This window comes from Novosphingobium capsulatum NBRC 12533, assembly GCF_001598375.1.
Taxonomy (GTDB): Bacteria; Pseudomonadota; Alphaproteobacteria; order Sphingomonadales; family Sphingomonadaceae; genus Novosphingobium; species Novosphingobium capsulatum.
In genome coordinates, this window is sequence record NZ_BCYV01000009.1 from 57,344 (window position 1) to 278,258 (window position 220,915).

The 220,915-nt window shown below is 65.6% G+C and carries 232 protein-coding genes, 5 tRNA genes and 1 other RNA gene (2 of these 238 cut by a window edge); 109 read left to right on the forward strand and 129 right to left on the reverse strand.

The window, feature by feature from the left end:
• From SCA01S_RS08685 to SCA01S_RS08695, 3 genes are all read right to left on the reverse strand, one after another.
• Positions 1 to 135, reverse strand: the 5' portion of a protein-coding gene (locus SCA01S_RS08685; RefSeq protein ID WP_062784896.1) for a hypothetical protein. 114 nt of this gene lie to the left of the window's left edge; 135 of the gene's 249 nt are visible here — the first part of the coding sequence; the start codon lies at positions 133 to 135; the stop codon falls past the left edge of the window.
• A 185-nt stretch (positions 136 to 320) separates the two neighbouring features.
• The gene (locus SCA01S_RS08690; RefSeq protein ID WP_062784898.1) at positions 321 to 503 is read right to left on the reverse strand and encodes a CsbD family protein; all 183 of its coding nucleotides are present in this window, start codon (positions 501 to 503) and stop codon (positions 321 to 323) included.
• 174 nt (positions 504 to 677) lie between these two features.
• Positions 678 to 1,112, reverse strand: a complete 435-nt coding sequence (locus SCA01S_RS08695; protein ID WP_062784900.1) for an EVE domain-containing protein — start codon at positions 1,110 to 1,112, stop codon at positions 678 to 680.
• 63 nt (positions 1,113 to 1,175) lie between these two features.
• Here SCA01S_RS08695 and SCA01S_RS08700 point away from each other — a divergent pair, with 63 nt between their 5' ends.
• Entirely contained in the window at positions 1,176 to 2,111 is a 936-nt protein-coding gene (locus SCA01S_RS08700) for an isopenicillin N synthase family dioxygenase (protein WP_062784902.1), read from the forward strand.
• Positions 2,112 to 2,185: 74 nt separating this feature from the next.
• Positions 2,186 to 2,752 (forward strand): carboxymuconolactone decarboxylase family protein, encoded by a 567-nt coding sequence (locus SCA01S_RS08705; RefSeq protein ID WP_062784904.1) that lies wholly within the window; start codon positions 2,186 to 2,188, stop codon positions 2,750 to 2,752.
• Between the two features lie 56 nt (positions 2,753 to 2,808).
• Here the strand turns inward: SCA01S_RS08705 and SCA01S_RS08710 are convergent.
• From SCA01S_RS08710 to SCA01S_RS08720, 3 genes are all read right to left on the reverse strand, one after another.
• A tRNA-Ala gene (locus SCA01S_RS08710) sits at positions 2,809 to 2,884 on the reverse strand.
• A 67-nt stretch (positions 2,885 to 2,951) separates the two neighbouring features.
• A tRNA-Ala gene (locus SCA01S_RS08715) sits at positions 2,952 to 3,027 on the reverse strand.
• Positions 3,028 to 3,214: 187 nt separating this feature from the next.
• Positions 3,215 to 3,532 carry a TIGR02300 family protein gene (locus SCA01S_RS08720; protein WP_022675695.1) on the reverse strand — a complete coding sequence of 106 codons (318 nt, stop codon included), beginning with the start codon at positions 3,530 to 3,532 and terminating at the stop codon, positions 3,215 to 3,217.
• 220 nt (positions 3,533 to 3,752) lie between these two features.
• Between SCA01S_RS08720 and aroA the strand changes: the two genes are divergently transcribed.
• The 9 genes from aroA to SCA01S_RS08765 all read left to right on the forward strand — a co-directional run bounded on the left by aroA (position 3,753) and on the right by SCA01S_RS08765 (position 10,748).
• Complete coding sequence (gene aroA, locus SCA01S_RS08725) at positions 3,753 to 5,078, forward strand: 3-phosphoshikimate 1-carboxyvinyltransferase (protein ID WP_174544792.1); 1,326 nt, start codon at positions 3,753 to 3,755, stop codon at positions 5,076 to 5,078.
• Complete coding sequence (locus SCA01S_RS08730) at positions 5,075 to 5,350, forward strand: CBU_0592 family membrane protein (protein ID WP_022675693.1); 276 nt, start codon at positions 5,075 to 5,077, stop codon at positions 5,348 to 5,350. Before aroA ends, SCA01S_RS08730 begins: the two co-directional genes overlap by 4 nt.
• Complete coding sequence (locus SCA01S_RS08735; RefSeq protein WP_054132739.1) at positions 5,347 to 5,973, forward strand: (d)CMP kinase; 627 nt, start codon at positions 5,347 to 5,349, stop codon at positions 5,971 to 5,973. The genes SCA01S_RS08730 and SCA01S_RS08735 overlap by 4 nt, the downstream gene beginning before the upstream one ends.
• A gap of 99 nt (positions 5,974 to 6,072) precedes the next feature.
• Complete coding sequence (locus SCA01S_RS22675; protein WP_174544789.1) at positions 6,073 to 6,498, forward strand: PilZ domain-containing protein; 426 nt, start codon at positions 6,073 to 6,075, stop codon at positions 6,496 to 6,498.
• Positions 6,499 to 6,657: 159 nt separating this feature from the next.
• The gene (locus SCA01S_RS08745; protein WP_062784908.1) at positions 6,658 to 7,818 is read left to right on the forward strand and encodes an acyltransferase family protein; all 1,161 of its coding nucleotides are present in this window, start codon (positions 6,658 to 6,660) and stop codon (positions 7,816 to 7,818) included.
• 142 nt (positions 7,819 to 7,960) lie between these two features.
• Complete coding sequence (gene rpsF, locus SCA01S_RS08750) at positions 7,961 to 8,323, forward strand: 30S ribosomal protein S6 (RefSeq protein WP_022674842.1); 363 nt, start codon at positions 7,961 to 7,963, stop codon at positions 8,321 to 8,323.
• 3 nt (positions 8,324 to 8,326) lie between these two features.
• Entirely contained in the window at positions 8,327 to 8,551 is a 225-nt protein-coding gene (rpsR, locus tag SCA01S_RS08755) for a 30S ribosomal protein S18 (protein ID WP_011445073.1), read from the forward strand.
• Between the two features lie 12 nt (positions 8,552 to 8,563).
• The gene (gene rplI / locus SCA01S_RS08760; RefSeq protein WP_062784910.1) at positions 8,564 to 9,157 is read left to right on the forward strand and encodes a 50S ribosomal protein L9; all 594 of its coding nucleotides are present in this window, start codon (positions 8,564 to 8,566) and stop codon (positions 9,155 to 9,157) included.
• Between the two features lie 127 nt (positions 9,158 to 9,284).
• On the forward strand, positions 9,285 to 10,748 hold the full coding sequence (locus SCA01S_RS08765) for an AMP nucleosidase (RefSeq protein ID WP_082208963.1): 1,464 nt from the start codon (positions 9,285 to 9,287) through the stop codon (positions 10,746 to 10,748).
• 169 nt (positions 10,749 to 10,917) lie between these two features.
• Here the strand turns inward: SCA01S_RS08765 and SCA01S_RS08770 are convergent, their stop codons facing one another.
• From SCA01S_RS08770 to SCA01S_RS08785, 4 genes are all read right to left on the reverse strand, one after another.
• The gene (locus SCA01S_RS08770) at positions 10,918 to 11,439 is read right to left on the reverse strand and encodes a YbjN domain-containing protein (RefSeq protein WP_084390911.1); all 522 of its coding nucleotides are present in this window, start codon (positions 11,437 to 11,439) and stop codon (positions 10,918 to 10,920) included.
• Positions 11,440 to 11,629: 190 nt separating this feature from the next.
• On the reverse strand, positions 11,630 to 13,465 hold the full coding sequence (locus SCA01S_RS08775; RefSeq protein ID WP_062785205.1) for a M2 family metallopeptidase: 1,836 nt from the start codon (positions 13,463 to 13,465) through the stop codon (positions 11,630 to 11,632).
• 80 nt (positions 13,466 to 13,545) lie between these two features.
• Positions 13,546 to 14,319, reverse strand: coding sequence for an alpha/beta fold hydrolase (locus SCA01S_RS08780; RefSeq protein WP_062784914.1), 774 nt, complete (start codon positions 14,317 to 14,319; stop codon positions 13,546 to 13,548).
• Entirely contained in the window at positions 14,319 to 15,119 is an 801-nt protein-coding gene (locus SCA01S_RS08785) for a sulfite exporter TauE/SafE family protein (RefSeq protein WP_062784916.1), read from the reverse strand. The genes SCA01S_RS08780 and SCA01S_RS08785 overlap by 1 nt, the downstream gene beginning before the upstream one ends.
• 297 nt (positions 15,120 to 15,416) lie before the next feature.
• On the opposite strand from SCA01S_RS08785, the gene SCA01S_RS08790 reads away from it, so the two are divergent.
• On the forward strand, positions 15,417 to 16,079 hold the full coding sequence (locus SCA01S_RS08790; protein ID WP_062784918.1) for a hypothetical protein: 663 nt from the start codon (positions 15,417 to 15,419) through the stop codon (positions 16,077 to 16,079).
• An 80-nt stretch (positions 16,080 to 16,159) separates the two neighbouring features.
• On the opposite strand, the gene SCA01S_RS08795 is transcribed toward SCA01S_RS08790, so the two are convergent.
• The 9 genes from SCA01S_RS08795 to ffh form a co-directional block, all read right to left on the reverse strand.
• On the reverse strand, positions 16,160 to 17,185 hold the full coding sequence (locus SCA01S_RS08795; RefSeq protein ID WP_054132743.1) for an aspartate-semialdehyde dehydrogenase: 1,026 nt from the start codon (positions 17,183 to 17,185) through the stop codon (positions 16,160 to 16,162).
• A gap of 98 nt (positions 17,186 to 17,283) precedes the next feature.
• The gene (locus SCA01S_RS08800; protein WP_062785207.1) at positions 17,284 to 19,545 is read right to left on the reverse strand and encodes a S9 family peptidase; all 2,262 of its coding nucleotides are present in this window, start codon (positions 19,543 to 19,545) and stop codon (positions 17,284 to 17,286) included.
• 95 nt (positions 19,546 to 19,640) lie between these two features.
• Positions 19,641 to 20,021, reverse strand: coding sequence for a 50S ribosomal protein L19 (gene rplS, locus SCA01S_RS08805; RefSeq protein WP_022678358.1), 381 nt, complete (start codon positions 20,019 to 20,021; stop codon positions 19,641 to 19,643).
• Positions 19,999 to 20,904, reverse strand: coding sequence for a tRNA (guanosine(37)-N1)-methyltransferase TrmD (gene trmD, locus SCA01S_RS08810; RefSeq protein WP_062784920.1), 906 nt, complete (start codon positions 20,902 to 20,904; stop codon positions 19,999 to 20,001). The genes rplS and trmD overlap by 23 nt, the downstream gene beginning before the upstream one ends.
• Before the next feature lie 103 nt (positions 20,905 to 21,007).
• Positions 21,008 to 21,394: a type II toxin-antitoxin system VapC family toxin gene (locus SCA01S_RS08815; protein WP_062784922.1), complete on the reverse strand. Its 387-nt coding sequence runs from the start codon at positions 21,392 to 21,394 to the stop codon at positions 21,008 to 21,010.
• Positions 21,394 to 21,666 (reverse strand): AbrB/MazE/SpoVT family DNA-binding domain-containing protein, encoded by a 273-nt coding sequence (locus SCA01S_RS08820; RefSeq protein WP_022678361.1) that lies wholly within the window; start codon positions 21,664 to 21,666, stop codon positions 21,394 to 21,396. The genes SCA01S_RS08815 and SCA01S_RS08820 overlap by 1 nt, the downstream gene beginning before the upstream one ends.
• Before the next feature lie 30 nt (positions 21,667 to 21,696).
• Positions 21,697 to 22,185 carry a ribosome maturation factor RimM gene (gene rimM, locus SCA01S_RS08825; protein ID WP_022678362.1) on the reverse strand — a complete coding sequence of 163 codons (489 nt, stop codon included), beginning with the start codon at positions 22,183 to 22,185 and terminating at the stop codon, positions 21,697 to 21,699.
• Between the two features lie 15 nt (positions 22,186 to 22,200).
• Positions 22,201 to 22,599 (reverse strand): 30S ribosomal protein S16, encoded by a 399-nt coding sequence (gene rpsP / locus SCA01S_RS08830; protein WP_022678363.1) that lies wholly within the window; start codon positions 22,597 to 22,599, stop codon positions 22,201 to 22,203.
• A gap of 39 nt (positions 22,600 to 22,638) precedes the next feature.
• The gene (gene ffh, locus SCA01S_RS08835) at positions 22,639 to 24,150 is read right to left on the reverse strand and encodes a signal recognition particle protein (RefSeq protein ID WP_028658413.1); all 1,512 of its coding nucleotides are present in this window, start codon (positions 24,148 to 24,150) and stop codon (positions 22,639 to 22,641) included.
• 350 nt (positions 24,151 to 24,500) lie between these two features.
• Between ffh and SCA01S_RS08840 the strand changes: the two genes are divergently transcribed.
• The 6 genes from SCA01S_RS08840 to SCA01S_RS08865 all read left to right on the forward strand — a co-directional run bounded on the left by SCA01S_RS08840 (position 24,501) and on the right by SCA01S_RS08865 (position 30,320).
• A complete protein-coding gene (locus SCA01S_RS08840; RefSeq protein WP_022678365.1) occupies positions 24,501 to 26,174 on the forward strand; it encodes a putative bifunctional diguanylate cyclase/phosphodiesterase in 1,674 nt (557 codons plus the stop codon).
• A gap of 61 nt (positions 26,175 to 26,235) precedes the next feature.
• Positions 26,236 to 27,057 carry a diaminopimelate epimerase gene (gene dapF / locus SCA01S_RS08845; protein WP_062784924.1) on the forward strand — a complete coding sequence of 274 codons (822 nt, stop codon included), beginning with the start codon at positions 26,236 to 26,238 and terminating at the stop codon, positions 27,055 to 27,057.
• A 35-nt stretch (positions 27,058 to 27,092) separates the two neighbouring features.
• The gene (locus SCA01S_RS08850; protein WP_281191358.1) at positions 27,093 to 28,313 is read left to right on the forward strand and encodes a MiaB/RimO family radical SAM methylthiotransferase; all 1,221 of its coding nucleotides are present in this window, start codon (positions 27,093 to 27,095) and stop codon (positions 28,311 to 28,313) included.
• Positions 28,310 to 29,236 (forward strand): signal recognition particle-docking protein FtsY, encoded by a 927-nt coding sequence (gene ftsY / locus SCA01S_RS08855; RefSeq protein WP_062784926.1) that lies wholly within the window; start codon positions 28,310 to 28,312, stop codon positions 29,234 to 29,236. The genes SCA01S_RS08850 and ftsY overlap by 4 nt, the downstream gene beginning before the upstream one ends.
• Complete coding sequence (locus SCA01S_RS08860; RefSeq protein WP_022678368.1) at positions 29,233 to 29,895, forward strand: inner membrane-spanning protein YciB; 663 nt, start codon at positions 29,233 to 29,235, stop codon at positions 29,893 to 29,895. The genes ftsY and SCA01S_RS08860 overlap by 4 nt, the downstream gene beginning before the upstream one ends.
• A gap of 77 nt (positions 29,896 to 29,972) precedes the next feature.
• A complete protein-coding gene (locus tag SCA01S_RS08865) occupies positions 29,973 to 30,320 on the forward strand; it encodes a hypothetical protein (RefSeq protein WP_022678369.1) in 348 nt (115 codons plus the stop codon).
• A gap of 28 nt (positions 30,321 to 30,348) precedes the next feature.
• Here the strand turns inward: SCA01S_RS08865 and SCA01S_RS08870 are convergent, their stop codons facing one another.
• The 28 genes from SCA01S_RS08870 to rpsB form a co-directional block, all read right to left on the reverse strand.
• Positions 30,349 to 30,717, reverse strand: a complete 369-nt coding sequence (locus tag SCA01S_RS08870) for a response regulator (RefSeq protein ID WP_062784928.1) — start codon at positions 30,715 to 30,717, stop codon at positions 30,349 to 30,351.
• Positions 30,714 to 31,742, reverse strand: coding sequence for a sensor histidine kinase (locus tag SCA01S_RS08875; protein WP_062784930.1), 1,029 nt, complete (start codon positions 31,740 to 31,742; stop codon positions 30,714 to 30,716). The genes SCA01S_RS08870 and SCA01S_RS08875 overlap by 4 nt, the downstream gene beginning before the upstream one ends.
• An 84-nt stretch (positions 31,743 to 31,826) precedes the next feature.
• On the reverse strand, positions 31,827 to 33,791 hold the full coding sequence (locus SCA01S_RS08880; RefSeq protein ID WP_062784932.1) for a potassium transporter Kup: 1,965 nt from the start codon (positions 33,789 to 33,791) through the stop codon (positions 31,827 to 31,829).
• A gap of 142 nt (positions 33,792 to 33,933) precedes the next feature.
• Positions 33,934 to 34,659 (reverse strand): tetratricopeptide repeat protein, encoded by a 726-nt coding sequence (locus tag SCA01S_RS08885; protein ID WP_062784934.1) that lies wholly within the window; start codon positions 34,657 to 34,659, stop codon positions 33,934 to 33,936.
• Positions 34,656 to 35,108: a cytochrome c-type biogenesis protein gene (locus SCA01S_RS08890; protein ID WP_062784936.1), complete on the reverse strand. Its 453-nt coding sequence runs from the start codon at positions 35,106 to 35,108 to the stop codon at positions 34,656 to 34,658. Before SCA01S_RS08890 ends, SCA01S_RS08885 begins: the two co-directional genes overlap by 4 nt.
• Positions 35,105 to 35,665, reverse strand: a complete 561-nt coding sequence (locus tag SCA01S_RS08895; RefSeq protein WP_062784938.1) for a DsbE family thiol:disulfide interchange protein — start codon at positions 35,663 to 35,665, stop codon at positions 35,105 to 35,107. Before SCA01S_RS08895 ends, SCA01S_RS08890 begins: the two co-directional genes overlap by 4 nt.
• Positions 35,662 to 37,605: a heme lyase CcmF/NrfE family subunit gene (locus SCA01S_RS08900; RefSeq protein WP_062784940.1), complete on the reverse strand. Its 1,944-nt coding sequence runs from the start codon at positions 37,603 to 37,605 to the stop codon at positions 35,662 to 35,664. The genes SCA01S_RS08895 and SCA01S_RS08900 overlap by 4 nt, the downstream gene beginning before the upstream one ends.
• Positions 37,602 to 38,054, reverse strand: a complete 453-nt coding sequence (gene ccmE / locus SCA01S_RS08905; RefSeq protein WP_062784942.1) for a cytochrome c maturation protein CcmE — start codon at positions 38,052 to 38,054, stop codon at positions 37,602 to 37,604. Before ccmE ends, SCA01S_RS08900 begins: the two co-directional genes overlap by 4 nt.
• Entirely contained in the window at positions 38,051 to 38,221 is a 171-nt protein-coding gene (locus tag SCA01S_RS22550) for a hypothetical protein (RefSeq protein ID WP_166643372.1), read from the reverse strand. Before SCA01S_RS22550 ends, ccmE begins: the two co-directional genes overlap by 4 nt.
• Before the next feature lie 39 nt (positions 38,222 to 38,260).
• The gene (ccmC, locus tag SCA01S_RS08910) at positions 38,261 to 38,989 is read right to left on the reverse strand and encodes a heme ABC transporter permease CcmC (RefSeq protein ID WP_028658416.1); all 729 of its coding nucleotides are present in this window, start codon (positions 38,987 to 38,989) and stop codon (positions 38,261 to 38,263) included.
• A 177-nt stretch (positions 38,990 to 39,166) separates the two neighbouring features.
• Positions 39,167 to 39,243: transfer RNA gene (locus SCA01S_RS08915), tRNA-His, on the reverse strand.
• 130 nt (positions 39,244 to 39,373) lie between these two features.
• Complete coding sequence (gspK, locus tag SCA01S_RS08920) at positions 39,374 to 40,318, reverse strand: type II secretion system minor pseudopilin GspK (RefSeq protein ID WP_062784944.1); 945 nt, start codon at positions 40,316 to 40,318, stop codon at positions 39,374 to 39,376.
• Between the two features lie 2 nt (positions 40,319 to 40,320).
• On the reverse strand, positions 40,321 to 40,881 hold the full coding sequence (locus SCA01S_RS08925) for a type II secretion system protein GspJ (RefSeq protein ID WP_062784946.1): 561 nt from the start codon (positions 40,879 to 40,881) through the stop codon (positions 40,321 to 40,323).
• Positions 40,878 to 41,261 carry a type II secretion system minor pseudopilin GspI gene (gspI, locus tag SCA01S_RS08930; protein WP_062784948.1) on the reverse strand — a complete coding sequence of 128 codons (384 nt, stop codon included), beginning with the start codon at positions 41,259 to 41,261 and terminating at the stop codon, positions 40,878 to 40,880. The genes SCA01S_RS08925 and gspI overlap by 4 nt, the downstream gene beginning before the upstream one ends.
• Complete coding sequence (locus tag SCA01S_RS08935; protein ID WP_062784950.1) at positions 41,261 to 41,737, reverse strand: GspH/FimT family pseudopilin; 477 nt, start codon at positions 41,735 to 41,737, stop codon at positions 41,261 to 41,263. The genes gspI and SCA01S_RS08935 overlap by 1 nt, the downstream gene beginning before the upstream one ends.
• A gap of 119 nt (positions 41,738 to 41,856) precedes the next feature.
• Positions 41,857 to 42,318, reverse strand: a complete 462-nt coding sequence (locus tag SCA01S_RS08940; protein WP_084390884.1) for a MarR family winged helix-turn-helix transcriptional regulator — start codon at positions 42,316 to 42,318, stop codon at positions 41,857 to 41,859.
• Between the two features lie 164 nt (positions 42,319 to 42,482).
• On the reverse strand, positions 42,483 to 42,710 hold the full coding sequence (gene rpmE, locus SCA01S_RS08945; RefSeq protein WP_022677314.1) for a 50S ribosomal protein L31: 228 nt from the start codon (positions 42,708 to 42,710) through the stop codon (positions 42,483 to 42,485).
• Positions 42,711 to 42,837: 127 nt separating this feature from the next.
• Positions 42,838 to 43,311: a 3-hydroxyacyl-ACP dehydratase FabZ gene (gene fabZ / locus SCA01S_RS08950; RefSeq protein ID WP_022677315.1), complete on the reverse strand. Its 474-nt coding sequence runs from the start codon at positions 43,309 to 43,311 to the stop codon at positions 42,838 to 42,840.
• A 21-nt stretch (positions 43,312 to 43,332) separates the two neighbouring features.
• Positions 43,333 to 44,019 (reverse strand): OmpH family outer membrane protein, encoded by a 687-nt coding sequence (locus tag SCA01S_RS08955; RefSeq protein ID WP_022677316.1) that lies wholly within the window; start codon positions 44,017 to 44,019, stop codon positions 43,333 to 43,335.
• A complete protein-coding gene (gene bamA, locus SCA01S_RS08960) occupies positions 44,019 to 46,691 on the reverse strand; it encodes an outer membrane protein assembly factor BamA (RefSeq protein WP_062784954.1) in 2,673 nt (890 codons plus the stop codon). Before bamA ends, SCA01S_RS08955 begins: the two co-directional genes overlap by 1 nt.
• Positions 46,692 to 46,920: 229 nt before the next feature.
• Positions 46,921 to 48,069 (reverse strand): RIP metalloprotease RseP, encoded by a 1,149-nt coding sequence (rseP, locus tag SCA01S_RS08965; RefSeq protein WP_171793861.1) that lies wholly within the window; start codon positions 48,067 to 48,069, stop codon positions 46,921 to 46,923.
• Positions 48,066 to 49,229: a 1-deoxy-D-xylulose-5-phosphate reductoisomerase gene (locus SCA01S_RS08970; RefSeq protein WP_062784956.1), complete on the reverse strand. Its 1,164-nt coding sequence runs from the start codon at positions 49,227 to 49,229 to the stop codon at positions 48,066 to 48,068. Before SCA01S_RS08970 ends, rseP begins: the two co-directional genes overlap by 4 nt.
• Positions 49,226 to 49,969 carry a phosphatidate cytidylyltransferase gene (locus SCA01S_RS08975; protein WP_062784958.1) on the reverse strand — a complete coding sequence of 248 codons (744 nt, stop codon included), beginning with the start codon at positions 49,967 to 49,969 and terminating at the stop codon, positions 49,226 to 49,228. The genes SCA01S_RS08970 and SCA01S_RS08975 overlap by 4 nt, the downstream gene beginning before the upstream one ends.
• Entirely contained in the window at positions 49,956 to 50,600 is a 645-nt protein-coding gene (uppS, locus tag SCA01S_RS08980) for a polyprenyl diphosphate synthase (RefSeq protein ID WP_051146413.1), read from the reverse strand. Before uppS ends, SCA01S_RS08975 begins: the two co-directional genes overlap by 14 nt.
• A 77-nt stretch (positions 50,601 to 50,677) precedes the next feature.
• On the reverse strand, positions 50,678 to 51,235 hold the full coding sequence (frr, locus tag SCA01S_RS08985) for a ribosome recycling factor (protein ID WP_022677322.1): 558 nt from the start codon (positions 51,233 to 51,235) through the stop codon (positions 50,678 to 50,680).
• Positions 51,236 to 51,238: 3 nt separating this feature from the next.
• The gene (gene pyrH, locus SCA01S_RS08990; RefSeq protein ID WP_022677323.1) at positions 51,239 to 51,964 is read right to left on the reverse strand and encodes a UMP kinase; all 726 of its coding nucleotides are present in this window, start codon (positions 51,962 to 51,964) and stop codon (positions 51,239 to 51,241) included.
• Between the two features lie 224 nt (positions 51,965 to 52,188).
• The gene (gene tsf / locus SCA01S_RS08995; protein WP_062784959.1) at positions 52,189 to 53,115 is read right to left on the reverse strand and encodes a translation elongation factor Ts; all 927 of its coding nucleotides are present in this window, start codon (positions 53,113 to 53,115) and stop codon (positions 52,189 to 52,191) included.
• A 124-nt stretch (positions 53,116 to 53,239) separates the two neighbouring features.
• Positions 53,240 to 53,995: a 30S ribosomal protein S2 gene (gene rpsB / locus SCA01S_RS09000; protein ID WP_062784960.1), complete on the reverse strand. Its 756-nt coding sequence runs from the start codon at positions 53,993 to 53,995 to the stop codon at positions 53,240 to 53,242.
• Between the two features lie 508 nt (positions 53,996 to 54,503).
• Between rpsB and SCA01S_RS09005 the strand changes: the two genes are divergently transcribed.
• Positions 54,504 to 54,812, forward strand: coding sequence for a hypothetical protein (locus SCA01S_RS09005; RefSeq protein WP_022677326.1), 309 nt, complete (start codon positions 54,504 to 54,506; stop codon positions 54,810 to 54,812).
• Here SCA01S_RS09005 and SCA01S_RS09010 read toward each other — a convergent pair.
• A complete protein-coding gene (locus SCA01S_RS09010) occupies positions 54,781 to 55,581 on the reverse strand; it encodes a CDP-alcohol phosphatidyltransferase family protein (RefSeq protein ID WP_084390886.1) in 801 nt (266 codons plus the stop codon). The genes SCA01S_RS09005 and SCA01S_RS09010 overlap by 32 nt on opposite strands.
• 2 nt (positions 55,582 to 55,583) lie before the next feature.
• Positions 55,584 to 56,333: a phosphatidylserine decarboxylase gene (locus SCA01S_RS09015; RefSeq protein WP_022677327.1), complete on the reverse strand. Its 750-nt coding sequence runs from the start codon at positions 56,331 to 56,333 to the stop codon at positions 55,584 to 55,586.
• 200 nt (positions 56,334 to 56,533) lie between these two features.
• On the opposite strand from SCA01S_RS09015, the gene SCA01S_RS09020 reads away from it, so the two are divergent.
• Positions 56,534 to 56,818 (forward strand): hypothetical protein, encoded by a 285-nt coding sequence (locus SCA01S_RS09020; RefSeq protein WP_062784963.1) that lies wholly within the window; start codon positions 56,534 to 56,536, stop codon positions 56,816 to 56,818.
• Here the strand turns inward: SCA01S_RS09020 and SCA01S_RS09025 are convergent.
• Positions 56,800 to 57,459, reverse strand: a complete 660-nt coding sequence (locus SCA01S_RS09025; RefSeq protein WP_022677329.1) for a S24 family peptidase — start codon at positions 57,457 to 57,459, stop codon at positions 56,800 to 56,802. The genes SCA01S_RS09020 and SCA01S_RS09025 overlap by 19 nt on opposite strands.
• A gap of 105 nt (positions 57,460 to 57,564) precedes the next feature.
• Between SCA01S_RS09025 and SCA01S_RS21730 the strand changes: the two genes are divergently transcribed.
• The 3 genes from SCA01S_RS21730 (at position 57,565) to SCA01S_RS22170 (ending at position 59,532) form a co-directional block, all read left to right on the forward strand.
• Positions 57,565 to 57,807, forward strand: a complete 243-nt coding sequence (locus SCA01S_RS21730) for an Ogr/Delta-like zinc finger protein (protein WP_082209206.1) — start codon at positions 57,565 to 57,567, stop codon at positions 57,805 to 57,807.
• Between the two features lie 186 nt (positions 57,808 to 57,993).
• Positions 57,994 to 58,755, forward strand: coding sequence for a hypothetical protein (locus tag SCA01S_RS09030; RefSeq protein ID WP_062784965.1), 762 nt, complete (start codon positions 57,994 to 57,996; stop codon positions 58,753 to 58,755).
• 639 nt (positions 58,756 to 59,394) lie between these two features.
• Entirely contained in the window at positions 59,395 to 59,532 is a 138-nt protein-coding gene (locus SCA01S_RS22170; protein WP_157088910.1) for a hypothetical protein, read from the forward strand.
• A gap of 34 nt (positions 59,533 to 59,566) precedes the next feature.
• Here the strand turns inward: SCA01S_RS22170 and SCA01S_RS09035 are convergent, their stop codons facing one another.
• The 5 genes from SCA01S_RS09035 to SCA01S_RS09050 all read right to left on the reverse strand — a co-directional run bounded on the left by SCA01S_RS09035 (position 59,567) and on the right by SCA01S_RS09050 (position 66,274).
• Positions 59,567 to 61,543 (reverse strand): Ivy family c-type lysozyme inhibitor, encoded by a 1,977-nt coding sequence (locus SCA01S_RS09035; protein ID WP_167542882.1) that lies wholly within the window; start codon positions 61,541 to 61,543, stop codon positions 59,567 to 59,569.
• 301 nt (positions 61,544 to 61,844) lie between these two features.
• A complete protein-coding gene (locus SCA01S_RS22175) occupies positions 61,845 to 62,120 on the reverse strand; it encodes a hypothetical protein (protein ID WP_157088912.1) in 276 nt (91 codons plus the stop codon).
• A gap of 321 nt (positions 62,121 to 62,441) precedes the next feature.
• Entirely contained in the window at positions 62,442 to 63,263 is an 822-nt protein-coding gene (locus tag SCA01S_RS09040) for a DNA adenine methylase (RefSeq protein ID WP_084390887.1), read from the reverse strand.
• Between the two features lie 160 nt (positions 63,264 to 63,423).
• A complete protein-coding gene (locus SCA01S_RS09045) occupies positions 63,424 to 64,446 on the reverse strand; it encodes a phage portal protein (protein ID WP_062784971.1) in 1,023 nt (340 codons plus the stop codon).
• On the reverse strand, positions 64,439 to 66,274 hold the full coding sequence (locus SCA01S_RS09050) for a terminase large subunit domain-containing protein (RefSeq protein WP_062784973.1): 1,836 nt from the start codon (positions 66,272 to 66,274) through the stop codon (positions 64,439 to 64,441). The genes SCA01S_RS09045 and SCA01S_RS09050 overlap by 8 nt, the downstream gene beginning before the upstream one ends.
• Before the next feature lie 145 nt (positions 66,275 to 66,419).
• On the opposite strand from SCA01S_RS09050, the gene SCA01S_RS09055 reads away from it, so the two are divergent.
• The 11 genes from SCA01S_RS09055 (at position 66,420) to SCA01S_RS09095 (ending at position 72,853) form a co-directional block, all read left to right on the forward strand.
• Positions 66,420 to 67,283, forward strand: coding sequence for a GPO family capsid scaffolding protein (locus tag SCA01S_RS09055; protein ID WP_062784975.1), 864 nt, complete (start codon positions 66,420 to 66,422; stop codon positions 67,281 to 67,283).
• A 36-nt stretch (positions 67,284 to 67,319) separates the two neighbouring features.
• Positions 67,320 to 68,402: a phage major capsid protein, P2 family gene (locus tag SCA01S_RS09060; RefSeq protein ID WP_062784977.1), complete on the forward strand. Its 1,083-nt coding sequence runs from the start codon at positions 67,320 to 67,322 to the stop codon at positions 68,400 to 68,402.
• Positions 68,403 to 68,578: 176 nt separating this feature from the next.
• The gene (gpM, locus tag SCA01S_RS09065; protein WP_245652503.1) at positions 68,579 to 69,319 is read left to right on the forward strand and encodes a phage terminase small subunit; all 741 of its coding nucleotides are present in this window, start codon (positions 68,579 to 68,581) and stop codon (positions 69,317 to 69,319) included.
• Positions 69,320 to 69,429: 110 nt separating this feature from the next.
• The gene (locus tag SCA01S_RS09070; protein ID WP_084390888.1) at positions 69,430 to 69,903 is read left to right on the forward strand and encodes a head completion/stabilization protein; all 474 of its coding nucleotides are present in this window, start codon (positions 69,430 to 69,432) and stop codon (positions 69,901 to 69,903) included.
• A 104-nt stretch (positions 69,904 to 70,007) separates the two neighbouring features.
• On the forward strand, positions 70,008 to 70,151 hold the full coding sequence (locus SCA01S_RS22180) for a hypothetical protein (protein WP_157088913.1): 144 nt from the start codon (positions 70,008 to 70,010) through the stop codon (positions 70,149 to 70,151).
• Complete coding sequence (locus tag SCA01S_RS09075) at positions 70,148 to 70,366, forward strand: tail protein X (RefSeq protein WP_062784981.1); 219 nt, start codon at positions 70,148 to 70,150, stop codon at positions 70,364 to 70,366. Before SCA01S_RS22180 ends, SCA01S_RS09075 begins: the two co-directional genes overlap by 4 nt.
• Before the next feature lie 4 nt (positions 70,367 to 70,370).
• Positions 70,371 to 70,742, forward strand: coding sequence for a hypothetical protein (locus SCA01S_RS09080; protein WP_062784983.1), 372 nt, complete (start codon positions 70,371 to 70,373; stop codon positions 70,740 to 70,742).
• On the forward strand, positions 70,735 to 70,860 hold the full coding sequence (locus SCA01S_RS22945; protein WP_281191365.1) for a hypothetical protein: 126 nt from the start codon (positions 70,735 to 70,737) through the stop codon (positions 70,858 to 70,860). The genes SCA01S_RS09080 and SCA01S_RS22945 overlap by 8 nt, the downstream gene beginning before the upstream one ends.
• The gene (locus SCA01S_RS09085; protein ID WP_062784985.1) at positions 70,857 to 71,336 is read left to right on the forward strand and encodes a phage tail protein; all 480 of its coding nucleotides are present in this window, start codon (positions 70,857 to 70,859) and stop codon (positions 71,334 to 71,336) included. The genes SCA01S_RS22945 and SCA01S_RS09085 overlap by 4 nt, the downstream gene beginning before the upstream one ends.
• A 5-nt stretch (positions 71,337 to 71,341) precedes the next feature.
• Positions 71,342 to 71,812, forward strand: coding sequence for a phage virion morphogenesis protein (locus SCA01S_RS09090; protein ID WP_062784987.1), 471 nt, complete (start codon positions 71,342 to 71,344; stop codon positions 71,810 to 71,812).
• Positions 71,813 to 72,460: 648 nt separating this feature from the next.
• Complete coding sequence (locus SCA01S_RS09095) at positions 72,461 to 72,853, forward strand: type II toxin-antitoxin system HicB family antitoxin (protein ID WP_062784989.1); 393 nt, start codon at positions 72,461 to 72,463, stop codon at positions 72,851 to 72,853.
• Between the two features lie 24 nt (positions 72,854 to 72,877).
• Here SCA01S_RS09095 and SCA01S_RS09100 read toward each other — a convergent pair whose 3' ends face one another.
• The 8 genes from SCA01S_RS09100 to SCA01S_RS09135 all read right to left on the reverse strand — a co-directional run bounded on the left by SCA01S_RS09100 (position 72,878) and on the right by SCA01S_RS09135 (position 81,119).
• Positions 72,878 to 73,390: a hypothetical protein gene (locus SCA01S_RS09100; RefSeq protein ID WP_062784991.1), complete on the reverse strand. Its 513-nt coding sequence runs from the start codon at positions 73,388 to 73,390 to the stop codon at positions 72,878 to 72,880.
• A complete protein-coding gene (locus tag SCA01S_RS09105) occupies positions 73,387 to 74,139 on the reverse strand; it encodes a peptidoglycan-binding protein (RefSeq protein ID WP_062784993.1) in 753 nt (250 codons plus the stop codon). Before SCA01S_RS09105 ends, SCA01S_RS09100 begins: the two co-directional genes overlap by 4 nt.
• 173 nt (positions 74,140 to 74,312) lie before the next feature.
• Positions 74,313 to 76,604 carry a hypothetical protein gene (locus tag SCA01S_RS09110; RefSeq protein WP_157088914.1) on the reverse strand — a complete coding sequence of 764 codons (2,292 nt, stop codon included), beginning with the start codon at positions 76,602 to 76,604 and terminating at the stop codon, positions 74,313 to 74,315.
• Entirely contained in the window at positions 76,537 to 77,532 is a 996-nt protein-coding gene (locus SCA01S_RS09115) for a hypothetical protein (protein ID WP_062784998.1), read from the reverse strand. Before SCA01S_RS09115 ends, SCA01S_RS09110 begins: the two co-directional genes overlap by 68 nt.
• Before the next feature lie 3 nt (positions 77,533 to 77,535).
• On the reverse strand, positions 77,536 to 78,027 hold the full coding sequence (locus tag SCA01S_RS09120) for a hypothetical protein (protein WP_062785000.1): 492 nt from the start codon (positions 78,025 to 78,027) through the stop codon (positions 77,536 to 77,538).
• Positions 78,027 to 79,520, reverse strand: a complete 1,494-nt coding sequence (locus SCA01S_RS09125) for a hypothetical protein (protein ID WP_062785002.1) — start codon at positions 79,518 to 79,520, stop codon at positions 78,027 to 78,029. Before SCA01S_RS09125 ends, SCA01S_RS09120 begins: the two co-directional genes overlap by 1 nt.
• Positions 79,520 to 80,170, reverse strand: a complete 651-nt coding sequence (locus SCA01S_RS09130) for a phage tail protein I (protein ID WP_084390889.1) — start codon at positions 80,168 to 80,170, stop codon at positions 79,520 to 79,522. The genes SCA01S_RS09125 and SCA01S_RS09130 overlap by 1 nt, the downstream gene beginning before the upstream one ends.
• Positions 80,160 to 81,119: a baseplate assembly protein gene (locus SCA01S_RS09135; RefSeq protein WP_084390913.1), complete on the reverse strand. Its 960-nt coding sequence runs from the start codon at positions 81,117 to 81,119 to the stop codon at positions 80,160 to 80,162. The genes SCA01S_RS09130 and SCA01S_RS09135 overlap by 11 nt, the downstream gene beginning before the upstream one ends.
• A 112-nt stretch (positions 81,120 to 81,231) precedes the next feature.
• Between SCA01S_RS09135 and SCA01S_RS09140 the strand changes: the two genes are divergently transcribed.
• The 9 genes from SCA01S_RS09140 (at position 81,232) to SCA01S_RS09175 (ending at position 87,904) form a co-directional block, all read left to right on the forward strand.
• Positions 81,232 to 81,744 carry a phage baseplate assembly protein V gene (locus SCA01S_RS09140; protein ID WP_157088915.1) on the forward strand — a complete coding sequence of 171 codons (513 nt, stop codon included), beginning with the start codon at positions 81,232 to 81,234 and terminating at the stop codon, positions 81,742 to 81,744.
• The gene (locus SCA01S_RS09145; RefSeq protein WP_062785010.1) at positions 81,741 to 82,115 is read left to right on the forward strand and encodes a GPW/gp25 family protein; all 375 of its coding nucleotides are present in this window, start codon (positions 81,741 to 81,743) and stop codon (positions 82,113 to 82,115) included. The genes SCA01S_RS09140 and SCA01S_RS09145 overlap by 4 nt, the downstream gene beginning before the upstream one ends.
• 13 nt (positions 82,116 to 82,128) lie before the next feature.
• Entirely contained in the window at positions 82,129 to 83,238 is a 1,110-nt protein-coding gene (locus SCA01S_RS09150; protein WP_062785012.1) for a phage tail sheath subtilisin-like domain-containing protein, read from the forward strand.
• Positions 83,239 to 83,250: 12 nt separating this feature from the next.
• Complete coding sequence (locus tag SCA01S_RS09155; RefSeq protein WP_062785014.1) at positions 83,251 to 83,760, forward strand: phage major tail tube protein; 510 nt, start codon at positions 83,251 to 83,253, stop codon at positions 83,758 to 83,760.
• A gap of 110 nt (positions 83,761 to 83,870) precedes the next feature.
• Complete coding sequence (locus SCA01S_RS09160; RefSeq protein WP_062785016.1) at positions 83,871 to 84,194, forward strand: phage tail assembly protein; 324 nt, start codon at positions 83,871 to 83,873, stop codon at positions 84,192 to 84,194.
• A 23-nt stretch (positions 84,195 to 84,217) separates the two neighbouring features.
• Positions 84,218 to 84,334, forward strand: coding sequence for a GpE family phage tail protein (locus SCA01S_RS21735; protein ID WP_412103064.1), 117 nt, complete (start codon positions 84,218 to 84,220; stop codon positions 84,332 to 84,334).
• A gap of 4 nt (positions 84,335 to 84,338) precedes the next feature.
• Positions 84,339 to 86,486, forward strand: a complete 2,148-nt coding sequence (locus SCA01S_RS09165) for a phage tail tape measure protein (RefSeq protein WP_062785018.1) — start codon at positions 84,339 to 84,341, stop codon at positions 86,484 to 86,486.
• A 12-nt stretch (positions 86,487 to 86,498) separates the two neighbouring features.
• Positions 86,499 to 86,873, forward strand: a complete 375-nt coding sequence (locus SCA01S_RS09170; protein WP_062785020.1) for a phage tail protein — start codon at positions 86,499 to 86,501, stop codon at positions 86,871 to 86,873.
• On the forward strand, positions 86,873 to 87,904 hold the full coding sequence (locus tag SCA01S_RS09175; RefSeq protein WP_062785022.1) for a contractile injection system protein, VgrG/Pvc8 family: 1,032 nt from the start codon (positions 86,873 to 86,875) through the stop codon (positions 87,902 to 87,904). The genes SCA01S_RS09170 and SCA01S_RS09175 overlap by 1 nt, the downstream gene beginning before the upstream one ends.
• A gap of 143 nt (positions 87,905 to 88,047) precedes the next feature.
• On the opposite strand, the gene SCA01S_RS22185 is transcribed toward SCA01S_RS09175, so the two are convergent.
• The 3 genes from SCA01S_RS22185 to SCA01S_RS09185 all read right to left on the reverse strand — a co-directional run bounded on the left by SCA01S_RS22185 (position 88,048) and on the right by SCA01S_RS09185 (position 91,963).
• Entirely contained in the window at positions 88,048 to 90,780 is a 2,733-nt protein-coding gene (locus SCA01S_RS22185; RefSeq protein WP_157088916.1) for an STAND family AAA ATPase, read from the reverse strand.
• Positions 90,762 to 91,229 carry a metallophosphoesterase family protein gene (locus tag SCA01S_RS21740; RefSeq protein ID WP_084390891.1) on the reverse strand — a complete coding sequence of 156 codons (468 nt, stop codon included), beginning with the start codon at positions 91,227 to 91,229 and terminating at the stop codon, positions 90,762 to 90,764. The genes SCA01S_RS22185 and SCA01S_RS21740 overlap by 19 nt, the downstream gene beginning before the upstream one ends.
• A gap of 74 nt (positions 91,230 to 91,303) precedes the next feature.
• Positions 91,304 to 91,963 (reverse strand): XRE family transcriptional regulator, encoded by a 660-nt coding sequence (locus SCA01S_RS09185; RefSeq protein ID WP_167542883.1) that lies wholly within the window; start codon positions 91,961 to 91,963, stop codon positions 91,304 to 91,306.
• A 93-nt stretch (positions 91,964 to 92,056) separates the two neighbouring features.
• Between SCA01S_RS09185 and SCA01S_RS09190 the strand changes: the two genes are divergently transcribed.
• From SCA01S_RS09190 to SCA01S_RS09230, 12 genes are all read left to right on the forward strand, one after another.
• Complete coding sequence (locus SCA01S_RS09190; RefSeq protein ID WP_062785028.1) at positions 92,057 to 92,365, forward strand: transcriptional regulator; 309 nt, start codon at positions 92,057 to 92,059, stop codon at positions 92,363 to 92,365.
• Positions 92,362 to 92,991: a hypothetical protein gene (locus SCA01S_RS22190; protein WP_157088917.1), complete on the forward strand. Its 630-nt coding sequence runs from the start codon at positions 92,362 to 92,364 to the stop codon at positions 92,989 to 92,991. The genes SCA01S_RS09190 and SCA01S_RS22190 overlap by 4 nt, the downstream gene beginning before the upstream one ends.
• Positions 92,988 to 93,440, forward strand: coding sequence for a hypothetical protein (locus SCA01S_RS22555; protein WP_062785032.1), 453 nt, complete (start codon positions 92,988 to 92,990; stop codon positions 93,438 to 93,440). The genes SCA01S_RS22190 and SCA01S_RS22555 overlap by 4 nt, the downstream gene beginning before the upstream one ends.
• Positions 93,397 to 93,792 carry an Ogr/Delta-like zinc finger protein gene (locus SCA01S_RS22560; protein ID WP_281191368.1) on the forward strand — a complete coding sequence of 132 codons (396 nt, stop codon included), beginning with the start codon at positions 93,397 to 93,399 and terminating at the stop codon, positions 93,790 to 93,792. Before SCA01S_RS22555 ends, SCA01S_RS22560 begins: the two co-directional genes overlap by 44 nt.
• A gap of 94 nt (positions 93,793 to 93,886) precedes the next feature.
• The gene (locus tag SCA01S_RS22195; protein WP_157088918.1) at positions 93,887 to 94,075 is read left to right on the forward strand and encodes a hypothetical protein; all 189 of its coding nucleotides are present in this window, start codon (positions 93,887 to 93,889) and stop codon (positions 94,073 to 94,075) included.
• The gene (locus SCA01S_RS09210) at positions 94,075 to 94,332 is read left to right on the forward strand and encodes a hypothetical protein (protein ID WP_062785036.1); all 258 of its coding nucleotides are present in this window, start codon (positions 94,075 to 94,077) and stop codon (positions 94,330 to 94,332) included. Before SCA01S_RS22195 ends, SCA01S_RS09210 begins: the two co-directional genes overlap by 1 nt.
• Positions 94,329 to 94,505: a hypothetical protein gene (locus SCA01S_RS22200; RefSeq protein WP_157088919.1), complete on the forward strand. Its 177-nt coding sequence runs from the start codon at positions 94,329 to 94,331 to the stop codon at positions 94,503 to 94,505. The genes SCA01S_RS09210 and SCA01S_RS22200 overlap by 4 nt, the downstream gene beginning before the upstream one ends.
• On the forward strand, positions 94,505 to 95,185 hold the full coding sequence (locus tag SCA01S_RS09215) for a hypothetical protein (protein WP_062785038.1): 681 nt from the start codon (positions 94,505 to 94,507) through the stop codon (positions 95,183 to 95,185). Before SCA01S_RS22200 ends, SCA01S_RS09215 begins: the two co-directional genes overlap by 1 nt.
• Complete coding sequence (locus SCA01S_RS09220; protein WP_062785040.1) at positions 95,182 to 95,385, forward strand: hypothetical protein; 204 nt, start codon at positions 95,182 to 95,184, stop codon at positions 95,383 to 95,385. Before SCA01S_RS09215 ends, SCA01S_RS09220 begins: the two co-directional genes overlap by 4 nt.
• 9 nt (positions 95,386 to 95,394) lie before the next feature.
• The gene (locus SCA01S_RS09225; protein WP_062785042.1) at positions 95,395 to 95,670 is read left to right on the forward strand and encodes a DUF2312 domain-containing protein; all 276 of its coding nucleotides are present in this window, start codon (positions 95,395 to 95,397) and stop codon (positions 95,668 to 95,670) included.
• On the forward strand, positions 95,670 to 95,846 hold the full coding sequence (locus SCA01S_RS22205; protein WP_157088920.1) for a hypothetical protein: 177 nt from the start codon (positions 95,670 to 95,672) through the stop codon (positions 95,844 to 95,846). The genes SCA01S_RS09225 and SCA01S_RS22205 overlap by 1 nt, the downstream gene beginning before the upstream one ends.
• The gene (locus SCA01S_RS09230) at positions 95,846 to 96,904 is read left to right on the forward strand and encodes a tyrosine-type recombinase/integrase (protein ID WP_062785044.1); all 1,059 of its coding nucleotides are present in this window, start codon (positions 95,846 to 95,848) and stop codon (positions 96,902 to 96,904) included. The genes SCA01S_RS22205 and SCA01S_RS09230 overlap by 1 nt, the downstream gene beginning before the upstream one ends.
• A gap of 16 nt (positions 96,905 to 96,920) precedes the next feature.
• Here the strand turns inward: SCA01S_RS09230 and SCA01S_RS09235 are convergent.
• A tRNA-Tyr gene (locus SCA01S_RS09235) sits at positions 96,921 to 97,006 on the reverse strand.
• A gap of 189 nt (positions 97,007 to 97,195) precedes the next feature.
• Here SCA01S_RS09235 and rlmB point away from each other — a divergent pair.
• Positions 97,196 to 98,044 carry a 23S rRNA (guanosine(2251)-2'-O)-methyltransferase RlmB gene (gene rlmB, locus SCA01S_RS09240; protein WP_062785213.1) on the forward strand — a complete coding sequence of 283 codons (849 nt, stop codon included), beginning with the start codon at positions 97,196 to 97,198 and terminating at the stop codon, positions 98,042 to 98,044.
• A 100-nt stretch (positions 98,045 to 98,144) separates the two neighbouring features.
• Here the strand turns inward: rlmB and SCA01S_RS09245 are convergent, their stop codons facing one another.
• The 5 genes from SCA01S_RS09245 to SCA01S_RS09265 all read right to left on the reverse strand — a co-directional run bounded on the left by SCA01S_RS09245 (position 98,145) and on the right by SCA01S_RS09265 (position 104,649).
• The gene (locus tag SCA01S_RS09245) at positions 98,145 to 98,417 is read right to left on the reverse strand and encodes an HU family DNA-binding protein (RefSeq protein WP_022677331.1); all 273 of its coding nucleotides are present in this window, start codon (positions 98,415 to 98,417) and stop codon (positions 98,145 to 98,147) included.
• A 215-nt stretch (positions 98,418 to 98,632) separates the two neighbouring features.
• A complete protein-coding gene (lon, locus tag SCA01S_RS09250) occupies positions 98,633 to 101,044 on the reverse strand; it encodes an endopeptidase La (protein WP_028658138.1) in 2,412 nt (803 codons plus the stop codon).
• Positions 101,045 to 101,215: 171 nt separating this feature from the next.
• Positions 101,216 to 102,331: an MlaA family lipoprotein gene (locus tag SCA01S_RS09255; protein ID WP_062785046.1), complete on the reverse strand. Its 1,116-nt coding sequence runs from the start codon at positions 102,329 to 102,331 to the stop codon at positions 101,216 to 101,218.
• Positions 102,332 to 102,433: 102 nt separating this feature from the next.
• Positions 102,434 to 102,769 carry a YbaB/EbfC family nucleoid-associated protein gene (locus SCA01S_RS09260; RefSeq protein ID WP_062785048.1) on the reverse strand — a complete coding sequence of 112 codons (336 nt, stop codon included), beginning with the start codon at positions 102,767 to 102,769 and terminating at the stop codon, positions 102,434 to 102,436.
• A complete protein-coding gene (locus SCA01S_RS09265) occupies positions 102,766 to 104,649 on the reverse strand; it encodes a DNA polymerase III subunit gamma/tau (RefSeq protein ID WP_062785050.1) in 1,884 nt (627 codons plus the stop codon). The genes SCA01S_RS09260 and SCA01S_RS09265 overlap by 4 nt, the downstream gene beginning before the upstream one ends.
• Positions 104,650 to 104,747: 98 nt before the next feature.
• On the opposite strand from SCA01S_RS09265, the gene SCA01S_RS09270 reads away from it, so the two are divergent.
• Complete coding sequence (locus SCA01S_RS09270; RefSeq protein ID WP_062785052.1) at positions 104,748 to 105,242, forward strand: DUF4188 domain-containing protein; 495 nt, start codon at positions 104,748 to 104,750, stop codon at positions 105,240 to 105,242.
• A gap of 37 nt (positions 105,243 to 105,279) precedes the next feature.
• Here SCA01S_RS09270 and ffs read toward each other — a convergent pair.
• From ffs to wrbA, 9 genes are all read right to left on the reverse strand, one after another.
• Positions 105,280 to 105,374, reverse strand: an RNA gene (ffs, locus tag SCA01S_RS09275) — signal recognition particle sRNA small type.
• A 50-nt stretch (positions 105,375 to 105,424) separates the two neighbouring features.
• Entirely contained in the window at positions 105,425 to 105,703 is a 279-nt protein-coding gene (locus tag SCA01S_RS09280; protein WP_022677337.1) for an ETC complex I subunit, read from the reverse strand.
• Positions 105,704 to 105,763: 60 nt separating this feature from the next.
• On the reverse strand, positions 105,764 to 106,228 hold the full coding sequence (locus tag SCA01S_RS09285) for a low molecular weight protein-tyrosine-phosphatase (RefSeq protein ID WP_028658140.1): 465 nt from the start codon (positions 106,226 to 106,228) through the stop codon (positions 105,764 to 105,766).
• Between the two features lie 172 nt (positions 106,229 to 106,400).
• A complete protein-coding gene (locus SCA01S_RS09290) occupies positions 106,401 to 107,525 on the reverse strand; it encodes a glycerophosphodiester phosphodiesterase family protein (RefSeq protein ID WP_245652504.1) in 1,125 nt (374 codons plus the stop codon).
• Between the two features lie 132 nt (positions 107,526 to 107,657).
• Entirely contained in the window at positions 107,658 to 108,095 is a 438-nt protein-coding gene (locus SCA01S_RS09295) for a DUF2059 domain-containing protein (protein WP_167542884.1), read from the reverse strand.
• 371 nt (positions 108,096 to 108,466) lie between these two features.
• A complete protein-coding gene (locus tag SCA01S_RS09300; protein ID WP_062785056.1) occupies positions 108,467 to 109,378 on the reverse strand; it encodes a carbon-nitrogen hydrolase family protein in 912 nt (303 codons plus the stop codon).
• Positions 109,379 to 109,389: 11 nt separating this feature from the next.
• Positions 109,390 to 109,980 (reverse strand): GNAT family N-acetyltransferase, encoded by a 591-nt coding sequence (locus SCA01S_RS09305; RefSeq protein WP_062785058.1) that lies wholly within the window; start codon positions 109,978 to 109,980, stop codon positions 109,390 to 109,392.
• Positions 109,977 to 110,390 carry a ketosteroid isomerase-related protein gene (locus tag SCA01S_RS09310; RefSeq protein WP_062785060.1) on the reverse strand — a complete coding sequence of 138 codons (414 nt, stop codon included), beginning with the start codon at positions 110,388 to 110,390 and terminating at the stop codon, positions 109,977 to 109,979. The genes SCA01S_RS09305 and SCA01S_RS09310 overlap by 4 nt, the downstream gene beginning before the upstream one ends.
• Before the next feature lie 172 nt (positions 110,391 to 110,562).
• Complete coding sequence (gene wrbA, locus SCA01S_RS09315) at positions 110,563 to 111,162, reverse strand: NAD(P)H:quinone oxidoreductase (RefSeq protein ID WP_022677344.1); 600 nt, start codon at positions 111,160 to 111,162, stop codon at positions 110,563 to 110,565.
• 324 nt (positions 111,163 to 111,486) lie between these two features.
• Here wrbA and purC point away from each other — a divergent pair, with 324 nt between their 5' ends.
• The 4 genes from purC (at position 111,487) to purQ (ending at position 116,320) form a co-directional block, all read left to right on the forward strand.
• Complete coding sequence (purC, locus tag SCA01S_RS09320) at positions 111,487 to 112,269, forward strand: phosphoribosylaminoimidazolesuccinocarboxamide synthase (RefSeq protein WP_022677345.1); 783 nt, start codon at positions 111,487 to 111,489, stop codon at positions 112,267 to 112,269.
• A 136-nt stretch (positions 112,270 to 112,405) separates the two neighbouring features.
• A complete protein-coding gene (locus SCA01S_RS09325) occupies positions 112,406 to 115,285 on the forward strand; it encodes a M16 family metallopeptidase (protein ID WP_062785062.1) in 2,880 nt (959 codons plus the stop codon).
• Between the two features lie 118 nt (positions 115,286 to 115,403).
• A complete protein-coding gene (gene purS, locus SCA01S_RS09330; protein ID WP_022677348.1) occupies positions 115,404 to 115,640 on the forward strand; it encodes a phosphoribosylformylglycinamidine synthase subunit PurS in 237 nt (78 codons plus the stop codon).
• On the forward strand, positions 115,640 to 116,320 hold the full coding sequence (purQ, locus tag SCA01S_RS09335) for a phosphoribosylformylglycinamidine synthase subunit PurQ (RefSeq protein ID WP_062785064.1): 681 nt from the start codon (positions 115,640 to 115,642) through the stop codon (positions 116,318 to 116,320). The genes purS and purQ overlap by 1 nt, the downstream gene beginning before the upstream one ends.
• Positions 116,321 to 116,501: 181 nt before the next feature.
• Here purQ and glmS read toward each other — a convergent pair whose 3' ends face one another.
• Together glmS and glmU are read right to left on the reverse strand one after the other, a co-directional pair.
• On the reverse strand, positions 116,502 to 118,325 hold the full coding sequence (glmS, locus tag SCA01S_RS09340; protein ID WP_062785066.1) for a glutamine--fructose-6-phosphate transaminase (isomerizing): 1,824 nt from the start codon (positions 118,323 to 118,325) through the stop codon (positions 116,502 to 116,504).
• 176 nt (positions 118,326 to 118,501) lie between these two features.
• Positions 118,502 to 119,884, reverse strand: coding sequence for a bifunctional UDP-N-acetylglucosamine diphosphorylase/glucosamine-1-phosphate N-acetyltransferase GlmU (gene glmU, locus SCA01S_RS09345; protein ID WP_062785068.1), 1,383 nt, complete (start codon positions 119,882 to 119,884; stop codon positions 118,502 to 118,504).
• A 61-nt stretch (positions 119,885 to 119,945) separates the two neighbouring features.
• On the opposite strand from glmU, the gene SCA01S_RS09350 reads away from it, so the two are divergent.
• The gene (locus SCA01S_RS09350) at positions 119,946 to 120,617 is read left to right on the forward strand and encodes an HAD-IA family hydrolase (protein WP_062785070.1); all 672 of its coding nucleotides are present in this window, start codon (positions 119,946 to 119,948) and stop codon (positions 120,615 to 120,617) included.
• On the opposite strand, the gene SCA01S_RS09355 is transcribed toward SCA01S_RS09350, so the two are convergent.
• On the reverse strand, positions 120,575 to 121,618 hold the full coding sequence (locus SCA01S_RS09355; RefSeq protein ID WP_245652505.1) for a DNA topoisomerase IB: 1,044 nt from the start codon (positions 121,616 to 121,618) through the stop codon (positions 120,575 to 120,577). The genes SCA01S_RS09350 and SCA01S_RS09355 overlap by 43 nt on opposite strands.
• Before the next feature lie 106 nt (positions 121,619 to 121,724).
• Here SCA01S_RS09355 and yghU point away from each other — a divergent pair, with 106 nt between their 5' ends.
• The 4 genes from yghU to SCA01S_RS09375 all read left to right on the forward strand — a co-directional run bounded on the left by yghU (position 121,725) and on the right by SCA01S_RS09375 (position 125,163).
• A complete protein-coding gene (yghU, locus tag SCA01S_RS09360; protein WP_062785072.1) occupies positions 121,725 to 122,591 on the forward strand; it encodes a glutathione-dependent disulfide-bond oxidoreductase in 867 nt (288 codons plus the stop codon).
• 123 nt (positions 122,592 to 122,714) lie between these two features.
• Positions 122,715 to 122,789, forward strand: a tRNA-Gln gene (locus tag SCA01S_RS09365).
• Positions 122,790 to 123,142: 353 nt separating this feature from the next.
• A complete protein-coding gene (locus SCA01S_RS09370; protein ID WP_062785074.1) occupies positions 123,143 to 124,045 on the forward strand; it encodes a diacylglycerol/lipid kinase family protein in 903 nt (300 codons plus the stop codon).
• Between the two features lie 140 nt (positions 124,046 to 124,185).
• On the forward strand, positions 124,186 to 125,163 hold the full coding sequence (locus tag SCA01S_RS09375) for a phosphatase PAP2 family protein (RefSeq protein WP_062785076.1): 978 nt from the start codon (positions 124,186 to 124,188) through the stop codon (positions 125,161 to 125,163).
• A 74-nt stretch (positions 125,164 to 125,237) separates the two neighbouring features.
• Here the strand turns inward: SCA01S_RS09375 and SCA01S_RS09380 are convergent, their stop codons facing one another.
• The 5 genes from SCA01S_RS09380 to SCA01S_RS09400 all read right to left on the reverse strand — a co-directional run bounded on the left by SCA01S_RS09380 (position 125,238) and on the right by SCA01S_RS09400 (position 134,058).
• Complete coding sequence (locus SCA01S_RS09380; protein ID WP_084390898.1) at positions 125,238 to 129,455, reverse strand: translocation/assembly module TamB domain-containing protein; 4,218 nt, start codon at positions 129,453 to 129,455, stop codon at positions 125,238 to 125,240.
• Positions 129,455 to 130,042: an autotransporter assembly complex protein TamA gene (locus tag SCA01S_RS09385; protein ID WP_062785078.1), complete on the reverse strand. Its 588-nt coding sequence runs from the start codon at positions 130,040 to 130,042 to the stop codon at positions 129,455 to 129,457. The genes SCA01S_RS09380 and SCA01S_RS09385 overlap by 1 nt, the downstream gene beginning before the upstream one ends.
• The gene (locus SCA01S_RS22815; RefSeq protein WP_062785080.1) at positions 130,026 to 131,810 is read right to left on the reverse strand and encodes an autotransporter assembly complex protein TamA; all 1,785 of its coding nucleotides are present in this window, start codon (positions 131,808 to 131,810) and stop codon (positions 130,026 to 130,028) included. Before SCA01S_RS22815 ends, SCA01S_RS09385 begins: the two co-directional genes overlap by 17 nt.
• The gene (locus SCA01S_RS09395; RefSeq protein ID WP_082350178.1) at positions 131,710 to 132,591 is read right to left on the reverse strand and encodes an arginyltransferase; all 882 of its coding nucleotides are present in this window, start codon (positions 132,589 to 132,591) and stop codon (positions 131,710 to 131,712) included. The genes SCA01S_RS22815 and SCA01S_RS09395 overlap by 101 nt, the downstream gene beginning before the upstream one ends.
• Positions 132,592 to 132,804: 213 nt before the next feature.
• On the reverse strand, positions 132,805 to 134,058 hold the full coding sequence (locus SCA01S_RS09400; RefSeq protein WP_022677647.1) for a threonine ammonia-lyase: 1,254 nt from the start codon (positions 134,056 to 134,058) through the stop codon (positions 132,805 to 132,807).
• A 110-nt stretch (positions 134,059 to 134,168) separates the two neighbouring features.
• Between SCA01S_RS09400 and SCA01S_RS09405 the strand changes: the two genes are divergently transcribed.
• Both SCA01S_RS09405 and SCA01S_RS09410 read left to right on the forward strand, forming a co-directional pair.
• Positions 134,169 to 135,071 (forward strand): NAD(P)-dependent oxidoreductase, encoded by a 903-nt coding sequence (locus tag SCA01S_RS09405; protein ID WP_062785082.1) that lies wholly within the window; start codon positions 134,169 to 134,171, stop codon positions 135,069 to 135,071.
• Positions 135,068 to 136,822 carry an amidohydrolase gene (locus tag SCA01S_RS09410; RefSeq protein ID WP_084390900.1) on the forward strand — a complete coding sequence of 585 codons (1,755 nt, stop codon included), beginning with the start codon at positions 135,068 to 135,070 and terminating at the stop codon, positions 136,820 to 136,822. The genes SCA01S_RS09405 and SCA01S_RS09410 overlap by 4 nt, the downstream gene beginning before the upstream one ends.
• Before the next feature lie 198 nt (positions 136,823 to 137,020).
• Here SCA01S_RS09410 and tatC read toward each other — a convergent pair whose 3' ends face one another.
• The 11 genes from tatC to SCA01S_RS09465 form a co-directional block, all read right to left on the reverse strand.
• The gene (tatC, locus tag SCA01S_RS09415) at positions 137,021 to 137,890 is read right to left on the reverse strand and encodes a twin-arginine translocase subunit TatC (protein ID WP_062785084.1); all 870 of its coding nucleotides are present in this window, start codon (positions 137,888 to 137,890) and stop codon (positions 137,021 to 137,023) included.
• A complete protein-coding gene (gene tatB, locus SCA01S_RS09420) occupies positions 137,887 to 138,357 on the reverse strand; it encodes a Sec-independent protein translocase protein TatB (RefSeq protein ID WP_084390901.1) in 471 nt (156 codons plus the stop codon). Before tatB ends, tatC begins: the two co-directional genes overlap by 4 nt.
• A 29-nt stretch (positions 138,358 to 138,386) precedes the next feature.
• Positions 138,387 to 138,659: a Sec-independent protein translocase subunit TatA gene (locus SCA01S_RS09425; protein ID WP_062785086.1), complete on the reverse strand. Its 273-nt coding sequence runs from the start codon at positions 138,657 to 138,659 to the stop codon at positions 138,387 to 138,389.
• Positions 138,660 to 138,734: 75 nt separating this feature from the next.
• A complete protein-coding gene (gene scpB, locus SCA01S_RS09430; protein WP_062785221.1) occupies positions 138,735 to 139,337 on the reverse strand; it encodes an SMC-Scp complex subunit ScpB in 603 nt (200 codons plus the stop codon).
• On the reverse strand, positions 139,334 to 140,146 hold the full coding sequence (locus SCA01S_RS09435; RefSeq protein ID WP_062785088.1) for a segregation and condensation protein A: 813 nt from the start codon (positions 140,144 to 140,146) through the stop codon (positions 139,334 to 139,336). Before SCA01S_RS09435 ends, scpB begins: the two co-directional genes overlap by 4 nt.
• 6 nt (positions 140,147 to 140,152) lie before the next feature.
• A complete protein-coding gene (gene nagZ, locus SCA01S_RS09440) occupies positions 140,153 to 141,169 on the reverse strand; it encodes a beta-N-acetylhexosaminidase (RefSeq protein ID WP_062785090.1) in 1,017 nt (338 codons plus the stop codon).
• 114 nt (positions 141,170 to 141,283) lie between these two features.
• The gene (locus SCA01S_RS09445) at positions 141,284 to 142,003 is read right to left on the reverse strand and encodes an SPOR domain-containing protein (RefSeq protein ID WP_062785092.1); all 720 of its coding nucleotides are present in this window, start codon (positions 142,001 to 142,003) and stop codon (positions 141,284 to 141,286) included.
• 5 nt (positions 142,004 to 142,008) lie between these two features.
• Positions 142,009 to 143,772, reverse strand: a complete 1,764-nt coding sequence (gene argS / locus SCA01S_RS09450) for an arginine--tRNA ligase (protein ID WP_062785094.1) — start codon at positions 143,770 to 143,772, stop codon at positions 142,009 to 142,011.
• A gap of 83 nt (positions 143,773 to 143,855) precedes the next feature.
• Positions 143,856 to 144,785: an NAD(+) diphosphatase gene (gene nudC, locus SCA01S_RS09455; protein ID WP_062785096.1), complete on the reverse strand. Its 930-nt coding sequence runs from the start codon at positions 144,783 to 144,785 to the stop codon at positions 143,856 to 143,858.
• On the reverse strand, positions 144,782 to 146,095 hold the full coding sequence (locus SCA01S_RS09460; protein WP_062785223.1) for a serine hydrolase domain-containing protein: 1,314 nt from the start codon (positions 146,093 to 146,095) through the stop codon (positions 144,782 to 144,784). The genes nudC and SCA01S_RS09460 overlap by 4 nt, the downstream gene beginning before the upstream one ends.
• A 63-nt stretch (positions 146,096 to 146,158) precedes the next feature.
• The gene (locus tag SCA01S_RS09465) at positions 146,159 to 147,289 is read right to left on the reverse strand and encodes an A/G-specific adenine glycosylase (protein WP_084390902.1); all 1,131 of its coding nucleotides are present in this window, start codon (positions 147,287 to 147,289) and stop codon (positions 146,159 to 146,161) included.
• 14 nt (positions 147,290 to 147,303) lie between these two features.
• Here SCA01S_RS09465 and SCA01S_RS09470 point away from each other — a divergent pair, with 14 nt between their 5' ends.
• The 5 genes from SCA01S_RS09470 (at position 147,304) to SCA01S_RS09490 (ending at position 153,956) form a co-directional block, all read left to right on the forward strand.
• The gene (locus SCA01S_RS09470; protein ID WP_022676846.1) at positions 147,304 to 147,948 is read left to right on the forward strand and encodes a DUF721 domain-containing protein; all 645 of its coding nucleotides are present in this window, start codon (positions 147,304 to 147,306) and stop codon (positions 147,946 to 147,948) included.
• Positions 147,945 to 148,700 (forward strand): thioredoxin domain-containing protein, encoded by a 756-nt coding sequence (locus SCA01S_RS09475; protein ID WP_022676845.1) that lies wholly within the window; start codon positions 147,945 to 147,947, stop codon positions 148,698 to 148,700. Before SCA01S_RS09470 ends, SCA01S_RS09475 begins: the two co-directional genes overlap by 4 nt.
• Positions 148,701 to 148,747: 47 nt before the next feature.
• Positions 148,748 to 149,497: a thioredoxin domain-containing protein gene (locus tag SCA01S_RS09480; RefSeq protein WP_062785098.1), complete on the forward strand. Its 750-nt coding sequence runs from the start codon at positions 148,748 to 148,750 to the stop codon at positions 149,495 to 149,497.
• Positions 149,498 to 149,534: 37 nt separating this feature from the next.
• On the forward strand, positions 149,535 to 152,975 hold the full coding sequence (locus SCA01S_RS09485) for a chromosome segregation SMC family protein (protein WP_062785100.1): 3,441 nt from the start codon (positions 149,535 to 149,537) through the stop codon (positions 152,973 to 152,975).
• Between the two features lie 114 nt (positions 152,976 to 153,089).
• Positions 153,090 to 153,956 (forward strand): MBL fold metallo-hydrolase, encoded by an 867-nt coding sequence (locus SCA01S_RS09490; protein WP_245652506.1) that lies wholly within the window; start codon positions 153,090 to 153,092, stop codon positions 153,954 to 153,956.
• Positions 153,957 to 154,084: 128 nt separating this feature from the next.
• On the opposite strand, the gene ubiA is transcribed toward SCA01S_RS09490, so the two are convergent.
• Positions 154,085 to 154,999, reverse strand: coding sequence for a 4-hydroxybenzoate octaprenyltransferase (gene ubiA / locus SCA01S_RS09495; protein ID WP_062785104.1), 915 nt, complete (start codon positions 154,997 to 154,999; stop codon positions 154,085 to 154,087).
• Positions 155,000 to 155,106: 107 nt separating this feature from the next.
• Between ubiA and SCA01S_RS09500 the strand changes: the two genes are divergently transcribed.
• From SCA01S_RS09500 to SCA01S_RS09510, 3 genes are all read left to right on the forward strand, one after another.
• Positions 155,107 to 155,859, forward strand: coding sequence for a 16S rRNA (uracil(1498)-N(3))-methyltransferase (locus SCA01S_RS09500; protein WP_174544793.1), 753 nt, complete (start codon positions 155,107 to 155,109; stop codon positions 155,857 to 155,859).
• A 105-nt stretch (positions 155,860 to 155,964) separates the two neighbouring features.
• Positions 155,965 to 157,338 (forward strand): glutamate--cysteine ligase, encoded by a 1,374-nt coding sequence (locus SCA01S_RS09505; RefSeq protein ID WP_062785108.1) that lies wholly within the window; start codon positions 155,965 to 155,967, stop codon positions 157,336 to 157,338.
• A gap of 14 nt (positions 157,339 to 157,352) precedes the next feature.
• Positions 157,353 to 157,652: a putative quinol monooxygenase gene (locus tag SCA01S_RS09510; RefSeq protein WP_022675026.1), complete on the forward strand. Its 300-nt coding sequence runs from the start codon at positions 157,353 to 157,355 to the stop codon at positions 157,650 to 157,652.
• A gap of 59 nt (positions 157,653 to 157,711) precedes the next feature.
• On the opposite strand, the gene SCA01S_RS09515 is transcribed toward SCA01S_RS09510, so the two are convergent.
• From SCA01S_RS09515 to SCA01S_RS09535, 5 genes are all read right to left on the reverse strand, one after another.
• Positions 157,712 to 159,106, reverse strand: coding sequence for a methyltransferase family protein (locus tag SCA01S_RS09515; protein WP_062785110.1), 1,395 nt, complete (start codon positions 159,104 to 159,106; stop codon positions 157,712 to 157,714).
• Between the two features lie 45 nt (positions 159,107 to 159,151).
• A complete protein-coding gene (locus SCA01S_RS09520; RefSeq protein ID WP_082208978.1) occupies positions 159,152 to 160,537 on the reverse strand; it encodes an outer membrane protein assembly factor BamB family protein in 1,386 nt (461 codons plus the stop codon).
• 96 nt (positions 160,538 to 160,633) lie between these two features.
• Entirely contained in the window at positions 160,634 to 161,386 is a 753-nt protein-coding gene (locus SCA01S_RS09525) for a tetratricopeptide repeat protein (protein ID WP_022675023.1), read from the reverse strand.
• A gap of 169 nt (positions 161,387 to 161,555) precedes the next feature.
• Entirely contained in the window at positions 161,556 to 162,713 is a 1,158-nt protein-coding gene (locus SCA01S_RS09530) for a glycosyltransferase family 4 protein (RefSeq protein WP_062785112.1), read from the reverse strand.
• A gap of 26 nt (positions 162,714 to 162,739) precedes the next feature.
• Positions 162,740 to 163,648 carry an alpha/beta fold hydrolase gene (locus SCA01S_RS09535; protein WP_062785227.1) on the reverse strand — a complete coding sequence of 303 codons (909 nt, stop codon included), beginning with the start codon at positions 163,646 to 163,648 and terminating at the stop codon, positions 162,740 to 162,742.
• An 87-nt stretch (positions 163,649 to 163,735) separates the two neighbouring features.
• On the opposite strand from SCA01S_RS09535, the gene SCA01S_RS09540 reads away from it, so the two are divergent.
• Both SCA01S_RS09540 and SCA01S_RS09545 read left to right on the forward strand, forming a co-directional pair.
• Positions 163,736 to 165,154, forward strand: coding sequence for a protein adenylyltransferase SelO family protein (locus SCA01S_RS09540; protein WP_062785114.1), 1,419 nt, complete (start codon positions 163,736 to 163,738; stop codon positions 165,152 to 165,154).
• Positions 165,155 to 165,258: 104 nt separating this feature from the next.
• Positions 165,259 to 166,671, forward strand: a complete 1,413-nt coding sequence (locus tag SCA01S_RS09545) for a succinylglutamate-semialdehyde dehydrogenase (RefSeq protein WP_062785229.1) — start codon at positions 165,259 to 165,261, stop codon at positions 166,669 to 166,671.
• Here SCA01S_RS09545 and SCA01S_RS09550 read toward each other — a convergent pair.
• A complete protein-coding gene (locus tag SCA01S_RS09550) occupies positions 166,668 to 166,901 on the reverse strand; it encodes a hypothetical protein (protein WP_157088922.1) in 234 nt (77 codons plus the stop codon). The genes SCA01S_RS09545 and SCA01S_RS09550 overlap by 4 nt on opposite strands.
• 152 nt (positions 166,902 to 167,053) lie before the next feature.
• Positions 167,054 to 167,545: a glycine zipper 2TM domain-containing protein gene (locus SCA01S_RS09555; RefSeq protein ID WP_062785118.1), complete on the reverse strand. Its 492-nt coding sequence runs from the start codon at positions 167,543 to 167,545 to the stop codon at positions 167,054 to 167,056.
• A 168-nt stretch (positions 167,546 to 167,713) separates the two neighbouring features.
• Here SCA01S_RS09555 and rarD point away from each other — a divergent pair, with 168 nt between their 5' ends.
• On the forward strand, positions 167,714 to 168,634 hold the full coding sequence (rarD, locus tag SCA01S_RS09560) for an EamA family transporter RarD (protein ID WP_084390903.1): 921 nt from the start codon (positions 167,714 to 167,716) through the stop codon (positions 168,632 to 168,634).
• 108 nt (positions 168,635 to 168,742) lie between these two features.
• On the opposite strand, the gene pyrC is transcribed toward rarD, so the two are convergent.
• Positions 168,743 to 169,783, reverse strand: a complete 1,041-nt coding sequence (pyrC, locus tag SCA01S_RS09565; protein WP_062785120.1) for a dihydroorotase — start codon at positions 169,781 to 169,783, stop codon at positions 168,743 to 168,745.
• Between the two features lie 38 nt (positions 169,784 to 169,821).
• Here pyrC and ygfZ point away from each other — a divergent pair, with 38 nt between their 5' ends.
• On the forward strand, positions 169,822 to 170,559 hold the full coding sequence (gene ygfZ, locus SCA01S_RS09570) for a CAF17-like 4Fe-4S cluster assembly/insertion protein YgfZ (protein ID WP_062785121.1): 738 nt from the start codon (positions 169,822 to 169,824) through the stop codon (positions 170,557 to 170,559).
• Positions 170,560 to 170,675: 116 nt separating this feature from the next.
• Here the strand turns inward: ygfZ and SCA01S_RS09575 are convergent, their stop codons facing one another.
• From SCA01S_RS09575 to SCA01S_RS09590, 4 genes are all read right to left on the reverse strand, one after another.
• The gene (locus SCA01S_RS09575; protein WP_157088923.1) at positions 170,676 to 172,343 is read right to left on the reverse strand and encodes an ATP-binding protein; all 1,668 of its coding nucleotides are present in this window, start codon (positions 172,341 to 172,343) and stop codon (positions 170,676 to 170,678) included.
• A 154-nt stretch (positions 172,344 to 172,497) separates the two neighbouring features.
• On the reverse strand, positions 172,498 to 173,262 hold the full coding sequence (locus SCA01S_RS09580; RefSeq protein WP_062785125.1) for a TIGR02186 family protein: 765 nt from the start codon (positions 173,260 to 173,262) through the stop codon (positions 172,498 to 172,500).
• Positions 173,259 to 174,173 (reverse strand): sulfite exporter TauE/SafE family protein, encoded by a 915-nt coding sequence (locus SCA01S_RS09585; protein ID WP_022675011.1) that lies wholly within the window; start codon positions 174,171 to 174,173, stop codon positions 173,259 to 173,261. Before SCA01S_RS09585 ends, SCA01S_RS09580 begins: the two co-directional genes overlap by 4 nt.
• Positions 174,174 to 174,275: 102 nt before the next feature.
• The gene (locus tag SCA01S_RS09590; protein WP_062785127.1) at positions 174,276 to 174,860 is read right to left on the reverse strand and encodes a glycosyltransferase; all 585 of its coding nucleotides are present in this window, start codon (positions 174,858 to 174,860) and stop codon (positions 174,276 to 174,278) included.
• A gap of 117 nt (positions 174,861 to 174,977) precedes the next feature.
• Here SCA01S_RS09590 and nhaA point away from each other — a divergent pair, with 117 nt between their 5' ends.
• The 3 genes from nhaA (at position 174,978) to miaB (ending at position 178,159) form a co-directional block, all read left to right on the forward strand.
• Positions 174,978 to 176,159, forward strand: a complete 1,182-nt coding sequence (nhaA, locus tag SCA01S_RS09595) for a Na+/H+ antiporter NhaA (protein ID WP_157088925.1) — start codon at positions 174,978 to 174,980, stop codon at positions 176,157 to 176,159.
• A gap of 98 nt (positions 176,160 to 176,257) precedes the next feature.
• Positions 176,258 to 176,713, forward strand: coding sequence for a Dps family protein (locus tag SCA01S_RS09600; RefSeq protein ID WP_022675008.1), 456 nt, complete (start codon positions 176,258 to 176,260; stop codon positions 176,711 to 176,713).
• A 123-nt stretch (positions 176,714 to 176,836) separates the two neighbouring features.
• Positions 176,837 to 178,159, forward strand: coding sequence for a tRNA (N6-isopentenyl adenosine(37)-C2)-methylthiotransferase MiaB (gene miaB / locus SCA01S_RS09605; protein ID WP_062785131.1), 1,323 nt, complete (start codon positions 176,837 to 176,839; stop codon positions 178,157 to 178,159).
• A gap of 88 nt (positions 178,160 to 178,247) precedes the next feature.
• Here the strand turns inward: miaB and SCA01S_RS09610 are convergent, their stop codons facing one another.
• Entirely contained in the window at positions 178,248 to 178,550 is a 303-nt protein-coding gene (locus SCA01S_RS09610; protein ID WP_022675006.1) for a hypothetical protein, read from the reverse strand.
• A gap of 265 nt (positions 178,551 to 178,815) precedes the next feature.
• Here SCA01S_RS09610 and SCA01S_RS09615 point away from each other — a divergent pair, with 265 nt between their 5' ends.
• The 4 genes from SCA01S_RS09615 (at position 178,816) to SCA01S_RS09630 (ending at position 182,468) form a co-directional block, all read left to right on the forward strand.
• On the forward strand, positions 178,816 to 179,907 hold the full coding sequence (locus tag SCA01S_RS09615) for a PhoH family protein (protein ID WP_084390904.1): 1,092 nt from the start codon (positions 178,816 to 178,818) through the stop codon (positions 179,905 to 179,907).
• A gap of 208 nt (positions 179,908 to 180,115) precedes the next feature.
• Positions 180,116 to 180,610: an rRNA maturation RNase YbeY gene (gene ybeY, locus SCA01S_RS09620; RefSeq protein WP_062785133.1), complete on the forward strand. Its 495-nt coding sequence runs from the start codon at positions 180,116 to 180,118 to the stop codon at positions 180,608 to 180,610.
• Between the two features lie 32 nt (positions 180,611 to 180,642).
• Positions 180,643 to 181,587, forward strand: a complete 945-nt coding sequence (locus SCA01S_RS09625) for a hemolysin family protein (RefSeq protein ID WP_062785134.1) — start codon at positions 180,643 to 180,645, stop codon at positions 181,585 to 181,587.
• A complete protein-coding gene (locus SCA01S_RS09630; protein ID WP_022675002.1) occupies positions 181,587 to 182,468 on the forward strand; it encodes a LysR substrate-binding domain-containing protein in 882 nt (293 codons plus the stop codon). The genes SCA01S_RS09625 and SCA01S_RS09630 overlap by 1 nt, the downstream gene beginning before the upstream one ends.
• 115 nt (positions 182,469 to 182,583) lie before the next feature.
• Here the strand turns inward: SCA01S_RS09630 and scpC are convergent, their stop codons facing one another.
• Positions 182,584 to 184,128 (reverse strand): succinyl-CoA:acetate CoA-transferase ScpC, encoded by a 1,545-nt coding sequence (gene scpC, locus SCA01S_RS09635; protein ID WP_062785136.1) that lies wholly within the window; start codon positions 184,126 to 184,128, stop codon positions 182,584 to 182,586.
• 151 nt (positions 184,129 to 184,279) lie between these two features.
• The gene (locus SCA01S_RS09640) at positions 184,280 to 184,735 is read right to left on the reverse strand and encodes a peptidylprolyl isomerase (RefSeq protein ID WP_054132151.1); all 456 of its coding nucleotides are present in this window, start codon (positions 184,733 to 184,735) and stop codon (positions 184,280 to 184,282) included.
• Between the two features lie 144 nt (positions 184,736 to 184,879).
• Between SCA01S_RS09640 and mgtE the strand changes: the two genes are divergently transcribed.
• Both mgtE and SCA01S_RS09650 read left to right on the forward strand, forming a co-directional pair.
• Complete coding sequence (mgtE, locus tag SCA01S_RS09645) at positions 184,880 to 186,310, forward strand: magnesium transporter (protein WP_028657501.1); 1,431 nt, start codon at positions 184,880 to 184,882, stop codon at positions 186,308 to 186,310.
• 23 nt (positions 186,311 to 186,333) lie between these two features.
• Positions 186,334 to 186,741, forward strand: coding sequence for a DUF1489 domain-containing protein (locus tag SCA01S_RS09650; RefSeq protein ID WP_022674998.1), 408 nt, complete (start codon positions 186,334 to 186,336; stop codon positions 186,739 to 186,741).
• An 81-nt stretch (positions 186,742 to 186,822) separates the two neighbouring features.
• Here the strand turns inward: SCA01S_RS09650 and clpB are convergent, their stop codons facing one another.
• Positions 186,823 to 189,402: an ATP-dependent chaperone ClpB gene (gene clpB, locus SCA01S_RS09655; protein ID WP_062785138.1), complete on the reverse strand. Its 2,580-nt coding sequence runs from the start codon at positions 189,400 to 189,402 to the stop codon at positions 186,823 to 186,825.
• Positions 189,403 to 189,603: 201 nt separating this feature from the next.
• On the opposite strand from clpB, the gene SCA01S_RS09660 reads away from it, so the two are divergent.
• The 3 genes from SCA01S_RS09660 to SCA01S_RS09670 all read left to right on the forward strand — a co-directional run bounded on the left by SCA01S_RS09660 (position 189,604) and on the right by SCA01S_RS09670 (position 194,111).
• Positions 189,604 to 192,513: a M16 family metallopeptidase gene (locus SCA01S_RS09660; RefSeq protein WP_062785140.1), complete on the forward strand. Its 2,910-nt coding sequence runs from the start codon at positions 189,604 to 189,606 to the stop codon at positions 192,511 to 192,513.
• A gap of 138 nt (positions 192,514 to 192,651) precedes the next feature.
• Complete coding sequence (locus SCA01S_RS22210) at positions 192,652 to 193,335, forward strand: hypothetical protein (protein ID WP_157088926.1); 684 nt, start codon at positions 192,652 to 192,654, stop codon at positions 193,333 to 193,335.
• Between the two features lie 44 nt (positions 193,336 to 193,379).
• Complete coding sequence (locus SCA01S_RS09670) at positions 193,380 to 194,111, forward strand: hypothetical protein (RefSeq protein WP_157088927.1); 732 nt, start codon at positions 193,380 to 193,382, stop codon at positions 194,109 to 194,111.
• Between the two features lie 109 nt (positions 194,112 to 194,220).
• On the opposite strand, the gene gatB is transcribed toward SCA01S_RS09670, so the two are convergent.
• The 5 genes from gatB to rpsU all read right to left on the reverse strand — a co-directional run bounded on the left by gatB (position 194,221) and on the right by rpsU (position 198,798).
• Positions 194,221 to 195,717, reverse strand: coding sequence for an Asp-tRNA(Asn)/Glu-tRNA(Gln) amidotransferase subunit GatB (gene gatB / locus SCA01S_RS09675; protein ID WP_062785147.1), 1,497 nt, complete (start codon positions 195,715 to 195,717; stop codon positions 194,221 to 194,223).
• A 1-nt stretch (position 195,718) separates the two neighbouring features.
• The gene (gatA, locus tag SCA01S_RS09680; RefSeq protein ID WP_062785234.1) at positions 195,719 to 197,203 is read right to left on the reverse strand and encodes an Asp-tRNA(Asn)/Glu-tRNA(Gln) amidotransferase subunit GatA; all 1,485 of its coding nucleotides are present in this window, start codon (positions 197,201 to 197,203) and stop codon (positions 195,719 to 195,721) included.
• A gap of 173 nt (positions 197,204 to 197,376) precedes the next feature.
• On the reverse strand, positions 197,377 to 197,679 hold the full coding sequence (gene gatC, locus SCA01S_RS09685) for an Asp-tRNA(Asn)/Glu-tRNA(Gln) amidotransferase subunit GatC (RefSeq protein WP_022674991.1): 303 nt from the start codon (positions 197,677 to 197,679) through the stop codon (positions 197,377 to 197,379).
• Between the two features lie 121 nt (positions 197,680 to 197,800).
• Positions 197,801 to 198,385: an FKBP-type peptidyl-prolyl cis-trans isomerase gene (locus tag SCA01S_RS09690; RefSeq protein ID WP_022674990.1), complete on the reverse strand. Its 585-nt coding sequence runs from the start codon at positions 198,383 to 198,385 to the stop codon at positions 197,801 to 197,803.
• A gap of 206 nt (positions 198,386 to 198,591) precedes the next feature.
• Positions 198,592 to 198,798: a 30S ribosomal protein S21 gene (gene rpsU / locus SCA01S_RS09695; protein WP_011446475.1), complete on the reverse strand. Its 207-nt coding sequence runs from the start codon at positions 198,796 to 198,798 to the stop codon at positions 198,592 to 198,594.
• Positions 198,799 to 198,984: 186 nt separating this feature from the next.
• On the opposite strand from rpsU, the gene SCA01S_RS09700 reads away from it, so the two are divergent.
• The 7 genes from SCA01S_RS09700 (at position 198,985) to SCA01S_RS09730 (ending at position 205,095) form a co-directional block, all read left to right on the forward strand.
• Positions 198,985 to 200,376, forward strand: coding sequence for an RluA family pseudouridine synthase (locus tag SCA01S_RS09700; protein ID WP_062785236.1), 1,392 nt, complete (start codon positions 198,985 to 198,987; stop codon positions 200,374 to 200,376).
• Positions 200,373 to 201,035 (forward strand): HAD-IA family hydrolase, encoded by a 663-nt coding sequence (locus tag SCA01S_RS09705; RefSeq protein ID WP_062785149.1) that lies wholly within the window; start codon positions 200,373 to 200,375, stop codon positions 201,033 to 201,035. Before SCA01S_RS09700 ends, SCA01S_RS09705 begins: the two co-directional genes overlap by 4 nt.
• A 4-nt stretch (positions 201,036 to 201,039) precedes the next feature.
• Positions 201,040 to 201,255: a hypothetical protein gene (locus SCA01S_RS09710; RefSeq protein ID WP_062785151.1), complete on the forward strand. Its 216-nt coding sequence runs from the start codon at positions 201,040 to 201,042 to the stop codon at positions 201,253 to 201,255.
• Entirely contained in the window at positions 201,252 to 201,941 is a 690-nt protein-coding gene (locus tag SCA01S_RS09715; RefSeq protein WP_062785153.1) for an ATP12 family chaperone protein, read from the forward strand. The genes SCA01S_RS09710 and SCA01S_RS09715 overlap by 4 nt, the downstream gene beginning before the upstream one ends.
• 93 nt (positions 201,942 to 202,034) lie before the next feature.
• Positions 202,035 to 202,601 (forward strand): peptide deformylase, encoded by a 567-nt coding sequence (def, locus tag SCA01S_RS09720; protein WP_028657624.1) that lies wholly within the window; start codon positions 202,035 to 202,037, stop codon positions 202,599 to 202,601.
• Positions 202,602 to 202,696: 95 nt separating this feature from the next.
• Positions 202,697 to 204,241, forward strand: a complete 1,545-nt coding sequence (locus tag SCA01S_RS09725) for a DNA recombination protein RmuC (RefSeq protein WP_062785155.1) — start codon at positions 202,697 to 202,699, stop codon at positions 204,239 to 204,241.
• A gap of 41 nt (positions 204,242 to 204,282) precedes the next feature.
• A complete protein-coding gene (locus SCA01S_RS09730; RefSeq protein ID WP_157088928.1) occupies positions 204,283 to 205,095 on the forward strand; it encodes a hypothetical protein in 813 nt (270 codons plus the stop codon).
• A gap of 308 nt (positions 205,096 to 205,403) precedes the next feature.
• Here SCA01S_RS09730 and SCA01S_RS09735 read toward each other — a convergent pair whose 3' ends face one another.
• The 3 genes from SCA01S_RS09735 to SCA01S_RS09745 are packed head-to-tail and all read right to left on the reverse strand — an operon-like array spanning position 205,404 to position 207,855.
• A complete protein-coding gene (locus tag SCA01S_RS09735; RefSeq protein ID WP_022677954.1) occupies positions 205,404 to 205,736 on the reverse strand; it encodes a 2Fe-2S iron-sulfur cluster-binding protein in 333 nt (110 codons plus the stop codon).
• A 5-nt stretch (positions 205,737 to 205,741) separates the two neighbouring features.
• A complete protein-coding gene (locus SCA01S_RS09740; RefSeq protein ID WP_062785159.1) occupies positions 205,742 to 206,827 on the reverse strand; it encodes a cysteine desulfurase family protein in 1,086 nt (361 codons plus the stop codon).
• Positions 206,824 to 207,855 carry a cysteine desulfurase family protein gene (locus SCA01S_RS09745; RefSeq protein WP_062785161.1) on the reverse strand — a complete coding sequence of 344 codons (1,032 nt, stop codon included), beginning with the start codon at positions 207,853 to 207,855 and terminating at the stop codon, positions 206,824 to 206,826. Before SCA01S_RS09745 ends, SCA01S_RS09740 begins: the two co-directional genes overlap by 4 nt.
• 146 nt (positions 207,856 to 208,001) lie before the next feature.
• Between SCA01S_RS09745 and SCA01S_RS09750 the strand changes: the two genes are divergently transcribed.
• Positions 208,002 to 208,658, forward strand: a complete 657-nt coding sequence (locus SCA01S_RS09750) for an alpha/beta hydrolase (protein ID WP_022677177.1) — start codon at positions 208,002 to 208,004, stop codon at positions 208,656 to 208,658.
• Between the two features lie 65 nt (positions 208,659 to 208,723).
• Here the strand turns inward: SCA01S_RS09750 and SCA01S_RS09755 are convergent, their stop codons facing one another.
• Both SCA01S_RS09755 and SCA01S_RS09760 read right to left on the reverse strand, forming a co-directional pair.
• Positions 208,724 to 210,256, reverse strand: a complete 1,533-nt coding sequence (locus SCA01S_RS09755) for a glycosyltransferase family 39 protein (protein WP_022677178.1) — start codon at positions 210,254 to 210,256, stop codon at positions 208,724 to 208,726.
• Positions 210,257 to 210,433: 177 nt separating this feature from the next.
• Positions 210,434 to 212,038 (reverse strand): phosphoenolpyruvate carboxykinase, encoded by a 1,605-nt coding sequence (locus tag SCA01S_RS09760; protein WP_022677179.1) that lies wholly within the window; start codon positions 212,036 to 212,038, stop codon positions 210,434 to 210,436.
• Between the two features lie 399 nt (positions 212,039 to 212,437).
• On the opposite strand from SCA01S_RS09760, the gene SCA01S_RS09765 reads away from it, so the two are divergent.
• From SCA01S_RS09765 to SCA01S_RS09795, 7 genes are all read left to right on the forward strand, one after another.
• On the forward strand, positions 212,438 to 213,220 hold the full coding sequence (locus SCA01S_RS09765; protein ID WP_022677180.1) for a response regulator transcription factor: 783 nt from the start codon (positions 212,438 to 212,440) through the stop codon (positions 213,218 to 213,220).
• Positions 213,217 to 214,845, forward strand: a complete 1,629-nt coding sequence (locus SCA01S_RS09770) for a stimulus-sensing domain-containing protein (RefSeq protein WP_022677181.1) — start codon at positions 213,217 to 213,219, stop codon at positions 214,843 to 214,845. Before SCA01S_RS09765 ends, SCA01S_RS09770 begins: the two co-directional genes overlap by 4 nt.
• Complete coding sequence (locus SCA01S_RS09775) at positions 214,842 to 215,285, forward strand: HPr kinase/phosphorylase (protein WP_062785163.1); 444 nt, start codon at positions 214,842 to 214,844, stop codon at positions 215,283 to 215,285. Before SCA01S_RS09770 ends, SCA01S_RS09775 begins: the two co-directional genes overlap by 4 nt.
• Before the next feature lie 83 nt (positions 215,286 to 215,368).
• A complete protein-coding gene (gene rapZ, locus SCA01S_RS09780; RefSeq protein ID WP_022677183.1) occupies positions 215,369 to 216,334 on the forward strand; it encodes an RNase adapter RapZ in 966 nt (321 codons plus the stop codon).
• A 193-nt stretch (positions 216,335 to 216,527) separates the two neighbouring features.
• Positions 216,528 to 216,932, forward strand: a complete 405-nt coding sequence (locus tag SCA01S_RS09785) for a PTS sugar transporter subunit IIA (protein ID WP_022677184.1) — start codon at positions 216,528 to 216,530, stop codon at positions 216,930 to 216,932.
• Between the two features lie 71 nt (positions 216,933 to 217,003).
• Entirely contained in the window at positions 217,004 to 217,300 is a 297-nt protein-coding gene (locus SCA01S_RS09790) for an HPr family phosphocarrier protein (RefSeq protein ID WP_022677185.1), read from the forward strand.
• A gap of 41 nt (positions 217,301 to 217,341) precedes the next feature.
• On the forward strand, positions 217,342 to 218,145 hold the full coding sequence (locus tag SCA01S_RS09795; protein WP_062785165.1) for a TrmH family RNA methyltransferase: 804 nt from the start codon (positions 217,342 to 217,344) through the stop codon (positions 218,143 to 218,145).
• 110 nt (positions 218,146 to 218,255) lie between these two features.
• Here the strand turns inward: SCA01S_RS09795 and recR are convergent, their stop codons facing one another.
• The gene (gene recR, locus SCA01S_RS09800) at positions 218,256 to 218,849 is read right to left on the reverse strand and encodes a recombination mediator RecR (RefSeq protein ID WP_022677187.1); all 594 of its coding nucleotides are present in this window, start codon (positions 218,847 to 218,849) and stop codon (positions 218,256 to 218,258) included.
• Positions 218,850 to 218,899: 50 nt separating this feature from the next.
• On the opposite strand from recR, the gene fmt reads away from it, so the two are divergent.
• Together fmt and truA are read left to right on the forward strand one after the other, a co-directional pair.
• Positions 218,900 to 219,805 (forward strand): methionyl-tRNA formyltransferase, encoded by a 906-nt coding sequence (gene fmt, locus SCA01S_RS09805; RefSeq protein WP_062785167.1) that lies wholly within the window; start codon positions 218,900 to 218,902, stop codon positions 219,803 to 219,805.
• Positions 219,805 to 220,554, forward strand: a complete 750-nt coding sequence (truA, locus tag SCA01S_RS09810; RefSeq protein ID WP_062785169.1) for a tRNA pseudouridine(38-40) synthase TruA — start codon at positions 219,805 to 219,807, stop codon at positions 220,552 to 220,554. The genes fmt and truA overlap by 1 nt, the downstream gene beginning before the upstream one ends.
• 101 nt (positions 220,555 to 220,655) lie before the next feature.
• On the opposite strand, the gene cobS is transcribed toward truA, so the two are convergent.
• Positions 220,656 to 220,915 carry the 3' portion of a cobaltochelatase subunit CobS gene (gene cobS, locus SCA01S_RS09815; protein ID WP_022677190.1) on the reverse strand. The gene runs 733 nt beyond the window's last position, so only the last 260 of its 993 coding nucleotides appear in the window; its start codon lies beyond the right edge, outside the window; it ends in the stop codon at positions 220,656 to 220,658.

Genomic DNA, 220,915 nt, shown 5'->3' on the forward strand with positions numbered 1-220,915 from the left:
GCGTGCCATGGCCGCCTGCACTTCCGGCTCGAACACCGGCATCGGCAGCAGCACGCGGCGCGGCAGGGTGGCGCGGAACGGGTGGCCGGGTGCCTGGGCGCCAGGGCCATCGGGGTGGGGCGTGGATTCGAGCATGGCTATCCGCTTTAACGCGAATTTAACCATGATGGCACCGGCGCAGTCGCCGCCAATTCGGCGGCGTTCCGTCATGGGACAGGCCGCACAATCACCCGCCCAAAACAAAGCGGGCCGCCCTGGGAAAAGGGCGGCCCGCCAGACCATTACAGGTCAGACCATTCAGGGACTGTCAGCAGCGTCGATCAGATATCGTCGCCCAGCGCGCCCTTGACCTTGCCGGCGGCCTGCTGGGTCTTGCCCTTGGCCTGCTGCGCCAGGCCTTCGGCCTGAAGCTTGCCGTTGTCGGTCATCTTGCCGGCGGCTTCCTTGATGTTGCCAACCGCTTCGTTGGTCAGACCCTTGGCGCGATCCTTGAGCTCACCCATGGCGTATCTCCTTGAAAAGGTGGGGTGGATGCGGCCGTGAGAGGGGGAAGCCGGCCGCATCCTTCGAAAGCAACTACGCCTTGGGCGCGGCTTTGGTTCCAACCTGTGAGACGAACGGTTGAGCGACCGGCCCAAAGGGCAGCATGGCCAACAATGAGCGGCGGGCGGCCGTGGTCAGACCGTGCCGCCGGCCATCGCCAGGATATGATCCCATTCGGCGGGGCGCACTGCCGAGACCGACAAACGCGACAGGCGCAGCAATTCCATGTCAGCCAGATCGGGCGTGGCCTTGATCGTCTTGAGGCTGACCGGGCGCACCAGCTTGGCCACGGGCTTGACCTTCACCGCTGCCCACTTGCCGTCGGGATCGGTAGGGTCGGTCAGGCCCGGCACGCTGATCGTTGCAATGCCAACTATTTCCTTGCCGATGTTGGAGTGATAGAAGAACGTAAGGTCGCCTTCCTTCATCGTCCGCAGGTTACGCGCCGCCAAATGGTTGCGCACGCCATCCCAGGTGCCCTCGCCTTCGCTGACCAGGTCGTCCCAGCTATATACGTCGGGTTCGGACTTCATCAGCCAAAGCTGGGTATCGGCACTGATCTGAATCATGGAAACCTTGCGGACTATGGGGATAGAGGCGCGCCCATACCGCATTTTCCCCCGGGGAGCCAAATGAACCTCGATACTCTACCCGTCCTGTCCCTGGCTGCCGATCCGGCAGAACTTTCCCACGATATCGGTGCCAGTTTCCAGCAATTCGGCTTTGCCATGGTCAAGGACCACGGCCTTGACGCCGATCTGGTGGCGCGCGCCTGGGCGCAGACCCAGGCCTTCTTTGCCCTGCCCGATGCGCAAAAGCGCGCCTATGCGGTTCCCGGCATCGGCGGCGCGCGCGGCTATACGCCGTTCCGCACCGAGATCGCCAAGGGCGCCAAGGTCAGCGACCTGAAGGAATTCTGGCATGTTGGCCGCGATCTGCCCGTTGGCCATCCCCTGGCCGGGGCGATGCCGCCCAATGTCTGGCCGGCCGAGATCGCGGGTTTCCACGAAACCTTCACCACGCTTTACGCCGCTTTCGACCAAGTCGGCGCGCGCATTCTCTCGCGCATCGCGGTGTGGCTGGGGCTGGACGAGCACTGGTTCGATCCGGCCATTGCCGATGGCAATTCGGTGCTGCGCCTGCTGCATTATCCGCCGGTGCCCGGCGCCCCGGACGGCGCGATCCGCGCCGGCGCGCACGAGGATATCAATCTCATCACCCTGCTGCTCGGCGCCGAGGAAGCGGGCCTGGAACTGCTGGCGCGCGATGGCCGCTGGATCGAGGTTTCGCCCCCGCCCGGCGCGCTGGTGGTCAACATCGGCGACATGCTGCAGCGCCTGACCAACCACGTCCTACCATCAACCACCCACCGCGTGCGCAATCCCGATGGCGCGCGGGCCGGCTACAGCCGTTATTCGATGCCGTTCTTCCTGCACCTGCGCAGCGACTTCCCGTTCCACACCCTGCCGCAGTGCATCACGGCGGAAAATCCCGACCGCTATCCCGTCTCCATCACGGCTGACGATTACCTGCAGGAACGCCTGCGCGAAATCGGCCTGAAAATGTAAACGCGGGCGGAACCGGCAGGCCATGGGCGGATTGCAGGCACGGGACCTGTTGCACCGCACAAAAAGGAGCGCCCATGCGCCTGCCGCTCATTCCGCCGTCACAGCTGACCGACGAACAGAAGCCGCTTTACGAGGCGATGCGTGAAGGCATTGCCAGCAACTTCAACGCCTTCAAGGTGATCGACGAATCCGGCGCCCTGATGGGGCCGTGGAACCCGTGGCTGCATTCGCCGCAAATCGGCAAGGCGATCTGGGATCTGACCCTGGCGCTGACGGCCAAGGCCACCGTGCCCGATCGCGTGCGCCAGATCGTGATCCTGACCGTGGGCGCGCGCTATGACGCCGCCTATGAAATCTATGCCCACGTCGCCGTGGCGGAAAAGGAAGGGATGAGCGCGCAGCGCCTGGCCACCCTCACCGCCGATCTCAAGCCGGCCGACCTGGCCGAGGACGAAAGCGTGGCTTTCGACCTTGCCTATGCCCTCTCGCGCGGGGGTGTGCTGCCCGAGCCGGTCTATGCCCTGGCCAAGCAGACGTTCGGCCAGGCCGGCGTCGAGGAACTGATCTTCCTGGTCGGCCTCTATGCCCTGGTGTCGGTCACACTCAATGGCTTCAACGTGCCGGTGCCCGAACGCGAATGACCTGCGCCCCGAAACGCAAAAAGCCCCGCGGCTTGCGGGGCTTTTTGGAAGGGAACTGGTGGAGCCGAGGGGGATCGAACCCCTGACCTCTACAATGCCATTGTAGCGCTCTCCCAGCTGAGCTACGGCCCCACACGTTCCAGGCATATATCGTCCACAAGGAACGAAGCACCCTGGAAAACCAGGGTTTTTCGCAGACTGGTGGAGCCGAGGGGGATCGAACCCCTGACCTCTACAATGCCATTGTAGCGCTCTCCCAGCTGAGCTACGGCCCCGAAAGTCTGCCAGAATGCCCTGGGAGGCACCCTGCCCTGCGGTCACACCAGAAGGTGATCATCGCCGGGAGCCGCGCCTCTAAGGGAGAGGGTGGCGGCTGGCAAGAGGCTTTTTTGCGCCTCTCGCCAATTTTACCGGCCTGCCGGAAAATGTCCTGTGGACATCCCCCGGCCCGGCCGGAAACCCTTAGTTATCGTCGTCCTCGCCCTCGTGGGCGCCCACGCCGAGATCATCGTCGCCACCCAGGTCGACGTCGTTGTCGGGCGAATCGCCGTCCTCGTCGATGTCCAGATCCTCTTCGGCGAGATCGACGTCGGCGTCGGCCTCGACCTTCTCCTTCTGGATCTCTTCATAGGGGATCGGCTGCTTGGACTTGAGCACCGGCTCAGGATGCCAGGAATACTTGCATTCCACGCACGTGACCGGGTCGGCATTGCCGAGGTCGTAAAAGCGGGTGCCGCACTTCGGACAGCTATGCTTGGCGCCCCATTCAGGCTTGACCATGAATAATCCTCGAAAAGCTCGCCCGCTGCCGTTGCGGCGCGGACCGGAACCAAAAAAACGTCTTGGGGGCGCGTTACCCGGAAATCAAGCGTGCGCACGACAGACTGCGGCGCGCGCCTTGCCATAGTGGCCGCGCGCTGTCAAAAGCCGCGCGTTTTTGCCGCCCTTTTGCCATTCTGGAAAGACCGAGCCCGTGAGCAGCCATTCCGATCCCGCCCTGATGCGCCCCCGCCGCTTTTCTGCCCAGGGGCCTCTCAAGGGCCGGATTCGCGTGCCGGGTGACAAGTCGATCAGCCACCGCTCGATCATGCTGGGCGCGCTCGCCGTGGGCGAAACCCGCGTCACCGGGCTGCTCGAAGGCGAAGACGTGCTTTCGACGGCCGCGGCCATGCGCGCCATGGGCGCCACGATCGAACGCCAGGCCAACGGCGATTGGCTGGTCGCGGGCGTTGGCGTGGGCGGGCTGCTGCAACCGGCCGGCGCGCTCGACATGGGCAATTCGGGCACCTCCACCCGCCTGCTGATGGGGCTGGTCGCCAGCCACCCGATCACCGCCTGCTTCGTGGGCGATGGCAGCCTGTCCAAGCGACCGATGGGCCGGGTGATCGATCCGCTCAGCCAGGTCGGCGCGCGCTTCACCGCCTATCCCGGCGGGCGCCTGCCACTGATCGTGGAAGGCGCGGCCACGCCGGTGCCGCTGACCTATCGCCTGCCGGTCGCCTCGGCCCAGGTGAAAAGCGCGGTGCTGCTCGCCGGGCTCAACACCCCGGGCATTACCACGGTGATCGAACCGGTGCCCACGCGCGACCATTCCGAGCGCATGCTCAAGGGCTTTGGCGCTGATCTCTCGGTCGAGATCGATAGCGATGGCACGCGCGTGATCCGCCTGGTGGGTGAGGCCGAGCTCAAGCCGCAGACGATCACCGTGCCGGGCGATCCCTCGTCGGCCGCGTTCTTTGTCGTGGCCGCGCTGATCGTGCCGGGATCTGATCTGGTGATCGAGAATGTCGGCCTCAATCCCACCCGCGCCGCGCTGTTCGACGTGCTGCGCCTGATGGGCGGCAGCATCGAGGAAATCGATCGCCGCGACGTGGGCGGAGAGCCGGTGGCCGATCTGCGCGTGCGCGCCTCTGCCCTCACCGGCATCGATGTCGATCCCGCCGTGGTGCCCAGCATGGTCGATGAATTCCCCGTGCTGTTCGTCGCCGCCGCCCATGCCCAGGGCCGCACGATCACGCGCGGGCTGGAAGAGCTGCGCGTCAAGGAATCCGATCGCATCACGGTCATGCGCGTGGCGCTGGAACTGGCCGGCGCGCGGGTCACCGAAACCGAAGACGGCATGATCATCGATGGCACCGGCGGCACCCCGCTGCCCGGCACGCCGGCTGACGCCAGCGTGGCCACGCACCTCGATCACCGCATTGCCATGTCGATGGCGGTGGCCGGCCTGGCGAGCGCCAATGGCGTGGGCATCGACGATACCCGCCCGATCGCCACGAGCTTCCCGGTGTTCGAACAGTTGATCGCCACGGCCACCGCCGCATGACGCTATCGCCGCTTTTCGCCAACATCTGCGGCTTCATCGGCATGGCCTGCATCATCCTGGCCTATGGCTATACCACCCGCGAGGGCGCGCATGGCCGGCGGCCCAATCCGTTCGTGCAGCACGGCACCAATCTGGCCGGTGCCGCGCTGCTGACCGTGTCGCTGATGGTCAACCTCAACCCCGCCTCGCTGGTGCTGGAAGGGTTCTGGTCGGCTATCGCGCTGTGGGGCCTGGGCAAGGCACTGCACGACAGAAGGAACAAGGCGCGATGATCATCGCCATCGATGGCCCCACTGCATCGGGCAAGGGCACGATCGCCCGCGCGCTGGCCGCCCATTTCGGGCTGCCGCATCTCGATACCGGGCTGCTCTATCGCGCGGTCGGCCGCCAGGTGGCGCTGCAGGGCGGCAACCCCGATGATCCGGCTGACGCGCTGGCCGCCACGGCCTTTCCCGAAAGCCTGCTGGCCGATCCCGATCTGCGCTCGGAAGCGACCGGAGGCCTGGCCAGCCGCGTCTCGATCCACCCGGCGGTGCGCGCTGCCTTGCTGGAGCGGCAGCAGGCCTTTGCCAACCAGCCGGGCGGCGCGGTGCTCGATGGGCGGGACATCGCCACGGTGATTGCCCCGCACGCCGATGCCAAGCTTTACGTGACCGCCAGCGTGGCCTCGCGCGCGCTGCGCCGCTGGGCGGAAATGACCGGCCAGGGCCGCACCGTCTCCCGCGAAGAGATCGAGGCAGACCTGGCCGCGCGCGACGCCCGCGATGCCGGCCGTGCCACGGCGCCGCTGCGCCAGGCACCGGGGGCAGCCTTGCTCGATACCTCGGCCCTGGGGCGCGAAGCCGCCGTGGCGGCCGCCATTGCGCTGGTGGAAAAGCAGCTCGCCGCGCGCTGATCCTTGCGCGGTTCGCAAGGTAATCTGCGCGGGCCGCTGAAACCTGCCCGGCATCCGCCGTTCTTCCCGGTCAAAGGCATTTGGCCAGTGGAGAACACCATGTTTCGCAAGCAGGAATTGGATGCAACCGGCCCGCGCGAAGGCGGCCCCGGCATGCCGCCCACGCCCGGCGCGAACAGCGCAGAGGCGCGCCGCTTCCCCCGCATCGGCGTGGAACTGCCCGTGCGCGTCAAGCATGGGCTGGTGCGGGCTACCGTCATGCTCAAGGATCTGACGCCCTATGGCGCGCGGATCGAGGGACTCGAAAAGCAGCGCATCGGTGAGCCGATCATGCTGATGCTACCTGGCCTCAAGCCCAAGCTGGCGTTCATCGCCTGGTCCGAGCCGATGACCTCGGGCCTGGAGTTCGATCATCCGCTGCATGAAGACGTGTTCGCCACGCTGATCAGCGATTTTGCCGTGGGCCATCACCGCCGCATGGCGCTGGGCCGCCCGGCCAAGCCCAGCATCCGCGACGCCGCCTGACCCTTGGCGCGCAAAGCCCCGATGCCTGCCCTAATTGCCCCGCAAGACCGGCAATTGGCCGCAGCGCGCGGCTTGGCCATGGACGCGGGCGCGCGGCGGGGTTACGGGGCTGGCCATGCGCCCTGCCCCGCCGCCCGCTGACCTGAACGCGCCGTCTTGATGCAGCAACGCCTCCATCATCTCGATGCAGCGCGCGCGGTCCTGCTCCTGCTGGGCATTCCCTTTCACGTCGGCACCACCGCCACGATGATCCTGTCGCCGGGCTTTCCCGCCTGGATGGCCAATCCGGTGCTGGGGGTGGGCCTGTCGTTCATCCATTCCTTCCGCATGTCAGCCTTCTTCATCCTGGCCGGCTATTTCTCCGGCATGGCCAGCGCCCGGCGCGGGCGGCGGTCATGGCTGGGCGATCGGATGATGCGCGTGGCGCTGCCGCTGGTGGCCAGCATCGCCAGCCTGGCGGTGATCCAGTATCACCTCAAAGTCATGCTCTCGGCCGCCTGGGCGCCGGGGCTCTATGGCTGGCCACTGGCGTTCGAACACCTGTGGTTCCTGATCGTGCTGCTGGCCTTCATCTTTACCTATGCGCTCCGCCCACGCCGTGCCTTCGTGCCCGATGGCGTGTGGCGGCCGCTGCTGGGGCTGGATCGCGGCACCTGGCCGATCCCGCTGCTGGCGCTGGCCGCCTGGGGCGCGGGGCTTGCCTGGGGCGCACAGGTGCTGGGCCTGCAAGACAACGAGGCGGTGTTCGAGCAGGAACTGCTGCTGCGCTATGGCCAATATCTCCCCGCGTTCGCGATCGGCGCGCTGGGCTGGCGGCTCAAGCTGGGCAACCGGCTGTTCGCATTCGAGGGGCGTTGGCCCTGGTTCGCGGCGCCGCCATTGATGCTGGGGCATTTCCTGCTCGACCCGCTGGTGCGCCCGCATCTGGGCTGGGAAGGCGATCCCGCACCGGCGCTGCGCATCGTGGATGGCGCCCTGGCCTGCGCGCTGACCTATGCCATGTCACTGATCGTGTTCCGCCTTTTGGCGCACCTGTTCGATCGGCCCAGCCGCACCGTCTCGTTCCTGGTGGACGGCGCCATGGCGATCTATCTGTTCCACATGATCGTGGCGATGCTGGTGATCCTGGGGCTGGCAAAGCTGGGCGCGGCGGACTGGCCCTTTCCCACCATGCAGTGGGCCGCGCTTTCGGTGCTGGTGCTGGGCCTGTCGATCCTGGTATTCCTGGTGGTGCGGCGCATTCCGCTGCTCGCGGTGGTCTTCGGCGGGCAGCGCCTGGCCCCACGCACGCGCGGCGATGCCTCCGCCAAAACCGGCTGAATGGCTTGCATTCCGGCCCAGAAGGGCTAAGGGCCACCTCTCTTGCGCGCGAATCGCCGCGGGAGAAGGAAGAAAGCCGGAGGGGCCCCGCAATCCCGCGGACAAGCCAGCGATCGGTTAGACTAGATAAAGGACGCGAAGCATGCCGCTTTACGAGCATGTGTTTCTGGCGCGCCAGGATCTGAGCCAGGCTCAGGTCGATGCGCTTGCCGCTACCGCCACCGAAATCGTGGAATCGAACCAGGGCAAGGTCACCAAGACCGAAACCTGGGGCCTGCGCTCGCTGGCCTACAAGATCCAGAAGAACCGCAAGGCGCACTTCGTGATGCTCAACATCGAGGCCCCCGCGGGCGTCGTGGCCGAGCTGGAACGCCAGACCGCGATCAACGAAGACGTCATCCGCTACATGACCGTGCGCGTGGAAGAACACGAAGCCGGCCCGTCGGTGATGATGCGCAAGAACGACCGCGAACGCAGCCGTCGTCGCGAACGCGAAGGGGAATAAGCCATGGCTCGTCCGTTTTTCCGCCGTCGCAAGAGCTGCCCCTTCTCGGGCAAGAACGCTCCGAAGATCGACTACAAGGATGTGCGCCTGCTTCAGGGTTTCATGTCCGAACGTGGCAAGATCGTCCCGTCGCGCATCACCGCCGTTTCGGCGAAGAAGCAGCGTGAGCTGAGCCAGGCGATCAAGCGCGCCCGGCACATCGGCCTCCTGCCCTACATCGTGAAGTAAGGAGCGCCAGCCATGCAGATCATCCTGCTCGAGCGCATCGAAAAGCTCGGCCACATCGGCGATGAAGTTTCCGTCAAGGACGGTTACGCCCGCAATTTCCTTCTTCCCAACAAGAAGGCCCTGCGCGCCAACGAAGCCAACCGCAAGGTCTTCGAAGCCAACCGCGCCCGCATCGAAGCTGAAAACGCGGCGCGCCGCGAAGAAGCCAAGGGCGAAGCCGGCTCGGTCGAAGGCAAGGAAGTGGTGCTCATCCGCGCCTCGTCCAACTCTGGCCAGCTCTATGGTTCGGTTTCGGTGCGCGACATCGTCGACGCCCTGATCGCCGATGGCGCCAAGGTTTCCAAGTCGATGATCGTGCTCGAACGCCCGATCAAGACCATCGGCCTGTTCGACGTGCGCGTTTCGCTGCACCCCGAAGTGTCGGTCAACGTCAAGGTGAACGTCGCCCGTTCGCCTGACGAAGCCGAGCTGCAGTCGAAGGGTGTCGACGTGATCGACGCCATGTTCGAAGGCGACACCGGCGGTTTCACCGAAGAATACGATCCCAATGCCGAACCGGGCGAAATCCCGACCGACCTGCTCGACGAGGGCGAAGCGCAAGCCTGATCCCGTCGTTGCCGGCATTGGCAGCAAACAAAAAAGGCGCTCCCTCACCGGGGCGCCTTTTTTGCTGGGCAGCATGCGGTGTTGCCGCTGCCCTTGCGCTGTCATCGTGCTGCGCTACATCGAAGGCATGAACGCAAGCGACATTTTCACCGCCACCTCTCCTGCTGCCATCATTGCCGAACTCGCCGCCCGCCATGAAGCGGCCTGCGCCCGGCTGCGCGGCGATATCACCCGCTATATCGCCGATGGCACCCTGCCCGATCCGGCCGTGCGCCAGAACGGCGCCTATTGCTATCCCGAACTGCGCCTGCACTTTGCCGGGGTCAGCCATGGCACCGCCGCCGGCCGCGCCTTTGGCCGCCTGACACGGCCGGGCAGCTATGCCACCACCATCACCCGCCCCGCGCTGTTTGCCGATTACCTGGAAGAACAGCTGGGCCTGCTGATGGTGGACTATGAGGTGACGCTGGAAGTGGCGACCTCGGCCCAGGAAATCCCCTTTCCCTATGTGGTCGATGGCAGCCTGGGTTTTGGCTCGGTCTCGCCCAACGACCTCGCCAAGCATTTCCCCACCACGGACCTCGCCCATATCGGCGACGAGATCGCCGATGCGCTCGATGCCAGCCTCGATGGCGGGGCGGGCGCGGCGCCGCTGGCGCTGTTCGACGGCCTGCGCACCGATTTCAGCCTGGCCCGCCTGGCGCATTACACCGGCACCAACCCGGCCGATTTCCAGCGCTATATCCTGTTTACCAACTATCATCGCTATGTTGACGAGTTCGTCGATTGGGCTGGCCGCCAGCTGGGCCAGGATGAATTCGTCGCACTGACCGGTGCGGGTGGCCTGGCGCTCGATGCGGCCACGCCCCACGCCCGCGAGCGCCTGTCTGATACCGCCTGGCGCCGCCACCAGATGCCGGCCTATCACCTGATCCGCCCGGATCGCTCGGGCATCACCCTGGTCAACATCGGCGTCGGCCCGTCCAACGCCAAGACGATCTGCGACCACCTGGCCGTGCTGCGCCCCGAAGCCTGGCTGATGATCGGCCACTGCGGCGGCCTGCGCCCCACACAGAAGATCGGCGACTATGTGCTGGCCCATGCCTATCTGCGCGATGATCACGTGCTGGATGACGTGTTGCCGCCCGAAATCCCAGTGCCGGCCATCGCCGAAGTGCAGGTGGCGCTGGCCCAGGCCGCCGAAGTGGTCAGCGGCAGCGGCGGGGCAGACCTCAAGACGCGCATGCGCACCGGCACGATCGTGACCACCGACGATCGCAACTGGGAACTGCGCTATGCCCATTCCGCCCGCCGCCTCAGCCTGAGCCGCGCTGTCGGGATCGACATGGAAAGCGCCACGATCGCCGCGCAAGGCTATCGCTTCCGCGTGCCCTATGGCACGCTGCTGTGCGTGTCGGACAAGCCGCTGCACGGCGAGATCAAGCTGCCCGGCCAGGCCAACCGCTTTTACGAAGAAGCGATTGCCGCCCACCTGGAAATCGGCACCACCGCCTGCGCCCTGCTCCGCGCCGAGGGCGACCGCCTGCACAGCCGCAAGCTGCGCGCGTTCAACGAGCCGCCGTTCCGGTGATGGCCTGCGGGTTGGGCGCACCTCCCAACTTCCCAGCCATCGTCACCCCGGACTTGATCCGGGGTCCCGCTTCTTTGGCTAAACCAAAGCAAGCGGAATAAAGCTGGCCCCCGGATCAAGCCCGGGGTGCCGTAGGAGAGTGTGCGCAGGGGCGAGCCGCCCGTCGATTTCAGCGCGCTGCGCTGGCCAGCTGCGGGTGGCCGGATGCGGGGAACACCTCGCTGCCGATCGAATCGAGCGCCATGCGATAGGATTTGACCACCATGGCAAACACCGAGGTATCAATCCCGCTGCCAGTGATCACGTCCCATGACACGGTGACAGACTTGTCTGCCGCCACCGAGACCGCGCCAAAGCGGTTGGCGTTGACGAAAGCCACGGCCTTTTCCGCGTCAAACGGGCGTTCCGGGTGGAAGCTGCTGGAAAACTGCAGCGACTGGCAGGCGCCGTGCGTCACCTCGTTGCAGTCATAGAACACCACTTGCGAACGCCAGCCGCCGATATCGACCGTCACTAGGGGATCGCCCGAGGAATCCTGCCCCAGCGTGGCGGCATATCCCTGCGCCTTGAGCGCGGTGACCACGCTGGCGGGCGTCATGGCCGAAACGGTTTCCGCCTGCGCGCTGGGCGCGGTGGCGAGCAGGATGCCGCCAACAACAGCGCAAGCAATGGCGGGAAGTTTGATTTCCATCCCCAGCATCCTCAACATGTGTGTTCTGTTTTGTTGAGCAAAGCGTCTCATACCTACAGGGGCGTGGCAAGCGCGTAAATTCACCCTGTGAAATCCATGGCTTGCGCTGCACCGCACGCAAAAAGAGGCCGGATTCACCCGGGAATCCGGCCTCTCGCCTGGCTTTATGCGCCGTGTTGCGACGCGGGATTTACCAGCCGCAGTCCGCGCCCGCGTTCTGCTTCCTCAGCCACGCGGTGAGTGGCGCGAAATAGCGCAGCATGGCCCCGCCGCTCATCTCGCGCGTGCCGGTGAACACCTGCAGCGCATCGGGCCAGGGCTTGGACGCGCCCATCTTGAGCATGGCATCGAGCTTGGCCCCGACCTTGGGATTGCCATAGAAGCTGCAACGGTGCAGCGGGCCCTTCCAGCCGGCTTCCTTGCACGCCGCTTCATAGAACTGGAACTGCAGGATGCGCGCCAGGAAATAGCGGGTGTAGGGCACGCCCGCCGGCACGTGGTACTTCGCCCCCGGATCAAAGGCATCGGCCCCGCGCGGCCCCGGTGGCACCACGCCCTGGTAGGACAGGCGCATCTCGTTCCACGCCTTTTCATAATCGGCCGGCGCGATCTGGCCCGAGAACACGCCCCAGCGCCAGCGATCGATCAACAGGCCGAACGGCAGGAACGCCACCTTGTCCATCGCCTGGCGCAGCAGCAGGCCGATATCCTTGTCAGGGCCGGGCACCTTGGACGGATCGAGCAGCCCGAGCTTTACCAGGTAATCGGGCGTGATCGACAGCGCCATGGTATCGCCGATCGCCTCGTGAAAGCCATCGTTGGCCCCTTCCATGTACCAGCGCGAAGGCTGCTGGTTGTAGGCGCGCTGATAGAAATTGTGGCCGAGTTCGTGATGGATGGTCACGAAATCCGAGGCATCGACCTTGATGCACATCTTGATGCGCAGGTCATCGACATTGTCGAGATCCCAGGCCGAGGCATGGCACACCACATCGCGGTCACGCGGCTTGGTGAACTGCGAGCGCTGCCAGAACGTGGCAGGCAGCGGCTGGAAACCCAGCGAGGTGTAGAAGCCCTCCCCGGTCTTGACCATCTTGAGCGGGTCATAGCCCTTGTCCTTGAGCAGGCCGGTCAGGTCATAGCCGATGTCGCCTGCACCCTGCGGGGCGACCACATCGTAAATGCCGCCCCACTCCTGCGCCCACATATTGCCCAGCAGATCGGCGCGGATCGGGCCTTTCTTGGGCTGCACCGCGTCGCCATACTTGGCATTGAGCTTGCCGCGCACATAGCAGTGCAACTGCTGGTAGAGCGGGCGCACTTCGCCCCAGACCTTTTCGGTCATCGCGGCGAACTGGTCCGGCGTCATGTCATAATTGGCGCGCCACAGCGCGCCGGTATCAGGATAGCCCAGCTCGCGCGCGCCGGCGTTGGCGATCTCGACCATCTTGGCATAGTCAGCCTTCATCGGCGTGCCGACGCTGTCGTGCCACGACAGCCACATTTCCTTGAGTTCATCCGGGTTGCGATCGGTGGCCATCGCCTCTTCGATATCGCTGCCGTTGATCGGCTGACCGCGCAGGGTGCCGTGGCCCTTGCCGTAAAGGCCTTGGATGCGCGCCTGCAACGCGGCGAATTGCTCGGCCGCGCCGGGGGTGGACGGCGCCGGGCTGGTGATCTGGGTACGGATCATCGTCAGCTTGCGCGGGGTTTCGGGCGACAGGCCCGGCACCTTGGCAAATTCGGCGGCCTGCTTGGCCTGCGCCACCTGCAGCTTGCTCATCGTCGCGCCGGCATCGGCGGTGATCTGGGCAGTATCGTCGGTGATATAGGTCTCATAGACCCATTCGGCGCGGCCCGAGGTGACCGTCTGATCGGCATAGGCCTTGTCAGCCTGGGCCAGCCAGGCATCGACCGTGGCCGGGGTTGCAGCAGACGGCGCAGCTGTGGTGGGTGCAGCGGCCAGTGCCGCAGGCGCGGCCAGCGTGGCCGCCACCAGCGCGAGGGTGGAAACAAGGGACTTCATCTTGGGGGCACTCCCTGAACCGGTCCGCCACGCGCGCGGCGTGGCCATTGCCGGTGGGGTGCCGCCCAAACGGGCCCAGGTCAAGCCGAGGCAGTCAAAAATGAAACCAGTTCCGCGCCCAGTTCGGGCCGGGTGACACAGCCCATGTGCGTGCCGGGAATGGTGGCGCGGCGCGCATTGGGCAGCGCCGCGGCGAGATGGTCGGCCGAACCGTTGTCGTTGTCCTGATCGCCGCACAAGACCAGCGTGGGCATGGTGATCGCGGCCAGCGCCTGGGGATCGGTATCCTCCATCGCGCCCAGCAACTGGCGCACGGCGGCGCGATCGATTCCGCTGCTCTTGAGGAACTGCTGCGAAAGATAGGCCGGATCGCCATGGCGGATCGTGCCGAAGCGATCGATCACGTCGCGAAAGAAGGCCAGGCGCTGGTTCCAGCCGGCTAGTCCTTCCAGCCCCATCCCGGCCAGCACCAGCCGGCGCGGTGTCAGCCGTTGCAACGGCGGCGCGGCGATCACGCTGCGTGCCGCAGTGCGGGCGCCAAGCGAAAATCCGACCAGATCGAAATCATCCAGGCCCAGGTGGGTCACCAGCGCCTGGGCATCGCGGGCCAGGACATCAGACGGATAGGCTTCTGCCGCGTGCGGCGCCGCGCTTTGCCCATGGGCGCGCAGATCGGGCATCAGGCAGCGAAAACCGGCGGCAGCCAGTTGCGCCGCCGTGCCGAACTTGATCCAGTTGATCTCGGCCGAAGAAAACAGCCCGTGCAGCAGGATGACCGGGCGCCCGGCGCCCATTTCATGCAGCGCTAGGCGAGCGCCATCGAAACCGTCAAAAAACGTGGTGGTCTTTTCCATCAGGTCAGCAACTTGATCCCGGATACGAACAGAACGGCGGCCAGCGCCGGGCGCAGGATACGATCGGGCGCGCGGGTGGACAACAGGCTGCCGATGATCACCCCGGGGATAGAGCCAAGCAGCAGCGCCACGAGCAGCGCCAGGTTAACATCGCCAATGATCCAATGGCCGAAACCGGCCACCATGGTCAGCGGCACGGCATGGGCGATATCGGTGCCGACAATGCGGGAGATACGCAGGGTAGGATAGAGCATGAGCAGCGCAGTGACGCCGATCGCCCCTGCCCCCACCGACGAGATCGACACCAGCACGCCCAGAACAGCACCCAGCAGCACTGTCGCCCAGACCGGCTTGGCCTCGTCAGCCGTGCCCAGGCCCACCTGCGTTGCGTCGACATGGCGGACCATCGCCACGATCCGCTTTTGAAACAGCGTGGCGATCGAGGTGAGGATCAGCATTACCCCGAGAACCAGCAGGATGGTGTGGCTGGTGTGCCCGCCCACCTTGCCCGCCCACGATAGCACGACCAGCGCGGCAATCGCTGCGGGCACGCTGCCTGCCGCCAGGCGCGCCATGATTGGCCAATCGATCGTGTTGCGCTTGCCATGCACGGTAGAGCCGACCACCTTGGTCAGCGAGGCAAACAGCAGATCGGTGCCCACCGCCGTGCCGGGGTTGATCCCGAAGATCAGCACCAGGATCGGGGTCATCAACGACCCGCCGCCCACACCTGTCAGGCCCACGAGAATGCCAACCAGCAGGCCGGCAACCGCGTGAAGGGCATCGAAGTGTGCGAACATTGTCCCTCCGGCGACGTGCAAAGACCAACCTGGCCCTTGACGGCGGCCATACTGGCGTGGGGTGCGCTTCGGCAATGCCTATAGCGCCAATCTCTAGTTTCGGGGTTGGCATTCTTTCTTTTGCGCAGGTCCAGCGCAACCCCGCATCACTCGCTTTGCCGCACAGCAGGCACGCCTCTGCGCCAAACCGCATCGCGTTGACGATGAACCGAAAGGCCGGCGGAACGCAAACCGGCTGCTTGCGGTTCCCCCTGCCAACACGGCCGCACACGGCCATCCCATAGTGGAGATCGTTCGATGACCAAGACCAAGCTCGTCGCGCCGCTGCTGGCGGCCACTGCCATGATCGCCGGTTTCTCGGCCCCCGCCCATGCCACCGGCAAGGCCGAACGCGCCCGCCAGGCGATTGCCGCCGCGCAGGCCAAGATCGATACCGCCGAACAGCTCGGCACTGCCGAATTCCGCCCGGGTGAAACCGCGCAGGCCAAGGCAGCGCTGGCCCACGCCCAGGAAAATCTGTCGGCCGGCCACAAGCCGGAAGCGATCGATGATGCCATCCACGCCTCGGCCCTTGCCGATACCGCAATTGGCATGATGCAGAAGCACAAGGCCGACATGGCCGCGCGCCAGTCGGCCGCAGCCGTTGCCAACGCCCAGGCCCAGGCTGACGCCGCGCAGCAGCAGGCCGATGCCGCCAACGCCCGTGCCGATGTGGCCACCGCGGCCGCGCAGTCTTCGGCAGCTGACGCCGCCGCTGCCCGCCAGGCCGCTGCCGTGGCGCTGACCACGCCGCAGCCCGCCCCGGCCACGGTGGAAACCACCGTCACCACGCAGGGCGCAGCCCGCGCGCCGGTGAAGAAGGTCACGGTGCGCAAGGTGGCCCGCCGCACCACGCATACCCCGGTGCGCACGGCTTCCGCCGCCAGCACGGTGACCACCACCACCCGCGTCACGCAGTAATCTGCGTAGCCACAAACAAAAAGGCCCCGGTATCCAGCGCGGATACCGAGGCCTTTTCTATACCCACAAGGTGTACCAGCTCACCCCTTCTTGAGGTGGCGACGGCCCAGCAGTTCGGCAATCTGCACGGCATTGAGCGCCGCGCCCTTGCGCAGGTTGTCAGACACGCACCACAGCGACAGGCCGTTGTCGACAGTGGAGTCTTCGCGCACGCGCGAGACATAGGTGGCATAATCACCCACGCATTCCACCGGCGTGACATAGCCGCCGTCCTCGCGCTTATCGACCAGCATCACGCCCGGCGCCTCGCGCAGCAGGTCCTGGGCTTCGACGGCCGAGATTTCGTCCTCGAACTCCAGGTTGATCGCTTCGGAGTGACCGATGAACACCGGCACACGCACGCAGGTTGCCGTGACCTTGACCTTGGGATCGAGGATCTTCTTGGTTTCGGCCACCATCTTCCACTCTTCCTTGGTCGAACCATCATCCAGGAAGCTGTCGATGTGCGGGATCACGTTGAAAGCGATCTGCTTGGTGAACTTCTTGGGTTCGACCTGGTCGCCCACGAAGATCGCGCGGCTCTGCTCGAACAGTTCGTCCATGCCTTCCTTGCCGGCGCCCGACACCGACTGGTAGGTGGCCACGACCACGCGCTTGATCTTGGCCTTGTCGTGCAGCGGCTTGAGCGCCACGACCATCTGCGCGGTGGAGCAGTTGGGGTTGGCGATGATGTTGCGCGCCTTGTACCCGTCGATCGCGTCGGGGTTCACTTCGGGCACGATCAGCGGCACGTCCGGGTCCATGCGATAGAGCGACGAGTTGTCGATCACCACGCAGCCCTGCGATGCGGCCTTGGGCGCATAGATCTTGGTCGGCGCAGAGCCTGCGGCAAACAGCGCGATATCCCAGCCGGTGAAGTCGAAATGCTCGACATTCTGCACCTTGAGCTTCTTGCCGGTTTCACCGAAATCGATCTCGCTGCCCTGCGAGCGCGAAGAGGCCAGCACCGCGATCTCGTCGATCGGAAATTCGCGCTCGGCCAGGATGTTGAGCATCTCACGGCCAACATTGCCCGTCGCACCCACCACTACAACCCGATAACCCATGATACCTGTCACTCCCTTGCGGGCGCCTTGCGCGCGCCCGTTCCTTAGCGGCTGGTTCCAACCAGCCAAGCGAAAGGGGCTTTTGCCCCCCAAACGTCTTATTTGCCGCTGCCCGCGCCGTTGCGGTCGAGAAAGCGGAACATAGTCTCGTAGAGATGCTGGCTCACCTTGGGCCCGCTGATGCGGTGGGTGTAGCCGGGATAGAGCATCATCTCGAACGGAATGGCCTCGCCCTGCATCTTGGCGATCAGCGCGGTGCTGTTCTCGAACACCACGTTGTCGTCGGCCATGCCGTGGACCAGCAGCAACGGATCGCGGATCTGCCCGGTTTGCTCCAGCGCGCCGGCGGCCTTGTAAACCTCGGGCACCTGCTTGGGATTGCCGAGATAACGCTCGGTATAGGCGGTATCGTAAAGCTCCCACTTGGTGACCGGCGCCACGGCGATGCCCGCAGCCCAGACGCCAGGATGCGCTTCGAGCATCTTGACCGTCATGTAGCCGCCATAGGACCAGCCAAACGTGCTGACGCGCGCGGGATCGACATAGGGCTGGGTCTTGAGCCACTGCGCACCCGCCAGTTGGTCTTCCACCTCGACCGTGCCCATCGCGTGCCAGATCTTGCTGCCGAAATCGACGCCACGGTTTTCCGAGCCGCGGTTGTCCAGCGCGAAATAGATATAGCCCTTGGCCACAATCGCCTGGGCCAGCGCGCCCTGCCAGCCCTTGTGCACCACGTTCGCGGTGGGGCCGCCATAGTGATAGGTGAACACCGGATAGCGCTTGCCCGGCACCATCGGCGGGGTGATCATCATGTAGTGCAGCGGCGTGCCGTCTGCCGCCGCGATCGTGCCGAACGTGGCGGGACGATGCGCCGCCAGATAGGGGGCATAGGCGTGGGCCGCGTCCACTTTGTTTTCCTCGATCCACGCCAGCCGCTTGCCATGGGCATCGGCCAGATAGGATTGCGGCGGCTGCGCATCGGCGCTGCGCGTGACGATCAGGGCCTGGCCCTTGCCGTCCATGCTCGCCTTGTTGTCAAAGGCCAGGTCGGTCAGCCGCGCGATCTTGTCGGGCGCGGTGAGCGACAGGGCATAGACCTGCCCGGCCAGCACATCGTCGCGCGTGCCAGCGAAATAGACGCGGCCGGTCTTCTGGTCCACGCCAACCAGGTCGGTGACGACCCAGTCACCCTTGGTCAGCTGCTGCCAGCGGCCATCCTTGAAGCGGCGATAGAGATGGCCAAAGCCATCGCGTTCCGACCACCAGATCAGGCTGCCATCATCGAGGAAGCGATAGTTGCTCGACAGGTTGATCCAGCTCTTCTCGTGCGCCTGCTCGGTGAACAACACTTGCGAAGCACCGGTCGCCGGGTCCACCGCCAGCATATCGAGCCGGGTCTGCGCGCGGTCCAGCCGCTGGACATAGAGCGTCTTGCCATCGCTCGCCCAATCGACGCGCCCCAGATAGATGTCCTTGTCCGCCCCCAGGTCGACCTGAACGCGATGGCCGCCATCGGGATCCATCAGCCACAGCGAGACATCGGCATTGGCGCCGCCCGCCGCGGGATAGCGCTGGTCATAAGTGCGCGTGCCATCGGCGCCGATCGCCGCACGCGTCACCACGCCCACGGCCGCCTCGTCAAAGCGTTCCACGGCCAGGCGCTTTTCATCGGGCGCCCACCAGAACCCGCTCATGCGGTTGAGTTCTTCCTGGGCAACGAACTCCGCCTCGCCCCAGTGGACGGTTTCGGCGCTTTCCTCGGGCGTGATCGCGCGCGGCGGCGCCTTGCCATCAGCCGGTGCGATCCACAGCCGGCGATCGCGCACGAAGGCCAGGGTATCGCCCTGCGGCCCCAGGCGCGGGTTCAACTCGCCCCCGGTGGTGCCGGCGATCTTGCGCTCCTTGCCATCAAGGCCAGCGAGCAGCAGTTCGCCATCGAGCGGCACCAGCACGGTCTTGCTGTCACTCGCCCAGTCATAGCTGACGATACCCTTGAGATCGCCGATGCGCTGGCGCTCGCGCTGCATCTTTTCCGCTTCGCTCAACACCCGGCCCGACGACAGCTTGAGCGAATCGACCAGCATCGACCACTTGCCGGTCTTGCGATCAAAGCCCCACAGGTCGAACCGCTCGCGATCGTCGGCGCGGTTCTTGAGCAGGGTGAGATAGCGCCCATCGGGCGACAGCTGCACGCCGCGCGGGGTGGGTCCGTTGAGCGAGGGGCTGGCGAACACCCGTTCGAGCGTTAGCACGGGGGCGGCGCTGGGCGCGGTCACCGGGGCTGTTCCAGCAGGGGCTGCATGGGCAAGAACAGGGGCGCAGACCAGCGCCGTGGCAAGCAGGTGAAGGCGGAATTGCATGGCAAGGGGATGTTCCCGATAAGCAAAAAAGGCGCCCTGGCGGATATGCCAGGACGCCTTTTTCACGGTCATTTCCGTGTCGCGGCGGCGGCTTCTCAGCCTTCCTGGCCGGGGCGCGTGTCACGGCGCTCGGCAATACGGGCGCTTTTGCCGGTACGGCCGCGAAGGTAGTACAGCTTCGCACGACGCACCACGCCCCGACGGACGACGGTAATCGAATCGATGTTGGGCGAGTAGAGCGGGAACACGCGTTCCACGCCTTCGCCGAACGAGATCTTGCGAACGGTGAAGTTGGAGCCCATGCCGCGATTCGAACGCGCGATCACGACGCCTTCATAGGCCTGAACGCGGGTGCGCTCGCCTTCAACGACGCGCACGCCGACGCGCACGGTGTCACCAGCGCGGAATTCGGGGATGGTCTTCGACGCCTTGAATTCGGCGATCGCTTCAGCTTCAATCTGCTGAATCAGGTTCATTTTTCAAACGTCCTGCACTTTTTTGCCGCGCGCCAGAGGCAGACTGGACCCGAACGCCGACGTGGCGCTCCCAAAGATCCGGCCTGCGTAACCGTGTGTCATCCTCGGACTGGCGTTGCCGCCATTCCGCGATCTTCGCATGATCCCCCGATCGCAGCACTTGCGGGATCGTGCGCCCTTCCCATTCCTGGGGGCGGGTATAGTGGGGATATTCGAGCAGCCCGTTTTCGAACGACTCTTCATGCCCACTAGAAGCCGCGCCCATTACGCCGGGAAGCAGGCGAATGCAAGCATCGAGCAGCATCAGCGCGGCACATTCGCCGCCCGACAGGATGATGTCTCCCACCGAGACTTCCTCCACCTGGCGGCCCTCGAATATGCGCTCGTCAAAACCCTCGAACCGGCCGCAGACGACAATGACGCCGGGCCCAGCCGCCAGCTCGCGCACGCGGGCCTGGGTCAACGGTTTGCCGCGCGGCGTCATCGCGATGACAGGAATGTCCTCCCCGGCCCGGGGAGGGGGACCAGCCGCAGGCTGGTGGAGGGGATTGGCGTCCTCAAGCGGCGTTTCAGGCTTAGAGTCCCCTCCACCACCGGCTGCGCCGGCGGTCCCCCTCCCCGTATCGGGGAGGATCTTCTGCAGCATCACCCCCCGCGCATGGTCGATCGCCTTGGCCAGCACGTCCACGCGCAGCACCATCCCTGCCCCGCCGCCCGCAGGCGTATCATCAACGGTGCGGTGCTTGTCGGCGGCAAAGTCGCGGATCTGCACGGGGTCGAGCGTCCACTTCCCCTCCCCCAGCGCGCGCCCGGCCAGGCTCACGCCCAGCGGCCCGGGAAACATCTCGGGGTAAAGCGTGAGAACGGCAGCGTGGAAGGTCATCTACAAAAAAGTCCTGCTCGATCCTCCCCGACACGGGGAGGGGGACCAGCCGCAGGCTGGTGGAGGGGCCTTGGCGTGCGGGAGCGGCCTTGGCAACCGTGCTTCAATCCGCCCAGTTCTCGATCTTCAACCCCGGCACATCGGCAAAGTCGCGCTCATTGCGCGTCACCAGTATCAGTCCGCGTTCCAGCGCCTGTACGCCGATCAACCGATCGAAACTTTTGCGCCGAACGCCGATGGCGCGCACCACATCGCCATAACGACGGGCACAGGCACGGTCGAAATCGAGCGTTTCCAGGCTAGCCACGAAAATATCGATCTTCTTTGCGTCCCGCCCAGGATCGGCAGACGTGCGTATACCGGCCATCAGTTCGGCGACCGATATCGTGGAAACGAACAGCTTGCCGAAATTCTCGCCCATGCGCGCGGCAAGTGACTCGCTGCGCCCGGCGAGAAAATCGATGCATGCATTGGTATCGAGCAGGTACATCAGGCCGCTGCCGGATGGTGCGGCGTGTCGGGCCAGTCATAGTCGCCCTGGTCGGTGTCGCCGCGCCCCTGCGCCATGAAGGCTTCAGACACGCTGCCAAACAGCCGCAGAAAGGCCTCGCGCGATTGCGCTTTCCGCCAGGCGGTCATGCTGCCATCGGCATGGGGAACCACGATCAGTTCCTCGCCCGCCTCGATGCCAAGCCCTTTCGGCAGGCGCAGGGCCACCGAATTGCCGGACTTGAAACTTCGGACAGTGAATTGCTCGGTCACGGCAACCTCCGTATATCCGGGAGGTATATACTATTCCGCGTAGAGAGCGTCAATCAACAGGCGGTCCGCGTTCCATTCGGGCACCGCTTCGGCGCGCATCGGCACCATGAAGCGCTTGCCATCGGGCCGCTCGATATCGAGCACGTCACCCGCGCCATAATTGTCCACGCCCACGCAGGTGCCCAGCACGGCGCCGTCGGTGGAATGAGCCGGCAGGCCGATCAGATCGGCATGGTAATATTCGCCGTCGGCGAGCGGCGGCAGGGCCGAACGCGGGACGGTCAGTGCCGTGCTGCGCAGGCCTTCTGCCGCATTGCGCGTGGTGACTTCGGCAAAGCGGGCGATTGCCCCGCCCTTGCCGTCGTCGCGCAGCTTTTCAAGGGTCAGCGTGCCGCCGTTGAACGCCTTGTAGGCTTTCAACGCCGCCACGCCTTCACCAAACAGCTTGAGGCGCACCTCGCCGGCCACGCCATGCGCGCCGGCGATGGCCGCAAGCGTGACCGGACGATCATGCGTCATGCCGCTTGCCTAAGCTCAGGCTTCGGTGGCTTCGGCAGCCGGTTCGGCGCTGGCAGCAGCGGCCGCTTCAGCAGCAGCAGCGGCCTTTTCAGCGCGATCTTCAGCGCGTTCCTTGGCCTTCTTGCCGGGTTCGCCAGCCTGCGGGTTGTTGGTGGGGGCGCGTTCCTTGATGCCGGCCTTGTCGAGCAGACGGGCAACGCGGTCGGTCGGCTGGGCGCCAACGCCGAGCCAGTAGCGCACGCGGTCTTCGACCAGGCGCACGCGGTCTTCGGCGTCCTTGGCGAGCAGCGGGTTGTAGGTGCCCACCTGCTCCAGATACTTGCCATCGCGCGGGGCGCGGCTGTTCGAAGCAACGATCTTGTAATAGGGGCGCTTCTTGGAACCGCCACGCGACAGACGCAGAGAAACAGACATTCGACTACCTTTCAAACAAACTGAAAAATCAGGATAAAATCATTTCTTCTTGAGCAGGTCAGCCAGGTTTGACGGCAAGCCGCCACTGCCCATGCCGGGCAGGCCGGGAAGGCCGCCACCGCCGCCCATACCGCCAAGGCCGCCGCCCATGCCGCCGCCGAGCCCACCGGGGCCGGCCTGCTGATCAAGGCCCGGCATCGCGGCGCCAAGGCCACCCTTGCCGAACAGCGCGCCCAGGCCCTTGAGGCCGCCCATCTTCTTGATCTGCTTCATGGCCTTGGCCATTTCCATGTGCATCTTCAGAAGCTTGTTGACGTCCTGCACCGTGGTGCCGGACCCCTTGGCGACGCGGATCTTGCGCTTGGCGTTCAAGAGTTCGGGCTTGGTGCGCTCCTTGGCCGTCATCGAACCGATGATCGCATCCATGTGCAGCAGCACCTTGTCGTCCATGCCCGACTGCGCCATCGCCGCCTTGGCCTTCTTCATGCCCGGCATCAGGCCCGCGAGCGCGCCCAGGCCGCCCATGCGCTGCATCTGCTGCAACTGCATGCGCAGATCGTTCATGTCGAACTGGCCCTTGGCCATGCGCGCGGCGAGCTTTTCAGCTTCGTCCTGCTTGATCGTCGCCGCCGCCTTTTCGACGATCGAGACGATATCGCCCATGCCCAGGATGCGGCCGGCAACACGTTCGGGCTGGAACGGTTCGATCGCGTCGAGCTTTTCGCCGGTGGCGGCAAACTTGATCGGCTTGCCGGTAACCGCGCGCATCGACAGCGCCGCACCGCCGCGGGCATCGCCATCCATGCGGGTCAGCACCACGCCGGTCAGGTCAACCTCGCCAGCGAACGCCTGCGCCACGTTGACCGCGTCCTGGCCGGTCAGCGAGTCGACGACGAGCAGCGTTTCCTTGGGCACAGAGATGGCGGCCACGGCCTTCATCTCGTCCATCAGCGCCTGGTCGACGTGGAGACGGCCGGCGGTATCGAGCAGCAGCACGTCCACGGCCTGAAGCTTGGCGGAATGCAGTGCGCGCGTGGCGATTTCCACCGGCGACTGGCCCGGCACGATGGGCAGCGTGGCAACGCCGGCCTGCTCGCCCAGCACGCGCAGTTGTTCCTGGGCGGCGGGGCGATTGACGTCGAGCGACGCCATCATCACCTTCTTGCCGCGCTTTTCCTTGAGCAGCTTGCCGATCTTGGCCGTGCTGGTGGTCTTGCCCGAACCCTGCAGGCCGACCATCATGATCACCACCGGCGGGGCGGCGGCCAGATCGAGATCGGCTGCCTCGCTGCCGAGCATTTCGACCAGGGCATCGTTGACGATCTTGACGACCTGCTGGCCCGGCGTGACCGACTTCAGGACCGACTGGCCAACGGCTTCTTCGGTAACGCGATCGATGAAGCGGCGCACCACCGGCAAGGCCACGTCGGCCTCCAGCAGGGCGATGCGCACTTCGCGCATGGCGGCGCGAACATCGTCCTCGGAAAGCGCGCCGCGCCCGCGCAGGCGGTCGAATACACCGCCAAGCCGGTCGGAAAGACTGTCGAACACGCGCTGCTCCATCGCCAAACGGGCGCCGCCAGCCAGATAACGCGAAAAACGCCGGTGGGCGAAACCTCGCCGACCAGCGTGCGCCATCCAACAGGGGGCGTACAAATCGAATCTGCACAAGCGCCGGCGAATCCCGGCTCTGGCAGAGCGGTGCCCTTACCCGCGCCCCTGCCCGATTGCAACCCTGCGCCGCGCCCACCTGCGGCAAAATGCCGGCCAAGCGGGGGCTTTGGGCCCCTTAACCAATCTTTCAACAGCCTGCACGTAGTTTCCCGCAGGTGGGTAACAGGGCATGCATGCAAGCTGCCCCCCGGGGGAAACGAGCAGGTAACGGTATGGCAAGTGCGGCAATGGAAAGCGGCCAACCCGCATCAGCGGCACCAACCGGCATCGCCCGTGCCGAGCGCGATGTCGTCGCCCTGGGCATCATCACCGCAGCGATCATCCTGTTCGTGGGGTCCGGTTCGGCAGTGCTCACCCGCGCCTTGCGCCATGTGCTGTTCGGCGGGGCGAGTGTCGATTCGGTGCTGGCCAATGCGCTCTTGCTCAATATTGCGCTGATCATCTTTGGCTGGCGCCGGTATGTGGAACTGACCGGCGAAGTGCGCGAGCGGCGCCGGGCCGAGGAAACAGCGCGTACCCTGGCCTTTACCGATCCGCTGACCGGCTGCCTTAATCGCCGCAGCCTGGATGGCGCGATCGAAGCCCTGGTGGCCGAGGCCCGCGCCCATGGCGACGCCGTGGCGCTGTTCATGCTCGACCTCGACAAGTTCAAGCGCGCCAACGATCTGCATGGCCACCAGACCGGCGACGCGGTGCTGGTGGCAACGGCCGATCGCCTGCGCGCCACGCTGCCGCCGGGCGCGATCATCGCCCGCATCGGAGGCGACGAATTCACCTGCGCCATGCGGTTTGACCCGGCGCGCGCGGCGATGGTCGAGCAACTGGCCGAAAAGCTCAATGCCACGCTGGGCGAGCCGGTGCGCCTGCCTGATTGCGAGGTGGATATTTCCGGGTCGATCGGCCTGGCGCGCAGCGATGGCGCCACCATGCCACCCCAGGCTGACGACGCGACGATCGCTGCCCGCCTGCAACACCACGCCGATCTCGCCATGTACCAGGCCAAGAGCGGCGGCCGCAATCGCTTCTGCTGGTTCGACCCGACGATGGAAAAGGAACTGCGGTTCCGCGCCGAGCTGGAAACCGGCATCCGCGAAGGCATCGCGCGCGGCGAATTCGTGCCCTATTACGAAAAGCAGATCGACATCGACACCGGCCGGCTTTCCGGTTTCGAGATGCTGGCCCGCTGGCAATCGCCGCGCCATGGCCTGATCGCGCCCGACGTGTTCATTCCCGTGGCCGAGGAAATCGGCGTGATTGCCGAACTTTCGGAGTCGCTGATCCGCCAGGCGCTGGTCGATGCCCGCGAATGGGATCCCTCGCTCACGCTGTCGGTCAATGTCTCGCCTTTGCAGCTGCGTGACCCCTGGTTTGCGCAGCGCCTGCTCAAGCTGTTGGTCGAGGCCAATTTCCCCCCGCACCGGCTGGACGTGGAAATCACCGAAACCTGCCTGCACGAAAACCTGCCGCTGGTCCGCTCGCTGGTCGCCAGCCTCAAGAACCAGGGCATCCGCTTGAGCCTTGATGATTTCGGCACTGGCTACAGCTCGATCGCGCAGCTGCGCTCGCTGCCGTTTGACCGCATCAAGATCGACCGCAGCTTTGTCTCCACGCTCGACAGCTGCAAGGACAGCGCCACGATCGTGGCCGCGATCACCTCGCTCGGCCAGGGGCTGGATCTGCCGCTGACCGCCGAAGGGATCGAAACCGAGGGCGTGCTCGAAGAGCTGCGCAAGCTGGGCTCGTTCAAGGGCCAGGGCTTCCTCTATGGCCATCCGCAGGATGCCCAGACGGTGCGCGCCGCACTGGCCGCCGACGATCTGCTGATCGGCAACGCCACCCCGGCCGACGCAGCCGCGCAAGAGCCGGCAACGCCAGGCCAGAACCGCGCCGCGCTCGGCTGAACCCGGTGTGACAAGCAGCGCAGCCATTGCGCCGCCACCCTTTGCCGCCTAGATCGCGCCCATGCGTATTCCGTTCATCAAGATGCATGGCCTGGGCAACGATTTCGTCGTGATCGACGCGCGCGAAACCGCGCTGCCGGTCTCGCCCGCGCGCGCCGCGGCGCTGGCCGATCGCCACACCGGCATCGGCTGCGACCAGTTCATCGTGCTGGAACCGTCGGACCAGGCCGATGTGAAGATGCGCATCTTCAATCCCGATGGCAGCGAAGTGGGCGCCTGCGGCAACGCCAGCCGCGCCGTGGGCCTGCTGCTGGGCGGCGAACGAGCGGGCAGCACCCGGATCGAAACCGGCGGCGGCCTGATCGAGGCGCAGGCAAGCGAGGCCGGCATCGCGGTGGACATGGGCGCCCCCCGGTTCGACTGGAATGCCATTCCATTGGCCTATGCCATGGATACCATGGCCATGCCGCTGGCCTGGGAAGACCTGGAAAACCCCGTGGCCGTCAACGTGGGCAACCCCCACGCCGTGTTCTTCGTGCCCGATGCCGCCGCAGTGGACCTGGCCCGGCTCGGCCCGCTCATCGAGCATGACCCAGTCTTTCCCGAACGCGTCAACGTCAACGTGGCCAGCCTGGTCGGCCCCGATCACCTCTCGCTGCGGGTGTGGGAGCGTGGCGCCGGGCTGACCCGCGCCTGCGGCACCGGCGCCTGCGCCACGGCAGTGGCGGCGATGCGCCGCAAGCTGGTGGGACGGAGCGTGACGGTCGATCTGCCCGGCGGCGCGTTGCGGATCGATTGGCCCGAAGGCGGCCATATCGTCATGACCGGCCCTGCCACCACCAGCTTCGAAGGCGCATTCGACGACGCGCTCTACCCGCTCTGAGGCCGGCCTTGGCCCAAGCAGCCTCTGCGCCTGACGTGGCAACCGATCCTGTGCTGGCCGATCCTGCGCTGCCCGATCCGGCTGGCGTGGTGACGCTGGGCTGCCGCATGAACCTGTCGGAAAGCGAGACGATCCGCCATCTGCTGGCCGCCGCGCCCACGCCCACGGTGGTGGTCAATTCCTGCGCCGTCACGGCAGAGGCGGTGCGCCAGTCGCGCCGCGCCGTGCGCCGCCTGCGCCGCGATCATCCCGGGGCACGCCTGCTTGTCACCGGCTGCGCCGCCACGATCGATCCCGCCGGCTTTGCCGCCATGGCAGAGGTGGATGGCGTGGTGCCCAACGCAGCCAAGCTCGATCCCGCCCGCTGGCAGGTGCCTGCCCCGGCCGTGCCCGTCGCCGCATCCGAGCGGCATACCCGCGCGTTCGTGGCGGTGCAGAACGGCTGCGACCACGCCTGCACGTTCTGCATCATTCCGGCCGGGCGTGGGGCCAGCCGATCGGTGCCCGTGGTGCAGGTGCTCCACACCCTGGCCGGCCATCTGGCCCACGGCGTGGCAGAGGTGGTGCTGACCGGCGTTGACCTGACAAGCTGGGGCGCAGGCTTGCCAGAACCGGCGCGCCTGGGCGATCTGGTGGCGGCGATCCTGCGCGCGTTCCCCGCCCTGCCCCGGCTGCGGCTATCTTCGGTCGACGGGGTGGAAATCGATCCGCTGCTGCTCGACCTCTTGTGCCACGAAGCGCGGGTGATGCCGCACGTGCATCTCTCGCTGCAATCGGGCGCAGACCTGGTGCTCAAGCGGATGAAGCGCCGCCACAGCAGGGCCCAGGCGCTGGCCCTGGTAGAAACCCTGCGGCATCATCGCCCCGACATGGCGATCGGCGCCGACCTGATCGCCGGCTTTCCCACCGAAGACGCCGCCATGCATGCCGAGAACCTGAGCATCGTGGCGCAGGCCGGCATCGTCCACGGCCATGTCTTTCCCTATTCCCCCCGCCCCGGCACGCCAGCCGCGCGCATGCCGCAGGTGCCGCCGCCGGTGGTGCGCGAACGCGCCGCGCAACTGCGTGCCGCCGTGGCGCAAACCCGTGCGGCCTGGCTGCAAGGCCTGGTCGGCCGCCCTGCACAAGTGCTTGCCGAACGCGACGGCACCGGCCATGGCCCGGATTTCGCGCCCTATCGCCTGCCTGCCGGCACTGCGCCGGGCAGCCTGGTGACGCTGACACCTGAAAGAATCGAAGAAGGAATGCTGGCATGAGTAGCGACAGCTGGTCGGATCGCCTGGTAGGCGGGCTGCGCAAGACCTCGGAGCGGCTGGCCGGCAACCTGGCGGGCTTTGGCGGCGCCACGCGCCTGAGCGAGGCCCAGCTCGACGAGATCGAGGACGCGCTGATCATGTCCGACCTGGGCCCGCGCGCAGCGGCGCGCATCCGCGCCAAACTGGCCGGAGCCCGGTTCGAGCAGGGGCTCGATGATGCCACCCTGCGCGGCGCCGTGGCCGATGAAATCGCCGCGATCCTGCGCGGCGTGGCCAAGCCGCTCGATATCGTGGCCTTTCCACGCCCGCAGGTGATCCTGGTGATCGGCGTCAATGGTTCGGGCAAGACCACGACGATCGCCAAGCTGGCGCACCTGTTCCAGGAACTGGACTATTCGGTGATGCTGGCGGCGGGCGATACGTTCCGTGCCGCCGCGATCGGCCAGCTCAAGGTCTGGGCCGATCGGCTGGGCGTGCCGATCATCACCGGGCCCGAAGGCGGCGATCCCGCCTCGATCGTGTTCGACGCGGTCAAGGCCGCTACGGATGTGGGCACCGACGTGCTGATCGTCGACACCGCCGGCCGCCTGCAGAACAAGCGCGAGCTGATGGACGAACTGGCCAAGGTGCGCCGCGTGCTCGGCCGCCTCAACCCTGAGGCGCCGCACGATGTGGTGCTGGTGCTCGATGCCACCAACGGCCAGAACGCGCTGTCGCAGATCGAGATTTTCAAGGATGTGGCCGGCGTTTCCGGCCTGATCATGACCAAGCTGGATGGCACGGCGCGCGGCGGCGTGCTGGTGGCGGCCGCCGAACAGTATGGCCTGCCGATCCACGCCATCGGCGTTGGCGAAACCATCGACGACCTTCGGCCGTTCGATCCCGATCTGGTGGCCAAGGTGATTGCAGGGGTGTTTCAATGAGCGCGGACCAGGCCCAGCCCAAATCGCAGCCCAAATCATCCTGGGTGAACCTGGCGGTCGATTATGGGCCGCTGCTGGTGTTCTTCCTGGCCTATCGCCATTTCAGCCCGGACAAGAGCAGCGATGCTGGCGTGGGGGCCGTGGTGGCGATCACCAAGAGCACCGTGGTGTTCATGATCGCCACGGTAGCCGCGCTGATCGCGTCGAAATGGCGCCTGGGCAAGGTTTCGCCGATGCTGTGGCTGTCCACCACGCTGATCCTGGGCTTTGGCACGCTGACCGTGTTCCTCGGCGATCCGTTCTGGATCCAGATCAAGCCCACGGTGATCTACCTGCTGTTTGCCGCTGGCCTGTTCATCGGCCTGGCGCGCGGCAAGGCGGTGCTGCGCATGCTGCTGCAAAGCGCGTTCGACGGGCTGGATGAAACCGGCTGGCGCAAGCTGTCGCGCAACTGGGCGTGGTTCTTCCTGTTCCTGGCCGTGCTCAACGAAGTGCTGCGCCATACCCTGACCTTTGATGGCTGGCTGACGGCCAAGCTGTGGGGCGTGAGCGCACTCTCGTTCCTGTTCACCTTTGCCCAGATCCCGATGTTGCTGCGCCATGGCCTGGGCAGCGAACAGGGCGTGGAAGAGGCCGAGACCAACACGCCACACGATTGATCGCACCGCGTGGGGGAACGCCAAGCCGCGTTCGGCGTTGGCCATGGCAAACCACCACGAACGGGAGTGACCGTCACATGCGCCGTATTTTCCTTGCCCTTCCCGCCCTGATGCTGGCCGGCGCCAGCCTTGCCGCCTGCTCGGAAAAGACCCAGGACAAGACGGCCGCCGCTGCCGACTCGGCCGCCAACGATGCGCAGAACGCCGCAAAGGATGCCGGCCGCGCCGCTGACAAGGCTGCCGATAGCGTGGGTGCCGCCGCCGACAAGGCGCTCGACAATGCCAGCCGGGCCGCTGACAAGGCCGCCGACGACGCTGGCCGCAAGATCGACAAGGCGGCCGACAAGGCCGGCACCGCCGCCGACAAGTTTGGCAATCGCGTGAAGCAGGGCGCCGACGAAGCGTCCGACACGCTCAAGCACTGATCTTGAACGCAGGCTCCGTGCCCCCGGCTCAGCCGGCCAGCAAGCCTTCCAGGCAAGCGGTCAACTGAGCGGGGGCATAGGGTTTGTGCATGATCTGTACATCGGCGAACTCTGCCTCCACCGCGCCATAACCGGTGGCGATGACGAAGGGGATGCCCCGCTCGCGCAAGGCGCGCGCCACTGGTGCCCCGGGTTGCCCATTGAGGTTCCAGTCCAGCACCGCTGCATCGAGGGATTCTGTCGCAGCCGCCGCGATGCCCTCTGCCTGCGTCCCCACCGGACCGATCACCAGCGCACCCTCGTCCTCCAGCACATCGGCCAGCATGGCAGCGACGATGAACTCGTCCTCCACCACCAATATACGGCGACCAGACAGCGATGGGGCGCGGTCAGTCATGCAGGGTCCTTCGTCGCGTCTGACCAGATCGGGGCAATGGCAGGCGCTTCAAAATGCTGGGCCGGCAACACCAGGCGCACAACAACGCCATCAGGCGCGTGATCGATCTGCGCCTCTCCCGAAAGCTGCCGGGTGATGGCATCGCGGATCAGGCGTGAACCAAAGCCACTGCGCGCGGGCGGCGCCACCGGCGGTCCGCCCTGCTCCCGCCATTCCAGCGCCACCGCGCCATCATCGCCCACCTCCCAGGCAATTGTCACCGTGCCTTCGGCGTTGGACAGCGCGCCATACTTGATAGCGTTGGTGGCCAGCTCGTGCAGCACCATGACCAGCGACACCGTGGCCGCCGCGCCCACCGTCACATCAGGCCCGCCAAGGCTCAAGCGTTGGGCGCCACCATCGCCCTGCACACTGCCTGCGCAGATCGTCAGCCCCTGCCGCACCACATCGGCCAGCGGCGCGCCAGCCCACTGACCACGGCTGAGGATGGTATGCGCTGCCGCCAGGGCATGCAGGCGGGCGGTAAAATTCTCCACGGCCGCCGCGGCGGGCTGCTCGATCCCGCGAAACGATTGCCAGGCCATGGCCTGAACCACCATCAGCGAGTTCTTGACGCGGTGGTTAAGCTCTTCGATCAGCAGGCGCAGCCGGTCTTCCAGGATCTTGCGCTCGGTAATGTCGATCCCGGTCGATTGCATCACCTGCCAGCGGCCCTGGGCATCGAATTCCAGCGCATGGTTGCGCCACAGCGTCCACCGCACGCTGCCATCGGCCGCCTCCAGGCGGTTTTCGATGGTGCGTGACGGGTTTTCCGGGGTCAGCAGCGCCATCTCGCGCTGGATCGTGGCATGCTCGCTCGTGGGGATGAACTTCCACACGTTGCGCCCGGTCAGCGCGGCGCGCGGGCTTTCCATCATGCGGGCATAGGCGGTGTTGGCAAACAGGATCGTGCCATCGGCGGTGAACCGGCACAGCATATCCAGCTGGGTATCGAGAATATCGCGGAGGATATCAGCTTCAGTCACGCGCAGGGCGCCCTAAGATTGCGCAGCTTACAGAGCATGGCATGCCACGCCGCAGCGGCAAGCCCTGCACGGCGCCGCTTTCGATCAAATCCGCAGCTGGCTGCCAAGTTCGACCACACGGTTCGTCGGCAAGCGGAAGAATTCCATGGCGCTCGCCGCATTGCGCAGCATCCAGGCAAACAGCTTTTCCCGCCACAGCGCCATGCCCGGCTTGTCCGACGGAATCAGCGTCTGGCGCGAGAGGAAGAAGCTGGTCTTCATCATGTCAAACGGTTCGCCGCATGTGGTGATGGTCTTGAGCGCGGCAGGCACGTCGGTCTCTTCCAGGAAGCCGAAGCGCAGCGTCAGGCGATAGAAGCCGTTGCCGAAATCCTTGACCGCTGACCGCTGGGCCAGATCGACATAGGGTTCGTCCTGGATCTGCACCGTCAGGATCACCACCCGGTTGTGCAGCACCTTGTTGTGCTTGATGTTGTGCAACAGCGCCGAGGGCACGCCGTTGGAGGCCGAGGCCATGAAGATCGCCGTACCGGCCACCCGCGCCGCGCTGGAATGGGCAGACTTGGTGAACACTTCGAGCGGGATCGACCCTTCGGCCATCCCGGCGCGCATCAGGGCGCGCCCACGCGACCAGGTGGTCAGCAGTGTAAAGATGGTGATGCCCATGGCCAGCGGCACCCAGCCGCCATCGGGGATCTTGGTCAGGTTGGCGCCCAGGTAGCCAAGGTCGATCGCCATGAACAGCGCCAGCAGGCCCGTGGCCAGCACCGGCCGCCAGTGCCACAGCTTGATCAGCACCACGCCCAGCAGCACGTTGTCGATCATCATCGCGCCGGTCACGGCGATGCCATAGGCGGCCGTGAGGTTCGACGAATGGCGGAACATCAGCACCAGCAGGATGACTGCCACCATCAGCGCGGAATTGATCACCGGGATATAGATCTGCCCGGCCGACGTGCTGGTATGGCGGATCGTCATGCGGGGGATGAACCCCAGCTGGATCGCCTGCTGGGTGACCGAGAACGCGCCGGAGATCACCGCCTGGCTGGCGATGACCGCCGCCAGGCTGGCAATGATCAGCAGCGGCCACTGGAACCAGTCGGGCGCCAGGAAATAGAACGGGCTCACCAGCGCGGCAGAGCCTTCACGCATCAGCAACGAGGCCTGGCCCAGATAGTTGAGCACCAGCGCCGGCAGCACCAGCGCCAGCCAGGACACGCGGATCGGGTTGCGTCCGAAATGGCCCATGTCGGCATAGAGCGCTTCGGCCCCGGTCACCGCCAGGACGGCAGCGCCCATGGCCAGGAAACCGCGAAACGGATCGGCGGCAAACATGGCCACGGCGTGATGCGGAGACAGCGCGCCGATCACCTCGGGCAGCAGGGCAATGCTCATGGCGCCCAGCACCGCGATCGTGGCGAAATAGACCAGCATGATCGGGCCAAAGAACGTGGCGACGCGCTCGGTGCCCCGGCTCTGGATCAGGAACAGGGCAATCAGGATGGCCACCACCATCGGCACCACCCAGCTTTGCATGCTGGGCTGATAGACCGAAAGCCCCTCGATCGCGCCCATCACCGACACCGCCGGGGTGATCATCGAATCGCCATAGAACAGCGCGGTGGCAAAGACGCCCAGCAGAACGATGCCACGGCCCCAGCGCTTGCCGGCGGTGTGCTGGTTGATCAGCGCCAAAAGCGCCAGGCTGCCGCCCTCGCCCTTGTTGTCGGCGCGCATGATCACCGAGACGTATTTCAGCGTCACGATGATCATCATCGACCAGAACATCAGGCTGACGATGCCATAGATATGCGTCTGGTCGAGCGGCAGGCGATGATGCCCGGCAAAGGTATCGCGCAAGGCATAAAGCGGGCTGGTGCCGATATCGCCGAACACCACCCCGACAGCGCCGACCGCCATCTTGATCAGGCTGGCCTGCCCACGGCCCTGGCCATGCGCATGGCCCGCAACGGGCGAGGCAGCATTGGCCGTGGACGGATTCCCTGCGGTTCCGGCGTTACCCACGGCATCACCCACGGCATTGTTCATGGCGAGACTGCCCCCGGCCGCTTCGGCCCCATTGCACTGTCCGGCCCGCGATAGAGCCGAATCGGGGCGGCGCTTAGCACCGGCGCCCAACCTGAAGCAATGGTGACCAAACCGCCATCTGTGGCAAGCGGTTCCCGATATTTCACCGAGCGGCGGGCTTGGGTGCGGGGGTTGCTGCGCCAGACGGGGCCTTGGCGGCTTGCGCCTGTCCCGATGCCTCAGGCTGTGCCGGCGGGATGGGCATGCCACTGGCCGCCATCATCTGGTCCAGCCGCGTCAGCCGCATCGCCAGATCCTGGCGATAGGGCGCATCGGCCGGCGAGCGGGCGAGCAGATCGGCCCACAGCGCCCGGGCATCGGCAAGGCGCCCCGATTGCGCCATGGCCAGGCCCATGAAGAACGGCGGGCCGGGGTGATTGGGATCGATCATCGCCGCGCGGCGGAACGCATATTGCGCGGCCGGGGTGATCAGGCCCTCGCTATGGCCAACCAGGGCATTGCCGAGCGCCACCTCGATATCGGCATCGTCGGGGTTTTCCTGCGCGGCCTTGGCCAAGACATCGGCCGCGGCGCGATATTGCCCTTGCCGGGTCAGGCCATCGGCCAGGATCAGCCAGCTGCGCCCCTTGCCAAAGGCACTGCCCATGGCCTGGCGCTCCTTGATCAGTGCAGCGTCCGCCACGGCCGCGTTTTCCACAGCCGGGGTGGGTGCGCCAGCCTCCGCCGGGTGCCCCTGCAGGGCATAGCCGGCCAGACCGAACAGCAGCGCAGCGCCGGTCACTTCCCATCCGGCGCGCGGCAGCCGCCCCACCAGCACGAGCGCGGCGAACACGATGGCGGCAACGCCCAGAACGATCACCCAGGTCATGGCTTGTCCTTGCGCAGGGCCGCATTGGCCCGTTTTCCACGGCGGAAACGGCCCCGCAGCAGCAGGGCGGCAAAGCCCAGAAACACCCCTGGCGCGGCAAACAGCGGCCAGGTCAAAGGCTTCACCTGCGGCGTATAGCTGACATAATCGCCATAGCGATCGATCAGCCACTGCCGGATCGCCTCGGGATCTTCGCCGGCGGCGATGCGGGTGCGCACCTCGTTGCGCATGTCGCCAGCCATCGAGGCATCGGAATCGGCGATCGACTGGCTCTGGCACTTGAGGCAGCGCAGCGTTTCCATCAGCGCCTGCGCCTTGGCCTCCTGCGCCGGATCGGGCAGCTGGCGATAGGCATAGGGCGCGGGCGGCAGGCTGTCTTGCGCGGCCAGCGGCGCCAGCGGCAGCAGCAGCGCCAGCGTCGCCGCAGAAATGAAACGAGCCCGTTTCATTGTTCGGCTTCCTTGAGCTTGGCCAGGATCACCGGCACATCTTCGGGCATGATCGCACCGATATGCTGATGGCGGATCACGCCATGGGCATCGACCACGAAGGTTTCCGGCACGCCCGACGAACCAATGCCTATCTGCACCTTGCTGAGATCATCCTGGCCGATGCGGGCAAAGGGATTGCCATTGGCGGCCAGGAAGCGCGCCAGATCATCCTTGCGATCGCGGATCGCCACGCCGTCGATCTCTGCCCCGGCCTTGGCCAGTTGCGCCAGTTGCGGCGATTCGACCGCGCAAGGGCCGCACCACGAGGCAAAGATGTTGAGCAGCCGCGGCTTGCCACCCACGAACTGGGCACTGCTCAGGCCCGGCCGGTCAGCGCTGGCCGGCGGCAGGGCAAAGGCCGGGATGGGCTTGCCGATGAACGTGCTGGCCACCTCGCGATTGTCTGGCCGCACCAGGCCATAGACCACCAGCGCCAGGAAACCGCCGAACAGCACCAGCGGCAACCACAGCGCCAGGCCCGGCCGGCGCGCGGGGGAAGCCGGTTGCGCGCTCATCGTCCCTGCCTTTCGCGGCGGAACGCGATCTTGTCGACCGCCACCAGCCGCTTCACATCGCGCGCCACGCGGCCGATCAGTGCCAGCAGGCCGCCCAGGCCCACCAGCAGCCCGCCCAGCCAGATCAGGGGTACGAACGGCTTCCACCAGAAGCGCATCTGCCAGCGGCCATCCTGGCCCTCTTCACCCAGCACGACATAGAGCTGGCCGTTCCAGCGGGTTTTCAGAGCGGATTCGGTGCGCGTGCCCGGCGGATTGGCAAACACCCGCGCCTGGGGCAGCAGCACCGTGGCGTCGCCGCCATCATAGCGGGCCGAAACCGTGGCCTGCAGCGCGGTCCAATTGGGCCCCGCCACCGGATCGATGCGATCGAGCGTGAGGGCATAGGGGCCGACCTGGCGGGTTTCGCCCGGATTGAGCGCGGCCAGGGTTTCGGTGGAAAACGCGCTTTCGCTGGCCATGCCCAGGGCCGCCACGGCAATGCCGAGGTGGGCAATGACCATGCCCCAGATCGGCAGCGGCGTGCGGCGCAAATTGCGCCCCCGCAGCGGCAGCAGGCTGGCGATGGCGAGCCCGGCGCCCAGGGCCAGGCCCAACGCCGGCAGCACCCTTACCCCGGCGACAAACGCCGCGCCACCGGCGGCGATGGCCACCAGCGCGGGCACGGCGAGGATCGGCGCGATGCGCCCGCCCCGATCATCCTTCCAGCGCAGCAGCGGCCCCACAGCCATGACCACGAACATCGGAAAGGCAAAGATCGCCGCCACCGGGTTGAAATAGGGCGGACCCACCGAAACCTTGACGCCGAACGCCTCGGTCAAGAGCGGATAGAGCGTGCCGAGCAGCACGATGCCGAGGATGCCGCACAGCATCACGTTGTTGAACACCAAGGCCGCCTCGCGGCTGACAAAGGCAAAGCGCGCGCCTTCGGTCACGGTGCTGGCGCGCAGGGCAAACAGCAGCAGCGCCCCGCCGATGTAGATCGCCAGCAGCGCCAGGATGAAGCTGCCGCGCGCCGGATCGACGGCAAAGGCATGGACCGACGTGAGAATGCCCGAGCGGACCAGGAATGTGCCAACCATCGACATGGAGAACGCGATCACGCCCAGCATCACAGTCCACGCGCGCAGCGCATTGCGCGCCGCCAGCACCGAGACCGAATGGAGCAAGGCCGTGGCTGCGAGCCAGGGCATGAGCGAGGCGTTTTCGACCGGATCCCAGAACCACCAGCCGCCCCAGCCCAGCGTGTAATAGGCCCAATAGGAGCCTGCGGTGATTCCGATAGTCAGGAATATCCACGCGCCCAGCACCCAGGGCCGCATGGCGCGGGCAAAGGCAGGGCCGACATCGCGGGTGATCAGCGCGCCCACGGCGAAACTGAACGCGATCGAAAGCCCGACATAGCCGACATAGAGCGTGGGCGGATGGAACGCGAGGCCGATATCCTGCAGCAACGGGTTGAGCCCGGCGCCTTCTGGCGCGGGCTGCGGCAGGCGGGCAAACGGATTGGAGGCGAGCAGCAGGAACGCGTAGAAGCCGAGGCTGACGAAAGCCTGCGCCGCAAGCGTCGCCATCAGCGTCTTTTCCGGCAGGCGCCGTTCCACCAGCGCCACGAAGCCACCCGCCAGGCTCATGATCGTGACCCACAGCAGCATCGAGCCTTCGTGGTTGCCCCAGGTGCCGGCAATCTTGAAGATCAGTGGCTTGGCCGAGTGGCTGTTTTCCGCCACCAGCTTGACCGAGAGATCGGTGGTGACGAACAGGGTGATCAGCGCGGCAAAGGCCAGCGCCACCAGAATGCCCTGCATCACCGCCACCGGACGCACCACGCCCAGCATCGCCGCGCCTTGCGGCCGCAGCGCCAGGGCGCCCGCCACGAGTTGCAGCACGGCCAGCGCCGCCGCCATCCACAGGATGGCAAGACCGAGTTCCGCGATCATTTCGTTTCCGCCACCACGGCCTTGGCCTGCCCTTCCGTCATGTCCTTCATCTCGCGCGGGACATATTTCTCGTCATGCTTGGCCAGCAGATTGTCGGCCACGAAGGTTTTTCCCTCCATGCGGCCTTCGGCGACCACGCCCGATCCTTCGACGAACAGATCCGGCGTGATCCCGGCATAGCGCACCGGCACGGTGGCCTTGCCATCGCCGACCACGAACGTGATCGTCACGCCATCGGGCATCGTCTTGATCGAGCCGCGCTGCACCATGCCGCCCAGCCGCACGGCGCGGCCCTGTTCGGGCGGATGGGCCATCAGGTCGCTCGGCACATAGAAATAGCTGGCCTGCTTGGACAGCGCCCAGGCGGCGAGCAGCCCGGCCCCGATCAGCGCCGCCAGCGCGATCACCAGCAGGACCAACCGTTGATGCTTGGCCTTGATCGCGCTCATGCCTCGTTCTTTCGTGCCTTGGCGCGGGTTCCGCCGCGCACCGCGTCGCGCCGGGCCTCTGCCCGCCGCATCGACCACAGCGTGATGCCAACCAGCAGCAGCGTGCCCACCACCCCGATGGTGAGGGCCGCCGCCACAAAGTGCCATTGATCAAGTCGTTCATGCATGATGCGGGTTTCCGTGGAGCAGCAGCGCGCGGTGCAACATCAGGCCATGGCCTTGCGGCGCAGGCGCGCCTCGGCCTGGATATCGGCCAGAAGCGTGCGCATGCGCGCCAGCACGACACCGCCAAAAATGCAGGAAAAGCCCAGCGCGCCGATCAGCAGCGGCCACAGGAACGTGCCATCGATGGCCGATTTGCCCATCGTGATCGAGGCGGGCTGGTGCAGGCTGTTCCACCACACCACCGAACGGTTGATGATCGGGATGTTGATCGCGCCAACCATGCCGAAGATGGCGGTGACGCGGCTGGCCCCGCTGCCGGCGGCGGCATCACGCTGCGCCGCGCCAGCCAGCGCGATATAGCCGAAATAGAGGAACAGCAGAATGAGATAGCTGGTCAGGCGGCCATCCCACACCCACCAGGTGCCCCAGGTGGGCCGTGCCCAGATCGATCCGGTGATCAGGCACATGGCCGTGAATGCTGCGCCCGGCACCGCCGCCGCGCGCGCCGCGATGGCCGCCAACGGGTGGCGCCAGACCAGTTCCACCAGGCTCGACACCGCGATCGTGGTCCATCCGGCCATGCCCAGCCAGGCGCAGGGCACGTGGATGAAAAGGATGCGCACGGTCTGCCCCATCAGCCGGTCAGGCGGCACCATCAGCAGGCCCCAGGCCAGCGCGCCAAAGGCCAGGACCAGGCCAACCCCCAGCAACAGCGGCATGAGCCAGCGGGCAAGCCGCAGGAAACGGGCGGGATTGGCAAAACCGTGCATGTTTTTGAACTTGGGATCCTTCTCCACCGGGCATGGCCCGGCCCGCATGCTGTGCCATTGCGCCAGATCAAGGGCAAGCAAAACAGCGGCGCGAAGGCCTTGAACCTTGGGATGAAACGGGCGCGCCAATGCCGCGCCGGGACCCCCGCAGGGAATGTCTCGTCATGTCGGGAGAAATGGGGCGATCGAGGGGGTTCGAACCCCCGACCTCCGGTACCACAAACCGGCGCTCTAACCAACTGAGCTACGATCGCCACGGCGGCGCCCTGGGGCGTTGTTCCGCGTTCCGAGCGAAGCTGCAAATGCGTGCTCCGTTCGGGTGGCCGCCCTTGCAACAATCCTGCCGCCTTGAAAAGGGAAAACTTGCATCGGGGGATAACTTTTTCAGCGATCAGCCGCCTCGCCCCAGCTGCGCCCGGCGATCCGTGGCGGGGTGGTGCCGGCATCGATCAGCAGCTCTTCTTCCAAGGCTTGCGAATCGATCGTGGCAACCAGCCGCGCCCGCAGCCAGCGATCGGTGAGCACGATTTCCCCGGTGGCGAGGCCCTGCGCCGGGCCCAGCGCAGAGGCCAGATCGCGATAGCCGCCGGTTGGCGCCTGGGCGATGATCTGCTCGGCCCGCGCCACGCTCAGCGCATCGGGCGCGAACATTGCCAGAAGGCGCCCCTGCCCCGGCACCAGGCTGCCCAGCGCGATGGGTGAGCTGCCCACCTCGGGCAAGGCACAGAGCCAGGGGGCAAGCCGCGCATAGAGCGGGCCAGTCATGCCGCGCACCGCGCGCAGTTCACCCACCGCCACGAGCGGGCGGCCTGCGGTGCGATAGGGCGTGGCCAGGCGGGCATAGTCGGCATCTTCTGCGCCATCGGGCAAGGACAGCGCGTCGCTATCGATCCAATCGGCCATGGCTGCAGCCAATGGCGCGGCCTGGCTGCTGCCGATACCGAGCGAGGCCATCAGCGCGCGCAGTTCGAGCAGGCCCGCCGGGCGCACGCGCAGCGTGCCATCGGGCGCCGCATCAACCAGGGCGTTGACGTTGAAGCAGTTGCCACCCGGCGCCAGTTGCCAGGCAATCTGCCCGCGCGGCACGGCCCATTTGCCGCGCTCCGCCCGGTGAAGCGCGCCGCCGGGCTCGGCAAGCCTGGCGAGCAACCGCACTTCCCCTTCGGCCAAGGCGCGGCGGGCGGCTGCCTGCGCCTGCGCATTGCCCGCCAGCCGCGTGGCCAGACCCAGCCGATCGAGCATCAGGCCGGCCAACACGGCCATGATCGCCACCAGCAGCAGCACACCGAGCAGCGCCGCGCCGCGTTCGTGCGGCGGGGGCTGTGCCACGCTCACGGCTGCCCAAACGGCGCGACGAGGCGCAAAGGGCCCGCCAGGCCCGGAGGCGCGATGACCAGTTCGGCGGCCACGGGGAAATCGGGCCTTGTCCATTGGCCCTGATGCCATTGCCCCGCCGCGTCGCGCAGCCGCAGGCGCGGCGGCGTGGTCAGCGGCAGCACGGCCAGATCGATATCCGCAGCAGCGCCCGCCAGTTGGGGATAGCTACGCCGCACCAGCGCCTGGCCGGTCCAGCGGTACTCCAGGCGCTCCAGCGGCGGCCGGGGCAATCCATTGGGGTTGGCCCAGCCATCGCGCACCAGGGCCAGCAGCACGCCATCGCCCCCGGTAGCCAGGCCAAGGCGTGGCTCGGCCTGGCTCAGATCGGCCTGCCACAGCGCAACCATGCGGCGCAGTTGCCCAGCCGCAGCATCGTGATGGCGCAGCGTGCGTTCGCTGCTTGCCGTGCCGCGCAACAAGGCCAACGCCGCCGTGGCGATCAGGGCGAAGACCGCCAGGGCAACCAGCATCTCGACCAGGCTGAAGCCCCGCTCGCCGGGCGGCAGAACGGTCATGGCGCAGCGCGCACGGCCCGCGCCACGGCAACCTCTTGCGGAGCATCGAGCGCGCGCACCGAGATTTGCGCCACCAGCACCGCACCATCGCGGCGCACCACCCGCTGCCAGGCCAGGCGCCGACCGCCGTTGACGACGATGCCGCCCGCGATGCCAGGCGCGCCACCGCCCGGGTCTGCACGCCATTGCGTCGCCTGGTTGCCTGCCTCCACCTCGCGCAGGAAGCGCCGGTCGAGCGTGGCACTGCCAGCGAGGCCTGCCGCCTCCAGCCGCAGCAGTGCCAGTGCCGCGATCGCGAAGACCGCCAGCGCGACCATGACCTCGAGCAGCGAAAAGCCGGCCTCGCTGGGCGGCGCGGCCTGGCCATGTGGCGCCGTCATCACGGCCTGGCCCCACCAATCGCCACGACGCCATCGCGGGCTACCCGCACAACGGCCGTGCCAGTGCCGGCCGAAAGCGTGATGGCCAGCGGCGCATTGGCCATGCCCATCGCATCGAACACCAGATGCCGCGCGCTGCCCTGCCCCGCCGATGGTGCCAGGGCGACCCCGGCCGGCCAGGCCTGGCGGCGCAGGCGGCGATCAGCCGGATCGACCCAGGCGCCATCACGGCGCTGGGCAAAGGCATAGCCGGTCGCATCGAGCGTGACCGCCACCGGCCGGCCCGCGATCACCGCCATGTCGCGCGCGGCGGCCAGCCGCACGGCCAGGCGCTGTGCAGCGATCGCGGGCGCGGCCGTAGTGGACGGCAGATTGAGAATCACGGCCGTGGCGGCCAATCCGGCGATTGCCAGGGCCACCATCAGTTCCACCAGAGAAAAGCCTGCCTCCGCCGCAGGCAGCAGCGCCCGGTTCATGCGGTGGAATTGCGCCCAGGGCGCGGCCCAGGCAAGCAAGGCCGGCGCCGCTTTGGAGCCAAGCCAATCCGCTTTCGAGGCAACCCGGCCGGGACACCGGGAGCGTCAGGCAGCCAAGGTCAGCCCTCGGCCTCGTCCCGCTGCCCGCGAATCAGTGGCAACGCGGCGTGGAGCGCATCGAGCGTGGCCGTGTCGAACAGCTCGGAAAAGCGCGTCTCGTGCCGCTCGATCCGGGCCAGGGCATCAGCCACCACCGCCGCCCCGGTTTCCGTGACGCGCAGCGCATGGCTGCGCCCATCGGCGCGTTCGCGATCGATCAGGTCACGATCCATCAGCCGTGAGATGATCGGCACCATGTTAGCGCGCTTGATCCCCAGCACCTGCCCCACTTCGGTTTGCGAGCAGCCGGGGTTTTCGCCGATCACCAGCAGTGCGGTCACTTCGGCCGGGCGCATTTCAAGATCGGCCAGCTCGCGTGCCAGATCAGCCATCATCACGGCCGAGGCACGGCGCAACTGATAACCGAGCAGGCGATCGAGTGACGTGGCCGGCAAACCGGAGGCAGAGGGCGTTGGTTGCATGGTGTTACCTTATGGCTCCCCCCGGCCATGGCAAGCACCCTTGGCCATGGATTTCACCAGCCGCAGACGCGGCGGGCGCGGCAGATACGAAAAAGGGCGGCCGAAGCCGCCCCTGGTCCGCGCTCGCGCGGGCAAGGCACGTGGCCCTGCCCGATCGCGGCCGCTCACTTCTTGAGAGTGAGACCACCGAAGCGCTTGTTGAACTGGGCCACGCGGCCACCCTGGTCCAGCAGACGCTGGTTGCCACCGGTCCAGGCCGGGTGCGAGGTGGGGTCGATGTCGAGAGCCAGCGTGTCGCCTTCCTTGCCCCAGGTGGAGCGGGTTTCGAACACGGTGCCGTCGGTCATCTGCACCTTGATGAAGTGGTAGTCGGGGTGGATGTTGGCCTTCATGGGACTGCTCCGATGTACCGCCGGTTCCGACCGGCGGCTGGGAAACGAGAGATGTAAACTCGAAAGCGGCGCCCCTAATCGAAAGGGCGCCGCTTGTCGAGTCTTGTGCCGTAAGCGCTGACTGAACTCAGCTATCGGCGATCATTGCGGTAAAGCTGCACTCGGTGGCGATCTTGTCACCCAGCATCGCCTTGCCGGCAAACTTGCACACGCGCGAACGCATCTGCGTGAATTCCACGTGCAGGTCGAGCAGGCAACCCGGCTCTACCGGCGTGCGGAACTTCGCGTTTTCGATCGCCATGAAATAGACAAGCTTGCCAGAGCCCGCGAGGCCGAGCGTTTCCACCGCGAGGACGCCGGCCGCCTGGGCCAGCGCCTCGATCTGGAGCACGCCGGGCATGATCGGCCGGCCGGGGAAATGACCCTGGAAGAACTGCTCGTTCATGGTCACGGCCTTGATCGCGTGGATGCGTTCACCCACCACGAGCGAGGCCACGCGATCGACCAGCAGCAAGGGATAGCGATGCGGCAGCGCCGCCATCACCTTGGTCACGTCGAACGAGAGCGGCGCGGCCGTTTCGGCCTGAACTTCCTGCGTCATTGGATCCCCGTATGCCTTGCCTTAGCGGCCTTCCGGCGCCTTGGCGCCCGAAGCGGCGGGCGCGGCGCCCTGCTGGGCCTGCTGCTGCGCCATCGCTTCACGCTGGGCGCGCGGCATCCAGCCAGCCGGCGGCACGAGCTGCGCGGTGGGGATCAGGGCGTTGAGTTCGGTCAGGATGTCCTGGCTGATGTTCGAGGCCGGATCGCCCTTCACCACGGCCTGCACATCGAGCACGATGGTGGCGCGGCGCTTGGCCATCGCGCGCTGCGTGGCTTCGTCCAGCTTGTCGGAGATCTGCTCGATCACATACTGTTCAGCCAGGTTCAGCGGAGCGAGGATCTGCTGGATCTCGCGCTTGCCGTCTTCCTGGATCTGCTGGATCTGGCCCACTTCGGCTTCGAGCGCAGCGCGATCGGCCTTGGGGTTCTTCTGATCAGCCTGGAACTTGTCGGCCAGCGGCTTGAGCTGGGCGTTGATCTGGTCGCTGCGGGTCTTGGCCTGGTCGATCTGGGCCTTGTAGGTGACCGGGCGCTGCTGCATCGCGGTCTGATAGGCCGACGACGAACCGACGATCGCCTGCGGGTTGGCATAGGCGATGCCGTTGGCAACCGGAGCGGTCGACGCGGCGGCGGGGGCTGCGGCCATGGCTGCGGGGGCAGCCGAGATCATCAGGCCCGCGATCAGGGCCGAGGCAATGCGGAGTTTCATCAGAACTGGGTTCCCACGTTGAAAGTGATGGGCTGGGTGTCGTCGCCGTCGACCTTCTTCAAGACCTTGGCGAAGTCGATGCGGAACGGGCCGAAGGGCGAGTTCCAGTTAACGCCGATGCCGATCGAAATGCGCGGCTGCGGCGAGTTGCCAACGAAGACTTCGTCGTACTTCTGGTATGTGCTGTTGGCCGTGCCGTCAGAGGCATTGGCGGCCGTGGTGATCTTGCCGGTAAGCGCATCGGTATAGAGCACCACGCCCGTGCTGGTGGCCGGGCGACGCACGCCCCACACCGCACCAGCGTCCATGAAGATCGACGGACGCAGGCCCATTTCGCGGGCACCGGCACCAAGCGGAATTTCAAGCTCGGCATGGCCGATATAGTAGTAACGGCCGCCCAGCGCGTCGTCCGCCCACGAATTGCGGTCGGTGGTGATCGCGCCGAACGTGCCATCGGAATTGCGCGAGTAGTACTTGCGCAGCACGCGCGGGCCCACGCCGCGAATGTCGAAGCCGCGCATCTGCGGCTGGCCCAGGAAGAAGCGGTCGGTCAGGCGCACATCGTCCACGGTGGGATCCGACGAACGGCTGGCCAGCGGCTCGATCGCGCCACCTTCGCCGCGCAGGCTGAACACGAAGCCCTTGCCCACCGGCCAGTAGTGCGCGGCATTGGCGGTGATGCGGGCATACTTGACCGAACCGCCGAGCCCGGCAACGTCGCCGCTGAGCAGCCACGACGTGCCCTTGGTGGGACGCAGGCGGTTATCGAGCGTGTCGTAGACCACCGAGGTGCCGAAGATCGAGCTGGTGCGGTGGCCGATGGCATCGCACAGATAACGACCGGCCAGCAGCGGGCTGCAGACGCCGTTGAGGTAATAGGTCGCTTGGTCGAGCGTCACGTCGTCGATGTTGAACGTGTAACGGCCGATCAGCGACATATACTCGGTCAGCGGCACGCCGGCGCGGATCTGGAAGCCGGTCGTGGTCTGCTTGTACGTCGTGTTGCGGTTGGAATTGAGATAGTTGAAGCTGTTGTAATCGCGGCGATAGACGTCGACGCCCATCGAGATGTTGCGATCGAACAGATAGGGCTCGGTAAAGCTCAGCTGGACGCTGCGCGAATAGTAGGAATAATCGACCGAGAGACCCAGCGTCTGGCCGCGACCGCGGAAGTTGTTCTGGCGGATCGAGGCCTGGAAGATGAAGCTTTCCAGGCTGGAGAAACCGGCCGAAAGCTGCAGTTCGCCGGTGGGCTTTTCTTCCACGTTGGCTTCGAGCGCGATGCGATCGGGCGTGGTGCCCGGCTTCTGCTCAACCTCGAACTTTTCCTGGAAATAGCCGAGCGACTTGATGCGGTTGGACGAGCGCTTGATCTGGTAGGAATTGAACGCGTCACCTTCCGCGAGGCGGAATTCGCGACGGATCACCTTGTCCTGGGTCAGCGTGTTGCCGTTGACATCGACACGTTCGACATAGACGCGCGGCGCATCCGCAATGCGGAACGTGATGCCCATGGTGAGGTCATCCTTGTTCCGCGCGAAATCGGGCTGCACGTTGGCAAAGGCATAGCCCAGGCTGCCGGCCGTCTCGCTCAGGCTGTCGACGGTGTCTTCGACCAGCTTGGCGTTGTACCAGTCACCCGCCTTCATCGGCAGCTTCTTGACCAGGCTGTCGCCGTCGATCTCGCGCAGCTGGCTGTCCACCTTCACGTCGCCGAACTTGTAGCGCTTCCCTTCCTCCACCACGTAGGTGATGATGAAGTCCTTCTTGTCCGGCGTCAGTTCGGCCACGGCCGAAACCACGCGGAAATCGGCATAGCCCTTGGTCAGGTAGAACTGGCGCAGCTTCTGCTGGTCGAACGCGAGGCGATCGGGATCATAGCTGGTGCCCGACGAGAACAGGCGGAACGCGCGGGCCTGCTTGGTCACCATCTCGGTGCGCAGTTCGGTATCGGAAAACTGCTGGTTGCCGATGATGTTGATCTGGCGAACCTTGGACTTGGGCCCTTCGGTGATCTCGAACACGATATCGACGCGGTTCTGGTCGAGCATGACCATCTTGGGCTCGACCGAGGCGGCGAATCGGCCCTGGCGCTTGTACAGCTCGATGATGCGCGACACGTCGGCGCGCACCTTGGACCGTGTGAAGATCTGGCGCGCCGAGAGCTTGATCTCGGGCAGGATCTTGTCTTCCTTGAGGCGCTTGTTGCCTTCCAGGATGATGCGGTTGACGACCGGGTTTTCCTTGACCTGGATGGTCACCGCGCCCGCGTTGTTGCGCACCTGCACGTCGGCGAACAGTTCGGTGGCGAACAGGTCCTTGAGCACCTGGTCGGCCGCGGCCTGGGTATAGCGATCGCCTTCGCGCAGGCGGATGTACGAACGAATCGTATCGGGCTCGAGGCGCTGGGCGCCGTCGATGGTGATCGAGCGGACCAGTTGCACCGGTTCGGCCGGCGCAGCCACGGCGGGCGCGGCCGGAGCGTTGGCCGGGGCAGTGGCAGGTGCCGGAGCAGACGCGGCCTTTGCCTTGGGCGCACTCTGCGCCAGGGCCGGATTGCCCAGCGTGGTCGAGGCAAGCAGCGCCACCGCGAGAGTCGAAACCCGCGCCGTTGCCGGGTTCGATGCCCGCGCTGCGGCGGGGGCGGTCAGGCTCGCGTACCGTTCATTCATCACCAAGCGCCATCCCGTCTGAATTCGTAATGTTCCGCCACGATGGCGGTTGCCGGATTTTCGGCACCGCAGCCCTGTGCCCGATGCCGCTGTGCCAATCAAGCAAGCATGGTGCAAGGCACCGCATTCACCCCGCATATTGTGGAAAATAATGCGCCTTCGGCCTACCGAGCCCCCTGCCCGGCCGCTGGCCGATCATCCTGCGCCCATGCGGCGCCAACCAAACCGGTCAGCCGCCGAAAACCTTTGCTCCAAACAGGCCATGCGCACCGAACAGGTCGAGCGAGGCAACATCGTTGACCGTGACGATCAGCATCAGGGCCACTACCAGCGCCAGGCCGGTGCGAAACGCCCATTCCTGGCCGCGCGCACTGACCGGCCGGCGGCGCACCGCCTCTGCCAGGTAGAAGGCCAGATGCCCCCCGTCGAGCACGGGAATTGGCAAGAGATTGATGAATCCCAGATTAATCGAAATCAGCGCGACGAAGAACACGAACGGCTGCCAGCCCGAGACCAGCTGCTCGCCAGAGAACTTGGCGATCTTGATCGGGCCGCCCAGTTCCTTCACCTCGCGCCGACCTGTTGCGATCTGCACGATGCCGGTGACCATGGTGTCGACAATGCCGCGCATCTGCCGTGCGCCATCGGCCACTGCCGCCAGCGGGCCGACACGGACCAGTTCGACACTGGCCGGGCCCACCCCGATAAATCCGATTTTCTGAACGTTGCCAAAGCGATCGGAATCCGCGCGGGTGCCGGCAACCACGGGCAGCGTCTGGCGCTTGCCACCGCGTTCCACCACCAGGTCAAGTGGTTCGCCGGGATGCTGCGCCACGGTCATCTTGACGTCGAGGAAAGTATCGACCGCGCTTCCGCGCATCGCCACGACGCGATCGCCCACGCGCACGCCAGCCTTTTCCGCCACCGAGCCGGGCTGCACCACGCCGATCACGGGCGGCACCACGAGCTTGCCATAGGCCATGGTAAAGCCCGACAGGATGACCAGCGCGACGAGCAGATTGGTAACCGGGCCCGCCAGCACGATCAGCGCGCGCTGCCACAGCGCCTTGGCCTGGAACGTGCGGTTGCGCTCTGCCGCCGGCAATGCCAGCCATTCCGACGTCGGCTTGCTCGTCGGGCTCATGTCTCCGGCGAACTGGACATAACCACCCAGCGGCAGCAGCGAGAGCTTCCAGCGCGTGCCGCGCTTGTCGGTCCAGCCGATCAGTTCACGGCCAAAACCGATCGAAAAGACATCGGCCTTTACCCCGCACCAGCGACCGACCAGATAGTGACCCAGTTCGTGAAGGAAGACGAGTGGCCCCAGCACGAGCACGAAGCCCAGAAAACTGATCAATAGGCCGGGGGTCTGCATCAACGAACGGGCTCCATATGCGCATGTGTGCGCAAGCGGGCTTCGTGGTCAACCGCAATCACATCTGCCAGGCAGGCAGGCGGCGGCGGCAGGCCACGATCCAGCACAGCCTGCACACATGCCACGATTTGCGTGAACCCGATCTTACCAGCCAGGAACGCAGCCACCGCGATTTCATTCGCGGCATTAAGCACGGCCGGCGCTGCGCCCCCGGCGATCACCGCCTCGCGCGCCAGGCGCGTGGCAGGAAAGCGCGATTCGTCGGGCTGGCGAAACGTGAGTTCGCCGATCTCGGCAAGATCGAGCGGCGCACAGGGCGTGTCCATCCGCGCCGGCCAGGCCAGGCACGAGGCGATCGGCACGCGCATATCTGAAGGACCAAGCTGCGCCAGGGTAGAGCCATCGCGATATTCGACCATCGAATGCACGATCGATTGCGGATGGACCAGGATGCGCAGCCGCTCCACCCCCACGGGGAACAGGTGAAACGCCTCGATGAACTCGAGCCCCTTGTTCATCATCGTGGCCGAATCGACGCTGATCTTGGCGCCCATAGACCAATTGGGGTGCTTCACCGCCTGGGCCGGGGTGGCATGGGGCAGGCGATCGGCCGCCCAATCGCGGAACGGGCCGCCACTGGCCGTCAGCGTGATCATCCGCACATGCTCGGGCGCATTGCCCGCAAGGCACTGGAAGATCGCGTTGTGCTCCGAATCGACCGGCAGCAACGTGGCGCCGCTGCGCGCCACGGCCGCGGTCATCACCTCGCCCGCGGAAACCAGCGCTTCCTTGTTGGCCAAGGCCACGGTGCGGCCACATTCGATCGCCGCCATGGTAGGCGCCAGGCCGGCACAGCCAACGATCGCGGCGACAGTAATGTCGGCGCCGCGCGCGGCCGCCTCGACCAGGGCGTCCGGGCCGGCGGCCACGGCGATATCGGTGCCAGCAAGCGCCGCACGCAGCTCCGCCAGGCGGGCAGGATCACCGACCACGGCCAGGCGCGCGGAAAATTCGCGGGCGAGCGCGGCCAGTTCGGCCACCTGGGCATGGGCGGTCAGCGCCTCGACGCGGAAGGCAGCGGGATTGCGGCGCACCAGATCGAGCGTCGACGTGCCGATCGAACCGGTCGCGCCCAGGATGGTGATGGAACGTTGCGCGGTCATGCCGGTGCCCCCAGCGCCCAGGCGGTGCCGACGATGATGGCCACCGGCAACAGCCCGTCAACGCGATCGAAAAAGCCGCCGTGGCCCGGGATGAGGCGCGAGGAATCCTTGACCCCCGCCCGCCGCTTGAGCCACGATTCGTAGAAATCGCCCGCCTGCGCCGCCACTGCCAACACGGCACCGGCCAGGGCTGCCACACCCAGGTTGGCGATGTGCAACGCCTCTGCCAGGCTCGGGCCGGTGGGGCCAAGGCCGCTGATCAGCCAGGCGCCGCCCAGCGTGAACAGCCCAGTCCACAGCCCAGCGGCGGCCATGCCACCGGCCAGGCCCGACCAGGTTTTCGACGGGCTGATGCGCGGCGCAATCTTGGGGCCGCCGAGCGCACGGCCGGTGAAATAGGCGCCCGTATCGGTGCAGATCACCAGGCCCATGACCGCCACCAGCAAGGGCGTGGGCATCACGATCAGCGCCAGGGCGCCCCAGCCGATATAGACCGCGCCGGTAATGACCCCGGCGACCATGCGCGCCGGATCGGGCGCGATGCGTGCCACCAGGCGAACATATTCGCCAAATACGACCAGGCCGACAGCCGCGATGAAGGCATCGAGCGCCACCCCGCCGCGCCACACGGCCAGGCCAGCCACGCCCAGCATGACCACGGCCGACGCCAGGCGCACGGGCAGGTCGGAACGCTTGGCCGGTTGCGGTTGTGCGGCCACGGCGGGATCAACGTCCGCCAAAGCGCCGCTCCCGCTCGGCAAACTGATCAAGCGCGGCGCGCAAGTGATCGGGGGTGAAATCGGGCCACAACACCGGGGTAAACACCATTTCGGCATAGGCGGCCTGCCACAGCAGGAAATTCGACAGCCGCACCTCGCCCGAAGTGCGGATCAGCAGGTCGAGCGGCGGCAGGTCTGCCGTATCAAGCTCGGCCGCGATGGTTTCGGGCGTGATCTCGCCCTTGGCAGCGGCGCGGGCGGCGGCGCGGGCAATTTCCTGCTGCGAGCCATAGTTGAGCGCGATTGCCAGCGTGAGCCGGGTATTGCCGGCGGTGCGCGCCACGGCATCATCGATCAGTTGCACCAGATCGGGCGCCAGCGCGCGATATTCGCCGATGATCTTGAGCCGCACGCCATTGCGGTCGATCTCGTCGATATCGCTGCGGATGAACGCGCGCAGCAGGCCCATGAGATCGGAAATCTCGTCGGCCGGGCGCTTCCAGTTCTCGGAACTGAAGGCATAGAGCGTCAGCGCCTCGAGCCCCAGGTCGCCCGCGGCGCGCACGGCCGCGCGCACGGCTTCCACGCCGCGCTTGTGGCCAAACGCACGGGGCATGAACCGCTTCTTGGCCCAGCGCCCGTTGCCATCCATGATGATGGCAACGTGGCGGGCCAAGGGGGCGCCATCGCCCCCGTCGCGAACCTGCGGCACGGGAACCGGCGCGGCGCTCACTTGCCCAGGATTTCCTTTTCCTTATGGGCGGCAGCGTCGTCCACGGCCTTGATCGTCTCGTCGGTCAGCTTCTGGACTTCGGTTTCCAGGCGCTTGCGCTCGTCCTCCGAGATTTCCTTCTTGGCCTCGTCGGCCTTCAAGGCTTCCATGCCATCGCGGCGCACGTTGCGCACGGCGATGCGGGCGCCTTCGGCATACTTGCTGGCCAGCTTGGCCAGTTCCTTGCGGCGTTCCTCGGTCAGGTCCGGGATCGGCAGGCGCAGGTTGTTGCCGTCGTTGATGGGGTTGAGGCCAAGGCCGGCAGACCGGATCGCCTTTTCCACCGGGCCGACGTTGGACTTGTCCCACACCTGCACCGAAAGCAGGCGCGGTTCGGGGGCAGACACGGTGGCCAGCTGGTTCAAGGGCATGTGGCTGCCATAGACTTCGACCGTGATCGGATCGAGCAGCGCGGTGTTGGCGCGGCCGGTGCGCAGGCCGGCGAGATCGCCCTTGAGCGATTCGACAGCGCCCTTCATGCGGCGCTCAAGATCGCCTTTGTCATACTTTGCCATGGATCAGGCTTCCTTCCGAACGATGGTCTGCGTGCCCTCTCCGGCCAGCACGCGGGCAAGGTTGCCCTGCTCGCGGATCGAGAACACGACGATGGGAATATTGTTGTCGCGGCACAGCGCCACGGCCGAGGCATCCATCACCTGCAGGTTGTGCGCCAGCACGGTGTCATAGTCGATGGTGTCAAAGCGCTTGGCCGCCGCATCCTTCTTGGGATCGGCATTATAGACGCCATCGACGCTGGTGCCCTTGAACAGCGCATCACACTGCATTTCGGCCGCACGCAGCGCTGCGCCGGAATCGGTGGTGAAATAGGGCGCGCCCACGCCGGCGGCAAAGATCACCACCCGGCCCTTGGCGAGATGGCGTTCGGCGCGGCGGCGGATGACGGGTTCGCACACCTGGTCCATCTGCACGGCCGATTGCACGCGGGTGTCGACGCCCAGCTTTTCGAGGGCGGACTGCATCGCCAGTGCGTTCATCACCGTGGCCAGCATGCCCATGTAATCGGCCTGGGCGCGGTCCATGCCCTTGGCAGCGCCAGCCATCCCGCGAAAGATGTTGCCACCGCCAATAACCAGGCAGATTTCGAGGCCGGTTTCCTTGGCAGCCTTCACTTCGGCGGCGAGCGCGGCGACGAAATCGGTATCGATGCCGAACTGCTGGTTGCCCATGAGCACTTCGCCGGAAAGCTTGAGCAGGATGCGCTTGAACTTTGCAGGGGTGGTCATGGGGCGTCCGGGTCTCGCAAAAAAGGGTCGGGATGAAGGCGGGTTGGCGCGCAACCGGCGGCCCCTCCACCCCTGGTCGCGCCCTTATACGCAGCGCACAGGCCCTGCCAAGGGCGCCGCTGCGGTTTTCGCAAACGCAAACGTCCCCGCTGCAACAGGAACCCGGCGCATTGCCGCACGGGCAAGGCCAGGCCCCGGTTGCGCGGGGACGCGAAAAGCGATGCTTACTTGATGCCGGCAGCGGCCGCCACTTCGGCGGCGAAGTCGGTCTCTTCCTTTTCGATGCCTTCGCCCAGCTGGAAGCGGACGTAGTCAACGAGGGCGATCTTGGTGCCAGCAGCCTTGCCAGCCGCTTCGACGACCTGGGCGATCGGGGTCTTGTTGTCCATCACGAACAGCTGCGACAGCAGGGCGTTTTCCTTGGCATACTTGGCCACGGCGCCATCGACCATCTTGGCCTGCACTTCGGCGGGCTTGCCGCTTTCAGCTGCCTTTTCAGCCGCGATCTTGCGTTCGCGGGCGATCAGCTCGGCGTCGAGGTCTTCGGCATTGAGCGCCAGCGGGAAAGCAGCGGCGATGTGCATCGCGATCTGCTTGCCGAGCGGCTCGAGCACGTCGGCGCCAGCTTCGGATTCGAGCGCGACGAGCACGCCGATCTTGCCGAGGTTGGTGGCAGCGGCGTTGTGCATGTAGGGCACGACGATGCCGTTCGACACAGCGACGTGCTTGATGCGGCGCAGCTGCTGGTTTTCACCGATGGTGGCAACGTTGTTGGTCAGCTTGTCGGCCACGGTGCCGCCGTCCGGATAGGCAGCAGCCTTGAGAGCTTCCACGTCGGCCGCGCCGGTTTCCAGCGCCACTTCGGTCGACTTGCGCACGAAGTCCTGGAACTGCTCGTTCTTGGCGACGAAGTCGGTTTCCGAGTTCACTTCGACGGCGACGCCCTTGGTGCCCGAAACGGCCACGCCCACGAGGCCTTCGGCGGCGGTGCGGCTCGACTTCTTGGCGGCGGCGGCAAGGCCCTTGGCGCGCAGCGCGTCAACCGCGGCTTCGAAATCGCCGGCGGCTTCGTCGAGCGCCTTCTTGCAGTCCATCATGCCGGCGCCAGTGCGCTCGCGCAGGTTCTTCACGTCAGCGGCGGTGTAAGCCATCGCGTTTGTCCTTTGTCTGAAACGGTGCGGCCGCGGCTGCACGCGCCGCGGCCCTACTTCATGAAACGGGACAATTCGGTGACGGCGCCGATCGCGGCGCCGCCCCCGTCATGTCAGCCTGCAATCAGCCTTCGACGGCTTCTTCGGCGACCGGCTCGTCCAGCGCGCCCAGGTCCACGCCCGAAGCATAGGCAGCGTCACGGCCGCCCTTGGTGGCAGCGGCGGCCACGGCTTCGCAATAGAGGCGGATGGCGCGGCTGGCGTCGTCGTTCGCCGGGATCGGGAACGCGATGCCTTCGGGCGAGACGTTCGAATCGAGGATCGCCACGACCGGGATACCCAGCACGTTGGCTTCCTTGATCGCCAGTTCTTCCTTGTTGGCGTCGATCACGAACATCACGTCGGGGATGCCGCCCATGTCGCGGATACCGCCGAGCGACAGTTCGAACTTGTCACGCTCGCGCGTGAGCTGGAGCACTTCCTTCTTGGTGAGACCGGCGGTGTCACCCGAAAGCTGTTCTTCCAGCGCCTTGAAGCGCTTGATCGAGCCCGAGATGGTCTTCCAGTTGGTGAGCATGCCGCCCAGCCAGCGGTGGTTGACATAGTGCTGACCCGAAGCGCGGGCGGCCTGGGCGATCGGTTCCTGCGCCTGGCGCTTGGTGCCGACGAACAGCACCTTGCCGCCGGCCTGCACGGTGGCCGAGATGAACTCGAGCGCGCGCGACATCAGCGGAACGGTCTGCGACAGGTCGAGGATGTGGATGCCGTTGCGGGCGCCGAAGATGTACGGCTTCATCCGCGGGTTCCAGCGGTGGGTCTGGTGGCCGAAGTGGGCACCGGCCTCGATCAGTTGCTGCATGGTGACGACGGGAGCCGCCATAATCATTTCCTTCCGGTTTCACCTCTGGAGCGCTGGAACCGCGCGGAGAACCCGCAGCTGGCACCGGTATGTGCGCGCCCCATGTGGACTGGCCCTGCTGTCATGATGGCGGCGGAAATGCCGCGAATCACCGCTGGGCTGCGGCGCCCATAGCGCGCGCAAAGCGGCAATGCCACCGGAAATGCCCTTAGCAGTGATTCGCGGGGATAACCTGCCCGGCGCAGGCAAAACACGCCCTGGCGCAACTGTTCCACGCCCGAATCACCGCGCCGCGAACACTGTTTCATCGATTTTCGACATAAGCACAAACACTTAGCATGAGCGCAGATGTGTTTGAAATTCCAGTTGACGCACCGGAACAAAAGTGGAACATTTGGGGCGTCGACGGGCCAAACAGGAACCGTTCAGGAACGATCGAGTTATCCACAACACAAGCGCTTGCTGTCAAGCCTTGGGCACAGGACGCCCTGCTTGGCACCTGCCCTCTTGTCTTCGGAAAGGCATCGCCATGCTCGCCATTCTCGCTTCGCTCGTCATTGCCGGCGCCGGCGTTGCAGCCCTGGTTGCCGTTGCGGCCACCTGGCACGGCCAGCTTGGCGCCATTCGTCAGTTGCTGGCCGATGCCCGCGCGCTGGAACAAGCCGATGCGCTGGACCTCGATCGCGCTTTCCTGGCGCGGCTGATCGACAGCCCGCTGGCCACCGCCGCGCCGGCGACCCCGGCGCTGCCGCCGCTGGTGCGCAGCACGGTGCGCCGCCCCTCGCCGCGCCCGGCCGCTGGCGTGGTTACGAAAGCGACACGGCGCGCTGCCGCTTGAGCCGGGCATAGCGCACCACGCCAACCGGAATGAGCACCAGATAAAGTGCGCAAATTCCCACCAGCGTAAGCCAGGGTTCGGTCAGTAAGGCCGCAAAGACCAGCCCGGTCAGCGCGATAAGTTCCAACCGGATAGTCTTGCGCGGGCGGAACGATGACCAGCCCGGCGTCGCCAAGTTGGAAATCATCATGAAGGCCATGAGCGCGGCCCAGATCGCCACGAAGATCGGCTGGCGAAACTCGTCGCGGCCGCTCGCCACCCACAGGTAAAGCGGCAGGAACGACAGGCCGGCGCCGGCCGGGGCGGGAACGCCAGTAAGAAAGCCGGCAGACTTGTGGGGCTGCTCTTCCATGTCGATGCGGGCGTTGAAGCGGGCGAGGCGCAGGGCGCAGCATACCGCCAGCGCCAACGCAGCAAACCAGCCAAAGCGCGGCATCTGCTGCAACGACCACAAATAGAGAATCAGCGCCGGCGCCACGCCAAACGAGATGGCGTCAGACAGGCTATCCAGCTCGGCGCCAAAGCGCGATTGCGCCTTCATCAGCCGCGCCACACGGCCATCGATGCCGTCGAGCATGCCGGCAAGAATGACCGCCAGCACCGCGCCGCGGAAATCACCACCAATGGCAAAGCGAATACCGGTCAGCCCGCAGCATAGCGCAGCAGAGGTAATGGCATTGGGCACCAGCGCGCGCAGGGTAAGCCCGCGCGGCAGCCGGTGGCGGCCAAAGTCTTCACCCGAAAATGCCTCTTCGTCCTCTGCCGGCAAGGTCACTGGCTGATGCCCTCGATCAGCGGTGCATCGCCGATTTCGGCCAGGATGGTTTCGCCGGCCACCACGCGCTGGCCGATCAGCACCTTGGGCTCCGTGCCGACGGGCAGGTAAACGTCAACGCGGCTACCAAAGCGAATGAGGCCAACCCGCTGGCCCACGGCGACGATGTCTCCGCTCTTGACGAACGGCACGATGCGCCGCGCAACCAGGCCGGCGATCTGCGTGAAGCCGATCTTCACGCCGTCGCTGCGTTCCACCAGGAAGTGCTGGCGCTCGTTTTCCTCGCTCGCCTTGTCGAGATCGGCATTGAGGAACTTGCCAGGAATATAGACCACGCGGCGGATCGTGCCACCGATCGGGGTGCGATTCACGTGCACGTCGAACACCGACATGAAGATCGACACGCGGGTAACCGGCGTCGGGTCCATGGCGGCAAGGCCGCTGCCATCGTCGGCCGAAAGCTCGCGCGGCGGGGCCACCTTCTGGATCAGCGTGATCAGGCCATCGGCCGGCGCCACCACAAAGCGATCGTCACGCGGAGTCACGCGCACCGGATCGCGGAAGAACGCCAGCACCCCCAGCGTGAGGAACACGAACGGCCAGGCCACGATGCTGCCGCCGAAAATGGCCGCGATCAGCGCGATGCCACCGGCAATGGCGCCGAACTTGCGTCCTTCGGGATGGATGGAGGGCCAGGACCAACCGGCATTGCCGCGTCCGCGATTGTCAAAAATGTCACCAGGCATGCCGCCGGTCTAGGCGCTGGCGCGTCGCGCGGCAAGCGTATGGCGCACACCAGTGCCACCAACCGCTGTCAGGGATCGACCAGCGCCGTCCCAACTACATGCAAAGCCTTGTTGTATAAGGAAACTGCACAACAGGGTGGCATCGCGCCGGGCGGCAAATTGGGCTTTTGTGGTGAGGCAACCGCAAAAGGAACCACGCAATGATCCCCCTTCACACCCCGTTCTGGCCCTGCTGGCTGATCAGCTTGGCAGCGACCTGCACGATCACGATTGCCCGGCTGGGGCTGCGCCTTTCGCCCGCCGGCCGGCATGGGCTGGTATGGCGCGAATGCCTCGCCCTGCCGGTATTTCCCACGGTGGCAGCCTGCTATGCCGGCCTGCACCAATGGCAGCCGGCCGCAGCAGCGCTGCTGGCGATGGCGCTGGCCCTGCCCGGCTATCCCCGGCTGGCACGGACCATGGCGCGCTACATCTTGCGGAAATAGGCCACGACGCGGCCCAGCACGTGCAATTCCCCGTCATATGCAGTGATCGGGGAAATGGCAGGATTATCGGCCATCAGCAGCCAGCCGCCATCCTTGCTGGGCCGCAGACGCTTGACGCAGCCCAGCCCGCAATAGCTGACCGCCCAGACCTGATCGGCCAGGCGCGGCACGGCCTGGCTGGTATCGATCAGCAGCAGATCGTTATCGAGAATAGTGGGGATCATGCTGTCCCCGGAACCGCGCGCAATGATCAGACTTTCCGCCGGGGCACGGGTATAGAGATCGAGCCATTCGCGCGGAAACATGCGCTGCACATCGGCGATAGGCTGGTCGATATAGGCGGCGCCCAGGCCGATCGCCAGATCGACCTCGCGCACGGCAACCAGGCCCATGGCTCCGGCAACTACCGAAACCGATGGCGCACGGCGACCATCGTTGGCGGGGTCATCGGTTTCACCGGTGAGATATTCCACGCTCGTTTCGAGAGCGCGGGCTATGGCGTGGATATGGCGCGACCCTTGCGCCCCCTTGCGGATGAGGTGGTTCACGCTCGGCTGTGAAATGCCGACGCGGCGCGCCAGTTCCGCCTGCGACAGGCCCAACGCGCTGATTCGCGCGGCAATGCGATCACCCAGTGTCATGGATAGCGGTTTATAGATTAAACTATAAATCGGCAATTCATTTATCTATTGCCTAGACGATAGATTGGTGCATTATAGATTTATCGATACAGACGGAGATCCACCATGCCATCCCCCACCACGGGGCAGCCGCGCACCGGGCGCCTGCATTGCCCCCATTGCCACCAACCGGGTCAACGGCGGTCGAGCCGGCCGGTTACCGACACCCACCGCGAGATCTATTACCAGTGCACCAATGTGGTTTGCGGCCATACCTGGAAGGCCAGCGAGACCTACGACTATGGCCTGGTGCCCAGCGCCACGCCAAACCCGCAGGTGACGCTGCCACAACGACCGGGCCGGCCGTGAAAGCTCGGGATTCTTTGTGGGGGGCAGCCCTGGCGAGCGGGCTGGAATACTGGTGGTGGCAGGGCTAGACGCCTTTTCCCGCATTAAGTCAGCCACTTCACCGTGGCGTACGCAAAAAGCGCGCTCCAGGGTTTCCGGGCGTTTTGAAGCCGTTTGGCGAACCTTTTTTCAAGGGTGCCAAGGGGCATGACGACCGCAGCTATAGGCGAACTTATTAGCTGGCGCGTCAAGGCTATCCAAGAGGGCAAGCGGTTCGAACGCACCCCGCGTAAGCACAGCTACGACGAGCACGATCCGCGTGCGCAGATCTTCCGCCCGGTGTGTGGCGGACGCACGGCTGAAGCTTTGCGCTGGCGTGACAAGCTCCTCCAAGTGGCGCGCGAATACAACTCGCTGCATAAGAAGAAGGGCGAGCGCGAAGGGCCACTAGGCAGCAATGGCCTATGGGTGCTTGAGGTGCTGCTGGGCTACGTAGATTTTGCCACTGGCCGCTGCGATCCCGCGATCGACACGATCTGCGCCAAGGCCCGCTTGGCCCGCGCCACGGTGGTGCGTGCGATCGAGGCGCTCAAGGCGCATGGCTTCATCGACAAGGTTCGGCGCACGCGGCGGACCGGCCGCTCGGCTTGCGAGGGGCCACAAAGAGAACAAATCACGAACGCCTATGCTTTCGCCACCAAGCTGGCAGCAACTGTGCAGCAGCGATTCGCGCAACTGGTCGGCGGCCGTAAGCGCGCAGAGGCGATCCAGGCGCGAAAAAAGGCTGAGGCGGCCGAGCGCCAGGCGCTGCTGGTCAAGCCACTCTCGGGCCTGGGTAGCGCCCTTCACCCCGACGATCCCAAGCTCGCCCGCGTCCTAGACGCCCTGGGGGCGCATTTCGACAGCCAGCCTTCCTGTGCCCCAAGTGCGAGTTCAGTGGCTAGGGAGTACCCCGCCTCAGGTATCTAAGGGGAAAAGGAATCGCTTCGCGATACGCAGTTTGATGGCGCGGACAGGCCCAAACGACACAGAACGAACGCTCCGGCGTGCTTTGCGGCACCGTCGGACGGAGCGGCTTGCGCCGCTCCGGGGCTCGGCAGGGGCGCCAGGAGCAAAAGCTGTGCCAGATCGCCGACGAAGCGCTTTCCGAGAGGGCGCGCCAGGTGCGTCGAGATGCGTTTGCGTGCACATTGTAATGTGACCGGCCGATAGGCCAGAAAATAACCGGTTTCCAGCCCTTCCCATGTTGCGTGCGATCTCGGCCGACTGCGTAGAAACCATCCCCGAAGCGTGGAGGCGGGGCGTGGGGGCAAGTGCGGCGCACGGGGTCTGGAGAGGATTGGCTGGCCGTGCAAGCCCGATATCCAGCCGCAGCCCTCGTCCGCCGGTTCCATTGACTGTCGAACAGCCCCGCTCGATAAGCCCCGTCGCCACGCGCCGATCGCCATGCAAAGCAACTTATGCGGAAAATCGCATATGGTCGGCTTATGCCATTTCCGGCATAATATGTCACAGGAGATCGCTAATGGTCCATTTGGCACGTTTAGCCCTGCAGTGGGCAACATCATCCATCGCGCCCGCTGGCAGACTGGCTGAACCCAAACGGACTTGGGTAAGCTGTGTGAGCTGCGCCAAAAAATGATCGCCCGGATCGAGAGCGGGCATGACGGCACCAAGCTTTTCTTGAGCTACGCCTTATTTGCCGCACTGGATCTCGAACTGATCGTCGATATCCGCTCCGGGTAGCGAGCACTGTCTAACGAGGATGTGTTTTGGACACTCAGCGCACGTTCAACCGAAAATAGAAATCTCGCCGTGGGCGGGTAAAATCGGATTTTGCACCGACGCGCTTCCATCCCACCTTCATTTGATACGTGCCGTCGGCTTCGATCAATTCGTCACCAGCAAGTTCGCGGTCCGGTGCAGCCGAACCAAACAGCACGACGATACCTCGCGCACTCGAAGGATTAAAAGCCAGCACTTGGCCTTTACGAAGAACCATACGATAACTGCAGGTCTCGACGCCGCCCATGGTTCCCGAAAGTTGGATGGTCCCCCCCGAAGTTCCGCCTGAGCTCATCTTGCAGACTGAGGTTTCCACTGGAAAGGGACCGATGTCACTGGCAAAGCTACCAGTGAACCGCTGGATGTCAGCAGGCTTAAGCAGCGGGGCGCCGATACTCCGATAAACCTCGTTCCTGCCGCTTGAACGGATACCTATCTCGAGTTGCTGCGTCTTTCGGTCTAGGACCAGATAGGCAGTCTCATCCCGGTCGCCCGCACGGCTACCGGTAACCCAAAGAAACGAGTTCTCTTGCGTCAAAACCGACGTTTGGCTCATATTTCTCAAGAAGAGTTCGTAGTCACCGCCGAGTACGTCACGGATTTTGCTGGCAATTACACTTGAATTGAACAGCCCGCTATCGCTTGGTTTCCTACCCACAAAAGCATCCAACGAGTCCCGGTTCGTTGGCGCTGGAGGTCGGGCCTGTACCGGTGCGACTTCATTTTTTGGCGTAAATATATAGGCGATCGCAGCGGCGAGGAATGTCAGGAAAAGCAGGAATACTAGCTGAAAAACGTACCCGACCTGATCCCGCTTGCTGCGTTTGGCCATTTCGGCGCCGACCGCCGCCGAAAGTGCTCTCACGAACCTCAACAACGGCTTTGCCAGTGGGATGTTCGTTACCCCCTTGAACAAAAAGATGTAGGCAAGACCGCCCAGGATCGTGAGCACCACCACGAAGCCAAGTGGGTTGGAGACTACCTGGTTTACGATGTCTGTCGTGAAGCCTGGTTTAATAGGCGGACAGATCGCTGCGCTAACGCGCTTGTCGCCGCACAGGATAGGCTGAATTTGGACCGCGCCCGACCAGAGCGCGAGCGCAGAGAGGATAACACCGACGAAAATGCCAAATAGCTGCAGCGCAGCCCCGCGGGCCGAATCAGCTAAGGCATCCAGCGCTTCCAGCGAAGTTTTGGTGTGGTCGAAATCGTAGAGGATGATTTTGTTAGTCGGCTCAAAACCGTCTTTGACGTCCTTTTTGCGGACAACCCGAGCCAGCAGCGACTGGAAAGCGTCGGCGTAGGCGAGAACGCCCAACGCCTTCTTGTTACTGTCCGGCCGGTTGGACTGGCGGTATTCAACTACGACCTTTGCCAAACCGCGCAGAATGTTGATGCGCCATGACAGGTCTTGCTCAGCTGCGCATCTGCCAGGCTCGAGCCTTGTTATATCAAGTAGTTGATCGGTCCGTGGATCGTGATGATAATGAAAGTGGAATACATCCTTCAGAAAGTAATAGGCTTGCGAAGGCAAGGCATCCGCCACTATCAACTCAAGGGCGGTAGGAGGGTAGTCGACCACGTCCCGGCCGAGTAGTTCGGCCATATTAAACCAAATTCGTACTTCGCCAGTACGGAATATCGCGAAATTCAAGGCAAAGCAGGTAACATGATCCTTCGCGTTGTCGATTAAAGTGAGAATTGCAGACGGCAGACCGTGGAGCTCGCCAGGCGGATTGAGGAGATAACTGTCAAGACGCTCATCCATCTCACGATGGATGCCGTCGATAAGACGCTGACGAATCGCGTCTGTGCCCGGCTCATCATCCGGAGGTAAAACGAGAACTTTGCCCACCAATACCCCATTTCGCTCATAGCGCATCGGGCTTGTCGGGTTCGATGAAGCCTCGTTCAATATATAGGGCGTGTGGCAGGCGTGGGTATTGCCGACAAAGAGGAAGTCCTGCGTCACGGACCTACGTAAAAGGCCGATGAGACCGCCTGGCAGTGGAAAATCTTGCGCAGAACGGCGCTCATGGGCCGCGATAACGCGGGCCCCCTCCACGTCGCAATGCTGATTAACGGTGTGGCACTTACCTCTACCGTCGATCATCCCAAAGGAGAGATGACCGGAAACATTGGGAATCCAACTCGCGTAGCTGTGCTCCGCGCCCGCCCAAGGTGGTTCGCCATTCGACGGGAAGCGGAACGGCAGTCCATCGTCTGTTGAGTCGTCCAACCGGGCGCGCCCCCTACGCGCAGAGAATTCAAGTTTAGAGCAGTTCCGGAGACGGAGCTCTGGTCCGACGGGCATGTTTAAGTTGCCCACCCGACGATTTCAATTCAATACCTTCCAACTCGCGCATGGTTGCCCCGCGTGCCGGCCGACGCATGGAACCCGAAATCCATGGCTTTAGACCGTAATCCTTGCGGCGAAGCTGTGAAATTTCCGAGGATCCAGTTTTAATGACGCTCACAAAGACCGTAAGGAGGATAAGCGCCACGAAGCCAAAAACGATGGCCCCCACAGTTCCTATCAGCTCATTCATGACAGCACTTCCATTTCGATGATGGGCGCCCTGGTCAGCGGTCGCGGCCCCTTAGTGCGGCATACGGCGTCGCGCAAGCCTTATCGGATCAACATTGGTCAGGGTCAATGAACGATTCCGGAACGGCTGGGTTCCGATATCGAGGTATGAGAGTGCCCACAGGCGCCTAAAAAATCATTCATCCCCGCTCCCCACTCTTTCGTATGGTGCAGGCACTTTCGCTGAGCCAATGCCTAAAGGCAATACGTTTCAGCTTCGATCTATGCTTGGGTCAGGCACTGCCACTGTCCAGTGGTTACGCTGGTCAATGGCAGCAGGAGCTTATCCGCTGACAATTACCTCCCCTACCACCTTGCTTTGCGCCATGCCGCCCACAGTATAGCGCACAGGCACGGCTTGAATCGCGAATCCGGCGAAGATGCGGCGCACGTGGGGGTGGTCATTCAGCGAGAGGATGAATCGCCCTTTGAGGCCGCGCAATTGGTCGGCCATGGCGGTGAACTGGTCGCGGTCGAACAGGTCGCGGCCATAGAATCCCTCAGCCCCATAGTAAGGTGGATCGAGGTAGAACAACGTGCCTGGGCGGTCGTAGCGGGTGAGGAAGTCGGACCAGGGCAGGCGTTCGATGACCACGCCCGAGAGGCGTTCGTGGGCGGCTTCGATCAGGGGGCCTACTTTGGCGACGTCGAAGCGGGCACTCGCACCAAGATCGACCCCGAAATTGCGCCCGACCACCGTGCCGCCAAACGCCAAGCGCTGGAGATAGAGGAACCGCGCCGCGCGTTCCAGGTCGGTGAGCGTGGTGGGGTCTTGCCGGCGCAGGCGTTCGAAGCCGGCGCGGCTGGTGATTTGCCAGCGCAGCATGTCCATGAAGGCCACATAATGCCGCTGGATCACGCGGAAGAAGGTGGCGACATCCTCGCTCCAGTCGTTGATCACTTCGCACTTGGGGCGCTGGTCGCGGCGGAAGAATACGCCGCCCATGCCGACGAACGGTTCGGCATAGATGGTGTGCGGGGTGGCGTTGATCCGTTCGACCAGGCGCTTGGCCAGCATCTTCTTGCCGCCGATGTAGGGTGCGGGCGGGCGGATCGGGGTGATGTGCTCGTGCGTGCCCATGGCGGCGGCTTGAGTCGACAGCATCAATCTTGTTCCTTATATGTTCCATCACGCCGATTCGGCAGGCGGGATGGACCGGGCAGGGCCCGTTCGGGACATGACGAGGAACAGTCGTCGGATATGGGGCGTTGGCGCGCCCCTTCCCCCGCCTTCCGACCGGCTTGGCCGGGGCGGGCATTTCGCATCAGCCGGGCGCGGCGATCTGGGCCACGTCGGGGGGCTGGAAGGCCAGCGCCGGGGCGCCCAGCCAGTCGTTCACCTCCAGCATACGCTGCTGGATCGGCACGATCTCGAGTTGGTAGAAAGTGCGGGCGGCATCGACCACGTTGCCGAAGCCGCCGCTGTTCTTGGGCACGATGCCGAGCAGTTGCGGTGGAACGCGGTGCGCGGCCAGCATATCCTGCGCGGTCATGTCCTTGATGTCGGTGAAGGCGTCCTTGGCGCCGACTTCACCAATGGGGATCACTTTCACGCCCTCGGGCTTGCCCTTGGCGATGTGCAGGAAGAAGTTGCGGAAATTGCCCGGCCCCTTGCTCTGGCGCATCGCCTCGCGCAGCTTCTGGCTGTCACCTTCGGAAAAGCCTTCCTCGCTGACATAGAGGATATAGCCCGCGTGGCTGCCGTTGATGTAGTATTTGCGGCGGAACAGCGTCGCCGCCTCGTTGAGCAGCCCGGCCTGCAGCGAAGACAGATATTCCGGCATGCCGTAGATTTCCTGGAGCGGGTCGGGCTCCATCAGCTGGTGCACCGCGCCGGTCGGAAACTCGGTGGCGTCTTTGAGCCACATGCCCGGAACATAGAAGAACTGGCCCGGCTTGAGCCCCACGCGCGTATAGGCGGCGGGCGACGGGCGCAGCAGGGCCGGTCGCCCGGCCACGTTAGGCACGCTTTCGAGATAGCCATTGCCGAAGATCAGCCAGTCCAGCGCCCAGCGCGAAAAGTCGCTTTTGGACAGCCAGCGGCTCGGCACGAAGCTGGAGACCAGCAGGTTGCGCTTGAGCAGGATGGCCGACTGGTGGTGCGCCGCCATGCGGTAGCAGCGGCCAAGGCCCGCCTGGGAAATCGGCGGCTCGTACCAGCGGCCATTGTTACTGACTTCCACCAGATCGAAAATCTCGCGCCGATCGAGCACGGGCGTCGCATCGCCAAAGGCAAAGGCGACGGAGCCCGCCGGGGCGGCCACAGCTGCAGCCGGTTCGTCAGACATCGAAAATCTCCATGGTGGATGTGCCGCCGACTGCCTCGCTGGCGTCGAGCGGCTCGAAGTGGAGGGCGTGCATCGTCGCCCAGGCCAGGTCGGCATGGCCCACGCCCCCGGCCCGGCCGGCGACATAGGTGATGCCGTGTTTGGTGATCTCGGGACGGATGGCCATGAACGCGCTCATCATGTCGAGCCAGCCCGCGTCGAATTGAAGGCGCCCGGTGGTGATCACATTCTTGGCTTTGAGCACCATCTGGCTTTTGGTCAGCGGCGAATAGGTGATCGGCGTCACCAGTGGGAACCACTTGCGCACCAGTTGCTCCACCGCCTTGCCCACGCCCGTGGTGTCGATGGCGATGCGGGTGACGCGATAGCGCCCGGCCATCTCGCGAATCGCGGCGGCCTGCTCGTCGAACTGCAGGCCCTTGAGCCGCTTCTTTTCGAGGATACGGAACTTGGCGCCCGGCGTGATCGGCGCGGCCAAGGCGACCAGCGCGGCATCGTCGCCCGTGCCGTTCTCGCTGGCGTTGGGGTCATAGCCCAGCCAGACTTCGCCCTCATAAGGCCGCGCGGCGTAGGGCTGGAAGTCGCGCCACACTTCCCAGCTATCGACCATGCAGCGGCGCATGATTTCGAAGGGGAACATCGACTGGCTGTCGTCGAGGAACAGGCAGCGGAACAGGTTGTCGAACTCGTCCACCGCATACTCGCGCTGGAGCTCGTCCACGTCGACCAGGTCGAAGCCTTTGGCCAGGGCATCGAACACGGTGACGATCTGGCGCCAGATGCCGTCGGCGCCGATCGCGCCGTCCTTCAGGTCGGCATGATCGATGGCGATGCGCACCTTGTCGGCCTTGGCGCGGCGGCGATTGAAGCGGTCGCCGCTCCACATCGGATAGGCTTCGTGCGCCAGGGTGCTCGGCGTGGAGAACAGCGTGCGCGTGTAGATCTTGTGCGTCGCCATGGCGGCGGCGACTTTGAACAGCTCTTCGAATCCGTAGATCCAGAAGCACTCGTCGATGATCACGTCGCCGTGATAGCCCTGCGCGGTGCGGTAATTGGTGCCCAGGAAATAGAGCTCGACCGGATCGAGCGGCGCGCCGGTCTCGTCCTCGCCGCGCTGGATGGCGATGGGATCGCCTTTCAGCGTCACCCCGCAAACCTTCTGCACCCATTGCACGATATAGGCGCGGAAGATGTTGGCCTGGGCGCGCGAGGCGGAGAGGAAAATCTGGTTCTTGCCGGTCTCGAGCGCCACCAGCAGGCGTTCGCGCGCGAAGTACCAGGTGGCTCCGATCTGCCGGCTCTTGACGATCATGCGCGTGCGCAGATGCGTGGTGGAGAGCCAGGTTTCCTGGTGGCCGAACAGACCCGCCAGCATGTCGGCGCGCAGGGCGGCCGCCATCTCGGGCGTGATCAGGTTCTTCGCCTTCTCCTTCTTGGCGTTAGTGGCCTTGGCGCCCTTGGCCCGGTCGGGGTTGAGATCCGCCTCGTTGCCGCCCTCGCCTTCAAATTTGCCGATGCGCGCGAAGGTCACGAACTGGCGACCGAGCAGGTCGATTTCCTTGAAGTCGCTGCCGGTCTTTTGCTCTTTCGCCAGCAGGGTTTGATAGCGGACCCACAGACATTCCTCGGCCCGCGCGCGCGGGCTGGCCGCGTCCCAGCGTTGGCGCTGTTTCCAGCTCGATAGCGTGGAAACGGCAAGGCCGGTTTCCTCGGCGATCTGCGCAATCGACCAGCCCCGCCAATAGAGCAAGCGCGCCTCGATCCGCTGCGCAACATGCGCAGCAATCACCGGGTTTTCGACGGGGGCAGTTTTGGGAACGGGTGCCATCGCCGGCCACGCTATGGCCCTTGGGCAGGGCTGTCGGCGGGGGCCGATTGTAAGGCCCGGTTTCACAACGCGCCCGCGTTGAGATGCGGCGCGATCCGGGGCCTGGTGCGGTTGTCCCGCCGTAACTCCTGGACCGGAGCCCTGAATGCCCAAGTCCCGCTTTTTCCGCGTCGCCGTCGAAGGCGCCACCACCGATGGCCGCGCCATCGAACGCCAGTGGCTGATCGACGCCGCCGAGACCTACGACCGCAGCACCTATGCCGCGCGGGTCAACCTGGAGCATATCCGGGGCGTGACCGCTGATCCGCCGTTCCAGGCGCTGGGAGACGTCCTGTCACTGCGCACCGAGCAGGTTCAGTTGACAGTGGGCGGCAAGAACGAAAAGCGCCTGGCGCTGTTTGCCGAAATTGACGCGCTCGATCCGCTGGTCGCCATGAACAAGGCGGGCCAGAAGCTCTATAGCTCGATCGAGATCAGCCCGAATTTCGCCGGCACCAACAAGGCCTATCTCGTCGGCCTGGCCGTCACCGACAGCCCGGCCAGCCTGGGCACGGAAATGCTGCAGTTTGCGGCTGCCCAGGGCGACAAGTCGCCGCTGCGCGCCCGCAAGCTCGATCCGGCCAACCTGTTCAGCGTGGCTGAGGAATTCCAGCTCGAACTGGCCGACGAAACCGACGATCCCGCCACTGGCCTGATCGGCAAGATCGCCGCCTTCTTCGACGGGCTCACCGCACGCCAGGTGGAACCGCCTCCCGCGCCGGCTGCACCGGCTGTCCAGCCCGGAGCCGATGCCACGGCCTTTACCGCGCTGACCCAGGCCATGAGCCAGGCCGTCACCGAACTGGCCACCAGCTTCCAAGCCTTCGCCCAGGCCAGCAGCCAGCGCGCGGCGGCTCTCGAAGGCCAGGTGGCTGAGATCGCGGCCACGCTCGAGCGCACGCCTGCCACCGCCTTTGCGCAGCGCCAGCCCGCCACCGGCGGCGACAACCGCGTGCGCACCGACTGCTGATCGGCAGGCCGGCCCTCTCTTTTCAAGGAACGATCCATGCGCAACGAAACCCGCATCCTCTTCAACAGCTATGTCAGCCAGATCGCGCTGATCAACGGCGTGCCCGATGCCACCGTGCAGTTCACCGTCGCCCCGGTGGTGCAGCAGACCCTGGTCGAGCGGATCCAGCAGTCGAGCGAGTTTCTCTCCTCGATCAACATGGAGCTCGTGCCGGCGCAGGAAGGCGAAAAGGTCGGCATCGGCGTTACCCGCACGATTGCCGGGCGCACCAACACCGCGAACAACAACCGCCGCCAGCCCAGCGATCCCACCGACAGCGCCGAGATCGATGGCTATCGCTGCGAGAAGACCGACTTCGACTGGGCAATTCCTTATGCCAAGCTCGACGCCTGGCGCCACAAGCCCGAGTTCGAGACCATCCTGCGCGACGCGATCCTCAAGCAGCAGGGCCGCGATACCATCATGATCGGCTGGAACGGCACCAGCGTGGCCGCGCAGACCGATCGCGCCGCCAACCCTCTGCTGCAGGACGTCAACAAGGGCTGGCTGCACAAGATCCGCACCGTCGCGCCGGCGCGCTGGCTGAATGATGGCGCGCTGACGGCCGACGCGACCAAGGCGATCTACGTCGGGTCGGGCGTGGAACTGTTCAGCCCGGACGCCGGCAATACCGCCACGGCGCGCGCTGATTACGTCAATCTCGACGCGCTCGTGATCGATGCCATCGAACTGCTGGACGAATGGCAGCGCGACAGCACCGACCTGGTGGTGATCGTGGGGAGGGACTTGGTGCACGACAAGTACTTCCCGATGATCAACAACGCGGGCGACAAGGCCACCGAGCAGGAAGCGCGTGACCGCATCCTGCGCTCGGACAAGCAGATTGGCGGCCTGCCCGCCGTGCGCGTGCCGTTCTTCCCAGCCCGCGCCCTGCTGATCACCAGCCTCGATAACCTGTCGATCTACGAGCAGGAGGACACCCGCCGCCGCCAGCTCAAGGACGAGAGCGAATACAACCGCATGGCGAACTACGAGAGCGCCAACGTGGCCTACGTGGTCGAGGACTACGGCAAAAGCGCCTTCGTCGAAAATATCGTGCTGGCGCCCAAGCCGGCCTGATGTTGCGGGGCGGCGGCAAAGCCCGCTGCCCCGGCCCCTGCCGTTTTTGTCCTTTCCGGCAGGGGCCACCCCCACAAAAGGGGCGGCAAACGGTGCCCCTTCCCTGCCCAGCGTCGGCATCCCTCCGAATTTATGGGGCCGCGCTGGGCAGGTTTTATAACCCAGGAGAACCGCCCATGTCTCTCGCTCGCCGTCACCGTGAATTGCACCGCGCGGCCCAGGCCGGCGCCGCCAGCGTTGCGCCGCGCGCCGCCGATGCACCGGCGCCCATGCCCACCACCGGAGCGGTGGCGAGCGAATATGCGCTGCTGCTGGCCGCGCTCGGCCAGGATCTACAAAGCCTGCGCCAGATCCAGTCGGTCGAGCGCAAGATCGCCGCCAAGGCCGGCATGATCGGCCGCTATCGCGCCTGGGTCGAAGGGTCGATGCGCTCCGATCCGCCTGTGCAGGACGATATCGTCGGCACGATGCTGGTCTGGGCGATCGACGTGGGCGATTGGCCGCTGGCGCTCCAGCTGGGCGCGCATATCCTCACCGCCAATCTCGGCCTGCCCGAACGCTACAAGCGCAGCCCCGCCGTCGTTCTGGCCGAGGAAGTCGCCGACAGCGCCCTGCGCGTCGCCAGTGGCGTGCCGCGCGAAGTGCTCGAGCGGACCCTCGCTCTCACTGCCGATTACGACATGCCCGACCAGGTGCGCGCCAAGCTGCACAAGGCGCTGGGACTTGCGTTTCAGGCCGAGGCCGACGCGTTCGATCCCGAGGCGGAAAGCCAGCGCGCCGGTGGCAAGCGCGCCCTGGTCGATGCCGCGCTCGATCACGTCGGCCGCGCGCTCGAGCTCGACCAGAGCGCGGGCGTGAAGAAGATCATCGAGCGGCTCACCGCCGAGCTCAAGAAGCTGCCCGCCGCTAACGACTGACCCGCCTTCACCAGCTGCGCCACCCGCGCCGGGGGGCGGGAACGGTCGGGGAAGCATCCGCTCCCCTCGCCCGCGCCCTCACCCCCCACCCCCTTCGAAAGCCTGCGCTCATGAGCTTTGTCAGCGTCCCACCCGATCCCGTCTCACCGCCCGGCTCGACCATGCCGGGCGATGGTTGGTGGCCGGACATCGACTGCAACGCCATGCGCGATGCCCTGCGCCTGGGCGAATTGGTCACCCACGCCCGCCTGCTCGGCGCACTGGAAGGTGGATTGCTCACCGTGGAAGGCGAACTGGCCATCTGGCGGGCCGCGCGCGAGGCCGAAGGCTGCGCCAGCCTGGCCGAGGTGGAACCCGCCCGCACCATCGGCGGCAAGCCGCGCGCCGTGGTGCTCTATACCCGCGCGGTGCGCTGCGCGGCTGCCGCCGAACTGGCCGAAACCCACCGCGACGTGACCGCCACCACTCACGGCCAGGCCCGCGCCGACGACGAGAAACTCACCGCGGCCGATTACCGCCGGATGGTCACCGAGGCGGTCCGCGATCTCATCGGCACCACGCGCGTGGCGATCGAGTTGATCTGAAAGGAATCGCTATGTTTCGAGGCCAACCCAAAACCGCCCCATGTCCGCAGACGCCACCGCCACCGCAAAGCGAACGGGGTTATCTTGATCTGCCGGAGATCCGCATGCGGCGCTGGGCAATCGAACAGGCCATCGCCGCGCGCACGCATGGCTGTAGCTATGTGCAACTGATCGATGCCGCCGAAGCGATCTATAACTTTGCGCTGGGTACCGTGCACGTCATCGATCCGGGTAAGTCGTCCGAATGACCACCACCGCCACCGCACAGCAGGGCGAAATGCTAGATGCCGTGTGCTGGCGGGTGCTCGGCACCACGGCCGGCGGGGTGGTCGAGGCGGCGCTCGATCTCAACCCTGGCCTCTCGCTTTCCGCACAGATCGCCGAGGGCACGACGGTCATCCTGCCCGATCCTCCGGCAACCCACGCAACCACCACGCTCGACACCACCAACTATTGGGACTGACACCATGGCCGACTGGCGCGATTTCTTTTTCTGGTGGCTAGCCAGCCTGTTTGCCGCCGCCACCGTGGTCGCGGCCAAGCTCGGCCTGCGCCTCTATGGCCTGGCAGGCGATCCGCCGGTCGATCCCGCGCTGGCCGAACACTGGCATCGGCGCCGCCGCTATGTGGCGATCGGCGAAGTCTCGGCCCTGCCCGCCTTCGCCACCGTGTCGGTGGTGCTGGTCAGCTTCTACCACCTCGATCCCGTGGTGGCAGTCCTGATCGCCATGGCGCAGGGCATGGTCGGCTTTGCCCTATTGCTCGATGGTGCGGCGTGGCTGTTCCGCAAGCGCTTGGGGCTTCCCGAGCCTGCCGGCGGGGAGATCGGCAATGGGTGATATCCTGCTCGGCGCGATCACGCTCGCCAGCCTCGCTGGCGCGGCCGTTGCGGCCGCTTTGGCTGTACCCCACCACCTGCAGCTGCGCGCGCATCGCCGCACCGGCGCGTCGCGGTGAAAAAGCCAGATCTCCTGCGCGCGGCGATCACCGCGCTCTTGCCCGAGCTCGGCCGCGATCCCGATCGCCTGGCCATGTGGGTGGAAAAGGGCAAAGTGATCGCGCGCCAGGGTGCGCAGCGCGGCTTTGCCTGGGAATATGACCTGATCGTGCTGATCAGCGGTTATGCCGGCAATCCCGATGTGATCATGTTCACCGTGTGCGAATGGCTGCGCGCCCAGCAGCCCGATCTGCTCGCCAGCGGCGCCGAGGGCATCCCCTTCGAAGTCGACGTGCTCGATGCCAACACCGTGGACGTGCAGATCACGCTGTCGCTCAACGAAGCGGTGACGGCCAGCCCTGGCGATGCCGGGCGCTGGAACCTCGCCACCGTCGCCCAGGCGGTGCCGCTGATCCCCGATATCAGCCAGATCGGCCCCGGCCTCACCTCGATCTGGGTCGATGGCCAGCAGGTCGCCCCCCGCAATCTGGATTGAGGCCAATGGCAGACGGCGGCCTCGACCACCTGGCGCCCTGGCTGGAAGGCTATCTCCAACGCCTCAAGCCGGCCGAACGCCGCAAGCTCACACGCAAGCTGGCCAAGGCCCTGCGCGACCGCAACGCCAAGCGAATCCGCGACAATGTGCAACCCGATGGTTCGCCCATGGAACCGCGCAAAAGCCAGCGGGACCGACGCGGGCGCCTGCGCAAGCGCAAGGCCCGCATGTTTCCGAAGGCCGCCTTGGCGCGCAACCTGCGAGGCGTTGCCCGCACCGATGAAGTGGTGGTGAGCTTCCGCCCCCTGATCCAGCGTACCGCCGAGGTGCACCACTTCGGCGAGGAAGCGCCTGTCGATCCGCGTATCCGCAATTCCATCCGCGTGCGCTATGCCGCGCGCCGTCTGCTGGGCTTGAGCGAAGCGGATGTGATGCTGATTCAGGAAAGTAGCATCAGCGCGAAGAGCGCTAACTAGATAGCAGAAATCTGTTGACATATATTTTTCAAAAGCTTGCTTTGACGGAGAGCCCAATTTTTCGCGCAAAAAGCGCTAATTAGGAATTTTCGACGCACTCGCGCGTTCTTCCCTTGTGCATCTGACATGATCCGTCAGATAATGCTGAACCTCAGCTGGTAAGGCAGAGGTTGCAGATAACGACTAGTGTCAACAAGCCTGGGGGTTCGAATCCAGCTTATTGACCACGCGTAGCGACAGGAGGGACGAACGAGAGATTTGAGGATCCGGAGAATTGCCGGAATAGAAAAAGGACCGCCCCAAAAGGAGCGGCCCTTTCCTGAAAAGTCCGGACGGCATGCCGTCGCGAGCTCCTCTCTAGCAAGTAGAGCGTCGCACGATTGCCTTCCGGGCACAACCCCTGGTTGTAGGGAGGCTGTGGTATGATCCACATCCGATCGTATTTGCGCGTTCGTTTTGGCCGCAAAGAATTCGTTCGCGCTCACTGGCGCAAACGATAAATAAAGTTAAGGTCTCGCCGAGGCTTGTGTAGCCTTGGCGAGACCACTTTTTGACCGCACTCTTAACTATGACCCAAAATTCTTAAACGCTTTACAGCAATCAGCGAGGCATGCAGGCCGGCTTGAAGCTACCTCGCGGAATGAGACGATGAAAACCTTTATTGCCCTGGTCCACAAGGACGAAGACAGCGCCTGGGGGGTGACGTTCCCCGATCTGCCCGGCTGCTTTTCCACAGCCGATACCCTGGCCGAGGTGCTGCCCCAGGCCGTTGAGGCCCTCGAGCTTTGGTTTGAGGATCAGCCCTTGGCAGAGCCGCGCAGCATGGAAGCGATCAAGGCCGAAGTGGCCGACGATCTGGCCGAAGGCGCTTTCCTGATGGCCGTGCCCTACATGCACACCACGGGAAAGCCGGTGCGCGTCAACGTGTCGCTCGACCGTGGCATGCTCGATGCCATCGATGCCGCCGCCGCCGCACGGCGCCTGACCCGCAGCGCATTCCTGGCCGAGGCCGCCCGCAACGAGATTCGCGGCGTGCATTAAGGGCGAGCGGGACTGGCGCCAGTCCTATGGCGCGGGCTGCGGATCATCCAGCCCCAGCGCCCAATCCCGCAAAGTGAGCGCATAGGCGGTCACTTCGCTGCAGGCTTGCACGTCCTGTTCGGATACCACGACACCAGCGGTGGGCATTTCCGCGCGAAGGCCGGCACCGTCACCCGTGGCGGCGGCAAGGGCTGGGCCGCCTGCACTCGCAGCGGCTTGGGGCTGCATGCGGTGAGTGACAGCATAGGCAGCGCCAGCAGCGCGAGCTTGAGCAAGTTCGGTTTCATTGGCTTGGTCCTGTTGCGCGGCTTTCATCCGATAAACCGCTTCTTGGTGATGGATCGCCTCGGCTGCGAGGCGGGTTGCTTCGGCTTGGGCCGCGATATAGCCGGCGCGATCGGCGGCACGGCCGATCGCTTCCGCACGGGCGGCCTGGCGATAATGGTTGGCCGCCGCCGTCATCGCGGCAAAGGCCAGCGCGGTGACCAACACCAGGCCGGCAGCCCAGCGGGCAAGGATCGCGCGCAGGCCAGTCATGCCACACCTGCCAGCACGCCCAGGCTACGAGCCCGGCGCCGGGCAACTTCTTGAAGCCCGATGATCTTTTCAGGCTTCAGTTTCGGGTCGCCAGCATTCACCAATCCGCGCAGGCCGACAAAATCGCCACGGTCGCAATAGACATTGGCGCTGACGCGATCCCAATAGTCGCACGCCGCGCGCACCATCGCTCCCGCGTCGCCGCCGTGGATCTGATCGGCCGTTACGCCGAGGCGCGCAAACAGCGTGTCGAATTCAGTCTTGCCGGTGTGCTGGATCAACCCTCCGCCGCGATAGAGCCAGCCATCGCTGTCGGAGGTGCCGTTGGCCTGGTTGCCCATGCGCGCGCCATAGACCAGGTTGGCCAGTGCGACGTCTTCCCGGTCTGGGTCGGTCGGATCCCAGGCGTAGGGCAGTGCCTGGGCCAGCGTCTTGAACCGCGAGGGCCAGATTTCCAGCAGGCGCCGCGCGGAATAGCGCAGGTTTTCTTCGAAGCGGGTATAGCCGCCGGTCTCATTGCCGGTCTGCGCCAGCCATTCGGCCAGGCGCGCGGGATTATTAGTGATGCCATACCGGGGCAATTCGACAGCAGCCGCACGGCCAAGCGCGCGCAGCATGGCGTCAGGCTGGCGCTGCGCCTGATGCGCCAGCAGCGCCGTGCAGGTGGATGGCCCCCATGCGCCATCAAGTGGGCCGGGGGCATAGCCGGCCTGGGCCAGAGCGGCCTGGAGCCGCCGAACGTCGATCATGGTGGACACCTCTCGGAAGGGAGAGAGCCCGCCATGCCAGCACGCGCGCGGGAATGAATCGGTGCACGACTGTGCGAAAGGGTCTTACAACAAGCGCGCGATGGCCTGTCGTAAGGCTATCGCGCGCGTGAGGGACCGGGTGGCGGGGTAGAGGCGGGGCTTACCCGATGTCGTCAGGTGACCGGCGTTTCGCTGTGCAACGCCCAGTTGTGCATGGGCACATTGCCCAAATTGGCCGAGCCGGCGTAGATCAGGGCATCGCCGGCATTGTCGCGGATATTGCCCTTACCGAACACGGCGCCGCCGCTGCTGTCGGCAAAGCCGTAGCGCAGTATCCAGCCCGCCGCCCAGGCACTGGCAAAGTCCACAGCGATCTGGTTGCGGCCGACGATCCGAGCATTGCTGATCGGGACGGAATTGCCGGCGGCATCCACCAGGGAATAGCCCAGATTGGTCTGCAGCCCCCCAGCGATGGTGTCGTCCTTCACCAGATAACGCCCACGCGCGACCGGATAGGTGGCGAGCAGGCTGTTGCCCATGCGGACAACCTTGGTCGGTTTCATGGCGGCAGCCTTCTTGCCTCGCTCGATCCAGTTGTAATGTGCCACCGCCCAATAGGCGCCCATCCATTCCACCCCGTTGGCCGCCAGGTGCGGTGGCGAGGCCGTGTGGGGCGGCAGGGGATATTCGGGGCAAGCGATGCAATAGTAAGGGTTATCGTGCAGCGCGGCCTGCTGCAGGGCAATGCCGGGATAAGCCCGGCCATAAGCCAGGTGGCTGCTGATCTGCGTCAGGATCATCGGCAGGACCAGATCGGGCTGATTTGCGGTAATCCTGGCCTGGGCCTGTGCGGCCGCCCGAATGCTCTCGATCGTCGCCGCCCAGGCCGCTGGCGCGGTGTTGTTGCCGTAATCCTCCTGCCCCTGCTCAAGACAGATCATCTGCGTGGCGATCGTCGGCTTGCCATAGGCTGCGGCTGCAGCTGGGCCATAGCTGATGTCGTTGAGTAGCCGCGTGAACGGCCCACTACCCGGCGCCAGCCCCGCCGCTGCCGTCGCACCCTGGCCGGGCGCCGAGAAAAGCCATTTGCGGTTCCAGGCCGACACGTCGACGCCATCGGCCGCGTAAAGCTGCCGTAGCATCCGCGCCATGCCCGACGCCGGGCTTTCGGCGTTGGGGGCATTGGATTGCTCTCGCAGTCCGGTCAGAGACGCGTGGATGGTGGCAGGATCGGTGCCGCCATCCTGGCTGCGCACACCACCGGCATAGCGCAGCGCGTAATCGAGCGCGGCGGCATTGTTCACACGCTCGGTCTGGGACAACGAAACGCTCTGCCCATAGATGATGAAATGCGGGATTTCCGCCGACGCTGCCCAAAGCGTCGGGTCGGGTGCCGGTGCGAGCGCTGCCACCTTGGCCTGCAGATCCAGCACCGCATCGGCTGTGACCGGTTGGCTGGTGTAATTGAATTCCACGGCAACCTCGAGCCGCACCGCCGTCGACCAAGCAGGATTGGCGATCGATGCGGCAGCAAGCCCCCCAGTGGTGGACCAGCCCGTGCCGTCAGCCGCCACCCCGGCGGTCAGCGGCAGAAACCCGGTGCCAGGGATCTGCAGAATCTCTCCGGCCACCAGATTGATCGCCGTCTGGCCAAAGCGCGCGGGCGTGAGCACCACATCGGTGCCGACTTCGGCCGCATCGATCGTGGCGGTGTAAGTCGCCAACCGGTTCAACGTCGTGCCGTTGGGCAGATAGCGCGTCATCTTGAACGCGCCGCTGCCCGCCGGCTTGATCAGCAGCTTGCCAAATGCGCAATCCTGCCCGGTCGCATCGCGCAGAAGAACGCCTGCGGCATTGGCAACGCCCGTGCCCGCCGTGGGCGTGCCGGTGCGGCCGATGCGCTGGACCATTGCTTTCTGCAGCTTGGCAATCGCCGCGGCGTTGCTGGTCACCGCCGCCTGCAGCGATGCGACCGCCAGTGCGTTGGCCGAAACCGTGGCCTGCAGGGCATTGAACGCCACCGCCGTTACCGGCTGCGTCGTGTATTTGAAGGTAATGCCCAGTTCGAGCCGTGCACCCGTCGACCAGACCGGATTGGTGATGGTCGTGGCGCCGAGCCCCGCGCTGGTTGACCATCCCGCGCCATCGGCCGCAACGGCAGTTACCGGCCATGCGCCGGACCCTGACAACTGGATAAACTCGCCCGCCTTGAATGGCAGTGATGCAACCCCGAACCGCGCGGCGTTGAGCGTAACGACAGTGCCGACTTCGGCACTGGTGAAAGTCGCAACATAGCCAGTGTTGACCCGCGTATAGACCCCGGCCAGGAGCGCATAACGATAGAGGCTGAAAGTAGTCGCTGCCTTGACGAACACCGGCAGGCTGTCGAGTTCGCAATCAACTGGCACCTGGTCGCGCAGCAGCACGCCAGGCTGGGAGACCGCAGTGCCATCGATAGGTGGCACGGTGCGCCCGATCGTCTGATAGGCGACCTGCCGCAGCAGACCAACCGCTGCCGCATTGTCCGCAGCGGTAGGCCTGCAAACTCGACAGCGCCGCCACGCTGGTCTGTAGAGCATTGAACGCAGCCGCCGTTACTGGCTGTGTCGTGTACTTGATATTGAGCCCCAGCTCGACGCGCGCGCTTGTGCTCCACACCGGGTTCGTGATCGTCGCCGCGCCTGCTCCGCCGGTGGTCGACCAGCCCGTGCCATCGGCAACCGTAGCGGTTACGGCCAGGACGTTGGGACCATAGACCTGCGCCACCTGGCCGGCCGCGATCGGGATCGAAGACACACCGAAGCGTGCGGGCGTTAGATTGACGTTCGTGCCTGCTTCGGCGCTGGTCAGGTTGGCCGTGTACGTCGCCACGCGCGTGAGCAGCGGGCCGCTCACCGTGTAGAGGGTCAATTGCAGGGGCCCTGCGCCGCGCACATAGAGCGGAATGGTTTCGATGGTGCCGGCCTGCAGGGCAGCATCGCGCATCGTCACGGGATAGGTGGTGGCTGCGCCGGCAATTGGCGCGACCGGGCGGCCGATCGTTTGCGTCGCGATCTGCCGCAGCAGGGCAACGGCAGCAGCGTTGTCGGTGGCTGTTGCCTGCAGGCTGGCAAGTAGGTTTTGCGCGACCAGCGTCCAGTAATAGGCCCCGCGCGCACCGGCAGGTGCACCGGGGATATCCGCGTCGGTTGCCGCATTGGCGTAGCGGCCAGCCAGGTCCGCCGCATCCGCTGCTTCATCGCGCAAGTTGCCCGCCTCGGCCAGAACCGGCGCGGCGCCGGCCTCCACCAGCGGCGCCAGATCAACGCGCTTGGCCTCACCATCCTTGAGCACCACCACGGTTTCGGCACCATCTGGTGCGACGACTTTGGGCAGGTCGGAAATCTTGGCCATAGATCAGCCCTCCACCCACAGCCGCTCGGCCGTGGCGTCAAAATCGATGAGGTTGGCCGCCGGCATCTGCGCGATCACGGCGGCGATGCGGTTGGACGCCGCGCGGATGGCGTCGATCGCGGCACGGCGGGCGAGCGCTTCGGCCAGGCCTGCCGGCGCCGGGGCGCCGGTGGCGGCGGCCAGGGCGGCCTGGGCGATCACTGCGTTGTCGTTGGTCTGCCGTTCGATCGTAGCGATGGCTTTGATCCGGCGCGCGGCCTCGGCATTGACCGCGGCACTCGCCCGCACGCGCAGCTGCTCGATGCTGGGTGGCACCACCGGCGCCAGGACAGGGCGCCCCGCGTCGTTCGGCACGATCTGGCGGCCCTGGGACTGCGCGTCCATCAGCTGGCGATGGCGCAGACGCGAAATACGCACCGCGTCATCGGGCAGCACTGGGTGGTTGGCGGCGTGAAAAAAGCCGCCACGCGCGGCGCTGTAGTAGATGTGGGACATCACACCCCCAGGAAAAATGCGTTGAAGCCGTCGAGGCGCATGTCTTGGCCGTCGTCGGACTGGGTCTGAATCGTGCAACTGGAGAGGCCAGGGTCGCCGACGAATTGGCACCACAGATCGCGGCTGATCGAGAAGACGGTGTTCCACCCGGTCAGCGAAATGGGGACGACGAACGCGGCGAAGCTGTCGGGGTAAGCGACGGTGAGCACACGCTCGGTAGTAACCACCTGGCGCACCTGCACCCACATCAGCTTGAGCCCACCGGGCAGCGTCCAATAGCCATTGGGTGTCAGGCTCTTGGGCAGGCCAGCCAGGCCGGCGGGCGTGACTGCCTTGCCACCTTCGTTGCCCGCCAGGATCTCGGCCGCACTGGCCGCTGCCAGGTTGATCGTGGGATTGCCGGCGAGCACACCGCCGCCGGTCAGCAGGCCGCCGGCCGAGACGGTTGCAGCGCCATTGGCCTTGGCGGCTAGGGTGGCGAGGATCGTGGCGAGGCTCGCCGGGGTAACCACCTTATCACCCGCCACGCCGGCCGCCGCCTCGGTAGCACTGGCTGGGTTGAGCGTGAGGGTGAGATCGCCCGCTAGCGTGCCGCCACCCGACAGCAGGCCTCCGCCGGTCTGGACCTTGCGCCCACTGGGCACCGCGCCGACGTCGCCAGATGAGAGCACGACGGCACCGACCTTGCCGTTGACCGATCCCACCGGCGATGGCGTGGTGATCTCGAGCCAGTTGGCCAGCGTGCTGGGCGGCAGGGCCTGCAGCACATAGACCAACCCAGAATCGGCACGTACGGCGAAGTCGCCCACCGTCGCGTCAGCCTTGGCGAGCATCGCGGCCTGGTCAGCCACCGGCCACACGTCGATCAGGTCGATCGCCGGGCGCTGATCGACGGCAAGCTTGCCATCGGCGCCGAGCGTGGCCACGCCGCTGGCTGCGCCGAGCTGGGCTGCATTGACATAGCCGGCCAGGACTTCGGCCATCACGGCGGGCGTGATGATCTTGTCGCCCACCGCACCGGCCCGCGCCTCGGCAATGGTTGCCAGCTGGGCCACGCCGGAAACCGTTTCGGTGGCCGGGGGATTGAGAAAGCTCGTGTCGCCGAACGTGATCGCGGCTACATCGGCGGCCGCGAGTGTCCAATCGATCGCCAGGTAGAACGTCGCGGCTGCGGCCTTCTCGAGGATCGCGTCGGGCTGGCCAAAGACGGCAAACAGCGTGCCATCATCGAGGTAGAGGGCAATGCCGCGCACGGCATAGCTATCGGTGCCGCTGTCACGCAGCGTGAGGTGCACGGTGTCCGGTACCACGGCGAGGCCGGAAACCGTATCGATCCGCTTGAATTCGCCGGGCAGCGCTTCGAGCGTCGGCGCGGCCACAAACGCCGCTTGGGTCAGCCCGGCTTCGACGATGTGCACGGTGCGCGTGCCACCGGCTGGATCGACCATGGCCGCGCGGCCGGCATCAGTGATTTGCAGGACAAGCGCGGTCATCAGGCACTCCCATCGATAAATTGACCAGCATCGTCGGTAAGCGGTTCGCCGATCTCATCCGTGATCAGCGCAGCCCAATCGGTGCCGCTGGTGTCAGGCCCTGCGCTTGCGCGACGGTAGAGCGCGGCGTGCGCGGCGGCGGTGGCTGCGGCGGCGCCGGCCACGGCCAGGTCGATCACGACGTCGAAGTGGCTGCGCGCGGGGGAGACGCGGACGACATCGGCAATGATCTGCGCGGTGGTGGCAGCAGACACGCGCGCGCCACCAGCGACGCCATCGGCGCCGATCGCCGGCAGATGCACGGCAAAGGTGTGCGGCACGCCGCGCGGTGCGGTCTGGTGCCACTCCACCAGGGTCAGCAGGCTATCGATCCCGGCCAGCGCGGTCTTGACCGCCGTGACGCTGCCCTTGCGGCGCTGATCCTCGATCGCACTCGCCGTCACCGCGCGCTTTTCCTCTTCGGACCACTCGGCATCCCACTTGTCGACCGACAGCGACCAGGCCAGCCACGGCAGCACGGCAATCGGGCAGGTCGCCGGGTTCCACAGCCGCTCAATCGGCAGGTCGATGTCGTGGAACCGCAGCCCCAGGCGCGCGAGCGCGACTTCCAACGGGGTGGAATTGGGTGGGAGCAGGCTATCACTCGACACGGCCGGCGATCCTCACGGCAGTGCCGACGCAATTGGCGCATTGCAGCTTGCCCACCGCCACATCGTCGGCCGGCTTGTTGATCAGGGCATTCTGCACCCCCGCGACCACGGCGGCGGCATAGAGCCCGGCGCGGGTGATCGAGCGACCCATCTTGCGCGAGGCGGTCTTGTAGGCCTCGACCCCGGCTTGCGCTGCGGCGAGCACCACCGTCTCGTCGGGGCCAGTAAAAAGCGTCAGATCGATATCGATTTCGTAATCGACGATCTCGGCCGATTGCACCTGGGGCAGATCGGTGACGGGCCGCACATCCTCGTCGGCGGCGATGGCCAGTTCAACTGCCTCGATTTCATCGTCGCTGGCCGAACCATCGCCCAGGCTGGATAGCAAGGCGACGAGCACGGTGCCCGGCCAGGTCGCACCATCGAGCGCGGCGGTCATGTCCGCCACCAGGCCCGCGTCGGCGCCATGGTCGGCCAGCACGCCCAGGACCATCGCGCGGATGTCATCTGGCCGGGGGCTGGTGACGCTGGCGTCGGCAATCGTGCCGGCGGCCGAAAGCGCATAATAGCGATAGGCGCTGGCCGGCCCGGCCACGGAAAAGGCTTCGGGCGCTAGCTGGATTCGCCCCTTGTAAGCATCGTCCAGTTCGTCGGGCAGGCGCGCGACGTTGAGCAGCGCGCCCAGCTGGTCGAGGTTGCTGCCGGTAGCATAGGCCAGCATGACCTGGCGCGCGCGCTCGTTGAATGTCTGGCGGATCAGCATCTCGCGATAGGCGAACACCTCGAGCACTTTCACCGCCGGATCGCTCAACACCGTAGCGTCGAACGTGGGTAGATCCTCGCGCAGCTTGGCCACGGCAGCAGCGCGGATGTCCTCGTAGGACATCTGCTCGACCACGGTGGGCGCGGGCAATTGCGATAGATCGATTGCGGTGGTGCTGTCGGCCATGTCCATGGGCTTGCCGCTGGCCCGGCCACTCTGCCACCCGCGCGCGTTGTGAGCGGCGCCCCTACAATCGGCCCCCATGGCTCCCGGCCGCGCGGCGTGGCTGATGCAATCCATGCGAACGCCCGAAAGCACCCTGACTGATCCCGACGAACTGATCCGCTTTGGACGCGTGGTCTCGGTCGATCATGCTGCCGGCAAATGCGTGGTGGAGATCGACGAGGATCTACAGACCGGCCCGATCCGCTGGGCCGCCCCGCGCATGGGCGAAACCCGCGTGTGGTGCCCGCCGGCAATTGGCGAGCAGGTGCTGGTGCTGTGCCCGGCGGGCGAGATCGGCGCCGCCATCGCTATCGGCGGCATTGCCTGCAATGCCTTTCCCGTGCCGGGCAACAGCGCGATGCCGCTGATCCAGTTCAAGGATGGCGCCGTGCTGTCCTACGATCCTGAGAGCCATACCCTGGCGTTGGCTATGCCCGATGGCGGCAAGGTCGCGCTGACCGGCGATCTCACCGTGTCGGGTAAAGTCGAGGCGGGCGAAGACGTGACCGCTGCCGGCATCAGCCTCAAATCGCACAAGCACGGACAGGTGCAGGCCGGCAGCGCGCAGAGCGGAACGCCGCTATGACCAGCCTTACCGGCATGAACCGCGCCACCGGCGAGCCGCTTTCCGGCGACGACCACCTCGAACAGTCGTGCGAGGACATCATCAGCACCCCGCTCGGCACCCGCACGATGCGCCGCGACTACGGCTGCATTCTCGCCGACGTGGTCGATCGCCCCTTGAACCGCGCCACCACGCTGCTTGCGTCGATGGGCATCGCCCTTGCGCTCGCCAGGTGGGAGCCGCGCATCGTCGTGCGCCAGGTCACCATCTCGGGCGAGCTCGCCTCGGGCCAGGCCGTGGCCGAAATCACCGGCACCAAAGCTGGCACCCTCGCCAATGCCCTCACCCGCCTGACCATCCCCCTCAACCGCTTGTCCATCCGCGCCGCCTGATCAGGAGCCACCCATGCACGGCATCAAGACCAATTTCCTTACCCAGGGCAGTCGCGCGATTGTCTCCCAGTCCACCGCCGTGATCGGCATTGTCGGCACCGCGCCCGATGCCCCGGCCGATGATTTCCCGCTCAATGGCCGCGTGCTGATTACCGACGTGCGCAAGGCGCTCGCCACCATCGGCGCCACCGGCACCCTGCCCGCCGCGCTCGATGCGATCGCCGACGTATCGAGCCCCGTGATCGTACTGGTGCGCGTGGGTGTTGGCGCCGATGCCCAGGCGCAGGATGCGCTGACTATCGCCGGGATCGACAAGCTGATCACCGCCGAGGCCGAATTGCAGGTGCGCCCGCGCATACTGGGCGCCCCGGCGCTCGATAGCGAGGCGGTCACCGCGCACTTTGCCGGCGTGGCCAAGAAGCTGCGCGGCTTCCTCTATTTCGCTGGCGAAGGCGAGACGGTGGCCGAGGCGCTCACCTATCGCGAGAATTTCGGCGAGCGCGAAATGATGATGATCTGGCCCAACTGGTCGAGCAGCTTTGCCGGCGATGCCGTGGCCCGCGCCATGGGCCTGCGCGCCCAGATCGATGCCGACACGGGCTGGCACAAGACGATCTCCAACGTAACCGTAACCGGGGTGACCGGAATTGAGCAGGATGTGAGCTTTGCCTTGAACAGCACTGATACCGATGCCGCCCTGCTCAACGCGGCGGGCATTACCACGCTGGTGCGCTTCGGCGGCGGCTATCGCTACTGGGGCAACCGCACCTGTTCGGACGAACCGCTCTATGCCTTCGAAAGCGTGGTGCGCACCTCGCAGGTGATCGCCGACGAGATCGAGCAGGGCCTGGCCTGGGCAGCCGACAAGCCGATGACGGTCATGCTGGTCAAAGACACGATCGAAACGATCAACGCCAAGCTGCGCTCCTACGTCACCGCCAGCCGGCTGATCGGCGCCAAGACCTGGTACGATCCCGCGCTCAACTCCACCGAGCAGCTCGCCGGTGGCCAAGCGGTGATCGACTACGACTTCACCGGCGTCGCCCCGCTCGAGGGCCTCAGCCTCAACCAGCGCGTGACCGACCGGTATTACGCCGACTTCGCCAGCCAGCTGGCCTCGTAAAGGAGCATTGCCATGGGTTTCCCCTTCAAGCTGAAGCAGATGGACATGCTGCTCGACGGCGTCGGCCACCTCGCCGAAACCGAGGAGGTCACCGTGCCCAAGCTTGTGATCAAGACCGAGGACTGGCGCGGCGGCGGCATGATCGGCCCGGTGCCGATCGACATGGGCCTCGACAAGCTCGAGTTCGAGTTTTCCATGGGCGGCCTGATCCAGGCGGCGCTGGCCCAGTTCGGCGCCACCTCACTCGCTGCCAGCCTGGTCCGCTTCGTCGGTGCCTATCAGGACGATTACACCGGCGCCGTGCGCTCGGTCGAAGTTGTATGCATGGGCCGCTACACTGAAATCGACTTTGGGAATGGCAAGGTCGGCGACAACACAACCCACAAATACAAGGTGGCGTGCAGCTATTACCGCCTGATCGTCGATGGCGTCGATTGGATCGAGATCGACCTGATCAACATGATTTTCACCGTCATGGGCGTCGATCGCTACGCCGAAATCCGCGCCGCGCTCGGCCGCTGATCCCTATCCAAATCCGGGCGCCCCTCTCGCGCCCGGCCCCCTGCCGGCAGAAAGGCGGTCCTGCCGGCAGGGGCCTTCACCAGACCGCGTCTTATCCAGGATCGCCCACCATGACCGAAACCACTACCGCACCCGCGCCCACCTCCGTCGTCGTCCCCCTCGCCCAGCCCATCACGCGCGAGGGCGGCCCGATTGCCAGCCTCGCCATCCGCAAGCCCAGGGGCGGCGATCTGCGCGGCACCAAGCTGACCGATCTGGTCGCGGCCGATGTCGATGCCGTTGCCAAGGTGATCCCACGCATCACCACGCCCGCCATCGCCGCGCACGAATTCTACAGCCTCGAGGCTGACGACTTCGCCGAAGTGGTCGGCACGGTGGTCGGTTTTTTTCTGAGCAAGGCGCAGCGCGAAGCGATGGCAGCGATGACGGGCTGACCGTCGAAACCCTGATCGCCGATATCGCGGCGGTGTTCCACTGGCCGCTGTCCGACCTGGCCACGATGGACCTGGCCGACTTGCTCGACTGGCACCGCCGCGCCGTCACCGCGTGGAATCGCATGAACAAATCGGAGTAGCCGCGTGGCCAACAACCGCCTTTCGCTGATCGTGTCGTTCTTGGGCCAGGACAAGCTGTCCGGTGCGCTCAAGAACTTGATCGGCTTGGGCAAGAGCGGCGACCAGGCCCTGAAGGGCATGACGCGCGAGGCCGGCCGGCTGCGCGGCGCGATGAAGGACGTCGAGCGCGAGCTCGCCAACGCCACAGGCAATGTCAATCCGCTGATCGAGCGGCAGCGCGAGCTGGAGCGCGAGCTTGGCGCCGTCAACACGCGCATTGCCGAGCAGCGCCGCCTGAACGAAGCCAATGCCCGCACCGCCGCGATCGGCCAGCGCGGCGCGCAGCTGCGCAGCGCGGGCACCGACAACATGCTGGGCGCCGCCGGCCTGGCCACACCGCTGGTCCTCGCCGGTAAGGCCGCGATGGACTTCAGCAGCGGCATGGTCGACATCGCGCAAAAGGCCAACCTCACCCAGGCGCAGACCGACGCCATGGCCCAGGGCATCCTGCGCGCGGCCGAGGCGGCGCACCAGATGCCCGAGGCCATGCGCCAGGGCGTCGATGCGTTGTCGGGCTTCGGCATCGATCCGCGCGAAGCCATGCAGATGATCGGCCCGATCGGCCGCCTCGGCACCGCGATGAAGGTGGACATTGCCGATGGCGCCGCCGCCGCCTCCGCCAACCTCCAGAACCTGAAAGTGGGCCTGTCGGACACCGGCAAGGCACTCGATATCATGGCGGCGGGCGGCAATGTCGGTGCTTTCGAAGTCAAGGACATGGCCCGCTACTTTCCCAGCCTGACGGCACAGGCCCAGGCGCTGGGCCAGTCAGGCCTGGGCGCCGTGGCCGACCTGACCGCCGCGCTCGAAATCGCCCGGCGTGGCGCCGGCACCAGCGAGGAAGCGGCCACTAACGTCGCCAACCTGCTCGCCAAGATCAACTCGCCCACGGTGCAGAACGCCTTCAAGAAGAACTTCGGCGTCGATCTGCCCGCCGCGCTTAAGGCCGCCTATGCCAAGGGCAAAACCCCGATGGAGGCCCTGGCCGAAATCACCCAGAAAGCCACCGGCGGCGACTTGTCCAAACTCGGCCTGGTGGTCGAGGATATGCAGGCCCAGTCGGCCCTTCGCACCCTGATCCTCAACATGCAGGACTATCGCAAGATCCGCGGCGATCTGGCCAAGAGCGGCGGCGCCGTCGATGCGGCGTTCCGCCAGCGCGAGGCGCAGGACGCATCGGTTGCCTGGGAAAGCTTCAAGGGCACGATGAGCAATCTGGCGATCACGCTGGGCGCCACTCTGCTCCCGGCGGCGACGCGCCTGTTTGCCCAGATCAATGCCGGCGTTTCGGCGGTGTCCCGCTGGGCCCAGGCCAACCCGGAAACCGCGCGCAGCCTGATGACGCTGGTCACCGCCTTTATCGCCGGCAAGGCGGCGTTGGGCGCGCTGCAGTTCGGCTTCGGCTCGATCCTCTCCACATTCGCGGCCCTGCGCAATGGCTTCATGATGGTGCGCGCGGCGTTCATGGTGATCGCCCCGATCGTCGGCGCCATCGGCCTGTGGCCCATCGTGATCGGCGCGGCCATCACGGCGGTGGCCTATCTCGTCTATGCCAACTGGGACAGGATCAAGGCTGCCTTTTCCGCTGGCTGGGCTTCGATCAGGGCGCTGTGGGTTGGCGCCCCGGCTTGGTTCCGCTCGATCGGTGCCATGATGATGGAGGGGCTGCTCACCATGCTCGATCCCTCGCGCCTGGTGGCCCGTCTGCTGCAGGTGGCGCGCAGCGGGGTGACCGCCTTCAAGAACTACTTCGGCATCAAGTCCCCCTCGCGCCTGATGATGGAAATGGGCGGCCATATCGCGAGCGGCCTTGGCGCCGGCATCGATAGCGGTGCGGCAAAGCCACTGCGCTCGATGGGCAGGATGGCAGCCCGCGTGGCCGGTGCGGGCGCCCTTGCGCTCACCGGCCCAACGATGGGAAGCGCGTCGGCCGGCGCTGCACCCGATGGTGCCAGGTCAGGTGCTGCGCCCACGGCCGCCGGTCCTCTCAACCTCACGCTCAACATCTATCAACTGCCCGGCGAAAGCGCCGAAGATCTGGCCCGCCGCGTGATCGACATCGTCAAGCGCAAGCTTGGCGGCGGCGGTGGTGATTACGGCGACGATTTCTAATCGAGGAACACCATGCTCTTTGCCCTTGGCCTCTTCGTGTTCGACAGCCAGACCATGCTGCCCGACCGCATTGAGCGCGACCGCGCCTTCCGCCACGCGCGCGACGATCGCTTCCTGGCGCCCGCCGCCAGTCAGTTCGTGGGCGTGGGCGATGACAAGGTGACGCTCACTGGCACGCTGGTGCCAGAGCTGGCCGGCAGCGCCTCGGCCATCGAAACCCTGGCGGAAATGGCCAGTGAGGGCGAGGCCTGGCCGCTGATGGACGGCACCGGCACGATCCTTGGCACTTATACCATCGATCGCCTGGCCAACGGCGGATCGAACCTGATCGACACCGGCCAGGCCCGCAAGATCGACTTCATCCTCGAACTGACGCGAGTGGCGTAATGGCGAGCGTCCCGACCACCGCCCAATCGCCCTACAGCCAGCCACGCTCGGCCTGGCGCGTCACGCTCGACGGGGACGACCTGACCGCCATCCTCGCCCCGCGCCTGCTCTCCCTGCGCCTCTCCGAAAAGCTGGGCGAAGAGGCCGACAGCCTGGAAATCGTCGTGCACGATACCGATGGCGCCTTCGTCCCGCCGCGCCAGGGCGCGCGCCTCGCCGTGTGGCTGGGCTGGTCGCGTGGCACAGGCGTGCCAATCGGCCTGGTCGACAAGGGCAGCTTCGTGGTGGACGAGTTCACCTGGAGCGGCCCGCCCGACCGCGTGACGATCACCGCCCACAGCGCCGACTTCAAAGGCAGCTACCGCACCCGCAAGACACGGAGTTGGGTGGGCCAGACCCTGGGCGCGATCATCGCCCGCATCGCCGCCGACAACGCCCTCATCCCCGCCTGCCACCCCGATCTGGCCGACCACACCATCCCGGCCACCGAGCAGCACAACAAGAGCGACATGCAGTTTATCCGCGATCTCGGCCGCCAGTTCGACGCCGTGGCCACAGTCAAAGGCGGCGCCCTGATCCTCGCCCCACGCGGCGCCACCACCACACCGGGCGGCAAGGAACTGCCCAGCCTGACCATCACCCGCCAGCAATGCAGCAGCGTCACCTGGCGCCGCGCGGCACGGGAAAAGGCCTATGATGGCGCCGAGGCGCAGTGGCATGATCAGGAGGCTGGGCAGCGGAAGACGGTAACGGCGGGTGGAAGCAACCGACGCCGGCTCAAGCGGGTCTATCCCAGCGAGGCGACAGCCCATGCCGCTGCCCAGGCCGAAACCGGCCGCTTGATCCGCGTCTCGGCCACGGTAGATGTTACCTTGCCTTATGGCGATGCGCGGGCGGTGCCTGGCGCGAAGGTCACGCTATCAGGCTTCCGGCCGCACATCGACAAGGAAGCCTGGAAGATTTCAAGCGTAGATTACCATCACGGAGCCAATGGTTTCAGCGCAAAGCTATCACTGCAAAGTATGTATTAAATCAGCGCACATATTACAATTGATGGTGGCAATTATGCCGCTTTCATCCGCCACATGATATCAAAAAATCTAACTCGCATATAAATATCTCTTTACCAGCCAAATTTTACAAAATCAATACTAATAATTTCTCCAACTCCATTTCAAACAGATTCCGAAGAACCCTTCCCTAAGTTCATGGATCTCCTGTTATTACTGAGTAGATTAATAATTTCAGCTTTTCGCGCAGCTGCGCGCTGACCAGTTTTCCCCTCAATTCCTGCAATGGTATTAGCGGCTACAAGGCGAATTTTCGACAAATCAGCATCCGGCAATCTGAACCTTATGACTACTTCATAAAGCATCCGTACGAAGGCGGCATTCAGATAGTTATAATCTTTCAGTATACCAGCAGCTTTCTCGACGACATCGGGCAATCCATCTACCCCCAATTGAGACAAAATAGTCGCTCTCATAAATTGCTGCGAAGCAGAGAGAACTTTTATATCGTTCCCGATTCCTGTTTCGAGCTGCATTCGCAACTTTTCAGTTCCCACGTATTGTGTCGCAACTTTACCCGCTGCGATTGGGACATACATAAATAGATGATTTGCCAAACTAGCAATATTATCCTTACCAGATGTCAAAACTAAATATTCAATTCCACCAAAACTAGCCCTCTTATCCTTAGCCAGAGCGGGCACTATGCCCATAGTCAAAGCCAAAAACTGAATCCAACCATGAATAACACGTTCGAGAATTTTCGCCTTCAGGCTGTTCGGAATAAGTTCCATATTCTTCAACATCGAACTTAATAACGTTAAATTCGCCAGCCATTCCGCCCCTGGATCAGAATTTTCTTCTGATTCAACGCTAGAATAGCTCAATATATCTTCAGAATCATCGTCCAAAAGCGCACGCCGGTCTTTCTCATCAAGTGCCGAATTAAAAACTTTGCGCTCAACCGCAAATAACTCGTCCTCGTTAGCTTTTTTACTGGGTATTTGGAAACTTTCCACCAAAAGTCCAGATCGAATATCCTCAGGCTTGTCTCGCCAAAAAGCATCTGATGACTCTTCGAACCTCGAATACAACTCCTCTAACCAATTTTTATCTTTGCGAGAAATTGCAGCATAAAAAGTAATTTCGTTACAGAAAGCTAGATATCTTTCAGATCCCTGAACAAACGCACGAAATTCGTCATTCGAAATCATTCTGACTGCAGAAAAATATTCCTTGAATGCATCGATTCTAAATGAAATAGACGCGTCAAATCTTTCTAGAATTCTAGCTTCCACGAAATAATTTAGAAGATCAAACTGCGAAAATACAAGGCCATATTCGTCAAGATATTCGCCAATCAAAGATAGAAATTTAGATTCCGAGATTTCTTTGACGAAATTTCGGCACATATATTCGGCGACAAAACTTAAAAGGTCACACTTATTATGAAAATCGAAACTTCCAGGTAGCAAATCCTGTGGGCCAAACTTTTCCAAAGATATTTCGATATATCTCTCGACGAGGTTGGCGCGATTTATGAGGGGTTGCGAGGAATCTTCTGTGTAAATCTGAATCAGAAACGTTCCGGTTACCGGAGTAATCGGCACATTCAAACTAGACGCCTCAAGCGTCATCCGCTGCAAAAGCCTATCAGCCTGCATTGGATCTTTATGTCCATGGCTTTCGATAAGGCTGAGGAGCTGGGACTTTTTGAGCTTTCTCAACCTTAAATGCTTAAACGGTATCCCGTCGACAACGACTGGCTCTATTCCTGCACCTTGCAAGTACACTGTACTCGTCAGAAAAATATAGCGGCATTGGGGATATTTTTTTACAAATTCGTCTAAGGTATTTTTGATATTAGTCCTTTTCAAATCTGCGTCGTCTACAAAAATCGTCACTAGCCCTAACTCAAGGAGCGAAGCGTGCGTGACACCCTCCGGCAATGACGGAATTCTCGTTTTGACAATATTCTCAATAGATTTTACATACTTCCTAATTTCATTGAATTTAAATACAACAGGAACAGACCAATCTGGCGCTGTGGCTAACAAATCAGCGAGATTTTTTGCCATTCGTCTAATTAATGTCGTTTTTCCTGATTCGTTTGGAGCTGCTATGACATAATTATGATCACCGCGACAAACTTCATCGAAGCTCACGATTTCAGGTCTCGCGGCCTTGTCAAGACCATTAAGTGTTTCAATATAATGGTCGCGCTCAAACTCAGGAACGACAAATCTGCTATTTTCCATTAACTCGGAAAATTCGTCGCCAAATTGATCATCCAAAAATGGAATGAGTACGTCGGCTCGCCATTTATTTAGTGCGCTAAAATTCAGTTTAGGTGTAACTGAGGACCAAAATATCTTTGAATCAGGTGAACTAAACACAACCCCATCATCACTGAGGTCACTTGCCACACCAAATTTGCGGCGCGCCTCATGCCATTTGCGGTAAGTGACACGATGATGCTTTTGTCCAGGAACTGTGGAAATAATTGAATATCCATTCCAGCTATCCCGACCTGAGTATAACGATCCAGCCTGCACAAAATAGCACTCACCAAGTGGCGTTGTCATTGCCACAGGTGAATGCTCATGCATGTGTCCAAACAAATAGACTGATGCTTTCTCTGCCAATATCCTCAAAATATGTGGCTCATTTAATTCCTGTAGATATCCCAGTGGGTGGTGACCTGTCACTATTACTTGCGCACCAGCAGGAACTTTTTTCAATGCATTATGGAGCAACATTTCAGGTATAATAAGATTTCGTTCATCTGAAAAATCTGCCGTCAATCCACACCCTGTCAAAGTGGCCGTATTCACAGAAATAATCGCTGTTTGCATTTCTCGAATATAATACTGTTTTACTATAGCATCCTCGTGCACAAGATAAGATTTTCCAAATTTTTTGCCAAAGCTGAGTATTTTGCAAATACGTTTGAAACGTGAGCGACGTATTCTGATGATTTTGACAAGCCATTAACTTCATCGATGTTTCGCAAATTGCGATATTTCTTGATTGAAGGGAGCGTGGGTCCAACAGCATTTCTGCTTGCATCATGATTTCCTGGGCATAAAAAGACGCGGTCGCGCTGAATCCCTGCAGCCCGCGCGAACTCTTCCAGTATTAATTCGGCTTCCTCAAAAATTTCATTATCATCTGCCGAATTAACTATATCGCCCGAAAATATTATGCAGTCTGGGCGCAAGTGATTGTCGCTGACCATCTTTAAATCGTCAATCAATGCGTCGATAATTAGATCCTGGTTATATCTTCCAGTTTCATTACTGCTCAGGTGCAAGTCACTCAAATGGACGATGTTTGAGTATCTCATTTTCCCACCTCACATATTTTTAATTATAATATCAATCAATGCTTAAATTTTATGGCTGTAAGTTTCTGCGAAATTCATAATTTTCGTACCACAGCAACTACACGACCAATAATATGTAGTTCATCATCGACAGCTCGGGCATCTCTTACTAGCTGGTTATCGGAGCTAATTTGAACCGACCCATCTGGCATAGGACGGAGGCGCTTGATCATGCCCACGCCGCCGAAGACGATGGCCCAGATCTTGTCCGCAAATTCGGGACGTCGGTCGGAGCGGTCGACTACCACAATGTCGTGATCGGAGATCGTGGGTTGCATCGAATCGCCGATGCCTTTGGTCGTGAAAAGCTGGCTGGGCGCGGATTGGGTGAACTGGCGGAGCCACTTGCGGGAGAAGCCGACCTTCTCGATGTTGATATGGTCGGTGTCGATGAAAGTTCCGCCCATGCCGAAGGCCAGGTCGATCATATCGATCTCAACCTGGTCGGGATCTATCGGTACGACATCGACCGCGATCGACTGCGCCCCATCCGGGAGGGCAGCAGTCTCGCTTTCGCCATTTAGATATTCCGGCGTCGTTTCCAGTTCGCGCGCAATCTTGTGTAGATGCGCTGTCCCCCCTGTCCCCCGCTTGATCAAATGAGTGATCGCTGGCTGCGTTACGCCGATCCGGCGCGCCAGTTCCGCCTGCGAAAGGCCCACGGCAATCAGCCGCTCTTTGATGCGTTCACCCAAGGTCGCCACACGCCAACCCTATAACCAAATTAATGGGAGGCCACTTAAATCTAGTAATTGACTGAGCATAAATCTTGTAATACCCCGTGCAACATGAGCACGACAGTGGAACCCCTTGAGGCACTTCATGCAGCTGTAGAGGTAGCTGGTTCGCAGTCCGAACTGGCGCGCATCTGCAGTGTCACCCAGCCAGCAGTCTGGCGTTGGCTGCAAACCGCCAAGCGCCTGCCTGCCGAGTATGTCCTGACCGTCGAAGCCGCGACTGGTATTCCGCGTCATCTGTTGCGCCCCGATATCTACCCGGCCGATCTTGGCCCCTCGCCTGCCTGGCAGGGCGTAGACGAGGGTGCGCAACGCGTCTCTTTCAATCGGAACAACACTTTGCAGGGGCGCGCGGCATGATCGGCGCGGCCCAACAGAAGGGAACGACCTATGACGCCGCCACCCCAAGAGTGGAGCCTGACTGCTCTTTGCTTTGTGCTGATGCTTCAGAGCTTCGGCATGTTCCGTGTGATAAGCCGATTACAGCGGATCGTATTCAAACTGGAAGATATGGCATTCGTCTCGCGACCATCACGGGAACATATCATCAGGCTGCAAGCATTGCGGTTGGCTCAAACCAGATGCTCTATGTCGGCGTTCGGCGCCAGCAACGACGATATCGTAATGCTTGCCGCCAGGTATTCCCACTTTTTAGACGGACACGAGCTGCCACATTCGGAGGATACGACAGCTCGGTCAGTCACCCTTTAATCGGGTTTAATGCGCCGCTGACCCTCCGCCGCCGTATAGCATTCCGCATACAAATCGAGAAATCCTTTGCGAGTGAGTGTCGCGGCTTGTGTGACCTTGTCGAGATGACGGATACGATTCGTCAGGTCAAACGCTACACGAGCAGTGGTCCCACTGCCTTCGGCCCCATTATTTTCGTCACTCATTACGATAAGCTTTCAGTCGTTGGTGGAACACCGACTGTAGCTAAAGCCGGGGGCGTCGCAAGCGCCCCCGGTGGGCGGCTGTGGAAATGACCAAGCGACGCGATCCTCTCACCGTGCACCAGGCGCTCACCGTGATCGCCGCGCGCATCGGGTGGGACAAGTGCGGCATGCTGGTGGGCCGCAGCGGGCGCCTGGTGCGCATGTGGTCCGATCCCGATGCCGATAGCGAGATTTCGATTCTCGACGCCATGCGGCTCGACCGCGCATTTATCGAGGCCGGGGGCGACCATGCGCCGATCCTGCGCGTCTACAGCTTCCAGTTGGACATTGCCGCCAGCGACGGCACCGCGGACATGACGCGCGCTGCCGCTGCCGCTGCCAAGGAAAGCGGCGAGGCGGTGGCCGCCCTGCTCGATGCCGCGATGCATCCGCAAGACCCGGCCGCGCTGCGCCGCGCGCGCAAGGAAGGGGAGGAAGCGTTGGCCGCGATCACCGATGGCCTGGCCGCGCTCGATCGCCAGGAACGGGAGGCGCATTGACCATGGCCCCCCAGCCCCTGCCCGATCCTGGCCACAACCAGCTCACGCCGGCTCGCACGACCGGCTGCGCTGCCCCCATTGCGACACGGTGGGCCAGCGCCGCACGAGCCGCGAGATCACGCCGACGCACCGCGACATCTATTACCAGTGCGCCAACCTGTTTTGCGGGCATAGCTGGAAGGCCAGCGAGACCTATGACTATGGCATCGCGCCCAGCGCCATCCCCAACCCGCGCGTAACGCTGCCCATGCGGCCCGTCACCCGGCAGGAAGCCATCGAGATCATGCGCCCGCGCGATGCGGCGCAGCCCGAACTGTTCGACAGCGCCAGCCCGCCGGAGCTTCCCGGCTGAGCTGCCCCTTTTCCTGACCGCCCCACATTCCCGCTTCCCCGCCGCCGGGCCTCGTCTCCGGCGACGGCCGAACTTTGCCCGAAAGGAACGCCCGATGCGCCTTCGCCCACCTGCCGTTTTCCAATGCTCATGCAGCACGCAGCACAACTCTGCCGATGGCGTCGCCCCGGCAGGCTGGACCACGCGGCACGGACAGGCCTGGTGCCCCGATTGCACCAAGGCCGGCGTGCCCGTGCGCCAGTTGCTCCACGGCGGCAGCCGCGCCGCACGGAGGGCCGCCTGATGCCCCCGCGCGCCGCCCCCGCCCACTTTCCCTATGATCACGGCTCGCTCGCCCAGAACGACACCCGCGATCCCCGCGCCTGGCGCCTGGCCAACAAGGCCCGCTTCGATGCGCTCTGTCCCCTGCCCGATCGGGGCACCGGCGCACGCCAGGTGCATCCCAAGGATCGCAAGGCCCGCCTCGCCGCCGCTCGCCAGTGGCGGATCGACATGAAGCCGCATTTTGACGCCCTCTATGGCCCGGAGACCGACGCATGAAGCGCTTTCGCAAGATCCTGCGCGCCTGCCTGATCCCGGCCCTGCGCGCGCTCGGCGCCGCCGCGATGTGCTATTGGTTGATCTGGCTGGACCCTACCGATGGCCAGTTCCTGGTGCTGTTCGCCCTGGCGGTCTCTGGCTGGCTCTGGTCCATCTGCCGGAGCAAGCTGTGATGGCGCGAGTACTTATCGGCTGCGAGCGCAGCGGTGTCTTGCGGCGCGCGTTTCTGACGCTGGGGTTCGACGCATGGTCATGCGATCTCGAGCCGTCTGACGATAACAGCAACCGTCATATTCGCGGCGATCTGCGCGACCACCTATGTGATGGCTGGGATCTGCTCGCAGTCCTGCATCCGCCATGCACGCGCCTTTGCAACAGCGGGGTGCGCTGGCTGTATATCGGCGGCAAGAAGGTGAACGGTTGCGATCCTGAAGGTTGGCGTGCTCTCGATGCGGCTTGCGAATTCTATCGTACATGCCGAGACGCCCCCATTCCACGCAGGGCGATCGAGAACCCGGTGATGCATCGCCACGCCATTGAGCGAACGAGGCGCGGCCCTGTTCAGTTCGTCCAGCCTTGGTGGTTTGGCGATCGGGCATTCAAGGCCACCGGCCTTGAGTTGATCAACCTCCCGAAGCTCACGCCTTCCAACCAATTGCAGCCACCACGTCCCGAATCCATCGAGCACAAGCAATGGAGCAAAGTCCATCGTCAATCCGGTTGGGGCAACGCTGCGCAAGATCGGTCACGTATCCGCTCACAAACCTTCCCCGGCATGGCCGCTGCGATGGCCGAGCAGTGGGGGCGGCTTCTCGACATTCAGGCCGCACAATTCGCGCTGGAGGCAGCATGAACCGGCAATCTGATCGATCAAGGCGCAAGGCCCGCGCCGAAATCCGCCACCAGCACGCCACGCGCCGCCTGGCGCAGCACGAGGACGATCTGCTCGAGGCGTCGGACGCCTGGGGCGTGGCGGGCGTGGTACTGGGCCTGGCCGGCTTCCTGTGGATGGCTGCGCGTTGCGGCCCCACGCTCTTCCCCAGCCTGTTCTGAGGCGGCGCGATGAGCGACCAACTCACCATCCCGGTTGCCCTGCCGGAAGAGCACCGCGCGGCCGACGATCGCCTCCGGCTGCTGATCGAGCGCATCGAGCGGCTCGAGGAGGAAAAGAAGGGCATCAGCGACGATATCCGCGACGTCTATGGCGAGATGAAATCGGCCGGCTACGACACCAAGTGCGCCCGCCAGATCATCCGCCTGCGCAAGATGCGGCCCGATGACCGGCGCGAGATGGAAGCCATCCTCGACGTCTACAAGAACGCTCTGGGGATCGATTGATGCAGACCGCTCATGCTCCGTCCAAGTTCCGCCAGTCCGACATTCGCCGTGCGATCGGCGCCGTGGCGGGCATGGGCTTTGAAGCAATCCGCGTTGCCATCCGCCTGGATGGCAGCCTGGAGGTGACCGTGCGCCGCAATGCGCTCGATGACACCCAGGGAGAGGAGCTAGATTGATGGCCCGCCGCTGGCTCCCTGACAACGTGACGGCCTACAAGGACCGGCACGGAAAGACCCGCTATCGCTTCCGCAAGACGGGTGTGCCCGCGCATCATTTCCGCAACGCGCCAGGCACACCCGAATTCATGGCCGAGTATTTGGCCGCGCAGCAAGCAGTGAAGCTGCCCGTGGAGCGTTGGGCGCCCTACACCTATGATGCGCTGATCGTAAGCTTCTACCAAAGCCCGCGCTGGATCGACAGCAAGCCGGCCACACAGAAGACCTATCGCAACATCATCGAACGCTTCCGGTCAAAGAACGGCGACAAGGACGTGCGGCGTGTGACCACCGCAAACATCGAGCGCAAGCTATCCTCGATGCGGGAGACACCGGCCGCCGCGAACAACCTGCGCAAGGTGCTGGCGCGGCTCCACCGTCATGCGATCAAGCTGGGCTGGCGCCAGGACAACCCAGTCGATGCCACCGACTCATTTCGCACCGGCAAGGGCTTCCACGCCTGGACCGAATCGGAAATCGACGCCTTCGATTCTCGCTGGCCTTTCGGCACACGCGAGCGCCTGGCCAAGGAACTGCTGCTGGCAACCGCCCAGCGCCGCTCCGATGCCATCAAGATCGGCCCGGGCAATCGTCAGGGTGACGCTCTGATCCTGCACCATAACAAGAACGACAGCGGCACCGTGGTGCCGATGGGCCCGGATCTGATCGAGGCCTTGCGCACCTTCCCCGGCGGCGAATCGTTCTATCTGGAAACGCAGTTTGGCAAGCCGTTCAGCTCGACCGGCTTCTACAACTGGTTCAAGCGCGCCTGCGTGAAGGCAGGCATCCCGCACTGCTCACCGCACGGCCTGCGCAAGGCCACGAGCCGCCGCCTGGCCGAAGCCGGCGCCACCACGCTCGAAGGCCGCGCTGTGACCGGCCACAAGACCGACAAAGAATTTGCGAAATATGCCGAGAGCGCCAGCAAACGCGCACTAGCGGGCAAGGCGATGGCGAACGTGCACGAAAAGTTCGCCAAAATCCCGGCCAACAAGGAGGTAAACCCCCGTGAAGACTAAGGAAATTGAGTACTGGTGGTGGACAGGGCTAGATTCGAACTAGCGTACGCTTGCGCGGGCAGATTTACAGTCTGCTGCCTTTAACCACTCGGCCACCTGTCCACACCAGATTTGCCGGTGCGAGGAGCGCCTTTTTCAAGGCTTTCCTGCATTTGAATGGGCCGTTTCGCTGCAAGCGATCCGGTCCGTCCGGCCGAGTGAGAGGCCCTTTGGCGAACCATCGCTTGCCTGTCAATGGGGGGGCTGGCTAAGGGCGATGCAGTTTTCGATTTTTATGCACAGGTGTTCGCAATGCCCCGCCACGATGATGACCAAGACAAGCGCCACGACAGTGGCAAGAAGAGCCGCTCATTGCGCGGCCGGGCCGGGCGCAACCAGGGTGGGCGCGGATCGGGCCGTGGCAGCACCGGCACGGTGCGGCTGTGGGGCCGCCATGCCGTGGAAGCGGCGCTGACCAACCCCAACCGCACCGCCAAGAAGCTGTGGGGCACGCGCGAGGCGATCCAGGAAATGCTGGACGATCATGACGCCGAACTGCCGCGCGATCTGCCGGTGGAATATGCCCAGGCGGTGGATCTGGGCCGCCTGGTGGCGCGCGACGCGCCGCACCAGGGCCTGGTGCTGGAATGCCTGCCGCTGGACGACGTGGCGCTGGACGATGTGCTGGACGAGGCCGAGGGCCGCACGCTGGTCCTGCTCGACCAGGTGACCGACCCGCACAACGTGGGCGCCATCCTGCGCAGCTGTGCCGCGTTCGACGTGGCCGCGCTGATCACCCAGGATCGCCATGCCCCGCCCGAATCGGGCACGCTGGCCAAATCGGCATCGGGCGCGCTGGAATCGGTGCCGTGGGTGCGGGTGGTCAACCTGGCGCGCGCGCTCGAATCGATTTCCGAGGCCGGCTATTGGCGAATCGGGCTGGACGGCGAAGGCGAAGCGGAATTCCCCCATGCCCTGCCCGCCGGCCCGGTGGCCCTGGTGCTGGGCGCGGAGGGCGAAGGCATGCGGCACAACGTGATGCAGCATTGCGATGCCATTGCCCGCCTGCCGATCAGCGGTGCGATCGAAAGCCTCAATGTCTCCAACGCGGCCGCCATCGCCCTCTATGCCGCCGCCACGCGCCCGGGCGTGGAGGACTGAACCGCCGTTGTGCGGAACACGGGAATTTCTTTTTCCACATAAAAAAGGGGCCGCGTCGGCATGCGACGCGGCCCCTTTTTTGTCTTGCAGCGCGATGGGGTCAGTTCACCGCGTCCTTCAGCCCCTTGCCGGCCTTGAACTTGGGCTGGGCCGAAGCCTTGATGGCCATCGGTTCGCCGGTGCGGGGGTTGCGGCCGGTCGACGCCTTGCGCTTGGCAACCGAGAACGTGCCGAAGCCGACCAGGCGCACTTCCTCGCCCTTGGCCAGCGCGCCGGAAATCGATTCGAACACGGCTTCGACAGCCTTGATGGCATCGCCCTTGGACAGGCCGCTGACATCGGCGACGGCGCTGATCAGATCGTTCTTGTTCATGTGCGGAAACCCCCTACCAATCTACTGGACAGCAAATGTTGGAAAATCGTGATTTCGGGTGCGGCGGAAAAGAGCCGAGAAAAAAAGCGCTGTCAAAGGCAAAAGCACGCAAAACCCGCAATTTATCCCCGATAGTGGCCGACCTTGCGGGCAAGCAAAAGCCGCGCGCAACGATGTTGCGCGCGGCTCCCGTCAAACTACGGTAGAAACTGCGCTCAGTGCGCGGTGCGTGCCGCTGCCGGGCTGCCGCCCAGGGGGGCCGCCGCCGGCTGCGTGGCAAGGTCGTCGGCTTCGGTCCATTCGATCGCTTCCACCGGGGCAACCAGCGCGCGTGCCAGCACCTCGTCGACATGCGACACCGGCACGATCTCCAGCCCTTCGCGGATATTGGCGGGGATTTCCGCCAGATCCTTGCGGTTTTCCTCGGGGATCAGGACCGTCTTGATGCCACCGCGCAGCGCGGCGAGCAGCTTTTCCTTCAATCCCCCGATCGCCAGCACACGGCCGCGTAGCGTCACTTCCCCGGTCATCGCCACATCGGCACGCACCGGAACACCGGTCAGCGTCGAAACCATCGCGGTGACCATGCCGATGCCCGCGCTCGGCCCGTCCTTGGGCACGGCGCCTTCGGGCAGGTGGATATGCAGATCCTTGCGCTGGAAGATCGACGGCTTGATGCCATAGGCAGGGCTGCGCGCCTTGACGAAGCTGAACGCCATCTGGACGCTTTCGCTCATCACTTCGCCCAGTTTGCCGGTGGTGCGCACCGCGCCCTTGCCGGGCACCGTCACGCTTTCGATCGTCAGCAATTCGCCGCCCACTTCGGTCCAGGCGAGGCCCGTTACCGCGCCAACCTGGTTTTCCTCGTCTGACACGCCATGGCGGAATTTGCGCACACCGGCGAACTCGGCCAGGTTTTCAGGCGTGATCGTCACGCTCTTTTCCTTGCCTTCCAAAATCTTGCGCAACGACTTGCGCGCCAGCCGGGCCACTTCGCGCTCCAGCGTGCGCACGCCGGCTTCGCGGGTGTAATAGCGGATCAGATCGCGCAGCGCGTCCTGCGTCAGCGTGAACTCGCCCTTGCGCAGGCCGTGTGCTTCCACCTGCTTGCTCACCAGGTGCCGCTCGGCGATTTCGACCTTCTCATCCTCGGTATAGCCTTCGAGGCGGATGATCTCCATGCGATCGAGCAGCGGCTGCGGCAGGTTGAGGCTGTTAGCCGTGCACACGAACATCACGTCGGACAAGTCGATGTCCAGCTCCAGGTAGTGATCCTGGAACTTGGCGTTCTGTTCGGGGTCGAGCACTTCGAGCAGGGCCGAAGCGGGATCGCCCCGGAAATCCTGGCCCAGCTTGTCGATCTCATCGAGCAGGAACAGCGGGTTGGACGCACCAGCCTTGCGCAGGTTGGTGACGATCTTGCCCGGTAGCGAGCCGATGTAGGTGCGGCGGTGGCCACGGATTTCGGCCTCGTCGCGCACGCCGCCCAGCGACTGGCGGATGAACTGCCGGCCGGTGGCCTTGGCGATCGACTTGCCCAGCGAGGTCTTGCCCACGCCCGGCGGGCCAACGAGGCACAGGATCGGCCCCTTGAGCTTGTTGGTGCGCGCCTGCACGGCCAGGTATTCGACAATGCGGTCCTTGACCTTGTCCAGCGCATAGTGATCGGCATCGAGCACCGCCTGGGCGCCCGGGATATCCTTCTTGAGCTTGGAGCGCTTGCCCCACGGCAGGCCCAGCAGCACATCGAGATAGTTGCGGATCACAGTGGCTTCCGCGCTCATCGGCTGCATGGTCTTGAGCTTTTTCAGCTCCGCATTGGCCTTGGCGCGGGCTTCCTTCGACAGCTTGAGGCTGTCGATCTTGTCCTGCAGTTCCTGGATCTCGTTGGCTTCCTCGCCGTCGCCGCCACCCAGTTCCGACTGGATCGCCTTGAGCTGCTCGTTGAGGTAGTATTCGCGCTGGGTCTTTTCCATCTGGCGCTTGACGCGGCCACGGATCTTGCGCTCCACCTGGAGCACGCCCAGCTCGCCTTCCATGAAGGAAAGCACCATTTCCAGACGCTTGAGCGCGTCGCTTTCCGAAAGCACGGCCTGCTTGTCGGCCACCTTGGCCGCCAGGTTAGCAGCCACGGCATCGGCCAGCTTGCCAGCATCTTCGATATCGCCCAGCTGCTGCCCGGCATCCTGCGGCAGCTTCTTGGAAAGCTTGGCATATTCGGCGAACTGATCGACGACCGAGCGCATCATTGCCGACACTTCGGTGCCCGAGACACTGCCCGGCTCGATCGGCTCGACCTCGGCCATCAGCATGTCGCCGTGGCTGGAGCTTTCCGCGTTGAGCGTCTTGAGCTCGGCACGCTGGTTGCCTTCGACAAGGACGCGCACGGTGCCGTCGGGCAGCTTGAGCAGCTGGAGAACCGTGGCGATCACGCCGGTTTCATACAGATCATCGCGATCGGGATCGTCACAGCCGGGGTCGAGCTGGGCCAGCAGGAAGATGTCCTTGGACCCGGCCATGGCCGTTTCCAGGGCGGCAACCGACTTTTCGCGGCCGACAAACAGCGGCACGACCATACCGGGGAACACCACGATATCGCGCAAGGGCAGCAGGGGATACAAAGTCATAAGTGCAAATGTCCGTCCCACCTGCCGCACATGAACCCAAACCGGCAGGGCTTGAGGCAGATATGGGGTGCAAGGCGCCGCCCCGCAATGCCCAAGCGCCAAGACGGTTGGGGATTGCGGGTTTTCAGCCTGTTTGTGCCGAACTTGCCCTGTTGGGCAGCGGTGCGCCGATCAGGGGTTCGTGGCGGCGGGTGCTGCGGCCGGCGTAGTGGCCGGCGCGGGTGCCGGCAGCACGATCGGGGGCAGCACTTGGCCATCGGGCGCATGCGCCGGCCCGGTGGTCGCTGGCGCCGGTGCTGCAGGAGTCATCGCGGCAGGCGGCGTCTGCGCAGCGGGGGCCGGGGCGGCCTTTTCCTTGTGCTTGTGCCCCTTGAGCTCGTCGATCTGCTCCTGGCGGGCGGCGAGATAGCCTTCCTTGGCGGCGAGATAGGGATCGCCAGCCTTGCGCATCGCCTGGATGCGGCGGTCATCGTCGAGACGATCGTTGAGCGAACGCACCACGAAACTGCCGGTGACATAGGCCGGGCTGCGCAGCGGGCCACCCACAATCGCCGGCAGGAACGCACGATCGAGGCCCAGGCCGATCACGTCGCGCAGGGTGGTGGGCCCAACCAGCGGGACGAACAGGAACGGCCCTGGCCCCACGCCATAATAGGCGAGGGTATAGCCAAAGCCGTTGCGGCGATAAGGCAGCTTGAACGGCTTGGCGACGGCGACATCGAGCAGGCCGCCCACGCCGATAGTGGAATTGATGGCGAACCGGCCCAGCGTTTCGGCGGCCTTGCCGGGCTTCAACTGCAACAGGAAATTCAGCGCGATGACCGGCTCGGTCAGGTTGGTGAAGAAATGCCGGAAACCCGTGCGAATGGGCGCCGGCACGATCGAGCCATAGGCCTTGGCAGCCGGCCCGATTACCGCGCGGTCAACCGCCTGGGTGGCGGCAAAGGTCACCTTGTTGAGGGCGATGACCGGGTCGCCAGGCGGCGGGCCGCGCCGCGCGTTGACGACAATGGCGCCTTCGTCAGCGGGCTGCGTCTCGGCAGCCGTATCGTTGGCGGCAACCGGCGTGACCGTGGGCAGCACGATGACGGGCAGGATCTGGCCATCGGGTGCGCGGGCGGGCGCTTGTTCGGGGGCAGAAGGTACGGCCGACGCGGTCGCAGGAGCGGCAGGCGCGGTCACGGCAGGGGCAGATGCGGCAGGGCTGCCCGCAACCGGCTGCGGCGGCGCGCCATCATCTATCGGCGTGGTCCCGGCCAACGCAGCGGCAAGCAATACGATCATCATGTCCCCGTAGTCGGTCTCACCATGACTGGGCGCTGAACGAAAGATCGATCAGGCGCGCAGCCATGGGAAAACAACGGTAATCTTGAAAGGTTGCGCCGCCGCTCAGAACGGCAGCTTGAAGCCCGGCGGAATACCCGCCGCCATCTGCACCTTCTGCATTTCTTCGGCCGCAGCGGCATCGGCCTTGGCCCGCGCATCGTTGAACGCGGCTGCCACCAGGTCTTCGAGAATGCCCTTGTCGGCCGGAACCAGCAGGCTGTCATCGATCGCCACGCCGATCACGCGGCCCTTGGCCGAAGCCTTGATGGTGACCAGGCCACCGCCGGCAGCGCCCTCCACCTCGATCGCGTCGAGGCGGCCTTGGGCATCCTCCATCTGCTTCTGGATGGTTTCGGCGGCCTTCTGTGCCGCCTGGATCATTTCTTCCATGGACTTCATGCTTGTCTGCTCCGCGCAGGCGACCACGGCCGGCGTTCAGCCGTGGCGGGGTTGGATTCGTCGAGAATTTCAGCGCCGGGAAAGGCTTCAAGCGCAGCGCGCACAAGCGGATCGGCGCGCATCGCCGCTTCGGCCTCGGCCTCAAGCGCAGCCTTGGCTTCCACCAGGCTGGGTTGCGCGCCCTGGGCCGCTTCGCCATCGAGCCGTTCCACCAGCCAAGCCTGGCCGGTGATGTTCTGCAGCGCTTTCTTGATGTCGGGCGTGGGATCGCCCGGCAGGCCCGGCGCCAGCTGATAGCGCAGCGTGCCCATGCGCAATTCGATCAGGCGGACCGACAGGCGCATGGTGGCGCCGGTGAGCGGCGAGACCTCTTCCACCTGCTCCACCAAGGCTTGCCAATCCATGGCGATACCCGTGGCGGGCGCTGACGGCATCGCTGCAGCCGGGGCGCCATCGGACGTGGGCTGCGCGGCCATGCTCGCGGCCAGGGCAGGCCCTTGCGCCAGCATTTCTTCCAGCTTGCGCACCAGGCCGCCGGGATCGGGCATGTCGGCCGCGTGCAGCACGCGCAGCAGGGCCATCTGCGCCGCCACCAGCGGATCGGGCGCGGTCTTCACCTCGTCATGGCCCTTGAGCAGCAGTTGCCACAGGCGGTGCAACTGCCCGGGCGCCAGATCGCCGGCCCAGCCCTGCAGCGCCGCGGCCTCTTCGGCCGAGCGGGCCTCACCCTCAGGGCCGCTGATCTGGGTGACGGTGACCTTGTGGACCAGATCAAGCTGCGCGCGCAGCATGGCCACCGGCTCGATCCCCAAGGAATATTGATGTGCCACTTCGGCCAGCAGCGCGGCGCCATCGCCCTTGAGCATGGCGGCAAACAGGCGGCGTTGCAGCGTCTTGTCGGCCAGGCCGAGCATGTCCTGCACTTGCGCGGCCGAAACCGTGATCACCGAGCCATCGCCGCTGCCCGCCAGATCGGCATGGCTGATCGCCTGATCGAGGATCGAAAGCCCGTCGCGCGCCGAGCCTTCGGCGGCGGCGGCGACCATGGCCAGGGCCTCGGCCTCGGCCTCGACCCCTTCGGCCTTGCAGACGTGGCCGAAATGATCGGCGAGCAGCGCGGTCGGGATGCGCCGCAGGTCGAACCGCTGGCAGCGCGAGAGCACTGTGACCGGCAGCTTGTCCACCTCGGTCGTGGCGAACAGGAACTTCACATGCGCCGGCGGTTCTTCCAGCGTCTTGAGCAGCGCGTTGAACGCGTTGCGCGAGAGCATGTGCACTTCGTCGATGATGTAGATCTTGTAGCGGGCCGAGACGGCGGCATAGCGCACCGCCTCGATGATCTCGCGCACGTCGTCCACGCCGGTGTGGCTGGCGGCGTCCATCTCGATCACGTCGATATGGCGGCCTTCGGCAATGGCCTGGCACGGTTCGCACTGGCCGCACGGGTCGATCGTCGGGCCGCCCTGCCCGTCCGGGCCGATGCAGTTGAGCGCCTTGGCGATAAGGCGCGCGGTGCTGGTCTTGCCCACCCCGCGCACGCCGGTCATCAAGAAGGCATGGGCCAGCCGGTCACGCCGGATCGCGTTGGCCAGGGTTTGCACCATGGCTTCCTGGCCGATCAGCGCGGAAAAGGTCTGCGGGCGATACTTGCGCGCCAGCACGCGATAGGGCTGTGCCGGGGCAGCGGCCGGTGCCGGCTTAGCGGCAGGCGCTGGCACAGGCTGGGGCGCAACGGGCGCAGGCTTGGCCACGGGCGCGGGATCGCCGAACATCGCGCCCTGTCCAGCCGCTTCGAGTTCGGCCGCGCTGGGCGCAGCCTCGTGCGGCGGGGCATCGGGGGTTTCGGGTTCGTGCCCAAACATGTCGGTTGAATCGGCCATCGCGCCCCTAGGTAGGCGCAAAGGCTGCAAATGTCGAACGGAGGCAAGGCGGTTTCCCGCAAGCTTGCGCCGCGATTTTGATTTGATACCAATTTGCCATGCCCACGATCCTGCCCGGCCGCCGCACCGCCAAGACCACCACGCCGCTGGTCGTGTTCCTGATCGGCATGCGCATCAACCGCTTCCGCGCCGTGCGCGAATGGCTGCCCGTGTCGCGCGCCATGGGGCCGATGCTGGCCGAGCTTTCCGCTGCGCCCGACAGCGGCTTTCTGGGGTATGAGCCCATGCTGCGCGGGCTGCGCACGATCATGCTGGTGCAATACTGGCGCGATTTCGACAGCCTGGAAGCCTATGCCCGCAGCCGCGACCACACGCATTGGCCAGCCTGGGTCGCGTTCAACAAGGCAGCGCGCCAGCAACGCGGCGGCGTGGGCATTTTTCACGAAACCTATGCCGTGCCAGCCGGCGGCAGCGAAACCATCTATGTGGATATGCCCGCCTTCGGGCTGGGCAAGGCGATGGGCCTGGTGCCGGCGACGGAAGGGCGCGAGGCGGCGCGCGAGCGGATGAAGGCATCCGGGCAGCAGACCTGATCCGATCGACCAGGCGGCGGCGCGTTACAATGTGGGCTAAGAAGGAGCCGGGCGACCCGCCGCAATCCGTTGTGGCTGCTTCCTTCCGGACCTGACCAGGTTGGCGAACGCAAACGTCCGCCCGACTCCCGGCCCGCCCTATGGCGCCGGCGCGCGCCGATTGCAAGCGCCGGCTTGATCAATCAGCGGAAATTGTCAGCGTAGCTTTGCAGCTTGAGCCGGCGCGGCGGCGTGGGCGTGACATGCACGGCAATGCCATACTTGTCGGCATAGGCGCGGGCGTCTGCCTCGGTCTCGAACGTAAGGATGACTTGCTGCTGGGTATCGCCGGAACCGGCCCAACCCATCAAGGGATCGGGGCGCTTGGCCTCGGCCGGGGCGAATTCCAGGAGCCAGTCGGCAGTCCGGGCCTTGCCGGACTGCATGGCATTCTTCGGGCGCTGATAGATGCGTGCAGGCATGGGCGGTGCTTTCGTGCGTTTCGCGGCGCAAATCAAGAGGGATAAGGGAACTACCAGAACCTAGCGCAACATGCGCGCCACCAGGCGGCGGGCTGCTTCGCTTACGTCATCCCAGGCTTCGAGAAAATCCTGCTCGTCGCCGTAATAGGGATCGATCACCGCCTGCCCTTCCCGGCCCGGCACCAAATCCATCAACAGGCCCATCCGCGCCAGGGTGCGGCGCGGGGCCATGCGCCGCAGATCCTGCAGGTTCTGCGAATCGAGCGCATAGATCTGGCCAAAGCGGGTGAAATCGGCCTCAGTCACCTGGCGGGCACGATAGCGGGAAATGTCGATGCCGTGTTGCAAGGCCACCGCCTGCGCACGCGGATCGGGCGGATTGCCAGCGTGCCAGCCGCCAGTTCCGGCCGAATCGATGGTCACGGCCAGCCCCGCCTTGACGGCTTCGGCCCGGAACGCAGCCTCGGCCAACGGCGAGCGGCAGATATTGCCCAGGCAAACAAACAGCACGGCTGGCTGGCTCACCGCATTCCCTTCCACATGAACCCTGCGCAGGCATGTGGTGAGCCGGGCGCACGCACCGCATCCGGCGCGCGGCCTGGCGATGCCCGTCGCAGCGCAATAAAATACGCTGCAATGCAAAAAGTCCAGCGCCAAGCCGCAGGAAATTGCAGACGGGCGGATTTGCCCTGGATGATCAGACCCCGTCGACCGCGCGACGGCCCAGCGCAGGATCATCGGTGAAGAACCCGTCCAGCCCGGCGGCAAGATAGGCGCGGATTTCTGCAACACTGCCGCTTTCGCAGCGCAGCGCGGCGCCGCATTGGCGCAGGCTGGCGGGCAGGAATTGCGGTTCTGGCCGGAAGGTATAGGCACCCACCAGCAGCCCGGCACGGTGCGCATCGGCGATGATCGGCTGCGGCGGCGCGAGGTGTCCGTCTGCCGTTTCAGGCATCACGGTGCGGCTCCATGGCGCGATCCAATCGGCATAGCCGGCCACGTCAGCCAGGCCACTGGCCGACAGCATCGCGCCATAGGTGAGCGTGCCGCCGCTGGCGATGGCGTCTCCGGTGCGCTTTTCGGGCTCATCAGCCAGTTGCATCAGCGCGATGTTGCGCCACGGTGCCAGCATACCGCGCAGCCGCTTGAGATTGGCCACTTCGAACGACTGCACGATGACCGGGGCCTGTTGCAGCCAGGCATGGGCGCGAATGGCCGCCAGCAGCTTGGCCTCCATATCGTGGCCCAGGCTGTGGAAATAGCTGGAATGCTTGATTTCGGGGATGATCCCCAGCGGCCGCTGGCGCCCGCGCGCGGCCTTGGCGGCAAAGGCCACGATCTCGTCAAACGTCAGCACCGGAAACCGCCCGTCGAACGCCATGCTCTCAGGACGCAGCGTGCCCAGCCGCTCCTTGGCGCGCAGGGTCTTGAGTTCGGCCAGGGTAAAGTCTTCGACGAACCAGCCTTCCTGCCGCTCGCCATCGATGACCTTGGTGGTCTTGCGCGCGGCAAATTCCGGGTGGGCGGCCACGTCCGTGGTGTCCACGATATTGGGTTCATGGCGCGACACCAGCACGCCATCGCGGGTGGGGACCAGATCAGGCTCGATGAAATCGGCACCATCGGCCACTGCGCGCTGATAGGATGCCAGCGTATGTTCGGGCCGGTGCGCGCAGGCGCCGCGATGCCCCAGCACCAGGGGATGGGCCGGCCGGGCGTGGCGGCCATGGCCCTTGGCCAAGGTGCCGGCCAGGGCACGGGCGCCGGGCAGCATGGCCGCGCCGGCCCCCATGGCCAGGATCGAACGGCGCGAAACAGTCATGGGGTTCATCCTTGTGCCAATGCCATGGGCGCCCTGGACAGGCTTTGCGACAGGATCATGACCATGCCGGGCGGACAGGTCCAGAGGCCCCGGATGGGGCCCCAGGTTTCTCTTTGCCGTCAATAACGAGACTCAGTGATTTTTTGGCTGGTGCGCACGGATATACGCCTGGCCAGCGGATTTAGCAGCAGCGTCTATTTGAGGCTCGGCAGCTTCCAGGGCATGATTGACCGCCATGCGCATGTCGTTGGTTTGCTGGGGCCTCAACGCTCCCATTTTTTGCCCTGCCGATGACTGCGAAAAAGCCGCAAACTCAGCAAGATCAGCAGAACTAAGGATTTTTCGGACATCGTCGCCCATTACAACCGCAGGAGTGGCCGTCACCAGTTTCCGGCCAACTGGGCCAGAGTAAAATGTGATTGCGGCTTGAAGCTCCGCCGGCGACATCTTGGCAGCATAGGATGCGGCAGCGTTGCTCTCCAACGATGGAATAAGGGCTGTAAGCACTTGGTCCAGCTTCATGGACACTGCGTTGACGATTGTTTCGAGCAGGCCGGGCGTACGCTGCATGGCCGCTTGCACCTGAGGGTTTCGGAGCATGGATGCGCGGAAGTTTGTCGCATAAGTCGTTGCAGTGTCTCGCCGGATCATTTCGGCTGGAAATGTCAGGGCGACCAACCGCGAAGCGAGCGGGTTGGGACTCGAGTCCCCGGCCGTCGCAGCAACAGCCTGCCAAGATGGCACCGCCATCAAGCAAGAACCAACCAAAGCAAGAGCCAACGAAGTCTTCACTGCCACCCCCAAACTTAACGCACAACACTGCCTAACTTGATCAGGTTAAGGGAAAACTTCTGGATGGCGGATTGCGCAAGGGGCAGCGTTGCTAAACCGATATCGGCGTCATTTTGGCGTAACCAGCCATGGGAACTTCTCCACGCCACTCAGCGCAGCGAAACCACTTCTACCGGCGGCAAGGGCGCGGCCCCGGGCTGTTCGGCCCAGTGTCGCACCAGCAGCACGCCGCCGTCGGCACGCAGGGCATCGACATCGGCCGTGTCGATCGTGGCGAAGACCCACTGACCAACGCCTTCCTCACCCAGCGCCAGCACGCCATCGGCCGGCATGCCGCCACCGGCTGGCGCGGCATCGGGCGGGCCATAGACCCCGGCCGCGCCCCGGTTCACGTCGACTGCCGGAGACCAGGCGGCCTCGCCCACGGTGGGTGACTGGATGGCATAGCATTGCCCCTCCAGCGCGCGGGCCTGGCTGCCCAGGCGCACGCGCCAATAGCCGTGGAGCGTATCGGTGCAGCTTGGCACCAGCAGAACCTGTGCGCCCGCTTCCACTGCCGCGCGCGCCAGCAGCGGAAATTCGCTGTCATAGCAGATCACTACCGCCAGCCGGCCCAGCGCGGTATCGAACAGGTTCAGGCCATTGCCGCCGCTGATGAACCATTCCTCGCGCTCGAAGCGGGTCATGATCAGCTTGTCCTGGCTAGCCATGGCGCCGCTGGGGGCAAACAGCCGCGCGGTGTTGCGCACCTGGCCATCGGCGGTGCGACGCGGGGCGCTGGCAGCGAGGATGTGCACGCCATGGGCCTGCGCCAGCCGCGCGTGCAGCGCATCGACCTGCGGCAGCAGGGCTGAAACCGTATCGATCGAACCGGCGAGGTCGCCCATCGTTGCCGGGTTCAGGCTGGCCAGTTCCATCGCGCCATATTCGGGAAACACCAAGAGCGCCGCGCCGCCGGCCACGGCCTGTTCCACCCAGGTGGTCAGCTTGGCTTCATAGGCGGCCCAATCGGCCAGGCGGTCGATCGGATATTGCGCAGCGGCAACGGTGAAACGGGGCATGGCGTGCCTTTTTACGACAGGGACTTGAGCCAGTATTGCATCGGCTTGGCGGTCTCTTGCGCCTCGCCATGGTCTTTCCACGGCAGATCGGTCACCAGGCCCGGCACCAGGGCATAGCCGCGCGCCTGCCAGAAGGCATCGAGCGGGCGGTAGCCGGCCGGGCGGGCGGGATGATCGGCGGGACGAATCACCGCGGCAAAGCAGGCGGCCTGCGCCCCGGCGGCGCGGGCCGTATCCTCGCGATGATCGAAAAACGCGTGCCCGATGCCCTGCCCGCGATACTCGGGCAGCAGCACGCTTTCACCGAAATAGAACAGGTCTTGCGTGGCGATGCCGCGCTGTTCGAACGGGGCGCGAAAGGCCGCCTTCTGATGCCGCATCGGCGCGGCGGTGGCCGCCCCGACAATGCGCACGCCATCGAACGCAGCGACCAGCACGGCGCCGGGCGCGGCGGCATATTCGGCGAGATAGCGCGCCTCGTAAGCACGATCCCCGTCATAGAGATAGGGCCAGGCGGCAAACACGGCGATGCGCAAGGCCGCCAGATCATCCAGCGCGGCGCCCACTTCCGCGCCGCTCAGCGGGCGGACGCTGACACTCATGCGCCGACGACCTGCGCGGTCCAGTCAGCCAGGTTGTAATACATCGTCAAGCGGGTGATCTTGCCGCCTTCGATCGCCAGAAAGGCGCCGGCCGGCAGCACATAGGTTTGCCCAGCTGCCTCGGGCAGACCTTCGTCGGTGGCGAGATAGCTGCCGTGGACAACGAATTCGGCCGCGGCGCGGCTGCCGTCTTCGCTGGCCATCAGCACGATGTCTTCGAGGCGTTCCTTGTAGCAGCGCTCCATATGGCCAAGGAACGTGGCAAAGGTATCCTTGCCCACCTGGCGGCTGCCCTGGTTGATATCGTGCGCCACGTCATCGGCCAGGCACGCCAGCATGCCGTTCCAATCCCCGGCGTTGAAGGCGGCGTAATAGGTTTCAAGCAGGGCCAGCGTGGCGGCGCGCGACATGGGCGGGTCTCCGTGGAAAAGGCAGTGTCGCCACAGCGCTAGCCGATCAATCCGCCGGCTGCCACAACCCGTTTTGGCATGCTGTATTGCCCATATGCAATGAAGCGGCGCGGGAACAGGCCCGCGCCGCTTGCATCAATCAGCCTGAGGGGGGGGCAGGCCGAGAGGGCGATCAGTCGAACAGCTTGTTGGCCGTGTTGGCCACGCGGCGGCCGAGATAGCGCGCGCCGTCCAGTTCGATCTCGCTGGGCTGGCGGCTGCCGTCGCCACCGGCGATCGTGCTGGCGCCATAGGGGGTGCCGCCGTGCACGGCATCAAGCGTCAGCTGGCCCTGGAAGCCATAGTCGAGGCCGACGATGGTCATGCCGAAGTGCAGCAGGTTGGTCAGAATCGAGAACAGCGTGACTTCCTGGCCGCCGTGCTGGCTGGCGGTAGAGGTGAACGCCGCGCCGACCTTGCCATTGAGCGCGCCCTTGGCCCACAGGCCACCGGCCTGGTCGAGGAACGCGGCCATCTGCGAGCTGATGCGGCCAAAGCGGGTGCCGGTGCCGACGATGATGGCATCGTATTCGGCCAGTTCGGCAACGGTGGCGACAGGGGCCGCCTGATCAAGCTTGAAGTGGGCAGCCTGCGCCACTTCAAGCGGGGCGGTTTCGGGCACGCGCTTTACGTCGACCGTGGCGCCGGTTTCGCGGGCACCTTCGGCAATGGCGTTAGCCATGGTTTCGATGTGGCCATAGCTGGAGTAATAGAGAACCAGAACCTTGCTCATCACACATCATCCTTGGGCAGAGAGGGTAAACTTGGGTGACGCGGCCGGTGGATCATCGAGGGATCAAGCCACCGCGCCGTGCCGTCTTGCCCAGTCTTGTGCCGCACCAGCAACATTCAAGATAGGGCAATAAGATCGGATCAAATGTTCTGAAATGCCGAACGCCCGGCCAGCGTTTGCGTTTCCGTGCTTTTTCGCATATGGGCGAATGGGAATGCCCCGGCCCACACGATGCAGTCGCCACGCGGCTCCCTCGTTTGCCGGGGTTTCTTGTTTTTCCATGGGGGCGGGCCGAATCGCCCCCGCCGCGCAGGAAGAAGCCGCATGTCGCGTCGCCGCCAGATCTACGAAGGCAAGGCCAAGATCCTTTATGAAGGCCCCGAGCCGGGCACTCTCATCCAGTATTTCAAGGATGATGCCACCGCGTTCAACGCGCAGAAGCGCGGGACGATCAACGGCAAGGGCGTGATCAACAACCGCATCAGCGAGTATGTGTTCACGCGCCTGGCCCACATCGGCATTCCCACGCATTTCATCCGCCGCCTCAACATGCGCGAGCAGCTGGTGCGCCAGGTGGAAATCGTGCCGATCGAAGTGGTGGTGCGCAATGTCGCGGCCGGTTCCATTTCCAAGCGCCTGGGCATTCCCGAAGGCGAGCCGCTGCCCCACACCCTGATCGAATACTATTACAAGGACGATGCGCTGGGCGATCCGATGATCGCCGAAGAGCACATCGCCTGCTTCGGCTGGGCCAGCAACGAGGAAATGCAGGACATTTCCTCGATGGCGATCCGCGTGAACGACTTCCTGGTCGGCATGTTCGCGGCGATCAACATCCGCCTGGTGGACTTCAAGCTGGAATTCGGCCGCATCTGGGATGGCGACTATAGCCGCGTGATCCTGGCCGACGAAATCAGCCCCGACGGCTGCCGCCTGTGGGACATGGTCACCGGCGAAAAGCTGGACAAGGACCGCTTCCGCCGCGACCTGGGTGGCGAGGAAGAAGCCTATCAGGAAGTGGCACGCCGCCTTGGCCTGCTCGACAACGACGGGCCGAGCGAAGTGCTCGACCTGGGCGCGCACCGCAAGCTGCGCTCCAAGAAGTAAGCGCTGCGCCGGCGTCCATCTGGGCACAGACGATAGCAAGGGCCGGGAACCTGGTTTCCCGGCCCTTTCGCGTGGGCGCTATTCGTTACCAGATAAGTCCTTGCGGCGGCACGGCAGGAGCGGCACACCGGCGGCAATGATGCTGCCTGTCTCGTTTCGCCCGTATCGTGCCCTGCCGCTTGCCGTCGCGCTGTTGCTGGGTGCTTGTACTGGCCTGGGCCATGGGCCGGTTGCCGGCCTGCCCCAGGCTGCACCAGCGCCCACCTGGGTTTTCCAGAAGTCTGACCTGCCGCCCGATCCGCGCTTCCGCTTTGGCCAGTTGGCCAATGGCATGCGCACGATCATCGTCGCCAATGCCATGCCCAAGGGCACGGTGCAGGTGCGCCTGGACGTGGCGACCGGATCGCTCGATGAAACCGCGGCGGAACGAGGGTTTGCCCATTTCGTGGAACACATGGCGTTCAACGGCAGCACCCATGTGCCCGAGGGGGAAATGGTCCGCCTGCTGGAACGCAAGGGGCTGGCATTTGGCGCCGATACCAACGCCCAGACCAGCTTCGAGCAGACCACTTACATGCTCGACCTGCCGCGCAACGATCCCGACCTGATCGATACCGCGCTGATGCTGATGCGCGAGACGGCCAGCGAACTGACCTTTTCGCCCGGGGCGGTGAACCGCGAGCGCGGCGTGGTGCTGTCTGAACTGCGCGACGGGCAAGGCTATGCGCTGGACAATTTCCACGACCAGCTGGCGTTCTTCTATCCCAAGGCCACCTATCCCCAGCGGCTGCCAATCGGCACGGTGGCCACCATCGATGCCGCGACGGCGCAGGCGCTCAAGGATTTCTGGCACCGCCACTATGTGCCGGCCAAGACCACGCTGGTGGTGATTGGCGATGTCGATCCGGCCAAGGTGGAACAGGCGATCACCGCGCGCTTTGCCGATTGGCAGGCTGCCCCGGCACCACCCCGGCCAGGCCAGGGCAAAGTCTTGCCCGGCCAGCATGGCAAGACCGACCTGTGGACCAACCCGGCCCTGGCCGAACGCGTGACCGTTGCGCGCCACGGGCCGTGGCTCGATGAGCCCGACACCATCGCCAGCCGGCGCGAGAACCTGCTGCGCCAGATCGGCTATGGCATCATCAACCGCCGCTTCCAGACCCTGTCGCGCCAGGTCGATGCGCCGTTTCGCGGCGCCGGCTTTGGCACGGGCGACGTGTTCAAGATCGGCCGCACCACCAACCTCATCATCGATACCGTCGATGGCGGCTGGGCCAAGGGCCTGACGGCAGCAGCCAGGGTCTGGCGCGAGGCGATGGCCCAGGGCTTTACCCAGGCCGAGATCGACGAGCAGGTGGCGAACCTGCGCATTGCGATCGAGAACGCTGCCGCCGGCGAGCAGACGCGCAACAACGCCACGCTGGTCAACCTGGCGCTGTCGCTGCTGCATGACGATATGGTGCCGACCACGCCATCAAGCGGCCTCGAACGCTTCAACGCCTTTGCCCCCACGATCACGCCCGCCAGCGTGATGGCGGCGCTGCGGCGCGAAGCCGTGCCGCTGGACAAGCCGCTGATCCGGTTCCAGGGGCGCAAGGCCCCGGCCGGCGGCGCCCAGGCACTGCGCCGCGCCTGGCAGGCCGCAATGGCCGCGCCGCTGGACGCGGCCAAAGCGGCGACCGCAGCGCCATTCGGCTACACCGATTTCGGCACGCCCGGCACGGTGGTGGCCGACAGCACCGATGCCACGCTGGGCATTCGCCGCATCCGCTTTGCCAATGGCGTGATGCTCAACATCAAGCGCACCCCGCTGGAAACCGATCGCATCCACGTGCGCCTGGCGCTGGACGGAGGCGAAATGCTGGAAACCCGCGACAATCCCCTGGCGGTGGACATGGCATCGAGCGTGCCGGCCGGCGGCCTGGGCCGCTATAGCCTGGACCAGTTGCAGACCATGCTGGCCGGCCACGCCGTGGGCACCAGCTTTGCCGCCAGTGGCGATACCTTTGGCACGGGCAGCACCACGACGCCGCGCGACCTGCTGCTGCAATTGCAGGTCATGGCCGCCTACCTCACCGATCCCGGCTATCGCCCCGAGGCCGAGCAGCTGTTTCACCAGGGCATGGCCAACTATTTTGCGCAACTCAACGCCACGCCGGGCTCTGCCCTGACGGCCGCGCTGGGCGGTATCCTGTCGGGCAACGATCCGCGCTTTACCCTGCAATCGCCGCAGGCCTACCAGAAGCTGGGCTTTGCCCAGTTGAAGCCGGTGCTGGGCGATCGGCTGGCGCACGGCGCGCTGGAAATCGCGCTGGTGGGCGATGTGGACGAGGCGGCCGCGATTGCCGATGTGGCGCGCACGTTTGGCGCCCTGCCCCCGCGCGAACCAGCGTTCGGCGCCTGGACCCAGGCGCGCGAGCGCCGCTTTGCCGCCGTTCCTGGGGTGCAGGTGGTGCGCCACCATGGGCCGGCCAACCAGGCGATCGTGCGCATGATCTGGCCCACAACCGACGATCACGATCCGGTGCAGACCATGACGATGGAACTGCTGGAGCAGGTAACCGGGATCGAGGTGCTCGACACGGTGCGCGAAAAGCTGGGCAAGGCCTATTCCCCCGGGGTTTCGAGCGACATGTCCGATGTGTGGACCGGCTGGGGCACGTTTACGGTGCAGGCCTCGGTCAACGTGGCCGATGTGGCGGCGACACGGGCCGCGCTGGTCCAGACGATTAGCGATCTGGCTGCCCATCCGGTGGATGCCGATGTGCTGGAGCGCGCGCGGGCGCCGATGCTGGAGCGGCTCGACAACGCGCTCAAAGGCAATGGCGGATGGGTGGCGCTGGCCGCGCGCGCGCAATCGCGGCCCGATCGCATCGCCCGGTTCCAGGCGGCGCGTGCCCGGCTCACGACCCTCACCGCCGCCGATGTGCAGGCCGCCGCCAAGGCCTGGCTTGCCCCGGCCAAGGCCGTGACCGTGCTGGTCCTGCCCGATGGCCTGCCCGCACCGCAATCATGACCCGGCGATCGAGGAGCGCCATGCGCGCAAGACTTGCCCTTGGCGCCAGACGGGGGCATAGGCGGCGCCGAGTCCCATATCCCACGATCCGCCTGTTTAAGTGAAAGGCCAAACGCCGATGAAGGTCCGTGTCCACGTCAGCCTCAAGAACGGTGTGCTCGATCCCCAGGGTCGCGCCATCCACCATGCGCTGGAAGGGCTGGGCTTTGCCGGCGTCAAGGACGTGCGCGCCGGGCGCCTGTTCGAACTGGACGTGGCCGACGACACCAGCGACGATGCGCTGGATGATATGTGCCGCAAGCTCTTGGCCAACATGGTCATCGAAAACTATCGCATCGAAAAGGTTGCCGCCTGATGCCGTTCACCTCCGCCGTCATCACCTTCCCCGGATCGAACTGCGACCGCGACATGGCGGTGGCGATGGAAGAGGTCTGCGGCGGCACGGTACACCGTGTGTGGCACGGCGATGCCACCCTGCCCGAAGGCCTTGATTTCATCGCCGTTCCCGGCGGGTTTTCGTATGGCGACTATCTGCGCTCGGGCGCCATGGCAGCCCGTTCGCCGATCATGCAGGCCGTGGTCGAGGCCGCCGGGCGTGGCGTGCCGGTGCTGGGCGTGTGCAACGGTTTCCAGATCCTGACCGAAGCGGGCCTGCTGCCCGGCGCGCTGATGCGCAATGCCGGCATCCGCTTTGTCTGCCGCGAAGTGCCGCTCAAGGTGGAAAACAGCCAGTCGCTGTTTACCCAGCGCTATTTCAAGGACCAGGTCATCACCATTCCGGTGGCCCACCATGACGGCAACTATTTCGCCGACGCCGAAACGCTCGATCGGCTGGAAGGCGAAGGCCGCGTCGCGTTCCGCTATGCCGAGCCGGTCAACGGCTCGCAGCGCGATATTGCCGGCGTGCTCAATGCCGCGGGCAACGTGCTGGGCATGATGCCCCACCCCGAGCGCATGATCGAAGCCGCCCAGGGCGGCACCGACGGGCGCAAGCTGTTCGAAGGCGTGCTGGCTGGGTTGAACGTTTCGGCTTGATCGGGGGGGTAACATCCCCTCCCCTAACCCCTCCCGCAAGCGGGAGGGGGATTTAAGAAGGCCCTGCTTTTGCGGGGCCTTTTTTGTTGCTCCCCTTCCGCGTGCGGGAGAGGCTTTCCTCTAAACTCCCCTCCCGCATGCGGGAGGGGCTGGGGGAGGGCCTGTTAAGCCCCCCACTCCATCACTCCACCGTCACACTCTTGGCCAGGTTGCGCGGCTGGTCCACGTCGGTGCCCTTGGCCACGGCGACGTGATAGGCCAGCAGCTGCACCGGCACGGCATAGACCAGCGGCGCGATCAGCGGGTGGACCTTGGGCATCTCGATCGTGGCAAGGCAGCCCTCGCCCGCTTCGGCCAGGCCTTCCGCGTCAGAGATCAGCACGATCTTGCCGCCCCGCGCGCGCACTTCCTGCATGTTCGACACGGTCTTTTCGAACAGCGGCCCTGACGGGGCGAGCACGATCACCGGCACGGATTCGTCGATCAGCGCGATCGGCCCGTGCTTCATTTCGCCCGAGGCATAGCCCTCAGCGTGGATATAGCTGATTTCCTTGAGTTTGAGCGCGCCTTCCAGGGCCAGCGGATAGTCCGGCCCACGGCCCAGATAGAGCACGTCGCGCGCCGGCGCGATCAGCGGGGCCATCGCCGCGATTTCCTCGTCATGCGAGAGCGCAGCGTTGAGCGCGGCCGGCGTTTCGGCCAGCTGGTTGACGATCAGCGCTTCCTCTTCGCGCGACAGGCGCCCGCGCTTGACCGCCAGGTGCGCCGCCAGCGCGGCAAGCACGGCAAGCTGGCACGAGAACGCCTTGGTCGAGGCGACGCCGATTTCCGGCCCGGCATGGGTGGGCAGCAGCAGGTCCGCTTCGCGCGCCATCGAGCTGGTCGGCACGTTGACGACCACGGCGATGGTTTGCCCGGCCGCCTTGCAATGGCGCAGCGCCGCCAGGGTATCGGCGGTTTCGCCCGATTGCGAAATGAACAGTGCCAGGCCGCCGGGCTCCAGCACGGGATCGCGATAGCGGAACTCGCTCGCCACATCGATGTCCACCGGCAGGCGGGCAAACTGCTCGAACCAGTATTTCGCCACCATCCCGGCGTAATAGCTGGTGCCGCAAGCGACGATCGTGACGCGGTTGATACTCGCCAGGTCGAAATCGATCTGCGGCAGCGACACGGTCTGTTCCACCCGGCGCAGATAGGAACGCAGCGTCTGCGCCACCACGATCGGCTGCTCGAAGATTTCCTTCTGCATGAAGTGGCGATAGTTGCCCTTCTCAATGGCCGCAGCGGTTGCGCCAGAAGCGACGATCGGCCGGGTGACGGGCTGGTTGTTCACATCGAACACCTCGACGCCATCGCGGCGCACGATCACCCAATCGCCTTCTTCGAGGTACGACACCCGCTGCGTCAGCGGCGCGAGTGCCAGGGCATCGGAGCCCAAGAAGGTTTCACCATCGCCATAGCCAACCACCAGCGGCGAGCCCAGGCGCGCGCCGATCAGCAGATCGGGATGCTGGCGGAACGCAATGGCCAAGGCAAAGGCGCCGCGCAGCTGCGGCAGCACGGCCTTGACCGCCTCGGCCGGGCTCTTGCCCGCCTCCACCAGCTCCGAAACCATGTGCGCCACCACTTCGGTGTCGGTCTCGCTTTCAAACGTGCGGCCGCGCGCGATCAGCGCCTCGCGCAAGGGGCGGAAATTCTCGATGATGCCGTTATGGACCAGCGCCACTTCGCCCGTCGCATGCGGGTGCGCGTTGCTGGTGGTGGGGGCGCCGTGCGTGGCCCAGCGGGTGTGGGCAATGCCGATCAGGCCCGGCGCGGGATTGACAGCCAGTTCCTTGACCAGGTTGTTGAGCTTGCCCTCGGCGCGGCGGCGCACGAGTTGCCCGTCGAACACGGTGCACACGCCCGCGCTGTCATAGCCGCGATATTCCATGCGGCGCAGGCCATCGACCAGCCGGTCCGCGACTTCTTCCTTGCCGACGATTCCGATAATTCCGCACATGGATTGGGGCCCACACTTTCTTCAGGATTGGGAGATAACGCGAATGGCCGGCATCATGGCCGGATAATTCTTGGTATTTCGTGTCTGTCCGGCCTCTTGCGATCCGCCTGCTTTCGACCGGGTGAACCGGCAGATGAATTCGCGGACATGATCGCGGCCGGGTCAGGCAAAGGGGCCTACTTCTTGCCTTCGGCCTTTTTCTTCTTCATCGCATCGTGAAAGCGATCGGCCCAGCCCGGCTTGACCAGTTGCTCGGCCCGCACCAGGCGCAGTTCTCCATCAGACACATCGCGCGACACCGCGCTGCCCGCCGCCACGATAGCATCGGCGCCGATGCGCACCGGGGCGATCAGGGCCGAGTTGGAGCCGATGAAAGCGCGCTCGCCAATCACCGTGCGATACTTGAAATAGCCGTCATAGTTGCAGGTGATCGTGCCCGCGCCGATGTTGGCGCCGGCGCCCACGTCAGCATCGCCCAGATAGGTCAGGTGGTTGGCCTTGGCACCGGCACCCAGGCGCGCGTTCTTCACTTCCACGAAATTGCCCACGCGGCTGTTCTGCTCCAGCGTGGCGCCGGGCCGCAGGCGGGCGAACGGCCCCACCGACACCCCGCTTTCCACGGTGCAGCCTTCGAGATGGCAGAACGCGTGGATCACCACGTTGTCCGCCACGGTGACACCTGGGCCAAACACCACGTTCTGTTCCACCGTCACATCGCGACCGAGCACGGTATCATGCGAGAACCACACGGTTTCGGGCGCGACCAGGCTGGCGCCGTCGGCCATTGCCGCCAAACGGCGGCGCTGCTGCCAGCGGCCTTCGGCCTGGGCCAGTTCTGCCCGGCTGTTGATCCCGGCCACTTCGTCGGGATCGTCGGTCACCACCACGGCGCAGGTCTTGCCCGCCGCATTGGCAACGTTGACGATATCGGTGAGGTAATATTCGCCCTGGGCATTGTCGTTGCCCACTTGCGCCAGCAGCGCAAAAAGGTCGCTGCCCTTCACCGCCATGAGGCCGGAATTGCACAGCGTGCAAGCGCGCTCGGCCTCGCTCGCATCCTTGTGCTCCACCATCTTCACCACGCGGTCACCCTCGGCGATGACCCGGCCATATTGCAGGGCATCGTCAGGGCGGAAGCCGAGCACGACCACGGCCGGGGCATCGGCCGCATGCAACCGATCGAGCATGGCCTGCATCGTCTGCGCGCGCACGAACGGCACGTCACCATAGAGGATCAGCACATCGCCGTCGAAACCATCGAGCGCGCTTTGCGCCTGCTGCACGGCGTGGCCGGTGCCCAGCTGCGGTTCCTGCACCGCAATCGTGGCGCTGCCGCCCAGCGCCTTTTCCAGCTGGTCGCGACCATGGCCGGCCACCACCACCTGCCGCGCTGGCGCAAGCTGTGCCGCGCTGGCCATGAGATGCAGCAGCATCGGCCGCCCGGCAACCGGATGCAGCACCTTGTGCAGATCGCTTTTCATGCGGGTGCCCTTGCCTGCAGCAAGGATGACAAGAGCGAGAGGAGCGGTGGTCGAGGGCGACTGGGTTTGCGTGGTCATGGCTGCATCCTTGCCAGCTTATGCTTGCAGTTTCCAGAACGGGTGGGCACTGGCTTGCAACATGACCGATTTTCCATTTTCCATCGTTGGGTTCGATCTGGACGGCACCCTGTGCGATACCGCCGCTGACCTGGGCAACGCGCTCAACCGCACGCTGGAATATGCCGGGCGGCAGACCTTCCCGCTCGATGTGGTGCGCCGCTTCATCGGCGGGGGATCGGGGCAGATGCTGCGCAATGCCCTGGCCGAAAGCGGCGGCTATGACGAGGCAGAGTTCAAGCCGCTGCAGGATCGCCTGTTCACCTATTACGGCGAGGCGATCGCGGTGCATTCCCGGCTCTATCCTGGCGGGGCAGAAATGCTCGACGCACTGGCGGCGCGCGGCGTGACCGTGGCGGTGGCGACGAACAAGCGCGAGGAATTTGCGCGACAGTTGCTGGACGAACTGGGCCTTTCACCCCGCTTTGCCACGATAATCGGCGGCGATACGCTGGGCCCGGGCAAGGCCAAGCCGGCGCCCGACATGCTTGAGGAAATGATCGCGCGCTGCGGTGGCGGCCGGGCCGCGTTCGTGGGCGATACCACGTTCGACATTGGCGCGGCGCGCGCAGCTGGCCTGCCGGTCGTGGCAGTCAGTTTCGGGTTCCATGACCTGCCGCCGCCGCTCTTGGGTGCCGACGCGGTGATCGATCACTTCGATGCGCTGGTGCCAACGCTGACGGCGCTGGGCTGAGCATCGAGCAGCGCGAGCAGCCCACGCTCGTCGCGCGAGAGCCATTGCCTAGCGCGGGGCAATCGCAGCCCCGCGCGCCATTCCGCCTGATCGGGCACGAGGGCCAGCACGGCGGGATGGATGTAGCTCTTGCGGGCAATCGTGGGTGTATTGCCCAGTCGATCGGACACCTGCGCCAGCAGTTCCTTGAGCGGCGCGTTCTGTTCTGCATGGGCCAGCGCGCCAAATGCCAGAACGCTGGCATGCCAGGTGCGGAAATGCTTGGCGGTGAATTCCGCCCCGGTCACGCTGCGCAGCCAGGCGTTGATATCGGCCGAGCCGACCGGACATGGCGCGCCATCCTCGCCCAGGTACTGGAACAAGTGCTGGCCGGGCAGGTCCTGCATCCGCCGCACGAAACGCACGAGGGCGCGATCGGTCAGGCGCATGTCCCGCTCCACGCCCGACTTGGCACGAAAGCGCAGCCGCAGGCTTTGCCCGCGCAGCTCGACATGCTTCATCCGCAGTGTCGTGGCGCCAAAGCTGGCATTGGCGCGGGCATAGGCCTCGTTACCGATGCGAATCGCACCGGTGTCGAGCAGGCGGACCACCGAGGCGATGCAGCGTTCCTGGCTGAGCCCCCGGCCCGATAGCGCTGCTTCGACGCGGGCGCGGATCTTGGGCAGCAGCGCGCCGAATGCCGCGCAGCCATCAAACTTTTCCGCCTCGCGCGCGGCGCGGAAATCGGGGTGATAGCGGTATTGCTTGCGGCCGCGCGCATCGACGCCGGTCGCCAGGATATGGCCATGCGGCATCGGGCAGAACCACGCGTCGCGATAGGCCGGTGGCAGCGCCACCGCATTGAGGCGGTCGATCTCTGTCCGGTCGGCGATACGCTGCCCGGCATGATCGCGATAGCACCATCCGCGCCCCGCGCGCCGCCGCGTGATGCCCGGTGCACTATCGTCCACATAGACCAGTCGGCTCTTGCCCGATTCCTGCAAAACGGCTTTCCTGTTCAACGCTTGCCTCTCCGACAGGCCAACGCCACAACATGTCTTGCAGTTCCCCCGGCGCCTCGTCAGAATGATAGGCAACCTAACAAACTTCCGTTGCAGAGGAACGACCATGTCCGAAGAATATACGCCGCCCAAGGTCTGGACCTGGGACAAGGCCAACGGTGGTGCTTTTGCCAGCGTCAACCGCCCCACGGCCGGCCCCACCCACGACAAGGATCTGCCGGTGGGCGAGCACCCGTTCCAGCTCTATTCGCTCGGCACGCCCAATGGCCAGAAGGCCACGATCATGCTGGAAGAGCTGCTGGAAGCCGGCATTGCCGAAGCCGAATACGATGCCTGGCTGATCAAGATCTTTGAAGGTGACCAGTTTTCATCGGGCTTTGTCGATATCAACCCCAACTCCAAGATTCCCGCGCTGGTGGATCACAGCGGCGCCACCCCGTTCCGCGTGTTCGAATCCGGCGCGATCCTGATGCATCTGGCCGAAAAGTTCGGCAAGTTCCTGCCCACGCAAAACCCGCCGCGGGCGGAATGCCTGTCGTGGCTGTTCTGGCAGATCGGCTCTGCCCCGTTCATGGGCGGCGGCTTTGGCCACTTCTACAACTATGCCCCGATCAAGATCGAATATGCGATCGATCGCTATGCCATGGAAACCAAGCGCCTGTTCGACGTGGCCAACCGCCGCCTGGCGGAAAGCCGCTACCTGGGCGGCGAAGACTACACCATCGCCGACATTGCCGCCTATACCTGGATGGGCAATCTCTATCGCGGCGAAGCCTATGGCGATGCGGCCACATTCCTTTCGATGCACGAATACGAGCACGTCGGTCGCTGGGTGGGCGAGATCGACCAGCGCCCCGCCGTGCTGCGCGGGCGCCTGGTGAACAGCGCCAAGGGGATCGCCGAACGCCACAGCGCTGCCGATTTCGACAGCCTGCCGCCCGAAAAGCTCAAGGGCATCGTCAAGGGTTTCTGACCGCCCTGACACTGCCCCAAGGCACCTGCGCCCTCCCCTTCGGGGGGGGCGCAGGCATCGCCAAGTTATCCCCAGCTACCCCCTTCCCATTCACGATTGGCCCGCTATAAGCGCGCGCTCTGCTGGGGCGTCGCCAAGTGGTAAGGCACCGGTTTTTGGTACCGGCATTCGCAGGTTCGAATCCTGCCGCCCCAGCCAGATTTGCTGTCCATGAAGCCAACCGGCGCGGGCAGAGCACCCTCCATATCCGCCAATCTTGCTTTTGCGCACAGCGCGCTGCTTGTCTCCAGCAGCCCGCCCATGAGCACGCGGGCACCCCGTTTCGTGCGGAAGCGGGACCGACCTGACCCAATGCGGGCGCAATCGGCGTTGTTATACCAGCGTCAAACAGCTATTGCCCCGCGCCGGGGACGATTGGAGGTCGGGGTTGTTGCGCGTGAATCGATGGCTTGGCCGGGACGGCGGGACGGCCGATGGCTGATCGCGCCCTGGCAAGACAAGCCCCGGCGCCTTTGCTTTCCGCCCTGCCTGTTGCCCCCTCTCCTGCTCCAGTGCCGTCTGTCGCGCTGGTCTACAATCCCCATGCCGGGAATTTTTGCGCGCGCACGCTGGAACGTTGGCGCGCCGCGTTGACCGCCGCCGGCCACGCCACGCGCCTGGTCGACAGCCTTGACTATGCCGGCGCGCCGCAGCGCCACCGCGCCGATGTCGTGTGCATCGTCGGCGGCGATGGCACCGCGCGGCTGGTGGTGGAAGCCGAACTGCACGCGCCACGCATCACCCCCGCGCCAGCCGTGCGCCACGCCTTGCTACCGGCCGGGACGGTAAACCTTATCGCCCGTGAAACCGGCTGCGGCACCGATCCGGCAGGGCTGGTGGCGGCACTGGCGCAGCATGATGCCCCTGCCCTGCAATATCATGGGCTGCTCGATGGCGCGGCCTTCCTTTGCTGCGCCTCGGTCGGGCCAGACAGCGCCGTGGTGGCGCGGGTGACGCCTGAGGCCAAGCGGCGGTGGGGCCGCGCCGCCTATGGCCTGGCGCTGATTGCCCAGCTCTGGCGCTGGCCTCGCCAGGCCCTGGCGGTGACGATCGACGGCGCAGCCCACTGCGCCGAAGCCGTTTTCGTGCTCAAGGGCCGCTTCTATGCCGGGCCGTGGACTCTCGATCCCCAGGCAGACTTGCGTTGCCGCGAATTTCGCGTGCTGCTGCTGCCGCGCGCCCGCCGGCGCGACATTGCCCGGCTGGCCCTGGCGGCCATGGTCAGCCCGCGCTTTGCCGATCCGGCCTGGCAGCGATTTTCGGCGCAGACCGTCACGGTGACGGGGCAAGGCGCCGTGCCGATCCAGGCCGATGGCGACATTCTGGGGCAAACGCCCGCCCGGTTCAGCTTGGCGACAGCGCCCATCGCGTTTCTCTCACCTGCGGCGCGACAGACCACAAGGGACCAGGCCTGATGCGCCCGCAGATCGAACGAGAACCTTGTGATGATGCTGTCCAGCCCCGGTCTCTTGCGCCGCCGCCACACCCTGGTCCTTCGCGGCCGCGCCCGATGCCCGTTCCACCACCCAGCGGCACAGCCCACCCTTTCCAGCCGATGACGCCTGAAACATCGTTGGCGCCCGTACGCGCCGCGCCGCCGGTCGATCGCTGCCTGTGGGCACTGGTCGGCGGTTCGGCGCTGGTCGTCATGGCCATGATGGTGGGCAATCGCCTTCCAGTCGTGGTGGCGAGCCCGTCCTTCGCGGTGCTGGCCCTGATTGTCGCCCTGTTCTTGGCCACCTGGCGCCACTGTGCTCGCGCCACCACGCCGTTGCAGGCCCGGCTGCGCAACCTCAGCGAATATGGCCTGATCCTGATCGCGATCGGCGTGCTTGGCGCGGTGGCCAGCTATCAGGTGGCAGCGATTTCGCGCGGGTTCTGTGACGATGCCCTGCAACGGTGGGACGAGGCACTGCATTTCGACTGGCTCGGCCTCTATGCCCTGGTGGTGCGCCATCCGGTGCTGCAATATACCGGATCGGCGGCCTATAACGCCGTGTTCCTGTACCCCTGGGCCATTCTCATCTGGCACAGCTGGAAGAGAGAGCGCGACAAGGCGCGCGAGTTCCTGCTCACCTTCTGGCTGGCCGCGGTCATCACGCTGGTGCTGTTTCCGCTGTTCCCGGCACGCGGCGCGCTATCGCACCTGTGGCACGGCGCGGTGCCCTATGCGCCCAGCAACGGGCTGGACCAGGGCACGGTGATCGCCGCCCTGCGCGCCCATCGCCTGGCCGGAATCGAGCTGTCTTCGGTCACTGGCCTGGTATCCGCGCCCAGCTTCCACACTGTGTGCGGCCTGCTGTTCATCACCTTTTCGTGGCGGATCGCGCACCTGCGCCCACTGATCGTGCCGCTCAACCTCATGCTGCTGGCCGCCACCCCGATCGAGGGATCGCATTACCTGGTCGACATGGTGGTGGGCGCCGCCGTGGCTGGGGCGGCCTATGTGCTGGTGCGCAAGCGCGTGGCCTTGCTGGCCTGGGTCCAGGGCATCGCCGCCAGGCGCCTCCGCCCCGCTGCCGTTACGCGCTGATCTCTTCCTGTTGCTACCGACCTGAGTCCGCTTGATGGGCAGGCACGCACCCGTGCGCGCGCCTGCCCATGGCCTCAATAGTCCTTACTGGCCTTCACGCTGATCTGTTCGTCTCCGATCGTCGAGATCGTGGCGAGCAGGGCCAGCCAACGGGTAATGCGGAATTCGATCGAGGTGGCGTTGTAGCCGCGCCCGTCAGTCACCAGTTCCAGATAGAACCGGCGGCCCAGGTACTTGCCCACTGCGATCGACGTGCCGCGCCCGGTGGTGGCATCAGCCCCCACGATGCGCAGGCGATCGAGCCCGATGGCGCTGCGCACCTTGTTGATCGGATCGCCGCCCCCGCCACCGCGCAGGCTGGCCAGCGCCGAGGCCAGCTGCACCGCTTCCGGCGCCGAAATCTGCGTGATCGACGTGCCGAACAGCAAGCGGCTGAGCAGCTCTTCCTCGGGCAGCGCGGGGGTTGAGCTAAACGCGATGGAGGTATGCGCCGCCGTGCCGGTGATGCTGATCGTGGCCGTCACCCCGTTGGCATCGCCCGTGGCGACGATATCGAGCTGCGGATCGATCGGCGTGGAGCCGGTAAAGCGGATCTTGCCGCGCGTCAGGTCAAAGCGCTTGCCGGCAAATTCATAGGCCCCCCGGATCACTTCGGCGGTGCCGGTGATCTCGGGCGCGGCAGTGGTGCCGCGCAAGTGAATGTCGGCGCCCCATTCGCTGTCGAGGCCCATGCCGCGCACGGCCACGCGATTGGCGGCGACGGCATCGATCATGAACTGCCATGGCGCCGAAGGCACCTTGGCCGGGGCGGCATCGGCCGGGGCGTTGATTTCACGCGTCTTGATCGTCGGCAGATCGGCCGCGGCACTGGCCTTGCCCAGCGCCCAGCTGGCCTGGTCGATCCGCACGCGCCCGGCAATGGTACCGCCATTGCCGGTGCTGATCACCCGCAACGGCCCAGTGACCGTTGCCGACATATCGTCGCGCCGGATCAACTGGGCGTTGTTGGCCGCCAGGCGCAGGTCGATGCCCACGCCCTTGGTGGCGATGGCCGAGAGGTCGATCGTGCCGCTGCCTTCCACCTTGCCGCCATTGCTGGTGGTGCCGGCAAAGTGCTGCAACGCCAGGTGCGAGGCATCGAAGCTGCCCGCAGCTTCCACATTCTGGATATCGGCCCCGATCAGCGAAGAGCGCACGCGCAAGCCCTTAGCCGCCAGCGCGCCGGACAGCACCGGGGCATCGATCGTGCCGGTAATGTTGGCAGTCGCGCCCAAGGGGCCGGTAAAGTCGAACGCTTCCACCCCCGCCAATCGCCAGAGCGATTCGGCCGGTCCGCTATAGCGCACCTGCGCCTTGAGCTTCCCGCCGCGCAGGCGTTCGGCCAGCGTGCCGCCACGCGGCAGATCGGCGATCGCCGCCTGCAAGCGTCCGCGCACCGCGCCCTGATCCTTGACCACGGCGCGCGTCTGCAACGACGCGGCATCGAGTTGGCCAATCAGATAGAGATCGACCGGTTGCGAGGTAAGCACCAAGCCGGAGCGCGAGAAATTGCGCACCTGGATCGCAACATGGCCTTGCGGCGCGCCGGTGCCATCGTCGCTGTAATCGATCAGGCCCGATGCCAGGCCGCCCAGGCCAAGATCAGCCACGGCGATATCCAGCACGGACAGCGGCATCCGTGCGACCTTGAGGTCGATCTTGGTCGGCCCGCCCAGCACATGGCCTTCGGCGATGACGATGCCGCGGCCGAAAGTGACCTGCGTGGGATTGAGCTTCCAGCCCTCGCCCTCGCGCTCCATCACCATGCGGCGCGGCATGTCGACCGTGCGGCCGGCATAGTTGCCGGCAACATAGGCGACGATCTTGTCCGGCTCGAACGCGGCGGTGCCCTGCAGCGCGAATTGCGTGCCGCGGCGCCCGGCGATGGACGCGGTGACGCTGCCCGAGCCGTTGACCAGCGCGGCGCTGGCCGCCATCCGGCCGATGAACACCTTGCCCGTCGAAAGCCCCTGCGCCGTGACGTTGGCGGTCAGCGTGCTGTTGCCCTTGGCGAACAGGCCGTCCACGTCGATCTTGGCATTGCCGATGGCCAGCGGCATGTCGCCACCAAACTTGGCATTGCGTGCCAGGATCAGCGCCTTGACCATCTGCCCGCCATCCTGCGGCGCGAGATGAATCGTGCCGTCGAGCCCACCGCCCTTGAGCGCGAGATCGCCGGTCACCCCACCGCTGCCCAGCGTGACGCCGCCGGTCACGTCGGTTTGCCACACGCGCAGGAACTGGATCTGCAACCGGGTGGGCCCGCCCTTGGGGGAAAACAGCCCCATCGAGCCGTTGAACGGCCCCAGGCGCGATTGGCCTTGCGCGGTAATGCCCAGGCCATCGGCGATCGGACTGATGCCCACGCGCACGTCTTTGAGGCCAGCGGCCGGCAGCGGGCTGGCAAAGACCAGTTCCGCATGCGGGCCATCCTTGGCCATGCGCGCGTCGACGGTGAACGGGCCGTAATCGGTGGAGCGGCCCTGGCCGACCACGCTGGCGGTGCCGTCCTGGCCAACCTGGCCATCCATCGTCAGGGTCAGCTTGGGCGCGTTAACCGCAACCTTGCGCAGCGTGAGCGGGATATTGCCGCCCATCCGCGCGCTGCCGGTAAAGCGCACGTCACCGCCGGCGAGATTGGCCAGCGTGGCGTTGCTGAGGCGCGAGAGGCGCCCGGCGGCATTGGCCTGGATCGACCACGGCAGGTTGTCACCCACCTTGATCAAGACCTTGGCCGTGCCATCGAGCATGCCGACATCGGGCACGGCAAAGCCGCGCGCCACAATCGGCCCGGCCAGAGCATAGCCGCCGCGCGCGATATCGCCACGCAGCGTCAGCCGCGCATCGAGGCCCTTGAGATGCAGCGCCAGCGGATCGGCCGAGAGCGCATTGCCGCGCAAGACCAGGCTGCCTTGCAGCCGCGCGCCCGACAGATGCTGATCGACCATCGCCTGGCCGCTGCGCAGAACCTGCGCCGTTACATCGAGCGGCAGGACCAGTGCCTTGCCATCCCAGCGCGCGGTGCCAGCGGTGCGCAGGCCCTGTGCAGTGATCTGGCCCGAGCGCAGATTGCGGATCGTCAGGACGTGCTGGAACGACAGATCGGTGAATGCGCCATCGAGCGTGCCGGTCAGCGCCACGCCATCGGCTTGAGGATTGACCAGCAGCTTTTCCGGACGCAGCACCTGCGCCTTGACGGCGATCGCCCCGGCCCGATTATTGGCCAGATCAAGGCCGCCCTGGGCCATCGCACGCAGCGTGGGCGTGACGGCAAAAGCCGTGCCCTGCGCGTGGCTTTGCGCAAAGGTGCCCTGATAAAGCAGCGAAACCTTGCCACCGGCTGCGGCCGCCGCAGTGCCCTTGATCAGGTCAGCCGGAAACAGCTGGCCAGCCAGGCGATAGGTGCCACTGCGATTGTCGAGCAGGAAGGCCGCCATGGTCTTGCCATTCTGCTGCGCCCAGCCAAACCCGTGCCAATCGGCAAAGCTGCCACGCCCAGCCACGCGCAGATGCACATCGCGGCGAAGGCCGGAAAGCCCGGCGAGCAGGCCATCGCGCGGCGCATCATAGATGCCACCCAGTTCGAAGCGATCACGATCGGGCTGGCTATCGAGATGCAGCACCAGGCGATCGCGCCCGCCGAGCTTGCCGGTAACATCAACCAGCGCGCGACCGTTGCGGATATCGGCGCGCGCCTGCACGTCGATGTGGCGGCGATCGCCGACAATGCCCTTGGCGATCGTCAGGTCGTCCAGCGCAAAGCGATCGATGCGGATGTTGAAATCGGGCAGGATCGGCGCGTTGGGATCGCCCGGGTTCATCTTGGGCGTGCGCCACAACGTGCCGTGGTGGAACACCAGCGTGCGGATATCGAGGCCGCTGTGCAGCCAAGACAGCGGGCGCCAGTCCAGCTCCACCTCAGGCACGGTCATGAAGCGGCCGTGCGGATCGCTGATCACCACATCGCGCAGGGTGGAGGCGCCGAACAGCGAGCCATCGATCCGCCCGATCTTGACGCGCAGGCCCGATCCCGGCGTGACCTGGGCAATGCGATCGATGACGAAGCGATGCCCGATCGCCGAATCGAGGATCAGGAACAGCACGCCAAGGCCCGCTGCCAGAAGCAGCAGGCCCGTGGCCAGTCGCCGGGCCCAGCGGGCGGCAAAGCCGGGCTGGCGCGGCGTGGCGCGGGCCGGAACAGGGGCAGGCGCGGGTGCGCCGGCCGCGCCGGTATCTTCCGTTTCCTGCACCATCAGAAAGCCTGCCCCAGCGCGATATAGACCCCCAGGCGGCTGTCGCCCGGGCGCGGATTGATGGGCGTGCCCACGTCGATACGGATCGGGCCGAAGTTGGTCTGATAACGCAGGCCCAACCCGGCGCCCAGGCGCATGCCCGAGAGCGTGGGCGTGGCATTGGTGCCCACCGTACCAGCATCAACGAACGGCACCAGGCCCACGGCCCCGCCGAACAGCCCGGTCTTGACCCGCGCTTCCAGCGAGAATTCGGTCAGCGAGCGGCCGCCGGTCGGCTCTCCGGTAGCATCGAGCGGCCCCACCCGCTGATAGGAATAGCCGCGCACCGAGGCGCCACCACCGGCGTAGAACCGCCGCGACGGCGCGATGTTGTCAACCTGCGTGCCGACGATGGCCCCCAGCCGCGTCCGCGCCGCCAGGATTACCCGGCTGCTGATATGCTGGTACACGCTCGCATCGATCTGGGTTTTGACATAGCTCGACTTCGTGCCGTCGGTCGTGGAAAGTTCCGGCGAAACCCGCAGCGACAGGCGCCAGCCCTTGGTGGGATCGAGCAGATTGTCGCTGGCATCATAGGCGCCGCGCAAAGGCAGTGCGGCGATGAAATAGGTGGTGCGCGGCGTGGTGCTGGTGGTTTCCTGCGTGCCGATCAGCTGGATGCCGAACGAATAGGTCCACGGCTTCTGGAAGATCAGCGTGGATTGCTTTTCCAGGGCTGGCCGTGGCCGACAGCGTGTTGGCGTCATAGGCCCGAACCTGGATCGTCTGGGCATAGAGATCGGCCGTGAGGACCTGGTCGCGCTCGTGGAAATTGTTGCGGCGGAACGTGAAGCCGGCGAGTTGCTCCTGCGTGCCGAGCACGCCGCGGAAACGGATCATCCCTTCGGGCGGGAAGAAGTTGCGGTGTTCCCAGCTGCCTTCCAGCCGCGCGCCTTCCCCGCTGGAATAACCGATCAGGCCCGCAAGCGTGCGCTGCGGCGCCTTGGTCAGATCAACATCCACGTCGACCACGCCCGGCTGGCCGTTGGTGGGCGGGGTCACTTCGCGGGCCTTGACCGTGGCGGTGGACACCAGGCTGGTGGCAAGAATGCCCTCGCGCAGATCGTCCATATCGCTGCGCTGGTACATGTCGCCGGGCCGGAAGCGGGCAATGCGTTCCAGGTGGCGGGAGCTGAGATAGGCCGGCAGGTTGCTGTTGACGTGGCCAAAGCGATACTTGCCGCCAGTGGTGACCGGCAGGTTGAGATCGCCGGTGCGCGGTTCGTGGTCGATTACCAGATCGGGTTCGCCCACGGTGGCAAAGGCATAGCCACGTTCGCCCATTTCCTTGTTGAGGCTGTCCTTTTCCGTCAGTATCTTGTCAGAATTGATCGGATCGCCAACATTGAGGTGGAACGCGGCGCGCAGATCCTGGGCGTCGCTGGCGGCCTGGATATCGCCCAGCGCGATATGGGCAAAACGGTATTGCGGGCCGGGCTGGACATCAAACCGTACCACGGCCTTGGCCAGGCTCGCCTGGCGCCGTGCCCGCGCCTCTTCGGCGGTTTCCGCCTTGGCCGGGGTGGCGCCCGCGCCGGTAGCGGCCGAATTGGGTGCCGGCGTGGTCGTCGGGCGCTCGATCGTCTGGATCACGTCGGGATCGTAATAGCCATAGACGCGCAGTATCTGTTGCAGCAGATCAGCATCGCTCTTGGCGCGCCGGGTCAACTGCGCCAGGTTGTCTTCATCATCCTTGAGCGTGGCGAGCGCGGACAGCCCCTTGAAACGGGCAACGATGGCATCGCGATCGGGCAGTGTGACATCAGGCGGGAACGCCAGTTCCACCTGGTTGGCCACATGCACCAGCGTTGCGTTGGCGATGCGCAGCCCTTGCGCCGAATCATCGGTTTCCAGCGCCACGCCGGCGGCCTTGGCCTGTTCCTGGGCATCGGCGATGTCGGGATCGGGGCTCAGCGGCTCGATCGCGGGGAGATCGGCCTTGTCCGGCCATTCCAGGGTGATGCCCGGCATGGGCGGCAGGGCCGGCAGCGGATCGGGGCTGATCAGCGTGGAAACATCGGGCACAGTGGTGTGCGCCGCATCGGTATCGCGCGCCCATGCCTGCGGGTTGTCGATCGCCGAATCCGGGATCAGCGCCTCGAGCGCGGGATCGGCATTGCGCGACTGGCCCAGCGCCGGCAGCGGACCGAGCGTTGCACCCAGGCCCAGCCCAAGCGTGGCCAGAGCCCGCGCCAGGCCTGACAGGCAGAAGATGTCAGAGCGGAGGGAAACCTTCGGCCAGGCCAGTGCCGACCACCCTTGCCGCGCCGTGGCCCACCGGCTGGGACGCCAGTTCAGGCTTGGCCGGCATGGCATTGCCCCCATCGCTGCGGCCAAGACGGTCAATCGCATCTGCCTGGGCATCGGGCTCAAAGGCGTGCCAGCCATCCCGGCCCAATCGCTCCATCGGGCGATAGCGAACCTTGTACTGCATCCGGGCCGATCCCTCGACCCAATAGCCGAGGTAGACGTAGGGCAGGCCAATCCTCTGTGCGTGGAGGATGTGATCGAGAATGATGAAGTTTCCAAGCCCGCCGCGCGTTTCGTGATGTGGATCGTAAAAACTGTAGACCATCGAGAGCCCATCACCCTGCTGATCGGTCAGGCAGGCCCCCACCAGTTTGCCCGGGCTGCCATCGGCAGTGGGCTCCCTGTATTCAATCACATAACTTTTCACCGACGTATGTTCCACCATGTCCGCGAAATCGATTTCGTCCATGGTCGCCATGCCGCCACCCGGATGACGGGCAGCTAGGTAACGCCGCAAGAGGTCGAATTGTTCCGCAGTGGACCACGGTTTGCATGCGGTGACAACCAGATCGCCGTTGCGACGCAGATCGCGGCGTTGCGTGGCCGAAGGGCGGAACGCGCCAGCCACCACCCGCACCGAAACGCACGCGGTGCATTCAATGCATGAAGGACGATAGGCCACGGTCTGGCTGCGACGAAAACCGATCCGGCTCAACGCGTCGTTGAGTTCTTCGGCGCCCGGCCCCTTCAGCTCGGTAAACACCTTCCGCTCCTGCCGATCGGGCAGATAGGGGCAAGGCGCCGGGCTGGTGACGAAAAAGCGGGGAAAACGGACAGGCGCAGTCACAGCCAGAGCAGTTCCTTGTCGCTGGCCGGCCCATCCGGCGCGCGTCGTGCCCATCACCGTGCCCCGGCATGGCCCTGGGTTAAAGCATGTTAACCACGAAATCCGCTCCGCCGACAAGCCTGCCCGGTCATTTCGGAGTGTATTTCCATGCCGCCGCGCGATCCCGTGCCATGGCAGGACACCCTGCCCGGCACGGGTTAACGGATCAGCGCGTCACGCCAGTTCCACCTGGGTCACGTCATAGCCACGGTTGCGCAGCGCGCGCACCAGGAGATCGATCTGCTCGCGGTTGCGCGCCTCGCACTCGATCTCCGCGGTCAGGCCCTTGGCCGGCAGCGAGGTGAAGATGCGCTGGTGCCACACCTCCAGGATGTTGACCTGGTGGCGGTTGAACTCTTCCACCACGCTGTAGAGCGCACCAGGACGATCCTGCAGCACAATGCGCAGCCGCCCGAGCCGGCCCGAGCGCGCCAGATCGCGCAGCAGCACGTTGGCCAGCAGACGCGTATCGATATTGCCGCCGGTCAGCACGATGCCCACCTTGCGCCCTTCGAACATGGCGCGGTTGGCAATCACGGCGGCAAGGCCAGCAGCGCCCGCCCCTTCGACCACGGTCTTTTCGATCTGCAGCAGCAGCGCGACGGCGGATTCGAGCGCGGCTTCATCGACCAGCACGATATCGTCCACCAGCGTCGCCAGCACGGCCGAGGTGAACGCCCCTGGCTCCTTGACGGCGATGCCTTCGGCCAGGGTATCCCCGCCACACGGCAGGCTCTGATGCTTGAGCTTGTCGTACATCGAGGGAAACAGCTTTGCCTGCACACCGACCAAGCCGATGCCCGGCTTCATCGCGCGCGCGGCGGTGCCCATGCCGGTAAGCAGCCCGCCCCCACCGATCGGCACGGCCAGCATGTCGATCTCGGGAACGTCGGTGAGCATTTCGAGCGCCACGGTGCCCTGCCCGGCCGCGACGGCGGGATCATCGAACGGATGCACGAACGTCAGCCCGCGCTCCGCCTCCAGCAGGCGAGCATGGGCATAGGCTTCGTCGAACGTTTCGCCTTCAAGCACGACGTTGCCGCCCACGCTTTCGGTCTGCATGATCTTCACCGCCGGCGTGGTGCGCGGCATCACGATCGTGACCGGCACGCCAAGCCGCGTGCCGTGATACGACAGGCCCTGGGCATGGTTGCCGGCCGAGGCCGCGATCACCCCGCGCGAGCGCTGTTCTTCGGTCAGCAGGAGAAGGGCATTGAGAGCGCCGCGTTCCTTGTAGGCGGCGGTGAATTGCAGGTTTTCGAACTTGAGATAGATTTCTGCGCCGGTGATCCGGCTCAGCGTCTGGCTATGCAGCGTGGGGGTGCGCACCACCTTGCCCATAATTCGCCCGGCCGCCGCGTGAACGTCGGCAAGGGACAGCAGGGCATGCGCCGGCTGTTGGGCGAGCTTGTGGACAAGGTTTTCCATAGTGAGCCACCCCCTAATGCAAAGGGGGCAGCAAAGAAACCGTTTCCGCATCCCGCGATGCGCCCCAAGGGAGGGCTGGCACACCGGCGCAAAGCGGCTAAACAGCGGGCATGACCGAACCACTCACCATCGCATGCATCGGCCTTGGCACCATGGGCGGGCCGATCGCCCGCCATCTGGGCCAGGCCGGCCACCGCCTGACCATCTTCAACCGCAGCGATGCCCGGCGCGAGGCCTGGATGGCGGCCAATCCGGGCCTGGCCACGCGCGTTGCCGCCAGCCCGGCCGAAGCGGCCGACGGCGCCGATGCGGTGATCACCTGCGTGGGCAACGATGATGACCTCGCCGATGTGGTGCTCAGCCCGCAGGGCGCCTTTGCCACGCTGCGCCCCGGCGCCGTACTGATCGACCACACCACGGTTTCGGCGCGCATCGCCCGGCAGATTGCCGTGGAAGGCCGCGACAAGGAAATCCTGTGTGTGGATGCGCCGGTTACCGGCGGCCAATCCGGCGCGGAAAGCGGCACCCTGTCGATCATGTGCGGCGGCAGCGACATGGCGATCGCAGCAGCCCGGCCGATCCTGTCGGCCTATGCCAAGCGCGTGGTCCACGTGGGCAAATCGGGCGCGGGGCAAACCACCAAGATGGTCAACCAGATGTGCCTGGCCGCCACGATCGCCGGCCTTTCCGAAGCCATGCGCTTTGCCCAGGCCGCGCATCTTGACCTTGCCAAAGTGTTCGAGGCGATTTCGGGCGGCGCTGCGCAATCGTGGCAGATGGACAACCGCTGGGACACCATGGCCGCCGATTCCTTTGACTTCGGCTTTGCCGTGGACTGGATGCGCAAGGACCTGGGCCTGGCGATCGAGGAAGCACGTGGCCTGGGCGCCAGCGTGCCGACCACCGCGCTGATCGACCAGTTCTATGCCGAAGTGCAGGCGCTGGGCGCCGGCCGCCAGGACACCAGCGCGCTGATTCGCCGCCTGCCGCTGCGTGGCCAGAAGCCGGCATGATTAGCCTGCGTCCGGCGGCCCGCCCCGCCCTCATCGCTGCCCTGCTTGCCGCCGCAGCCCTGCCGGTTGCCGGGCATGCCGCGCAGGCACCCTCGACCGATACGCTGGTCGACAACGTCCACGGCGAAACGATCGGTGCCGATGGCCAGCCCGAACAGGTCATCGGCCTGCTGTTCGATCGGTCTGGCGTGATCCGCCAGGTTTTTCACCCTGGCGACAAGCTGCCCAAGAAGGGTTTTGGCTATCACATCGATGGCCAGGGCCAGGTGATCCTGCCCGGCCTGATCGACGCGCACGTCCACGTGATGGAACTGGGCCTGGCTGCCCTTACGCTCGACCTGTCGTCAACCCGCACGCTGGCCGAGGCGCTCGACGCGATCCGCGCCTATGCCGCGCAGCATCCCGATCGCACCTGGATCACCGGTCGCGGCTGGAATCAGGAGCAATGGGGCCTGAAAGACAGCAGCGGGCACAGCCGCTACCCCACGGCGGCCGAACTCGATTCGGTGGTGGGCGATCGACCGGTCTGGCTTGAGCGGGTCGATGGCCACGCCGGCTGGGCCAACAGCGCTGCGCTCAAGGCCGCCGGAATCACCGCCGCCACCAAGGCGCCCGATGGCGGCGCGATCGATCGCCGGCCCGATGGCACGCCCGCCGGCGTGCTGGTCGATGCGGCGATGGGCCTGTTGACGCCGCGCCTGCCCGCGCCGCGCGCCGCCGACCGCGATGCCGCGCTGGCCAAGGCGCAGTCGATCCTGTTCCAGCGCGGCGTGACGGCCGTGGCCGACATGGGCACCAGCATCGAAGACTGGCAGGCCTTCCGCCGCGCCGGTGACAAGAACCAGCTCTATGTGCGGATCATGGCCTATGCCATGGGCACCGAGCAGATGGCCCTGATCGCCGGGGGTGAGCCGACGCCGTGGCTCTATGCCGACAGGCTGCGTATGGGCGGGGTCAAGCTGTTCATGGACGGCGCGCTCGGCTCGCGCGGGGCGTGGCTCAAGGCGCCCTATGCCGATGCGCCCAACACGCGCGGGTTGCCGCGCATGACCGATACCCAGCTTGGCAACCTGATGAGCCGGGCGGCGATGGACGGGTTCCAGGTGGCGGTCCATGCCATCGGCGACGCGGCCAATGCCGCCGTGCTGTCCAGCATCGAGGATCTTTCCGCCACCTACAAGGGTGATCGCCGCTGGCGGGTGGAACATGCCCAGATCGTCGATCCGGCCGATATCGCCCGGTTTGGCCGCAATGGCGTGATCGCGTCGATGCAGCCGGTACACGAAACATCCGATCGTGTAATGGCCGAAGCGCGCCTGGGGCTGCAGCGGCTGGCCGGGGCCTATGCCTGGCAATCGATCGCCAAGGCGGGCGCGCGGCTCGCGTTCGGTTCGGATGCACCGGTGGAAGCGCCCGATCCCTTTGCCGGGATCGCGGCTGCAATCAGCCGCGAGGGCCCGGATGGCCAACCGGCGGGTGGCTGGCAGCCTCAGGAAAAGGTGACTCCGGCCCAGGCACTGGCCGCCTATACCACCGGCGGCGCCTATGCCGGCTTTGCCGAGAGCCGCTTTGGCCGCCTGGCACCGGGCCTGCGCGCCGATTTCGTCCTGGTCGATACCGATCCGCTGACCGCCACGGCCGATGCCATCCGCCACACCCGCGTGCGCGAAACCTGGGTGGGTGGCGGCAAGGTGTGGCCGGACGACACCGAAAACGGCGCGGCCAAAAAGGATGGAAACCAAAAAGGCTGAGAGCCGTTAGATGGCCCGACGCGGAAGGCCCCGGGTTCCCCCCTCATCCCGGCGCTGCGTTGCCAAGCCCTGACGGTGTTCTCCCCTCGCACCCGGGCACGGCCATGCGGGCAGCGGAAAAATTCGGCCGCGCATGCAAATTCCCTCAAGACTGCGCAGGCGGTGGGGGCCAGTGATGGCCCCCACCGCATAGCCATGTCAGGGCAGCAATTGCGTAGGATTGCCGCTGGCCTGCTGGGCCGCAGCGGCCGCATCAGCCGCCGCTTGGGCCGCTTCTGCCGCGGCTTCTTCGGCGGCCAGGCGGGCCTTTTCCTCGGCATCGGCCTTTTCGACAAAGCGCATCACGATCAGCGTGCCTTCGAACAGGATCAGCAACGGGATCGCCAGCATCAGCTGCGACACCACGTCAGGCGGGGTGATCAGCGCAGCCAGCGCCACGATGCCGACAATCACATAACGCCGCGCCTTGACCAGCGCATCGCGGCTGACGATGCCCGCGCGGTTGAGCAGCATCAGCAGCACCGGCAGCAGGAACGACACGCCGAACGCCAGGATGAACTGCATCACCAGCGCGAGATATTCCTCGATCCCCGGCAATGCTTCTAGTTGCAGGCCGCCTTTGTTGCCCTGGAACCCGACGAACCATTTGAACGCCGTGGGCATGACCACGAAATAGGCCAAACTGGCGCCCATGCCGAACAGGATCGGCGTGGCGATCAGGAACGGCAGGAACGCGCGCTTTTCCCGGGCATAGAGCCCGGGCGCGACAAACGCCCAAAGCTGGTTGGCGACCACCGGGAAGCTGAGCAGGAAACCGGAAAACAGCGCCACTTTCAGATTCACGAAGAACGCCGAATAGAGCTTGGTATAGATCAGCCGGCCATGCCCGGCCGGAAACGCCAGGCTGAGCGGGTGGACCAGGATCGCCAGGATGGCGTCGACAAAGTAATAGCTGATCGCCGAGGTCAGCGCCAAGGCATAGACACAGCGCAACAGGCGGGTGCGCAACTCGATCAGGTGATCGAGCAGCGGGGCCTGGGTGTCATCGATATCGCGTATCTGGATCACGGTTGGCCCGGCTCGGTGTGGGGGTGAACGGCAGGCACCACTGCCGCATGGCCTTCATCGGCCGGCTGCGGACCGCGCGGACGCTCGCCCCTGCTTTCCACCGGCAGCAACTTTTCAGGCGGCGGCGGAAGCGGCGCGGGATCGGTCGGCGCATGGGGCGCAAGCACCGGATCGACCGGATGCGCCGGCGCTTCGGCGGTGGCGGCATGGGGCGTTTCCGCCGCGCTCGCAGCCGCGCTTTGCGCCATGATCTGCGCGTTCTGCTCCTGCCACTTCTTTTCCATGTCAGCCAGTTCCGCCTCGCGGATCATGGTTTCGATACCGGCGCGAAAGTGGTTGGAAACACGGCGCATCTTACCGATCCAACGGCCAGCGGTGCGCAGTGCGAGCGGCAGATCCTTGGGCCCGATCACCACGATCGCCACGATGACGACCAGCAGCAATTCGGACGGCGCAATATCGAACATCGATGGTCAGCCCTGCGTTATCGGGCCGATCAGGCCTGCGGCCCCTGCGGGTGATCGCCCGGCTGCTGCACCGGCGCGGGGTGCACGGGCGGCTGCGGCGCGACGGGGGGAACCGGCGGGGTCTGCTGGATCTGGACCGGCGGCGGGGTTACCGGAGGATTGGCTTCCTCGTTCATGCCCTGCTTGAAGCTTTTGATACCCTTGCCGAAATCGCCCATCATTTCAGAAATGCGGCCACGCCCGAACAAAATCAGCACGACCAGCGCCAGAATGATCAGGTGCGGTAGAGAAAGGCCACCCATTTCAAATTCTCCTTTGCCTGCCCAGATAGGGGATGTTCCCGCACTTCGCCAGCGGGCAAAGCCGATTCTTGTCGTTTAGTCCGCCTCGCCCGGTTCGTCTGGCGTATCGGCATCCTCCTCCCGGTTGCCGGTGAGCACGGCATAGGCTTCGTCCACCGGATCGAGCAGCCCGGCGGCGCGCAACTCGCCGATGCCCGGCAGGTCTGCCCGGCTGGAAAGACCGAAATGGCTGAGGAACTGCGGCGTGGTGGCATAGATGGTGGGGCGGCCCGGCACTTCGCGCCGCCCGGCGATACGCACCCAGCCCGCTTCCATCAGCACATCGAGCGTGCCCTTGGCGGTCTGCACGCCGCGGATCGCCTCGATCTCTGCCCGGCTGACCGGCTCGTGATAGGCGATGATCGCCAGGGCCTCGGTCGCCGCGCGCGACAGGCGCCGCACTTCTTCCTTTTCCCGCCGCAACAGGTGCGCCAGATCGGGCGCGGTCTGGAAATGCCAGCGCCCGCCGCGCTCCACCAGATGCACCCCGCGCGGGGCATAGTGCTCTGCCAGCAGGGCCAGCGCCGCGCGCACGTCTGCCCCGCCCAGGTGGCGCGAAATCTCATCAGCACGCAGGGGTTCCTGCGCGGCAAACAGCGTGGCTTCCACCGCGCGCACCAGATCGTCGGGGGCGCTCATGGCCTGGCGCCCTGCAGCGGCCGGATCAGCAGCGGGCCAAAGCATTCGGCCTGCACCAGTTCCACCCGCCCCTGCTTGGCCAGTTCCAGCGCCGCCAGAAAACTCGACGCCAGGGCCGATCGCGCCAATTGCCGATCGGCCGCGCCGTTGATCGCCATGGGAGGCAGGAAGGCGCGCAGATCGCGCCATTCCAGGCTGGTGCCCAGCAGCGCGGAGATGCGGGCGAGCGCGGCATCGAGCGTCATCACCGGACGCTCGCGCACCATGTGCACCACCGGCCGGTTGCGGTGCTGGATCTGGCCATAGGCCTGGATCAGGCCAAACAGATCGGCCTGCCACAGCGACCGGCGGGCCAGCGTGATGCCTTCCGGCGCGCCGCGCGTGAACACGTCGCGCCCCAGCCGGTCGCGTGCCATCAGCCGGGCGCCCGCCTCGCGCATGGCGCCCAGCCGCTGCAGACGCAGTTGCAGACGCAGCGCCATTTCTTCCGGGCTGGGCTGCATATCGGGATCGCGCGGCAACAGCAGCAGCGATTTGAGATAGGCCAGCCAGGCGGCCATCACCAGGTAATCGGCCGCCAGTTCCAGCTTCAGCGCCTCGGCCCGGTCAATATAGCCAAGATATTGATCGACCAGTTCGAGGATCGAAATCCGCCGCAGATCAACCTTTTGCCGCCGCGCCAGATCGAGCAGCAGATCGAGTGGGCCTTCCCAGCCATCGAGATCGAGATAGAGCGCGTCGCCGGTCGCCACAGCCGGGGGCAGCCCGTCCCACAGCGCGTCGTCCTGCGGCTCTGCCCCCTCGGCCATGCCGGATCAGGCCAAGGCCAGCAGCGTGTCGCGCCGGGCGAAAAGCTCTGCCTGCAAGGCCACGTCGCGCGGCACGGCCACCGGTGCCGTGGGCGCTAAGGCGCGGTCCAGCCGCGCGGCAGTCTGCGCGCTCATCGGCGCCAGGGATTGCGCGATGCCGACCATGTCGGGCATCCTGGCCCAGCAGTTGAGCGCGATATCGCACCCGGCGGCCTGCGCCCGCGCCGCACGTTCCGGCACGGTGCCCTCTAGCGCCGCCATGTCGAGATCGTCGGTCAGCAGCAGCCCGTCAAAGCCGATGCGGCGGCGGATGACCTCGGCAATGATGAACGGAGACAGCGTGGCCGGCAAATCGGCATCCCAGGCGGTGAAGCGGATGTGCCCGGTCATGCCGATGGCGGCGCCAGACAGGGCCTGGAACGGGGCGAGATCCTCGGCCAGTTCGTCTTCCCCGGCCGTGACTGTGGGCAGTTCCTTGTGACTGTCGGCCATGGCGCGGCCGTGGCCGGGCATATGCTTGATCACGCCCATCACCCCGGCGCGCGCCAGGCCATCGAGCGTGGCACGGCCCAGCGCGGCCACGCGCTGCGGTTCCTTGCCCAGGGCGCGATCGCCGATCACGTCATGCGCGCCGGGCTGGCGCACATCGAGCAGCGGCAGGCAATCCACGCTGATGCCAGCTTCGGCCAGATCGATGCCCAAGGCTTGCGCATTGGCGCGCGCCGCCTCGATCGCGCTCGCGGGCGCCACGTCATAGAGCCGGTCGAACGCCTCGCCAGCGGGATAGGGAGCCCACACCGGCGGCTTCATCCGCGCGACGCGGCCGCCTTCCTGGTCGATCGAGATCAGCAGCCGGTCGCGCCCGTGCAGGTCACGCAGCGAATCGGTCAATGCGCGCAACTGTTCGCGCGATTCCACATTGCGGCCGAACAGGATGTAGCCGGCAGGATCGGCGTCCTGGAAAAAGGAGCGCTCGTCGGCGGTGAGAACGGGGCCGGAAAGGCCGAAAATGGCTGGAAGCATCGGGGCAGCTTTCCCGCAATTCGGCGCCTTTGACAAGCCACGCAGGCCTTGCCGCCCCATCCGCATTTCCGCATTCCCCGGATGAAGCCATCCGGGGTCAGGCTGACCGGCCGATCAATGCTTGACCTGGCACTTCACCCCTTCGCCCTGCAGCGTGTTGCACAGCGAATTGGCAGCGCCCGCGTCGCCGGGCACGGCCTGGAGGCGATAGACCGTGCCGATATCGGCCTTGCCGGCGATGATGCGGTGGTTGACGCCCTTGAGGCTTTCATGCGCGACGACCAGCTTGTTCCACCCGGCTTCGGCCAGGGCCTGGCTCGAAAACGCGCCAACCTGCACGCCCACGCCGCTGACCGGCGCCGGGGCGGGCGCGGCCTTTTCAGCAGGCTTGTCTGCCGGCTTGGCCGTGGCGGATGCGCTGGGCGCGGGCGCTGGCGCATCCTTGGCCGCAAGGGCCGCGGTCGGGCGTTCACCCTCGCTCACCTTGAAGCTGGAATCGCCGGTGCCCTGGAAGGTCTTGCCGCCTGGGTCCTTGGGCGCAACCTTGTAGGGTTCCTTGCTCGCCTCGATCAGGCTGCCATCGGCGGCCGCCGGGGCGGCGTTGCGGTGCGTGGCCCAATAAATCGCCCCGACGATCGCGAAGAGCAGGATCACCGCCAGCACGCCAAAGCCGATCAGGCGCCCATTGTCCGGGCCTTCCTCTTCCAGATCGACATCGTCGGCGCTTTCCAGCCAGGGCAGGCGTTCTTCGCTGCCCAGGTCCAGCGCCTGCGCGCCGGTGCCCTGGCCATTTTCGCCCAATGCGGCGTTGTCGTGCTGATCCCCGTTCACCATTGCCTTCAAAGCTCCTGCGCGGCCTCAACCCCCAAGATGGCCAGCCCGTTCTTCAATACCTGCCCGATTTGCGCGGCCAGGAAAAGGCGCGCCTCGGTCAGGGCTTGATCCTGTGCCACAATGAAGCGCTTTTCAGGCTTGTCGTTACCCACGTTCCAATAGGCGTGGAACGCGGCGGCCAGATCATAGAGGAAAAAGGCGATGCGATGCGGCTCGCGCGCAACCGCGGCGCCTTCCACCATGCGCGGGAACTGCGCGGCCTGCTTGATCACGGCGAGTTCTTCCTGGCCCAGCAGCGCGAGATGGGCAGCGCTGGGCGCACAGCCCAGTTCGGCGCCCTTGCGCAGGGTGGAAGAAATCCGGGCATGGGCATATTGCACATAGAACACCGGGTTGTCCTTGGAGGCTTCCACCACCTTGGCAAAGTCGAAGTCCATCTGCGCATCGGGCTTACGGGTCAGCATGGTGAAACGCACCACGTCCTTGCCCACTTCCTCGACCACGTCGGCCAGCGTCACGAAATTGCCCGCGCGCTTCGACATCTTGACCGGCTGGCCATCGCGCAGCAGCTGCACCATCTGCACCAGCTTGACTTCGAAAGGCTTGGGGCTCGCGCCTTCTGCCCCGGTCAGCGCGGCGACGGCGGCCTTGATCCGCTTGACCGTGCCGGCATGGTCTGCACCCCAGATATCCACCAGCGCATCGGCGGTTTCCGCCTTCTGGAAGTGGTAGGCCAAGTCGGCGCCGAAATAGGTCCAGCTGCCGTCCGACTTCTTGATCGGGCGATCCTGGTCATCGCCAAACCGCGTGGAGCGGAACAGCGGCAGTTCGACCGGTTCCCAGTCTTCGGGTGTCTTGCCCTTGGGCGCTTCGAGATGGCCGTCATAGACCAGATCGTGCGCGCGCAGCCAGGCTTCGGCCGCCTCGGGCTTGCCAGCGGCCTGCAGTTCCGCCTCGGACGAGAAGAGATCGTGAACGATGCCCAGCTTGGCGAGGTCTTCCTTGATCATCACCAGCATCGCGGCCACCGCCTTTTGGCGGAACAGCACCAGCCATTCGCTTTCGGGCGCGGCGACATAGCGATCGCCGAATTCGGCCGCGAGCGCCTGGCCCAGCGGGATCAGGTATTCACCCGGATAGAGGCCTTCGGGAATGCCGCCAACATCTTCGCCCAGCGCCTCGCGATAGCGCACGTGCGCCGAGCGGGCGAGCACATCGACCTGCGCGCCGGCATCGTTGACGTAATATTCCTTGATCACCTTATGCCCGGCAAATTCGAGCAGGGCCGCGAGGGCATCGCCCACCACCGCGCCGCGGCAATGGCCCATGTGCATCGGCCCGGTGGGATTGGCCGAGACATATTCGACGTTCACCGTGCTGCCACCGCCCAGGGTAGAGCGGCCATAGCTGTTTGCGGCCTGGCCAATCAGGGCCAGTTCGTCGGTCCACGCGGCATCGGCCAGGCGCAGGTTGATAAAGCCCGGACCGGCGATCTCGGCGCTGACGACACGCGGATGGGCGGCGAGTTCCTCTACCAGCAGCGCGGCCAGCGCGCGCGGGTTGGTGCCAGCGGGCTTGGCCAGGACCATCGCCGCATTGGTGGCCAGATCGCCATGCGCGGCATCGCGCGGCGGTTCGCACGTGACGGCGCCGCGCGGCAGGCCGGCGGGCAGCGCGCCCTTGGCGACAAGGGCATCGAGCGCGGCATCGATCACGCCGGCATAGGCAGCGAACAGCGTCTGGGCGGCAACGGGGCTATCGGTCGTCATGGCACGGGCCGATAGCGAATTTGTGGGGCGTTGGAAACCCGAGCGGCGCGGGCATGCGCAACGCTGGTTCAGCCAACGCCGGTTCAGGCCCGGTGCGCCATCCACCATTCCAGCAGGTGCCGCGCCACCGCCGTATGGGTCGGCGCCCCGAACGGCGCATCGGGCCGGCCCTCCAGCGCGGCGCTGACTTCTTCGCGGGTGAACCAGCGCGCGTCTTCCAACTCGTTCTGGTCGATAGTGATGGTGGGATCATCGGCCAGGGCATGGCAGGCGATCATCAGCGACGAGGGATAGGGCCAGGGCTGGCTGGCGACATAGCGCACGTCACGCACGCGCACGCCGGCTTCCTCCAGCACTTCGCGTGCCACGGCTTCCTCCACCGTTTCGCCCGGCTCGACAAAGCCGGCCAGCGCGGAATAGCGCCCGGCGGGAAAGCGCGGCTGGCGCCCGAGCAAGAGGCGCCCATCATGTTCGACGAGCATGATCGTGACCGGATCGACGCGTGGAAAGTGATCAGCGCCGCATCCCGCATTGCTGCACGAGCGCTGCCAGCCGCCCTTGGTCGCCTGCGTGGCATGGCCACAGCGTGCGCAAAAGCGGTGGCGCGCGTGCCAATCGACCAGGCTGCGCGCGCCGCCATAGATTGCCAGATCGCGCGCCGGCATGGCATCGAGCAAGGCGCGCAGATTGGGCGCGGCCGGCGCCGTGCTGCCGCCAAGGCCAGGCGCGGCGGCGGCAAAGCAACCCCGCCCCGCTTCATCCAGTCCCAGGAACACCAGGTCCGCTCCATCCGGCGCGGATTGCAGCGGCGCCCAGGTCAGCCCGCCATCGGCCCCAAATTCCGGCGCCAGACCATCGAGCACCAGCAACTGCGCGTCGGGCGCGGCCTGCACCGCCGCCAGCCGCACCGGATCGGTGCGCACCGCATCGGCCCGGTCCAGCGGATTGCCGGCATAGGCAATCGGCGGCAGCGCGCGGGCCAAGGTGCGGGCCAGCGTGTCGGTAGTGGTCATGCGGCAACCTTGTGCTGGGCCAGCAGCCGCGCGCGCACATCGCTGCGCACGGCCTGGGGGAATGCAGTATCGAACGGATAGGCTGTGCTGGGCATGAACTGGGCAAAGAACCCGCCGCGCACGCCGCCCACCTTGCTGATGAAGCCGATCGTGCCAGCCGCGCCCGACCAGCCATAGGTGCCCGCCGAATCGCCAAGGCCAACGCGGCCGCCCGCGCCAAAGCCATGGCCGGCAATCCACGTACCTGCAGTACTGGCGCCGGGCGGCAACAGGTTGCTGGTGCCCATGTCGACCGCCCGCTGGCTCATCACCCGCTTGCCGGCAAACACCCCGCCGCCCAGCAGCATGGCCAGGAACCGGTCATAATCGCGCGGCGAACTGATCAGGCCTGCGCCGCCAAACGGAAAGGCCGGCGGATCGAGATAGACCGAATTGGTCGCGCCATCGATCGGCAGCAGGCGGCCATCGGCCACGACATAGTTGGTGGTGAAGCGCGGCACATCGGCCGGGGCCAGCTGGAACGTGGTGCTGTCCATGCCCAGCGGATCGAAGAAACGCGCTTTCAGGAAGGCGCTGAACTCTTGCCCGGAAGCCAGTTCGATGATCCGGCCCATCAGATCGAGCGCCACCGAATAGGACCAGCGCGTGCCCGGCTGATAGACCAGGGGAAGGCGGGCGAGATTGTCGGCAAAGGCAGCCAGGCTGGGCGCGGTATGCACTTCGCCAAAGCCCGGCAGCGGCACGCGGGTGGCGCGATAGGGCATGATGCCGGCCGCGGCATAGGCATCGCGGATCGGGCCGGTCTGGATAATGGTATAGCCAAGCCCGGCCGTGTGCGTCAGCAGCTGGCGCACGGTGATCGGTGCGGTTGCCGGCACCACCTTGTCCACCGGGCCGGCCGGATCGACCAGCACGTTCATGTGGGCATAGGCCGGCAGGAAATCGGCGATCGGCTGATCAAGGCCGAGCTTGCCTTCGTCGATCAGGATCATCGCGGCCATGCCGGTGATCGGCTTGGTCATCGAATAGATGCGGAACAGGGCGTTTTCATCCAGCGGCCGGGCATCGCCGCGCGTGCCGTTGCCGCGCGCCACCACCTCGGGCGGGGCATCGCCCCAGCCCAGCGTGGCAACCGCGCCGGCCAGCTTGCCGCTGCTGACATAGTCATCGAGCAGGCCGGTAATGGCCGGCAGGCGCGGATCGGTCGGCGCGGCATGGGCCCAGCGCTGCAACAGCAGCCCCCCGCCCAGCAGCCCTGCCCCGCCCAGCAGGCCACGACGGCTGAGCGCCGGGGTTTGCGGAAGTGTCATGCGATCGTGCATTGCAGCCAAACCTTTCCTAGACGCCTGTTCATCGTTGCGCCCACGGCGCTTTCACCCTTCGTGCGCACCGGCCAATGCCAGGCGTACCGCCTTGGCAAAAACCGTTGGCAACCCGGCATTTTCCATGTCGCTGCGGGGCCACCACTGCGCACCGGGAATGTGGGCGCCGGGGATATTAGCGGGAGAAAATCCTGCGCCTACCAACAAATGCAGATCGAGATCGAAATGGGTAAAGGCATGGCGCACCACCCCGGCGGATCGCCAGGTTCCGGCCACCGGCGGCTGGCCATCACCATCGGCCCGCGCGCTCCAGCCATCGTCGGGTAGCGCCCGCATGCCGCCCAGCATGCCCTTGCCCGGCCGCGTCACCACCAGCACCTGCGCCTGGCCATCGGCATCGACCCGTTCGATCCAATAGGCATGCCCCCGGCGCTGCGGCTTGGCTTTCTTGGGCGCCTTGACCGGCAGCGCCTCGGCCCGGCCTTCCGCCTCTGCCCGGCAGGCGCCGCGCAGTGGGCAAAGCAGGCAGCGCGGCGCCTTGACCGTGCAGATGGTGGCGCCCAGGTCCATCATCGCCTGGGCGAAATCACCCGCGCGCGCCGTGGGCGTGATTGTGGCGGTGGCCGCGCGAATGGCAGGCCGCGCCGCAGGCAACGGCACATCGATGGCAAACAGCCGCGCCACCACCCGTTCGACATTGGCATCGACCACTACGGCATGCCGGCCAAACGCGATCGCCGCCACTGCCGCTGCGGTATAGGCGCCAAGGCCCGGCAGCGCGCGCAGGCCCTCCTCGGTATCGGGAAAAGCGCCCAGCGCGGAAACCGCGCGCGCGCAGGCCAGCAGATTGCGCGCGCGGGCATAATAGCCCAGCCCCGCCCAGGCCGCCATGACCGCCGCGTCGTCGGCGGCGGCCAGATCATGCACGGTGGGCCAGGTGCGGGTGAATTTCTCGAAATAGGGGCCGACCGCTGCCACGGTGGTCTGCTGCAGCATCACTTCCGACAACCACACGCGGTAGGGATCGGGGGCTGGCGTTCCCGGCCGGCTGCGCCAGGGCAGCACCCGCGCATGGGCATCGTACCAGGCCAGCAGGGCCGCGGCCACGCCATGGCTGGCCGGCACGCTTGCGGTTTCATCACGTTGGGCGGGGAAATCGTCAGGATGGCCACTGGCTTGCATGGCGCCGCTATGGCATGGCAGGCGCCATCATGGAAAGCGATCAGGCCAAACCCCGCCCTGCCCGAAAGGGTGCCGCCAAGCCGGCCGCCAAGCCAGCCAACGCGGCAGCGAGCAAGGCCGCGCCCAAGGGCTTTGAGCGCAAGCGCGGCGGAGAGGCACGGCAGATTGCCGACTTGATGCCGGCGATCGGCCGCACCGCGTTTCGCCGCTTCGGCTTTGTGCAAAGCTCGGTCGTGACCCGCTGGCCCGAAATCGTCGGCACGGCCCATGCCCGCCATTGCATGCCCGAATCGATCCGCTTTGCCCCGGGCGAAAAGGCCGACGGCATCCTGCAACTGGTGGTAACCCCCGCCCATGCCCCGCTGATCCAGCACGTGGTGCCCGAGATCATCGAGCGGGTGAACCGCTTCTTCGGCTATCGCGCCGTGGCCAAGGTCAAGCTGCGTCAAGGCGTGGTTCAGGCGCCACGCCCGACAGGCCCTGCGCCGCTGGCGCCGCCGACGTTGAAACCGGTGCCGATGGACCTGGGCGACAGCCTGCGCGCCGTGGGAGACCCGGAACTGCGGGCCGTGCTGGAATCGCTCGCCCGCTCGCTGGGCGAAGCCAGCGCCAAACCAGAACCAAAGCCAAACCGGGACAACAGGGATATCCGCAAGTGACCATTCCGAACGTGACCACGACACTTCGTTCCACTGCCAGGGCCATGGCCCTTTCGCTTGCCGCCGCGCTTGCCACGCTGGTGGCCAATCCGGCCCAGGCTGCTCCGCCGAAAAAGGCGCCCGCCGCACCCGCTGGCCGCAACTGGAACCAGACCGTGGTGCGCACCGCGCGCGACAGTTTCCTGCTCGGCAACCCCAATGCCCCGGTCAAGCTGGTGGAATACATCAGCTATACCTGTCCGCACTGCGCCCATTTCACCCAGGAAGCCGATGCCCAGTTGCGCCTGGGCTTCATCGCCCCGGGCAAGGGTTCGATCGAGGTGCGCAATTTCGTGCGCGACCCGATCGACCTGACCGTGGCGCTGCTCACCCACTGCGTGCCGCCCGCACAGTTCTGGCAGACGCACCTGATGTTCCTGACGCGCCAGGACGATTGGATCGGCCTGGAAATGACCGCCAGCCCGGCCCAGCGCCAGCGCTGGATCACCGGCCCGCTGGCCAGCCGCACCCGCGCCATCGCCAGCGATTTCAAGTTCTATGACATGATGGCCTCGCGCGGGGTCAGCCGTACCGCGGCCGATCGCTGCCTCGCTGACGAAGGCCTGGCCAACCGCCTGGCCGCCGGCACCAAGGACGCCGCCGAAAAGGACTATGTCGAAGGCACGCCGGCCTTCATGATCAACGGCTTGCCGCTGGCCGGCACGGCCAGCTGGGCCGCGCTCAAGCCGCAGCTTGAAGCGCGTATCAACTGATCGGCACGCCCCTCCCTTTACCGCCCCATGCAACGGGAAAACCTGTGATGAAATTTGCCACCACACGCCTTGCGCTTCTGGCCCTGCCGCTAACCCTGGGTCTTGCTGCCTGCGGCAAGAAGGACGATGCCGGCGGCCCGGCCGCCCAGTCTGCCGCTGCCCTGCCCACCGTGGCCCCGCCCGCCGGCAAGGCCTGGAGCGATGTGGTCAGCAAGAATGCCGATGGCGGCTATGTGATGGGCAATCCCGACGCGCCGATCAAGCTGATCGAGTTCGGCTCGCTCACCTGCCCGCACTGCGCCGAGTTCGAGGAAAAGGGCTTCCCCAAGCTGCGTGACACCTATGTCAACAGCGGCCGCGTCAGCCTGGAATTCCGCAATTTCGTGCGCGATCCGTTCGACACGACGATGGCCATGCTGACCCACTGCGGCTCGCCGGAAAGCTTCTTTGCGCTGACCCAGCAGGTCTATGCCAACCAGAAGGACATTTTTGCCAAGCTGCAGCCCGCCGCCAAGGAAATCCAGGCGATGAACCTGCCGCCCGCGCAAATGTTCGGCGTGATGGCCGACAAGGGCGGCCTGATCGATTTCTTCGGCGCGCGCGGCATTGCGCGCGATCAGGCAATGGCCTGCCTCGCCAATTCCAAGACCGCCGAAGCCCTGGCCAGCGACACCCAGACCGCCGGTGACAAGTACACTATCAGCGGCACGCCCACTTTCATCGTCAACGGCAAGAACGTGGACGTGGCCACCTGGGAACAGCTGGAGCCGATCCTGCAGCGCGCCGGCGCGCGCTGATCCCCGTTCCGGGGATGGGGCCAGGGGGGCCGGGGCGATGCATTTCCAGCGGTTGAAGCTTTCGGGCTTCAAGAGCTTTGTCGAGCCGGCCGAACTGCGCATCGAACCGGGGCTGACCGGCGTGGTCGGCCCCAACGGCTGCGGCAAGTCGAACCTGCTGGAAGCGCTGCGCTGGGTCATGGGGGAGGCTTCGGCCAAGGCCATGCGCGGCGCGGGCATGGACGACGTGATCTTTGCCGGCAGCACCAGCCGCCCGGCCCGCGCCTTTGCCGAAGTGGCCCTGACCGCCCAGACCGACCCGGAAGATCAATGGGGCGGCGAACTGGAAGTGGTGCGGCGGATCGAACGCGGCGCCGGTTCCGCCTATCGCGTCAACGGCCGCGATGTGCGCGCCAAGGACGTCGGGCTGATCTTTGCCGATGCCGCCACTGGCGCGCATAGCCCGGCACTGGTCAGCCAGGGGCGCATTGCCGCAGTCATCGCCGCCAAGCCGGCCGAGCGGCGGATGATGCTGGAAGAAGCAGCGGGCATTGCCGGCCTGCACGTGCGCCGGCGCGATGCCGAACAGAAGCTGCGCGCCACCGAGGCCAATCTGGCGCGGCTGGAAGACCTCATGGCCGGGCTCGATGGCCAGATCGCCGCGCTGCGCCGCCAGGCCCGGGCGGCAGAGCGCTATCGCGCCGTATCCGACAAGATCCGCGTGGCCGAGGCGCGGCTGGTGTTTGCCCGCTGGCGCGATGCCGCCGCCGCTGCCCAAGCCGCGCGTGAGGCCGCTGCCCGTGCCGAGGCGGCTGTCGCCAGCGCCCAGGCCACCACCGTCACCGCGCAAGGCGCGCAGCACAGCGCCGCCACGGCCCTCGCCCAAGCGCGCGAAGAGCTGTTCGATCGTCGCCAGGATGCCTCTGCCCATGGGCAGCGCATGGCCGCGCTTTCCGCACAGCTCGAGGCAGCCGAACAGCGCGTGGCGGATATCGATCGGCAATTGCGCGCGATCGAGGAAGACCGCGCCCAGGCCGACCAGTTGACCGCCCAGGCGGCGCAAGCCCTGGCCCAGCTGGAAAGCGACCTGGCCAGCGCCGAAGCCGCCCTGCTGGCCGACGAAGCACGCCGCCCGCTGTTGGCCGGCGCGCTGGACGAGGCGGAACGCGCCGCCCGCGCCGCTGAATTGGCCCAGGCCCAGGCCCAGGCGCAGCAAGCCGGCGTGGAGGCGGAATGGCGCGTGGCCCAAGCCGCGCTAGCGGCCGCGCAAACCGCGCTCGCCCGGCTGGACGGCGAAGCCCAGCGCCTCTCCGGGCGCCGCGCGGCCCTGGCTGCGGAGCCCGATCCCGCACTCGCCCTCGCCGAAGCGGAACGCCGCCGGGAAGAGGCTGCCACTACCCTGGCGGCGCAGCGTGCCCGGCGCGAGGAATTGGCCACCACGCGCGAGGCTTTGACCCAGGACCGCGACGGCGCCGCCAATGCCCTCGCTACCGCGCGCGCCGAACTCGCCGGCGTCGCCCGCGAGGCCGAAGCCCTGGCGCGGGACAAGGCGGCGCGGGCCAAGGCCGCCGCGGCGCGCGGGCGCGGGCCATCGGCGCTGTCGGGCTGCCGCGTCGCCCCCGGCTGGGAACGCGCGCTGGCCGCCGTGCTGGGCCGCGATGCCGCGGCGCCGCTCGGTCCGGCGCCAGCGGCCGGCGAAGGGCGGTTCTGGACCGGCGCCACACCGCCCGCGCCGCTGGCCGATGCGCTGCTGCATCACCTGCGCGCGTGCCCGCCAGAACTCGCCGCGCGGCTCGCCTGGGTGCGCGCGGTCGAGGTCGACAGCGGCGAGGCGCTCAACCCCGGGGAATGGCTGGTCACCCGCGCCGGGCACCTGCGGCGCTGGGACGGCTTTGTCGCACGCGGCGAAGGCGCGGCCGAGGCGGCCGCCCTAGAAGCCGACAATCGCCTGGCCGATCTGGAGGCGCGCCGCCCCGCGCTCGACGCGGCGGTAGCAGCGGCTGAGGCCGCCCATGATGCGGCGCGCGATGGACTGGCCCAGGCCCAGGCGGAATGGAGCGGGGTGGAACGCTTGATCGGCCAGGCGGCCGAGGCCGAACGCAGCGCCCTGCGCGCGGTGGATCAGGCCGAAGCGGCACGCGCCCAGCAGGATGCCCGCGCCGCGGACCTCGCCCGGCAAGAAGCGGCCCTCGCCGAACAGATCACGGCAGCCCAGGCCGAGGCAGAGAGCGCCCAAGCCCGCCATGCCGCGTTACCCGATCCGGCGGAAGGCCGCGCCGCCGTTGCCACGGCGCAGGCCCAGCACCAGACAGCACGCACCGCCCTGCAACAGGCCATGGCAGCCCATGCCGCCCTGGAACAGGCCTTGGCCGTCGGCCGCGAGCGGTTGGGCGGCATGAAGGCCGACATGCGCAACTGGCAGGCCCGCGCCGGCGACGCGGCCAAGCGCTTGGCGCAAATGGCGACACGCGCCCAGGACCTGGCCGCCGAACGCGCGATCAGTGCCGCCAAGCCGGCCGGCCTCATCGCCGAAATCGAACAGGGCGAAGCGATCCGCAACCGCCTCTCCACCGATCTCGCCCAGGCCGAAGCCGCGCTGGCCCAGGCCGAGACCGCCGGCAAGGCCGCCGATACGGCCCTCGCCCAGGCCACCGAAGCCCTGGCCACCGCGCGTGAGGCGCGCGCCACGGCCAGCGCCCAGGCCAGCCACGAAGACCAGCGCCGCCAGGAAATGGCCAGCATTTCCGGCGAGCGCTTTCAATGCCCGCCGCCCCTGCTGCCCGAACGCTTTGCCTTTGCCGGGGCCGAGGTGGGCGATGCCGCCAGCGAAAGCACCACGCACGAGCGGCTGCTGGCCGAGCGGGAGCGGATCGGCCCGGTCAACCTGGTGGCGGCAGACGAACTCGCCCAGGCCGAGGCGCGCCAGGCCGAAAGCCTGGCCGAACAGGCCGAACTGGCCGAAGCGGTCAACCGCCTGCGCGGCTCGATCGGCAACCTCAACCGTGAGGGGCGCGAGCGCCTGCGCGCCGCGTTCGAGGCGGTGGACGGGCATTTCCGCCGCCTGTTCACCCGCCTGTTCGGCGGCGGCGAAGCCCATCTCGCGCTGGTCGACAGCGACGACCCTCTGGAAGCAGGCCTGGAAATCATGGCCCAGCCGCCAGGCAAGCGGCTGCAATCGCTGACGCTGCTGTCGGGTGGCGAACAGGCCTTGACGGCAGTGGCGCTGATCTTTGGCCTGTTCCTCACCAATCCCGCGCCGATCTGCGTGCTCGACGAAGTGGATGCCCCGCTCGACGATGCCAATATCGAACGCTTCTGCGACCTGCTCGACGCCATGGTGGCCGAAACGCAGACCCGCTATCTCATCGTCACGCACAACGCCGTGACGATGAGCCGCATGCACCGCCTGTTCGGCGTGACCATGGTGGAGCGCGGCGTCTCGCGCCTGGTCAGCGTGGACCTGGGCGGCGCCGAAGAACTGCTGGCGTCGGCAGTTTAGGCGCGCAGGATCAAAAGCGCGGGCGCGCACCGTCATGTCGCGCGCGCCCGCGCGTGCGATTAGTGCAGGATGACTGGTCGACACCGCTTTCGCCTCGCCCTTCCCCTTGCCCTCATGGCGGGATCGCCGCTGCTGATCGGCGCGGCCCCGGCGTTCGATCCGCCGCCCTTCGCACACTGGATCGATGGCACCACGGCCAGCGAACCAGAGATGCAGGTGCAACAGGTTGATGCCGACACCTTCGTGATCCGCCAATCGGTGAAAACCAATTTCGAGGCGCCGTTTCTCTATCTGCTGTTCGGGCAAAGCGGCGCGTTGCTGGTCGATACCGGGGCTGGCGGCCTGATGGTGCGGCCCACGGTGGAGCGCGTGATCGCGCAATGGCGCCAGGCCCACGGCAACCACCCGCTGCACCTGACCGTCGCCCATTCGCACAGCCATGGCGACCACCATGCAGGCGACAGCGAATTTGCCGATCGGCCGGATACCACCGTGGTAGGCCTTGCCCCAGCCGATGTCGCCAGCGCGTTTCATGTGGCCGACTGGCCCAACGGCCTGGGCGCGCTGGACCTGGGCGGACGCGTGCTGCGCGCCATCCCCACGCCAGGGCATCAAAGCGCGCATGTCATGATCTATGACCCGCAAACCCGCCTACTCTTGTCGGGCGACATGCTCTATCCCGGCCGTCTCTACGTGCCGAGCAACCACTTCGCCGAATTCCGCGCCAGCGCCCATCGCCTGGCCGCCTTCGCGCAAACCCACCCCATCCGCGCCCTGCTTGGCGCCCATATCGAGATGACCACCACGCCGGGCCAGGACTATCCGATGGAAGCCCCCACGCACCCGGCCGAACACGGCCTGGCGCTGCCGCCCGCCGCGATTGCCGATCTGGTTCAGACCGTGGATGCCATGGGCGACACGCCGGCGAAGGCCGTGCGGCCAGACTTCATCGTCTATCCGGTGGAACCACGGCCGAATTGATTAGTGGCGGGCTGTAACACGCCCTCCCAACCCCTCCCGCAGGCGGGAGGGGCTTTTTGGCGCCAAGCTCCCCTCCCGCCTGCGGGAGGGGCTGGGGGAGGGCATGTTCGCCAAGCCTCTCAGTCCGCCTACCCCGCGCTCCCCACCACCAGGCACGCCAGCGCCATCAGAAACCCCGCCGTGCGGTTTGAACGAAACCGCGCCAGGGCGTTGTCGCCATCGTCCACGTCGAGGCTCAGCGCCTGCCACGCCAGGTGCAGCGCCACCGGCAGCAGCGCCAGCAGGGCCAGGGGATCGGGATGGACCAGCCAGAACGCCAGCGCCCACAGCGCCACGGCGGCGGCGTAGAATGCAGTGACGCCGGGCCGCACCTTGCTGCCCAGCGCGCGGGCGCTGGAGCGGATGCCGACCATGGCGTCATCCTCGCGGTCTTGCAGGGCATAGATCGTGTCATAGCCGATGCACCAGCACATCGCCCCGGCATAGAGCGCGGCGAGTGCGCCGAGGTCGCCATCGTGCACCGCCACCCAGCCGGTCGGCGCGCCCCAAGTGAAGACGAGGCCGAGCCAGGCTTGTGGCCACCAGGTGATGCGCTTCATGAACGGGTAGGCGGCGACCAGCGCCAGGCTGCCCAGCGCGACGATCTGCGCCTGCCAGCGCAACTGGAGCAGCACGACCAGCCCCACCGCAGCGAGCACCACGAGCCAGGCCCAGGCCGCCTTCTTGCGCACGCGACCACTGGCCACCGGGCGCTGCGCCGTGCGGGCGACCCGCGCATCGAGATCAGCGTCGACGATATCGTTATAGACGCACCCCGCCCCGCGCATGGCGATGGAGCCGAGCAGCATCCACGCCACCAAGTGCCACTGCCGCGCGCCGCCGGCCAGGAACACGCCCCAGGCGCAGGGCCAGAACAGCAGCCACCAGCCGATCGGCCGGTCCAGCCGGGCAAGCAGCGCATAATCGCGCAAGGGCTGCGGCAGGCGGGCCACCAGCCCGCGATGTTCGCTGTCAGGGACGATCTGATCGGTTGCCGTGGTCATGCTGCCATGCTCCTGCGCCGGTTTGATCAGGCCTGCAAGGGGACAGATCGCCCGCGTGTTGCCGCCGCGCGCGGCGCTGCCTATGAACGCTGCCCATGACCGATCATCTGCCCGCCACCCCCGCCTGGCCGCCCCGCTCTGCCCCGCGCCTGTTCGTGGAAGAACGGCTGGAAGACGGCGCCAGCCTGGCGATCGACGGCGCACAGGCGCACTATCTGGGCAAGGTGATGCGCGCTGGGCCGGGCGACGCGGTGATCCTGTGCGACAACCAGACCGGCGAATGGCTGGCCCGCGTGGCGCACGCCGGCAAGCGTGACATGATGCTGACGCTCGAGCGGCAGTTGCGGCCACTGGAGGCGGTTCCCGATCTATGGCTGTGCCCGGCCTTGCTCAAGAAGCAGGCGTTCGACTGGGTGCTGGAAAAGGCCACCGAACTGGGCGCTGGCCAGATCCGCCCGGTGATTACGCGGCGCTGCGTGGCCGACAAGCTCAATGCCGAACGCGCCGCCACGATCGTGACCGAGGCGGCCGAGCAATGCGCGCGCACTGCCCTGCCCGCGCTGTTCGATCCGGTGAAGCTCGACGCCATGCTGCGCGACTGGCCCGCCGGGCGCGCGCTGTTCTTTGCCGATGAGCAGGGCGGCGCCCCGGCGGCCCAAGCCTTTGCCGCGCGCCAAGGCCCGGCCGCCCTGCTCATCGGGCCGGAGGGCGGCTTTGACGAAGCGGAACGCGCCGCGATCCGCGCTCATCCTGCCGCCCATGCCATTACCCTGGGTCCGCGCATCCTGCGGGGCGAAACGGCAGCCGTGGCGGGCCTGGGATTGTGGATGGGGGTTGCGGGGGACTGGGCTGCCGCGTGAGGGTTTGCGCCGCGCGCACGCCCCTTGGATTATTGCCGCCCTGCAATCGTTCATCCCACGTTTATCGCTGGCGCAAAGTCCGTTTGGCCACTAACGGATGCGGGCATGAGCACGAGACAGGTTTCAGATAGCAACGATCCTCTCATCGAGAGCCGGGACCAGCTTGTCGCCCCCATGCAGAAGGGCGAAAAGCCGCGCGATGCCTGGCGAATCGGCACCGAGCACGAGAAATTCGTCTATCGCACGGCCGACCATGCCGCCCCGTCCTATGACGAGCCCGGTGGCATCCGCGATCTGCTGATGGCGCTGACCGAATTCGGCTGGGAGCCGGTGATGGAAGGCGGCAAGGTCATTGCCATGTCCGGCCCGGATGGCGCGGTCAGCCTGGAGCCGGCCGGCCAGCTCGAACTGTCGGGCGCGCCGCTGGAAAGCCTGCACGAGACCTGCGCAGAAACCGGGCGCCATCTTGCCCAGGTCAAGACCATCGGCGATCGCTTTGGCCTCGCTTACCTCGGCCTTGGCCTTTGGCCCGACAAGGCGCGCGGCGATCTGCCGATCATGCCCAAGGGCCGCTATGAGATCATGCTGCGCCATATGCCCCGCGTGGGCACGATGGGCCTGGACATGATGCTGCGCACCTGCACCATCCAGACCAACCTGGACTATGCCAGCGAAGCCGACATGGCGCAGAAGTTCCGCGTCAGCCTGGCGTTGCAGCCGCTGGCCACCGCTCTGTTTGCCAATTCGCCGTTCCTGGAAGGCAAGCCCGACGGCTTCCTGTCCTATCGCAGCCACATCTGGTCAGACACCGATCCGGCGCGCACGGGCATGCTGCCCTTCGTGTTCGAAGACGGCTTTGGCTATGAACGCTATGTCGACTACATGCTCGACGTGCCGATGTATTTCGTGTTCCGCGATGGCAAATACATCGATGCCGCCGGCCAGTCGTTCCGCGATTTCCTTGATGGCAAGCTGCCCGCGCTGCCCGGCGAAAAGCCGCGAAAGAGCGACTGGATTGACCATCTTTCCACCGCCTTCCCCGAAGTGCGGCTGAAATCGTTCCTGGAAATGCGCGGCGCCGATGGCGGCCCGTGGAACCGGATCTGCGCCCTGCCCGCGTTCTGGGTGGGACTGCTCTATGATCAGGGCGCGCTCGATGCGGCGTGGGATCTGGTCAAGGACTGGGACATGGAAGGGCGCGAGATCCTGCGCGCCAGCGTACCCAAGCTGGGCCTTGATGCGCCGCTGCCCGGTGGCGGCACCCTGCGCGATATCGCCGGCCGCGTGCTCGACATTGCGCGCTCGGGCCTGGCCGCGCGCGGGCGCCTCAACGCAGCCGGAGACAACGAAACCGGCTATCTCCTGCCGCTGGACGAGATCGTCGCCTCGGGCAAGACCCCGGCCGAGCGCTTGCTCGATCTGTACCACGGCGCGTGGGGCGGTGACCTGTCCAAGGTCTATGCCGCCAAGAGCTTTTGAGAGGATAGTACCCCATGATCCTGGTAATGGGCACGTTTCGCCTGCCGACCGCCGCCTTCGCCACCGCCGCGCCGATGATGCGCGCGGTGATCGAGGCTACCCGCGCCGAAGACGGGTGCCTGGCCTATGCCTATTCGCACGATGCGCTTGATCCCGAAGTGATCCACGTCAGCGAAAAGTGGCGCGACCGCGCCGCGCTCGACGCCCATTTCCAGACCGCGCACATGGCCACCTGGGCACAGCAGCGCGCCGGCCTGGGCCTGACCGAGCGCAACATCCGCGTGTTCGAAAGCGATGAAGGCGTGGCGGTTTGAGCGCTTAGCGCTGGGGTTCACACCACCCCCAACCCCCTCCTCTAAAGAGGAGGGGGCTTTTAATTCAACACCTTCTCCTCCCCCTCCTCTTCAGAGGAGGGGGTCGGGGGGTGGTGGCGGCTCAACGCCGGCCTGCCAACCAGACCACTTAAAAGCTGCCCCAACCGCCGCGTGATCAGCCCATGCTGGGCCATCCAGGCATGGTATGCGCGATACTTGGCGTCTTCGCCCAGCAGGTGCTTTTCCTCGGTCTTGGCGCGCCAGAAATAGACCGCGCTGACTAGCGCGAGGGTGACCGTGTTGCGCACGGCATCAACCTTGGAATGCGTGGTGGCGAGGAACGGCATCGTCACCAGCCACCAGAACAGGTTCTTCGACAGATAGGCGGGATGCCGGGTAAAGGCATAGGGGCCGTTGGTCAGCACGCCGCGATACGTAAGGTTGGAAAAGCGCAAGCCGAAGGCAATCGTGGCCCAGGCATAGATCGCCGTCAGCACCACTTGCGCCAGGCCCCAGGCCCACAGCAGCGCCGGATGGCCATCGAACCAATAGGCCCATTCTGCGGTGCTCTGGTGATAGTCCAGCACGCCGCCGCCGCCCATCAGCACAAAGGGCGGATAGCACATCAGCGCTGCCACCCACCCCGCCAGATAGGGATTGGCCGTGCGGATGTGGGCATCGAGCGGCTTCATCGTCAGCAGGTAGCCGACCATGGCGATCTGCACGTCGATCATGAACATCGCCTCGATCGCGGTGTTCGACCAGCGTACCGGATCGGCCCACAGCCCGGTCCAGTCCGCCTCGACCACGGCGGCAAAACCACCGGGCAGGATCGAGATCATGAAGGCGCAGAAAAAGCCTTTCACCGTCCAGGCGCGCAAGTGGTGCCACACCTGGTCCACGTCATAGGCTTCGCGCCCGATCAGCATGGCACCGAAATGCCAGGCCCCGTCGCGCGGGCTGACCAGCACGCGATCGAGCCACAGCACATAGGGAATGGCGCCCAGGAACAGGAACGGCGCGGCCTGTTCCAACAGGTCCATGGCGAACAGATACTGCCCGCGCCAATACCAGCGCCCCAGGCAATAGACGAAGGCGATCAGCGCCCAGGTGGCCCAGAGCCCGGCCAGCTTGGTGATCGAGATATCGAGCACGCTGCGCAACGGGCGCGGCGCCATCCAGTCGATGCCGGTGGAGGGCCGGCGATGAACCTTGTCGACCAGCAGCGACCAGGCCACCATCGGCGTGCCGGAAAACAAGAGGGCAAGCACCGCCGCGCTTGATCCGGCCAGCCGCGCGTGCGGCCCTGGCAAGCCCAGCGCATCGACGATCTGCGGCCAGGCGCGGCACACCGCCACCCATGCCAGCAGGCCAGCGAGGCCCACCAAGCCTACCCAGACGGACACATCGCTGGCAGGGCGGGGCGAAACGGCGTGGGCGGGCGACTTGGTCATACCCGCCCGCTTATACGCGCAGAAGTGGAAATTCGGTGAAGAAGGTTAACGCCAGGCGGTGATTTCGCCGCTGTCATCCAGCACGATCAGGGTCTTGTCAGCCACGATCGGCGGCAGGGTAACGGGCGCAGCCACCTTGGTCACGCGGGCCAGCGTACCATCACCCACGGTAATGGTGGAAATCTCGCCACGCGAATTGGCCACCCACAGCTTGTTGCCCGCCAAGACCGGCCCGGTCCAGAAGATCGGGCTCTCCTTCTTCTTGGGCTTGAGATAGCGGGGCAGCTGGCTCATCCAGCGGACCTTGCCGGTGGACTTGGCGATGCACAGCAGCTTGTCTTCGTCGGTCAGGGTGAAGATCCACTCACCGGCCACTGCCGGGGTGGAAATGCCCGCGAGGTTGAGTTCCCAGATACGCTGGCCGGTGACCAGTTCATAGGCGGCCATGCGCCCGCCCTGCCCCAGGGCATAGACCCGGCCGCGTTCGATGATCGGATCGGCATCGATATCGGTCAGCGTCGAAACGCTCGTGGCGATCGAGGTACGCGCCAGCGCATCGGACCACAGCTGCCGCCCGTTTTCATAGCGATAGGCCACCAGTTCGCCCGAGCTGTAGCCGGCGATCACCGTGCCTTGGCCAGCGGCGGGAGCCGCCACGCCGAACACGCCGCTTTGCGTGACCGAGGCGGACTGATTCCACAGATTGGTGCCATCGGCGGTGTTGAGCGCAAAGATCTGGTTGTCCTGCGTCATCACATAGACCGCGCCGAACGCCACGGTGGGCGCGCCGCGCAGCGGGCCGGCAGGCTTTACGCGCCACTTGATCTTGCCATCGGCCGCATCGAGCGCGGCCACTTCGCCAAGGCCGGTGGTGATGTAGACGTTGCCCGAATCAAAGCTGACGCCGCCGCCAAAGATCGAATCGTTCTTTTCGGGCAGACGGAAGCCCTGCTTCCACTTTTCGTGGCCGTTGTTTTCATCGAGCGCGCGCACCACGCCTTCGGTGTCCATCACGAAGACAGTGCCATTGCCCACCACCGGCGATGCGGCCAGGCGCTGCTTGGGCGAAGACCCGGAAATGCGCGTGGACCACAGCTTTTGCGGGGCATCGGCAAGCGCGAGATGGCCCGAAGACTTGCTGGCAGTGCCGCCGCCCTGGGCCCATTCGGTGTTGACCACGGGCGCGGGCACGACCACGTCCATGCTGGCGAGCGTGGGATCGACCTTGGTGCCGGCCTCGATCCGCGACAGCACGGGAATGCGTTCGCCCACGGTGGGCGTGGCCTTGACCTTGCCCTTGTGCCCGGCGCAGCCGCCCAGAACCAGAGCCAGGCCCAGCACTGCCGCGGGGGCCAGCGCCGCAATCCGGCGGCGATCGGTGCCGGCGCCTGGCTGGCGGGCCATGTGGCCCTGGCTGGGAATGCGGATCATGCCTGTCTTCCTTGTCCTGTCATGCCCCGGCGGCCCGATGCGGGGCGGCGGCGCGCAATGCATGCAAACCCGATAGATCGGGAAACCGTGGCAGCCTTACTGGGCCTGCCCGATAACCGCCGAAACATCGTCAACCGCGTCGACACCCAGGCTGCCGGCAACCTGGCGCGCGCGGCGCTTGATCGTGTCGGGCACGTCCTTGTCCTTGGCGATGGCGGCAAACAGCGGCCCGGCCAGATCGTTGTGCCCCTGCTTGAGATAAGCCAGGCCAACCAGTTCGCCGGCGCTGCCGAACCACGGGTTGCCCGGCACGGCCAGCGGCTTGAGGCGGTCGATCACCTGCTGCGGAGGCAGCTTGTCAAACGTGATGGCCACTTCACGCACCGTGGCGGCATCGCGATAGGCCTGCGGCGCATTGCTGTCGGCGGCAACGGCGGCAAAGCCCTTGGCGGCCTGATCGGCCTTGCCATCGTCCTGCGCCTTGCCAGCCAGCAGCAGCTGCGCGGCGGCGCGGTTGCCCGGGGTGCCGTCCTTGGCCAGCGGATCGAGCAGGGCTTGCGCGGCCTTGTCGTTCTTGGCTTCGAAATTGTCGAGTGCCTGGGTCAGTTGCTCACCCTGCTGGCCGCGCAGCGTATCCTGGTGATTGCTGTACCACAGCCAGCCACCCAGCCCGGCCAGGCCCAGCACCACGGCCGCGCCAACCGGCTTGCCCCACTTGCGCAGCGCATAAAGCGCCTCGTCCTGGCGCAGGGCATCGTCCACTTCGCGGGCAAAGACATTGCCTTCGGCGGCGCGCGCAACGGCACGCGGATCGGACGGGTTTTGCGGACGGTTCGGTCTAAGGGCCAAGGCTAAGCTTTCGGCGATTGAGAGCAAGGGATAGGCAAAAATTGCACGGAATGGGCGCGGTGTTTAGCGGATGGAGCCACCTTTTCAACGCCTATGATGCTGGCTGTCCCCCGCTGAACCGATGGTTAAGCGACCAACCGCCTGCAACATCGCGACAACGAACGATGCTTCACGGGAATTGGGCCAGTCCCAGCGCATCGGCATAGACGCGGGCATAAAGGCCGGCCATCACGCTTTCATCATACTCGCGCGTGGCCAGAACGCGGTTGGCCGCCCCGGCGCGGCGGCGCGCCAGCTCATCCGTCGCCAGGTCCAGCATGGCCTGGGCCAGCGCCGCTTCATCACCGACCGGCGCGATGAACCGCGCATTGTCAGCGGCAACGATCTCGGCCACGTCGCCCACGGCCGGGCTCGCCACGGCGAGGCCTGCAGCCATCGCCTCAACCACCGACAGCGGAAACTGTTCGCTATCGCTCGACAGCGCAAAGAAATCGAACAGCCCCACTGCCAGCGCCGGATCGGGAACATGGCCGGGCAGATGCACGCGGTGGCCGATGTTGAGATCCATCGCCTGGGTCAGGATCGCCTCGCGCTCGGGCCCTTCACCCAGGATCACCAGGTGCCATTCTTCGGGCAGCGCACGAAAGGCGCGCACCAGGCGAGGCAGGTTCTTGACTGGGCGCAGGCCGGCCAGCGTGCCCACCCACTTTTCCCCCGGCCGCTTGATCACACGCGGCAGCGCGTCGGGGCGCGCCTTGCGGGCATAGGCGGCGGTGTCGATGCCATTGGCAATGCGGTGGACCTTGCCAGCCGGCTGGTGCCAGGCATCGCGGGCCACGGCCTCCAACCGCCGCGAGGGCACCACCAGCGCGCTGGCCCGGGCCAGGGCCACGCGCCGGAACCAGTTGCGCCGGGGATTGAGCCGCTCTGCCTCGTCGGCATTGAAGCCGTCTTCATGGTGGACCAGCGGCGCCAGGCCATAGAGCGGGGCGAACAGCGCGTGCGCCATGACCGCATCCATCGCCCCCCAGTTGTAGGTGCAGATCAGGTCAAAACCCTGCATCCCGCGCGCCAGGGTCTGGAGGCGACGCACGCCAAGCTTGCCCACCAGAGGGGGAAAACCCAGCGGAAAATGCACCGAAAGCCCGCGTGCCAAAAGGCTGCGCGCGCCCAGCGCGCCAGGCTGCGCCGAGACGACCGAATGATCGAGCGCATTGCCGAACCGGTTCATCAGCGCCACGCTGCGGCGTTCCTTGCCCCCGGCATCGAACGTGGAATGCAGGTGCAGCACATGCAGGCGGCGGGCCGGGCCGGCTTGGCGATCCATGGTCAAGGTTCCTGCAACCGCCGCGATCAGTCGAGCCGCGCCAGCAGGGCATCGATCGCCGCGCGTGCCTCGGGTTCGTCCAGCGTCGGGGCATGGCCCACGCGCGGCAGGGTCACCAGCGTGCAATCGGGATGGCGCTGCGCCATCGCGGCGGCGGTATCGGCCGAGAGAATGTCCGAGGTGGCGCCATGGACCACCACCAGCGGCACTGGCGTCAACGCGGCGAACAGCGGCCACAGATCGGCCTCGGGCGGCGGCGCGCTGCCTTCTGCCCTGGCCTTGGCCGCAGCATCGTCGCGCGCCTGCTCTGCCGCCTCGATCGGGGCGGCGATCTTCATGTCATAGTCAAAGGCGATGCGCCCGCCCGTGCCCAGTGCCATCAGCCGCTTGGCTAGGCGCAGCCAGTCTTCGATGCTAAAATCCGGGTAGATATCGCCCATCGTCTCGCGCAGGCCGCGTGCGGCGTGCATCCAGGTGAGATAGCTGCGCCCCTGGCCGACATAGTCGGTAATGCGCGCCAGGCCGGCCGGATCGATCGCTGGGCCGATATCGTTGAGCACGGCGCCCGCCACCAAGCCGGGCTGGCCGGCCGCCAGCGCCATGGTGAGAATGCCGCCGAGCGAGGTGCCGATCGCGATGAAGCGGGTGATCTTTTCGGCGGCGAGCAGCCCCGCCAGATCCTGGGCATAGACCGGCGGCTGATAGGTCATCGGATCGCGGGCATAGTCGCTTTCCCCCCGCCCGCGCAGATCGGGGCACAGCACGCGGCGGCCGCTGGCGGCGATATGCGGGGCCAGATCCTCGAAATCGCGGCCATTGCGCGTCAGGCCGGGCAGGCAGATCACCGGAAGACGCGCCGCATCGCCGGGATAGGCGCGATAGGCCAGGCGCAAACCATCGGTGCTGGCCCAACTGCGAATCTCGAATGTGGCGATGGGCAAACGCGTTTTCCCGTGTCTTGTATCACTGTTAAGCCACAAGGCGCCTTGCCTGTGGCGTGCAAGCACCCCACTAATGGAAGAATGGAGCCTGTCCCGCAAGCCGTGTCGGATCGCCCGCTGCCGGGTCAAGCCATTCCCTATCGCCCCGATCCGCAATTGGCGGCGCTGGCGCCCTGGCTGGGCGATAGCGTGGCGGCGGCCGATTTTCCGCAGACCGTGCTGCGCTGGCGCAACGATCGCGCCGCCGCGCAGGTGGGCCTCGAGGGCCTTGGCGATGACGAGTGGCTCGCCCACTTCGGCCGCTTCGCACCCCTGCCCGGCAATCTGCCCGGGCCACTCGCGCTGCGCTATCACGGACACCAGTTCGGGGTGTACAATCCCGACCTGGGCGATGGGCGCGGCTTCACCTTTGCCCAGTTGCGCGATGGCGCGGGCCGCCTGCTCGACCTGGGCACCAAGGGTTCGGGGCAGACGCCGTGGAGCCGGCGCGGCGACGGGCGCCTGACACTCAAAGGCGCAGTGCGCGAAATCCTGGCGACCGAGCTGCTCGAAGCGCTGGGCGTCAACACCAGCCGCACCTTTTCGGTTATCGAGACCGGCGAGAACCTGTGGCGCGGCGATGAACCCTCGCCCACCCGCTCGGCGGTGCTGGTGCGGCTCAGCCATGGACACATCCGCATCGGCACGTTCCAGCGCCTGCTCGCGCTCGACAAGCCGGCCGAGATGCACGAATTGATCGCCTATTGCCTGGCGCAGTTTCCCGGTGCGCCCGATGCCGCGCCGGCCGGGTCCAGCCCGGCGGCCACGCTGCTGCACCAGGTGGTGGCGCGCATGGCCGATATGGCCGCCAGCTATATGGTCGCGGGCTTTGTCCACGGCGTGCTCAACACCGACAACATGAACGTGACGGGCGAGAGTTTCGACTATGGCCCGTGGCGCTGGCTGCCGCGCTGGGACGCAGGGTTTGTCGCCGCCTATTTCGACGAGGCTGGCCGCTATGCCTTTGGCCGCCAGCCCGAGGTGATCGGCTGGAACTGCGGCCAGCTGGCCGTGGCGCTGCGCCTGGTGGAAGAAGCGCCGCCGCTGATCGCCGCGCTCGAACGCTTTGGCCCGCTCTACCAGGCGGCTATGGCGCGCCGCTGGTGCTGGCGCCTGGGCGTGGCATCGCAAGGGCTGGAACGCGATAGCGCCCTGATCGCGGCCTGCGAGGCGGCGATGCGCGCCAGCGGGACCGGACCGGACGCATTTTTCCACGCCCATCGCGGCGGGCGCGGCGCCGATGCCTTGCCCGAACTGGCGGGCTATGCCCCGATCGGCAGCGACCATCCGCTGTGGCAGGAAGAGGCCCCGCCCAGCCTGCTGATCGATGAAGTGGAAAGCATCTGGGCGCCGATCGCCGAACGCGATGACTGGAGCGCGCTCGATGCCAAGATCGCGGCCATCCGTCGCCTGGGCGAGGCACTCGGCCAGCCGCCGGTCCCGGCCGGCCACGGTCATTAAGCAATGCGACAGGCTGCTGGGCCGATCGCTGACCCATTCGTAACGCTTTTGGTTTATCCCTCCCTGTGACAGCAAGCCTCACCCAAAGGATCGACGCCCACCCCGTGGCAGCCGGAGAGATCATTTCCACAGAGCCGGCCACCGGCGCTGAACTCTGGCGCGGCGCCGTGGGCGATGTCGATGCGGCGGTGGCGCGTGCGCGGCGCGCGTGGCCGGCCTGGGCAGCGCAGCCGCTGTCCACCCGCATCGAACTGATGCGCCGCTTTGCCAACGAAGTGCGCAAGGATGCCGAAAGCCTTGCCACGCTGATCGCCCGCGAAACCGGCAAGCCCCTGTGGGAAGCCAAGGGCGAGGTCGATACCGTGCTGACCAAGGTGGAAATCGCGGTGCGCAGCTATGCCGAACGCACGGCGCAACGCCGGCTCGACAGCGCGCTGCAGGGCACGGCCGCGCTGCGCCACAAGCCACACGGCGTGATGGCCGTGATCGGCCCGTTCAACCTGCCGGCCCAGGCACCGGTGGGCCATATCATTCCCGCGCTGATCGCCGGCAATGCCGTGGTGTTCAAGCCATCGGAAAAGGCGCCGGCCACGGGCCAGGCCCTGATCCAGTGCCTGCATCGCGCCGGGGTGCCGGCCGCCCTGGCGCAGATGCTGGTGGGCGCGGCCGAGGAAGGCAAGGCGCTGGCCACCCACGAAGGCGTCGATGGCGTGCTGTTCACCGGATCGAGCCACACTGGCCTTACGCTCAACCGCCGCCTGGCGGCGCAGCCGGGCAAGATCGTGGCGCTGGACCTGGGCGGCAACAACCCGATCGTGGTGTGGGACACGCCCAAGATCGCCGATGCCGCCGCGCTGGTGGTGCAATCGGCGTTTACCACCGCCGGGCAGCGTGCCACGGCCGCGCGCCGGCTGATCGTCAAGGCCGATCTCTATGATGCCGTGGTTGGCGAGGTAAAGGCCCTGGCCGATCGCCTGATCGTGGGCGCGCCGCTGGATGATCCCGCCCCGTTCATGGGGCCGGTGATCGACAATGCCGCCGCCGACGGCCTGACCGAAAGCTTTGTCTATCTGCTGTCGCACGGTGGACGGCCGATCCGCCATCTGACACGGCCGCGCGGCGATCTGCCGTTCCTGGCCCCGGCGATGATCGACGTGACAGCGATGACCCAGCGCCCCGATGTGGAGCTGTTCGGCCCAATCCTGCAGGTGATCAAGGTGGATGATTTCGACCAGGCCCTGGCCGAGGCGAACGCCACGCGCTTTGGCCTGTGCGCCGCGCTAATCGGCGGCACGCCGCAGGATTACAACCGGTTCTGGGCCAATGTGCGGGCCGGCGCGGTCAACTGGAACCGCCCGACCAACGGCGTCTCACCCGCAGCGCCCCTGGGCGGGGTGGGCCTTTCCGGCAACCAGCGGCCGGGCGCGTTCTATGCGGCGGATTTCTGCGCCTATCCCGTGGCCTCGGCCGAAATTGAACAGCCGCGCGCCTCGATCGGTATCGGGCTGTCCGGCTAGGGCGAATCGGGTGGCGGCGTGGCGGGATCGACCGGGCCGCCCGGCACCACCGCCGCGTTGCGCATGTTCTGCTGTGACAGATCGGGATCGACCAGCAATTGCCCTTCAAGCGCAGCGCTCATTGCGGGATCGTGATCAGCCTTGCGCTTGGGCGCGTCATCCTGCGCGCAGGCCGTTAGGGCCAGACTGACAAGCAGCGCAAAAAGGCATGAGGCAAAAGGCTTGGCCATGGCCATTCCTGAACCGGCCGTGGTTAGCGGCGCGTTAACGGCCCGGCAAACCAGACGCAAAAGGGGGCCTGCACGCCACCACGCATGCAGGCCCCGGTCCCGCCCGATCCCCGACTGGTCCCTCCGGTCGGGCAGGATCTAGCGTATTAGTCTTAGCGGCAGCGGGCGTTGCTCTGGTCGATCGACTTGCCCAGCAGCGCGCCACCGGCTGCACCCAGCAGGGCGCCAAGCGTGCGATCACCGTTGCCGGCAATGCCCCGGCCGATCAGCGCACCGGCCACGCCACCCACCAGCAGGCCGGTGGTGCCGTCGTTGCGGCGGCAGTAATAGCGGCCGTCGTTGCCGCGCCAGCTCTGGCCGCGATAGGCAACATCGCCGTAATAGCCACGGTCATAGCCGCGATAATCCTCGCGGTCATAGCCGCGATAGTCGTTGTCGCCGCGGCCATAGCCACCGCGCCAATCGTCACGATCACGCCAGCCGCCACGGTTGTGGTTCCAACCCTGGTCCCAGCCATCGTGCGCCACCGCGGCAACCAGCGTGGGCTGGGGGGCAACTTCAATCGCCGCCGAAGCCGGGGCGATGCCGGAAGCCACAGCGGCCGTTGCGGCCAGGCCCAGCATAGTCTTGCGAAGTGCGATCATGTTCGGTCTCCTGATCCGTCGTGTTGGTTCATGTTTACAGGCTTCAAGCTGAACGACATGCAACGCGACTGTCAGAATTGGTCAGAAACGAAAAAAGTTCGGACCGGCCCGCACGCCGCGCGGAAAAGGGCCTTGGCGCAAGGCGATGCGCCTGCCACAGGCCCGGCCATGAGCCAGAGGATAGACAGCGCAACGGCGAGCAACCTGAACAACCCCGGCACGTCCAAGGCCGCGGGCGGCCTGGGCGCGGCCGTGCTGGCCTATGTGATCTGGGGATTCTTCCCGATCTATTTCCATCCGCTGCTCGGCGTTCCGGCGATCGAGCTGGTGAGCTGGCGCGTGGTGTTCACCTTGCCGGTATGCCTTGCCGTGGTCTGGTTCAGCGGCCAAGGCCCCGCCCTGCGCGCTGCACTCACCACCCCGGCGGTGCTTGGCCGGCTGGTGCTGAGCGCGGCGGCGATCGGCTGCAACTGGCTGATGTATCTGGTGGCGATCGAAACACACCAGGTGCTGGCGGCCAGCCTGGGCTATTACATCAACCCGCTGCTCAATGTGCTGATCGGCGTGGTTTTCCTGCACGAGCGTTTGAACCGCCTGCAATGGGCGGCCGTGGCGCTGGCTGCCGGTGGCATTGCCGTGCTGATGGCCGGCGCACTGTCGATGCTGGGCGTGGCCATGGCGATGGCCGGCAGCTTTGCCCTCTATGGCCTGGTGCGCAAGTTCGTGGTGGTGCCTTCGGTCATCGGGCTGACCGTGGAAACCGCAGTGCTGTTCGTGCCAGCGCTGCTCGCCGTGCTCCATGCCGCGTCCGGCCCGGCCGGCTCGGCGCTGTCGCAGGGCGGTGTGGTGCCCTGGCTGCTGGCCGGATCGGGCGTGGTCACGGCCGTGCCGCTGCTGCTGTTTGCCGTCGCCGCGCGCAAGCTCGATCTTTCGACGCTGGGCTTCGCCCAGTTCATCGCCCCCACCATTCTCTTCGTGCTCGGCGCATTGCTTTATGGCGAACCGCTCGATCCGGCGCGGGTGACGTGTTTCATGCTGATCTGGGCGGCGATTGCCTTGTTTAGCTATGACCTGTTGCGCCGGCGGTGATCCTTCCACGGCGGGGGGTGGCGGCATTTGTGCCTTGAGGGCCGTTTCGGGCCGAAACACCCCTCCACCAGCCTGCGGCTGGTCCCCCTCCCCGTGCCGGGGAGGAACTTAGGCCAGGCGCCAGGCCAGGGTTTCACCGGCGTGGAACGGCACCAGCACCGTACCACCCGCCGCGATTTCGGCCGGCACGGCAACGCCGGTCTTTTCCAGGGTCACCGTGCCCTCGTTGAGCGGCAGGCCATAGAAGCGCGGGCCATTTTCGCTGGCAAAGGCCTCGAACTTGTCGAGCGCGCCCTCTTCATCGAACACGGCGATGTAGCTTTCCAGCGCATAGGGCGCGTTGAACAGCCCGGCGCAGCCGCAGGCGCTTTCTTTGAGATGCCGCGCATGGGGCGCGGTGTCGGTGCCCAGGAACACCCGATCATGGCCCGAGGTGGCCAGCTTGCGCAGCGCCAGGCGGTGCTTTTCGCGCTTGGCCACCGGCAGGCAATAGGCATGCGGGCGCATCCCGCCCACCAGCATCGCGTTGCGGTTGATGTGCAGGTGCTGCGGCGTGATCGTTGCGCCCACGTTCGGCCCGGCGCTTTCCACGAACTGCGCGGCTTCTTGCGTGGTGATGTGTTCGAACACGATTTTCAGCGCCGGGAAATCGGCCACCAGGCGTCCCAGCGTGCGCTCGATGAACACCGCCTCGCGATCGAAGATGTCGACGTGGGAATCGGTCACCTCGCCATGGATCAACAGCGGCATGCCGATCTTCTGCATGCGTTCGAGCACGGGATAGATCGTGGCCACGCTGGTCACGCCATGGGCCGAGCCGGTGGTGGCATGGGCGGGATAGAGCTTGGCCGCAGTGAACACGCCGGCGCTGTGGCCACGCTCAACCTCGTCAGGATCGGTATGATCGGTCAGGTAAAGCGTCATCAACGGCGTGAAATCGCTGCCCGCCGGCAAAGCCGCCAGGATGCGGTCGCGATAGGCGGCAACGCCGGCCACATCGGTCATCGGCGGAGACAGGTTGGGCATCACGATCGCACGGGCAAACTGGCGCGCGGTATAGGGCGCCACGCCTTCCAGCATGGCGCCGTCGCGCAGGTGAACGTGCCAGTCATCCGGGCGGCGGATCGTGAGAGTCGTTTGCGTGCTCATGGCTTCCCCTTAAGCCCAAGCGCTCCTATCTGTCACCCATGAGCAATCCCCGCCTGTTCGATCGCGCCCTGATCCGGCTATCCCCCACTGAGCCAGGAGAAGACGTGGCCGCGTTCCTCCAGGGCCTTGTCACCAACGACGTGCAAGGGCCGCTGCCGGTCTGGGCCGGGCTGCTGACCCCGCAAGGCAAGGCGCTGTTCGATTTCCTGGTCTGGCCCGATGGCAACGACGCGCTGCTGATCGATTGCGAGGCGGCCGTGGCCGAGGCCCTGGTCAAGCGCCTCTCGCTCTATCGCCTGCGCCGCAAAATCGCGATCGCCATTGCGCCCGAACTGGGCGTCTATTGGCAGGGTCACATGGGCGATGGTGGCGCCGCCGATCCGCGCCTGGCAGCGCTGGGCCAGCGCTGGATCGCCGCGGTGGCTGACGATGACGTGGCGGTTGATGCACAATGGCGCGAACACCGCCTCAAGCTGGGCGTGCCCGAGGGTCAGGCCGAACTGGGCAGCGACCAGACGCTGTGGCTGGAAACCAATGCGGCCGAGCTCAAGGGCGTGAGCTTTACCAAGGGCTGCTATGTCGGCCAGGAAAACACCGCGCGGATGAACTGGCGGCAAAAGGTCAACCGCCGCCTGACGGTCGTTCCCCTCGCCCAGTCAGACCCGGCCCGCCAGCGCGCCGCCTATCCCGACCTCGGCCTGGCGGTGGATCATCTGCGGACAGAAGCGATTACCCACGTCCCGCATTGGCTTGAGGATGCGCTGAAAGCGGATTGAGCGTTGTGCAAGCCGCCCTTCGACAAGCTCAGGGCGAACGGAGTCCGGTAACAATTCCTCGGAATTCCGTTCGGGCTGAGCCTGTCGAAGCCCCCCGCAGGCACGCGCCGCCCCCCTCAAAACCGGCTTTGCGCGCGCCAGCGATGCACGGTGCGCGCGACGCCTTCCTCTTCGCCGCCGCTCTTGCCCCATAGCTGGCTGAACGAAGGATCGGCCGATGCCGGGCGGCGCACCTCGTCCAGGTCGTCGAACGCGACGCGGATCGGGATCGCCACGCCCTCGCCACAGATGATGCATTCGCGGTTGCGCAGCGCGGGAATCGAATCGAGGAACCCGCGCGCGCCTTCGGGCATGGCCGCGCGCACGAACTGCTGGTCGCGATCGTTGTTAAGGCGCATCGAGATGATCGTGCCGCATTGCGACAGCACGCCTTCGGCCAGGTCAGACGGGCGCTGGGTGATCAGGCCCAGCGACACGCCGTATTTGCGGCCTTCCTTGGCGATGCGCGACAGGATGCGACCGACCGACGATCCGTTGGAATTGCGCTCGTTGGGCACATACCGGTGCGCTTCTTCGCATACCAGCAGGATCGGCCGCGTGGTTTCCTGGCGCGACCAGATGGCATAGTCGAACACCAGGCGGCTGAGCACGGCAACCACGGTAGAGGTGATTTCGGACGGAACGCCCGACACGTCGATGATCGAGATCGGCTTGCCATGGGCCGGCAGGCGGAACAGCCGCCCGACGAATTCGGCCATCGTATCGCTGACCAGCATGCCCGAGAACATGAACTGATAGCGCGGATCGTTGCGGATTTCCTCGATCTTGCTCTTCACCCGCATATAGGGGATCGAGCTGTGCCCCTTGTCGAGCTTGCCCATCTCGTTCTGCAGGATGTTGCACAGATCGGACAGCAGGTAGGGGATCGGCGAATCCTGCGTGATGCGGCCCACCTGTTCGGCCAGACGGTTCTTCTGCCGCGCCATCAGCAGGCACTTGGCCAGGATATCGGCGTCGATCTGGCGTTCTGCCCCGGTAGCGGTGAGGAACACCTCGCAGTGTTCTTCAAAGTTCATCAGCCAATAGGGCATCTGCAGGTTCGACACGTCGAACAGTTGCCCGGTGTTGCGAAACGCCGAAAGATATTCGCCGTGGGGATCGATCATCACGATATGGCCCTCGGGCGCCATGTCGCAGATGCGGTGCAGGATCAGCGCGGCCGCCGTCGATTTGCCGGTGCCGGTCGATCCCAGCAGCGCGAAATGCTTGCCCAGCAGCGGATCGATATAGAGGCCGGCGCGGATATCCTGGGTGGGAAACACCGTGCCCACGGTCACATGCGCGCGGCCATCGCTGGCATAGATCTGGCGCAGATCGGCGCTGGTGGCCGGATAGACCAGCGCGCCGGGCACGGGAAAGCGGGTAACGCCGCGGCGAAAGCCAAAGATGCGGCCGGTGGCGGGGTCTTCCTCGCCCTCCCCCAGAAAATCGAGCTGGGCCATTGCGCCACCATCCACCTTGCCATCGCGGCGCTGGTTGCGCACCGAGCCGAGCAGCCAGCCGCGCCCCACGCGCACCTTGATCTGGCTGCCCACCTGGCCCGACAGCGCCACGGTGGGATCGGCATCGTCCATGCAGTCTTCCAGGCGGTGCAGATCGAGCGCGATGCCGCTGCCCGATCCGGCCACATCCACCACCACTCCGATCGGGCTGAGCGCGCAATCGGACGGCGGCAGATCGCGCGGTTCAAGGACAATATCGGGCAACGCAGCGGCAGATGGCATCGGCCCGTGCGGGGCAAGATCTCCAGGCCGGGCAGGGTCTGCCGAAATGAATACCTGCCTGCTCATGTCCGTCATGCCTGTTCTTGCCCCAGCCCGTTGTCGCGCCAAACGCTAGAACTGGCAGGGTTAATTTTGGGCTAAGCAGTGCCCCGCATCACACCAGCGCAAACAGGCGCCCGGCGATCCAGCCCATGCCCACCGATACCAGCACGGCAAACAGGCCATAAAGCAAGCCGTTGCCATCGGCCTGGTCGGCCACGAAGCGTTCGAAACCCTGCTTCGACACGTCAACCCGCGTGACCGCAGAGGTGATCACCCGGCCCTGGCGGATGGCAAAGGTTTCAGCGGTATAGGTGCCGGTGCGCACTTGCGAAGGCAGCGTGATGCGCGCCTGATACAGCACCTGCCCGCTGATCGTTACGCCGTGGCCGTCTTCGCGATAAAGGCCCTGCCGCTGCATCAGATCCACCAGGCCATCGGCGAAGTGGCGTTGCCGGGCCGGGTCGATCGCGCCAATCGGGGAAAGCTGCAGGCGATCGAGACCGAGTTCATAGATCGCCGCAGTCTTGTCATCCACGATCTCGCGCACCGGGCGGGACGAGGCGATGGCAAAGAAACTCGGCGCTGAGCGCAGCTCGCTGCTCGCGGCATTCACCCAGATGCCCGCCACCTTGCGCTTTTCCCGCAGCACGATGGATTGCACCGGGCCTTTGAGCACGACGACGATATCGTAATCCTGCGCGGCGCGGGTGCCACCCGGATCGAGGATGGCACCGAACAGCAAGAGATCCGCCCCGGTAAAGCCCTGGCGCACCTCCACCCGATGCTGCGATATTTCGGGCACCAGGATCGGCGCGCGCGCCCCACCGAGCAGAATGGCCACCGGCGCCAGCAGCGCCAGCACCCAGCGCGGCGTCATAGCGGCACCACGGTGAAAATCTCGTCGGGTCGATAGCCCAGGCCCAGCGCCATGCGCAGTGCCACGCCCAGCACGATCACCGCCAGGATCAGGCGCAACTGTTCGGGCTTGGCCTTTTGTGCAAACTGCGCGCCGATCTGCGCGCCCGAAACCGATCCCACCAGCAACAGTCCGGCCAGCACGATATCCACCGCATGCGTGGTCAGCGCGTGCATCATCGTTGTCGCCATGGTCACGAACAGGATCTGGAACAGCGAGGTGCCCACCACCACGTTGGTGCTCATGCCCAGGATATAGAGCATGGCCGGCACCAGGATGAACCCGCCGCCGATGCCCATCAGCATGGTCAGGATGCCGGTGGCCATGCCCAGCAAGAGCGGCGCCAGTGGCGAGATATAAAGGCCCGAGCGATAGAACCGCCAGCGCAGTGGCAGGCTGGCTACCAGGGGATGATGGCGGCGGCGCCGCGCCGGCTGGGCGAGGCCAAGCCGCTGTGCGCGCAGGGCGGTGATGCTTTCATGCGCCATCAGCCCGCCGATGCCGCCCAGCAGCACGACATAGAGGATGTTGATCACCGTATCGATCTGGCCCAGCGCCTGCAGCAGGCGGAACAGCAGTGCCCCCACCCCGGTGCCCAGCACCCCGCCGGCGACCAGCACCGCGCCCATGTGATAATCGATGCCGCCGCGCCGGGCGTGGGCAAATGCGCCCGAAACACTGGCCCCGGTCACCTGGCTCGCGGCCGATGCGGCGGCCACCGTCGGCGGCACGCCATAGAAGATCAGCAACGGAGTGGTGAGAAAACCACCGCCCACGCCGAACATGCCAGACAAGAGCCCGGTCAAGGCGCCAAGCCCCACGATCACCAAGCCGTTGACCGCCAGATTGGCGATGGGAAGGTACACATCCATCGCCGCTTGTCCTAGGCGGCGCAGGCCAATTCCGCAATGCCACGGTTGCCCCGCACGGCTGCGCCGCGCCAGCAGAAGGGCGATCGGCACTACATGCGAAAGCTATGCCCACAACGCCGGAAGCGGCGGTCGACCATATTCGTCGTCGCGCGGTTTCGAGGCATCGTGCACGATTACGCTTCGCACAATCCTGCCGCTGCGCGCCTCATCGGCCTGCAACGCAAGATAAAGCCGATTGAGGCAATCGGCCTTGGTCGTCGGGCCGTCGCGATCATGCACCACGATGCGCAGGCGCGGATCGGTGGCGCAGCGCATGACCGCCGCCAGCGTGGCGGGATCGTTGCGATGGCAGCCGACATAGAGCCGCAGGTCCGCATTTGGCCAAGCCGCCAGGCAATGCTCGATCACGGCGGCCACAACCGGCGCTTCCGACCAGACCGGCACCAGCACCGCTGCCGCACCCGGTAGGCCACCCGCACCACGGTCGACGCGCGCGGGCCAATCGGCAGTCGCGGCAAAGCCCGAAGCCAGATGCAGTGTGCAAGCCCGGCCCGTGATCCGGAGCCAGGCCCACAGTCCGTCCAGCCGCCGTTCTTGGCAGGCACCCACGGCCAGGCATGTTGCAGCGAAAAGCAGAAGTTCGCGCTGCAACATGGCCAGCCACAGCCAGACTGTGGACAGCGACATCATTCCCAATTTGCCCTCACCCCCGTTTGACGGCAAACACCCCCACTGGCAAATTACGGCTGGCCGTGGCGCGTGGCAACGCTTGCAACCTTCAGGAATGAATCGAATATGGCGGAAATGCGCGTGTCCCCTCATCAGCCGCAATCGACATTGCGCCGATTGATGCGCCACGAAGCAGCGCCGGGCGTGCTGCTGCTGGTCTGCGCGGCGCTGGCCATCGCACTGGCCAATTCGCCCTTGCACCATGCCTATCATGCCGCACTGCATCATGTCCTTCCGGTGATCGTGGCGCCCCAACTCGACAGCCTGCATGCCTGGATCAACGACGGCCTGATGGCCGTGTTCTTCTTTGTCGTGGGGCTTGAGATCAAACGCGAAATCATCAGCGGCTCACTGGCCGATGCACGGCGGCGGCGGCTGCCGGTGCTGGCAGCGCTGGCAGGCATGGCGCTGCCCGCGCTGGTGTTCCTGGCCGTCAGCCGTGATTTTCCCATGCTGCATCGCGGGTGGGCCATTCCCGCCGCCACCGACATCGCCTTTGCCATGGGTGTGCTGGCCCTGATCGGGCGCCGTGCCCCCCGGTCGATCAGGTTGTTCCTGTTGACCGTGGCCGTGGTCGATGACCTTGGCGCGGTGGTGGTGATCGCCATTTTTTACACCAGCGGGGTGGCCTGGGCCTGGCTGGCGGCGGCGGCCGCCGTGTTTGGCGCGATGATTCTCATCAACCGCGCCGGTGCGACTCGGGCGTCGACCTATGCGGTCTTTGCCGTGGCCCTCTGGGCATGCGTGCTGCAATCGGGCGTCCACGCCACCGTGGCAGGGGTGCTGGCGGCGCTGACCGTGCCGATGAAGCTCGATGCCCGGGGTAACAGCCCGCTGCTGCGCCTGGAACATCTGCTTGTGCCGATCAATGGCTTCGTGATCGTCCCGCTGTTCGGCCTGGCCAATGCCGGGGTCGATCTGCGCGCCACGGGCCTGGCCGGCATCCTGGCGCCGCTGCCCTTGGCAATCGCGGCCGGGCTCGTCGTAGGCAAGCAGGCCGGCGTGCTGGGCGCGGTTCTGGGTGCCGAACGGCTGGGCCTGGCGCCACGGCCGGCCGGCGCGCAGATGATGCATCTGTGGGGCATGGCGCTGCTGTGCGGTATCGGCTTTACCATGAGCCTGTTCATTGCCGCGCTGGCGTTTCCAGCGCAGCCCGATCTGGTCGAGCAGGCCAAGATCGGCATCCTGGGCGGATCGCTGCTGTCCGCCCTCGGCGGCGCGCTCGTCTTGCGACTGGCGCCAAAGCCTTCCGATTGATCGACAAAACCGATTTTTACAAGCCACCATTTGCGTGAAACTTTGGCGCCGTTGTGGCGTATGAAAGCGCAAAGCCAAGCAAAGGAAAGGGGTTTACCATGCCGGGCGACAACGCAAACAAGGCGCTGATCGATAGCCTGAACGGGCTGCTCGCGGATTATTTCGCGCTCTATATCAAGACCAAGAACTATCACTGGCACGTGGCCGGCCCGCAGTTCCGCGATCTGCACCTGCTGTTTGACGAGCAGGCCACCGAGCTTTTCGCACTGACCGACATCGTGGCCGAGCGCGTGCGCAAGAACGGCGGCGCCACGCTCACCTCGATCGGCGCGATCGGCGCCAAGGCCAGCGTAAAGGATGATGACCGCGCCAAGGTTGATGCGATGGACATGGTCAAGGCCCTGCGCGACGACAATGCCGCGCTGGTCGAAACCATCCGCAAGGTAAAGGCCGCAGCCACCGAAGCCGGCGACAACGCCACCGAAGGCGCGGCCGACGACTGGACCGACCAGGCCCAGCAGCGCGTGTGGTTCCTGAGCCAGATCCTGGCCTGAACCAACCCTGCCTGCCATGCCAAGGCCCGCCGCGCATGCCTTGCGCGGCGGGCCTTTTCCTGGGCAGTGGCGGTGCGCAAGGCGGTTTCCATCCGCGCCCGATTGCCTTATGGGGCGCGGCTTATGCCCGCAGAGAATCCCCCCCGGACGTTTCACGTCAAGAGCTTCGGCTGCCAGATGAACGTCTATGACGGCGAGCGCATGGCCGAGTTGCTTGCCGCCCAAGGCATGACCGCCACCGACGAGCGCGATGGCGCCGATCTGGTCGTGCTCAACACCTGCCACATCCGCGAAAAGGCCACGGAAAAGGTCTATTCCGATATTGGCCGCCTGCGCCGTGCCGATGGCACCACGCCGCTGATCGCGGTGGCCGGTTGCGTCGCCCAGGCCGAGGGCGAGGAAATCATGGCGCGCGCTCCGTCGGTCAAGGTCGTGGTCGGGCCGCAAGCCTATCACCGCCTGCCCGAAATGGTGGCCGACGCCGCCGCCGGCAAGCGCGGCACCGAGACGGACATGCCGGCCGAAGCCAAGTTTGCCGCGCTGCCCAAGCGCCGCCGGTCGGGCCCCAGCGCGTTCCTGACGGTGCAGGAAGGGTGCGACAAGTTCTGCACCTATTGCGTGGTGCCCTATACGCGTGGCGCGGAAATCTCGCGCCCGTTTGCCGATCTGGTGGAAGAGGCCAAGCTGCTGGTTGCCGGCGGCGCGCGCGAAATCACCCTGCTGGGGCAGAACGTGAATGCCTGGACCGGCCAGGACGCCAAGGGCCGCGCCATCGGACTCGATGGGCTGATCCGGGTGCTGGCGGCAGAGCCAGATCTGGCGCGCATCCGTTATACCACCAGCCATCCCAACGACATGAGCGATGGGCTTATCGCCGCCCATGGCGAGATCGACAAGCTGATGCCGTTCCTGCACCTGCCCGTGCAGGCCGGCAACGACCGCGTGCTCAAGGCGATGAACCGCAGCCACACGGTGGAAAGCTATCTCAAGATCCTCGATCGCGTGCGCGCCGCCCGGCCCGATATCGCGCTGTCGGGCGATTTCATCGTCGGTTTCCCCGGAGAGACCGAGGCCGAATTCCAGGACACGCTCGATCTGGTCGGCGCGGTGCGCCATGCTCAGGCGTTCAGCTTCAAGTATTCGCCCCGCCCCGGCACGCCAGCGGCCACGATGGACGATCAGATCGCGCCGGCGGTGATGGACGAGCGGCTCAAGCGGCTGCAGGCTGCGCTGGCGCGCGATGCCACGGCGTTCAACCAGGCCAGCGTGGGCCGGCGTTGCGAGGTGCTGGTCGAACGGCGCGGGCGCCTTGCCGGCCAATGGCTGGGCAAATCGCCCTGGCTGCAATCGGTGCACTTCACCGGTGACGTGGCGATCGGCGATCTGGTGACGGTTGACCTGGTGCAGGCCGGGCCCAATTCGCTCGCTGGCCAGCTGGTCGCCTGATCTCGTCCAGCATTGCCAATTACGCAGACACAAAAAGGCCCCCGCCGCGATCCACGCGACGGGGGCCTTTTGGTTTGGACGCCGGGCCTTAGCCGTGGTGATGGCGATAGGCGTGGCGGATCTTGTGATGCATCACCTTGCGATCGTGGCGCATGTCACGGCGGTCGTGGCGCAGTTCGTGCTTGGCGATGCGCACCGCGCGTTCGTTGCCATGGGCGCGGGCCACGGCCACTTCGCGGCGATCGTGGCGCACTTCGGCGCGGTCGCGGCGCACTTCGTGGCGGGCGGCGGCCACGGCCGGGGTGTTGACCGGCTGGGCATTGGCAATGGCCGGCGCCATGACCGGGGCAACCAGGGCGGCGGCAACGAGGGCGAGGACGAACTTGCGCATGGGGGTAACTCCTTGTTCCGGCCGGACCTGAGCGTTTTGCCCGGGGGTCTCGTTCGGCCATGAAACGGTTATGGCCCTGCCCGGCTGAATGCCTGCCGAAGCACGTTGCAAGAAACCGCTCAGGTTTGTCGTGCCCCGGCAGCAAAGTGTCGCGCAATTGTTACCTGCGTTGTGCATTTTGCCGCCAGTCTCCCTTGCACAAGGACAATCACGCCTTACACTTGGATAAAGTGGTTCGATGAAAGGAGCGCGAAAACCCCATCCCATGGCTCGCAAATTCCCCCGTGCCCACGACGAGGCACATCGCGACATGACCTTCGACCGCCCCGGACACCGTGCCGGAATACAGGGCGATGGCGGGGTCAGGACCGGGCCGCGGCCCGACCAACCCCGTCGCGCCCGCGTGGAAGTGGAATTTGAAGAGCAGACGATGCTGGGTGCGCTGTTCGGACAGTTCGACACCAACCTGGTGCAGATCGAAAACCGCCTCGGCGTGTTCATTTCCGCACGCGGCAACAAGGTCTTGATCGAAGGACCCGAAGACGCCGTGGCCCGCGCCCGTGACGTGCTCAAGGGCCTGTACCAGCGCCTCAACACCGGGCACGAGATCGACAGCGGCGCCCTGGAATCGCTTATTGCGATGAGCGCGGAACCCACGCTTGAAGGGATCATCACCGGAACGCCGGGCAATGCCCCGCCGATCATGATCCGCACCCGCCGCAAGACCATTGTGCCGCGTTCGGCCACGCAGATCGCCTATATGCAGGCGCTGGTGCAGAACGACGTGATCTTTGCCCTGGGGCCGGCGGGTACCGGCAAGACCTATCTTGCCGTGGCCCAAGCCGTGGCCCAGCTGATGACCGGTTCGGTTCAGCGGCTGATCCTGTCGCGCCCGGCGGTGGAAGCTGGCGAGCGCCTGGGCTTCCTGCCTGGCGACATGAAGGAAAAGGTCGATCCCTATCTGCGCCCGCTTTACGATGCGCTCTATGACTGCATGCCGCCCGAACAGGTGGAGCGGCGCATCGCCAGCGGCGAGATCGAGATCGCGCCGATCGCTTTCATGCGCGGGCGCACCCTGGCCGATGCCTTTGTCATCCTCGACGAAGCGCAGAACACCACGCCGGCGCAGATGAAGATGTTCCTCACCCGCTTTGGCCAGAACAGCCGCATGGTGGTGTGCGGCGATCCCAAGCAGGTTGACCTTCCCGGCGGCGTGGCTGCCAGTGGCCTGGCAGACGCAGTCGGCCGGCTGGAAGGCGTGGACGGCATCGGCGTGGTGCATTTCAGCCGCGCCGACGTGGTGCGCCATCCCATCGTGGGCCGTATCGTTGAAGCCTATGAAGGGAACGAGGCCTGACCTTGCACGGTGCCTCCACCACCCCCGACCCCCTCCTCTGAAAAGGAGGGGGTTTTGTTTCATCCTCCCCATCCTCTTTAGAGGAGGGAGTCGGGGGGTAGTGGAAACCTTGCACTGACCCTGACCTTGCATTTTTTGCACATGGCGGGTGGCGCGGCCCGCGTCGCCATGCCAAAGCGATTCGTCCCCCAATTGCACAGGCCCCCGCATGACCGCGCCGATTCTGGAAATCGACATCGATCCCATCTGGGGAGATACCACCGATTGGGAGGCACTGGCCAACCGCGCCGCTGAAGCGACCGCGCAGGTTGCCACTGAACTTGCGCATCCCAATCTGCTGGTCAGCCTGGTTCTGGCCGACGATGACGAGGTGCACGCCCTCAACAAGCAGTGGCGGGCCAAGGACAAGCCCACCAATGTGCTGTCTTTCCCGATGCTTGCCCGCGAAGACGTGCTGCGCGCCGCAGCCGACGAGGGCGCGCCGGGCATGCTGGGTGACCTGATCCTGGCGCAGGGCGTCTGTGCCCGCGAAGCCGCGGAAAAGGGCATCTCGGTAGAAAACCACGCCACCCACCTGGTGGTCCACGGCCTGCTGCATCTGGCCGGCTATGACCACGAGGAGGGCGAAGCCCAGGCCGAGGAAATGGAAGACCTGGAGCGGAAGGCGCTTGCCTTGCTGGGCCTGGCCGACCCATATGCATGAATATCGACAGTAACAGCTAAGGAGCAAGGTCAGTGCCCGAGGGCAATGGGTCCGGCGGTGAAAATCGCTCGGGCGAAGGCGACAGTAATGGGGCGCTTTGGCGCGTGATAAAGGCCTTTTTCAAGGGGCCTGACCATGACCAGTCTCTACGGGCGCAGATCGAGGAAGCGATCGAAGAGCACGAGCACGAACCCGGCCATGATCTGGGCGCCGATGGCGACCTGGTGCCGGTGGAACGCCAGATGCTCAAGAACCTGCTCCATTTCAGCGAGCGCGATGCCGATGACGTGGCCATCCCGCGTGGCCAGATCATTGCCATCCCCGCCTCCTCCACGTTTGCCGAAGTGGTTGCCGCCTTTGCCGAGCATGGCCACAGCCGCCTGCCGGTCTATGGCGAATCGCTCGATGAAGTGCAGGGCATGATGCACATCAAGGACGTGTTCCCGTTCCTGGCGGACATGGCGCTCAAAGGGGCGCCTGCGCCCGATGACTGGACCGTGCTGCTGCGCCAGCCGCTGTTCGTGCCCCAGGCGCGCGGCGCGATCGATGTTCTGGCCGACATGCGCGGCAGCCGCACCCACCTGGCCGTGGTGGTGGACGAATATTCCGGCACCGACGGGATCATCACGTTCGAGGATCTGGTCGAGGAAATCGTCGGCGACGTGGAAGACGAGCACGACGATGCGCCCGAAGTGCTGCTCAACCGCCTCGATCCCGATACTTGGGATGCCGATGCCCGCGCCGAACTGGAACACGTCGCCCGCATCATCGACCCGCGCCTGGCCGAGGTGGAGGAAGACGTCGACACCCTGGGCGGCCTGGCGGTTGTCCTTGCCGGCGAAGTGCCACCAGTCGGCCGCGTGCTGGAACACGAATCCGGCTGGCGTCTGGAAGTGACCGGGGGCGACGAACGCCGCCTCACGCGCCTGCGCTTGCACGCCCCCTCCACCGCCCTTGCCGAAGAAGAAGACGCCTGATGATCCGCCGCCTGCCACCACTGCGCTCGCTGGAAGCTTTCATTCGCGTGGTGCGCGCCGGCTCTGCCAAGACGGCGGCGGCCGAACTGGCACTCAGCCCATCGGCCCTCTCGCGCCGGCTGGCGGCACTGGAAGAGTTCGTGGGCAAGCCGCTGTTCGAACGCAAGCACCAGGCCCTCAAGCTGACCGAAGACGGGCAGACGCTGTATGATGCGGTGGCCCCGCTGATCGACGAGATGGCCGACCGGATCGATCGCATGATCGATACCGGCAAGGTCATGCGCCTGCGCCTGGGCGTACTGCCGCTGTTCGGCAGCCAGCGCCTGTTCCCGCGCCTGGGCGAACTGCGCAAGCTGCACCCGCAGCTGCATATCGATATCGACAGCTCGACCGCGGCGGAAACCAAGCTGGGTGACACGATCGATGCGGCGATCATCCTGTCGGAAGGGCCGGACGCCGCGCTGCATGCCGTGCGGCTCGATCACAACCGGGTCTATGCCATCGCCAGCAAGCAGTTGGCCGAGGAGCTGGGCAACCGGCCCGATATGGCCAAGCTCGCCAAGCAGACGTTCCTGGTCCACAACGATCTGCCCGCCAGCTTTGAAGCCTGGAAGCGCACGCTACACCTGGAAGCGCTGGAGCCAGCCGCGATCGACCATTTCGATTCCGGCCAGCTGATTCTGGAAGCCGCCGCGCAGGGTCTGGGCATTGCCATCATGCACGATGACCATTTCAGCCGCAGCCACGATCCCCGGCTGGCGCGCGTCTATGACATCGAAGTGGACAGCCCCTATTCCTATTGGTTCGTCTGCCGCCCCCGCGCCCTGCAATCGCGGCCGGTGCGCCTGTTCCACGACTGGATGCTGAAGGCGGGGCTTTAAGAGGCCCCCTCCACCGCCCGCTGCGCGGGCGGTCCCCCTCCCCACGCCGTGGGGAGGATCCCAGGTCCTCCCCGCTCGGCGGGGAGGTGGCGGCCCGAAGGGCTGACGGAGGGGCTTACCCCGCCCGCATGGTGCCCGTCTGCACAAAGCGCTGATGCCAAGAAAGCGCCTCGTCGAGCAGCGAGGGCGAATGCTTCCCATAGGAATCGCGCAAGGCGCGGGCATAGTAGTCACTCAACTGGTCGCGATACGTGGGGTGGACGCAGTTGGCGATGACCTGTTCGGCCCGCTGCTTGGGCGAAAGGCCGCGCAGATCAGCCAGGCCCTGGTCGGTGACGATCACCTGCACGTCCTGGTCGATATGGTCGACATGGCTGACCTGGGGCACGATCGTGGAAATCGCCCCGCCCTTGGCCAGCGAGGGCGCCATGAAGATCGAGATATAGGCATTGCGGGCAAAATCGCCCGAGCCGCCGATGCCGTTCTGGATGCGCGAGCCCATCAGGTGGGTGGAATTGACGTTGCCATAGAGATCGGCCTCGATCATGCCGTTCATCGCCAGGCAGCCCAGGCGCCGCACCAGTTCGGGATGGTTGGAAATCTCCTGCGGGCGCAGCACAATGCGATCGCGATAGCGGTGCATTTCGCCGTTCAGCGCTTCGGCCGCGTCGGGGCTGAGGGAAAACGCCGTGGCCGAGGCCATCGCCAGCTTGCCCGCCGCCAGCAGATCGAGCATGCCGTCCTGCAAGACTTCGGTATAGGCCGTCATCGGCTCGAACGGGCTGTCCATCAGGCCGTTGAGCACGGCATTGGCGATATTGCCCACGCCCGACTGGATCGGCAGCAGCGAAGCCGGTAGCCGGCCCATTTTCACTTCATGGCCAAAGAACTGCAGCAGGTGCCCGGCAATGGCGCGGGCGGCATCGTCGGGCGCCTTGAACGGGGCGTTGCGATCGGGCGTGTCGGTGGCCACCACCGCCACCACCTTGGCCGGATCGATGCGGAACGTGGGCTGGCCAATACGATCGTTGGGATGGACCAGCGGGATCGGCTTGCGATGCGGCGGCAGCGCCGTGCCATAATAGATATCGTGCATGCCGTGCAGCGCTTCATGCTGCCAGGAATTGACTTCCAGGATGATCTTGCCGGCGCGATCGAGCCAGGTCTTGTTGTTGCCCACTGACGAGGACGGCACCACGCTGCCATCGGGCAGGATCGCCGAAACCTCGACCAGCGCCACGTCGAGCGGGCCGAGAAAGCCCTGCCACGCCACGGGCGCCACCTGGCTCAGGTGCATGTCGAAATACTGCACCGTGCCGGCATTGATCTGCTCGCGCACCAGGGGATCGGAGTTGTACGGCAGGCGGAAATCGATGCCCTTGGCCCGCGCCAGCGCGCCGTCGAGTTCAGGGCCGGTAGAGGCGCCGGTCCACACCTTGATGGCATAGGGATTGCCGGCGGCGTGGGCCGCCTCCATCCGCCGCGCCAGGGCCTGGGGCACCGCCTTGGGATAGCCTGCCCCGGTAAATCCGCTCATCCCCACCACGGCGCCGGGGCCAATCAGGCTGGCGGCATCGTCTGCGCTCATCAGCTTGGCGCGATAATCGGGATGGGCAATCCGCGCAGGAGACACGGACGGTGACGAAACGGGGGCGTTCATGGGGGGCTCCTCTCGGGGTCGATCTACCCTGCCCCTAAGCCGATGCGCCTTGTCCTACAGCAAAAAAGGCGGGGACCAGCCCCGCCTTTTCCCTGATATGATACAGGTTTTGTCTCGATAGCAAGACAGTGACCCGATCAGCCAGTCGTAATCAGGCCGCCTGCACGGTCGCCTTGCGGATCACGCCCGGGTTTGCCGGCGGCTCGCCCTTGGGCAGCGCGTCGATCAGGTCCATGCCGCTCTCCACTTCGCCCCACACAGTGTACTGGCGATCGAGGAAACGCGCATCATCAAAGCAGATGAAGAACTGGCTGTTGGCCGAGTGCGGATAGCTGGTGCGGGCCATCGAGCACACACCGCGCACGTGCGGCTGATCGTTGAATTCGGCCTTGAGGTCGGGCTTGCTGGAGCCGCCCATGCCGGTGCCCTGCGGGCAGCCGCCCTGCGCCATGAAACCGGGGATCACGCGGTGGAACTTCACCCCGTCATAGAAGCCTTCCGAGGCCAGTTCCTTGATGCGTTCCACGTGGCCGGGGGCCAGGTCGGGACGCAGCTTGATCACCACATCGCCCGAATCCAGCGACAGGACCAGTTTTTCTTCAGACATCGACCACTCTTCCTTGGCAAAGAATGCCGCCGATATAGGCAATCTTCGGACAAAGTCACGCTGCAGTGCACCATTGCATTTGCCGGATGATCGCCTATCCCCGCCTTGATGGAACAAGGCGCGCCCCACGAACACGACCCGCGGATGGACGACGGCGTGGACACTGACACCTTGACGGTGGCAGCGCCCGAACCTGCGCGCAATTCGCAGGAACTGGACGAGGAAGACAACACGCTGCGCCCCTCGTTCCTGCGCCGGGTGACCGAGGCGCTGGACGCGGAAAACCAGGAAGCGGTCTATAACCTGGTCGAGCCGCTCCACCCGGCCGACATCGCCGACCTGTTCGAGCTGATCGGCCAGGAATACCGTGCGCCGCTGGCCCGCGCGATCAACGACCTGCTCGGCTCAGACGTGCTCGCCGAGTTGAACGACTGGGTGCGCGATGACCTGGTCGATCAGCTCGAACCCGAAGAGGTTGCCGACCTCGCCGAGCAGATGGAGACGGACGACGCCGTCGCCCTGATCGAAGACCTCGACGAGGAAGACCAGGCCGCCGTCCTGGCAGAAATGGAGCCGGAAGACCGCGCCGCGATCGAAAGCGCGCTGTCCTACCCCGAAGAATCCGCCGGCCGCCTGATGAGCCGCGACGTGATCGCGGTGCCCGAACACCTGACCGTGGGCGACCTGATCGATTACCTGCGCCGCGACGACGATGACCTTGCCACCGAATTCTGGGAAGTGTTCATCGTCGACGTAAAGCATCGCCCGGTTGGCACCTGCATGCTTTCCTGGCTGCTGCGCGCACCGCGCAGCGTGCCCCTGGCCGATGTGATGAAGCGCGACCAGACGCTGATTCCCGTCACCATGGACCAGGAAGAGGTCGCGCTCCGCTTTCAGAAGTACGCGCTGATTTCTGCCGCCGTGGTGGATGACAGTGGCCGGCTGGTCGGCCAGATCACGGTGGACGACGTGGTCCACATTATCCAGGAAGAGGCGAGCGAGGACATCCTGCGCCTGTCGGGCGCGGGCGATGGCGACATCAACGAGCCGATCGGCCTGACCGTGCGCACGCGCCTGTCGTGGCTGGTGGTGAACCTGGGCACGGCGATCATTGCCGCCTCGGTGGTCGGCCTGTTCCAGGGCGCCATCGCGCGCTTTGCCCTGCTCGCCGTGCTGATGCCGATCGTTTCGGGCATGGGCGGCAATGCCGGCACCCAGACGCTGGCAGTGGTGGTGCGCGCGATTGCCACCAACCAGCTGACGAGTTCCAACACCGTGCGCATGATCCTGCGCGAATTGCGCATCGCGCTGGCCAACGGGCTCTCGCTGGGCGTGCTGATCGGGGTGGGCACCACGCTGATCTTTGGCAACCCGCACCTGGGCGCGGTGATCGGCGCGGCCATGGTGATCAACAACCTGGTGGCGGGCCTGGCTGGAATCCTCGTTCCGGTCAGCCTCGATCGCCTGCGGGTGGATCCGGCTGTCTCTTCGGCCGTATTCGTGACGATGGCCACCGATGTCATGGGGTTCTTCTCGTTCCTGGGGCTGGCTGTCGTCACCGGGCTTGCCGCCTGATTCGGATTGAAAGAACACCTGCAATGCCGCTCAACATGACCAAAGTGGCCTATGGCGCGCAGTCGCTGGCGGAAGTCCACGAATGGTTTTCCACCGGCCGGCGCCACGGTGCCGATGGCGTCGCCCGCCTGACCACGCGCAACTGCCCGCGCCGCCATGCCGAAATGATCGGCGGCTCGCTGTACTGGATTCTCAAGCACCAGCTGGTCGCGCGCAGCGAAATCTTGGGTTTTGAAGAGGCCGAGGGCGGACGCACCAATATCCTGGTCTCCACCCGCCTGATCGACGTGGTGCCGATGCCGCGCCGCGCCCACCAGGGCTGGCGCTATCTGGAAGCAGCCGATGCCCCGGCCGATCTTGGCCATGGGGAAGCCGGTGACGTGCTGCCCGCCGCGATCGCCGGCGAACTGGCCAAGCTCGGCCTGGTCTGACGCCCGCGGGCTGCCGGCCCGCCGATGCAGAAAAGGGAGCGACATGCGCTCCCCTTCCCTTTCCGCAATGGCCTGCGCGGCTCAGCTGACGTGGAACGCCAGCGCGCCGTCGCCTTCATCGATCGTCACCGTGCTGCCGTCGGGCACTTGGCCTGCCAGCAGCCGCTCCGCCAGCGGGTCTTGCAGATAGCGCTGCACGGCCCGCTTCAATGGCCGCGCGCCATAGACCGGATCATAGCCCACCCGGCCCAGCCAGCGCTTGGCCGCCTCGGTGAGGTCCAGCGTGATCTTGCGATCCTTGAGCAGCTTGGCCACGCGTGCCACCTGGATGTCCACGATCGGGGCCATGTGTTCCTGGCCCAGGCGGTGGAACAGGATGATTTCATCCAGCCGGTTGAGGAATTCCGGCCGGAAGTGCGCGCGCACCACATCCATCACCTGCGGCTCCACGCTGGCGGCATCTTCGCCCTCGCCCAGGTTGGCCAGGTACTGGCTGCCCAGGTTGGAGGTCAGGATGATCAGCGTGTTGGTGAAATCCACCACGCGGCCCTGGCCGTCGGTCAGGCGCCCATCATCGAGCACCTGCAACAGCACGTTGAACACGTCCTGATGAGCCTTTTCCACCTCGTCGAACAGGACGACCTGATAGGGCCGGCGCCGCACCGCCTCGGTCAGCACGCCGCCTTCGTCATAGCCGACATAGCCCGGAGGCGCGCCGATCAGACGGCTGACGGCATGCTTTTCCATGAACTCCGACATGTCGATGCGCACCATCGCACTGTCATCATCAAACAGGAAACCCGCCAGCGCCTTGGTCAGTTCGGTCTTGCCCACGCCCGTGGGGCCCAGGAACAGGAAGCTGCCGAGCGGACGGTTGGGGTCTTGCAACCCGGCCCGCGCGCGGCGCACCGCCTTGGACACGGCCACCACCGCGTCGCGCTGGCCGATTACCCGCTTGCCCAGCACGTCTTCCATGGCGAGCAGCTTTTCCCGCTCGCCTTCCATCATCCGGTCGACCGGCACCCCGGTCCAGCGGCTGACGACACCAGCGATATCTTCGGCCGTCACTTCCTCGCGCAGCAGGGCATTCTTGCTGGCGCCTTGCGCATCGGCCAGCTGGCGCTCCAGCTCGGGGATGCGGCCATAGGCCAGCTCCCCGGCCTTCGCCAGATCGCCCACGCGCTGCGCCTGCTCCAGTTCCACGCGCGCGCTGTCGAGCTGCTCCTTGATCTTGCCTTCGGCATGGATCTTGTCGCGCTCGTTCTGCCAGCGCGTGGTCAGCTCGGCCGATTGCTGTTCCAGGTTGGCCAGGTCTTCGCGCAGGGTATCCAGCCGATCACGGCTGGCCTGGTCGGTTTCCTTAGCCAGGGCCATTTCCTCGATCTTGAGCTGGATGATGCGACGATCCAGGTTCTCGATCTCCTCGGGCTTGCTTTCCACTTCCATGCGGATGCGGCTGGCGGCCTCGTCCATCAGGTCGATCGCCTTGTCGGGCAGGAAACGGTCGGCGATATAGCGGTTGGACAGCGTCGCGGCCGCCACGATCGCGGCATCGGCGATGCGCACGCCATGGTGCACCTCGTACTTTTCCTTGATCCCGCGCAGGATCGAGATGGTGTCCTCCACTGTCGGCTCGCCCACGAACACGGGCTGGAACCGGCGTTGGAGGGCCGGGTCCTTTTCCACGTACTTCTGGTATTCATCCAGCGTGGTAGCGCCGATGCAGTGCAACTCGCCCCGCGCCAGTGCCGGCTTCAAGAGGTTGGACGCGTCCATCGCGCCTTCGGTCTTGCCCGCGCCGATCAGGGTGTGCATCTCGTCGATGAACAGGATGATTTCGCCCTCGGCGCCCTTCACCTCGTCAAGCACGGCCTTGAGCCGCTCCTCGAACTCGCCGCGATACTTGGCGCCGGCAATCAGGCTGCCCATGTCGAGCGCCATCAGGCGGCGATGCTTGAGGCTGTCGGGCACGTCGCCATTGGCGATCCGCAGCGCCAGGCCTTCGGCAATCGCCGTCTTGCCCACGCCGGGTTCGCCGATCAGCGCCGGGTTGTTCTTGGTGCGACGCGCCAGGATCTGCACGGTACGACGGATTTCCTCGTCGCGGCCGATCACCGGATCGAGCTTGCCCTCGCGCGCGGCGGCCGTCAGGTCGCGGGCATATTTCTTCATCGCGTCATAGGCGTTTTCCGCGCCGGCGCTGTCGGCCGAACGCCCACCGCGCAGCGCCGTGATCGCGGCTTCCAGCGCCTGAGGCGAAAGGCCGGCCGCCTTCAACGCCTGGCCAGCCGCCGTGGTGCCAGCCAGCGTCAGCGCCAGCAGCATGCGTTCCACGGTGACAAAGCTGTCCCCGCTCTTGGCGGCAACCTGTTCGGCCTGGTCGAGCAGGCGCACGGTATCGTTGTCGAGCCCGGGCGAATTCTGCGCGCCCGAACCAGACACCGCCGGCAACTTGCCCAGCGCCTTGTCCACTTCGGCCTGGGCCACGGCCGGGTTGCCGCCGGCCCGCTGGATCAGCCCGCTGGCCATGCCTTCCGGGTCTTCCAGCAACACCTTGAGGACGTGCTCGGGGGTGATGCGCTGATGGCTCAGGCGGATCGCCAGGGTCTGGGCCGCCTGGAGGAAACCCTTGGCGCGATCGGTGAATTTTTCGAGGTTCATAACGGTCTCTCGCTCTCCTGACCGCCACAAGGTAGTGTTGCTTTTGGGCAACACAAGGACGTGGATCAAATTTTGCGCCACCGGTTGCAATCAAAACCAATGTCGCGTGGCAAGTCCTCACGATGGTTCAGCTTTGACTCCGCCGAACATGCCCTTACACATCGCCACAGAGACTTTTCGAGACAGGACAAGCCCCCCTCCATGCAGCGCTTCCTCAACGCCTCTCTCCTGGCCCTGGCGATCGCCTCGGCCGCGCCTTCACCCGTGCTTGCCGCAACGGCATCGGCCCCGGCAGTGCCCGCCCCGGCGCCGCTGGCCAACCTGGTTTCGGCAGTGAACATCCCGTACCAGCAGTTCACCCTGCCCAACGGCCTGCGCGTGCTGGTCCATACCGATCGCAAGGCGCCGGTCGTGGCAGTGTCGGTGTGGTATGGTGTGGGTTCCAAGAACGAGCCCAAGGGCAAGACCGGCTTTGCCCACCTGTTCGAACACCTGATGTTCAACGGGTCGGAACACAACAAGGGCGATTTCTTCACCCCGCTGCAGAATGCCGGCGCCACCGATTACAACGGCACGACCTGGTTCGATCGCACCAACTATTTCGAAACCGTGCCCACGGCCGCGCTCGATCGCTTCCTCATGCTGGAATCCGATCGCATGGGCTATCTGCTGGGTGCGGTGACGCAGGAAACGCTCGATAACCAGCGCAGCGTGGTGCAGAACGAAAAGCGCCAGGGCGACAACCAGCCCTATGGCCTGGTGGAATACGAGCAGCTCGAAAACCTCTATCCCGTTGGCCACCCCTATCATCACAGCACGATCGGCTCGATGGCCGATCTCGACAGCGCCAGCTTGGCCGATGTGAAAGCGTGGTTCACCGATCACTATGGCCCCAACAACGCCGTGCTGGTGCTGGCAGGCGATGTCGATCTCGCTACGGCCAAGGCCAAGGTCGCCAAGTGGTTCGGCGCCATTCCCGCCGGGCCCAAGGTGCAGCCGGTATCGGCCCCGGTGCCGACCCTGCCCGCGCCGGTTGCCAAGACGATCAAGGATGAAGTGGCCACCACCCGCATCTACCGCATGTGGGCGATCCCGGGCTATGACAACCCCGATTACCTGCCGTTGCAGATCGGTGCAGTGATCCTGGGCGGCCTTGCTTCTTCGCGGCTCGACGACAACCTGGTGCGTGGCCAGCAACTGGTCGTTGCGGCCGGCGCCAATGCTGAAATCTATGCCCAGGCCGGGCAGTTCGTGGTTCAGGCTGATGTGAAGCCGGGCCAGAATGCCGCCGCCGTGGGTGCCGCGCTCGACGCGCAGATCAAGCGCCTGGTGACCGAAGGCCCGACGGCCGACGAACTCGCCCGCGCCGCCACCGTCACCGCCAGCGACCAGATCCGCAAGCTGGAATCGGTCGGCGGCTTTGGCGGCAAGGCACCGACGCTGGCCGAAGGTCTGCTCTACAACGGCGATGCCAACCACTATCGCAAGGAACTGGCGGCCATGGCCGCGCTCACGCCGGCGCAGGTGCGTGACGCGCTGCAAAAGTGGCTGACGCGCCCGGTCTTTGCCCTGACGGTGGAGCCGGGCACCCGCACCGAAGGCGGCGAATCCCACGGCGGCTGGGCCAACAACGATACCAAGGTCGGTGGGGGCCACGGTAGCGCTGCCCATCCCGCCTATTGGCACCAGCCCGGCCAGGACCCGGCGCCGCAGCCAGCCGTGCCGGCCGCTGCCGCCGGCCCCGATCGCAGCGAACTGCCGCCGATCGGCACGCTCGCGGCGCTGCAGTTCCCGCAGATCGAGCGGGCAACGCTGTCCAACGGGGTGAAGGTGGTCTTTGCTCGCCGCGCCGCCGTGCCGGTCGTTTCGGTGCAGGTGGCGTTCGACGCCGGCTTTGCCGCCGATCCGCGCCAGGCGCTGGGTACACAGGCGATGCTGCTCAAGATGATGGATCAGGGCACCAAGACCCTGGATGCCGCCGCCTTTGCCCGTGCCCGCGAAAACCTGGGCGCCAACATCAGCAACGCCGCCCTGCCCGACAGCACAGCTTTCCAGCTCGATGCCGTGGCGCCCAACCTCGCTGGCTCACTGGCGCTGCTGGCCGACTATATCCGCAATCCCGCGCTCAAGAGCGATGACCTGGAACGCGTGCGCGCCCAGCAACTCGCCGCGATCGATGCCGAACTGCGCGATCCCTCGGCCATGGCCTCACGCGTGCTCTATCCCGCGCTCTATGGGCCGCAGCACCCCTATGGCACGCCGCCCACCGGCACCGGCGATCCCGCCGTGGTCAAGCGCCTGACCCCGGCAGACCTCGCTGCGTTCCACCAGGCCTGGCTGCGCCCGTCCAAGGCGACGATTTTCGTGGTCGGCGATACCACACTGGCGGCGGTCAAGCCGCTGCTGGAACGCAGCTTTGGCAGCTGGGCCGAACCGGCGGGCGCTGCCCCGGCCAAGAACCTGTCGGCAACGATCCCCGCAGCCAGCCCGCGCATCCTGCTGGTCGATCGCCCGGCCTCGCCGCAGTCCATGATCATGGCCGGCGAAGTGCTCGCCGCCACCGGCCGCGACGATCTCGTGCCGCTGCGCACTGCCAACGAAGTGCTGGGCGGCAGCTTCCTCTCGCGCCTCAACATGGACGTGCGCGAAAGCAAGGGCTGGAGCTACGGCGTGGGCAGCGCGGTAAGCGACCGCCAGGACCGCGTGATCTATCGCCTCGTCGCGCCGGTCCAGACCGACCAGACCGGCCCCGCGATCGCCGCCATGCAGGGCGACATGACTGCGTTCCTCAAGGACAAGGGCGTTGCCCCCGACGAACTGGGCTGGGCCACGCAGGGCGCCGCCCGCGAACTGCCAGGCGCGTTCGAAACCTCGTCCGCCGTGCTCGATGGCCTGGTCAAGATCGTCCAGTTCCAGCGCCCGGACGATTACTACACACGCCTCGCCGTGCGCTATCCCACGCTGACCGCCGCCGAACTCGACAAGGCCGCCCGCACCGCGCTCGATCCGAGCAAGCTGACCTGGGTTGTCGTGGGCGACGCCACCAAGATCAAGCCGCAGCTCGACAAGCTCGGCCTGCCGGTTGAGGTGACGAGCGTCCAGGGGAAGTAAAACCCGATTTTGCCATTTTGGCAGCACTGGCTCGGCAAGGTTCCAGATGAAGCCTTGCCGAGCTATGCCGGTTTAGCCTAGACGTAGTTTGCGCAACAAATTGTTGCGCAAACTACGTCTGGGTGTCCCGGGGAAGGCATGACAGAAAAGATCGGGTGGGGGCGGCTGCGCAAGGCGCCGATTGGTTTGCTTGCTGCGCTGGCCGTTAGTATGCCGTGGACAGCAACTGCGCAGGATGCCACGGCAAGCCTGGCCACATCCACATCACCTTGCACGCTTCACATTTGGCCTGGCAGCCCATTGCGGTCTACGTTTTACGGCTGGCTCCACGGTGGAATCGTTGATGGGGCTGTTAACGGGCGGCAGGGCTATCCAAAGCTACCGCGAGCACCGCTGGACACGGCCACCCAACAGGCCGTGCTGGCGAGCCTCGACCTTCCGACTATACTCGGTCTGACGGGGTATCAAGTCACAGTCCATGCCGAAACGCTCGACAGTCGCACCCTGCGCAATACGCCGGGTCGCTACACGGCCGAGGGCGGACCATGCCACGCCGAACTCGCCGTGGATGACGTATTTTTTCAGGAAGACACTTTTTCGGGTCGCTATCTCAAGGTGATCTACCGCTTCAAGCGGTTCGACGGCAGCGAAACGCCCACCCGCAGCTTTGGCACGATTGCCACGGAAAAGCTCGCACTGTTTCCTCCCGCAAAGCCAGAAGACGATCCGCAGGCTGCGCTGGGCGAATTGCGCCACGCGTTTGCAGAAAGCGTGGCAACGTTTGGCAGGCAGCTGGCAGCGCCGCCGCGTAAGAAAAATTAACGCAAGCACAGCCCAAACGGGCCATTCCAGATGGGGATATGGAAATGCTCAAGACCTTCCTTGCAACTAGCGTGGCTTTGCTGGCCACGGTTGGCACCGTCCAGGCGCAAGACACCACGGCGCCCGCGTCTCCGGCAGCGCCTGCCGAAGCCGCAAAGTCACTTAGCCCGGAGGTCGTCGTGCATGCACCGTCGGCCGCTGCGCCCGATGGCTGCGAACTCCATATCTGGCCGGCCGAACGAATGGCGTCGATGACGACCGGACTCTTGGGCGGCGGCTTGCTGGATGCTGCCATCCACGGCAATCGCGATGCCACCAATCGCACGCTGATGGCCAGCGCGCTGGACAGTCCCAGCCAGCTCGATGCTCTTGAGACGCTCGACCTGCGCGGCATGCTCAAGCTTACTCCGGGCACCACGATCGTGACGCATGCCACGCCGCTGGTGCGCAAGACCATGAATTCCGTTAAAACGCGCCGCTCGGATTCTCAGGCCAAGTGCTATTCAGAACTCGTCGTGGCGGACGTATTCTACCAGAAAGCCGCAATTTACGGCCGCTCGCTGCGCACACTGTTCATGGTGCGGGAATTTGGCGACGATCAGAAAATCGACTTCGAATACAAAGCGTGGGGCGGCAACGGCCTCAAGCTTTTCCCGCCAAAGGAAGGCGATGACGCCGTGGCTGCGCTCGATGAACTGGTCGCCGTGTTCAAGAAGAATTTCGAGGAATATGCCGGCAACGAAGCCAAAGCGACGCGCACGCCCGTAAAGAGCTGACAGGCAATCGACCTCCCAGAGAAAAGCCCCCTGTCCTTCGTCGGACAGGGGGCTTTCTTATGTCCTGAAAGTCTGGCCCTAGCGGTGCGAAGACCGCAGGGCGCGTCCCTCACCCCAGCTTGGCCTTCAGCACCTGGTTGACCAACTGCGGATTGCCCTTGCCGGCCATGGCTTTCATCGTCTGGCCCACGAAGAAGCCGAACAGGGCTTCCTTGCCACCACGGTACTGTTCCACCTTGTCGGCGTTCGCGGCCAGCACGGCATCCACTGCCGCTTCGATCGCGCCGGTATCGGTCGTCTGCTTGAGGCCTTCGCGTTCGACGATGGCAGCCGCGCCGTCGCCGGTTTCCAGCATCTTTTCCAGCACCTGCTTGGCGATCGAGCCGGAGATCGTGCCATCGCCGATCAGGGCCAGAAGTTCCGCTGCGCTCGTCGGCGAAACCGGGCTGTCTTCCAGGCCCTTGCCCAGCTTGTTAAGCGCGCCGAACAGCTCGCTGGTCAGCCAGTTGGCAGCCTGCTTGGCCACGGCGGCTTCGTCCTTGCCCTGCTTGGCAGCGCTCGCCGTGATCAGGGTTTCGAACCAGGCGGCCGTATCCACGTCTGCCGTCAGCACGGCCGCGTTATAGGCCGAAAGGCCCAGCACATCGGTATAGCGCGTGCGCTTGGCATCGGGCAGTTCGGGCAAAGACGCGCGGCATTCATCCAGGAATGCCTGGTCCAGCACCAGCGGCAGCAGATCGGGATCGGGGAAATAGCGATAGTCGTGCGCGTCTTCCTTGCTGCGCATCGACCGCGTGGTGCCCGTGCCCGGATCGAACAGGCGGGTTTCCTGCACGATCTTGCCACCGGCTTCCAGCACGTCGACCTGGCGGCTCGCCTCGTGCTCGATCGCGGCCATGACGAAGCGCACCGAGTTGACGTTCTTGGTTTCGGTGCGCGTGCCCAGCGGCTCGCCCGCGCGGCGCACCGAGACGTTGACGTCGGCCCGCATCGAGCCCTGGTCCATGTTGCCATCGCATGAGCCGACATAGCGCAGGATCTGGCGCAGCTTGGTCAGGTATGCCCCGGCCTCGGCCGGCGACGTCATATCAGGCCGGCTGACGATTTCCATCAGCGCCACGCCCGAGCGGTTGAGATCGACGTAGGACATCGTCGGATGCTGATCATGCATCAGCTTGCCCGCGTCCTGCTCCACGTGGATGCGCTCGATACCGATGACCTTGGTGCCGGCATCGGGGTTCTTGTCATCCAGCGCGATCTCGATCGACCCTTCGCCCACCAGCGGGTGGTAGAGCTGGCTGATCTGATAGCCCTGCGGCAGATCGGCATAGAAGTAGTTCTTGCGATCGAACCGCGACCAGGTGTTGATCTGCGCGTCGATCGCCATGCCGGTGCGCACCGCCTGGCGGATGCACTCGCGGTTGGGCACGGGCAGCATGCCCGGCATCGCCGCATCGACCAGGCTGACCTGGGTGTTGGGTTCAGCGCCGAACGCGGTGGCAGAGCCCGAAAAGAGCTTGGCCTGCGTGGTGATCTGGGCGTGAACCTCCAGCCCGATGACCACTTCCCACTCGCCCGTGGCGCCCTGGATACGATAGCTGCTCATCTTACCACCACTTACCCGGCTTAGCCGAAAACTGTGCGCGCTGTTCAAGCGCAAGGCTGGCGTTCAGCACGCCCTGTTCATCGAGCGGACGGCCAATGACATGCAGCCCCAGCGGCAACCCATCGCGCGACAGGCCGGCCGGAACCGACATGGCCGGAAGACCGGCAAGGCTGGCTGGCACCGAGAACACGTCGTTGAGATACATCTCGACCGGATCGGTGCTCTTCTGCCCCAGCGCAAAGGCCGCAGACGGCGCGGTGGGCGTCAGGATCACGTCCACCGTCTCGAACGCCTTGGCGAAATCCTGCGCGATCAGGGCGCGGACCTTCTGCGCCTGGGTGTAATAGGCGTCATAGAACCCGGCCGAGAGCACATAGGTGCCGATCAGGATGCGGCGCTTCACCTCGTCGCCGAAACCGGCAGCGCGGGTGGCGGCGTACATCTCTTGCAGGTTGGCGCCATCAGGCAGATCGCGCAGGCCGTAGCGCACGCCATCATAGCGGGCGAGGTTCGAGGAAGCCTCGGCCGGGGCAATGATGTAATAGGTGGGCAGCGCGTACTTGGTATGCGGCAGCGAGATATCGACGATTTCCGCGCCGGCATCCTTGAGCCAGGCGATGCCATCTTCCCAGCTCTTGGCGACATCGGCATCGAGGCCATCGACGCGGTATTCGCGCGGAATGCCCACCTTCTTGCCGCGCATGTCGGCATTGAGGCCCGCTTCCCATGCCGGCACAGCCAGATCGAGGCTGGTCGAATCCTTGGGATCGAACCCGGCCATGGCTTCGAGCATGATCGCGCAGTCGCGCACGTCGCGCGCCATCGGCCCGGCCTGGTCGAGCGAGGAGGCAAACGCCACCACACCCCAGCGCGAGCAGCGGCCATAGGTCGGCTTGATGCCGGAAATGCCGGTGAAGGCGGCGGGCTGGCGGATCGAGCCGCCGGTGTCGGTGCCCGTGGCCGCCGGCGCAATGCGCGCGGCAACTGCGGCTGACGAACCGCCCGAAGAACCACCCGGCGCCAGCGGCGTGGTATCGTCCCCCTTGCGCCAGGGCGAGATCACGTTGCCAAAACCGCTGGTCTCGTTCGACGAGCCCATGGCGAACTGATCGAGGTTGAGCTTGCCCAGCATGCCGGCACCAGCATCCCACAGCTTCTGCGAGACGGTGCTTTCGTACGGCGGGACAAAGCCTTCGAGGATCTTGCTGGCGGCCGTGGTCTGCACGCCCTTGGTGGCAAACAGATCCTTCATGCCGATCGGCACGCCGGCCATCTTGCCCAGCGGCTGCCCGGCGGCACGCGCCGCGTCCACCTTGCCCGCCGCGGCAAGCGCCGCATCCGGGGTGGTGACGATAAAGGCATTGAGCGCGCCCTGCGCCGCTTCGACCGCGGCGTTGAAGGCACTGGCCACTTCCGTGGCGGTGAAAGCGCCACTCGCCACCCCATCACGGAGCGCGGCAACGCCAAGTTCGGTAAGGTCAGTCATCCGTTCGGACCGATTGTTGCGCATGAACCGATCGGGGTTCGTGCGTGGGAAACTGGAAGGCGGTACTGCGCCTGCCCTTCGACAAGCTCAGGGCGAACGGGGGATTGATCCAAAACCCACATCCGTTCGTACTGAGCCTGTCGAAGCACGGCCAGCGCAAGGCCAGCCAAGAATTACTCGATCACCTTGGGCACGCCGAAGAAGCCATGCTCGGCCACCGGGGCATTGGCCAGCACGGCATCGCGGATGTCGCCGCCGGTCAGCGGATCGGCGTTTACCACGTCATCGCGCAGGCGCAGCGTATTGGGGATCACGGCCGTCATCGGGGTTACCCCGGTCACGTCGACTTCGCCCAATTGCTCAACCCAGGCGAGGATGCCGTTCAATTCGGGCACCATCGCTTCAAGCTGGGCCTCACTCACCTTGATGCGCGCAAGACTGGCGATCTTCGCCACGTCGGCGGTATTCACGGACATGCCGTCCCTTTCGTGCAGGGTTTGCCAAAAACAAGAACACCGCGCGCTACCATCGCGCGCGGTGTCCTTCAAGCCGCTGGGGCAAGCCACGGGGCCGACAGCCCCCTGGCATAAAGCCGGATCAGTTGGCGGGCACCACCGGGGCTGCCGCCGGATCACCCGCTGCGCCACCAGCCGCACCGGCCGCGCCGCGCGCCTGCATCTGCTGCTGCAGCGCCTGCATCGCGGCCTGCTGGCGCTGCAGTTCGGCCATGGAGCGGAACTCGATCAGCTCGACCTCGAACACCAGGTCGCTGTTGGCGGGAATGGCGACACTGCCATCGCGGCCCGGCATGGCCTGGCTGCCATAGGCCAGCGCGGCCGGAATCTCGAGGCGATACTTGCCGCCCACCTTCATCTGTTGCAGGCCCTGGGCAAAGCCGGGGATCACGCCTTGCAGCGGCATCGCGGCGTTTTCGCCACGGTCGAATTCCTTGCCGGTGCTGGCGATGCGGCCAACATAGTTGATCAGCGCCACGTCAGACGTGGTGGGAGACTTGCCCGTGCCTTCCTTGAGCGCGATCACGCGCACTTCGCTGAAGTGCACCGGGCGCGCCGCCCAGGCCAGGCCGATGCCCACCAGCACGGCAACGATCACGCCGAGCCAAACCTTGGCGAGCGAGCCCTTGGCAACGGGCTGCAACGGAACGCGGGTGATTTCCGACATTGGTTTCCCTCTGGGGTTTCCCTCTGGATTTTCCCTGATCAGGCAGCGCCCAAAGGAACGGCCGCCCGGCCGGTGCCTGCCCGTCGATTCGAGCCGGGATGCTCGACCCAACGAAAAGGGCGCCGTGATTCACGGCGCCCTCTTGGCCCAGCACAGGGCCTATCGCAAGTGCTCAATGTGACGGATAGTCCCGCCACGATTGAAGCTTACTTCGCGCCGTCGCGCTCCTGGCGCTTGCGCTCAAGCTTGCGGGCGCGACGCACAGCGGCGGCCTTTTCGCGAGCGCGCTTTTCCGACGGCTTTTCAAAGTGACGACGCAGCTTCATTTCGCGATAGACACCTTCGCGCTGAAGCTTCTTCTTCAGGGCACGAAGAGCTTGATCAACATTGTTGTCGCGAACGAGAATCTGCATAAACCGACATACCTCAACAGCTTCGGGCGAGAGCCCGCGGCCGCGCGGGGGTCACCAGATACCAGGAACACAAAGCGTGCCGAATCCGATCAGGACCGGCTCGAACCGGGCGCCCAATAGTGATTCTGCCGGCGAAAGGCAAGCAATGTCGTGCAATTTGCGGGCAAAGGCCTTATGGGCGCGACCATGACCTCTTCAAAAGCCTCTAATGGCAAAGCTTCGAATGGCAAAGCCGCCGGCAATGCAGATGCCGTGCGCCAGTTCACAGTTCGCCCTGATGACAACGATGTGCGGCTGGACCGCTGGTTCAAACGCAACCTCCCCGAGGTGAGCTTTGCCATGGTGTCGCGCTGGGCGCGCACCGGCCAGATTCGCGTTGATGGCAAGCGCGCCGATGTCGACACCCGCCTGATCGCCGGGCAGTCCCTGCGCGTGCCCCCGGCGGGCGGCCCACTGCCGCTGGCCGGCGGCGGCAAGGGCGGCCGCGTGCGCAAGCCGCTGACCGAAGAACAGCTCCACCTGGCCGAAGACATCGTGCTGGAACAGGATCGCGCCGCGATCGTGATCAACAAGCCGCCGGGCCTGGCCACCCAGGGCGGCAGCGGCACTTACGAGCATGTCGATGGCCTGCTCGATGCCTATGCCGGCGATGGCGATCCACGCCCGCGCCTGGTCCACCGGCTCGACAAGGATACCTCGGGCGTGCTGCTGGTGGCGCGCACGCCGGGCAGCGCAGCCTTCTTTTCCAGGCGCTTCTCCGGCCGCACCGCGCGCAAGATCTATTGGGCGCTGGTGATGGGCGTGCCAGATATCCACGATGGCATGATCGAACTGCCGCTGGCCAAGCAGCCGGGCACCGGTGGCGAGAAGATGATGGTCGATGAAACCGAGCACGGCATGCCGGCCCGCACGCGCTATCGTGTGATCGATCGCGCCGGCAACCGCGCCGCCTGGGTGGAACTGCAGCCGTTCACCGGGCGCACCCACCAGCTGCGCGTGCACATGGCCGCGATCGGCCACCCGATCGTGGGCGATGGCAAGTATGGCGGCCAGGGCGCGTTCCTGTCGGGCAGCATCAGCCGCAAGCTGCACCTGCATGCCCGCCGCCTGCGCATCGAGCATCCCGAAGGCGATCTGCTGGACGTGACCGCGCCGCTGCCCGAGCACTTTTCCAAGAGCCTGGAACAACTCGGCTTCACCGAAACCGAAGGCGATCTGCCGCTCGAAGCGCCGGTGCTGGTCGAACCCAAGACCCTGGAAAAGCGCGCCGCCAAGGCCCACGCCAAGCAATACCGCAAGGAGCGCCGGGGCGAGCGCCGCAAGCGCATCGATGGCCCGGCAACCACCGGCGCGCGCAAGCCCACTGGCCAGCGCGCCCGCGTGGCCGGCGCCGCTGCGGGCAAGGCGCCCGCAAAGGCTGGCGCGAAACCTGGGGCAAAGCCTGGAGCGAAACCGGGGGCCAAGCCTGCCACGCGCACCACAACTGCCAAGCCCGGCGCCAAGCCAGCCCCGCGCCGCGCCGCGCCCAAGGCCCCTGGCACCAAGGCTCCCGGCCCGCGGAGCCCGGGCAAGCGATGAGCCTGCGCCTCGCCATCTTCGATTGCGACGGCACCCTGGTCGATAGCCAGGCCGATATCGGCGCGGCGATGGACGGGGCGTTTCATGCCATGGGCCTGGTGCCGCCGCCGCGCAGCGAAACCCGGCGCATCGTCGGGCTGTCGCTGGTGGAAGCGATGCGCCGCCTCCATCCGGAAGGTGACGCGCAGGCGCACGACATGCTTACCCAAGCCTACAAGGACACGTTCCGCGCCCGGCGCGAGGCCGGGATGGTGGGCGAGCCACTGTATGACGGCATCGCCGCGCTGGTCGAAGACCTGGCGCGGCGCGGCTGGCTGCTGGGCGTGGCGACCGGCAAGAGCGATAGGGGCCTGGCGCATTGCCTGGCCACGCATGGCCTGTCGCGCCACTTCGTGACACTGCAAACCGCCGATCGCCACCCGTCCAAACCGCATCCCAGCATGATCGAGGCCTGCCTCGATGCCACTGGTGCAGACACCGCGCTGACCGTGATGATCGGCGATACCGCCTATGACATGGCCATGGCCCGCAATGCCGGGGTGCGCGCGATCGGCGTGGACTGGGGCTATCACGAGCGGGCCGAACTGTTCGCTGCCGGCGCCCATGCCGTCGCCGGCACCGTGGCAGAGCTGGCCGAACTGCTCCACGCGGTAGGCTGAGGCGATGCGCGATCCGGCGATGGGGCGCTTTGCCCTGCTGCAACTGCTGCGCCTGGCGGGCACGCTGATCGTGTTGATCGGCGCCATGGTGGCGTCGGGCAATGTGCCGTGGCTGGCGCGCGTGCCGCAATGGGGCGCGTTCGTGCTCGCCTTTGCCGGCCTCACCCTGTTCTTTGGCGCGCCGCGCTGGCTGGCGCGGCGCTGGAAAAGGCCATCATGAAGCGCTTTTATCAAGACGTTACGGTTTCGCCTGAAGATACTGGCTTTCGCGTGTGCCTCGATGGGCGCGGCATCCGCACCCAGGGCGGCCGCCCGCAGATCGTGCCCACCGCCGCTCTCGCCCAGGCCATGGCCGGCGAATGGGCCAACCAGGGCGAGACGATCGACACCGCCGCCTTCGCCTTTCGCGACATGGCCGACTATGCGATCGACGTGGTGGCGCCCGCCCCGGCCGCCGCGCGCGCCGATCTGCTGCCTTATGCCGAGACCGATACGCTGTGCTATCGCGCCGAGCCGGACGAGCCGCTCGCCGCGCGCCAGCGCCTGCTGTGGGAGCCCCTGCTTACCATGGCCGAGGCGCGCTATGGCGTGGCTTTCACGCGCGTGTCCGGCATCATGCACAAGCCCCAGCCCGCGCCGACGCTTGCGGCACTTGCCGCCGCGCTGGAGCAACTTTCGCCCTTTGCCCTGGCTGCCCTGCGCAACACCGCCACGCTGTCGTGCTCGCTGATCATCGGCCTTGCCGCGCTCGATCCCGGCGCAGACGTTGCCGCGCTGTGGGATGCGGCCTGCGTGGAGGAAGACTGGCAGGCAGAGCTGTGGGGCAAGGACGAGATGGCCCAAGCCCGCCGCACCTTGCGCGGGGAAGCCTTTGCCACGGCCGCGCGGTTCGCCCAGCTGCTGTAACGCGGCGCGGCGCCCCGTTGGCACGGCAAAAGCGATCACCCTGATCGAATCGCCTGCCTTGCGCCGGTGCGCCGCTCCGCCTATCTTGGCCCCATGGCTATCCGCGAAATTCTTGAAGTTCCCGATCCGCGCCTCAAGCAGGTCTCGGCTCCGGTGGAAACGTTCGACGACGAACTCCGCACCCTCGTGTCCGACATGTTCGATACGATGTACGATGCCCCCGGCATCGGCCTTGCCGCGATCCAGGTGGGCGTGCCCCTGCGCGTGCTGGTGATCGACCTGCAGCCCGATGACGAGGATGCCGAGCCCGAAGCATGCCACGATCACGGCTGTGGCCACAGCCACCAGCCGGTGCGGCGCGAACCGCGCGTGTTCATCAACCCGGAAATCCTTGATCCTTCCGAAGAGCACACGATCTATCGCGAAGGCTGCCTCTCGGTGCCGGAAATCTATGCCGAAGTGGAACGCCCTTCGCGCATCCGCGCCCGCTGGCAGGATCTTGACGGCACGGTCCACGAGGAAGCGATCGATGGCCTGCTGGCCACCTGCCTGCAGCACGAGATGGACCACCTCGAAGGCATCCTGTTCATTGACCACCTCTCGCGCCTCAAGCGCCAGATGGCGCTCAAGAAGCTGGACAAGCTGCGCAAGGTGGCGTGATCGCCCACGACAGTTGAGGATAAAGCGGCCCGGCACATTGCGTTGCCGGGCTGCTTCGTTTACGTTCCCGCTCTGTTCTTGAGTGGAGGCGGACCTTGGCGGTGGTTTTGGTAATCGTGGCGCTGGTGATCGGCCTGGCCCTGGGCTGGTTCCTGGGTGGACGCCCGGTGGCAGAGGCGCAAGGCCGCGCTACTGCCCGCGAGAACGAAGCGCGCGAGGCGCAAGGCACGATCAAGGCCATGGCCGTGGATCTTGCCACCATGGCCGAACGCGCGCGCCAGGCAGAACAGCTTGGCGCCGAGCGCGATGCCCTGCGCGCCGAGCGTGATGGCCTGGCCACCCACCTTGCCGCCGCCAGCGAGCGCGCGGCCGAGGCCGACGCCCTGCGCGATGCGCTGCACGAGGCCCGCCAATCGCGCGAGGACCTGCGCGCGGAACTGGCGCGGATGAAAGCGGACGCTGCCAATTTTGCCGAGCAGAAGCGCCTGCTGATCGAGGCGCAGGAAGCGCTGCGCCGCGAATTCGAGAACGCCGGCAACAAGGTGCTGGAACGCGCGCAAGAGGCCTTCATGGCCCGCGCGCAGGAGCGCTTTGCCCAGAGCGAGGAAAAGGCCGCGCAATCGCTGCGGGCCCTGCTCGCCCCGGTGGATCAGCGCCTGAAAAGCTATGAAGAGCAGGTCGGCAAGCTGGAAAAGGAACGCGTCGATGCGTTCGGCAACCTCACCGGGCTGATCCAGGCGATGCGCGACGGGCAGGAGCAAGTGCGCGCCGAAGCCGCGCGGCTGGGCAACTCGCTGCGCAATGCCCCCAAGGCGCGCGGCCGCTGGGGCGAACAGCAACTGCGCAACGTGCTGGAACAGTGTGGCCTGGCCGAGCACACCGATTTCGTCACCGAGCATTCGATCGATACCGACGAAGGCCGCCTGCGCCCCGATGCCATCGTGCGCATTCCCGGCAACAAGCTGCTGGTGATCGACGCCAAGGTCTCGCTCAACGCCTATCAGGATGCCTTCGAAGCCGCCGACGATACCGCGCGCGGCGTGGCCCTCGCCGCCCACGTGCAGTCCATGCGCAACCATATTCAGACGCTGGGCGCCAAATCCTATCAAAGTCAGTTCGAAGAAGCGCCCGACTATGTGCTGATGTTCGTCCCGGGCGAACACTTCATCGCCGCCGCGCTGGAACGCGATCCGCAGTTGTGGGACTTCGCCTTCGACCGCCGCGTGCTGCTCGCCTCGCCCACCAACCTCGTCGCGATCTGCCGCACCGTGGCGCAGGTCTGGCGCCAGGATGGCTTGGCCCGCGAGGCGCGCGAGATTGGCCGCATGGGCGGCGAACTGTACGATCGCCTGGCCGTCGCCGCCGATCACCTCAAGCGCGTCGGCTCTGGCCTGGAAAGCGCGGTCACCAACTACAACAAGTTCGTCGGCAGCTTTGAGCGCAACGTGCTTTCGGCCGGACGCCGCCTGCGCGAAAAGCATATCGAGATCGGCAAGCGCGAGGTGGAAGAAGTGCCTTTAGTGGAAACCGCGCCGCGCTATGTCGCTACGGACATTTCCCCAGACATTGCCGAGGACAAAGCCACGGAACTGCCCGCGCCAACCGGCGTTGGCGTTGAAGGGGAAACGGCTGCAGGGTAACGATGGGCATGATGGCACGACAGGCAAACAAGGGCTTGCCCATGCGCAGCGCAGCTTGGACAGTGGCGCTCGCCAGCCTTGCGCTTGCTGCCTGCCAGCGCGAGCCGGCGCCGCAGGAAAGCGCCAGCCCAACGGCAACGCCAAGCGCCAGCGCCACGCCCGAGCCTACCCCCACGCCGCCCGCGCCAAGCCCCAGCCCGACGCTGGCGCTTCCGGTCAAGCCCACGCCCGATGTGCCGCTCACCCCGGCCGATACCGCCTCTGCCCTCCCGGCGATCGCCCTGCCCCCGCGCGACGATTGCGCCGCGCTGCCGGGCTGGAGCGCCTTTGCCACGCGCCTTGCCGCCGCCGTCAAGACGCGCGACGCTGCCGCACTCGCCGCACTTTCATCCCCCGATGTGACGCTCGATTATGGCGGCGGCCATGGCCCGGCCCAACTGCAAAAGCGGTTGGCCGCGCCGGCCGGCGCCGCCATATGGGCCGATCTCGCGCGCATCCTGCCGCTGGGCTGCGCCGTGCAGGGCGATCTGGTGGTCATGCCGTGGTTCTTCTGGAACGTGCCTGATGAGGTCGATCCGGGTATGACGATGCTGGTCACCGGGCAAGGCGTACCACTTCGCGCCAAGCCCAGTGACACGGCGCCAGAAGTCGACCGGCTGGACTGGTCGCTTGTCACCATTGCCACGAGCCCTTCCTACAATCCCGCCGCGCGCTACACCGCCGTGATCACCGGCAAGCCGCAACGCAAGGGCTGGATCGAAACCGCCCGCCTGCGCAGCCTGCTCGCCCGCCGGATCATCGCCGAACGCAAGGGTGATGATTGGCATATCAGCGCGCTGGTGGCGGGGGATTGAGGGGAATATGCCGGGCGCCATCCTATTCAGGCGCTCCGCAAAATCAAATTCGCGCAGAGGCGCTGAGACGCAGAGAAAATCTTATCCTCAGCGCCTCTGCGCCTCTGCGCGAAATTTGCATCAGTATTTGCCAATGTGCACAGCGGGCTCTCTCCCACCGTCACCCTGAACTCGTTTCAGGGTCCAGGCCGCATCCTCACGCTGTGCAACAAACCCGCGAGTAATGAGCGAGCTGGATGCCGAAACAAGTTCGGCATGACAGAGGGGTACTAGAGGCGTCTCGTGGTGCTGCCCCGCTCCGCCTCCGCTCAGCGCGGCTGCATATCCCGCGCCTCTGCCGGTACGCGCACTTCCAGGCCATCCAGCGCGGGGTCAAGCACGATCTGGCAGGCGAGGCGGCTGGTGCGGGTGACGCCAACGGCAAGGTCGAGCATGTCTTCCTCGTCCTCGCTGGCTTGCATCAGGCGGTCGAACCAGTCGGGAGCAACCACGACATGGCAGGTGGAGCAGGCCATCTGACCTTCGCACGTGCCTTCGAGCGGCATGCCGGCGTTCTGGCCCAGTTCCAGCAGGCGTTGCCCTGCCTCGCCCTCGGCCGCCACGCGCTGGCCATCGGCTGTGAGGAAGGTGACGCGAACCATAGGCACTAGACTCCCTGCATCTGCGCCGCCGCATTCAGCACGGCAGCAGCCTCCTTCAGTTCCTCACCCGTGGTATAACGTCCGAAACCGATGCGGATCGCGGTTTTGCTATCCCTGTCGGAAAGTCCCAGGGCGCGCAAGACATGGCTGGGCCTTCCCGAGCCACTGGCGCAGGCCGATCCGGCAGAAAACGCAACATTGCGACATTCTGACAACAGCCTGGCCACATCAAGCCCCGGCTTGCGCAAGTTGAGGTTGCCATGCCAGCGCTGCGTGGCGCTGCCGTTGAGCGTCCATCCGGCAAACAGGCCAAGCGCCTGTTCCCACAGCGTCTCAACATGCTGTCCATCGCTTTTCCACAGGCTGGTGCATAGCGCTGCCGCCGCACCGAACCCCGCGCATAGCGCCGGGCTGAGCGTGCCGGACCGCAAGCCACCTTCCTGCCCGCCGCCATGGACGAGAGGCGCCAGTTCGAGCCCATCGCGCACCCATAGCGCGCCGATGCCCTTGGGCCCGTGCAGCTTGTGCGCCGAAATCGCCACCAGATCGGCCCCTTCGGGCGCAGCCAGCTTGCCCGCGCCCTGCACCGCATCGCACAGGAACAGCGCGCCCATGGCGTGCGCCCGCGCGGCCAGCTCGGCCACGGGCTGCACCGTGCCGATCTCGTTGTTCACCTGCATCACCGCGACCAGGCCGGTGCCGGCGGGAATGGTCACGTCAGGATCGACCAGCCCGGCCCCGTCCACCGGCAGCACGGTGAGCGCGGGATCGTGGAACCGCACCGTGTCGAGCACGGCGGCGTGTTCGATGGCCGACACCGCCAAATGCCGTTTCCCCACGCCCGCGATGGCCAGATTGAGCGCCTCGGTCGCGCCCGAGGTGAAGATCACCCGCCCGCTTGGCGGAAACAGCGCGGCCACTTGCGCGCGGGCCACCTCCACCGCCGCTGCAGCCGCGCGCCCTGGGCGGTGCGGGCTGTGTGGATTGGCAAAGCCGGCGCGCACGTCCTCGGGGCCGGCCAGCCACGGCAACATCGCGGCCCGCGCTTGCGGGGCGAGCGGCGTGGTCGCCTGGTAATCGAGGTAGATCACGCCAGCCCCGCAATCGCGCGCCAGACGGCAACGAAACGGTCCACGGCGTCCACCGTGGTCTCCCGGCCGAGCGAAACGCGAATCACTTCGTTCGGCTGCGCCACGCCCATCGCATCCAGGACGTGGCTGGTGCGCAGCGAGCCGGAAGAACAGGCACTGCCCGCCGAAACGGCCATGCCCATCCCGTCAAACCGGATCAGCTGCGCCGTGGCCGATTTGCCCGGCATGCGATAGGCACCAATCGCGGGCAGGCGCGGCGCATCCGCCGCGATAACCTCGGCACCACTTTCCAGCAGCGCGGTTTCCAGCCGATCGCGCAGCGCCTGCACATCAGCCAGCCACGCATTCCCCGCCTCCAGCGCCGCGGCCATGGCTAGGGCGCCAGGCAGGTTTTCGGTACCGGGTCGATAGCCGCGCTCCTGCCCGCCGGTGGGATGGAGCAGCGCCCAATCGCGCACCAGCAAGGCGCCCACCCCGATCGGCCCGCCAAACTTGTGCGCCGAAATGGCGATCATGTCGGCCTCTGGCAGCGGCAGCTTGCCCGCGCCTTGCGCCGCATCGGCCAGCAAGACGCCGCCGGCATCACGCACCGCCTGGGCCACCGCCGCCAACGGCTGGATCACCCCGGTTTCGTTGTTGACCTGCTGCACCGCCACCAGCCCGGCAAGCGCGCATGAAGCAGGAACGACTTGGCCACGGCCATCGACGGCAAGGCGCGCGGCATCGCCGGCCAGGCGCAGCACCGCCTCGTGCTCAACCGCCGAAACCGCCATCAGCGGCGCCTTCGCCCGGCCGATGGCCAGGGCCAGCGCCTCGCTGGCGCCGCTGGTCAGGACCACCTCGCCCGGCCAGCCCAGCGCGGCCTTGATCCGGTTGCGGGCATCTTCCAGCGCCGCCCGCGCCGCACGGCCGGCGGCATGCGGGCTGGAGGGATTGGCCCAGCGCGCCATCCCCTCCAACAGCGCGTCACGCGCCTGCGGCAGGAGCGGCGTGGTGGCCGCGTGATCGAAATAAAGCGAGAGCGACAACGAGAAATCCCGGAAAAGTTGCGTTTACGGGGTTCGTTTCTATATAGCGACCAGTTCCATGCCCAGCCCCGACCGCGCATTGCCCTTGAAACAGGGTCTTGCACCGCCGGTCTTCAGGGCCAGCCAACAGGTTCATCAGGTCAACGATGCCCGCAGTCATCTTCCCCGGTCCCGAAGGTCGCCTCGAAGGCCGCTTCCAGCCCGCCACGCGCAGCCGCGCGCCTGTCGCCATGATCCTGCATCCCCACCCGCAGGCCGGTGGCACGATGAACGACCGTGTAACCCAGGCGCTGTACAAGACATTCGTGGCGCGCGGCTTTGCCACGCTGCGCTTCAACTTCCGCGGCGTGGGCCGCAGCCAGGGCAGCTTTGACAACGGCGTGGGCGAATTGTCCGATGCCGCTGCAGCGCTCGATTGGGTGCAGTCGATCCATCCCGAAGCTTCGGCTACGTGGATTGCCGGCTATTCGTTCGGCGCATTGATCGGCATGCAGCTCTTGATGCGGCGCCCGGAAATCCGCGGCTTCATCTCGGTCTCGCCGCCGGCCAACATGTATGATTTCAGCTTCCTAGCGCCCTGCCCGGCCTCGGGCATCATCGTGCAAGGGTCTGCCGATACGGTGGTGACGCCCAATGCCGTGCAGAAGCTGGTCGACAAGCTGCGCACGCAAAAGCACATCACGATCCATCACGACGAAATCCCGCGCGCCAACCACTTCTATGAAAACGAGTTGGACGAGATGATGAAGTCGGTGGACAATTACCTCGACTTCCGCCTGTCGCCCGATTGCCCGATCCGCTGATCGGCGCAGGCCTGGCATAAGGAAAGGCCCTGACAGCGCGCGCTGCCGGGGCCTTTTTTGTGTGACTATTGCGGATTGGCAGCGCGTGGGTCCACCAGCGGCGCTGGCCCCGGATGAAGGTCGCGGCGTGCCCAGATGTAATAGGTGCGGTCGATCGTTGGTGTCCTCGCAATCAGCACATAATCGCGCACCAGGGCTTCGCGGACCAAGGCCTGCGTTGCCGGCGCCACTCGCGGCACGACAGACCTGCTCGCCGTGACGATCGCGCCCGGCTGGCTGGCCAACACGCGTCGCTCTTCTTCCACCGGATCGACTCCCAGTGCGCGGGTTTCGATGGGATTGGTAAGATGGTCGGGAAAGGCGAACCGCGTCGGGATGCAGGCATTGGTAAGATAATAGAGGATCGTCGGCCCGTCATAAATGTACAGGCAGTGCCCGCTGACATAAGGCGAAATCGCCGAAACCATTCGTGACGTCTGCAAAATGCCTTGGTGCCTCGAAAAGTAATTGGCCGGGATAAAAATGCAGGGCCATAGCAGCAGCAGGCAACCAAACGTGAAGCCGCGCCGCTCGCCGCGAAGCGCAAAAGCGCCGAGAATGACGCTGGGCAGAACCACCGGCAGAAAATAGAAATCATAGAAGTCGCCGAGCATGCCGAATCCGGCGAACGCACTGACCCACCATCCCGCCAGAAGTGGAAAATCTGCGTAGACCCGCCCGTGTGCATGGGTGCGCAGTTGGAACAGCCCGACACCAGCGGTGGTGAGCAGCCCCATGCAACATGCAACGACCTGGGAAATCTGATCGTTACGGACTTGGGCTGGAAAGGGTTGGCGCAGGAAAATCGAGGTGAAATTGGCAAATAAAAATTCGTCTAAATGCCCCGCCAGCGCGTACGCACCCAGCGCCAGCCCGGTAGGTGCCAGCGCCACCAGCACCATGGCAATTGCCATGCCCAATAGCTGGCGCAACCGCTCTCCAGCAGCAAACAGCCGCCACACGAACCAGCATCCAAAGAAGATGCCTTCAGGAATGACGGTGTACTTGATCTGGATCGCCAAGCCCAACGCAAGCATCGCCGCCAAGGCAAGGGCCGCGATGCGGCCGGGGGTGTTCGCGTCATTGGCCTTGCAAGCGCACCAGGCGGCAAAGGCAGTCAATGCGTTATAGAAGATTGCCGTCTGCCCGCCGAGCCCGTGGAGAACATTGAGCATCAGAACATATGCTACCGCCGCGACAATCGCAGGGATTTCCCCCATGTGCCGCCGCACGATGGCACGAACAAGCCAGGCCGCGATTGCTACACATGCTGTAGCAACCAATTGGTATTGGATGATTCCGCTGCCACCCAGCAGCCGTATGGCGGCATAAAGGGCAAACAGGCCGACCGGCTTGCGATCCCACAAGTCTACGTAGGGCAAATGCCCATGCAGCATGCGATCGCCAACCAGCAGGTAAAGTTGCTCATCAAAATCGAGAATCGGATTGCCGAATGTCGGCGAGCGGACGAGCAGCGTCACCAACCCGATAAGAGCATAGGGCCAGGCCGCAGCCAGCCAATGAAACGCCGGGCGTTGCAGCATCGTGCGCGTTGTCATCTCGTTACACGCCACCACACTCGCCACGTTACTCACCCCCCAGCCTGCTGGTCGTGACCATGGCGCATCGCCCGTAACGACATGGTTAACAGGCGCGACGTTGCCGCCAAAAGCAAACCCCCGGCACGCCAGGGCGCACCGGGGGTCTTGCAGACGCTGCGTGGGCAGCGCGGATGATCAGGCCGAGACGGGCGCCGCCTTGCGCACGCTTTCGTCGACATGCTCCATGAACTGCTCGAAGTTGTCGATGAACTTCTTGACCAGTTCCTGGGCGGTCTTGTCGTATTCGCCGGCATCGGCCCAGGCGCCGCGCGGATCGAGCAGCTTGGTATCGACGCCCGGCACTTCCACCGGCACTTCAAAGCCGAAGTTGGGATCTTCGCGGAATTCGGCGCTGTTGAGGCTGCCATCGAGCGCGGCATTGAGCAGCGCGCGGGTGGCCTTGATCGGCATGCGCTTGATGCCTTCCTGCGTGGCCTTGCCGCCCGACCAGCCGGTGTTGACCAGCCAGCACTTCACCCCGCCCTTGGCGATGCGTTCCTTGAGCAGGTTGCCATAGATCGAGGGGTGACGCGGCATGAACGGCGCGCCGAAGCAGGTGGAGAAGGTTGCTTCCGGTTCGGTCACGCCGATTTCGGTGCCGGCCACGCGGGCGGTATAGCCCGAGAGGAAGTGATACATTGCCTGGTCGGGCGTGAGACGCGCGATCGGCGGCAGCACGCCATAGGCATCGGCGGTGAGGAAGATCAGGTTCTGCGGCACGGGGCCGAGGTTTTCTTCCGAGGCATTGGGGATGAAATCGATCGGATAGGAACCGCGGCTGTTTTCCGCGAGGCTGGCGTCATCCAGATCGATTTCGCGCGTCACCGGATCGATCACCACGTTTTCCAGCACCGTGCCGAAACGCTTGGTGGTGGCAAAGATTTCCGGCTCGGCCTCGGCCGAGAGGCGGATCATCTTGGCATAGCAGCCGCCTTCGAAGTTGAACACGGCGGTATCCGACCAGCCATGTTCGTCGTCCCCGATCAGGGTGCGGCTGGCGTCGGCCGACAGCGTGGTCTTGCCGGTGCCCGAGAGGCCGAAGAACACGGCGGTGTCGCCATTGGGGCCAATGTTGGCCGAGCAGTGCATCGGCATCACACCCTTGACCGGCAGCAGGTAGTTGAGGATGCCGAACACCGACTTCTTCATTTCGCCGGCATAGGACGTGCCGCCGATCAGGATCAGCTTTTCGGTGAAGTTGACCGCGATCACGGTTTCGCTGCGGCAGCCGTGGCGGGCCGGATCGGCGCGGAAGCTGGGCAGGTCGATGATCGTGTATTCGGGGGCGAAGCCGGCCAGTTCATCGGTCGTCGGGCGTACCAGCAGCGTGCGGATGAACAGGTTGTGCCAGGCAAACTCGTTGATCACGCGCACGTTGACGCGGTGTTCGGGCTGCGAGCCGCCGAACAGATCAGCGACATAGAGCTTGTCCTTGGTGGCGAGCGCAGCAAGGAAATCTTCCTTCAGCGCGGCAAAGTGCGCCGGGCTCATGCCCACGTTGGTCTTGCCCCACCACACGGTGTTTTCGGTTTCGGCGTCGCGGACGATGAACTTGTCCTTGGCCGAGCGGCCGGTGTGCTTGCCGGTGGCGACAACGAAAGGACCGTCCTTGGCCAGGACGCCTTCCCCGTTCTTCACCGCATGTTCCACCAGCGGGGCGGTGCCGAGGTTGGCAAACAGCTCGGCAGGTTCAGGAAAACCCTGCGCGGACAAGGAAATGTTCAGGCTGTTGGCGGACATCACAAGCCTCCCGTTTGGTGGGCCATGCTGCACCCCGGACTGTCTGGAGCCGTGGGCAAAAAGGTAGGCCACTGATTGCAAAAGCGCGGTATCGAGCATGATCGCACAGCCGCATTGCCGTTGTTTTCCGGCTTCGCATACGAATGCCGAATACGAATGCGCGATTCCCTGTTCGGATAGTTGACCACCCGCCCCGCGTCAAACCGGATCGACCCAAGATTTTTGCGCAGCAAGTTGCACAATTTTCAACTGCTGCCCTGTCGCAGCTTGTCCCCACACGAACAAATCCAACGTCCTTGGGGGTTTCTTGCCAGCCGCGCCTGCGCGCCCTAATCTAGCGCGCCACCCTGGTAGGCCACACCCGAGCAGGCCCACTCGAGCAGGATCGCCGCAACGCCTATGCACAATGCCCCTGCCCCCCAGCCCGAAGGCACGGGTACGCCCCCGGCAGGGCAGAGCCAGCCGCGCCGCACGATCGCGCTGGTCGATGATGATCGCAATATCCTGACCACGGTATCGATCGCACTGCAGACCGAGGGCTTTGTCACCCGGCTCTACAACGACGGCGATACCGCGCTCAAAGCGCTGCTCGACAATCCGCCCGACCTGGCGGTGTGCGACATCAAGATGCCGCGCATGGATGGCCTGGAATTGCTGCGCCGCCTGCGCGAGCAGAGCGACCTGCCGGTGATCTTCCTGACCAGCAAGGACGACGAGGCCGACGAGGCACTGGGCCTGGCCATGGGCGCCGACGATTACATCGCCAAGCCATTCAGCCAGCGCCTGTTGCTCGCCCGCATTCGCGCCATTTTGCGGCGCAGCGAAATCGTGCGCCGCGATCCGGTTGCCGCCGATGCCGAGCCGGCCGAAAACCTGCCCGATCCGATCCGCCGCGGCCGCCTGGCGATGGACCCGGCGCGCCACCTGGTGACCTGGACAGACAAACTGGTTTCGCTGACCGTCACCGAGTTCCTGATCCTGGAAGCGCTGGCCGTGCGCCCCGGCGTGGTGCGCACCCGCGACCAGCTGATGAACGCGGCCTATCACGACGACGTCTTTGTCGATGATCGCACGATCGACAGCCATATCAAGCGCCTGCGCCGCAAGTTCCGCGCCGTCGATCCGCAGTTTTCCGCGATCGAGACGCTCTATGGCGCGGGCTACAGCTACAGCGACGAATGACGCCGGCCAACTCTGCCCCACCTGCGCCAGAGCGCACCGCGCGCATGCTGGTGCCACGTGCGCTGCGGCCGCGCGGCCTCTCGCTCACCGCACGTATCCTGGCGGTCAACGTCATCGCGCTGGCGCTGCTGGCAGGCAGCTTCTTCTATCTCGATAGCTACCGTTCGCAGCTGCTGGGCGAGCGATTCAAGCTGGCCCGGGCCGAGGCGGAAATTGCCGCCGATGCGCTCGATGGCGCCAGCCTGGCGCAGCAAAAGACGCTGCTGGTGCGCATCGGCCAGGAACAGCGCCTGCGGCTGCGACTCTATGATCGCGAAGGCCGCCTGGTGGCAGACAGCTTTGCCCTGGCGCCGCCCAGCTTCGCCCTGGTCGATCCCACGGGCGAGCCATGGTACCAACATGCCGCGCGCCTGCTCGATCGCGGGGTCGATTTCATCGTCGGTGCGCCGCCGGTGGAACGCTATGCCGAACCGGCCGATCCGGGAGCCGGCAACTGGCCCGAAGTGGTGCGCGCCCGTGCCGCCCATTCCACCCAGGTCTATCTGCGCTATGCCCCCGATCGCACCCCGGTGCTGACCGCCGCCACGCCCGTGGGGAGCGACAGCGATGGGCAGATGCTGCTGGCCATGCGCAATGCCGTGGATATCACCCAGGCGGTGCGCGATGCGCGCCAGACCCTGGTGATCATCATCGGCCTTGCCCTGATGCTTTCGGTGCAGTTGTCGTTATTCCTGGCGCGCACCATCGTCCAGCCGTTGCGCGCGCTGGTGCGCGCAGCGGTGCGGGTGCGGCTGGGCCGTGATCGCGAAGTGGTGGTGCCCCGCCTGCCCGATCGCGGGGACGAGATCGGCCTGCTCGCCCGCGCCTTTTCCGACATGACCATGGCCCTGCGCCATCGCATCGACGCGGTGGAAAGCTTTGCCGCGGATGTCGCCCACGAACTCAAGAACCCGCTGGCAAGCCTGGCCAGCGCGATCGAGTCGCTCGACCGGGTGGAAGATGCCACGCTGCGCCGGCAACTCACCGCGATCGCCACCCACGATGTCCAGCGGATCGACCGCCTGATCACCGAAATCGCCGATGCCAGCCGGATCGATGCGGAGCTGAGCCGCGCCACGTTCGTGCGGCTCGACCTGGGCGGTCTTGCCGCGCAGGTGGTGGGGGCACGCGGCGCCCGGGAAACGCGCGGCGGCGCGGTGATCCGCCTGCGCCAGCCCGATCCCGGCACTTACGCCCCGTTGGTGCTGGGCGATGCCATGCGGCTGGAGCGCGTGCTGGAAAACCTGCTCGACAACGCCGTGTCGTTCTCTCCGCCCGGCGGCGCGGTGGACGTGGCAGTGTGGACACAGGGGCCGCGCGAGGGTGAAGACGCCCGCGTCATGCTGAGCGTGACCGACGAGGGACCCGGCATCCCCCAGGCCGAGCGCGGCAAGGTGTTCGAGCGCTTCCATTCGGTGCGACCGGCCGAGGAGGCGTTTGGCGCGCACAGCGGCCTGGGCCTCGCGATCGCCCGCACCATTGCCGAAGCCCACGATGGCCGCCTGACGATCATCGACCGTCCCGATGGCGCACATGGCGCCTGCCTGGTCCTGACCCTGCCCTATGCCGGGGAACTGCGCGCATGACTGCGGCGGGCCAAGCGCACCAGGCCACGGCAGTGGCGATCGGCGGGCGCGCCGTGATGATCGAGGGGCCACCGGGCAGCGGCAAGTCCAGCCTGGCGCTGGCGCTGATTGATCGCGGTGCGCAGCTGGTGGGCGATGACGGGCTGCTCCTCCTGCCAGATATCGCGCCGGGCAACGCGCCACGGCTGCTGGCCCAACCCCATCCCCGCATCGCCGGCTTGCTGGAAGTGCGCAACCTGGGGCTGCTGCGTTTTCCCCACCTGGCGCAGGCGCCGGTGGCCTTGGTGCTGCGCCTCGACGCAGATGCGCCGCGCTTTATCGATGCGGCAGGTCGCGTTGAGCGCGCCGGAATAGCCGTGCCGATGGTGCAGTTATGGCCAGAAACGCCGATGCTGGCCCTGCGCGCCACGCTCGCGCTGGAACACTATGGCCTGGGCTGAGCGCCATGCCTGGGACAAGATCAGGGCTGGCCGTCGCGTAACCGCACTTTTCTTTGCCCGCCAATGCGCGCAAAAGGTCATGCATGGTCGCCACCGATAGTTCCGCTTTGCCCGATCCGGATTCGCCGCAACGCATCCTGCTGGTCACTGGCCTGCTCGGCGCAGGCAAGACCACAGCGCTGCGCACGCTGGAAGACCTGGGCTGGGAAGCGATCGACAATTTCCCGATACGCCTGCTCGATCGCCTGCTGGAAACCGAACCGGGCCAGGCCCGCAGCGAAAGCGGTGGGATCGATGCCGGAACGCCGCTCGCCATCGGCTTTGACACCCGCACCCGCGGGTTTGATCCGCAAACGATCATCGAGCGGGTCAAGGCGCTGAGCACGCGGCCCAACCTCTCTGTCACCACCCTGTTTCTCGACTGCAGCGGGGCAGAGCTGGAGCGCCGCTACAACGAAACCCGCCGCCGCCATCCGATGAGCGAGGACAAGCCCGCCGCCAGCGGCATCGCTGCCGAGCGCGATCTGCTGGCCCCACTGCGCCGCTGGGCCGACGTGGTCATATCCACCACCGATTTCACCACCAACGACCTGCAGCAGGCCATCCGCCAGCAGTTCGGTGCGATCTCACCGAGTCGCACCACGGTCACGATCAGCAGCTTCGGCTTTTCCCGCGGCACCCCGCCGCTCGCCGACCTGGTTTTCGACATGCGTTTCCTCAACAATCCGCACTGGGATGAAACGCTGCGGCCGATGACCGGTAAGGACGCCCCGGTGGGCGATTACATCCGCAACGACCCTGCCTTTGCCGAGGCTTTTGACCGGATTCTGGGGCTTTTGCGCCTGCTCCTTCCCCGCTTCGCGGCCCAGGGCAAGGCCTATGTCCACATCGCCTTCGGCTGTACCGGCGGGCGCCATCGCTCGGTCTTCATGGCCGAAGAGATCGCACAAGGCTTGCGCAACTCCGGTTTTTCACCCACATTGTTGCACCGCAACCTTGCCGCCCGCGGCGCCAACCTGCTGGAAGGCGCCCAGGCGGTTCAGGTATGACAATGATGCCAGTAACAATGCCAATGATAACGATAGCGCGGGCAGCGAATATCCTGCGCTCGGGGGACGGGACGGTTCTGAAAGACATGCCTTGTGAATGCCAGCATTCTGGCAGCCCACATGTGTCCGCCAAGGCTCTGTTAAGCTTGGTTGTGGCATCTTGTCAGGCTGTATTTCGGAGCCCGTTCCCTTCATGATCGGTCTTATTCTCGTCACCCATGGTGCCCTTGCCGACGAATTCATCCATGCGATGGAGCATGTCGTGGGCCGACAACAGGACGTCATCGGCGTCTGTATCGGCCCCAATGACGATATGGAGCGTCGCCGCAAGGAGATCGCCGATGCCATCCGCCGGGTCGATAGCGGCGAAGGCGTCATCATCCTCACCGACCTGTTCGGCGGCACGCCGTCGAACCTCGCGATCTCGCTGATGCAGGCGGGCCGGGTGGAAGTGATCGCCGGGATCAACCTGCCCATGCTGATCCGGCTTGCCAAGGCGCGCGGATGCATGAATGTTCGCGATGCCACGGCCGCCGCGCGCGATGCCGGCCGCAACTATATCACGATCGCTTCGGAATTCCTGGGCCAGGACGCATAAATCCCACGCCCAAGGGTTTCCCGAACAAAGCGACGCACCCGACAACGACGGGCAGGGGAAGAGGAAAGCCGATGTCGAGCCAAAGCTACGTTGCCCGAGAGACGATCACCATCGTCAACCAGCGCGGCCTCCATGCCCGCGCCAGCGCCAAGTTCGTCAATGCCGTGGCCAAGCTGCCTTCTGGCGTTGACGTGACGGTGTTCAAGGACGGCACCGAGGCGGCCGGCGGCTCTATCCTGGGCCTGATGATGCTGGGCGCGGCCAAGGGCGATACCATCGATGTGGTGGTGTCCGGCCCCGAGGGTGAGGCAGACTCGGTGCTGCTTAAGCTGGCTGGCCTGGTCAAGGACGGGTTCGGCGAAGACTGAAAGTCTTGCCCATCGCGGCTGGCTGACGCATGGACCGCCCCATGTCCCGCCGCACGATCACCGGGTTTTCCAACCCCACCGTCAAATTCGTCCGCAGCCTGCGCGACAAGAAGCACCGCAAGCGCGAGCAGCGCTTTCTGGCCGAGGGTCTGCGCCTGTTGACCGATGCCCGGGCCGGTGGGCGCCTGCCCGAAATCCTGCTGATGGCCCAGGGGCGCGAGGCGCATCCGCTGCTGTCAGACCTGGAAAGCGCGGTTTCGGCTGCCGGGGGCGATGTGATCGAGTTGCCGGTGGATATCCTGGCCAAGGTGACCGGCAAGGATAACCCGCAGGCCGTGGCCGGTGTCTTTGCCGAATGGGACACGGGCCTGGCGCAGATCGATCGCCGCGCCGCGCCGCTGTGGCTCGTGGCGCAGGCCATGCGCGATCCGGGCAATCTGGGCACGATGCTGCGTACCGCCGATGCCGTGGGCGCAGGCGGGCTAATCCTGATCGATGATTGCGTCGATCCTTTTTCGGTAGAGGCAGTGCGCGCCAGCATGGGCGCCATCTTCACCCAGCGCCTCGCCCAGGCGCGCTGGGACGAATTCCTGCCCTGGCTGCGCACCGGCGCCGGCCAGTTGGTGGCCGCATCGTTGCGTGATGCCGTGCCCTATCGCGGCGCCCCCTATGCCGGTCCCTGCTTCGTCATGGTGGGCAACGAATCGCGCGGCCTGCCCGAAGACTATGAGCTGGCCTGCGACCTGCGCGTGACCATGCCGATGAAGGGCCGCGCTGACAGCCTCAACGCTGCCGTCGCTGGCGCCGTGCTCGCCTATGAAGTGCTGGCAAGCCTGGAAAGCTGAGTTCGGCGCAGGGTGGCTTCGACAAGCTCAGCCCGAACGGGTTTCGGGGAGGGACTTTCCGCCTTCGTTAGCCCTGAGCCTGTCGAAGGGCCCAGCGCGACACCCGCGGGTCAAACCGGCCGCCGCGCGCGCAGGGCCTGGGCCAGGGTGCCCTCGTCCATATAGTCCAGTTCTCCCCCCACGGGCAGGCCATGCGCCAGTTGCGTCACGCGCACGGGCAAGTCTTCCAGCCGTTCGGCAATATAGTGCGCCGTGGTCTGCCCCTCGAGCGTGGCGTTCATCGCCAGGACCACTTCATCAATCCCGCCGGCGCGAACCCGATCGAGCAACCGGCCGATGGTCAGGTCTTCCGGCCGCACCCCTTCGAGCGCGGAAAGCCGCCCGCCCAGCACGTGATAGCGCCCGGTGAACAGCCGCGCGCGATCAAGCGCCCAGAGGTCTGCCACATCCTCCACCACGCACAGCGCGCGCGCATCGCGGCGCGGATCGGCACAGATCCCGCACGGATCGGTGGTGTCCACATTGCCGCAGGTCTGGCATTCCACCAGGTTCTGGCGCACGGTATCAAGCGCGGCCAGCAGTTGCGGCAGCGCGCTTTCACGCCGCTTGATGAGCCAGAGCACAGCCCGCCGCGCCGAGCGGGGGCCGAGGCCGGGCAGACGGGCCAGTGCGCTCGCCAGCGCCTCGATCTCTTGCGATGCCATGACGCGACAGATAGGGCCGCGCGCAGGATTGGAAAAGGACCCATTGCACCATGCGCGTTGTCTTCATGGGCACACCCGAATTTGCCGTGCCCACGCTTGATGCGCTGGTGGCCGCCGGCCACGATGTGGTGGCGGTCTACAGTCAGCCGCCGCGCCCGGCCGGCCGGGGCAAGAAGCTGCAGCCCTCGCCCGTGCATCTGGCGGCAGAGCGGCATGGCTTGCCCGTGCTCACGCCCGTCGGCCTCAAGGGGGCGGACGAACAGGCCGCCTTTGCCGCGTATGGCGCCGATGTGGCCGTGGTGGCGGCCTATGGCCTGATCCTGCCGGCCGCGATCCTGGCAGCCCCGGCAAAGGGCTGCCTCAACGTGCATGGCTCGCTGCTGCCACGCTGGCGCGGCGCAGCACCGGTGCAACGTGCCATCCTGGCAGGCGATGTGCACACCGGCATCACCATCATGCAGATGGAACGCGGGCTGGATACCGGGCCTATGCTGGCGACCGTGGCCACGCCGGTGGCAAGCAAGACCGCCGGCGCGCTGACCGCTGAACTCGCCACGCTGGGCGCAGACCTGATGGTGCGCGTGCTGGCCGATCTGGCCAGTTTTACGCCAGAGGTTCAGCCCGAAGCGGGCGTGACTTATGCCGCCAAGATCGACAAGGCGGAAAGCCGCCTCGATTTCGCCCAACCGGCCGAACAGGTGGAGCGACAGGTGCGCGCTTTCGCCCCGGCGCCAGGTGCTTTTTTCGAACTAGAGGGCGAACGCTATCGCGTGCTCGCTGCGCAGGTGGTGGCCGGTGAAGGCGCGCCCGGCACGGTGCTGGAAGATGTGCTGACAATCGCCTGCGGGCAAGGCGCCATTCGCCCGCTGACCGTGCAGCGCGCCGGCCGCCCGGCGATGGATACTGCCGCCCTGCTACGCGGGCGGACGATCGTGGCCGGAACGGTGCTCGCCTGATGCCGCGCTATGCCCTCACGCTGGAATTCGATGGCGGCCCGTTCATGGGCCTGCAACGCCAATCGCACGGCCCGTCGGTGCAGCAAGCGGTGGAGGAAGCGGCGCAAAGCGTGGTGGGGCATCCCGTCATTCTGCATGCCGCCGGCCGCACCGATACCGGCGTTCACGCGCTTGGCATGCGCGCGCATATCGATGTGGCGCGGCCGTTCGATCCGTTCCGCCTGTCAGAGGCGCTCAACGCTCGGCTCAAGCCCGATCCGATCGCCGTGCTCGATTGCCGGATCGTGCCCGATGACTGGCATGCGCGCTTTTCCTGCCTTGGCCGCGCCTATGAGTATCGCATCGCCAACCGGCGCGCGCCGCTCACGCTCGATGCCGGCCGCGCCTGGCGCATCGCGCGGCCGCTGGATACGGCCGCGATGCACGAGGCAGCGCAGGAGCTGGTCGGCAACCACGATTTCACCACGTTCCGCTCGGTCCATTGCCAGGCGGCCAGCCCCGTCAAGACGCTCGACCGGCTCGACGTGCGCCGCGAAGGGGACATGGTGATCATCGAGACGGCGGCGCGCAGCTTCCTGCACCACCAGGTGCGATCGATGGTGGGGTGCCTGGGCCTGATCGGCCAGGGCCACTGGACGCGCGCTGATCTGGTGGCCGCGCTCCACGCCCGTGATCGCCAGAAGCTGGGCCACAATGCCCCGCCCGAAGGCCTCTATTTCGTGAAGGCGGTGTATCCCGGCGAGAATTGAGTTCGCACGCGCGGGGCTTCGACAAGCTCAGCCCGAACGGATTTAAACTTCGGCTGCATCCGTTCGCCCTGAGCTTGTCGAAGGGCGCCAAGCGCCCAGCATCACGCCTTGTGCGCGACGCTTTCCGGCAGGTCCTTGGCAAATACCCGCTGATAATATTCGGCCACAAGCACGCGCTCGGCCTCGTCACACTTGTTGAGGAACGACAGGCGGAAGGCAAAGCCGACGTCGTTGAAGATCTGGCTGTTCTGCGCCCAGCTGATCACCGTGCGCGGGCTCATCACCGTGGAAATGTCGCCAGCCATGAAGCCCTTGCGGGTCAGATCGGCCACGCGGACCATCTGCGCGATCACCTGGGCAT

Coding starts and splice junctions, on each gene's coding strand:
- SCA01S_RS08795 (WP_054132743.1), bottom strand. CDS start 17,185: ATGGGTTATCGGGTTGTAGTGGTGGGTGCGACGGGCAATGTTGGCCGT.
- SCA01S_RS09190 (WP_062785028.1), top strand. CDS start 92,057: ATGAGCACGACAGTGGAACCCCTTGAGGCACTTCATGCAGCTGTAGAG.
- SCA01S_RS09255 (WP_062785046.1), bottom strand. CDS start 102,331: ATGATGATCGTATTGCTTGCCGCTGCGTTGGCCGGGACCACGCCGATA.
- SCA01S_RS22555 (WP_062785032.1), top strand. CDS start 92,988: ATGACCAAGCGACGCGATCCTCTCACCGTGCACCAGGCGCTCACCGTG.
- rapZ (WP_022677183.1), top strand. CDS start 215,369: ATGGTCGCCACCGATAGTTCCGCTTTGCCCGATCCGGATTCGCCGCAA.
- SCA01S_RS09265 (WP_062785050.1), bottom strand. CDS start 104,649: ATGGCCGATTCAACCGACATGTTTGGGCACGAACCCGAAACCCCCGAT.
- SCA01S_RS08870 (WP_062784928.1), bottom strand. CDS start 30,717: ATGACTGACCGCGCCCCATCGCTGTCTGGTCGCCGTATATTGGTGGTG.
- SCA01S_RS09045 (WP_062784971.1), bottom strand. CDS start 64,446: ATGTCTGACGAACCGGCTGCAGCTGTGGCCGCCCCGGCGGGCTCCGTC.
- SCA01S_RS08935 (WP_062784950.1), bottom strand. CDS start 41,737: ATGAACCGGGCGCTGCTGCCTGCGGCGGAGGCAGGCTTTTCTCTGGTG.
- purQ (WP_062785064.1), top strand. CDS start 115,640: ATGCCGTTCACCTCCGCCGTCATCACCTTCCCCGGATCGAACTGCGAC.
- SCA01S_RS09555 (WP_062785118.1), bottom strand. CDS start 167,545: ATGATCGCACTTCGCAAGACTATGCTGGGCCTGGCCGCAACGGCCGCT.
- SCA01S_RS08775 (WP_062785205.1), bottom strand. CDS start 13,465: ATGAAGTCCCTTGTTTCCACCCTCGCGCTGGTGGCGGCCACGCTGGCC.
- SCA01S_RS09710 (WP_062785151.1), top strand. CDS start 201,040: ATGCGCGATCCGGCGATGGGGCGCTTTGCCCTGCTGCAACTGCTGCGC.
- SCA01S_RS09115 (WP_062784998.1), bottom strand. CDS start 77,532: ATGGCCAAGATTTCCGACCTGCCCAAAGTCGTCGCACCAGATGGTGCC.
- SCA01S_RS09105 (WP_062784993.1), bottom strand. CDS start 74,139: ATGATCGACGTTCGGCGGCTCCAGGCCGCTCTGGCCCAGGCCGGCTAT.
- SCA01S_RS09160 (WP_062785016.1), top strand. CDS start 83,871: ATGACCGAAACCACTACCGCACCCGCGCCCACCTCCGTCGTCGTCCCC.
- SCA01S_RS08900 (WP_062784940.1), bottom strand. CDS start 37,605: ATGATCGCGGAACTCGGTCTTGCCATCCTGTGGATGGCGGCGGCGCTG.
- uppS (WP_051146413.1), bottom strand. CDS start 50,600: ATGGATGGCAACGGGCGCTGGGCCAAGAAGCGGTTCATGCCCCGTGCG.
- wrbA (WP_022677344.1), bottom strand. CDS start 111,162: ATGAGCAAGGTTCTGGTTCTCTATTACTCCAGCTATGGCCACATCGAA.
- SCA01S_RS09590 (WP_062785127.1), bottom strand. CDS start 174,860: ATGTCGCTGTCCACAGTCTGGCTGTGGCTGGCCATGTTGCAGCGCGAA.
- rarD (WP_084390903.1), top strand. CDS start 167,714: ATGAGCCAGAGGATAGACAGCGCAACGGCGAGCAACCTGAACAACCCC.
- SCA01S_RS09300 (WP_062785056.1), bottom strand. CDS start 109,378: ATGCCCCGTTTCACCGTTGCCGCTGCGCAATATCCGATCGACCGCCTG.
- SCA01S_RS08790 (WP_062784918.1), top strand. CDS start 15,417: ATGACCAAGACCAAGCTCGTCGCGCCGCTGCTGGCGGCCACTGCCATG.
- SCA01S_RS09575 (WP_157088923.1), bottom strand. CDS start 172,343: ATGCCATCTGCCGCTGCGTTGCCCGATATTGTCCTTGAACCGCGCGAT.
- SCA01S_RS08860 (WP_022678368.1), top strand. CDS start 29,233: ATGAGCGCGGACCAGGCCCAGCCCAAATCGCAGCCCAAATCATCCTGG.
- SCA01S_RS08840 (WP_022678365.1), top strand. CDS start 24,501: ATGGAAAGCGGCCAACCCGCATCAGCGGCACCAACCGGCATCGCCCGT.
- SCA01S_RS08865 (WP_022678369.1), top strand. CDS start 29,973: ATGCGCCGTATTTTCCTTGCCCTTCCCGCCCTGATGCTGGCCGGCGCC.
- argS (WP_062785094.1), bottom strand. CDS start 143,772: ATGACGACCGATAGCCCCGTTGCCGCCCAGACGCTGTTCGCTGCCTAT.
- def (WP_028657624.1), top strand. CDS start 202,035: ATGGCTATCCGCGAAATTCTTGAAGTTCCCGATCCGCGCCTCAAGCAG.
- clpB (WP_062785138.1), bottom strand. CDS start 189,402: ATGAACCTCGAAAAATTCACCGATCGCGCCAAGGGTTTCCTCCAGGCG.
- SCA01S_RS09120 (WP_062785000.1), bottom strand. CDS start 78,027: ATGTCCCACATCTACTACAGCGCCGCGCGTGGCGGCTTTTTTCACGCC.
- SCA01S_RS09465 (WP_084390902.1), bottom strand. CDS start 147,289: ATGCAAGCCAGTGGCCATCCTGACGATTTCCCCGCCCAACGTGATGAA.
- SCA01S_RS22560 (WP_281191368.1), top strand. CDS start 93,397: ATGGCCTGGCCGCGCTCGATCGCCAGGAACGGGAGGCGCATTGACCAT.
- truA (WP_062785169.1), top strand. CDS start 219,805: ATGCCGCGCTATGCCCTCACGCTGGAATTCGATGGCGGCCCGTTCATG.
- SCA01S_RS09380 (WP_084390898.1), bottom strand. CDS start 129,455: ATGGTGCAGGAAACGGAAGATACCGGCGCGGCCGGCGCACCCGCGCCT.
- SCA01S_RS08895 (WP_062784938.1), bottom strand. CDS start 35,665: ATGAGCGCGCAACCGGCTTCCCCCGCGCGCCGGCCGGGCCTGGCGCTG.
- recR (WP_022677187.1), bottom strand. CDS start 218,849: ATGGCATCGCAAGAGATCGAGGCGCTGGCGAGCGCACTGGCCCGTCTG.
- SCA01S_RS09425 (WP_062785086.1), bottom strand. CDS start 138,659: ATGGGTGGCCTTTCTCTACCGCACCTGATCATTCTGGCGCTGGTCGTG.
- SCA01S_RS09245 (WP_022677331.1), bottom strand. CDS start 98,417: ATGAACAAGAACGATCTGATCAGCGCCGTCGCCGATGTCAGCGGCCTG.
- SCA01S_RS08885 (WP_062784934.1), bottom strand. CDS start 34,659: ATGACCTGGGTGATCGTTCTGGGCGTTGCCGCCATCGTGTTCGCCGCG.
- rplS (WP_022678358.1), bottom strand. CDS start 20,021: ATGAACCTGATTCAGCAGATTGAAGCTGAAGCGATCGCCGAATTCAAG.
- mgtE (WP_028657501.1), top strand. CDS start 184,880: ATGGACGACGGCGTGGACACTGACACCTTGACGGTGGCAGCGCCCGAA.
- SCA01S_RS09215 (WP_062785038.1), top strand. CDS start 94,505: ATGGCGCGAGTACTTATCGGCTGCGAGCGCAGCGGTGTCTTGCGGCGC.
- SCA01S_RS09610 (WP_022675006.1), bottom strand. CDS start 178,550: ATGCGCAAGTTCGTCCTCGCCCTCGTTGCCGCCGCCCTGGTTGCCCCG.
- SCA01S_RS09700 (WP_062785236.1), top strand. CDS start 198,985: ATGACCTCTTCAAAAGCCTCTAATGGCAAAGCTTCGAATGGCAAAGCC.
- SCA01S_RS09305 (WP_062785058.1), bottom strand. CDS start 109,980: ATGAGTGTCAGCGTCCGCCCGCTGAGCGGCGCGGAAGTGGGCGCCGCG.
- SCA01S_RS09040 (WP_084390887.1), bottom strand. CDS start 63,263: ATGCTGTCGACTCAAGCCGCCGCCATGGGCACGCACGAGCACATCACC.
- SCA01S_RS09775 (WP_062785163.1), top strand. CDS start 214,842: ATGACTGCGGCGGGCCAAGCGCACCAGGCCACGGCAGTGGCGATCGGC.
- SCA01S_RS08785 (WP_062784916.1), bottom strand. CDS start 15,119: ATGTTCGCACACTTCGATGCCCTTCACGCGGTTGCCGGCCTGCTGGTT.
- SCA01S_RS22675 (WP_174544789.1), top strand. CDS start 6,073: ATGTTTCGCAAGCAGGAATTGGATGCAACCGGCCCGCGCGAAGGCGGC.
- glmS (WP_062785066.1), bottom strand. CDS start 118,325: ATGTGCGGAATTATCGGAATCGTCGGCAAGGAAGAAGTCGCGGACCGG.
- SCA01S_RS22210 (WP_157088926.1), top strand. CDS start 192,652: ATGACAGAAAAGATCGGGTGGGGGCGGCTGCGCAAGGCGCCGATTGGT.
- SCA01S_RS09770 (WP_022677181.1), top strand. CDS start 213,217: ATGACGCCGGCCAACTCTGCCCCACCTGCGCCAGAGCGCACCGCGCGC.
- SCA01S_RS09690 (WP_022674990.1), bottom strand. CDS start 198,385: ATGTCGGAAATCACCCGCGTTCCGTTGCAGCCCGTTGCCAAGGGCTCG.
- SCA01S_RS09150 (WP_062785012.1), top strand. CDS start 82,129: ATGCACGGCATCAAGACCAATTTCCTTACCCAGGGCAGTCGCGCGATT.
- SCA01S_RS08705 (WP_062784904.1), top strand. CDS start 2,186: ATGCGCCTGCCGCTCATTCCGCCGTCACAGCTGACCGACGAACAGAAG.
- SCA01S_RS09735 (WP_022677954.1), bottom strand. CDS start 205,736: ATGGTTCGCGTCACCTTCCTCACAGCCGATGGCCAGCGCGTGGCGGCC.
- SCA01S_RS09505 (WP_062785108.1), top strand. CDS start 155,965: ATGAGCACGAGACAGGTTTCAGATAGCAACGATCCTCTCATCGAGAGC.
- rpsP (WP_022678363.1), bottom strand. CDS start 22,599: ATGTCTGTTTCTCTGCGTCTGTCGCGTGGCGGTTCCAAGAAGCGCCCC.
- gatA (WP_062785234.1), bottom strand. CDS start 197,203: ATGACTGACCTTACCGAACTTGGCGTTGCCGCGCTCCGTGATGGGGTG.
- SCA01S_RS09445 (WP_062785092.1), bottom strand. CDS start 142,003: ATGGTGAACGGGGATCAGCACGACAACGCCGCATTGGGCGAAAATGGC.
- SCA01S_RS09755 (WP_022677178.1), bottom strand. CDS start 210,256: ATGACAACGCGCACGATGCTGCAACGCCCGGCGTTTCATTGGCTGGCT.
- SCA01S_RS09765 (WP_022677180.1), top strand. CDS start 212,438: ATGCACAATGCCCCTGCCCCCCAGCCCGAAGGCACGGGTACGCCCCCG.
- SCA01S_RS09060 (WP_062784977.1), top strand. CDS start 67,320: ATGCGCAACGAAACCCGCATCCTCTTCAACAGCTATGTCAGCCAGATC.
- SCA01S_RS09005 (WP_022677326.1), top strand. CDS start 54,504: ATGCTCGCCATTCTCGCTTCGCTCGTCATTGCCGGCGCCGGCGTTGCA.
- SCA01S_RS09290 (WP_245652504.1), bottom strand. CDS start 107,525: ATGACTGTTTCGCGCCGTTCGATCCTGGCCATGGGGGCCGGCGCGGCC.
- SCA01S_RS08730 (WP_022675693.1), top strand. CDS start 5,075: ATGACGCTATCGCCGCTTTTCGCCAACATCTGCGGCTTCATCGGCATG.
- SCA01S_RS09020 (WP_062784963.1), top strand. CDS start 56,534: ATGATCCCCCTTCACACCCCGTTCTGGCCCTGCTGGCTGATCAGCTTG.
- SCA01S_RS09095 (WP_062784989.1), top strand. CDS start 72,461: ATGAAAACCTTTATTGCCCTGGTCCACAAGGACGAAGACAGCGCCTGG.
- ftsY (WP_062784926.1), top strand. CDS start 28,310: ATGAGTAGCGACAGCTGGTCGGATCGCCTGGTAGGCGGGCTGCGCAAG.
- SCA01S_RS22175 (WP_157088912.1), bottom strand. CDS start 62,120: ATGAATGAGCTGATAGGAACTGTGGGGGCCATCGTTTTTGGCTTCGTG.
- SCA01S_RS09220 (WP_062785040.1), top strand. CDS start 95,182: ATGAACCGGCAATCTGATCGATCAAGGCGCAAGGCCCGCGCCGAAATC.
- SCA01S_RS09585 (WP_022675011.1), bottom strand. CDS start 174,173: ATGGATGTGTACCTTCCCATCGCCAATCTGGCGGTCAACGGCTTGGTG.
- SCA01S_RS08955 (WP_022677316.1), bottom strand. CDS start 44,019: ATGAAACTCCGCATTGCCTCGGCCCTGATCGCGGGCCTGATGATCTCG.
- SCA01S_RS09435 (WP_062785088.1), bottom strand. CDS start 140,146: ATGGCCGAGGGGGCAGAGCCGCAGGACGACGCGCTGTGGGACGGGCTG.
- yghU (WP_062785072.1), top strand. CDS start 121,725: ATGTCCGAAGAATATACGCCGCCCAAGGTCTGGACCTGGGACAAGGCC.
- SCA01S_RS08780 (WP_062784914.1), bottom strand. CDS start 14,319: ATGGAAAAGACCACCACGTTTTTTGACGGTTTCGATGGCGCTCGCCTA.
- SCA01S_RS09715 (WP_062785153.1), top strand. CDS start 201,252: ATGAAGCGCTTTTATCAAGACGTTACGGTTTCGCCTGAAGATACTGGC.
- SCA01S_RS21730 (WP_082209206.1), top strand. CDS start 57,565: ATGCCATCCCCCACCACGGGGCAGCCGCGCACCGGGCGCCTGCATTGC.
- SCA01S_RS09270 (WP_062785052.1), top strand. CDS start 104,748: ATGCCCACGATCCTGCCCGGCCGCCGCACCGCCAAGACCACCACGCCG.
- SCA01S_RS09660 (WP_062785140.1), top strand. CDS start 189,604: ATGCAGCGCTTCCTCAACGCCTCTCTCCTGGCCCTGGCGATCGCCTCG.
- gpM (WP_245652503.1), top strand. CDS start 68,579: ATGTCTCTCGCTCGCCGTCACCGTGAATTGCACCGCGCGGCCCAGGCC.
- rpmE (WP_022677314.1), bottom strand. CDS start 42,710: ATGAAGGCCAACATCCACCCCGACTACCACTTCATCAAGGTGCAGATG.
- SCA01S_RS09375 (WP_062785076.1), top strand. CDS start 124,186: ATGACGCCTGAAACATCGTTGGCGCCCGTACGCGCCGCGCCGCCGGTC.
- SCA01S_RS08815 (WP_062784922.1), bottom strand. CDS start 21,394: ATGTACCTGCTCGATACCAATGCATGCATCGATTTTCTCGCCGGGCGC.
- SCA01S_RS08720 (WP_022675695.1), bottom strand. CDS start 3,532: ATGGTCAAGCCTGAATGGGGCGCCAAGCATAGCTGTCCGAAGTGCGGC.
- SCA01S_RS22205 (WP_157088920.1), top strand. CDS start 95,670: ATGCAGACCGCTCATGCTCCGTCCAAGTTCCGCCAGTCCGACATTCGC.
- rpsU (WP_011446475.1), bottom strand. CDS start 198,798: ATGCAGATTCTCGTTCGCGACAACAATGTTGATCAAGCTCTTCGTGCC.
- SCA01S_RS22550 (WP_166643372.1), bottom strand. CDS start 38,221: ATGCATGAACGACTTGATCAATGGCACTTTGTGGCGGCGGCCCTCACC.
- fabZ (WP_022677315.1), bottom strand. CDS start 43,311: ATGACGCAGGAAGTTCAGGCCGAAACGGCCGCGCCGCTCTCGTTCGAC.
- rpsB (WP_062784960.1), bottom strand. CDS start 53,995: ATGGCGGCTCCCGTCGTCACCATGCAGCAACTGATCGAGGCCGGTGCC.
- SCA01S_RS09600 (WP_022675008.1), top strand. CDS start 176,258: ATGCCGGGCGACAACGCAAACAAGGCGCTGATCGATAGCCTGAACGGG.
- purS (WP_022677348.1), top strand. CDS start 115,404: ATGAAGGTCCGTGTCCACGTCAGCCTCAAGAACGGTGTGCTCGATCCC.
- SCA01S_RS09785 (WP_022677184.1), top strand. CDS start 216,528: ATGATCGGTCTTATTCTCGTCACCCATGGTGCCCTTGCCGACGAATTC.
- SCA01S_RS08770 (WP_084390911.1), bottom strand. CDS start 11,439: ATGGAAATCAAACTTCCCGCCATTGCTTGCGCTGTTGTTGGCGGCATC.
- SCA01S_RS09230 (WP_062785044.1), top strand. CDS start 95,846: ATGGCCCGCCGCTGGCTCCCTGACAACGTGACGGCCTACAAGGACCGG.
- gatC (WP_022674991.1), bottom strand. CDS start 197,679: ATGTCCGTGAATACCGCCGACGTGGCGAAGATCGCCAGTCTTGCGCGC.
- SCA01S_RS09225 (WP_062785042.1), top strand. CDS start 95,395: ATGAGCGACCAACTCACCATCCCGGTTGCCCTGCCGGAAGAGCACCGC.
- tatB (WP_084390901.1), bottom strand. CDS start 138,357: ATGTTCGATATTGCGCCGTCCGAATTGCTGCTGGTCGTCATCGTGGCG.
- SCA01S_RS09580 (WP_062785125.1), bottom strand. CDS start 173,262: ATGACGCCGCGCTGGGTGCTGGCGCTGCTGGCGCCGGTGGCCATTCTG.
- nhaA (WP_157088925.1), top strand. CDS start 174,978: ATGCGCGTGTCCCCTCATCAGCCGCAATCGACATTGCGCCGATTGATG.
- SCA01S_RS09760 (WP_022677179.1), bottom strand. CDS start 212,038: ATGTCCGCCAACAGCCTGAACATTTCCTTGTCCGCGCAGGGTTTTCCT.
- SCA01S_RS08940 (WP_084390884.1), bottom strand. CDS start 42,318: ATGCAACCAACGCCCTCTGCCTCCGGTTTGCCGGCCACGTCACTCGAT.
- pyrC (WP_062785120.1), bottom strand. CDS start 169,783: ATGAGCACGCAAACGACTCTCACGATCCGCCGCCCGGATGACTGGCAC.
- frr (WP_022677322.1), bottom strand. CDS start 51,235: ATGGCAAAGTATGACAAAGGCGATCTTGAGCGCCGCATGAAGGGCGCT.
- SCA01S_RS09640 (WP_054132151.1), bottom strand. CDS start 184,735: ATGTCTGAAGAAAAACTGGTCCTGTCGCTGGATTCGGGCGATGTGGTG.
- SCA01S_RS09630 (WP_022675002.1), top strand. CDS start 181,587: ATGATCCGCCGCCTGCCACCACTGCGCTCGCTGGAAGCTTTCATTCGC.
- rpsF (WP_022674842.1), top strand. CDS start 7,961: ATGCCGCTTTACGAGCATGTGTTTCTGGCGCGCCAGGATCTGAGCCAG.
- trmD (WP_062784920.1), bottom strand. CDS start 20,904: ATGACCTTCCACGCTGCCGTTCTCACGCTTTACCCCGAGATGTTTCCC.
- SCA01S_RS09170 (WP_062785020.1), top strand. CDS start 86,499: ATGCTCTTTGCCCTTGGCCTCTTCGTGTTCGACAGCCAGACCATGCTG.
- SCA01S_RS09490 (WP_245652506.1), top strand. CDS start 153,090: ATGGCGGGATCGCCGCTGCTGATCGGCGCGGCCCCGGCGTTCGATCCG.
- SCA01S_RS09075 (WP_062784981.1), top strand. CDS start 70,148: ATGACCACCACCGCCACCGCACAGCAGGGCGAAATGCTAGATGCCGTG.
- ygfZ (WP_062785121.1), top strand. CDS start 169,822: ATGAGCAATCCCCGCCTGTTCGATCGCGCCCTGATCCGGCTATCCCCC.
- SCA01S_RS08890 (WP_062784936.1), bottom strand. CDS start 35,108: ATGAAACGGGCTCGTTTCATTTCTGCGGCGACGCTGGCGCTGCTGCTG.
- SCA01S_RS08745 (WP_062784908.1), top strand. CDS start 6,658: ATGCAGCAACGCCTCCATCATCTCGATGCAGCGCGCGCGGTCCTGCTC.
- SCA01S_RS09790 (WP_022677185.1), top strand. CDS start 217,004: ATGTCGAGCCAAAGCTACGTTGCCCGAGAGACGATCACCATCGTCAAC.
- SCA01S_RS22190 (WP_157088917.1), top strand. CDS start 92,362: ATGATCGGCGCGGCCCAACAGAAGGGAACGACCTATGACGCCGCCACC.
- scpB (WP_062785221.1), bottom strand. CDS start 139,337: ATGAGCGCCCCCGACGATCTGGTGCGCGCGGTGGAAGCCACGCTGTTT.
- ccmE (WP_062784942.1), bottom strand. CDS start 38,054: ATGAGCGCGATCAAGGCCAAGCATCAACGGTTGGTCCTGCTGGTGATC.
- SCA01S_RS09520 (WP_082208978.1), bottom strand. CDS start 160,537: ATGATCCGCATTCCCAGCCAGGGCCACATGGCCCGCCAGCCAGGCGCC.
- ubiA (WP_062785104.1), bottom strand. CDS start 154,999: ATGACCACGGCAACCGATCAGATCGTCCCTGACAGCGAACATCGCGGG.
- rlmB (WP_062785213.1), top strand. CDS start 97,196: ATGCCCCGCCACGATGATGACCAAGACAAGCGCCACGACAGTGGCAAG.
- rpsR (WP_011445073.1), top strand. CDS start 8,327: ATGGCTCGTCCGTTTTTCCGCCGTCGCAAGAGCTGCCCCTTCTCGGGC.
- scpC (WP_062785136.1), bottom strand. CDS start 184,128: ATGAACGCCCCCGTTTCGTCACCGTCCGTGTCTCCTGCGCGGATTGCC.
- SCA01S_RS09405 (WP_062785082.1), top strand. CDS start 134,169: ATGACCGAACCACTCACCATCGCATGCATCGGCCTTGGCACCATGGGC.
- SCA01S_RS09080 (WP_062784983.1), top strand. CDS start 70,371: ATGGCCGACTGGCGCGATTTCTTTTTCTGGTGGCTAGCCAGCCTGTTT.
- miaB (WP_062785131.1), top strand. CDS start 176,837: ATGCCCGCAGAGAATCCCCCCCGGACGTTTCACGTCAAGAGCTTCGGC.
- SCA01S_RS09615 (WP_084390904.1), top strand. CDS start 178,816: ATGGCTCGCAAATTCCCCCGTGCCCACGACGAGGCACATCGCGACATG.
- SCA01S_RS09460 (WP_062785223.1), bottom strand. CDS start 146,095: ATGACACTTCCGCAAACCCCGGCGCTCAGCCGTCGTGGCCTGCTGGGC.
- SCA01S_RS08800 (WP_062785207.1), bottom strand. CDS start 19,545: ATGCAATTCCGCCTTCACCTGCTTGCCACGGCGCTGGTCTGCGCCCCT.
- gatB (WP_062785147.1), bottom strand. CDS start 195,717: ATGAGCAGCTATCGTATCCAGGGCGCCACGGGCGAGTGGGAAGTGGTC.
- SCA01S_RS09325 (WP_062785062.1), top strand. CDS start 112,406: ATGATGCTGCCTGTCTCGTTTCGCCCGTATCGTGCCCTGCCGCTTGCC.
- nudC (WP_062785096.1), bottom strand. CDS start 144,785: ATGACCACTACCGACACGCTGGCCCGCACCTTGGCCCGCGCGCTGCCG.
- SCA01S_RS09515 (WP_062785110.1), bottom strand. CDS start 159,106: ATGACCAAGTCGCCCGCCCACGCCGTTTCGCCCCGCCCTGCCAGCGAT.
- SCA01S_RS08765 (WP_082208963.1), top strand. CDS start 9,285: ATGAACGCAAGCGACATTTTCACCGCCACCTCTCCTGCTGCCATCATT.
- SCA01S_RS08970 (WP_062784956.1), bottom strand. CDS start 49,229: ATGACCGCGCAACGTTCCATCACCATCCTGGGCGCGACCGGTTCGATC.
- aroA (WP_174544792.1), top strand. CDS start 3,753: ATGCGCCCCCGCCGCTTTTCTGCCCAGGGGCCTCTCAAGGGCCGGATT.
- SCA01S_RS09540 (WP_062785114.1), top strand. CDS start 163,736: ATGGAGCCTGTCCCGCAAGCCGTGTCGGATCGCCCGCTGCCGGGTCAA.
- SCA01S_RS09400 (WP_022677647.1), bottom strand. CDS start 134,058: ATGGAAAACCTTGTCCACAAGCTCGCCCAACAGCCGGCGCATGCCCTG.
- SCA01S_RS22180 (WP_157088913.1), top strand. CDS start 70,008: ATGCGGCGCTGGGCAATCGAACAGGCCATCGCCGCGCGCACGCATGGC.
- SCA01S_RS09705 (WP_062785149.1), top strand. CDS start 200,373: ATGAGCCTGCGCCTCGCCATCTTCGATTGCGACGGCACCCTGGTCGAT.
- SCA01S_RS08700 (WP_062784902.1), top strand. CDS start 1,176: ATGAACCTCGATACTCTACCCGTCCTGTCCCTGGCTGCCGATCCGGCA.
- SCA01S_RS09530 (WP_062785112.1), bottom strand. CDS start 162,713: ATGGATCGCCAAGCCGGCCCGGCCCGCCGCCTGCATGTGCTGCACCTG.
- SCA01S_RS08735 (WP_054132739.1), top strand. CDS start 5,347: ATGATCATCGCCATCGATGGCCCCACTGCATCGGGCAAGGGCACGATC.
- SCA01S_RS09550 (WP_157088922.1), bottom strand. CDS start 166,901: ATGGCCAAGCCTTTTGCCTCATGCCTTTTTGCGCTGCTTGTCAGTCTG.
- glmU (WP_062785068.1), bottom strand. CDS start 119,884: ATGACCACGCAAACCCAGTCGCCCTCGACCACCGCTCCTCTCGCTCTT.
- SCA01S_RS09295 (WP_167542884.1), bottom strand. CDS start 108,095: ATGCAGCGTACGCCCGGCCTGCTCGAAACAATCGTCAACGCAGTGTCC.
- SCA01S_RS09145 (WP_062785010.1), top strand. CDS start 81,741: ATGACCAGCCTTACCGGCATGAACCGCGCCACCGGCGAGCCGCTTTCC.
- SCA01S_RS09410 (WP_084390900.1), top strand. CDS start 135,068: ATGATTAGCCTGCGTCCGGCGGCCCGCCCCGCCCTCATCGCTGCCCTG.
- SCA01S_RS09070 (WP_084390888.1), top strand. CDS start 69,430: ATGAGCTTTGTCAGCGTCCCACCCGATCCCGTCTCACCGCCCGGCTCG.
- SCA01S_RS22200 (WP_157088919.1), top strand. CDS start 94,329: ATGAAGCGCTTTCGCAAGATCCTGCGCGCCTGCCTGATCCCGGCCCTG.
- SCA01S_RS09175 (WP_062785022.1), top strand. CDS start 86,873: ATGGCGAGCGTCCCGACCACCGCCCAATCGCCCTACAGCCAGCCACGC.
- SCA01S_RS09260 (WP_062785048.1), bottom strand. CDS start 102,769: ATGAAGTCCATGGAAGAAATGATCCAGGCGGCACAGAAGGCCGCCGAA.
- SCA01S_RS21740 (WP_084390891.1), bottom strand. CDS start 91,229: ATGAGATACTCAAACATCGTCCATTTGAGTGACTTGCACCTGAGCAGT.
- SCA01S_RS09750 (WP_022677177.1), top strand. CDS start 208,002: ATGCCCGCAGTCATCTTCCCCGGTCCCGAAGGTCGCCTCGAAGGCCGC.
- bamA (WP_062784954.1), bottom strand. CDS start 46,691: ATGAATGAACGGTACGCGAGCCTGACCGCCCCCGCCGCAGCGCGGGCA.
- SCA01S_RS09135 (WP_084390913.1), bottom strand. CDS start 81,119: ATGGCCGACAGCACCACCGCAATCGATCTATCGCAATTGCCCGCGCCC.
- SCA01S_RS08695 (WP_062784900.1), bottom strand. CDS start 1,112: ATGATTCAGATCAGTGCCGATACCCAGCTTTGGCTGATGAAGTCCGAA.
- SCA01S_RS08925 (WP_062784946.1), bottom strand. CDS start 40,881: ATGACCGTTCTGCCGCCCGGCGAGCGGGGCTTCAGCCTGGTCGAGATG.
- dapF (WP_062784924.1), top strand. CDS start 26,236: ATGCGTATTCCGTTCATCAAGATGCATGGCCTGGGCAACGATTTCGTC.
- SCA01S_RS08690 (WP_062784898.1), bottom strand. CDS start 503: ATGGGTGAGCTCAAGGATCGCGCCAAGGGTCTGACCAACGAAGCGGTT.
- SCA01S_RS09310 (WP_062785060.1), bottom strand. CDS start 110,390: ATGTCGCGCGCCGCCACGCTGGCCCTGCTTGAAACCTATTACGCCGCC.
- pyrH (WP_022677323.1), bottom strand. CDS start 51,964: ATGACCACCCCTGCAAAGTTCAAGCGCATCCTGCTCAAGCTTTCCGGC.
- gspI (WP_062784948.1), bottom strand. CDS start 41,261: ATGACGGCGCCACATGGCCAGGCCGCGCCGCCCAGCGAGGCCGGCTTT.
- ccmC (WP_028658416.1), bottom strand. CDS start 38,989: ATGCACGGTTTTGCCAATCCCGCCCGTTTCCTGCGGCTTGCCCGCTGG.
- SCA01S_RS09795 (WP_062785165.1), top strand. CDS start 217,342: ATGTCCCGCCGCACGATCACCGGGTTTTCCAACCCCACCGTCAAATTC.
- nagZ (WP_062785090.1), bottom strand. CDS start 141,169: ATGCTTCCAGCCATTTTCGGCCTTTCCGGCCCCGTTCTCACCGCCGAC.
- SCA01S_RS09350 (WP_062785070.1), top strand. CDS start 119,946: ATGACCGATTTTCCATTTTCCATCGTTGGGTTCGATCTGGACGGCACC.
- SCA01S_RS09485 (WP_062785100.1), top strand. CDS start 149,535: ATGCATTTCCAGCGGTTGAAGCTTTCGGGCTTCAAGAGCTTTGTCGAG.
- SCA01S_RS09730 (WP_157088928.1), top strand. CDS start 204,283: ATGCGCAGCGCAGCTTGGACAGTGGCGCTCGCCAGCCTTGCGCTTGCT.
- SCA01S_RS09470 (WP_022676846.1), top strand. CDS start 147,304: ATGGCAGGCGCCATCATGGAAAGCGATCAGGCCAAACCCCGCCCTGCC.
- SCA01S_RS09155 (WP_062785014.1), top strand. CDS start 83,251: ATGGGTTTCCCCTTCAAGCTGAAGCAGATGGACATGCTGCTCGACGGC.
- SCA01S_RS09090 (WP_062784987.1), top strand. CDS start 71,342: ATGGCAGACGGCGGCCTCGACCACCTGGCGCCCTGGCTGGAAGGCTAT.
- SCA01S_RS09140 (WP_157088915.1), top strand. CDS start 81,232: ATGCGAACGCCCGAAAGCACCCTGACTGATCCCGACGAACTGATCCGC.
- SCA01S_RS09650 (WP_022674998.1), top strand. CDS start 186,334: ATGCCGCTCAACATGACCAAAGTGGCCTATGGCGCGCAGTCGCTGGCG.
- SCA01S_RS09510 (WP_022675026.1), top strand. CDS start 157,353: ATGATCCTGGTAATGGGCACGTTTCGCCTGCCGACCGCCGCCTTCGCC.
- fmt (WP_062785167.1), top strand. CDS start 218,900: ATGCGCGTTGTCTTCATGGGCACACCCGAATTTGCCGTGCCCACGCTT.
- rplI (WP_062784910.1), top strand. CDS start 8,564: ATGCAGATCATCCTGCTCGAGCGCATCGAAAAGCTCGGCCACATCGGC.
- SCA01S_RS09015 (WP_022677327.1), bottom strand. CDS start 56,333: ATGCCTGGTGACATTTTTGACAATCGCGGACGCGGCAATGCCGGTTGG.
- SCA01S_RS09025 (WP_022677329.1), bottom strand. CDS start 57,459: ATGACACTGGGTGATCGCATTGCCGCGCGAATCAGCGCGTTGGGCCTG.
- SCA01S_RS09125 (WP_062785002.1), bottom strand. CDS start 79,520: ATGACCGCGCTTGTCCTGCAAATCACTGATGCCGGCCGCGCGGCCATG.
- SCA01S_RS22815 (WP_062785080.1), bottom strand. CDS start 131,810: ATGCCATGCCGGCCAAGCCTGAACTGGCGTCCCAGCCGGTGGGCCACG.
- SCA01S_RS09030 (WP_062784965.1), top strand. CDS start 57,994: ATGACGACCGCAGCTATAGGCGAACTTATTAGCTGGCGCGTCAAGGCT.
- SCA01S_RS08880 (WP_062784932.1), bottom strand. CDS start 33,791: ATGAACAATGCCGTGGGTGATGCCGTGGGTAACGCCGGAACCGCAGGG.
- SCA01S_RS09100 (WP_062784991.1), bottom strand. CDS start 73,390: ATGACTGGCCTGCGCGCGATCCTTGCCCGCTGGGCTGCCGGCCTGGTG.
- SCA01S_RS09055 (WP_062784975.1), top strand. CDS start 66,420: ATGCCCAAGTCCCGCTTTTTCCGCGTCGCCGTCGAAGGCGCCACCACC.
- rimM (WP_022678362.1), bottom strand. CDS start 22,185: ATGACGCATGATCGTCCGGTCACGCTTGCGGCCATCGCCGGCGCGCAT.
- lon (WP_028658138.1), bottom strand. CDS start 101,044: ATGACTTTGTATCCCCTGCTGCCCTTGCGCGATATCGTGGTGTTCCCC.
- ybeY (WP_062785133.1), top strand. CDS start 180,116: ATGACCGCGCCGATTCTGGAAATCGACATCGATCCCATCTGGGGAGAT.
- SCA01S_RS22945 (WP_281191365.1), top strand. CDS start 70,735: ATGGGTGATATCCTGCTCGGCGCGATCACGCTCGCCAGCCTCGCTGGC.
- purC (WP_022677345.1), top strand. CDS start 111,487: ATGTCGCGTCGCCGCCAGATCTACGAAGGCAAGGCCAAGATCCTTTAT.
- SCA01S_RS09280 (WP_022677337.1), bottom strand. CDS start 105,703: ATGCCTGCACGCATCTATCAGCGCCCGAAGAATGCCATGCAGTCCGGC.
- SCA01S_RS09670 (WP_157088927.1), top strand. CDS start 193,380: ATGCTCAAGACCTTCCTTGCAACTAGCGTGGCTTTGCTGGCCACGGTT.
- tsf (WP_062784959.1), bottom strand. CDS start 53,115: ATGGCTTACACCGCCGCTGACGTGAAGAACCTGCGCGAGCGCACTGGC.
- SCA01S_RS22195 (WP_157088918.1), top strand. CDS start 93,887: ATGCGCCTTCGCCCACCTGCCGTTTTCCAATGCTCATGCAGCACGCAG.
- SCA01S_RS09210 (WP_062785036.1), top strand. CDS start 94,075: ATGCCCCCGCGCGCCGCCCCCGCCCACTTTCCCTATGATCACGGCTCG.
- SCA01S_RS09050 (WP_062784973.1), bottom strand. CDS start 66,274: ATGGCACCCGTTCCCAAAACTGCCCCCGTCGAAAACCCGGTGATTGCT.
- SCA01S_RS09480 (WP_062785098.1), top strand. CDS start 148,748: ATGAAATTTGCCACCACACGCCTTGCGCTTCTGGCCCTGCCGCTAACC.